The sequence below is a fragment of the Klebsiella sp. RC2 genome (assembly GCF_014192815.1).
GTDB lineage: Bacteria > Pseudomonadota > Gammaproteobacteria > Enterobacterales > Enterobacteriaceae > Klebsiella > Klebsiella variicola.
This window is the reverse complement of the sequence record NZ_JACHYL010000005.1, coordinates 170,385-341,323: the sequence shown is the minus strand read 5'-3', so window position 1 is coordinate 341,323 and position 170,939 is coordinate 170,385. Positions and strand designations below refer to the sequence as shown.

Sequence of the window (170,939 nt, the reverse complement as noted above, 5' to 3'; positions counted from 1 at the left end):
TACTAAGGAGAATATGGTGCATCCGGGAGGATTCGAACCTCCGACCGCTCGGTTCGTAGCCGAGTACTCTATCCAGCTGAGCTACGGATGCATCGGGAAAGCTATTTTACTGCGGGGTTACTCTCCTGGCACTTACGATGGTTTCGCAAACCAGATAACAACAATGTTGCTGTTACTAAGGAGAATATGGTGCATCCGGGAGGATTCGAACCTCCGACCGCTCGGTTCGTAGCCGAGTACTCTATCCAGCTGAGCTACGGATGCATCGGAATAACTAGTTTACTACAGAATTCATCTGAATAATCAGAATCGGGCAAGAATGGTGCATCCGGGAGGATTCGAACCTCCGACCGCTCGGTTCGTAGCCGAGTACTCTATCCAGCTGAGCTACGGATGCATCGGGAAACTTGCTTTACTACGCGTCAGTGTCACAACTAACACCTGCCACACTGAGTATGATGGCCTAATCGGTAGAGTGACTCGATTATACCTCGCACTGCGGGCCGCTGCTTTCACAGCGTTCTTCTCTCTTAATTCAGAAAGAAGATGGTGCATCCGGGAGGATTCGAACCTCCGACCGCTCGGTTCGTAGCCGAGTACTCTATCCAGCTGAGCTACGGATGCAAAATGGCGGTGAGGCGGGGATTCGAACCCCGGATGCAGCTTTTGACCGCATACTCCCTTAGCAGGGGAGCGCCTTCAGCCTCTCGGCCACCTCACCACACACGCCTCTTTCGAGTGCTTCGAAGAACTTGTTTCTGCTCTTCGTCGCTGCGATGGCGCACATATTACTTTCTGGTACTTATAAGTCAAACACTTTTTCGAGACCTTTTTTCGTTTGCACACTTCGCACGCAATTCGCGTGCAAAAACGGCAAAAAGGGCAATTTATCAACAGGAAATCAGACCTGACGCAGGCATAACGCCAAACAGCCAAAGCGGCAAAGGGTGATGAAAACCGGTATTGCGCAGGGGAAAAAGTGAAAAAGGCAAAAATAACGGCGGGAAGGGATGCGCCTCACTGAACAGCGAGGCGCGGAAACCTTAGTAACTGGACTGCTGGGATTTTTCAGCCTGAATACGCTGGTAGATCTCTTCACGGTGAACAGATACTTCTTTAGGGGCGTTTACGCCAATACGAACCTGGTTACCCTTCACCCCTAAAACTGTCACAGTGACCTCATCTCCAATCATGAGGGTCTCACCAACTCGACGAGTCAGAATCAGCATTCTTTGCTCCTTGAAAGATTAAAAGAGTCGGGTCTCTCGTATCCCGGCATTATCCATCATATAACGCCAAAAAGTAAGCGATGACAAATACCTTGCGGTATAAGGCAGTCATGGCATCACATTCTGTTAAACCTAAGTTTAGCCGATATACACAATTTCAACCCGACTTTATCGTTATCAGTACTTATGACGCAAGGTGCCGTTTCCCCGAGGTTACGGCACCTATACCCGCCATACTTCAAGTTGCCTGTGTGTTGGCTTTCCTCACTCACCCCAGTCACTTACTTGAGTAAGTTCCTGGGGATTCGCTGCGTCGCCGCCTTCCTGCCACTCGAATTATTTAGGGTATAGGCGTTTATAGTTATTACAGTTTTGCGCTGACCCAGCCTTTCACACTGGCTAACGCTGCAGGGAGAGCAGACGCATCGGTACCACCGGCCTGCGCCATATCCGGACGACCGCCCCCTTTACCGCCCACCTGCTGAGCGACCATACCAACCAGCTCCCCTGCCTTCACGCGATCTGTCACATCCTTAGACACACCGGCAATCAGGGAAACTTTACCGTCTGCGACCGTAGCCAACACCACAACCGTCGAACCCAGTTGGTTCTTCAGATCGTCAACCATGGTACGCAGCATCTTCGGCTCCACGCCGGCCAGCTCGCTGACCAGCAGCTTAACGCCGTTAATCTCTTCCGCTTTGCTGGAGAGGTTTGCGCTCTCCTGCGCCGCAGCCTGCTCTTTCAGCTGCTGCAGCTCTTTTTCCAGCTGACGGGTACGCTCCAGCGCGGCGCGAACTTTCTCGCCGAGATTGTGGCTGTCGCCCTTCAGCAGCTGTGCGATATCGCTGAGCTGATCGCTCTGCGCGTGCAGCATGGCTATCGCGCCTTCGCCGGTTACCGCTTCGATACGGCGCACGCCAGCGGCGGTACCGGACTCAGAGGTGATGCGGAACAGGCCGATATCACCGGTACGCGCCGCGTGAGTCCCGCCGCACAGTTCGGTGGAGAAGTCGCCCATCTGCAGCACGCGGACGCGGTCATCGTATTTCTCGCCGAACAGCGCCATGGCGCCGGATGCGCGCGCGGCATCGATATCCATAATGTTGGTTTCGATAGCCAGGTTACGACGGATCTGCGCATTGACCAGATCTTCGACTGCACGGATCTCTTCCGGCTTCATCGCTTCGAAATGCGAGAAGTCAAAGCGCAGCGCTTTATCGTTAACCAGCGAGCCTTTCTGCGCTACATGGGTGCCGAGCACCTGGCGCAGCGCCGCATGCATCAGATGCGTCGCGGAGTGGTTCAGACGGATACGCTGACGGCGAGCCTCGTCCACATCGGCCTGCACCGCGTCGCCCACTTTCAGGGAACCGCTGGCGACTTTACCGATATGACCAATGGCCTGACCGTACTTCTGCGTGTCGCTGACGGCGAAGGAGAAGCCTGCGCCTTTCAGTTCGCCTTTATCGCCCACCTGGCCGCCGGACTCCGCATAGAACGGGGTCTGGTCGAGGATCACCACCGCTTCCTGGCCCGCGCTGACACTATCCACCGCTTTACCGTCGATAAACAGCGCAGTCACTTTGCCGTTCAGCTCCAGATGATCGTAGCCTTTAAATTCAGAGGCGCCGTCAACGCGGATCATCGCGTTATAGTCAGCGCCGAAACCGCTGGACTCGCGCGCGCGGCGGCGCTGCTCTTCCATGGCGGCCTCAAAGCCAGCTTCGTCAACTTTAATGTTGCGTTCGCGGCACACGTCCGCCGTCAGGTCGACCGGGAAGCCGTAGGTGTCGTACAGACGGAAGGCCGTTTCGCCATCCAGCGTGTCGCCTTTCAGCTTCGACAGCTCTTCATCCAGCAGCGCCAGTCCGCGCTCCAGAGTACGGGCGAACTGCTCTTCTTCAGTTTTCAGTACCTGCTCAACCTGAGCCTGCTGCTGTTTCAGTTCTTCACCGGCGGAACCCATCACGGCGATCAGCGGGGCAACCAGTTTCCAGAAGAAGGTGTCCTTCGCGCCCAGCATGTTGCCGTGACGGATCGCACGGCGAATGATGCGACGCAGCACGTAGCCGCGGTTTTCATTCGACGGGATCACGCCGTCAGCAATCAGGAATGCACAGGAGCGAATGTGGTCGGCAATCACACGCAGCGACTTGTTCGTCAGGTCGGTCGCGCCGGTGACTTTCGCCACGCTGGCGATCAGATCGCGGAACAGGTCGATATCATAGTTGGAGTTAACGTGCTGCAGCACGGCGGCAATACGCTCCAGCCCCATACCGGTGTCGACGGACGGCTTCGGCAGCGGCTCCATGGTACCGTCAGCCTGACGGTTGAACTGCATGAAGACGATGTTCCAGATCTCGATGTAACGGTCGCCGTCTTCTTCCGGGCTTCCCGGAGGGCCGCCCCAGATGTGATCGCCGTGGTCAAAGAAGATTTCGGTGCACGGGCCGCACGGACCCGTGTCGCCCATCTGCCAGAAGTTATCAGAAGCAAACGGCGCGCCTTTGTTGTCGCCGATGCGGATGATACGCTCGCGCGGAACGCCTACTTCGTTAGCCCAGATGTCGAACGCTTCGTCATCGGTCTCGTAGACGGTGACCCACAGCTTCTCTTTCGGCAGGGCGAACCAGTTTTCACCGGTCAGCAGTTCCCATGCGTATTTGATGGCATCCTGCTTGAAATAATCGCCAAAGCTGAAGTTGCCCAGCATTTCAAAGAAGGTGTGGTGACGCGCGGTGTAACCGACGTTTTCCAGATCGTTGTGTTTACCACCCGCACGCACGCAACGCTGCGCGGTGGTCGCGCGCGAGTAATTACGTTTATCGAGGCCAAGGAAGACATCCTTGAACTGGTTCATCCCGGCGTTGGTAAACAGCAGGGTTGGATCGTTGTGCGGTACCAGGGAGCTGCTGGCAACTACCTGATGTCCCTTACTATGGAAAAAGTCGAGAAACGCCTGACGGATCTCAGCGGTGCTCTTGCTCATAATTATCCTGAAATCAAGCTACACGTCATCCTTCAAGTCGCCTCTGTCCTGGCTGCGCTTGCTCTCCCGGCACCGAACTGACGTGCGTTCCAGAAGATGTTCTCTCTTGCCGCCCTGATGCAGCTTGAATGATTTTGTGTATAAGGAATAATCGCCCTGGACGCTGTCTGTACTGTCACAACCAGCGGCCCGACGGAATAAAGTGGGAATAAGATAAGTTTTCTTTACGGCGAAGTAAAATCCCCGATGGGTCAATCTGCAAAATTTCGCCAGATTTCCTGGATATCTTCCATCAGGTAGCCGCGGTAAAGCAGGAATCGCTGAACTTTCACTTTTTCAGTAAAGGCGGAAGGTAACGGTTCGCCGTATTTACGCTGCGCCTGCTCCCTGGCAAGGCTCACCCAGTCGATATCACATTCGCGCATAGCCTGTTCAACGTCCTGGCGGGCAATCCCTTTCTGGCTGAGCTCCTGACGAATGCGCGCCGGACCATAGCCTTTGCGGCTCCGGCTGGCGATGAACTGGCCGACAAAACGGTGATCGTCGAGATAGCGGTTTTCGATACACCAGGCAACCACCTGCTCCAGCTCTTCGGGGGTGACGTCCAGCGCCTCGGGGCCATTTTTGCTCATTACTGGTGCAGCCAGTTTGCGCCGCAGCTCCTGTTCGCTGTGGTCGCGCATGGCCAGAATGCGGATAGCGCGGTCCAGCAGGCGGGCGTAGCCGGAGCGGCGTGATGAAGGTTCAGTCACAGGCACCTCAATAATCTAAGAAATGCAAAAGGGCCGCATAAGCAGCCCTTTATCACTCTGTTAGACGATATCAGAAATCTTGTTCCGTTTCTTCTGCGTCGTTGCCGTCAACGGCGAAGTCCGGCGTAGAGTCCTGGTTGTTGAGCAGCAGTTCGCGAACTTTCTTCTCAATTTCTTTCGCCGCCGCCGGGTTCTCTTTCAGCCAGGTGATCGCGTTCGCTTTACCCTGACCAATTTTGTCGCCGTTGTAGCTGTACCAGGCACCCGCTTTTTCAATCAGCTTCTCTTTCACGCCCAGGTCAACCAGCTCGCCGAAGAAGTTGATGCCTTCGCCGTAGAGGATCTGGAATTCAGCCTGTTTGAACGGCGCGGCGATCTTGTTCTTCACCACTTTGACGCGGGTTTCGCTGCCGACGACATTGTCGCCCTCTTTCACCGCGCCGATGCGGCGGATGTCCAGACGCACGGAGGCGTAGAACTTCAGCGCGTTGCCGCCGGTGGTGGTTTCCGGGTTACCGAACATTACGCCGATTTTCATACGGATCTGGTTGATGAAGATCAGCAGCGTGTTGGACTGCTTCAGGTTACCCGCCAGCTTACGCATCGCCTGGCTCATCATACGCGCCGCGAGACCCATGTGAGAATCGCCGATTTCGCCTTCGATTTCCGCTTTCGGCGTCAGCGCCGCGACGGAGTCGACGACGATAACGTCAACCGCGCCAGAGCGCGCCAGCGCGTCACAGATTTCCAGCGCCTGTTCACCGGTATCCGGCTGAGAACACAGCAGGTTGTCGATATCCACGCCCAGTTTGCGCGCATAGACCGGGTCCAGCGCGTGTTCGGCATCGATGAACGCACAGGTTTTACCTTCACGCTGCGCTGCGGCGATAACCTGCAGCGTCAGGGTGGTTTTACCGGAAGATTCCGGCCCGTAGATCTCGACGATACGGCCCATTGGCAGACCGCCGGCGCCGAGCGCAATATCCAGAGAAAGCGAGCCGGTGGAGATGGTTTCTACGTCCATAGAACGGTCTTCACCCAGGCGCATGATGGAGCCTTTACCGAATTGCTTTTCGATCTGGCCCAGTGCAGCCGCCAACGCTTTCTGTTTGTTTTCGTCGATCGCCATTGTTACTCCTAATCATGCAGGGTGAAGCGTGTTCGCTTCGCCGTTAATATTTGTTCAGTTGAGGCAATTATACTGTATGGTCATACAGTATCAAGTGTTTTGTAGAAATTGTTGCCAGAGCAGATTGAGCGCATAGGCCGTCGCCTGACGACGCACCGCTTCGCGGTCTCCGGCAAAGCATTCGCGCCGCGTCACGCCTTGCCCGCTCACGCTGGCGACACCAAACCACACCGTGCCGACCGGCTTTTCGTCGCTGCCGCCATCCGGCCCGGCGACGCCGCTAACGGAGATGGCATAGTCCGCGCGCGCCGCGCGCAGTGCGCCGATCGCCATCTCGACCACCACCGGTTCGCTCACTGCGCCGTTGTCCCGCAGCGTCGCTTCGCTGACGCCGATCATTTGCGATTTGGCTTCGTTGCTGTAGGTCACAAAGCCGCGTTCAAACCACGCTGAGCTGCCGGCAATATCGGTGATCGCTTTCGCTATCCAGCCGCCGGTGCAGGATTCCGCCGTGGTCACCGTCGCACCGCGCGCCTTCAGCGCCCGGCCCACCTTCTCGCTTAGCTGCATTAATTCTGAATCGGTCATTATCGCCCCGCTTTGGTCTGGATAAAGAGGCCATCAAAGATAGCACTTTCCACAGAGATATGGGGACGAGGTGTGGAATTTACGAGGGGACATCCAAAATGAATCATCCCGGCGATGCCGGGATGATAAATCGCACGATTACTTCATGCTGGCGGCGATCAGCGCCACGTTATGACGCATCATTTTCACATAGCTATCCGCGACGCCACCCGGTGCGGAGAGCGCCTCCGGGTAGAGTTCGCCCCCCGGCTGGGCGCCTGTCGCGCTGGCGATTTGCTTCACCAGCCGCGGGTCAAGCTGGTTCTCCATAAACCAGGTATGGACGCCATCGGCTTTGATTTGCTTAATCAGCGCCGCCACCTGCGCCGCGCTGGCCTCGCTCTCTGAAGAGAGCCCCTGTGGCGCGAGGAATGTCACATTGTAAGCGCGGCCAAAATAGCCGAAGGCGTCATGGCTGGTCAGGACCTTGCGCTTTGCCAGCGGAATGGCGCTGAACTGCGCTTTCGCCCAGCCGTCGATATTCGTCAACTGCTCGATATAGCGCTTGCCGCTGCTGGTCAACGCCGCTTTATCTTCCGGGTCGGCTTTCACCAGACCATCGAGGATATTCTGCGCATACAACGCACCGTTCGCCGCGCTGTTCCAGGCGTGGGGATCGGTCACCGTTTTGCCATCCTCATCAAGGGTATGGGTCTTGACGCCTTTCGAGGCCACCACCAGCTCGCCCTTAAAACCAGAGGCCTTAATCAGACGATCCAGCCACCCTTCCAGCCCCAGGCCGTTGACCACCACCACGTCGGCCTTGCTGAGCAGCGCACTATCTTTCGGCGAGGGCTCGAAGGTGTGTGGATCACCGTCCGGGCCGACCAGCGTATCGACATGGACATGCTCGCCGCCGACCTGCTGCACCATATCACCCAGCACCGAAAAACTGCTTACCACGTTCAGCGTTTTTGCCATCGCCCCCTGCGCCATCAGCCCCAAAGCCAGCGCCACAACCATTGCACTACGTTTCATCATTTCCTTACCCCATCAATTTGCGCCAGCCGATCAGCAGCCGGCTATGCGTGCCAAAAAACAGCGAAATAAAAAACAGCGCGCTGGCGGTCAGCACGATGGCGGGCCCGGCGGGAAGACTGGCCGCCCAGGAGAGACTTAATCCCAGCCAGGCGCAGAGTGCGCCGGAGAGCGCCGCCAGCAGCAGAATGCCCGGCAGCGTTCGCGCCCAGCAGCGCGCGGCAACCGCCGGAAGCATCATCACCCCTACCGCCATCAGCGTGCCGAGTACCTGAAACCCCGCCACCAGATTAAGCACCAGCAGCGCCAGAAACAGTCCATGCAGCAGCGCGGGAAGGCGGGGGTGGTTCACCTGCAGCCAGGCGCTGTCGAACGCCTCGCTGACCAGACCGCGGTAGCACAGCGCAATGCACAGCAGCGTCAGGCTGGCGACGCCGCTGACAAACAGCGCCGCGTCACGATCGACCGCCAGAATAGAGCCAAATAACAGATGCAGGAGGTCGACGCTGGAGCCGCGCAGCGACACCAGGGTGACGCCCAGGGCCAGCGATCCCAGATAAAATCCGGCAAAGCTGGCGTCCTCTTTTAACGGTGTCCGCCGGCTCACCCACCCGGCCACCAGCGCCACCACGATGCCGGCGATGAAGCCGCCGAGGGTCATGGCCAGCAGCGACATGCCGCTCAGCAGATACCCCACCGCCACCCCGGGGAGAATGGCGTGCGACAGCGCATCGCCCATCAGGCTCATACGCCGCAGCAGCAGGAAGACGCCCAGCATGGTGGTGCTCAGCGACAGCGCCAGACACACCACCAGCGCCCGGCGCATAAAACCAAATTCAATAAAAGGCTGAAAGAAGGTGTGCCAGATCATGCCGACCTCGCATGACTGAAAGCCGGAAGTACCGCCCGGGTGACGCCCCAGCAGGCGCGTTGGGAAGTCAGCAGCAGCGTCTCGGGGAAAAAGTCGGCCACCCGCTGGTTATCATGCAGCACCGCCAGGATGGTCTGCCCCTGCTGATGCATCTCGAGGATCAATTCCATCAGTTCCCGGCAGGTCGCTTCGTCGATGCCGGTGAAGGGCTCGTCGAGCATCACCAGCGGCGCCTGCTGCACCATCACCCGGGCAAACAACATGCGCTGAAACTGGCCGCCGGAGAGCGCCTCAATCGGCGATTTCGCCAGACCCGCCAGCCCGACCCGCTCCAGCACCGCGCTGATACGTCGCCGGGTATCGCCGCCCAGACCGCGTAGCAGCGACACGCCGGGCCATGCGCCCTGACTCACCACATCCTGCACGTTGAGAGGAAACTGCGACTCGAGGGCATGGCGCTGCGCCAGCCAGCCAATCACCGGCCGTTTCCCCTGCCAGCGCAGGCGGCCACTGACCGGTGGTAGAAACCCGGCGAGCGTTTTCAGCAGCGTTGATTTTCCGCAGCCATTGAGGCCAACGATTGCTGTCAGGCTGCCGGGGCATATCATCCCGCTCAACGGTGGGGTGATCGCCACCCCGTCATAGCCAGCGACCAGTTGCTCCAGCTCAATCATGGCAGCGCCACCGCCCACCAGGTCGCTAACCATAGCGCCACCAGCAGCACGCCTGCGATGGTCGCGCGCGTCGCGCCGGAGGCCATAAAAACTGATGTGAACATATTTTACCCCTTTTAATGTTATAACATAACAATACAGAAGCGAAAAAAGAATGTAAATCAGTGTCAGTGGGCAGAAATGTAACAAAGGTCAACAAGAGGCATGCGGGCGGGAAAAAACGAGAGGTTAAGCGCGGCCTCCCCGGCGTCATCCCCCGGTCGCGCTGCGCTTACCGGGGCTAGCAACCGGATACCGCATCGTAGCCCGGATAAAGCGCTGCGCGCCGCTATCCGGGGAGGCGCGGAATCTGTCAGTAACGTAGCCGCAGTGTTGCCGATGGGCGACAAGCTGTCATTGAACTATCCCCCGGTCGCGCTGCGCTTACCGGGGCTACCAACCGGATACCAGACCGTAGCCCGGATAAGGCGCTGCGCGCCGCTATCCGGGGAGGCGCGGAATCTGTCAGTAACGTAGCCGCTGTGTTGCCGATGGGCGACAAGCTGTCATTGAACTCTCCCCCGGTCGCGCTGCGCTTACCGGGGCTACCAACCGGATACCAGACCGTAGCCCGGCTAAGGCGCTACGCGCCGCTATCCGGGGAGGTTCGAAATCTGTCAGTAACGTAGCCGCTGTGTTGCCGATGGGTGACAAGCTGTCATTGAACTCTCCCCCGGTCGCGCTGCGCTTACCGGGGCTACCAACCGGATACCAGACCGTAGCCCGGATAAGGCGCTACGCGCCGCTATCCGGGGAGGCGCGGAATCTGTCAGCCGGATGAAAATCAGTACCCGCCGCGGGCCTGCGAAACCGCCAGCCCCAGCTGCCAGACGGCCATCGCGTAATGGGTGCTGTGGTTATAGCGGGTGATGGTGTAGAAGTTCGGCAGCCCGTACCAGTACTCATAGCCGGTGCCGACATCCAGCCGCAGCAGACTGGCCTGCTGATGGTTACCCAGCGGCTGGGTTGGGGTTAGCCCCGCCGCCGCCAGCTGCGACACGCTGTATTTGGTTTTGAAACCATTCTCCAGCCCCGGCGCCTGGCCCAGCGCCTGCACCGCCACCAGATCGCCGCTCACCCAGCCATGCTGTTTGAAGTAGTTGGCCACGCTGCCGATGGCATCCACCGGGTCCCACAGGTTGATATGGCCGTCACCGTTAAAATCGACCGCATACTGCTTATAGGAGGACGGCATAAACTGGCCGTAACCCATCGCCCCGGCGAAAGAGCCTTTCAGATCCAGCGGGTCGTCGCTTTCGCTGCGCGCCATTAACAGGAAGGTTTCCAGCTCCGAAGAGAAATATTCGGCGCGGCGTGGGTAGCTAAACGACAAGGTCGCCAGCGCATCAAGGATACGGGTTTTGCCCATCACCCGGCCCCAGCGAGTCTCCACGCCGATAATGCCGACGATGATTTCCGGCGGCACGCCATAAACCTGATAAGCGCGGTTCAGCGCATCCTGATACTGGTTCCAGAACACCACGCCGTTCTGCACATTATCCGGGGTAATAAACTGTTTCTTGTAGCGCAGCCAGGCGCCGGTCGGCCCGGTCGGCGGCAGGCCGGTCGGCGCCTGACGATCCATCAGCCGCAGGACGTAATCCAGGCGCTTAGCCTGCGACAGGATCTCCTGCAACTGCTGTCTGTCGAAGCCGTGCTTCGCCACCATCTTATCGATGAACTGCGCCGCCGCCGGATTGTTGGCGAAGTCGCCGCCCATCTGCATCACGTTATGCTGCGGTTCCAGCAAAAAGCCGCCGGTTCCACTCGCCATCTCCGTTTCCGCGGGGGTCTTGGGTTTGCTGCTGCAGGCAGCGAGGAGCACACAAAGGGGAAGTAAAGCCAGATAGCGACGCTTCAACATGGGAATTCCGTTTAACAAATTCAGCAAGGGATAATTATGGTAAAGCATGCGACGACCAACAAGAAAGCGACAATCCGTTTGTAGACAAAATAGTCCTTCATCGCCCCTTCCCTACATACTGCCATGCGCCTCATCGTTTCATCCTCTTGTCTTCAAACTTTCAAAATAAAATATTTATCTTTCATTTTGCGATCCATTTAACACTTTAAAACCTTTCAAAATGATTAAAATCAGCCTGCAATTAGCAAGAAAAATAACACGCTGAAGGAGAGAACAATGATTGACGTCGTTACCCACGGCGCGGAGTGGTTTATCGGCCTGTTTCAGAAAGGCGGCGAGGTATTTACCGGCATGGTGACCGGGATCCTCCCCTTACTGCTCAGCCTGCTGGTGATCATGAACGCGCTGATCAACTTTATCGGCCAGCAGCGGATCGAAAAACTGGCGCAGCGCTGCGCCGGAAATCCGATCTCCCGCTATCTGCTGTTGCCCTGCATCGGCACCTTCGTTTTTTGTAACCCAATGACCTTAAGTCTCGGCCGCTTTATGCCAGAGAAGTACAAGCCCAGCTATTACGCGGCGGCGTCCTATAGCTGCCACTCGATGAACGGTCTCTTTCCACATATCAACCCCGGCGAGCTGTTTGTTTATCTCGGCATCGCCAACGGCCTCACCACGCTTGGCCTGCCGCTTGGTCCCCTGGCGGTGAGCTATCTGCTGGTTGGGCTGGTGACCAACTTCTTCCGCGGCTGGGTCACCGACCTGACCACCTCTATTTTCGAGAAAAAAATGGCGATTCAGCTTGCCCGGAAAGTGCATCTGTCAGGAGCGACATCATGACCCGCATTCGTATTGAGAAAGGCACCGGCGGCTGGGGCGGCCCCCTTGAACTCGACGTCGTCGAGGGCAAAAAGATCGTCTATATCACCGCCGGCACCCGCCCGGCGATCGTTGACCGCATCGCCAGCCTGACCGGCTGGCAGGCGGTGGACGGTTTTAAAGAGGGCGAACCGGCGGAAAGCGACATCGGCGTGGCGATTATCGACTGTGGGGGTACCCTGCGCTGCGGGCTCTATCCCAAGCGCCGTATCCCTACGGTGAATATCCATGCCACCGGCAAATCGGGGCCGCTGGCGCAGTATATCGTCGAGGATATTTACGTCTCCGGGGTGAAAGAAGAGAACATCAAACTGCTGGAAGATAGCGGCGAGACGGCAGCGCAACCACTCCCTGCCGCGGGCCGCGATTATGACGCCAGCAAAAAGATCACCGAACAGAGCGACGGCCTGCTGGCGAAGGTCGGGATGGGGATGGGATCGGTGGTGGCGGTACTGTTCCAGGCCGGACGCGACACCATCGACACGGTGCTGAAAACCATTCTGCCGTTTATGGCCTTCGTCTCGGCGCTGATCGGCATCATCATGGCCTCCGGCATCGGCGACTGGATTGCCCACGGCCTGGCGCCGCTTGCCAGCCATCCGCTGGGGCTGGTGACCCTGGCGCTGATCTGCTCCTTCCCGCTGCTGTCGCCGTTTCTCGGCCCCGGCGCCGTTATCGCCCAGGTCATCGGCGTGCTGATCGGCGTCCAGATCGGCCTTGGCAACATTCCACCGCACCTCGCCCTGCCCGCGCTGTTTGCCATTAACGCCCAGGCCGCCTGCGATTTTATCCCGGTAGGCCTGTCGCTGGCCGAGGCCCGTCAGGATACCGTGCGCGTCGGCGTGCCGTCGGTGCTGGTCAGCCGCTTCCTCACCGGCGCGCCAACCGTGCTGATCGCGTGGTTCGTTTCCGGATTTATTTACCAGTAAGAGGTTCCTGAAGATGACCGTCATTTACCACACCACCATTACCCGCATCGGCGCCTGCGCGACGATGGCGCTGGAAGAGCAGATGCTGATCACCTTCCGCGAGGGCGCCCCGGCGGATATCGAAGAGTATTGCTTTATTCACAACCACGGCGAGCTTGCCGGCCCCCTGACGCCGGGCGCAGAGCTGCAGCTCGGCGACAGGCGTTATCCGGTGACCGCCGTCGGCGAGGTCGCCGAACAAAACCTGCGCGAGCTGGGCCACATCACCCTGCGCTTCGACGGCCATCGTGAAGCGGAGTTTCCCGGAACCGTTCACGTCGCCGGCCCGGTGCCGGATGCTATCGCGACCGGCTGCGTACTGAAATTTGTTGCTTAGAAGGAGAGAAAGATGAATCAGGTTGCTGTTGTCATTGGTGGCGGACAAACCTTAGGAGAGTTTCTGTGCCGCGGTCTGGCCGCCGAGGGGTACCGCGTGGCGGTGGTCGATATTCAAAGTGAAAAAGCCAGCCGCGTCGCCCAGGAGATCAACGCTGAATATGGCGAAGGCACGGCATACGGCTTCGGCGCCGACGCCACCAGCGAAGCCAGCGTCACTGCCCTGGCTCACGGGGTGGATGAGATTTTCACGCGCGTCGATCTGCTGGTGTACAGCGCCGGGATTGCCAAAGCGGCGTTTATTAGCGACTTCGCGCTGGGGGATTTCGACCGCTCGCTGCAGGTGAACCTGGTGGGCTATTTCCTCTGCGCCCGCGAGTTCTCGCGGCTCATGATCCGCGATGGCATTAAAGGTCGCATCATTCAGATCAACTCGAAGTCCGGCAAAGTGGGCAGTAAGCACAACTCCGGCTACAGCGCGGCGAAGTTCGGCGGCGTCGGGCTGACCCAGTCGCTGGCGCTGGATCTGGCGGAGTACGGTATTACCGTCCATTCGCTGATGCTCGGCAATCTGTTGAAATCGCCGATGTTCCAGTCGCTGCTGCCGCAGTACGCCGCCAAGCTCGGCATTGATGAGAGCGAAGTCGAGCAGTACTACATCGATAAGGTGCCGTTGAAACGCGGCTGCGATTACCAGGATGTGCTGAACGTGTTGATGTTTTACGCCAGCCCGCAGGCGTCGTACTGCACGGGTCAGTCAATTAACGTTACCGGCGGCCAGGTGATGTTTTAAAAGGTTCCCGGATGGCGCTGCGCTTATCCGGGCTACAAAAATGTCGGTCGGGTCAGGCGCTAGCCGCCACCCGACAAAAAACGGTACCCGGGTTTTACCCGGTACCCCACCTTCAGGAGACATTATGGTTACCGCATTAATCACCGTCGCCGCTATCGCCTGGCTGACTCAGCTGGCTTTCGGCGGCTGGCAAATTCGCCGCTTCAATCGCGCTTTTGATAGCCTTTGCCAGCAGGGCCGCGTTGGCGTCGGCCGTTCCTCCGGGCGCTTTAAACCACGCGCGATTGTCGCTATCGCCGTCGATGAAAACGATCGTATTTGCGATACGCTGTTGATGAAGGGCCTCACCGTCTTCGCCAGTCCGCAAAAAATCCCCACGCTTAGCGGTAAACATCTCGAGGAATTGCAGCCTGATGTGATCTTTCCCAATGATCCGCTCTGTCAGAATGCACTATCATTAGCGCTTAATCCGAAACATGCATAATTTCGTTGTGAAAGTTAATATCTTGCGAAATTATCACTTCGAAACTTAAACGCAGGATACAACGCCTATGAAACCACGTCAGCGCCAGGCAGCCATTCTCGAGCACCTGCAATCGCAGGGCAAATGCTCGGTCGAAGAGCTGGCGCAACACTTCGACACCACCGGCACCACTATCCGCAAGGATCTGGTGATTCTGGAGAATGCCGGGACCGTCATCCGCACCTACGGCGGCGTAGTGTTGAATAAAGACGAGGCCGACCCGCCTATCGACCACAAGACGCTGATCAACACCCACAAGAAAGCGCAGATTGCCGAGGCCGCCGTACGCTACATCCACGATGGCGATTCAATTATCCTCGACGCCGGCAGTACCGTGCTGCAAATGGTGCCGTTGCTGAGCCGCTTCAATAACATCACGGTGATGACCAACAGCCTGCATATCGTCAACGCCCTTTCCGAGTTCGATAACGAGCAGACCATCCTGATGCCGGGCGGCACCTTCCGTAAAAAATCGGCTTCATTCCACGGCCAGCTGGCGGAAAACGCCTTCGAACAATTCAGCTTCGACAAGCTGTTTATGGGCACCGACGGCATTGATCTGGTGGCGGGCGTCACCACCTTTAACGAGGTCTATACCGTCAGTAAGGCGATGTGTAACGCCGCCCGCGAAGTGATCCTGATGGCCGACTCATCCAAGTTTGGCCGTAAAAGTCCCAACATTGTCTGCGGCCTTGAACGCGTGGATAAATTGATTACCGATGCCGAGATTGACCCTGAATTCCAGCGGGCGCTGGAAGCCAAAGGTATTGAAGTCATTATTACTGGAGAACATCATGAGTAACTTTTTGTTAGAGGCCGGACGCCAGACCCTGATGCTTGAGCTGCAGGAGGCGAGCCGCCTGCCGGAACGCCTGGGCGACGACTTCATCCGCGCGGCGGAAACCATCATCCACTGCGAGGGCAAACTGATTGTCTCCGGTATCGGTAAATCCGGCCACATCGGTAAAAAGCTGGCGGCAACCTTCGCCAGCACCGGCACCCCGGCCTTTTTCGTCCATCCGGCAGAAGCCCTGCACGGCGATCTCGGTATGCTCGATAGCCGCGACGTGATGCTGTTTATCTCCTACTCCGGTAGCGCAAAAGAGCTGGATCTCATCGTGCCGCGGCTGGAAGAGAAATCCATTCCGCTGCTGGCGATGACCGGCAAATCCACCTCGCCGCTGGCACTGGCGGCGAAAGCGGTGCTGGATATCGCCGTGGAGCGCGAAGCCTGTCCGATGCATCTGGCGCCGACCTCCAGCACCGTTAACACCCTGATGCTGGGCGACGCGCTGGCGATGGCGGTGATGCAGGCGCGCGGTTTCAATGAAGAAGATTTCGCCCGTTCCCACCCGGCGGGCGCCCTCGGCGCGCGTCTGCTGAATAAGGTGCATCACCTGATGCGCCGCGACGAAGAAGTGCCGCGGGTCGATGCCGGGGCCAACGTCATGGACGCCATGCTTGAACTCAGCCGAACCGGGCTCGGCCTGGTGGCGGTCTGCGATGAAACCAACCGCGTGCAGGGCGTTTTCACCGACGGCGACCTGCGCCGCTGGCTGGTTGCTGGCGGTACGCTCAACGATAGCGTCACTCGGGCGATGACCCGCAACGGCGTAACGCTGCAGGCGGAAAGCCGCGCGGTGGAAGCCAAAGAGCGGCTGATGAAACACAAAATCAGCGCCGCGCCGGTCGTGGATGAAAACGGCCAACTGGTCGGCGCCATCAACCTGCAGAACTTTTACCAGGCAGGGATCCTTTAAGTCCCAGACGTTTCGCCAGCCGATGCAGGTTGGCGACGTCCAGTTCCAGCGCACGGGCGGTCGCCGCCCAGTTGCGCTGGTTCGCCTCCAGCGCGCGGCTAATCGCTTCCCGCTGAAAAGAGTCGGTCGCCTCGCGCAGATTGACCTTCTCCATCACAGGTACTGCTGCCGCCGTCTCAGTCGGTAACATCGGCGCCGTCACCGCAAACTGGAAATGCTGCGGCTCCAGCACCACTTCATCGCCGGCCTGGGTGGCCCGCGCCAGCACCACCGCCCGGTGAATAGCATGCTCCAGTTCGCGCACGTTGCCCGGCCAGGACCACTGCTGCAGCCTGTTTCGCGCCGCTTCGCTGAGTATCACCCGCGCCAGCCCCATCCGCAGGCGGCACTGCTCACAGAAATAGCCCGCCAGCAGCACAACATCGCTGTCCCGCTCGCGTAGCGCCGGAACCGACAGCGGGAAGACGCTCAGGCGATGGTACAGGTCGGCGCGAAAGCGCCCTTCCACCACCTCCTGGCGTAGATCGCGGTTCGTCGCCGCCAGCACCCGCACATCGACCCGCAGACTGCGGTCATCGCCGACGCGCTGAATATCGCCATACTGCAGCACGCGCAGCAGCTTCGCCTGCAACGCCAGCGACAGTTCGCCAATTTCATCAAGGAACAGGGTGCCGTTATCAGCCATCTCAAATTTACCGCTGCGGTTGCTGATAGCCCCGGTAAACGCCCCTTTCACATGGCCAAACAGCTCGCTCTCCGCCACGCTTTCCGGCAGCGCCGCGCAGTTAAGATAGACCAGCGGATTGGCGGCTCGCGGCGATCCCTGGTGCACCGCCTTCGCCACCAGCTCTTTCCCGGTGCCGGTTTCGCCGCTGATCAGTACGTTTAGGTCCGAGGCGGCGACGATATCGATCTCTTTTTTCAGCTGCAGCATGGGCGCTGACAGGCCGATAATCTCCTGACGCTCAGGCTGCGCGTCATTCACCGGTTGCACCGGCAACACGTTTTGCGCCTCAAGGCGGGCAATAAGCAGCGCGTTATTCAATGCCCCGGCCACCAGCGCGGCAATCAGCCGCAGCTCTTCATCGCTGAAGCTATCGAAACGGTCAGCATCCATGCCGTCAAGAGTCAGCGCGCCAATCAGCGTCTGCCCGGCAAACAGCGGCAGGCCAACGCAGGCGTGAACCTTCAGGCTCTCATGACCGGGGATCAGCCCGTCATAGGGGTCGGGCAAGTCGCTATCCGCCGGGAAGCGCACCACATCCCCGGCACGCGCAATCGCCTCAAGCCGCGGGTGTCCTTCCAGGGCAAAGCGCCGACCAAGCACATCCTGCGCCAGGCCATCGATCGCCAGCGGCACAAACTGATGCGCCTCATAGCGCAGCAGCGCCGAGGCATCGCAGCCGAGGATCTGCCGCAGGGTAGTAATCAGGCGCGAAAAGCGGTCGGTGTGACCAATATCGCTTTGTAAATCAATGGCGATTCTCGCCAGCTCGTCGACGGAAAAACTCATTGCCGCTCCATTGTCATTTTGACAACACGCATTGTCATATCGACTATTTTAGCTATTGTCATTTTGACAGCAACCAAAATCAGAAAAAATTAAAAATAGCTAATTATCAATGAATTAAAAAGTTGGCATGCAACTTGATATAAGCCAGTCAACTGAGTTTAAACACACTGTATTGATTGAGGTTGCTATGTCTATTGCGGTTAAAAATAACATTCTTTGGGTTGGCCAACGTGACTGGGAAGTGCGTGATTTCCACGGCACCGAATATAAAACGCTGCGCGGCAGCAGCTACAACAGCTATCTCATCCGCGAAGAGAAAAACGTGCTGATTGATACCGTCGATCATAAATTCAGCCGCGAGTTCGTGCAGAACCTGCGCAGCGAAATCGATCTGGCCGACCTCGACTATATCGTCATTAACCACGCCGAAGAGGACCATGCCGGCGCGCTGACTGAGCTGATGATGCAGATCCCGGATACGCCGATTTACTGCACCGCCAACGCCATCGACTCGATCAACGGCCACCATCATCATCCGGAGTGGAACTTCCACGTGGTGAAAACCGGCGATACTCTCGATATCGGTAATGGTAAACAGCTGATCTTCGTGGAAACGCCGATGCTGCACTGGCCTGACAGCATGATGACCTACCTGACCGGCGACGCGGTGCTGTTCAGCAACGACGCCTTCGGCCAGCACTACTGCGACGAACACCTGTTCAACGATGAAGTGGACCAGATTGAACTGTACGAACAGTGCCAACGCTACTACGCCAACATCCTGACGCCCTTCAGCCGCCTGGTGACGCCGAAAATTACTGAAATCCTCGGCTTCAACCTGCCGGTGGAGATGATTGCCACCTCCCACGGCGTGGTCTGGCGCGATAACCCGACGCAAATCGTCGAGAAATACCTCGAGTGGGCGGCGGATTATCAGGAAGATCGCATCACGATTTTCTACGACACCATGTCCAACAACACCCGTATGATGGCGGATGCTATCGCTCAGGGGATCACTGAAGTCGACCCGCGGGTAGCGGTAAAAATCTTCAACGTCGCCCGCAGCGACAAAAACGACATTCTCACCAATGTTTTCCGCTCGAAAGGCGTACTGGTGGGCACCTCCACCATGAACAACGTGATGATGCCGAAAATCGCCGGGTTGGTGGAAGAGATGACCGGGCTGCGTTTTCGCAATAAACGCGCCAGCGCCTTTGGCTCGCACGGCTGGAGCGGCGGCGCGGTAGACCGCCTCTCCACCCGCCTGCAGGATGCCGGCTTTGAGATGTCGCTGAGCCTGAAAGCCAAATGGCGCCCGGATATCGACGCGCTGGAATTGTGCCGCCAACACGGACGCGATATCGCTCGTCAGTGGGCCCTCTCGCCGCTGCCGGTTGCTGAAGCAGCGACAACGCCGGAACAACAGGACTGTGCCTGTGCCGCCGCCGCGGCCGCGGCCGCTGACCTCGGTCCCATGATGCAGTGCAGCGTGTGCCAGTGGGTCTATGACCCGGCGAAAGGCGAACCTAACCAGGATGTCCAGCCGGGTACGCCGTGGAGTGAAGTGCCGGATAATTTCCTCTGCCCTGAGTGTTCTCTTGGCAAAGATGTCTTTGACGTACTGGCGACGGAGGCAAAATGAGTGATGGCATCGTCATCATCGGCTCGGGCTTCGCGGCCCGCCAGCTGGTGAAAAATATCCGTAAGCAGGATACGCAAATCCCGCTGACCTTAATCGCCGCCGATAGCATGGATGAATACAACAAACCCGACCTCAGCCATGTCATCAGCCGCGGGCAGAAGGCCGACGATCTGACCCTGCAAAGCGCCGGCGAGTTCGCCGAGCAGTATAATCTGCGTCTATTTCCCCATACCTGGGTGAGCGATATCGACGCCGAAAAACGGTTAGTGAAGAGCCAGGATAACCAGTGGCGCTATGACAAACTGGTGCTGGCCACCGGGGCGACGCCGTTTATCCCCCCGGTACCGGGACGCGAGCTGATGCTGACGCTGAACAGCCAGCGCGAATACGGCGCGGCGCAGAGCCAGCTGCACGACGCGAAGCGCGTGCTGATCGTCGGCGGCGGCCTGATTGGTTGCGAACTGGCGATGGATTTCTGCCGCGCCGGTAAAGCGGTAACGGTGGTCGATAACTCAGCCAGCGTGCTGGCGGCGCTGATGCCGCCGGAGGCCAGTAGCCGCCTGCAGCATCGGCTTACCGAGATGGGCGTACATCTGATGCTCAAGGCGCAGCTTGAGGGGTTAGAGCAAACCGCCGACGGCATTCGCGTCAGTCTCGACCGCCAGCGCGCGATAACCGTCGATGCGGTGGTGGCCACCGCCGGCCTGCGCCCGGAAACGTCGCTGGCGCGCCATGCCGGATTGCAGATTAACCGCGGCGTGGTGGTCAATAACCAACTGCAAACCAGCGACCCGGCGATTTATGCGCTCGGCGACTGTGCGGAAATCAACGGTACGGTACTGCCGTTCCTGCAGCCGATTTTACTCAGCGCCATGTGCCTGAGTAAAAACCTGCTGGCGCAGGCGGGGGAACTCAAGCTGCCGCCAATGCTGGTGAAAGTGAAAACCCCGGATCTGCCGCTGCATCTGGCCGGCGACACCCGCCGCGACGATCTGACGTGGAATATCGTGGCCGCCAAAGAGGGGCTGGTGGCGAAAGGCCTGGATGCAGAGAATCAACTGCGTGCCTTTGTGGTCAGCGAAGACAAGATGAAAGAAGCCTTTGCGCTGCTCAAGCAACTGGTGAGTTGATTACCGTCCAGGCAGCCCTGTTTTGCCGGGTGGCGCTACGCTTACCCGGCCTACGGAGGCCGCCCGTAAGCTCATATACTGTAGGCCCGAGCAAGCGCAGCGCCGCCGGCGCAGGGGGCGGCGTCTGGCCGCTCCCTGCGCCACGGAAAACAGAGTGCCGAAAAATTAACCGGGAGCGCAGGTTCGGTTAACACTCAAAACGTTGTTTCTGTCTGAGCCGACTCCTGCAGCACCTGCAGAATGTTGGCTGCGGCGGCGGTCCCCATTTTCACGTAAGAGGCATCGCTAACGCCACCCACATGCGGAGACAGAATGACATTATCAATCGCCTGCCAGATATGCGGCGTGGTGAGTGGTTCACTGTGAAAGCTGTCGAGCGCCGCCCAGCGCAAGGTCCCCGCTTTTAATGCTGCGGCCAGCGCCACATCGTCAATCAACCCGCCGCGCGCAGTATTCACCAGGATAGCGCCCGGCTTACACTGCGCCAGCGTGGCGGCATTGATCATTCCTCTGTTATGTTGCGTCAAGGGACAATGAAGGGACAGAACATCGGCCTGCATCAGCAGGTCTTTGAGTTCGTCAACACGTTCACATTCCGGCGGGACCGTTTTCGCGTAGGGATCGTAAGCCAGAACCTTCATACCAAAGGCGACGGCAATTTTCGCCACACGGCTGCCAATAGCGCCGAGGCCGACCAGTCCCAGCGTTCTGCCCTCAAGTTCGAGTGATTTATGCGTTGATTTATCCCAGTGCCCTTCACGCAGGCGGCGGTCAAGCGGAATTACCGACTTGGCACAGGCCAGAATTAACGCCCAGGTGTGTTCGGAAACCGCGGCGGCATTGGCCCCCGTCGCCGCGCGAACCATTATGCCGCGCGCGGTGGCCGCCTCAACGTCAATGACATCAATGCCGCTGCCATGTTTGGCAATCACCTTCAATGCCGGGGCGGCATCCATGACGGCGGCCGTGATTTTGCCATAGCGCACCAGTATCGCGAGCGGATTGTGCTGCTGGCACAAGGCTATCAGCTGGGATTCTGTTGGCTGGCGGCCGGCAAAGACAAGCTCGTAATCTTCCAGCATCTCCAGCGCTGCTGCAGCCAAATCGCTGCCGGTAATCAGGATGACGTTTTTAGCGCTCATGGCAGTGTCTCCCCTTCGCTCAGCATCCCTGCCTGACGCAGAGCACTCTCCAGCCAGTGCGGACGAAGGTCGCCGTCGCGGATAGCAACCAGACGTTTTGATTCCATCGCCAGTTTGCCTTTCGCCAGTTCGATGATGGTGCGAACTTCATCGCGCGGGATAACGACCACGCCGTCAATATCCCCTACCACTAAGTCACCTGCCTGCACGGCGGCGCCACCGACTGAAATAGCGTGATTGACCCTGCCTGGAATGAACTTGGTGGGGCCGCACGGATTCAGGCCGGCGGCGAAAACCGGAAAGCGTTGGTTACTTAAGGTTTCCGCATCGCGAACGGCGCCGTCAATGATAATCCCTGCGATACCGCTGGCCTGGGCCTGCGTCGCCATGATCTCTCCCAGCAGCGCGCAGGAGAGATCGCCCTTCCCGTCGATGACCAGCACATCGCCAGGTTTGGCGACGGCCATTGCGGCGTGAATAGCGAGGTTATCCCCCGGGCGGACCTCTACGGTAATCGCTGGCCCGGCAACCGCCATATGCGGCGCCAGCGGCTTGATGCGGCCATGTAATGTGCCACGGCGTCCGGCCACGACAGCCAGAATGGCGGCCTGAAATTCGGCGGCCTGGCGGACCTCTTCCGCGTCAACACGCGCAATATCAAAGTTGATGAGTTTCTGTTGCGAAGCAGGCATGGTTACTCTCCATTTGTTTTACTAGATACAACTCACGTGTACTATATAAAACAACTATACGAGCATTGCTTCGCTTTTCGCCAGTGTTGCGAAGTTGTTTGTGATGTAAACACGAAGTTACTCACAAAATTCAGGTACAATTTTGTTCGGCAAAAAGGAGAACATGATGGGGAATGAAGGCGTAATTGCCGTTGAAAAGGCGCTGGCTTTACTTGATTGCTTCCGTCCCGGTAATGACAGTCTGACGTTAACGGAGCTGGCCCAGCTTTCGGGATATCACAAAACAACCGTTTATCGCCTGATGAATTCGCTTGAGCGAATGAACTACATCATCCGGCACGACGATGGCACCTATACGCTCGGCCACCGTCTGCTCTATCTCGGCAAGCTCTATGAGCAATCATTTGAACTTGCCAGAGTCGTACAGCCGGAATTGCAGGCGCTGTCACAGGCCTCCAGCGAAAGCGCGAGCTGGTATGTGATTGAGGGGGGACAGCGCCTGTGTCTGTTCCGCGCCGAAGCCTCCCAGGGATTACGCCACAGCAACCTGCCCGGCAGCCAGTTCCCGCTGGATGGTTCCGCTATCAGCAAGGTTTTACGCCACTGGGGATTGGGTGAATCGTTGCAGGAAGACGAACCGACGCTGCCGTTCTATACCTCCGGCGCGCGCGACCCGCACACCGCGGCCTTCGCAATGCCGGTGTTTGGCGTCCACGATAAACTGATCGCGGCGCTGGCCCTGACCGGGCCGGCATCGCGTCTGACGGAAGATCGTAAAGAAAACGGCATCAGCCAGCTCATGCAGGAGACGGCCAACCGCCTGTCGCTCAAGCTAGGCGCCAGCAAGCCATTCTGCGAAAGGTTTTACGGTCTGAAAGAGTAAGATTGGCTAAGAAGGCGGGAAAAATCCCGCCTTTGCTTATTAATGGGTCATCTGTTTTTCCTGCCTGGCAGTCTGCGAGTAACGCCGTCCCATGGCCAGCACCGCAATGCCGCCTGCCAGACACAAGGCGGCCAGCGGCAGCATCGCCAGCGTATGGCTTCCTGTCCGTTCGCTAATAATGCCATAGGCATTCACCATCACCGCGCCGCCAATCAGGTTGGCGATCGCGCCGATGGCCGCCAGCCCGGCGGCGGCTGACGTGCTGCTCATCCAGCCCGATGCCAGCGCCCAGAAGGGGCCCTTCGCCGCATAAGCGCCAATCAGTATGGTACTGAGGATCATAATGGTGGCCGGAAGCGACAGATTGATAAACGCCGCGAACACGCCAGCCGCAATCATAAAGAGGGTAAGCGCCGTGTGCCAGCGGCGTTCATTTTTCCGGTCCGAACTGCGTCCCCAGACAATCATCAGCACCGACGCCAGTCCATAGGGGATGGCATTCAGCAGCCCGGTGGTCAGGTTATCAAGATGGAACGACTTCAGCAGCTGTGGAGACCAGACGCTAAGCGTGGTGCCGGCAGACGACGCACCGGCGTAAATCAACGCCATCAGCCAGATTTGGCGATGCTTCAACAGTTGCCATGTGGTGGTATGGCCGATCTGTTTCTGCTGTTGGCGCTCCGCCTGAAGCGTGTTTTCCAGCCACGTCTTCTGCCGGTCGTTTAACCAGCCAGCCTGATGCGGGCGGTCGCGCAAAATAAAGAAAGCGGCAATCCCCAGCAGCACCGCCGGCAACCCTTCAATAATGAATAACAGATGCCAGCCGCGCAGCCCTAACCAGCCATCCAGCATCAGGATCAGCCCTGAAAGCGGTGAGCCGATAAAGTTAGCCAGCGGAATGGCCACCATAAAAGAGGCAATAATACGCGCACGGTAGCGTGACGGGATCCACCAGGTAAGATAGAGCACCACGCCCGGGAAAAAGCCCGCTTCGGCAGCGCCCAGTAAAAAACGGACGATGTAAAGGGAGGTGGTGTTTTGCACCAGCGCCATACACATCGATACCACTCCCCAACTGATCATAATGCGCGGGATCCACAAGCGGGCCCCCACCTTCTGCATCGCCAGGTTGCTGGGCACCTCAAAGATAAAATAGGCGACAAAATACAAACTGCTGGCGAAACCAAAAGCCGCCTTACTCAGGCCCAGATCCTCATTCATCTGCAGCGCAGCCATACCAATATTGCCCCGGTCAATAATCGACACCAGGTAGCTGACAACCAGGAAAGGCAGGATGCGCCAGATAACCCGCCGCATGGTCTCTTTTTCCAGCGCATCGTTATCGATAGCGCGGTTCGGTAATTGATCGGTCATGGTTTCCTCGCAGGGTTTCATTATGTTTATCAGGAAAACGATGTAGAGATGAAATACGTTACTTCAGCTTGATGCGTCCGTTTTGCCGCGTCCGGAGATGAGGATGGGCTGCCTGGGTTGTCATGTTGCTTCACCAGGTAACGCAAGCCACACGTTTCTGGCCGCAAGGTGCGGCGCGGTAACGATCTCCATGAACATCTCGCTATTGTTGCATTCTGTACAACTTAGTTTTATTTTACAAAACTACTATAACGAGGCTGTCGTGTTTTTATCCAGTTAACGAGTGGTTTAAATTATGTAAATAAGAGGTAAATCACAGATGCTTCGGGTCGTTAAAACGAGGGAAAATGAAGATTTGATAAAAAATAATAATTTTTCAATGAGTTAAGTAATTGAGATTATTGACGCAGAGCGATGCCTCACCAGGACCTGGGTCAGCCTGCGCAGAGCAGCGCCGCCGGGCAGGTAGGGTAGCCCGGCTTAGCGCAGCGCAAGCCGGGAAAATGCTGCAGCTAACGCGCCAGATTGTCGTAGCCGCGCCAGCGGTAGTTAAGCACCGACAGCGCCCAACAGGCGACAAACAACCCGACCACCACAAATCCGGCATCGCCAAGGTTATCGTTTAACATCCCCACCCAGCGCCATATCCCGCCACTGAGCGCAAACTTATCCATTAGCAGGCCCAGCGCTTCCAGGCCGCCGATAAACAGCGCCACCACCACCGAGGTGCCGGTGATGGTCATATTGTAATAAAGCTTGCGCTGCGGTTTGCTGAACGCCCAGCCGTAGGCGCCGACCATCAGCACGTTATCGAGGGTATCCACCAGCGCCATACCACTGGCGAACAGCGCCGGGAAGACCATAATCGACCAGACGGAAATCCCGCTCGACGCGCCGGCGGCGGAGATACCCAGCACGCCGATTTCGGTAGCGGTGTCAAAACCGAGGCCGAACAGGAAGCCGACCAGGTACATCTGCCAGCTGCGGCTGACCAGACGGAAGGTTTTGCCAAACAGCCAGCTCATCACCCCGCCGCCGCTGACGATTTCGTCGCTCACTTTCTCACCGCGCTTCCACGCCCGAAAGCTGCGCCACACGCTGCGTAAAATCACCAGGTTGATAAAAGCCATCGCCAGTAAAAACAGGGCCGACACGGCGGTGCCGATGACGCTACCGGTGTCATGCAGCCAGCTCATCTGCGCGCTGAAGGCCGTGGCGGTCGCGGCAATCGCCGCCGAGGCCAATACCACAATCGATGAGTGGCCCAGCGAGAACCAGGCCCCGACGGCGAAAGGCCGCCGCCCCTGCTGCATCATCTTCCGGGTCACGTTATCAATCGCCGCGATATGGTCGGCATCCACCGCGTGGCGCAGGCCGTAGCCCCAGGCCAGAAGGCTGGCGGCCATCAGCGCGCCGCTGTCGCCAAAGGCCTGCAGCGCCCAGCACCAGGCCAGTAAGTTCGCCGCGATCAACCCCAACACCAGTCCCGCAGCGCGCGGCTGCTGGCGTAAAACTGTCATTATCATTGTTATGTTCCTTGAGCCTGCCCGCGGGCGGCGGCGATCACCGCCTGACCATAGGCGATTGCGCCGTCGCCGGCCGGCAACTGCTGCGCCAACAGCAGAGTAAAATCCGCCAGATAAAAGGTCAATCGCGCCGCCAGCAGGCGGTTATGCAGCACCCCGCCGGTGCAAACTATCGTGTCGATGCCGCGAGCGGTGGCGCAGTCGCAGGCCATCGCCGCCAGCCCACAGGCCAGGGCGTCATGGAAGGCCCAGGCTTTCTGCGCCGGGGTGGCCTGCCAGCCCAGCCATTGTCGCCAGAAGGTGGCTAAGTCCAGCACGTCGTCGCGCCACGGCAGCGTAACCGGGTGGCTGACGCCGGGGCAGCTGGCGGCCAGCGCTTCCAGCCGACAGGCTGCTTCGCCTTCATAGCTCAGGCTCTCCGGCGCGCAATCCAGCGCGCAGGCGACGGCATCAAACAGCCGTCCGCAGGACGAGGCGCGCGGCGCGTTAATGCCGCGATCGATGGCCTGCGCCAGCAGCGGCCAGTTGCGCTGGCGGAAGGGGGCGGTCTGCGGATAATCCTGCCAGTCAGGGACAAAGGCCAGGCACTGAGCCAGCAGATTTCGCCACGGCTGGCGCGCCGCCAGGTCACCGCCCGGCAGCGCGACGGCCGGCAACCCGCCAAGATGTTCGCACTGGCGATAGTTAACCCGCAGGCACTCCCCGCCCCACAGCGCGCCGTTCTCCCCCATGCCGATGCCGTCGAGGGTCAGGGCGATAACGTCGCCGCCGTCAAGCGGCCAGCGGTGCTCGGCCAGGCACGCCGCAGCATGAGCATGGTGATGCAGCACCGTCTCCACCGGCAGCGACAGGGACGCCGCCCACTGCGTTGAACGATAGCCGGGATGGGCATCAACCACCACCCGCTGCGGCACAAACGCGTAAATGCTTTGCATCAGTTGCAGGGTGCTGCGCCACTGCTGTTCAACGCCTTCCTCGCCAAGATCGCCAAAGTGCTGGCTCAGCACCGCTTCGCTGCCGCGCGCCAGGCAGAAGGTATTTTTCATATCCGCGCCGAGAGCCAGTAGCGGCGGGATGTCTTGTAGCCCCGGCGGCAGCGGCAGCGCATCCGGGACGTAGCCCCGGGCGCGGCGCAGCATTTCACCGCTTGACCGCACCAGCGAATCATCCATTCGCTGCAGGATGTCGCGATTATGCAAGAGAAAGCCGTCGGCAATGTCGGCTAAGTCGTTGAGCGCCTGAGCATTACTTAACGCCGGCGGATGGCCGCTAAGGTTGCCGGAGGTCATGACGATGGGGCGCGCCAGGGCCTGCAGAAGCAAATGCTGCAGCGGATTAGACGGCAGCATCACCCCTACTTCCGCAAGTCCTGGCGCAATCTCGTCACACAGGCCGGAGACCTGCGCTTTAGCAATCAGTACGATGGGCGCCGCCGGGGAGCCCATCAGCGCCGCGGCGTCGGCGGGTAAGCCCGCCGCTGACGGCAACATCACCGCCAGCGGTTTCGCCGGACGGTGTTTCCTCGCCCGCAGCGTGGCAACGGCAGTAGGATTACCGGCATCGCAGGCCAGATGAAAGCCGCCGATGCCTTTTATCGCCACGATGTCGCCTGCCGCCAGCCGCGTGATGGCCGCCTGCAGCGCCGCCTCGCTGTTCAGCGTTTCCCCCTCTGCCCGCCATTCCAGCCGCGGTCCGCAGTCGGGGCAGGCCACCGGCTGGGCGTGAAAACGGCGATCCGCAGGATCGCGGAACTCCGCCTCACAAGGGGAACAGAGCGGGAACGGCGCCATTGCGGTGAAAGGCCGGTCGTAGGGCATGGCGCGGATAATGGTTAACCGCGGCCCGCAGTGGGTGCAGTTGATAAAGGGGTAGCGGTAGCGGCGCGCCCGGGGATCGTTCATCTCCGCGAGGCACGCCGGACAGGTCGCGGCATCGGGCACGATCTGAGTGCGCATGCATCCCGCCCCGCTCTCGCGGATGGTGAAATCCTTCGGCGTGGCCGTCCAGCAATAAGGGGTGCAGTCGGTGCTGTCGATACGCGCCAGCGGCGGGCAGTGGTCAGCCAGAGCGGCAGTAAAACCATCGTCGCCCCCGGCCAGCCGCACGAGGACGCCGTCACCGTCATTACAGACATCGCCGCAGCGGGCCTGCGTCCGGGCCAGCTGCCAGACAAAGGGGCGGAACCCCACCCCCTGCACTTTACCGCGAATGCGGATTTGCACCCCGTTCATGCCACGACTTACCAGGCCAGCGCCGTACGGCGACGTTTCTCGATATTCATCTGCTCGAGTTTATTGCGGTCAACGCACACCAGGGCGTGCGTCGGGCAGACTTCCATGCAGGCCGGGCCGCTCTCGCGGTGGAAGCAGAGGTCGCACTTGTTGGCTTCGGCTTTTTCCGCCACGACGTTCAGTCCGGCACCGCTATGGCGGATCACCGGGCGCACCACCACCTCCATCGCCCCGTACGGGCAGGCAACAACGCAGGTTTTGCAGCCGATGCAGCGCTCCTGCATCACATGGACAAAGCCTTTATCGCGGCTAATGGCGCCGTTCGGGCAGACGTTGGCGCAGGGGGCGTCTTCACACTGACGGCAGGCGGTCGCCGTGGAGACATTGACCCCTTTGATCACGTGAATACGCGGTTGAAAGGTGTGAGGCGTCAGGGCGGCGCAATCCTGATGTTCCTGATGGGACACCACGCAGGCCACTTCGCAAGTGCGACAGCCGATACATTTGCTCGCATCGGCGATAATGAAACGGTTCATCCATTTCTCCAGCAGTAAGAAGGTTAGGCGCCGGAGTATGCATAATACGTTCCAGTTTTTATATCATTGATAGTTAAGAGAATTAAATCGAATATTTGCTGTCATCGTCAGTAGTGACGATGACAGCTGACGACGTCAGGCACAGGGACCCGCCACCAGTGAATCACGCTCAATTAGCGCCCCGGGGAAGCTCTGCTGAAAGTTGAACTCCCCACCATCCAGCATAAATATCAGCCGATTGATGCTCTCTTTAATCATCTCCGTCACCGGTACCCGAACGCTGGCGAGCGACGGCACCATATACGGCGCCAGCACAATATCATCAAACCCCACCACCGAGACCTGATCCGGAACCTTAACGCCCAGCTGGTGAAGCTGCTTCATCGCTCCGATCGCCATATCGTCATTGCTCGCCACCAGCGCGCTGTAGGTCACCCCGCGCTGACGCAGGATCTCCACCGCCGCCGCGCCGGTTTCCGGCGTCCAGCGCCCCTCCGCGATGAGCGCCTCGTTCAGGGCGATGCCGTGGCCAGCCAACGCGTCTTTGTAGCCGGCGAGGCGTTCGACGCCGGTGGGTGAGTCAAGGGAACCGGTAATAAAGGCGATATCGCGATGGCCAAGCGCAATCAGCCGCTCCACCACCCGCATCGCCGAGGCTTTTTGATCGGACCAGACGCAGTGGCTGGCGTGGCGGCGCAGGCGGCGATTAAGCACCATGATCGGCTGCGAGTGGTTCTCAACGATCTCGTCCATCTCGTCAACGGTGAGAAAGCGCGGGTAGATGATGATCGCATCGCAGCGCAGGTCCAGCAGGTACTGGATCGCCTCCCGCTCCTCTTGCGCGCTGTGCTTGCCGTCGGCCAGGATCAGCTGTCGTCCCTTGTCTTCCGTCATCCGCGCCACGTGATACAGCAGCTCGCTGAAATAGACGCCGTGGTACAGGGTGTTGGTCACCACCAGGCCCAGGGTTTGCGTCGTTTTGGTCGCCAGGTTGCGCGCCAGCAGATTAGGCCGATAGCCGCTCTCCGCCACTGCCTTAAACACCCGGTCTTTGGTCTCCTGACTGACATAGCCGTTGCCCGACAGTACCCGCGAAACGGTTGCCTTCGATACCCCCGCGCGCTTTGCGACCTCCAGCATCGTTGCCATGTGATTCTTCCTGTTGCAAAAGTTGCAGGCAGTGTACTGCACGTTTCCCGCTTTTACAGCATTCCCCTGTTCACCACCGCGATCCGGCTCACGGCGACGCTTCGCGATCAAAATCACAAAATTGAGATCATCTTTTTTTATTTCTTGTGCAATCAAATGAAACTCACCATGATTTTGTGGAACCGGTTTCCTATATAAACATGGTATCGCCCGGCGATGCGGCGCGGTAGCAGATCAGTACCCTATTGATAAACAGGATAAAATCCGATGTCGAAAAATTATGCAGCCCTGGCGCAACAGATAGTCGCGGCAATCGGCGGAGTCGATAACGTCGCCGCCGTGACCCACTGCATGACCCGTCTGCGCTTCGTGGTCAAAGACGACGAAAAGGTCGATAGCCCCACCCTGAAAGGCCTGACCGGGGTACTCGGCGTTGTGCGCAGCGATAACCAATGCCAGGTGATCATCGGCAATACCGTTTCCCAGGCCTACCGCGAGGTGGTGAATCTGCTGCCTGGCGACCTGCGCCCGGCTGAGCCGCAGGGCAAAGCGCCGCTAACCCTGAAACGCATCGGCGCCGGGATCCTTGACGCGCTGATCGGCACCATGTCGCCGCTGATCCCGGCGATTATCGGCGGATCGATGGTCAAGCTGCTGGCGATGATCCTCGAGATGAGCGGCGCGTTGCCGAAAGGCTCACCGACGCTGACCCTCCTGACGCTTATCGGCGACGGCGCGTTTTTCTTCCTGCCGCTGATGGTGGCCGCCTCCGCGGCGGTGAAATTCAAAACCAATATGTCGCTGGCTATCGCCATCGCCGGGGTGCTGGTGCATCCCGGGTTTATCGAATTGATGGCCAAAGCCGCCCAGGGCGAACACGTTGAATTCGCCTTTATTCCGGTTACCGCGGTGAAATACACCTACACGGTGATCCCGGCGCTGGTGATGACCTGGTGCCTGTCGTATATCGAGCGCTGGGTGGATCGCATTACCCCGGCGGTGACGAAAAACTTCCTTAAGCCGATGCTGATCGTGCTGATCGCCGCCCCGCTGGCGATCCTGCTGATTGGCCCGCTGGGCATCTGGATCGGTAGCGCCATTTCCGCGCTGGTGTATACGATCCACAGCTATCTCGGCTGGCTGTCGGTGGCGATCATGGGCGGGCTGTGGCCACTGCTGGTGATGACCGGGATGCACCGCGTCTTTACGCCAACCATCATTCAGACCATCGCCGAAACCGGCAAAGAGGGCATGGTGATGCCATCGGAGATCGGCGCCAACCTGTCGCTGGGCGGATCGTCGCTGGCGGTGGCGTGGAAAACCAAAAACCCGGAGCTGCGCCAGACGGCGCTGGCCGCCGCGGCATCGGCGATTCTGGCCGGGATTTCCGAACCGGCGCTGTACGGCGTGGCGGTGCGCCTGAAGCGCCCGCTGATCGCCAGCTTAATCAGCGGCTTTATCTGCGGCGCGGTGGCGGGAATCGCCGGTCTGGCCAGCCATTCGATGGCGGCGCCAGGGCTGTTTACCAGCGTGCAGTTTTTCGATCCAGCCAATCCGATGACTATCGTCTGGGTATTTGGCGTGATGGCGCTGTCGGTGGTGCTGTCGTTTGCCCTGACGCTGATCCTCGGCTTTGAAGATATTCCCGTTGAACAGGCCGCTGCCGACGCCAGAGCGCGCCAGGCCCGGGCCCAGGCATCCCACGCCTGAACACACAATTGATAATGAGGTAATGCATGGCGAGTTTCCCACAGGGATTTTTATGGGGCGGCGCACTGGCCGCCAACCAGTCTGAAGGCGCTTATCTTGAAGGCGGTAAGGGGCTGACCACCGTGGATACCCTCCCCCACGGCGCTCACCGCCTGCCGGTAAAATTAGGCCTGGAGAAGCGCTTTACGCTGCGTGAAGACGAATTTTACCCCAGCCATGAGGCGATCGATTTTTACCATCGCTATAAAGAAGATGTTGCCCTGATGGCCGAGATGGGGTTCAGCGTCTTTCGCACCTCCATCGCCTGGAGCCGCCTGTTCCCGCGCGGCGACGAGCAGCAGCCGAATCCGCAGGGCATCGCCTTCTATCGCTCACTGTTTGAGGAGTGCAAAAAGCACGGTATCGAGCCGCTGGTCACGCTGTGTCATTTCGACGTGCCGATGCATCTGGTGATGGAGTACGGCTCCTGGCGCAACCGCAAAATGGTGGATTTTTTCAGCCACTACGCCCGCACCTGCTTTGAAGCTTTTGACGGTCTGGTGAAATACTGGCTCACCTTCAATGAAATCAACATCATGCTGCACAGCCCCTACTCCGGCGCCGGTCTGGTGTTTGAAGAGGGTGAAAACCAGGAGCAGGTGAAGTACCAGGCCGCGCATCACGAGCTGGTGGCCAGCGCGCTGGCGACAAAAATCGCTCATGAGATTAACCCGCAAAATCAGGTCGGCTGCATGCTGGCGGGCGGCAATTTCTATCCTTACTCCTGCAAGCCGGAAGATGTGTGGATGGCGCTGGAGAAGGACCGCGAAAATCTGTTCTTTATCGACGTCCAGGCGCGCGGCGCCTATCCGGTGTGGGCCGCGCGGGTGTTCCGGGAAAAAGGGGTCACGATTGCGAAACAGCCGGGCGATGACGAGATCCTCAAAAACACCGTCGATTTCGTCTCCTTTAGCTACTATGCGTCGCGCTGCGCCTCGGCGGAGATGAACGCCAGCAACACCAATGCCGCCAATATCGTCAAGTCGCTGAAGAACCCGCACATCCCGGCCAGCGAATGGGGCTGGGGCATCGACCCGCTGGGCCTGCGTATCACCATGAACATGATGTACGACCGCTATCAGAAACCGCTGTTCCTGGTGGAAAACGGGCTTGGCGCCCGCGATGAGATCGATGCCAATGGCGACATCAATGACGACTATCGCATCAGCTACCTGCGCGAGCACATCAGGGCAATGCGCGACGCTATCGGCGACGGTATTCCGGTGCTGGGCTACACCAGCTGGGGCTGCATCGATCTGGTCTCAGCGTCAACCGGCGAGATGAGCAAGCGCTACGGCTTTGTCTATGTCGATCGCGACGATGCCGGCAATGGCACCCTGGCGCGTAAGCGTAAAAAGTCATTCTTCTGGTACCAGAAGGTGATAGCCAGCAACGGCGCCGATCTCGACTAAGCGTCCTCGCCCACGCGCGCCCATTCCCCGCGATAAACGGGGGACGGGCGTCTGCTTTCTGTTGCATCTATTACATGCTTTTTTCTCGAGCCTGATTCCAGTTTCTGGTTTGCCTCCTGTTCACAATAACTGGTATTTTATCCAGTACTTTTACAGGGGTATCTTCAGCAAGGAGCACATCATGAGCGCACAGCACACTACCGCAGCCAGAGGGATAGCCAGGGCCATTCGCCAGTTAACCGTGGGATATGTCAGAAAACGCCATGAAGACCGCAAAACGCGGGAGACGCGGCGCTACACCCGCCACGCAGCCCTGAACCTGAACGGCGACTGGCTGGAGCAGGCGGGGTTTCCGGTCGGCACGCAGGTCAGAGTCTCGGTGTCACCCGGGAAATTAGTGATAGAGAATCTTGAGCTGGCGCCGCCGGGAACGGGGCTCCCGGCAGGTCAGTCGTGCGCCGGCGGAGAGCCCGGTTCGCCGCTGGGTTAATCGTCTTCAGCCTCCAGCCGGGCAAAGCCGCCCTGGCCCTGCCAGTCTGCCAGCTGCTGGTACACCCGGGCAACGGCCTCTTTTACCGGCTGGGTCATCGGATAATAAAAACCGACGATATCCGGCTGAATGCCGAGGAAAATCACCTCGCCGACGTCCTCTTTCAACTGATCGACCAGATAGTTGAGCGGCATGTTATGGGTGGTCATCATAAACATCTCGGCGATGTCGTCGGGGTCGATGACGCGAATGTCGCCGGGGTTAAGGCCCATGTCGGTGGCATCGACAATCAGCAGGCGTTCGGGGCGTAATTCGCGGATCGCCACGATGTCGTTTTCCGGCGCGCTGCCGCCGTCGATGACCACCCACTGGCCAGCCGGGTTCGCCGCGCACATCTCCGCCAGCAGCGGGCCGGCGCCGTCGTCGCCCATCATGCTGTTGCCAACACAGAGTAAAACGTCAGTCACGTAATCTCCTCACCATCAGGTAGATGGCGCTCTCCTGGTGAATATCATGCAGCATGCTGAGCAGGGTTTTGCTCCACGCCTGCTGCTGCGGGGTCTGCGCGGACTGCGCTTTATCAAAGGCGTTGGCCAGCATCGCCACATGGCTGCTGTCGATGACGATTTCGCCATACTTCGGCACGCCCTCCATTTTGCGCCGCGCGGCGCTCCCGGCCTCAAGGGTGGCGATCCATGCCAGATACGCCTCCCACGGGCAGCTCAGCGCCGCCTCGAGACAGTCGATGACGCCGAGGTGGTGGCCAATCGCCAGGCTGTAATAGACCACCTGCTGCGCCTGATCCGGCGTGGCGTCGTTCTCATCAATAAATTTACGGCTCAGCTGACTGAACACCACCGTCTCGCTCATCGGATACGCGCCCCCTCGACCACCTGGTTGAGATGGGTGACGATCTCGGTCAGACGCGGATCTTTCTCCGCCTCCAGCCAGCGCAGCACCTGGCTGTCGCCCTGGCCGAGCAGACGCATATAGTCGTCAGCAATCTGCCGGCCATAGCGATAGCCCGCCAGACGCCGCGCTTCGCGATCGATGCGCACCCGCAGGGGCTGCACCATATCGGCATGCAGCAGCTCGGTCGGCTGTTCGTCGAGTTCGCCTGGCAGACGAGCATGGATTTTCTGCTCCAGCAGGCCGAGCGCCATGGCAAAGCCGTACAGGGTGGCGGCGGGCGTCGGCGGGCAGCCCGGAATATAGACATCGACCGGTACGATTTTATCGGTACCGCCCCAGACACAGTACAGGTCGTGGAAGATGCCGCCGCTGTTGCCGCAGGCGCCGTAGGAGATACAGATCTTCGGATCCGGCGCCGACTGCCAGGCGCGCAGCGCCGGGGAGCGCATGGCGCGGGTCACCGCCCCGGTAAACAGCAGGATATCGGCATGGCGCGGCGAAGGCACCACTTTGATCCCGAAGCGTTCAGCGTCGAACAGCGGCGAAAGGGTAGCGAAAATTTCAATTTCGCAACCGTTGCAGCCGCCGCAGTCGACGCGGTAGACGTAGGCCGAACGTTTAATTTTCTTCAGCAGCGAGGCCTTCATGCTGGCGATGGATTCATCCACCGTCATCGGCACGGGAATGCCGTTTTCATCGCGCGGGCCAAGTAAAGTACTCATCAGCTGGCCTCCCTCATATGGCGGGTCAGTTCAATACGATCGGACGGCACCAGGCATTTCTGGCGCTTGCATTCCGGGCAGGTTTCGAAGCTTTCACGGTGCAGCTCGGCGCGGGTATCGCCGTTATGCTTGAGCAGCGCGATGGCGTAGTCGATCTCCTTCTGCACCGCGAACGGACGCTGGCACTCCCGGCAGTGGCAGATAGCGAAGCGCGACTGCTGGAGGAAATCCTCTTTCTTCCACACCGCCAGCTCATACTCCGGCGACAGCTTAATCGCCGCCGTCGGGCACACCTCTTCACAGCGGCCGCAGAAGATGCAGCGCCCGAGGTTGAACTGCCACGCCAGCTGATTAGTGGTCAGATCGGTCTCGACCGTCAGGGCGTTCGACGGGCAGGCGTTCACGCAGGCCGCGCAGCCGATACACTGCTGCGGCGTATGCTCCGGCTTGCCGCGAAAGTTTTTGTCTACCGGCATCGGCTCCAGCGGGTAGACGTGCGTCGCGGTGCCGGTCTTAATAACTTTTTTAATAAAGGTAAACATGGCGATTCCTTATTTCAGCGGCGAGTTTTTACGCTCGATGCTGTAGCGCTCCAGCTCTTTGTACGGCACCACTTTGCTCTTCTTCTTGCGTACGTCGACAACGGTCATGCGGTCGGTACAGGAGTAGCACGGGTCGAGGCTGCCGATGATCAGCGGCGCATCGGAAACGGTGTTGCCGCGCAGCATATAGCGCAGGGTCGGCCAGTTGGCATAGGTCGCCGCCCGGCAGCGCCAGCGGTACAGTTTCTGGTTGTCGCCGGTCATGCTCCAGTGGATATCGTCGCCGCGCGGCGCCTCGGAGAAGCCCAGTGCGAAGCGGTGCGGAATATAGGTGAACCCTTCCACCATCAGCGGGCCGCCCGGCAGGTTATCGAGACCGAAATCAATCATATTCAGCGCGGTATAAACCTCGTTGATCCGCACCTTGAGGCGAGATATTACGTCGCAACCCTGCTCGCTGTGGACTTCCATCGGCAGCAGGCCGTAGCCGACAAACGGGTGGTCGGCGCGGGTGTCGCGGGCGTGGCCGCTGGCGCGCACCATCGGGCCGACGTTACTAAAGTCGCGGGCGATTTCCGGATCCAGACGGCCAATACCGACGGTACGCTGTTCCATATTCGGCGTGCTGAGCAGCATATCCACCAGTTCCTGCACGTCGCGGCGCATCTGCTGCGCCAGCTGACGGGTCTGGATCATGTCCTCTTTCAGCAGGTCGCGGCGGATCCCGCCGATCAGGTTCAGGCCGTAGGTTTTACGCGCGCCGGTGAGAATTTCCGCCATCTTCATTGAGGTTTCGCGCACGCGGAAGAACTGCATAAAGCCGGAGTCAAAGCCGGTAAAGTGGCAGGCCAGACCGAGGTTCAGCAGGTGCGAGTGCAGGCGTTCCACCTCCAGCAGAATGGCGCGGATCATCTGCGCCCGCTCCGGCACCACGATGCCCATCGCGTTCTCCACCGAGGTGGTGTAAGCGGTACTGTGGGCGAAGCCGCAGATGCCGCACACCCGGTCCGACAGGAAGGTCACTTCGTTATAGCCCATGCGGGTTTCCGCCAGCTTTTCCATCCCGCGATGGACGTAGAACAGGCGGTAGTCGGCATCGATAATGTTCTCGCCGTCAACGAACAGGCGGAAGTGGCCAGGTTCATCAGAGGTGACGTGCAGCGGGCCGATCGGCACCACGTTGTTTTTCTTGCTGCCGAGCTCGTTAATGAACTCGTAGGTTTCCGCGTCGGTGGTCGGCGCCGGACGCTGGCGATAGTCCATGCTGTCTTTGCGCAGCGGATAGAGTTCGTCCGGCCAGTCGTCCGGTAGCACCAGACGACGTTCGTCCGGCAGGCCGACCGGCACCAGGCCGTACATATCGCGCACTTCGCGCTCGCCCCACACCGCCGCCGGGACGCGCGGCGTCACCGACGGGTATTCCGGTTTGTTGGCGTCCACTTCCACACGCACGGTGATCCAGCATTTGGTGCCCTGCTCCATCGACAGCACGTAATAGACCGCGTAGTGGCCGTTGAGCTTACGTTCATCGTTGCCGAACAGCACCGACAGCCAGCCACCCTGCTGGTAGTAGAGAAACTCCACCACTTCCGGCAGGTAGTTGACCTTCACGGTGATAGTTAACTGGTCTTTGGTCTGCCAGGCTTCGTCCAGCACCACGCCCGGAAAGGCCTGGTGCAGCGCCGCAAGATAGTGTTGACCGATTTTTTCTTCAGACATGCTCAAACTCTCTTAATCACGCCACCAGCAAGGAGACGAAAGCTAAAAAGGCAAAACCAAACCCGGCCCAGGTGACGCGGGAGGTGGCACAAAAACGCAGACGCGCCATGCTGTTTTCAAACAACGCGATAATCAGCACCCCGACCACCAGCTTGACGATGGCGACCACCAGCGCCAATAGCAGGCCGCCGACGCTGAAGCTGGTCATCTGACCCCACGGGAAAAAGACCCCGACAAACATCTGCAGCACCACCAGCTGTTTGAGGCTGATGCCCCACTTCAGGATGCCAAAGCCGCTGCCGCTGTATTCCGACAGGGGGCCCTCCTGCAGCTCCTGCTCTGCTTCCGCCAGATCGAACGGCAGTTTGCCCATCTCAATAAAGGTGGCGAAGGCGCAGGCGCACTGCGCCAGAATCAGTGGAATGCTGCGCGCCGCCGGCCAGTGGTAAAGGGTATCGGTGATGGTGCTGATATGGGTCGAGCCGGCGACCTGCGCCGCCACCCACAGGCCCAGCAGCAGGATCGGCTCCACCAGCACGCCGAGCATCGCTTCGCGACTGCTGCCCAGCGCGGTAAACGGGCTGCCGGTGTCCAGACCAGAAATGGCAAAGAAGAAACGGGCGATGGCGAACAGGTAGATCAGGGTGATGAGATCCCCGAGCACCGGCAGCGGAGAGTCCACCGTCACCACCGGCAGCGCGGTGGCGATGGTCAGCATCACGCCCACCATGACGTACGGCGTCAGGCGAAACACCCAGCCCGAGGCGTCAGGGCCGACGCTCTGGCGGCTCAGCAGTTTCAGGATATCGCGATACTCCTGCAGTACCCCCGGTCCACGGCGGTTATGCAGCCGCGCGCGGGCGACGCGAACGATCCCGGACAACAGCGGCGCGACGGCAAACAGCACCAGCGCCTGTAGCAATGCAATTAACAGACTCATTCTCAGGCTCCTCGCGAAATGACAATCACCACCAGCACCGCCAGCTCAACCAGCGCGATCCCGCGCAGCAGCGCCGGCGCCGAGGCCGATTGCCAGCCCGGCACCAGACGCACCGGGTTCAGCCAGTGACGCAGCTTCAGCAACGGCGCAAAGGCCTCTTTCACCGGCATGGCAAAGCCGTGGGCCGTTACCACCATCGACTGCTCGTGGTCGTAACCGCAGACCCACGCCGCGCCGCGCGAGCGCGCCGCCAGGCGATCGCCTTTAAAGAAGATCATCAGCAGGAACGGCAGCAGCGGGCAGGCGATAAGCAGCAGCGCGATCATCGGCTGCGATACCACGCTCGATACCTGAGCCTGCACCGGGAAGGCGCCGCTCACCAGCGGCAGCAGCCACGGCGCGGCGATGCCGCCAACGAGGCAGAAGACCGCCGCCAGTATTACGCTCAGGGTCATCAGCCAGGGGGCGCAGGTGGCGTTTTCCGCCTCTTTCGTCCGCGGCGCGCCGAGGAAGGTCACGCCATAGACTTTCGCCATACACATCACCGCCAGTGCGCCGGTGATCGCCAGGCCGACGGCCAGCAGCGGCCCCAGCAGACGGCCAATAAACAGGTCGCCGGTGCTCATTTTGAAGAAGGACTGGTAGATAACCCACTCGCCGGCGAAGCCGTTCAGCGGCGGCAGGGCCGCCATTGCCATCAGTCCTACCAGCATGGCGAGGGAGATCAACGGCATTTTTTTACCGATGCCGCCCAGCTTCTCGATATCGCGATGGCCGGTACGGAACCACACCGCCCCGGCGCCGAGGAACAGCGTGGTTTTGAACAGGCTGTGGTTAATCAGGTGATACATACCGCCGATAAAACCCAGCACCATCAGCGTGCTGTTGCGGGTTGCCACGCCGGTAACAAAGGCGCCCAGCCCCAGCAGGATGATGCCGATGTTCTCGAGGGTGTGATAGGCCAGCAGACGCTGAATGTTATGCTCCATCAGGGCATACAGCCCGCCGATAAAGGCGGTGATCATCCCCAGCGCCAGCAGCATGACGCCCCACCACAGCGGCGGCACGCCGCCGGCCAGCGAGACGGTCAGCATGCCGTAAAGACCGACCTTCATCACCACGGTGGAAAACAGCGCGGCGGCTGGCGCGCTGGCCCCGGCGTGAGCCTGCGGCGCCCAGCCGTGCAGCGGGATCGCCCCGGCCAGCAGGGCGAAACCCACCAGCCCCGGTAGCCACAGCAGCGGGTTCTGCATCATATCCACCGCCTGCAGGTTGATCTGCGCCAGCTCGAGGGTGCCGTAGGTCGACCACACCAGCCAGCAGGTCCAGGCCATCAGCAACGTGCCGAGACGCCCCAGGGCAAACCACAGCTTACCGGAGGCGGCGCAGCCGGTGAGAAACGCCGCGCAGAGCGCCATGATCTCCGCCATCACCACCAGCGAACCGATATTGGTCACCACCACCGCGCAGGTGGCGGCGGCCAACAGCAGGTTGACCAGCAGGCCGTTGGCCTTCACCTGCGGATGGCGATGCCAGCTAATATTGAACAATGACACCGGCAGCGCCGACAGGCCGATGGCCAGCAGCCACAGCGCGTTGACACCGCCCACCCGCATCGTCAGATGCAGAAACTGCAGCATGCCGCCGTGGATCCGTTCCGGCATCAAGAGCGCTGCGCCGCCGGCAACCACCAGCATGGCGCTGGCCACCGCGCCGCCGATCCCGGCAATAGCGCCGCTGAGCGGTTTACGCATGGCAAACACAAAGGCCAGCACGGCGCTGGCGGCGTACCACATCACCGCCTGATTGACTAATCCTATTACACTCATTCCCTCTCCCCCTGTTGCGCCTGGAACAGCGACAAGTCGCCAAGGTCGGTATTAAAGGTCAGCTGGCGTTTACGCTTGCTGGCCTGGGCGATATCCCGGCTATCCACCAACAGCAGCGCGTTGGTCGGGCAGGTCCGCACGCAGGCCGGGCCCTGGTCATCGAAGTGGCAGAGGTCGCATTTCACGGCAATGGCGCGCACGCCGGGCACCCAGTCGAGCAGCGAGCTGACACGGGCCGGCGTCGGCGGCGCGGGGGGCGCCAGTCGGGTATTGGCATTGGCCGGAATATCCAGCGGACGGCTGCCGGAAAATTCGATAGCGCCAAACGGGCAGGCGATGCCGCACAGTTTGCAGCTTACGCACAGGCTCTCGTTGAGCTGGACGGCGCCATCGACGCGCTGGATGGCGTTAACCGGGCAGACGGTGGCGCAGGGGGCATCTTCGCAGTGGTGGCACATCTGCGGTGCCGATTCTTTTTCATTACGCATCACCTGCAGCCGCGGCATAGCCTGCAGGCCGTGCTGGCGATGCGTCTCAGAGCAGGCGGCTTCGCAGGTGCGGCAGCCGATACAGACAGTGGAGTCAGCAATTACAAAACGGTTCACCGGGTCATCCTCGGGTGAAAGTCATTTTTGACGAAATCAGGTTGCGCAGGTGTCATTTTCGACACGTGTCGACACCTCGCGATCAGTGGGTCAGGGCCAGATGGCTTAAATCCACCGGTTGGTCTTGCTCCATGGCGTCATACAGACGGTCATAGACGGTGGCGATAATCGCCAGATAGTGCTCCAGCACCTGGTCGCGGGAGCGGTTGCTGATCCGCCCGTCCACCGTGCCATCTGCCGCCAGCGAGGCCTGAGCAATCAGGTACTTATCACCGCCGCCTTTGTTTTCGACGTAGTATTCGATGGTGTGGCTGTTAAAGCCTTCCGCCAGCGCGACAAACACCTGAAAATGGCCGAACAGCACGAAGCACAGCTCTTTATCCGGCGCGCAGCTCATCGCGTGATGCAGGCGGGCCTTCGACAGGGTGATCCCCTGAACCAGCGAGTTACAGTAGATGTGCCACTGCTCCTGCTGCTGCCGGTGACGGTCGGCGATGTAATCCGCCTTTTCACTTATTTCCCAAATAGTCATATCGGTTTCTCCGTTGCATGAGATGCACCCTCTAAGCATTTTTCATGCCAGGTTTTATTTAATTGATTTAACTATGTTTTTGTATTCATCCCTGCCGATGCGACATGTCGATGACAGCCCCGGGGCGTCGACATCGACATCGACGGCCACGACGATTTCATTCTGGCATCGTTATTGCATACAAGGCGTATTGCGATACGGAGGCGACTATGCACGAAATCACCCTCAGCCAGCGGGCGCTGGAAATTATTGAACAACAGGCGCAGCAGGCCGGCGCGCGACGGGTGACCGGCGTGTGGCTCAAGGTCGGCGCATTTTCCTGCGTGGAAGCCAGCGCCCTGACCTTCTGCTTTGAGCTGGTCTGCCGGGGCACGCTGGCGGAGGGGTGCGAACTGCATATCGCCGAACAACAGGCTGAATGCTGGTGCGAACGCTGCCAGCAGTACGTCCATCTTGTCTCGCAGCACGTCCGCCGCTGCCCGCTCTGCAATAACGACCAGCTACAGATCGTGGCGGATGACGGCTTACAGATTCAGCGTTTAGAACTGGAGTAAACTATGTGTACAACATGCGGCTGTGGCGAAGGCAACCTCTATATTGAAGGAGACGAACGAAACCCGCATTCCGCGTTCCGCAGCGCCCCCTTCGCGCCCGCCCCACGCCAGGCGATGACCATCACCGGTGTCAAAACCGATCACTTCGCCCCCACCCGCACGCCAGAGGGCGACCTGCATTACGGCCATGGCGAGGCTGGGACTCACGCCCCGGGGCAGAGCCAGCGGCGGATGCTGGAAGTGGAGATCGACGTGCTGGATAAAAACAACCGTCTGGCGGCGCGCAACCGCGCACGCTTTGCGGCGAAACAGCAGCTGGTGCTGAATCTGGTTTCCAGCCCCGGCTCCGGTAAAACCACCCTGCTGACCGAAACCCTCACCCGGCTGAAAGGACGCGCCGACTGCGCGGTGATTGAAGGCGATCAGCAAACGGTCAATGACGCCGCCCGCATTCGCGCCACCGGCACCCCGGCGATTCAGGTCAATACCGGGAAAGGCTGCCATCTCGATGCCCAGATGATCGCCGACGCCGCCCCGCGCCTGCCGCTGGCTGACCACGGCATTCTGTTTATCGAAAACGTCGGCAACCTGGTCTGCCCGGCCAGCTTTGATCTCGGCGAACGCCATAAGGTGGCGGTGCTGTCGGTCACCGAAGGCGAAGACAAACCGCTGAAATATCCACATATGTTTGCCGCCGCCAGCCTGATGCTGCTCAACAAAGTCGACCTGCTGCCGTATCTCAATTTCGACGTTGAGAAGTGCCTGGCCTGCGCCCGTGAGGTCAATCCGCATATTGAGATTATTCTCCTCTCGGCCACCAGCGGCGAAGGCATGGAGCAGTGGCTCACCTGGCTGGAGACGCAGCGATGTGCATAGGCATTCCGGGACAAATTTGCGCCATCGACGGCGTGCTGGCGAAGGTGGAAGTCTGTGGCATTCAGCGCGACGTCGACCTGACGCTGGTGGGCGCCGTTGACGAGCAGGGTCAGACGCGTCTCGGCCAGTGGGTGCTGGTGCACGTTGGGTTCGCCATGAGCGTGATCAATGAAGCCGAAGCGCGCGACACTCTCGAGGCGCTGCAAAATATGTTTGACGTGGAGCCGGACGTCGGCGCCCTGCTGTACGGCGAGGAGCGATAATGCGTTACGTTGACGAATACCGCGCCCCCGAACAGGTGATGCAGCTGGTGGCGCATCTTCAGCAGCGTGCGCGTCTGCTGCCGCACACCGCCGCGCGACCGCTACGCATCATGGAGGTCTGCGGCGGCCATACTCATGCCATTTTTAAATTCGGGCTCGACCAGCTGTTGCCGGAGAATATCGAATTTATTCATGGGCCAGGCTGCCCGGTGTGCGTCCTGCCGATGGGGCGCATCGATGCCTGCATTGAGATTGCCAGCCGTCCGGGGGTCATCTTCTGCACCTTCGGCGACGCCATGCGCGTGCCAGGTAAAAACGGCTCGCTGCTGCAGGCGAAATCCCGCGGCGCCGATGTCCGCATCGTTTACTCGCCGATGGACGCCCTGCGGCTGGCGCAGCAAAACCCGCAGCGTGAGGTGGTCTTTTTCGGCCTCGGTTTCGAAACCACCATGCCCGCCACCGCCCTCACCCTGCGTCAGGCGCGGGAGCGCAACGTCGATAACTTCTACTTTTTCTGCCAGCACATCACCCTGCTGCCGACCCTGCGCAGCCTGCTGGATCAGCCGGACAACAGTATCGACGCCTTTCTCGCCCCGGGCCACGTCAGTATGGTGATCGGCACCGAAGCCTACGGCTTTATCGCCAGCGACTATCATCGTCCTTTAGTGGTCGCTGGTTTCGAACCGCTTGATCTACTGCAAGGCGCGGTGATGCTGGTTGAGCAGACAATAGCGCAGCGCAGCGATGTGGAAAATCAGTACCGTCGCGTGGTGCCGGATGCCGGCAACCCGCTGGCGCAGGCGGCGATGGCCGACGTCTTTCGCCTGGATGGCGACAGCGAATGGCGCGGCCTGGGGGTCATTAGCGACTCCGGCGTGCAGCTTACGCCAGCCTATCAGCGCTTCGATGCCGAGGCGCATTTCCGCCCGGCGCCGCAGCGCGTGTGCGACGACCCGCGGGCCCGCTGCGGCGAGGTGCTGACCGGCCGCTGTAAACCGCACCAGTGCCCGCTCTTCGCCCGCACCTGCAATCCGCAAAGCGCCTTTGGCGCGCTGATGGTCTCCTCAGAAGGGGCCTGCGCCGCCTGGTATCAATATCGCAGTCAGGAAAATGAAGCATGAAAAGCGTCCAGTTAGCCCACGGTAGCGGCGGTCAGGCAATGCAGCAGCTGATCGGCGACCTGTTTATGCAGGCCTTCGCCAACCCCTGGCTGGCGGAGCAGGAGGATCAGGCGCGCCTCGATCTGGCGGCGCTCGCCGCCCAGGGGGACCGCCTCGCCTTCTCCACCGACAGCTACGTGATTGACCCGCTGTTCTTTCCCGGCGGCAATATCGGCAAGCTGGCCGTCTGCGGTACCGCCAACGATGTGGCGGTCAGCGGCGCCATCCCCCGCTATCTTTCCTGCGGCTTTATTCTCGAAGAGGGGCTGGAGATGGCCACCCTGGAAGCGGTGGTCGCCAGCATGGCCGACACCGCCCGGGCGGCAGGGATCGCCATCGTCACCGGCGACACTAAAGTGGTGCCGCGCGGCGCGGCGGATAAGCTGTTTATTAACACCGCCGGCATCGGCGCCATCCCGGCGGACGTTCGCTGGGGGACGCAGCAGATTAGCGCCGGTGATGTACTACTGGTCAGCGGCACGCTGGGGGATCATGGCGCCACCATCCTTAACCTGCGCGAGCAGATGGGGCTGGACGGCGCGCTGTCCAGCGATTGCGCGGTGCTGACGCCGCTTATCCAGACCCTGCGGCCACTGAGTGGAGTGAAAGCTCTGCGCGACGCCACCCGCGGCGGGGTCAATGCCGTCGCCCATGAGTTCGCCGCCGCCAGCGGCTGCGGCATCGAACTGCAGGAGGCAACGCTGCCGGTCAACGATACGGTGCGCGGCGTCTGCGAACTGCTTGGGCTGGACGCCCTGAACTTCGCCAATGAAGGCAAACTGGTGCTCGCCGTCGCCCGCGAGGCCGCGGAAAACGTGCTAGCGCATTTGCGGTCTCACCCACTGGGACGCGATGCGGCGATAATCGGCGAAGTGGTCGACCGCCCGGGCGTGCGTTCCGTTGGGCTGTACGGCGTGAAGCGTACGCTCGATCTTCCCCACGCCGAGCCGCTGCCGAGAATTTGTTAACGACGGCGTCGGGTCCCGGATAGCGGCTGGCGCCTTATCCGGGCTACAAAACTGCGCGCACGTAGCCCGGCTAAGCGCAGCGCGAGCCGGGGTTAAAGCGGCAATAACCGCTTTATTAACATACTATTATTTGTACCATCATTTTCTTATGCGCCACGTTGTCGGCGCGTTTTGGACGTAAGCAATGTCGTATACACCGATGAGCGATCTCGGCCAGCAAGGGCTGTTCGATATCACCCGGCTTTTATTACAGCAGCCCGATCTGGCCGCGCTGAGCGAAACTCTCACCCGCCTGGTGCAACAGTCTGCGCTCGCCGACGAGGCGGCCATCATCCTGTGGAACGCGGGTAACCACCGCGCGGCCAGGTACGCCTGCGATGAAGCCGGTCACCCGGTGAGCTACGAGGACGAAACCGTGCTCGCCCACGGTCCGGTGCGCCGCTTACTCTCCCGGCCGGATGCCCTGCATTGCGACCACGAGACCTTTGCCGACACCTGGCCGCAGCTTATCCGCAGCGGGCTCTATCGCCCGTTCGGGTACTACTCGCTGCTGCCGCTGGCGGCTGATGGGCGGATCTTCGGCGGCTGTGAATTTCTGCGCCGTGACAACCGGCCGTGGAGCGAGAAAGAGTTCCAGCGGCTGCATACCTTCACGCAGATCGTCGCCGTCGTCACCGAGCAAATTCAGAACCGGGTCAGCAATAACGTCGATTACGATCTGCTGTGCCACGAGCGCGACAACTTTCGCATCCTGGTGGCGATCACCAACGCGGTGCTCTCACGCCTGGATATCGACGAGCTGGTCAGCGAGGTGGCGAAAGAGATCCATCGCTACTTCCGGATCGACGCCATCAGCGTGGTGCTGCGCAGCGACCGCAAAGGGAAGCTCAACATCTATTCCACGCATTATCTTGACGCCAGCCATCCCGTCCACGACCAGAGCGAGGTGGATGAAGCTGGTACCCTCACCGAGCGCGTGTTCAAAAGCAAAGAGATGCTGCTGCTCAACCTGCACGAGCATGACACCCTCGCGCCGTATGAGAAAATGCTCTTCGAGATGTGGGGCAATAAGATCCAGACCCTGTGCCTGCTGCCGCTGATGTCCGGCAATACCCTGCTCGGGGTGCTGAAGCTGGCGCAGTGCGACGAACAGGTCTTCACCACCACCAATCTCAAGCTGCTGCGGCAGATCGCCGAGCGGGTATCGATCGCTATCGATAACGCCCTCGCCTACCGCGAAATTCAGCGCCTGAAAGAGCGGCTGGTGGATGAGAACCTCGCCCTCACCGAGCAGCTCAATAATGTCGAGAGCGAATTCGGCGAGATCATCGGCCGCAGCGAGGCGATGAACAATGTGCTCAAACAGGTCGAGATGGTGGCGCACAGCGACAGCACCGTGCTGATCCTCGGCGAAACCGGCACCGGTAAAGAGCTTATCGCCCGCGCTATCCACAACCTCAGCGGGCGTAACGGTCGACGGATGGTGAAGATGAACTGCGCCGCGATGCCCGCCGGGCTGCTGGAGAGCGATCTGTTCGGCCACGAACGCGGCGCGTTCACCGGGGCCAGCGCCCAGCGTATCGGCCGCTTCGAGCTGGCGGACAAAAGCTCCCTGTTCCTTGATGAAGTGGGCGATATGCCGCTGGAGTTGCAACCTAAACTGCTGCGCGTCCTCCAGGAGCAGGAGTTCGAACGTCTGGGGAGCAACAAGCTGATCCAGACCGACGTCCGGCTGATCGCCGCCACCAACCGCGATCTCAAGCAGATGGTTATCGACAGGGAATTCCGCAGCGATCTCTACTATCGGCTCAACGTGTTCCCCATCCACCTGCCGCCGCTGCGCGAACGTCCCGACGATATTCCGCTGCTGGTGAAGGCCTTTACCTTTAAAATCGCCCGCCGCATGGGGCGCAACATCGACAGCATTCCGGCGGAAACCCTGCGCACCCTGACGCGGATGGAGTGGCCGGGCAACGTGCGCGAGCTGGAAAACGTTATCGAACGGGCGGTGTTACTCACCCGCGGCAACGTACTGCAGCTCTCCCTGCCGGAGCGGGAGATCGTGGAAGTTCCTCGAACGCCGGCGGTCCTGCCTGAGGAAGGTGAGGATGAATATCAGCTGATCGTCCGGGTGCTGAAGGAGAGCAACGGCGTGGTGGCCGGGCCGAAAGGCGCCGCCCAGCGGCTGGGGCTCAAGCGCACCACGCTCCTGTCGCGCATGAAGCGGCTGGGTATTAATAAAGACGAACTGGTGTAACCTCGTGCGCTCCCCCTTTCCGCGCCGGTGAGAGGGAGCGCAGGCGCCGCGCGCTATTTATCGCTGGTAAAACCGTTGCTGGTCGCCAGTTCGGCAAACCACAGCGCATTGCGTTTTATCTGTCGCTCGCCGGTCTCCAGATCCAGTCGCCAGAAGCCGTAGCGTCGTTTGAAGGCATTGATCCACGACCAGTTGTCGATAAACGTCCACTGGTGTACGCCAAAGCAGTTCGCACCGTCGGCAATGGCGCGGTGCAGCTGCACCAGATGCTCCTCCATCAGCTGGATGCGGAAATTATCGTCTATCACCCCGTCCGCCCCGGGCTCTCCCTCTGATTGTCGATCCATCGCGATGCCGATTTCCGCGAGATACCACTTAATGTTGCCGTAGTTATCGCGAATATTGGCGGCAATGTCATAGATCGCCTGCGGCAGGATCTCGTTGTTATCACGATAGGGATTAAAGCGGCCCTGCGGGTTCACCGCGTTTTCGAAATAGTATTCCGGGGTGAAATAATCGAGATCATATTCGCCCTCACGCGCTTTTACCCGCCGCGGCACGTAATAGTTCACCCCAAGAAAATCGATATCCGCGCTGAGGATCAACGCCACGTCGTCTTTGCTGGTCGTCGGCAGGCAGTCGTGGGCGGCGAGGATCTCGCACAGCGCTTTGGGGAATTCATGTTTTACCAGCGGGTCAAGGAAGCTGCGGTTAAAAAACAGGTCGGCATACCCGGCGGCTTTTTTATCCGCGTCGCTGTCGGTGAGGGTATAGCTCGGGGTCAGGTTGAGCACCACGCCGATCTCGCCCACCAGCGCCAGTTCACGATAAGCCGTTACCGCTTTGGCGTGCGCCAGCATAATGTTAAACGCCACCTGCGCCGCCAGCCGGCCATCTTTCTTACACGGATAGTGGAAGTCGTACAGGTAGCCCCCCTCAACCGGCACAATCGGCTCGTTGAAGGTTATCCAGTATTTAACCTTATGGCCAAACAGGCTAAAGGCGGTGCGGGCAAAGCGGGCAAACAGCTCGGCCACGTGCGCCGATTCAAAGCCGCCGTACTGTTTCTGCAGCGCTTCCGGCATATCAAAGTGGTAGAGATTGATCATCGGCTCAATGCCGTTGGCGATCATCTCATCGAGATAGGCGTGATAAAAACGCACCGCGTCCGGGTCCGGCGCACCGGTTTCTAAATCAGCGATCAGTCGTGACCACTGAATTGAGGTGCGAAACGAGTTGAAGCCGGTCTGTTTCATTAGCGCCACGTCCTGCGGATACTGATGATAAGTATCACATACGGTTTGCGGCCCTACCTGCTGATAAAATCGCTCCGGTTGTTCGGCAAACCAGCTATCCCAGATGGAACGATGGCGCTTATTGGTGACCCCTTCCGTTTGCGGGCCGGACGCCGCCGCCCCCCATAGAAACCCTTGCGGAAACTGATATTGCTGCATAACCTCTCCTTCGAAAAAAGGCTGCGCCCGTCTGGCGCAGCCTGAACGTACTACTCTGCGACCACTTCGATCGATTTAATGAACATATAGCCCCAGTCGCCGGCGAAGCGGCCGAAGTCAATCTGATTAGTCCCCGCGTTAAGCGTCACCGGTATCCGCAACTGCTGGCCCTGCTCATCCGTCTGCGGGAAGGCCACGGCCTGCGGAGCGCCCCCGTTGACGACAAATGAGTTCTGCTTACCGCCCCATTTGCCGTTGAAGGTTACATTGAGCAGGAACTGACCGCTCCACGGCGCCTGCACCTGCCAGCTGATCTTATCCCCCTCGTTGGCAAATGGGCCGAGGAAGCCGTCCTCGCCAACTGTCAGCGCGTCTTTATCACTCTTCATCACCGTCAGCCGACCCTCAGCCACGCCATAAACTTCGCCGTAATAACGACAAAAATCCGCTGGCGCTTTCCCCGTCGCTTCGCCCACCGTCACGGTCACGGTTTTGCTGCTTTTCAGCAGCCCATCGTCCGCCGTGAACGTCAGCGCATAGGTACCTGGCGTCGTAAACCAGGCCCGGGTTTGAGCCCGATCGGCATGGCAGAAATGCACCTGTCCCTCACCGGCGTGCTGCCAGCCCACCTTAACCTCTCGCGACGGCAGGCCATCGTCCTGCCAGCTGGCTGTAAGCTCGACGCCCTGGTCCTGCGTGGTGGTTAGGGCCGGTTCCAGCATGACAACCGGCGGCTGATTCTCCTCGCTATGCTGCACGCTAATCACATTGGAAGGAGCCGAATGACCGCTCTCGTTTTTCGCCGTCACCCGGTAGTAATACGTATGCCCGAGCTGAAGCTGACGATAATCGTCGCGGAACAGAACCATGGTTTCCGGATTCCATTCGTTAACGCCATCGGAGATATCCCGGCCCACCACCGTCCACGGCCCGGTCGGCGAGGCGGCGCGTTCGACATCGTAGCTGCGTCCCACCGCGGCTCCCATCCAGTTGATCGCGAAGGGCGAGGTGGTCTCGCGCAGCAAAGGCGCGTCCGGCTTCGGCAGCGGCGCCATCGTCTGCTGCCCGGCCATCTGCGCCGCGGCCGTGCGCACCAGATCGACCACCGCCTGCTCCTGGTTCGCTTCGCCTTCTTTGGCAAACCCCGGCAGGTGGTAACTGTAGTGCCCGGTCGACTCCTTATGCCAGTAGAAGCCGCCGTCGTGACGATGGCCGCGGAAGCCCCAGATAAGCCCGCCGGCGGCTTGCGCCCCGTTGACGTCGCTGTGAACGATCGACTGCATAATGGCGTTCAGTTGATCCGCCGGCAGCAGGCCAAACTCGCCGACGAGATAGACTTTTTGCCCGCCGACGGCGCGCAGATCCTGCGTCACCTGCCCGGGATGGTTATTATCGGCATTGGTGTAATAGTGATTGCTGACGATATCCACATTGGGGTCGGTCAGCGCAAAGGAATTGATTTTCTTATAGGTACCATCTACCACCAGCTGATGAGGGGCCCATTTTTTAATCCACGCCGCGGTCTGATGCAGGAAATCGGCGTTGGTATCCTCCAGCTCGTTACCGGTTTCCCAGGCCATGATCGCCTTTTCATCATAATAGGCGCGGCCGGTGACAGTATTTGTCCGGGTGATAACCTGGCGGATCACATCCAGATAGGCTTTGAAGGTCTTGCTATCGGTCCGATAAAAGTCTTCCGCTTTTTCGTGGTAGAACGCCGCCAGCTGCTCACGCCCGCCCCACCACCACCAGTGGTCAATAAACGGCAGGATCAGTCGCAATCCCTGTTTATCCGCTTCGGCAATCATGTTGTCATACACCCGCATGGCTTTCTCATTCAGCCGCGGCATGCCGTCCGCCGTTTCCGGCGCCAGAATATGGGTCTCGCGCCCGCAGGCTTTATCAAATTCCTGCTGCACCGACAGCACGTAGACGCGCTGGGCTTTCGCCCCGGTTTGCACCATCGCCTGGATCCAGTTTTGCTGCTCCTGCGCCGTTGGCCATTTAAAGTATTGTCCCCAGCCGCGCGGGTCTGCTCTGCAGGGGCCGCGGGCGTCGTCTTCAATGCGGTGCAGCTCCGGCGCGTGGATCCCGGCGAAACGAAACACCTTGTCGCCGTCCTTGAGGGTGGCGCCGTCGCGAGTGATAAAGTGCGTAAAGTGCGAGCGCTCGGCGGCCAGCGCCCCGCCGGCCCCCAGCGCGGACAGCAGCCCCATCAGCAGCAGGTTTTTCATCGGCTTCATCGTTGTCTCTCCTTAGAACCAGACCTCGGCCTGTACGCCGAAGTTAACGGTGTCGGTAGAGCCACTGCGGGAATACCCGCCGGCGGTGATGGTATTGGTATCCCAGTTGTAGTTGCCGTCCAGCGCATCGGAGACACCTTTATCCCACTTCGCGTAGGTGACGAAGAAGCGCAGCTGCGGGCGTGCCCAGAAACCGGAGTCAAAGGTCAGGGTTGGCGCAACGGTGACTTTGGTCAGGCCGCCTTTGCCTTTGCCGTTTACCCCTTTGTAGTTTTTGTCATCCAGGTATTCGTAGCCCAGCTCGTACTGCATGGCAAAGTTGCGGGTGATCTGATGATAAGGGCGGATACCGGCGACCCACATCGAGCGTCCCCAGCCATGGTCATCTTCCGTCCACCAGCGGTAGTTTTTATCTTTCTGCCAGAAAGCGAAGGTCGAGATCTCCAGGTCGCCCATCGAGGCCACGCTATCCAGCACCACTCGCCAGGACTGAGTGTTTTCCAGATTGGCCCAGCCCCAGCCGTTTTTACCCAGCGAGTCACCCGCCGCCAGCCCTTTCCCGTACTGCAATGCAAGGCGGGAGTAGCCTCCGGTCAGACCATAGAAACCGTCAAAGTTATAAATACCGGTCACGCCATAGCCCTTCTCGGCGGAAGTCGGGTGGTTTTCGTTACGGTTCATATGGTGGCCGATCAGCTCCAGATCGAAGCCTGTCCCCGCGATCTTTTTCAGCCACAGGTTGAGGGAATAGTCATCCGGGTAGCCCTGATCTCCCTTATCCACCGGGTAGGCTTTGGTTTCATCGGTGGGTGAAAAGGCGTACACCCCGGCGTCGAAGCGGGCGAAGCCGAGATCCATGTTGTCGAAGCCGCCGCCGGTGCCGTTGTACTGAATGTACTCCCAGTCGAACTGATGGCTGGAGGTGTTGGAGCTGCTGTAGCGCTTACCGGCCCAGAAGGTCATCTCCGGCGCAAAATCCAGATTGCTCAGCTCGGCGAACCCTTCGCGAAACTGTACGTCATGGCCATCGTCATCCTGACAGTTCCAGTCGGAGGTGCATTTCGACTGATGAGTGAGGTTGGCCTGCACTTTCGCCACCACGCCGCTGTCCGCCGTCAGCGTCACGGTGGGGATCAGTTCGATCTTGGTGTCTTCTTCGTTGCCCAGTCGCCACTTACCGTCCGGCATCAGGCCGACGGAGTCCGCGCGGTTGCCATCGGAGTTCGCCAGGATCCCGGAGCGGATATAGCCATGCAGCGCAAAATCATACTTCGGATCGGCGCAGGCCAGGCTGCTGGCCCCTGCCAGCGAGAGGAGAGCCAGAGGTATTGAATGTTTCAGCTTTATCATTATTTTTTTCCCACGTTATGTTTGTTAACACGAACCGATAACGGAGGGGAAATTTACGGATCAAAAATGGAAATGTACATCCGTTAATGGAAAGCGCTTTCCATAATTGCCTATCTGGTTCACAAAATTCGCTCCGCGACGAATATATTCGTGAGACTGATCACATAAAATAACAAGAATGCCGCCGGGAGCCGGCAGCAGAGCGGAAGGAGGAGCAGGTGAATGAGTGCCGCCGGGGGATAAGCCGCCGACGGCGAGGGGGTCAGCGTTCGGTTTCCGCGAGCTGGCGTTCGTACACTTTGAAGAAGGGGCGATAGAGCATCCAGGCGTTAAACATCGCGAACAGGCTCATGCACAAATTTTTCCAGCTACCGTTCGCCGACCATGCTGCCCCCAGCGGGGAAGGCATAGACCATGGCAGCATCGCCACCGCGCGGTCGAGGATACCCAGCTGAGTTAAATACCATGCGATACAGGCATTTATCAGCGGAACAAAGAGAAACGGCAGTAAAAAAACCGGGTTCATGATTACCGGAAAACCAAACAGTATTGGCTCGTTGATATTAAACAGCGACGGCAGCAGGCCAATTTTTGCCACGCTTTTCAGCTGCCGCGAGCGGCTGCGCATCGCCATCAGCACCAGCGGCAAAGTGGAGCCAATACCGCCGATCAGCAGGTAAAAATCCCAGAACCCCTGCAGATAAATATGCGGCAGCGTTGGCGAACCCGCCGCCAGCGCCTGCTGATTTTCAAACAGATAGGTCATCCAGAAGGGGTTCATGATCCCGGTGATGATCAGCGCGCCGTGGATACCGATAAACCAGAGTAAGTTACAGATAAATAAAGAGATCAGTACCGCCATCAGCGTGTCGGACGCCAGCACCAGCGGCCGCACCGCTTCGCTGATCAACTCCGGTACGATGCGTCCGGTGGTCTGCAGCAGTATGGCATTCATCACGCTTATCGACAGCATCACCACCAGCAGCGGGATCAGCAGTTGAAAGCCATTGCGGGTCATCAGCGGCACTTCATCAGGCAAGCGAATACACCAGCCTTTTTTGTAGAAAAAGCGAATTATCTCAATGGAATAGGTGCTGGATATCAGGGCGGTAAATATCCCCATACCGCCGAGATAAACATTGCTCACCGCAGTCTCGCGAAAGCCGATAAACAGCAGAAAAGCCAGACACCCGGTTAAACCGCAGAGCCGTTCCGGCAGACGGTACTGCTTGGCGAGACTGGCGCTGGCGCCGAAGGCGACAATCAGCGCCACCAGGCCAATGGTTAACTGAAAGGTCGGCAGCAGGATAGGCCGCAGTAGCAAATAGACCTGGCCGAAACGCGAGGCGCCGTCGATGGAAACGGGCGGAAACAAAATGGGCACCAACAGGCTGCCAACAATCACAAAGGGCATCGCCAGCGCAAAGCTATCGCGCATCGCCGTAATGTGGTTGTTGCGCGTCAGAACATTCGCCAGCGGCGCCAGCCGCTGCTCGATGATGTCCACGGCCACATTCATTAACTGAATGTTCATACTCCTACCTTTGCGAATGGTTGTCTCGCCGGGATGATCGCCCACAACACCGGAAAGTGAAAGCCTGCCATAGGTGATCATGGTCACAATTAATAAATCCACAAACGGAAAGCGCTTTCCGTAATGCATCCATTTTGACTATAGTCCGCTCATCCAACCTCATCAGGAGCGGTACTTATGAAAAAAATTATGTTGTGTTGTTCGGCAGGCATGTCCACCAGCCTGCTGATGAAAAAAATGATTGCCGAAGCCGAACAGCGGGGCCTGCCGGTAGAGATCAATGCCTATGGCGTAGCGGAGTTCGCCGAACAGGTTGGCCATTATCAGGTGGTACTGCTGGGGCCGCAGGTGAAATACATGCAGCAGGATCTGCAAAAACAGGCGGATAAATACGGTATTCGCGTCGAACCCATCAATATGATGGACTACGGCATGCAAAAAGGCGCCGCGGTCCTCGATTTCGCCCTTTCCCTCATTGAAAACAAGAACTAAGGAAAGAACATGAGCTCTCTGTACGCTAAACTGATCGATGTGATCGAACGGCAGATCACGCCTATGGCGGGGGCGATCGGCCAGCAAAAATACGTCACCTCGATCCGCGACGGTTTTATTACCGCCCTGCCCTTTATGATCGTAGGCTCGTTTTTGCTGGTATTTATCTTTCCGCCGTTTTCTCCGGATACGACGTGGGGCTTTGCCCGCGCCTGGCTGCAATTTTCGCTCGATCATCGCGATGCGCTGATGCTGCCGTTCAACTTCAGCATGGGGGTGATGACCCTGTTCATTGCCGTCGGGATCGCCGCCAGCCTCGCCAAGCACCATCACCTGGACTCGCTGACCGCCGGGATGCTGTCGCTGATGTCGTTTCTGCTGGTGGCCGCGCCGCTGAAAGATGGCCAGATCTCTACGGCCTACTTCTCCGGCCAGGGGATCTTCACCGCCATTCTGGTGGCCATCTATTCCACCGAGCTGTACGCCTTCCTCAAGCGGCATAACATCACCATTCGCCTGCCGCCGGAAGTGCCTGCCGGGGTGGCGCGCTCGTTCGAGATCCTGATCCCGGTGCTGGCGATCATTCTGACGCTGCATCCGCTGAACCTGTTTATCGAGGCTCAGCTGGGGATGATCATTCCGGAAGCGATCATGTCGCTGGTCAAACCCCTGGTCGCGGCTTCCGATACGCTGCCGGCCATTCTGTTGTCAGTGCTGGTCTGTCAGGTACTGTGGTTCGCCGGGATCCACGGCGCGCTGATCGTCACCGGGATCATGAACCCGTTCTGGATGGCCAACCTGTCGGTCAATCAGGCGGCCATGGCGGCAGGTACCGCTATCCCGCACATCTATGTCCAGGGCTTCTGGGATCACTATCTGCTGATCGGCGGCGTCGGCTCCACCCTACCGCTGGCGCTGATGCTGCTGCGCAGCAAGGCCGTGCATCTGCGGACGATTGGCCGGATGGGGGTCGTGCCGGGGGTATTCAATATTAACGAACCGATCCTCTTCGGCGCGCCGATCATCATGAACCCACTGTTTTTCCTGCCGTTCGTGCTGGTGCCGATGGTCAACGCGACCCTGGCGTACTTTGCGCTGAAGCTGGATCTCGTCAGCCGCGTAGTATCGATGACGCCGTGGACAACGCCGGCGCCCATCGGCGCCTCGTGGGCGGCGAACTGGAGCTTTAGCCCGGTGATCCTGTGCCTCATTTGTATGGCCACCGCCATGGTGATGTACCTGCCATTTCTCAAAGCTTACGAAAAACAGCTGCTGGCCCAGGAGCGTGAAAACGCCGTCGGCCAGGCTGACAACGCGGCGCAAACCGCTTAACGCTAACGATTCAGAGGATAATCATGGAATTAGAAGAACAGGTGATGGGGATCATCATCAACGCCGGCCAGTCACGTAGTCTGTGCTACGAAGCGCTGCACGCCGCTAAAGCGGGTGATTTCGCCACCGCCGACGCCAAAATGCAGGAAGCGGCGCACTATTCCCGCGAAGCTCACCTTGTACAGACCCAGCTTATCGAAGCTGACGAAGGCGAGGGAAAAACCAAAATGACGCTGGTAATGGTCCATGCTCAGGATCACCTGATGACCTCCATTCTGGCGAAAGAGCTGATTGCCGAACTGATTGCGATTTACCGCGCGCAACCACTTCACGCCTAGCGCGTTCCCCGGCCAGGCGCGCTGGCCGGGTCTGATTCCCCGAGGTCACTATGTTACATCTTGGAATAGATATTGGCGGCACCAAAATGGAAGCCGTACTGCTGGACCCGGCGGGCGAATGCGTCCAGCGCCTGCGCCGGCCGACCCACAAAGAGAGCTATGACGCCTTTATGCGTCAGCTGCTGACCCTGATTGCCGATATTCGCGCGGTCAGCCCGCAGCCGTTCACCCTGGGGATCGGCCTGCCCGGGGCTATCGATCCGCAAAGCGGACGCATTAAAAACTGCAACTGCCTGGTGCTCAACGGTCACGATCTGCGCCGGGATATCATGCAGCAGCTTGGCCAGCCGGTGTGGATGGCAAACGATGCCGACTGCTTCACCCTTTCGGAGGCGGTAGATGGCGCCGGCGCCGGGGCCTCCACCGTCTTCGGGGTGATTATCGGTACCGGCTGCGGCGGGGGGATCGCCGTTCATCAACAACTGCTCAGCGGCCCCAACGCTATCGCCGGGGAGTGGGGGCATAATCCGCTGCCGGGCTATACTCCTGAGCGCGATGGTCCGCCGCAGCCCTGCTACTGCGGCAAAACGAACTGCATCGAAAGCTTTCTCTCCGGCACCGGCTTCGCCCGCCGCTATGGGGAACAAGCCCGTGCGGAAGCCATTGTCGCCGCGGCGCAAAACGGCGATCCGCGCGCGCTGGCCCACTGGCGACACTTTATCGATGCCTTTGCCCGTAGCCTGGCGTCGGTGATCAATATTCTCGACCCGCAGGTGATTGTGCTGGGCGGCGGTCTGTCCAACGTCAGCCAGATCTATCGCGATCTGCCTGCCGCCATCGTGCCGTGGATCTTCTCCGACACCTGCCGCACGCAGATCAAACCGGCCCGCTTCGGCGACGCCAGCGGCGTGCGCGGCGCGGCCTGGCTGCCCCGTCTGCTCGGCGCCGCGGACGGGCAGCGGTAGACACTTTTTTCAGCAGGTATGTTAAGCTAGGCGAAAATGTTCAGACAGAAAAAGCCATGCCAACGATTGATGATGTTTCAAGATTAGCGAATGTCTCAAGAGCGACGGTTTCCCGCGTGCTGACCGGCACCCGGGGCGTGCGCGAAGAGAGCCGGGAAGCTGTGCTGCGGGCCGTTGAAGAACTCAACTATCGCCCGAGCTTTGCCGCGCAAAACCTCGCCAGTCAGACATCCAGCCACGTTGGTCTGGTGATTTCCGCGCAGGACGAAAGCCACGGCGCGCGTCTGCTGCCGCTGCTCTCTCAGGCGCTGAAAGGGCTGAACAAAAGCCTGCTGGTCCAGTATGTCAGCGATCCGGTAGAGCAGGCGGCGGTGATCGACGATCTGCAGCGCCAGTGCGTGGCGGTGGTGGTGCTGGGCGCCGTTGCCGCCGACGCGCCGCGCAACGTTATCGCCTTTGACCGCTTCGGCGTCGCCGGGAGCAACAGCCAGGGCTACGATTTCGCCTTCGCCACCGAAAGCGCCTGCCGCTATGTGATTGGCAAGGGACACCGCAACATCGCCCTGCTGGTGGACAGCGATAGCGACGATGCCAGCCGCCAGATGCTGGAAGGCTACCGCAACGTCCTGCAAAACTACTCCATTCCTTTTAACCGCCAGCTGGTGCTGACGGCCAACGATGATGTCGAGCAGGCGCTGCTGACCTTAATTAACAGCTTCAGTAAATACTCAGTGATTATCGTTAAACGCGACCGCTACGCGGCTGAGGCGATGCGTCTGTTACGCGAATTCACCATCGCCGTCCCGCAGGAGGTCTCCCTGCTGAGCCTTGAGGATTCCCCGCTCGCCTCGCTGCTCTACCCGCCGCTGACCTGCATCTCCTGGCCACTGGAGGCGCTGCTGGATAACTGTATTCAGCGTATTCGCAGCCTGATTGACGACCGGCCAACCTTCACCGCCGAGGGCCGCTCGCTGGCTGGCCGCCTGATCCCGCGCCAGTCGGTCGCCGATATCTCTTGATCTTCGCCCGGTTCGCGCCGGGCCAGCCTTATCTCCCCCCTTTCTTGTCGCTTTCGTTTCCCGGCTCATTATTATCCACGCATGCAAATAAGAATTATTTTCATTTGTAAATAGCTTGTGCTATATAACATAGCAATGGCTATAAACGCTGGGAAATTAACCACACCATTGCGAGGGCTCCTATGCAACACCTGACACCGCTGAAATCATTGCTGCTGGCCAGCGCGCTGGCTCTGCTGGCCGCGACGCCGGCCACCGCGCAGGAGAAATTCAGGGTTATCACTACCTTCACGGTTATCGCCGATATGGCGCAGAACGTGGCCGGCGACGCCGCCGTCGTCAGCTCCATCACCAAACCGGGCGCGGAGATCCACGATTACCAGCCCACGCCAGGCGATATCAAACGCGCGCAGGGGGCACAGCTGATCCTCAGCAATGGGCTTAATCTCGAACGGTGGTTTGCCCGTTTTTATCAGCACTTACAGGGCGTTCCGGAGGTGGTAGTCAGCGAGGGGATCCAGCCGATGGGCATCAGCGCGGGCCCCTATAGTGGGAAGCCCAATCCCCATGCCTGGATGTCGGCAGATAACGCCTTGATCTATGTCGATAACATTCGCGATGCGCTGGTGAAGTACGATCCGTCTCACGCCGACACCTATCGCCGTAACGCCGAGGCCTATAAGGAGAAGATCCGCCAGACGATGGCGCCGCTGCAGGCCAGACTGGCGCAGCTGCCGGCGGATAAGCGCTGGCTGGTCACCAGCGAGGGGGCCTTCTCCTATCTGGCCCGCGACTATGGTATGCGCGAACTGTATCTGTGGCCGATCAATGCCGACCAGCAGGGCACCCCGCAACAGGTGCGCAAGGTTATCGACACCATGAAGAAAGAACGCATCCCGACCATCTTCAGCGAAAGCACCATCTCCGATAAACCCGCGCGTCAGGTGGCGCGCGAAGCCGGGGCCCACTACGGCGGCGTGTTGTATGTCGATTCGCTGAGCGTCGCCGACGGCCCGGTGCCGACCTGGCTCGACCTGCTGCGCGTCACCACCGAAACCATCGTCAACGGTATCCAGGACGGGATGAGGAAGCAGCCATGAATGCAGCGCAAACGGGACTGTATGTCGACCAGCTCACCGTCACCTGGCGCAACGGCCACACTGCCCTGCGCGACGCCTCGTTCAGCGTACCGCGCGGCTCCATTGCCGCACTGGTGGGCGTTAACGGCTCGGGTAAATCCACACTGTTTAAAGCGCTGATGGGCTTTGTGCGCGTCGGCCACGGCGAGATCGCCATACTCGGCCAGCCGGTCAACCGCGCGCTGCGCCAGAACCTGGTCGCCTATGTCCCGCAGTCGGAAGAGGTGGACTGGTCCTTCCCGGTGCTGGTAGAGGATGTGGTGATGATGGGCCGCTACGGCCATATGGGCTGGCTGCGGCGGGCAAAGCCGCGCGATCGCGACATTGTCGATGCCGCGCTGGCCCGCGTGGGCATGAGCGAGTACCGCCATCGGCAAATTGGCGAGCTCTCCGGCGGGCAGAAAAAGCGCGTTTTCCTTGCCCGCGCTATCGCTCAGCAGGGTCAGGTGATCCTGCTGGATGAGCCTTTTACCGGCGTCGATGTGCAGACCGAAGCGCGGATCATCAGCCTGCTGCGCGAGCTCCGCGATGAGGGCTGTACCATGCTGGTCTCCACCCACAACCTCGGGTCAGTGAGCGAATTTTGTGATTACACGGTGATGGTGAAAGGCACCGTGCTGGCCAGCGGCCCGACAGAAACCACCTTCACCGCCGAGAATCTGGAGCGGGCTTTCAGCGGCGTGCTACGCCACGTCGCGCTGACCGGCGGGGAAGCGCAGGTTATCACCGATGACGAGCGGCCGTTTATCAGCCGGCGCGCGGCAGGAGGCCCACGATGAGCTGGCTGCTGGAGCCGTTTGGCTATCACTATATGCTCAATGCGATGTGGGTGTCGGCGCTGGTAGGCGGCGTCTGCGCGTTTCTCTCCTGCTACCTGATGCTGAAGGGCTGGTCGTTGATTGGCGACGCCCTCTCCCACTCGATTGTGCCCGGCGTCGCCGGGGCCTATATGCTCGGCCTGCCTTTCGCGCTCGGCGCGTTTCTCTCCGGCGGCCTGGCGGCGGGCAGCATGATGTTTTTGCAGCAACGCTCGCGGCTGAAAGAGGATGCCATTATCGGCCTGATCTTCTCCTCCTTCTTCGGGATCGGGCTGTTTATGGTGTCGCTGAATCCGACGTCGGTGAATATCCAGACCATTATTCTCGGCAATATTCTGGCCATCGCACCGGAGGATATTATCCAGCTGGCGGCGATCGGCTTTATCTCGATGGCGATCCTGCTGCTGAAGTGGAAAGATCTGATGGTGACCTTCTTTGATGAAAACCATGCCCGCTCGATTGGCCTGAACACCCGCGGCCTGAAGCTGCTGTTCTTTACCCTGCTGGCCGCCTGCACCGTGGCGGCGCTGCAGACCGTCGGCGCCTTTCTGGTCATCTGCCTGGTGGTGACTCCCGGGGCCACCGCGTGGCTGTTAACCGACCGCTTTCCGCGCCTGCTGGCCATCGCCGTGGCTATCGGCAGTCTGACCAGTTTCTTCGGCGCCTGGCTCAGCTACTATCTCGACGGCGCCACCGGCGGCATTATCGTGGTCGCGCAAACGCTGTTGTTCCTCATCACCTTTATCTTCGCGCCGAAGCACGGCCTGCTGGCCAGCCGCCGCCGCGCCAGGGAGGCCGCATGCTGAACCTGTTCCTGGCCCCGTTCCAGTTTCCTTTTATGGTCAATGCGATAGCGGTATCGATCATCGTGGCCGTGCCCTGCGCGCTACTGTCGGTGTTTCTGGTGCTCAAAGGCTGGGCGCTGATGGGCGACGCCATGAGCCACGCGGTCTTTCCGGGCGTGGTGCTGGCCTACATTATCGGCATCCCCTTCGCCATCGGCGCGTTTATCGCCGGGCTGCTGTGCGCCGTGACGACCGGTTTTCTCGACGATAACAGCCGACTCAAGCGCGATACCATCATGGGGATTGTCTTCTCCGGCATGTTTGGCGCCGGGCTGGTGCTGTATGTAGCGATCCAGTCCGATGTTCATCTCGACCATATCCTGTTCGGCGACATGCTGGGGATATCCCTTCGCGATATTGGACAAACGGCGGCTATCGCGCTGGTGATTGCGCTGATTATCGGTCTCAAATGGCGGGATTTTTTGCTGCACGCCTTTGACCCGACGCAGGCCAAAGCCAGCGGCCTGCGCGGCGGGCTATTGCACTACGGCCTGCTGTGCATGATCGCCCTGACCATCGTCGCGACGCTGCAGTCGGTGGGGATTATTCTGTCGATTTCGCTGCTGATTGCTCCCGGGGCGATCGCGCTCCTGCTGGTGCGGCGCTTTATCCACGCCCTGCTGCTGGCGGTAGCGGTGGCCATCGGCTGCTCGGCGGGAGGGGTGTGGCTGGCGTTCTATCTCGACAGCGCGCCGGCGCCGACTATCGTGGTGCTGTTTTCCGCGCTGTTTGTGGTCGCCTTTGTGGCAAGCACAATTCGGGATAGTCAGAAACAGAGGGCTTCAGCAACCATCCCCGGTGGCGGCTAATGCCTTACCGGGGCCGACTTGTCGCCCGGCTACGCGCCGCGCTGACCAGGGAAAGGCCGCTATTTTTTCGGTCGGTATTTTTCCGGTAGCGCCGGCACCGGGCGCCTGTCGTCCAGCAGATGGCGAATAGTGAGGATCGGGTGGCGCCAGAGCATTCGCGGCCCGGCCCAGCGCATAATCTGCTTCATCTCTTCGCGCTTCGCCGGCTGGTAGCAATGCACCGGACACTGCTTGCAGGCTGGTTTATTCTCGCCAAACACGCACTTATCAAGGCGCTTGTCGGCGTAGGCGTTCAGCGCCTGATAGTGCGCATTATCGGCCAGCGCCCCGGGACAGCGCCGCTGGTAGAGGGCAATCATCCGCTGAATCGTCATCTTTTCCCGTTCGATACGCTTCCCCATCTCCCCGCCTTTCGCCTGTTATTAAGATGCATATATTATACACCTTATTGTTCGTGCCCGACCAGCCTCACTGCTTGAGATGCTGGATCAACTGCAGGGCTGCCCCGGACAGAACCCCGAAATGGCTATAGGCATAGAAATCGCGGATAAAAACGCTGCCCTCGAGTTCGAACGGACGCAGCAGGCCCAGCGCTTCCTCGTGCCGGTAAACCGGGGCCGGCATCGACGTTAACAGATCGCTCTCGCACAGAAAGGCCTTAATGGCCGAGGAGGACGCGCACTCAATCACCGGCTGCGGACAGGGTAGCTGATGGGCACGAAAGATATCCTCAAGGATGTTCATCGGGGTACTTAACGGCGGCGGCATGATCCACGGATAGTCCAGCATCTCCTCGAGGGATAAGTTCGCCGCCTGATGTAGCGGGTGGTACTGCCTGGCGACGATGCAGATCCGGTCCTGCCAGTTAATTTTACCGCGCACCACGATTTTCTCATCATGCGGTAAGGGGCCGCAGAGGGCGATATCGATGTCGTGCATCCGCAGGAGTTTAAAGAGCTCGGAGTCAATGCGGTCGACGATCCGCAGATGGATCCGGGGATGTCGCTGATGGAAAGCTGCCAGCTTATCGATGAAATGGCTGGTCAGCAGGCTGGAAACACAGCCAATCCGCAGGATACCTTTCCCGGCGCCGCGGATGAGCGCAATCTCCTCGCGGGCCTTTTGTTCGGTATTCAGCATCGTCAGCGCATAGGGTAAAAAGGCGCTGCCATATTCGCTCAACGCCATACCGTGTTTGTGTCTTTCGAATAAGGTCGCGCTCAGGTCCGCTTCCAGGCTCAATAACAGCCGGCTCAGTCCCGACTGAGTGATCCCCATCTTCTCCGCGGCCAGGGTCATATTGCCTTCGTGAGCGACAGTAATAAAAGCCTGAATCTGCTTAAATTTCATTGGCATGATATTTACTCATTGAACAAACGGTTTTTACATTTCCCTTGCGGCCTGTTTTAGCGAATAAATGTCGCTATCAATACGCTCAAAAATAGCTACCGCGCATCAGGAAAAACGGATTTATTAACCTCATCACGCACGGCAAAAACGAATTGCGGACCCGAAGATAATTTATAACGAGAATATATCACCATGACACAGAACAATATTCTATTAATTTCAGGCGCTATATTACCGGTCATCATTACCGTCATCATCGGCTATATTAGCGGTAAACGAAAAGACTTTAACTGGCAGCAGGCAGGAGACATCAATAAAATTGTGATGCTCTATGCATTACCACTAAGTATTTTCAGCAATATGGTGATGACGCCGCGACACATCGTCATGACCATGGGCCCGGTTGCGGTGGCCATTATCCTCGCGCTGATTCTGAGCTTCGTCATTCCCTTACTGGTCGCCCGCTATCTGTTCCGACGCGACCTCGCCCTCAGTACGCTGCAGGCGCTGGCCATCGGCTCGCCGGCGGTTCCTTTCATCGGCACCTCAGTGCTGGCCTTTTTATTTGGCACCGTCAGCGCGTCGCTGATCACGGTGTCCAGCATCACGCAAAATGTCTTCCAGCTGCCGCTGGTGATGATTCTGATGTCGGTCGCCACTGGCGATAAAAGCCAGCATATCTCCTTTGGCACACGGGTGATAAACGCCATTAAACAACCTGTGGTCTGGTCACCGGTGATCGCCCTGATCATCGTGCTGGCGGATATCCATATTCCGCAGACTATCTCGATGTCGCTGGGTCTGCTGGGTAAAGCCTCTGGCGGGCTGGCGCTGTTTGCCGCCGGGATCGTGCTCTATACACGCAGCATTGTTATCACCACCGCTACCATTATCACCGTTATCGCCCGCAATATTTTGGTGCCCGGCGCCTGCTATCTCCTGTTATTAAAAATGGGCTTCAGCATGGAGCAAATAAAGGAAGTCGTATTGACGATGGCTATCCCGGTAGGCTCCATCGCGATAATTATTGCCATGCAGTATAAAACCGGCGAGCAGGAAATGGCCTCGACGATGGCGCTGAGTATTATTGCCTCCATCATTACGATGGGCGGATTTATTTTCTTAACCTTTTAATTACCGCGATTACACCGCGTGAATACGGAGAGAATATGGCCTCTATCACATTATCGGCTGCTGAACTGTTACTGCATCGGCTACAGGCACTGGACGTGGCATATATTTTTATTAACTCGGGCACCGATTATCCGCCGGTTATTGAAGCCTGGGCAAAGGCCCGGGCGACCGGGCAAAAGGTACCCGAGCTGGTGATCTGCCCGCATGAAAACGCCGCCATCGGCATGGCGCACGGCTACTACCTCGGCACTGGCAAGGTGCAGGCGGTAATGGTTCATACCAACGTCGGGTTAGCCAACGCCGCCTGCGGCGTCATCAACCTCGCCAACAGCAATATTCCGGTGCTGATTTTTGGCGGCCGCACGCCGATTAGCGAACATTCCCACTTCGGCTGCCGCAATACGCCGATTGGCTACGGCCAGGAGATGCGCGACCAGGCGGCACTGATCCGTGAATCCGTGAAGTGGGATTTTGAACTGCGGCTGGCCGATCAGATCGGCGAGCATGTTGACCGGGCCTGGGCGATTGCCAGTTCCCTGCCGAAAGGGCCGGTCTACCTGAGCTTACCGCGCGAGCCATTGTGCGAGACCTTTGCCATTGATGAGGCCGCGCTGCAGGCCGGTCCTTCGCAGCAGCCGGTCCGCTATGCGCCAGTCCGGGAAGATATCGCCCGGGCCGCCGAGGCAATCGCCTGCGCCAGGCATCCCGTCATCTTCGCCCAGCGCGGCGCCCGAACGGCGGGTGGCTTTGCGCGACTTAATAGCCTGGTGCGCGAATGGGCAATCCCATTGGTGGAATACTGGGGTACCGAGGTGACCCTGAGCGCCGATAACCCACTGCTCGCCGGGGCTGATCCCAGCGCCTGGCTCGCCGACGCCGATGTGATTCTGGTGGTCGACTCGCAGGCGCCATGGATGATCGCCGAGGGCGACTGTCGCCAGGACTGCACCGTGATCCAGATGGGCCCCGATCCGCTCTTCTCCCGCTACCCGGTACGTGGCTATCGCGCGGACATCAACCTGGCGGGCGAGACCGATGAAGTCTTCAGCCTGCTGGAAGAGGCGCTGCGCCCGCTGCAGGCCGCCCGCCAGCAACATGTGGCGGAGCGGGCGGCATATACGCAGAACCGCATCCAGCAACAGAAAAACCAGCGCGACGCGCTTCTCCATGCCAGCCAGACCGGGGCCATTACCAAACCCTGGCTCAGCTACTGCCTCGGTCATCTGGCGAATCAACACCGTGGCCGGATCGTTTCTGAACTGACCACGCTGCCGCAGTTTGCCGGACTGATCCATGCCGAGAGCTATTACCAGGAAGCGCTGGCCGGCGGCCTGGGCGAAGCCCTGCCTATCGCGCTGGGGCTGCAGCTTGCGCGCCGGGAAGAGCTGATTATTGCCGCCGTCGGCGACGGGTCGTACCTGTTCGCCAACCCTGCGGTCTGCCACCATATTGCGGAGGTAATGAAGCTCCCTGTCCTCGTCGTGGTCGGAAATAACGGCGGATGGGGCGCCGTCGCGGGCGGCACCAAAGCGCTCTACCCGGACGGCTACGCAGCCCGCGCGGAGACCATTCCGGCCACCGCCTTTACCACCTCGCCGGATTTCGCCGCGATCGCCGCCTCCAGCCGCGCGGCGGCCCTGTCGGTTTCCCGGGCCGAGGATCTCCCCGGCGTGCTGGAAGAAGCGGTCACCCTCATACGCACCCGCCGACAAAGCGTGCTGGTTGACGTGCAGTTAGCCCGCTAACGGCTTCTCCTCCGGGCGCTTGTCGCCCGGAGGGGGTTGTCACCCTTTCTGCTCATCTTTATCCACATGGCCCAGCGGCTTCTCCGGGAAACAGACATCGCGCACCCGGCGTTTCAGCTCGGCCGCATCCGGAAAACCGCCATCCTGCTTGCGCTCCCAGATCTGCTGACCGCCGACATCGATCGTGAAGATCCCGCCGGTCCCCGGCACCAGCGTCACTGAGGCGATGTCGGTGCTGAAGGTATGTAACAGCTCCTGCGCCATCCAGCTGGCGCGCAGCATCCAGTTGCACTGGGAACAGTAGGTGATGGTGATGGCCGCTTTTGAGTTCATCGTCGTCTCGCTAAGTCTGAAAGGGCAAATTGTAAACAAAGTGCAGTTTAAATGAAGAACACATGATTATTTTGTTGCAAACGATAATACCTATCATTACCATTCGCAATCAACAAATGGAGTAAGATCCCATCCGCAACGGAAAAGACGGAGCAACCTGCAACTCTGGAAGTAACGCGTGAGCCGATACTAATAACGATCAAGGCGTGGCGACTATGTACAAATCGACTCCGTCAGCAGCATGGTGTAAAAAACGCCTGCTGGTGACCTCTTTGCTTGCAGCAATTTATCAGACTTCTGCCATCGCAGCAGACACTTCCGCCGTTAGCGGCGAGGCGGTGGATGACACCTCGGAACAAATGACCGTCACCGCCCCCGCACCGGTGCAGAAAGCCGGTAGTGAGCACAGCATCAGCGCCCAGGAGCTGGAGGATAAAGGCGCTAACGATTTTGGCTCTATCATGCGCTATGAGCCGCTCATCAGCGCCACCGGGGCCAGCGGCGGCTCCGGCAACGGCAAAAGCGGCTTCGACCGCGGAGGCTACACCGGCTACAACATCCGCGGCATGGAGAGCAACCGCGTCGGCATCGACGTGGACGGTATTGCCCAACCCAACGCCACCGGCCGCGGCTACGTCGGTCGCGCCGGGCTCAACACCTTCGGCATCGGCCGCGATTATATCGACCCGTATATGTATGGCAGTGTGGATATTCAGTCCGGCGCCACCTCGACGGAAACGGCCAACAGCGCTATCGGGGGAAATGTCTCCTTCCGCCCGAAATCGGCGGATGATTACCTGCGCCCGGGCAAGACCAGCGCCTTCGGCTACCGCAGCGGTTACGACTCTGCGGATCGCAGCTGGCACAACGGGGTGACCGTCGCCGGCGGCGATGAGTTCCTGCGCGGAATTTTGGTCTACAGCCGCCGTGACGGTCAGGAAACCGAAAACAACAGCGGCACCGTCGACGCCTACCCGGCGAACTGGCACTCCGATGCGTTTCTGGCCTCCGGGATCTGGCAACCTAACGATGAACACAAACTGACCAGCACCTTCGACTATTACCATAAAACCAACCACACCCACTACGATACCTGGGACTCCAGCGGCAACAGCACCATCGGCACCGCCAACCAGACCAGCCAGACCCGGCGCTGGGGCCTGAGCCTGAAGGATGACTGGACGCCGATGAACGACTACCTCGACAGCGTCTCCACGAAAATCTACTACCAGCATACCGAAGCCCATGACTGGACTTATATGCCGGACAGCGTCACCCGCAGAATGCAGACGGTGAACTCCAACTACGATACCGACACCTGGGGCCTGCAGACCGCGCTGGCGAAAACCCTGGGCCGCCACGATCTGAGCGCTGGCTTCAACGCCAGCACGACCAAAACTCAGCGGCCGTTCAGCCAGTCGCCGATCCCCAGCGTTTACAGCGAGATCATGCAGCCGGAGGCAGACAGCCGCAGCTACACCCTCGGCGGCTTTGTCCAGGATAAGATCAACTTCGACCTTGATAGCCACAACTTCGCCATTATTCCCGGCGTGCGCGTGGTGCATCAATCGACTAAGCCGGAAAATCTGTCCGACCTTGCCGCCAACAGCAGCGTACTGACCGAATCGTCGGTGGCGAATCTGTACGGCAAAAACAGCGATACCCAGGTTCTGCCGTCGTTGACCTTCCAGTACGACCTCACCCCGCGCCTGATGACCTACCTGCAGTACCAGCGCGGCGCGCAGTTCCCCAACGCCAGCCAGCTGTATGGCTCCTGGAACCTTGGCTCCAGCTACGCCGGCAGCCAGCAGTATGCCCTGATCGGCAATACCGATCTGAAGACGGAAACCAGCGATAATCTCGAGTGGGGGCTGAAGGGGGAAGTCACCGAAGGCATCACCGTGCGCACGGCGCTGTTCTACAACAGCTATAAGAACTTTATCGCCTATACGCGCTATACCCGCGCCAATAATCCGGGCCAGTTCACGAATGTGCCGTCGAACATCTACACCATTTATCAGGCGGAAAACCGCGATAAAGCCTATATCTACGGCGGTGAGATCAGCACCAAATTTAACTTTGGCACCTGGTTTGAGCAGGTGAACGGCCTGAGCACCACCCTCGCCCTCGGCTATAGCGAAGGGAAATCGAAATCCAGCTACAGCGGCGATAAATACGTCGACCTCGACAGCGTGGCGCCGATGAAAGCCATCGTCGGCGTGGCGTGGGACGATCCGGCGAAACGCTACGGCACCGCCCTGACGGCGACCTTTGTCAAAGGGAAACAGGCGACCACCACCAACCGAGAAAGCTACAGCAACAGCGGGTCCGCCATCACCGATGCCAGCAGCGACTATATGCGCGTGCCGGGCTACGGCATGCTGGACTGGACCGCGTACTGGCAGGTGGCGAAAAACGTGCGCCTCAATGGCGGGGTCTACAACCTCACCGATCGTAAATACTGGGATTACCTGAGCAGCCGCAATATCGAGACCGGCACCAACCAGGACGCCAACGATAAAGCGCTGGCGGTGATGCCGGGCCGCACCTGGCAACTGGGCGTCAACGTCGACTTCTGATTGCCCGAATAATAACGCACCTGCCCCCGGCCCGCCGGCCGGGGATATTCATCGTCGAGAAGGATATGATTATGCCAAATGCACACCCTGACCTGTGGCAGCGCTACCAGGCCACCAAAGCGGCCAGTACCGCGAAATATGCCCGCGATATCGCCGCGGAAATGGGGATCAGCGAAGCCGAGCTGACCGCCGCCCGCCTCGGCCATGATGCCGTGCGCCTGAGCGATGACGCCCGGACGCTGATTGCCGCCCTGGAGCGCGTCGGCGAAACCAAATGCATCTGCCGCAACGAGTATGCCGTGCATGAGCAGGTGGGCCAGTTCACGCACCAGCACCTCAGCGGCCACGCCGGGCTGGTGCTGAATCCGCGCGCGCTCGACCTGCGTCTGTTCCTCAGCCAGTGGGCCAGCGCCTTCCATCTGAACGATAATGGCCGTCAGAGCATCCAGTTTTTCGACCACCACGGCGACGCCCTGCTGAAAGTCTATGCGACCGCGCAGACCGACATGGCGGCCTGGGACACCCTGATCGCGGAACATCGGGTAGCGGCGCCCGCACCGCTGGCCCTGCGCCCGCTGGAGCCGGTGAAATATGCCGATACCGCCGACGGCGCCGCCCTGGAGAACGACTGGCGCGCGATGACCGACGTTCACCAGTTCTTCGGTCTGCTGCGTAAATATCAGCTTTCCCGCCAGCAGGCTTTCCGTCTGGTGAGCGACGACCTCGCCTGCCGCGTGGATCGCCATGCGCTGCCGCCGCTGCTGGAGACGGTGCGCCAGGAGGGCAATGAAATCATGATTTTCGTCGGCAATCGCGGCTGCGTGCAGATCTTCACCGGCGCCCTGGAAAAGCTGGCCCCCATGCGCGGCTGGCTGAATATCTTCAATACCACCTTTACCCTGCATCTGCGCGAAGAGAGCCTCGATGAAGTGTGGGTGACCCGTAAACCGACCTCAGATGGACACGTCACCAGCGTCGAACTGTTCGCCAAAGACGGCACCCAGATTGCCCAGCTCTATGGCCAGCGCAGCGAAGGCCACCCCGAGCAGGCACAATGGCGCCAGCAGGTAGATCGTCTGACCCGTGAAGGACTGCCCGCATGATGCGCTGGTTACTGCTCTTCATCGCTTTCCCGCTGCTGAGCCACGCTGCCGTTGAGCGGCTCGTCACCCTCGGCGGAGATGTCACTGAGATCGTCTATGCCATTGACGCGGAACAGAGCCTGGTGGCGCGGGACAGCACCAGCAGCTGGCCCCCGGCGGTGCAAAAGCTGCCGGACGTCGGCTACCTGCGACAGCTGAACGCCGAGGGGATCCTCGCGTTACGCCCGCAGCTGGTATTAGCGAGCGCCCAGGCGCAGCCCTCGCTGGTCTTACACAAAGTACAGGCGAGCGGGGTGAAGGTGGTTAACGTGCCGGGCGGCGAAAGTCTGTCCGCGATCGATAACAAAGTGGCTGTCATTGCCGAAGCGTTAGGCAAAACGGCGGCAGGCGACGCGCTGCGCCAGCAGCTTCAGCAACAGATCGCCGCCATTCCCACGCAGCCGGTTGCTAAGCGGGTGCTGTTTATTCTCAGCCACGGCGGAATGAATACCCTGGTGGCCGGACAGCACACCGCGGCCGATGGCGCCATTCGCGCCGCCGGGCTGCAGAACGCGATGCAGGGCTTCGACCACTATCGCGCCATGTCGCAGGAAGGGGTCGCCGCCAGCCAGGCGGATCTGGTGGTGATCTCCGCCGATGGTCTCAAAGGGATGGGCGGCGAAGCCGGGCTGTGGAAACTGCCCGGTCTGGCACAGACCCCGGCGGGGCGTCATAAACAGCTGCTGACGATCGACGATATGGCCCTGCTCGGCTTCGGGCCGCGCACACCGCAGGCGATAATCGCGCTGCGAAACAAAGCGGAGCAGTTGCCCTGATGCGCCCTGCCCTCGCCCGCCGTTTGCTGTTGATGACGCTGCTGCTGGTCTCCCTGACGCTGTTTGCCACCACCCTCGGCGCTATGCGCTTGCCGCTGGTCAACCTGCTGCCTTCCGGGGATGAGATGCTGCGCCACATCTGGCTGAGTATCCGTCTGCCGCGGGTGCTGCTGGCCCTGCTGGTGGGCGCGGCGCTGGCCCTCTCCGGTTGCGTGATGCAGGGGCTGTTTCGCAACCCGCTTGCCGACCCGGGCCTGCTGGGCATCAGCAGCGGCGCCGCGCTGGCGGTGGCCAGCTGGCTGGTGCTTCCGTTCTCCGCTACGGGGCTGATCGCCCTGTACATGCCGATGCTGGCGGCGTTTATTGGCAGCCTGGCGGTGATGGTGGTGATTTTCATCCTCAGCCGGGCGGAGGAGGGTTCGCTGTCGCGCCTGCTGCTGGTGGGGATCGCCATCAACGCGCTGTGCGGCGCGCTGGTCGGCGTCCTGTCCTGGCTGAGCAATGACGCCCAGCTGCGCCAGCTGTCGCTGTGGGGCATGGGCAGTCTGGGCCAGGCCGAATGGCCGACGCTGCTGGTGGCCGCGACCTTGATTATCCCGGCGGCGCTGGCGGTGTGGTGGATGGCGTCCCGCCTCAATCTGCTGCAGCTTGGCGATGAAGAGGCACACTATCTCGGGGTCAACGTGCAGGCGCTACAGCGCTGGCTGCTGCTGTGCAGCGCGGTGCTGGTGGCCGCCGCGGTGGCCATCAGCGGAGTCATCGGCTTTATCGGCCTGGTGGTGCCGCACCTGATGCGCCTGTGGCTGGGACCGGACCATCGCGGACTGATCCCCGGCTCGCTGCTGGCCGGCGCGATCCTGCTTCTGCTGGCCGACACCCTGGCCCGCACCGTGGCGGCGCCGGCGGAGATACCGGTCGGTCTGCTCACCAGCCTGCTGGGCGCCCCCTGGTTTCTGTGGCTGGTCTTTCGTCGGGAGAACTCCAGACATGGTTAATGAATACTGCGCCCAGGGGCTGGCGCTTCGCCTCGGCCAGCGGCAGATCATCGACAACGTCTCCGTCGCGCTGCGCGGCGGCGAGATGACGGCGCTTATCGGGCCGAACGGCGCCGGGAAATCCACTCTGCTGCGGCTGTTGACCGGCTATCTGACTCCGGACAGCGGCACCCGCCGTCTTGCAGGCAAGCCGCTGGAGGCCTGGTCCCCCGAGGCGCTGTCGCGCCGGCGGGCGGTCATGCTGCAGCGAACGGCCCTGCAGGCCGACTGGACGGTGGAAACGGTCATTGCCATGGGACGCGCACCGTGGGGCGCGACGGCAGATCCGGCGGTGCTGGCGGCGGTGATGGCCGTCACCGGCTGCGATGGCCTTGCCGGTCGCCGCTATCCCGGCCTCTCCGGCGGCGAGCAGCAGCGGGTGCAGCTGGCCCGCTGTCTGGCGCAGCTGTGGCGCGACGGCGCGCCGCAGGGCTGGCTGTTTCTTGATGAGCCCACCTCGGCGCTGGATCTTTACTATCAGCAGCACCTGCTGCGTTTGCTCAAACGGCTCACCGCCGGCGGGCAACTGCATGTCTGCGTGGTGCTGCATGACCTTAACCTCGCCGCCCTGTGGGCCGACCGCATTCTGCTGCTCCACCAGGGAAATCTGGTCGCCCAGGGCACGCCGCAGGAGGTGATCCAGCAGCCGGTTATCCATCGCTGGTACGGGGCGGATGTCCGCCTCGTCCAGCACCCGGACAACGCGGCCCCCCAGGTTTATCTGGCGCCATAATCCCCGCGCGGCGCAACTGGAATCCGGATCGCGCCGCGCTTACGCTTTCTGGCAATAATTGCCTGCATTATATTATTGAGGGTCATTTATATTTAAAATCTATACCAATGGCGTAATAACCCAATGAAATATTTACGACAGCTATTTTTAAATATAAACCATCATTACAGAGAAGATATTTCCCGTATTAATCCAAAAACGACACATTGATTATTTACTGCGCTTAATCAACTCGATACACTGTTTTCTTTCTAATGATAATAGAGGGAAGAAGAAGCATGGCTATTCCAGGTAATATGTGGATATACGACGACGGTGGGGCACTAATCAAAGGTGGTTGTGATGTTGCAGACAGGGAGTTCAGCATCGAATTTAAAGGGTTTCATCACAATCTCTCCATTCCCACTGATAATGCCACTGGCAAGCCTACCGGCACTCGTCAGCACTCACCAATGATCATCGTTAAAGAATTCGACTATTCCAGTCCATACCTCTACAAAGCAGTAGCTACTGGTCAGAACCTGAAATCTGCTGAAATCAAATGGTATAAAATCAGCGATGCTGGTCAAGAAGTGGAATACTTCAATATGCTACTTGAAGGCGTCCGAATCGTATCAATATCTCCTACAATGGCTTCCCCAGAAGACAAGAACAACAACCATCTTGAATCTGTCGAACTTAGATATGAGAAGATCACCTGGAAACATTGTGACGGAAATATAATTTTCACCGATGCCTGGAATGAAAGACAAACAGCATAATAGATGAGCAAATGGATACGACAGAAGAACTAAATGGAACCTATTTCTATCACGGACTATCCAATCTTTCGGCTGGTGAACTTTTTGATGTCATTTTTCTTGAACAATTTTGTGACGAACTTGGCATTGGTATTGAATCTGGTGCCGCTATCCTCGCCGGGCAACCTTGGCTAAAAACCAGAACAAAGCCAGGAGAGGCAATAAAAGGAACAAGTGTTGTTTCTAAATATGGAAGGATGCTTCTGAGAAATGCAAAAACTCCATTTGGTATTAGGGTTCCTACACCCGTTGGTGTAAGAATGAGAAAAACGAATAGTCTTGCTGCTGTTATCGCCCGTTATGTTCCGTGGTTAGGTTGGATAGGACTTGTAAACTCAATTTATCAAGTTTCAAGAAAAACTCAGGAAAAATACAACCTAATAGCTCGCCCCAAAGACCGTATACAATGGACATCCTTTTAATGAAAAGCATTCAAGATCAGGTTTTAGACTTGTTTAAAGATGAGATCTCAACCCGTTTAGATAAAAATTGGAAAGAAATCCCATTGGAACTTGATTATGACTTATTTGATGCTCCCGGCGACGATCTGCATGACGCTTTAAATAAATTTGAACAAAAATTTAATGTTGATCTTTCCAGTGTTAAATGGTCGTGTTATTTCCCTTGGGAGAATACTCCAATGCTAACTCGGTGGTTTAAAGTAAAACGAGAAGATGTAGAAAAAACGCGTAAACCTTTAACTATCAAAATGTTTGCCGAATCAGCAAAAGCAGGTAAATGGCTTTACGACTAGCAACCACAAGCCGTTGTCGTAACGAGGTCTACGGCCAGAAGGCAGAACAACATCGACGGCGAACGTAATGTATGAAGACGATCGCGTGGCGGCGGTTCAATTACTGTGACGGTACCCCGCCCCCTCTGCAACTGGAATCCGGATCGCGCCGCGCGCTTTCGTCGGTTTCCCTCACCTGCCCATCTCCGTTATTATGTCTCATCCATGTGATAACGACGACAACTACAAAATCGCAGCCATTTCAAATCAGGGATCTGGATAACACCCCATGAGCACAATTGACAATCTCGACGCCCACACGCCGATGATGCAGCAGTATCTCAAGCTGAAGGCGCAACATCCTGACATTCTACTGTTTTACCGGATGGGGGATTTTTACGAGCTATTTTATGACGATGCGAAACGCGCGTCGCAGCTGCTCGATATCTCGCTGACCAAGCGCGGCGCCTCCGCGGGCGAACCCATCCCGATGGCCGGCATCCCCCACCACGCGGTCGAGAACTACCTCGCCAAACTGGTCAACCAGGGCGAGTCGGTGGCCATTTGCGAGCAGATTGGCGACCCGGCCACCACCAAGGGACCGGTCGAGCGTAAAGTGGTGCGTATCGTTACGCCGGGCACCATCAGCGATGAAGCGCTGCTGCAGGAGCGCCAGGACAACCTGCTGGCCGCCATCTGGCAGGACAGCAAGGGCTTTGGTTACGCGACGCTGGATATCAGCTCCGGGCGCTTTCGCCTGAGTGAACCGGCCGACCGCGAAACCATGGCGGCAGAGCTGCAGCGTACTAATCCGGCGGAACTGCTGTATGCGGAAGATTTTGCCGAATCGTCGCTGATCGAGGGCCGCCGCGGTCTGCGCCGTCGCCCGCTGTGGGAATTTGAAATCGACACCGCGCGCCAGCAGCTTAACCTGCAGTTCGGCACCCGCGATCTGGTCGGCTTCGGCGTGGAAAACGCCCCACGCGGCCTGTGCGCCGCCGGCTGCCTGCTGCAGTATGTCAAAGACACTCAGCGCACCTCGCTGCCGCACATCCGTTCCATCACCATGGAACGCCAGCAGGACAGCATCATTATGGATGCCGCCACCCGCCGTAACCTCGAGATCACCCAGAATCTGGCCGGCGGCACCGACAACACCCTGGCCTCGGTACTCGACTGTACGGTGACGCCGATGGGCAGCCGGATGCTCAAGCGCTGGCTGCATATGCCGGTCCGCGATACCGCCGTGCTGGTGGAGCGCCAGCAGACCATCGGCGCGCTGCAGGAGCGCTATACCGAGCTGCAGCCGGTGCTGCGCCAGGTCGGCGATCTGGAACGTATTCTGGCGCGTCTGGCGCTGCGTACCGCCCGTCCACGCGATTTAGCCCGCATGCGTCATGCCCTGCAGCAGTTGCCGCTGCTGCGTGAGCTGCTGGCCGACGTTGACCGTCAGCCGGTGCAAAAATTGCGCGAGAAAATGGGCGAGTTCACCGAACTGCGCGAACTGCTGGAGCGCGCGGTGATTGACGCGCCGCCGGTGCTGGTCCGCGACGGCGGAGTCATCGCTCCGGGCTATAGCGAAGAGCTGGACGAGTGGCGGGCGCTGGCCGATGGCGCCACCGATTATCTCGATAAGCTGGAGATCCGCGAGCGCGAGCGGCTGGGCCTCGATACCCTGAAAGTCGGCTACAACGCCGTCCACGGCTACTACATCCAGATTAGCCGCGGCCAGAGCCACCTCGCGCCGATCCACTACGTGCGCCGCCAGACGCTGAAGAACGCCGAACGCTACATTATTCCTGAGCTGAAGGAATACGAAGATAAGGTGCTGACCTCCAAGGGCAAAGCGCTGGCACTGGAAAAACAGCTTTATGACGAACTGTTCGACCTGCTGCTGCCGCATCTCGCCGACCTGCAAACCAGCGCCAGCGCGCTGGCCGAGCTGGACGTGCTGGTCAACCTGGCGGAACGGGCGGAAACCCTGAACTACTGCTGTCCGACCTTTAGCGATAAGCCGGGCATTCGCATCAGCGAAGGCCGCCATCCGGTGGTCGAGCAGGTGCTGAAAGAGCCGTTTATCGCCAACCCGCTGCAGCTAGCGCCGCAGCGGCGGATGCTGATCATCACCGGGCCGAACATGGGCGGTAAAAGTACCTATATGCGCCAGACCGCGCTGATTGCGCTGCTGGCCTATATCGGCAGCTACGTCCCGGCGCAGAAGGTGGAGATCGGGCCCATCGATCGCATCTTTACCCGCGTCGGCGCGGCGGATGACCTGGCCAGCGGCCGCTCGACCTTTATGGTGGAGATGACTGAAACCGCCAATATTCTGCACAACGCCACCGAGCATAGCCTGGTGCTGATGGATGAGATTGGCCGCGGCACGTCCACCTACGACGGGCTATCGCTGGCGTGGGCCTGTGCGGAAAATCTGGCCAACAAAATCAAGGCGCTGACGCTGTTCGCCACCCACTACTTCGAGCTCACTCAGCTGCCGGAGAAAATGGAAGGCGTCGCCAACGTCCACCTCGACGCGCTGGAGCACGGCGATACCATCGCCTTTATGCACAGCGTGCAGGATGGCGCGGCCAGCAAGAGCTATGGCCTGGCGGTCGCCGCGCTGGCCGGGGTGCCGAAAGAGGTGATCAAGCGCGCGCGGCAGAAACTGCGCGAGCTGGAGAGCATCTCGCCCAACGCGGCGGCGACCCAGGTCGACGGCACGCAGATGTCGCTGCTCGCCGCCCCGGAAGAGACCTCGCCTGCGGTTGAAGCACTGGAGAATCTTGATCCCGACTCCCTGACCCCGCGTCAGGCGCTGGAGTGGATCTACCGTCTGAAAAGCCTGGTTTAGCCACCCATTAAGGTGAAAAACGGCAGCGCCGCTCAGCGCTGCCGTTTTAACAAACTAAAAATGGGTGCTAGAGGATGCGTCCTGACAACCCATACGCGGGGTTGCCCCCGCGCGGATGCTACTTCTTCGATTCGTAAGCGAGAACAGCTTTAAACTCAATATTACGCTCTTTAATACTCAGCTCGCATAGTGAGCTGTGCACCAACAGCGTAAATCCCAGTACCGTAATACAGAGTACGATGATTGCCACAAGGGCATATTTTGTCAGCATATCTTGCCTCCCTGCAAAGAAGAGACTAACATCTGAATTGTCGATGTTCATTCGCTAGCCTCAGTTGATAGAAATATCTCCTGGGGCTTTCGTCTGTCTGGGGTCCTGGTAATGCTCAAGGCCAGACAGCCTCAAGCACCCGCCGCTATTCTATACTCGTCAGGGCGTGAAATTTATCTGCAAGGAATTAATCAGACGGATTTTATAATAATCTGGAAGCAGGCTCGCAAAGTCATCCCAGTATATTAACCCTTCGCGTAATTTTTTAATTTAATGAAAAAATAGCTTCCATAATTGTACTAAATATAAAAAAGGCCCGACTTAGCGGGCCCCTTTCATTAACGCTTATCTTCCGGCAATAGCGGCGGTACGTGTGGCACCTGCGGTGCCTCATCAATATCTTTCTGCGTCATGCGGAACGCTTCCGGATAGTGTTCGCGACTGGTGCGGCGCAGCGGCTCGGTATCTCGCCAGGTGTAAAGACAGTGCTGGCACTGATACACGGTCCAGACCCCTTTCACCGGCGAGGTCGCCATGACTTCAATCTTTTCATCGGCGCAACGTGGACAAATCATCTTTTTCTCCTTATTTACGGTTGGCCAGCATAGCGGTCAGTTTTTCAGCCCAGGCTTTAGTTTCCGGCAGATCCTGCACCGGCTGGCTGTAGTGGCCGCGAAGGTCCGGCGCAACCGGGGTGGTGGCGTCGATAATCAGTTTGTCGGTGATGCCTGCCGGGCTGGAGCCAGGGTCAAGTTCAAGGACCGACATGTTCGGCAACTGCACCAGGTCACCCGCCGGGTTAACTTTCGAGGAGAGCGCCCACATCACCTGCGGCAGGTTGAACGGGTCGACGTCTTCATCAACCATGATCACCATCTTCACATAGCCGAGGCCGTGCGGAGTGGTCATCGCCCGCAGGCCCACCGCGCGGGCAAAACCGCCGTAGCGTTTTTTGGTGGAGATGATCGCCAGCAGACCATGGGTGTACATGGCGTTGACCGCCTGCACTTCCGGGAACTCTGCCTTCAACTGCTGATACAGCGGCACGCAGGTCGCCGGGCCCATCAGATAGTCAATCTCGGTCCACGGCATACCGAGATAGAGCGATTCAAAAATCGGTTTGCTGCGATACGAGACTTTGTCGATACGCACTACCGTCATGTTACGACCGCCGGAGTAGTGACCGGTAAACTCACCGAACGGCCCCTCGATCTCACGCTTACGCCCTTCAATGACCCCTTCGAGGATCACTTCCGAACCCCAGGGCACGTCAAAGCCGGTCAGCGGCGCGGTGGCGATGGGATACGGGCTCTCGCGCAGCGCGCCAGCCATTTCATATTCTGATTGATCGTATTTCAGCGGCGTGGCGCCCATCAGGGTAATAATCGGGTCGTTACCGAGGGTAATAGCGATCGGCAGATCTTCCCCACGCTCTTCCGCTTTGTGCAGATGCAGCGCGATATCGTGCATCGGCACCGGCTGCAGGCCGAGCTTGCGCTTGCCTTTCACTTCCATGCGGTAGATACCGACGTTTTGCTTACCGAAGTTGTCAGGATCAAGCGGATCGCGCGAAACGACACAGGCTTTATCGAGGTAGAAACCGCCGTCACCATCGTTGAGGCGGAACAGTGGCAGAATATCGAACAGGTTGATATCGTCGCCATCCACGGTGTTTTCCGCCCACGCCGGGTTGGCGCGGCGCTCTGGCGTCACCGGGAAGTTATCCCAGCGGCGAATGAATTCATCAATCTGCTTTTTCACCGGCGTGTTGGGCGGCAGGCCCAGCGAGATGGCATGGTTCTGCCACGAGCCGATGGTGTTCATCGTCACGCGGGCGTCGGTAAAGCCGCGAATATTATCGAACCACAGCGCCGGGGCGCCGTCGCCGATGCGTCCGGTCGCATTGGCGGCCGCCGCCAGATCGGGCTCAGCGTTCACCTCTTCACTGATTTTCAGCAGTTGTCCCTGGTCATTCAGCGCCTGCAAAAAGCTGCGCAAATCATCAAAAGCCATTATTCGATCTCCTGTGCAAATTGTTCTGCCGTGCGCAAGCCGTTCCAGCGGCGCGCTTTGTGATAGTCGAGGCCAAACTGATCCAGCACCCGGGTGACGATATGATTGGTGATATCGTCAACCGTCTCCGGGTGGTTGTAGTAAGCCGGCATCGGCGGCACCATCGCCACGCCCATGCGCGACAGCGCCAGCATGTTCTCCAGATGGATCGTGCTGAGCGGCATTTCCCGCGGGACCAGCACCAGCTTGCGCCCCTCTTTGAGCACCACGTCCGCCGCGCGGCCCACCAGCCCTTCGGCATAACCCGCGCGAATGCCTGCCAGCGTTTTCATACTGCAGGGAATAACGATCATGCCGTCGGTACGAAATGAACCGGAAGAGATGGTGGCGGCCTGGTCTGCCGGGCTGTGGGAAAAGTCCGCCAGCGCGGCCACTTCGCGCGCTGTCCAGGGCGTTTCCAGCTCGATGGTGGTTTTGGCCCATTTCGACATCACCAGGTGGGTTTCCACCTCCGGCATATCACGTAGCGCCTGCAGCAATGCCACCCCAAGCGGAGCCCCGGTGGCCCCCGTCATCCCAATAATCAGTTTCATTCCAGACCTCATTCATTTTGTTCGTACACGAACTTTATATTTAAATTACCCTCTCCGGACGGGGATGACAAGATCGTTCGTATACGTGCGCATTTTTAATCAAAAACGCAGAAAGGGTATAAAATGGCGTACGAACGGCTATCATAGAGGTGACAGTTTTGTTACGGAGTATTCATGGAGTTACGAAACGAAGCATTTCACCTGCTGCGCCAGCTTTTTCAACAACATACCGCCCGCTGGCAGCAGGCGTTACCCGATCTGACTAAACCTCAGTATGCGGTGATGCGCTCGGTAGCGGAGCAGCCGGGTATTGAGCAGGTCGTGCTGATTGAAGCGGCGGTCAGTACCAAAGCCACGCTGGCGGAGATGCTCAGCCGGATGGAGGCGCGCGGCCTGGTGCGCCGGGAACACGACCCCGCCGATAAACGCCGCCGTTTTGTCTATCTGACCGAACAAGGCGAGGCGTTGCTTAACCGTTCGATTCCGCAGGGCAATGAGATCGATGACGAGTTTCTCGGCCGCCTGAGCGATGGCGAACGTGAACAGTTCACCCGGCTGGTGCGCAAAATGATGGCGCCCTGAACGGGCGCTTAACCGACCTTCTCGCGCAGGAAGTCAATAAACGCCCGCACCCGGGTCGGCATATGCTGCGCATCGGGATAAAGGGCATACACGCCCTGCTGTGGGAAATGGTATTCCGACAGAAGCGGCACCAGCTCCCGCTGCGCCACTTTTTCGGCTACCAGCCATGCCGGCAGCAAGGCGATGCCGCACCCGGCCAGGGCAAAGCTCATCAGCGCCGTAGCGCTGTCGGCTGAAAAGCGCGGCGCGCTGGCGATGGCGAAATCCACCTCTGTCTGTTGATCCGTGCGCAGCTGCCAGCGCAGCGGCGCCGACAGACGCTCATGAATAATCCAGTCAGCTTGCGCCAGATCGGACAGCGTCTGCACCGGATGGCTTGCCAGCCAGGCCGGAGAGGCGACGGGCAGGATCGCGAAACTGGCTATCCGCGTCGCCCGATAGCGGGAATCGGCCAGCGTACCGAGGCGTATCGCCACATCAAATCGTTCTGAAATGAGGTCCGCATGATGGGAGGACGAAACGTGGCGCACCCGCAGCGCCGGGTGACGACGGGCAAACGCGGCCAGCGCCGGAATGATAACCTGCGCGCCATACTCAGGCGTGGTGGTGATCCGCAGCTCGCCACTTAAGCCGGTATGGCTGGCCCGCACCTCATCCTGCAGATTTTCCGCCGCTTTCAGCAGCGCCACCCCGCGCTGATAGAACAGCGTCCCGGCGTCGGTGAGGCGCAGACGACGCGTTGAGCGCAGCAGCAGGGTCACCCCCAGCTCATTTTCCAGTTGCCGCACGTTAAAGCTGACCACCGCCTTGGTCTGCCCCAGCGCCGCAGCGGCCAGGGTGAAGCTGCCGGCATCCACCACGGCGATAAACATGGTCACACGCTGAAGATTAAGCATCGTCGTCCGGATGATTGTCAAAAATATTCAGACAGTATATCCCGACTAGCCCCGTTTATCCCCCATGGCACCGGGTTTACAGTAACCGCCTGTCTGAGGGAGTGAACCATGACCTATCGCCACCGCGTTGCCACCGTTTTTCTGTTCGGCTTTTTTCTCGATTTGATCAATATGTTTATCGCCAGCATCGCCTTCCCGGCCATCAGCCGCGCGCTGGCGGTTTCCGTCTCTCAGCTGGCGTGGGTCAGCAATGCCTATATTCTCGGTCTGACGGTCGTCGTACCGTTCAGTGCCTGGCTTAGTCAGCGCTGGGGGGCGAAACGACTGTTTTTACTCTCGCTGGGGCTGTTCAGCCTCGGCGCGCTGGCGGCAGGGCTTGCCAGCAGTCTCGGCGAGCTGATTTTCTGGCGGACGCTGCAGGGGATGGGCGGCGGGCTGTTAATCCCCCTTGGCCAGGCATTGACGTGGCCGCTGTTTCAGTCGCATGAGCGGGCGAAACTCTCGGCGGCGGTGATGCTGGTCGGCCTGCTGGCGCCAGCCTGCTCGCCGGCGATCGGCGGCCTGTTAGTCGAGGCCTTCAGCTGGCGCTGGGTCTTTTTCGCCAGCCTGCCTGTGGCTCTGCTAACCTTTGTGCTGGCGGTGCGATGGCTGAACGACAGCCCCGGCCCGGTTCGCCCAACTCGCTTTCTTCCGCTGTCGCTGCTGGCCGATCCCCTGCTGCGCTTCGCGATGCTGATCTATCTCTGCGTACCGGGGATGTTTATCGGCGTCAACGTGGTCGGGATGTTCTACCTGCAACGCGTCACCGGGATGGCGCCGGGGGCCATCGGTGCCCTGATGGTGCCCTGGTCGCTGGCCTCGTTCGCCGCCATCACTTTTACCGGCAGGTATTTCAACCGCTTCGGACCCCGGCCGCTGGTCGTCATCGGCTGCCTGCTTCAGGCGGCGGGGATCCTGCTGCTGCTGAAGATCGATGCGCACAGCCCGCTGGTGCTGTTGATTCTGGCCTTTACGCTGATGGGCGGCGGAGGCAGCTTATGCAGCAGTACTGCGCAAAGCAGCGCCTTCCTGCATACGCCTGCCGAAGAGATGCCTGACGCCAGCGCGCTGTGGAATCTGAACCGCCAGCTCAGCTTCTTTGCCGGCAGCGCGCTGCTCGCCCTGCTGCTGAGGGTGTTCCCGCCGGTCTACGCCTGGCAGGGGGTGTTTATTAGCGCCGCTGCCATCACCCTGTTGCCGCTGCTGTTTTGCCTGCGGCTGAACAATCGGGCGATTATCCATCGCCTGCACACTACACTGGAGAAGTCATGAACCCTTATCTGCAGGAAGTCCTCGACGCCCATGTCCTTATCGAACGCTGGTTAAGCCAGGGGGAAGGAAGCGCTGAGGCGCTGATGACACGTTTTGCCGCCGAATTCATCATGATCCCTCCGGGCGGCGAGAAGATGGACTACCCGGCGGTGAGCCGTTTTTTCCACCATGCGGGGGCAACCCGTCCGGGATTACACATCGCGGTGGATCAGGCGAAAATCATTAGCGAGTGGCACGACGGCGCCGCAGTGCGATACCGTGAAAGCCAAACGCTGGCGGATGGCAGTGAGAACGTACGCTGGTCGACGGCGATTTTTCAGCAAGCGGAAGGAAAAATGATCTGGCGTCATCTGCAGGAAACCCGACTCGGCTAGCGCAAAGAAAAAGGCCCCGACTGTCGAGGGGGCCTTTTTGAGAGAAAAGATCTTATTCGCGGAAGAGCGCTTCGATATTCAGCCCCTGCCCCTGCAGAATTTCCCGCAGGCGACGCAGACCTTCCACCTGGATCTGCCGCACACGCTCGCGGGTGAGGCCAATTTCACGGCCCACATCTTCCAGCGTGGCTGCTTCATAACCCAGCAGACCGAAACGACGCGCCAGAACTTCACGCTGCTTGGCGTTCAGCTCGAACAGCCATTTGACGATGCTTTGCTTCATATCATCGTCCTGCGTGGTGTCTTCCGGGCCGTTCTCTTTCTCATCGGCCAGAATATCCAGCAGCGCTTTTTCTGAATCGCCACCCAGCGGAGTATCCACGGAGGTGATGCGCTCGTTCAGACGCAGCATACGGCTGACGTCATCGACCGGTTTGTCCAGCTGTTCGGCAATCTCTTCCGCACTCGGCTCGTGGTCCAGCTTATGGGACAACTCGCGCGCGGTACGCAGATAGACGTTCAGCTCTTTAACAATGTGGATCGGCAATCGGATCGTACGGGTTTGGTTCATGATCGCCCGTTCAATAGTCTGGCGGATCCACCAGGTCGCATAAGTCGAAAAACGGAACCCACGTTCCGGGTCAAACTTTTCAACGGCGCGGATCAGTCCGAGGTTACCTTCTTCAATCAGATCCAGCAGCGCCAGACCACGATTGCTGTAACGACGGGCAATCTTCACCACCAGACGCAGGTTGCTTTCAATCATGCGACGGCGTGAAGCGACATCACCACGCAGTGCGCGACGCGCGAAATAGACTTCCTCTTCCGCGGTCAGCAGTGGGGAATAACCAATCTCTCCAAGATAAAGCTGAGTGGCGTCAAGTACGCGTTGTGTTGCGCCTTGCGACAGCAGCTCTTCCTCAGCCAGATCGCTATCACTGGGTTCCTCTTCTACTAAGGCCTTCTCGTCGAAAACCTCAATTCCGTTCTCATCAAATTCCGCGTCTTCATTTAAATCATGAACTTTCAGCGTATTCTGACTCATAAAGGTGGCTCCTACCCGTGATCCCTGAGCAAAGCACCTTCCACGGCACATCAACAAACGACGCCTGGACGATTTCCCCTGCCCTCTCTGCGAGAGGGACATAGACACCGCCCTGGCGCCTGTTAGCTGATGCTTCGCTTATCCGTACTTTGCCAAATTATCGCTGCGGTAAGTACTGCAGCGGGTTGACGGATTTCCCCTTGTAACGAATTTCAAAATGTAATCTTGTTGAGCTGGTTCCGGTGCTACCCATGGTAGCGATTTTCTGCCCCGCTTTGACTTCCTGTTGCTCCCGAACCAGCATGGTATCGTTATGAGCGTAGGCACTCAGGTAATCATCGTTGTGTTTGATGATAATAAGATTACCGTAGCCGCGCAGTGCGTTACCGGCATAGACGACACGCCCATCGGCGGTCGCGACAATAGCCTGTCCCTTACTGCCTGCAATGTCGATACCTTTATTGCCGCCTTCCGCGCCGCTAAAGTTCTCGATAACCTTGCCATCAGTCGGCCAGCGCCATGATGAGATCGGCGAACTGGTTGACGTACTGCTTGCAGTCGGCTGGGTTGTGCTCACCGTTGTTGGTGCCGTCACCGGCGCGACAACCGTTGTGGTCGTGGTCGCTGGTTTATTATTAGGCAACATCTTGGTAGCACTCTGTTCACCTGAAGATTCAGAATACGTAATAGTCGGTTGTGAAGCAACCACCGCGGTCGATTTTTGTGCAGAAGTTGTGGTGGCTGTCGCACCGCCGCTCGCCCTTGCGCTGGCCTGAGAAACGGCGTTTTCACCAGTGATCGGCTGGCCTGAGGCGTTGCCGACCTGCAGCACCTGACCCACGTTCAGCGCGTACGGGGCCGGGACATTGTTGCGTTGCGCCAGGTCGCGGAAATCGTTGCCGGTGACCCACGCGATATAGAACAGCGTGTCGCCGCGTTTGACCGTATAGGTACTGCCGCCGGTGTAGCTACCTTTCGGAATATCGCCATATTTGCGGTTGTAAACGATCTTACCGTTCACCGTCTGCACCGGCTCCTGCGCCATCGGCGTCGGCTGCGGCTGAATGGTCTGGGTCTGTACCGGCTGGATCGGCTGCGCCTGAGGAGCAGACTTGACGCCGGAGGATGGCGGCGTAATCAGCATGCCGGAGTTGGTGCTGGAAGAGGCGGCACCGCCGGCAGAGCTAACCGGCGCTGGCGGATTATTGGTGTTGGTACACCCGGCCAGCCAGAGTGAAACCAGTGAAAGAGCCGCAATACGGCTGACGGTAAATTTGGTGCTTCCCGCGCTCATTTATCCCCCAGGAATATGTTAACTGCCAATATCTTGCTTACCGGGCGGCGCCCGGCCAGGACACTGAAAAATGCGTCCACCCTACGCCTAAAGTCAGGCAAAAAAAACCTGGAATAATCCGGGTCTCAGGCCAGCTCCCCCTTCACCAGGGGAACAAAGCGAACGGCCTCGACGGTATCAATGATAAATTCGTTGCCCCGGCGACGGATCCGTTTGAGAAACTGATGCTCTTCGCCAACCGGCAGCACCAGCACGCCTTCGTCATCCAGCTGCGCCAGCAGCGCGGTTGGAATCTCCGGCGGCGCCGCCGTCACAATAATGGCATCAAATGGCGCCCGTGCCTGCCAACCTTGCCACCCATCGCCATGACGGGTTGAAACATTATGTAAATCAAGTTGTTTCAGGCGACGACGCGCCTGCCACTGTAAACTCTTAATCCGCTCCACCGAGCAAACGTGATGCACCAGGTGCGCCAGGATGGCCGTCTGGTAGCCGGAACCAGTGCCGATCTCCAGCACGCGCGACTCCGGCGTCAGCGTCAGCAGCTCGGTCATCCGCGCCACCATGTAAGGCTGGGAGATGGTCTGCCCCTGGCCAATCGGCAGCGCGGTGTTTTCCCACGCTTTATGTTCAAAGGCTTCATCAACAAATTTTTCGCGCGGGACCCGCGCGATCGCCTCGAGGACACGCTCATCGACGATGCCCTGCGTGCGCAGTTGATTCAACAAACTTTCAACACGTTTACTTACCATTGCCCGTCAACCCCGACACGTTCCAGCCAATCGCTGACTACCTCATGCGCCTGATGGGCGGTTAAATCGACGTGCAATGGCGTCACGGAAACATAGCCTTCATCCACTGCCGCAAAATCGGTGCCCGGCCCGGCATCGCGCTTATCGCCCGGCGGGCCAATCCAGTACAGGGTGTTGCCGCGCGGATCTTTTTGCGGGATCACCTGGTCGGCCGGATGGCGGTTGCCGCAGCGGGTCACGCGAATGCCCTTGATTTGATCAAGCGGGAGATCCGGCACGTTGATGTTAAGGATCCGTCCGGTACGCAGCGGCTCGCGGCTTAAGGCGCGCAGAATGGTGCAGGTTACCGCCGCGGCGGTATCGTAATGCTGATAGCCGTTCAGCGACACGGCCAGCGCGGGGAACCCCAGATGGCGACCTTCCATCGCTGCGGCCACGGTGCCGGAATAGATGACGTCATCGCCCAGGTTGGGACCCGCGTTAATGCCGGAAACGACGATGTCCGGACACGGGCGCATCAGCGCGTTCACGCCGAGATAGACACAGTCGGTCGGGGTGCCCATCTGGACGGCGATGTCGCCATTTTCAAAGGTAAACGTACGCAGGGATGATTCCAGCGTCAGCGAATTCGAGGCTCCGCTGCGGTTACGATCGGGTGCAACAACCTGGACCTCGGCAAACTCCCTTAAGGCCTTTGCCAGGGTCTGTATCCCCGGCGCATGGATCCCGTCATCGTTACTCAGCAATATTCGCATAGTCACCCGTTGTATTGATAAGCTCCCTGACCACGCTGGTGGCGAAGCTGCCCGCTGGCAGCCAGAAACGCAGTTCAACGGTTACGTCATCCCACCAGTTCCAGCTAAGCTGCTGCGGATAGAGGAGCATCGCCCGGCGCGCCGCCTCAACTTTCTCCCGCACCAACAGCGCCTGCAGCGACGTTTCTTCGGCGATGGCGGCCTGCTCGGCGGCCAGAGCGTCGCGCTGGCTTCCCCAGTCGCCGCTGCCCGGCAGCGCAGCCGTGATCATCAGTTCGCGGTTGTGCACCCGCGCCTGCGAAACCTCGAGTTCTTCCGGTGTGACGACAAACCAGCTCCCACGCCCCGCTAATTGTAGCGCATCGCCATCAACAACCTGATTAAATTCCGTTTTTTTTAATCTAATACTGACTTGCTGATTAAACAACGCACTGCGGGCCGCCGACAACCAAAAACTGCGCTTATTGCGATCGCGCACCGGCGCGTCGCTTTCCGCCCAGCGCAACGCGCCCTGCAGATTACTGCCGCCAATGCCAAAGCGCTGCGCGCCGAAATAGTTCGGTACGCCCCGTTCAGCGATGGCCTGCAGACGCGTCTCCACGTCCTGGCGATCGCTAATCTCGCGCAGGATCACGGTAAACTGGTTGCCTTTCAGCGCGCCTAAACGCAGCTTACGCTTATGGCGGGCATATTCCAGTACCTGGCAGCCCTCGAGCTGAAATTTGCTCAGGTCCGGCATCTCTTTGCCCGGCACCCGCGCGCACAGCCACTGCTCGGTGACGGCGTGCTTATCCTTTTGCCCGGCGAAGCTCACTTCACGGGCATGGATCTTGAGGAATTTCGCCAGCGCGTCGGCGACAAAGCGCGTATTGCAGCCGTTTTTCAGGATCCGCACCAGCACATGTTCGCCTTCGCCGTCCGGCGCAAAGCCCAGATCCTCCACTACCAGAAAATCTTCCGGATTGGCTTTCAGCAGCCCGCTGCTCTGCGGCTTGCCGTGCAGCCAGGTCAGTTGGTCAAAGGCGATCATTTTTCGGCCTTACGCAGCAGCGCGACCGCTTCGCAGGCGATCCCTTCCCCGCGGCCGGTGAAGCCCAGCTTCTCGGTGGTGGTCGCTTTCACGTTGACGTCGTCCATATGGCAGCCGAGATCTTCCGCGATAAAGACGCGCATCTGCGGAATATGCGGCAGCATCTTCGGCGCCTGGGCGATAATGGTGACGTCGACGTTGCCGAGCGTATAGCCTTTGGCCTGAATACGACGCCACGCTTCGCGCAGCAGTTCGCGGCTATCGGCGCCTTTAAACGCCGGATCGGTATCGGGGAACAGCTTACCGATATCGCCGAGCGCCGCGGCGCCCAGCAGCGCGTCGGTCAGCGCATGCAGCGCGACGTCGCCGTCGGAGTGGGCCAGCAGCCCTTTTTCATAAGGAATGCGTACCCCGCCAATAATGATTGGGCCTTCACCGCCAAAAGCGTGTACGTCAAAACCATGTCCAATTCGCATTAAGCTTTCTCCTGGTGTCGGGAACGGGTGAGGTAAAATTCAGCCAGCGCCAGGTCTTCCGGGCGCGTCACTTTAATATTATCCGCGCGACCGGCGACCAGTTGCGGATGGAAGCCGCAGTACTCCAGCGCCGAGGCTTCATCAGTGATGGTCGCCCCCTCGTTCAGCGCCCGGGTGAGGCAATCCACCAGCAGCTCGCGAGGGAAAAATTGCGGGGTGAGCGCATGCCACAGGTCATTACGATCGACGGTATGGGCGATAGCGGTTTTGCCCGGCTCGGCGCGCTTCATGGTGTCGCGCACCGGCGCCGCGAGGATCCCGCCGACACGGCTGGTTTCGCTGAGCGCCAGCAGACGGCTGAGGTCGTCCTGATGCAGGCAGGGGCGCGCGGCGTCATGCACCAGCACCCACTGCGCCTCCGGCAACGCCTTCAGGCCCGCGAGCACGGAATCGGCGCGCTCGGCGCCGCCATCCACGACGGTAATTTGCGGGTGCTGCGCCAGCGGTAGCTGGCTGAAGCGCCGATCGCCGGGGCTGACGGCAATCACCACGCGCTGGACGCACGCATTCGCCAGCAGTGCGGCGACGGCATGTTCGAGAATCGTTTTGTTACCGATTGAGAGATATTGTTTCGGGCATTCCGTTTGCATGCGGCGGCCAAAACCGGCTGCCGGCACCACGGCGCAAACGCCCGGAAAAGTGGCTGCCATGTCGTAATCCTGGGCCTGGTTATCGATTGTTCTGCTGTTGTCCCGATGCCTGGTTGCGTTTAGACGCATCCGGTACCAGACGATAGAAGGTTTCGCCCGGGCGGGTCATACTGAGTTCATTGCGCGCACGCTCCTCGATCGCTTCCTGCCCGCCGTTGAGGTCGTCAATTTCGGCAAATAGCTGATCGTTGCGTGCTTTTAATTTGGCGTTAGTCGCCTGCTGGGCGGTGACGTCGTCGTTAACCCGCGTGTAGTCGTGCAGGCCGTTTTTACCGAACCACAGTGAATACTGTAGCCAGACCAGCAAAGCTAATAATAGCAGCGTTAGTTTACCCATCCTGCCCCCTGAAAAACGGCATCATCATCCCAAAACTCGCCCGGGTACGCTACCGGGGCGCGCGGACGATGCCGCGTAACGCGGGGACTGTACCATATTTTTGCTGCCGATACCCATGCTTGATTCATCCCGGAAACGGGTTATCCCAACAGCCAGAGGAAGAGTAGCGCAAACATCAGCCCGACGGTCAGGATGGTCGCGCTGGCGCTATAGAGCAGTTTGCCATTGAGCAGAGAGTGCAGCGCAATACCGACCACTACCGCCACCGGCATCAACGCAAGGAAGAACGGCCAGGTGTAAAGGAGGAAGAAGAGCGTATTACTGCCATAGAGAAGGAAGGGAATACCCAGCGCCAGCAGCCATGAAATAAAGCCCACGGCAGCGCCCGACAGAGACCAGGTGGTCTCGTCGCCGATCGCCGGAGGCGGTTCTGAACGAATAATACTGAGGTTCTGGGTATTGCGCATATCGAATCCTGTAGACCGGGCAACCGGCACCCCTCGATGCCGCTGCCGTTTCAGGATCTGATAATATCGCTCTGTTGCAGCAGGTCTAATAGTTGGTGCACCAAATTTGTTACCAATTGTTCACCATCCAGATGAATTTCCGCCTTTTCCGGTGCCTCATAGACCGAGTCTATGCCGGTGAAATTGCGTAATTCCCCTGCCCGCGCCTTCTTGTATAATCCTTTCGGATCCCGCGCCTCGCAGATGGCCAGCGGGGTATCGACGAACACTTCGATAAAGCGTCCCTCCCCCAGGCGCTCGCGCACCATCTGCCGTTCCGCGCGGTGTGGTGATATAAATGCCGTCAATACCACCAGCCCGGCATCGACCATCAGCCTGGCCACTTCGCCGACGCGGCGAATGTTCTCTTTGCGATCCTCATCACTGAATCCCAGATCGCTGCACAGACCATGGCGCACGTTGTCGCCGTCCAGCAGATAGGTGCTGACGCCACGCTCATGCAGCGCCTCTTCCAGCGCCCCGGCGACAGTGGATTTACCCGACCCCGAAAGGCCGGTAAACCACAGCACCACGCCGCGATGGCCGTGATGCTGTTCCCGCTGCTGCTGAGTCACAGGATGGGCATGCCAGACGACGTTTTCGTCATGCTGGGCCATTATTGGCCTCCCAGCAGGTCGCGGGCGTCCCAGTGTGGGAAGTGTTTACGGATCAGCTGGTTCAGCTCCAGCTCGAAGGCGCTGTACTGCGATGCCGAGGTCGACGCCTGCAGGTGCGGCTCGTTGACCATCCCGGCGCCCACGGTGACGTTGGTCAGGCGATCGATAAAGATAAGGCCGCCGGTCACCGGGTTTTGCTGATACGGATCCAGCACTAAAGGTTCGTCAAAGGTCAGCTCCACCAGCCCAATGCCGTTCAGCGGGAGAGACTCGACTTCACGCTGGGTCAGGTTGTTAATATCGACCTGGTAGCGGATAGCGTCGACGCGAGCGCGGGTCTTCTTGCCGGCGATTTTAATGTCGTAGCTCTGGCCCGGGGTCAGCGGCTGCTCGGCCATCCACACCACGTCGATGCTGGCGCTTTGCACCGCCGGCAGCGAGGCTTGCGCGTCAACCAGCAGGTCGCCGCGGCTGATGTCGATTTCATCTTTCAGCACAAGGGTAATGGCTTCGCCGGCGGCAGCTTCCTGCAGGTCGCCGTCGAAGGTGACGATACGCGCCACGCTCGATTCGACGCCCGACGGCAGCACCTTCAGACGCTGGCCAACGGTAACCGTGCCAGAGGCGACCGTGCCGGAGAAGCCGCGGAAATCGAGGTTCGGACGGTTAACATACTGCACCGGGAAGCGCAGCGGCTGGCTCTCGACCACCCGCTGGATCTCCACGGTTTCGAGGACTTCCAGCAGGGTCGGGCCGCTGTACCACGGTATATTCGCGCTCTGGCTGGCGACGTTATCGCCTTCCAGCGCCGACAGCGGTACAAAGCGGATATCGAGGTTGCCCGGCAGCTGCTCGGCGAAAGTCAGATAATCTTCCCGGATCTCGTTGAAGCGCGCTTCGCTAAACTCGACGAGATCCATTTTGTTGACCGCTACCACCAGGTGCTTAATGCCCAGCAGCGTAGAGATAAAGCTGTGACGGCGGGTCTGGTCGAGCACGCCTTTGCGCGCATCGATCAGCAGGATCGCCAGGTCGCAGGTTGACGCGCCGGTGGCCATATTGCGCGTGTACTGCTCGTGCCCCGGGGTGTCGGCGATGATAAATTTGCGTTTTTCGGTCGAGAAGTAACGGTAAGCGACATCGATGGTGATGCCCTGCTCACGCTCAGCCTGCAGGCCGTCCACCAGCAGCGCCAGGTCCAGTTTTTCGCCCTGGGTACCGTGACGCTTGCTGTCGTTGTGCAGAGACGACAGCTGGTCTTCATAGATCTGGCGCGTATCGTGCAGCAGACGGCCAATTAAGGTGCTTTTGCCGTCATCGACGCTGCCGCAGGTCAAAAAACGCAGCAGGCTCTTGTGCTGTTGCGCGTGCAGGTAAGCTTCTACGCCGCCTTCATTAGCAATTTGTTGGGCAATTGTGGTGTTCATGGCGGCTCCTTAGAAATACCCCTGACGTTTCTTCAGCTCCATCGAGCCGGCCTGGTCGCGGTCAATCACGCGGCCCTGACGTTCACTGGTGGTCGATACCAGCATCTCTTCAATAATTTCCGGCAGCGTCTGCGCTTCAGACTCCACTGCGCCGGTCAGCGGCCAGCAGCCAAGGGTACGGAAACGCACCATCCGTTTTTCAATCACTTCGCCCGGCTGCAGATCGATACGGTCGTCATCGATCATCATCAGCATACCGTCGCGCTCCAGCACCGGGCGCTCAGCGGCCAGATACAGCGGCACGATTTCAATATTTTCCAGATAGATGTACTGCCAGATATCCAGCTCAGTCCAGTTGGAGAGCGGGAAGACGCGGATGCTTTCGCCTTTGTTAATCTGGCCGTTGTAGTTGTGCCACAGCTCCGGACGCTGATTTTTCGGGTCCCAGCGGTGGAAGCGGTCGCGGAAGGAGTAGATGCGCTCTTTCGCGCGGGATTTCTCTTCGTCGCGACGCGCGCCGCCGAACGCGGCGTCAAAGCCGTATTTGTTCAGCGCCTGCTTCAGGCCTTCCGTTTTCATGATATCGGTATGCTTAGCGCTGCCGTGGACAAACGGGTTGATGCCCATCGCCACCCCTTCCGGGTTTTTATGCACCAGCAGCTCACAGCCGTAGGCTTTAGCAGTCCGGTCGCGGAACTCATACATCTCACGGAATTTCCAGCCGGTATCGACGTGCAGCAGCGGGAACGGCAGGGTTCCCGGATAAAACGCTTTGCGCGCCAGATGCAGCATTACGCTGGAATCTTTCCCGATGGAGTACATCATCACCGGGTTAGAAAATTCGGCGGCCACCTCACGAATAATATGGATGCTTTCCGCCTCCAGTTGCCGCAGGTGAGTGAGTCGTTTTTGGTCCATAACCGTTCCTTAAGCCAGATTGACCACCGAAGCGTTAAACCCCTCGGCGGATGATGTTTGTTGAAACCAGGCGAGCTGCTGATGCAGCTGCACCACTTCGCCCACCACCAGCAGGGCGGGCATCGGGGCGTCTTTCGCCAGGTGTTCGAGTTGTTGCAATGTGCCGGTTATCGTCTGCTGATCGTCGCGGGTACCGCGGGAAATCACCGCGACCGGCGTAGTGCTGTCGCGACCGTGGGCGATCAGCTGAGCGCTAATTTCCGCCGCCTTCATGGTGCCCATGTAGATCGCCAGCGTTTGTTGGCTCTTCGCCAGCAGCGACCAGTCGAAGGGGGCGCTATCCGGCTTGTAGTGGCCGGTAACAAAGACGGCGCTTTGCGCATAGTCGCGATGGGTCAGTGGAATACCGGCATAGGCCGTCGCCCCGGCGGCGGCAGTGACGCCTGGCACCACCTGAAACGGGATCCCCGCTTCGGCGGCAGCCTGCAACTCTTCTGCGCCGCGGCCAAAAATAAACGGATCCCCGCCCTTCAGACGCACGACGGTTTTCCCCGCCTTCGCCGCCGCCACCAGCAGCTGATTGGTTTCATGCTGCGGCACCGAGTGCTCGCCGGCGCGTTTGCCGACACAGATTAACTCGGCATCGCGGCGCACCAGCTCGAGAACCGGCGGGGTCACCAGATGGTCGTGGAAAACCACGTCCGCCTGCTGGATCGCCTGCAGACCACGAAGGGTCAGCAGCCCGGCATCGCCCGGCCCGGCGCCCACCAGAATAATTTCTCCCGTCTCGCGTTCGGGCTTATCCAGCTCATCCTGCAGCGCCTTTTCCGCCTCCGCATGATTACCCGCCACCATCAGGCTGGCAAAGCGGCCGGTGAAGACGCGTTCCCAGAAGCGGCGACGCGCTTCGGTGGTCGTCAGACGAGTTTTCAGATGGTTACGCCAGTAGCTCGCCGATTCCGCCAGCCGCCCGAGGTTCGTCGGCAGCAGCGCTTCAATTTTCTCGCGCAGAATGCGCGACAGCACTGGCGCTTTGCCGCTGGAGGAGATCGCCACGAGCAGCGGCGAACGGTCGACGATAGAAGGGAAGACAAACGAGCACAGCGCCTGGTTATCCACCACGTTGACCAACCGGTAGCGCGCGTTAGCCGCCGCAAACACCCGCTGGTTAAGCGCCTCATCCTCCGTGGCCGCAATCACCAGAAAGACATCATCCACCAGCGACTCGCTAAATTCCGTCGCCCGCCAGCTAAGCGCCTGGCGCGCCGCCAGATTGGCCAGCGCCGGAGAGAGCGTCCCGGCGACCACCTGCACCTGCGCCTGGGCGCGCAGCAGGAATTTAATCTTGCGTTCAGCAATCTCATCGCCGCCGATCACCAGCACGGGCCTTTGTTTCAGTTCGGCAAAAAGGGGCAAGTAATCCACGGCGCAACAACTCTCTTACAATCAGCGATACTGCGACTATAGGGTGCGCCTGAGAGCAAATGAAATTACGAAATGGAATGAGTTGTGACGCAAAGGAATAACGCTGTGGAAATACAAATATCAAAAAGTGCTTAACGCGCTATTTTTCCGCTATTTAAGAGCAATTGAAATTGTTTAACCGCGGTCACAGTTTCATACTGTACGCGTCAAATTGTCTTGTTCGTGTAAGGACCCCTTATGTTTTCCGCGTTGTGCCGCCGTCTGCTTCCTCTGGCGCTCGGCACCGGTTTTGTTTTCGCCGCCGCCCCCGCATTCAGCGCGCTGGGCGACACCGCCAGTAGCCAGGCTCGTCATATCGCCACCGTCTTCCCGGGACGAATGACCGGAACACCAGCCGAGATGTTGTCAGCCGAGTACCTCCGCCAGCAGTTCGCCCAGATGGGTTATCAGAGCGACGTGCGCAGCTTCAATACCCGCTACATCTATACCGATAACAATCAGCGTAAGAACTGGCATAACGCCACCGGCAGTACGGTGATCGCCGCCCATGAAGGCCAGTCCCGCCAGCAAATCATTATTATGGCGCACCTCGATACCTACGCGCCGCAGAGCGATAAAGACGTGGAGAACAACCTTGGCGGCCTGACGCTGCAGGGAATCGACGACAACGCGATGGGGCTCGGCGTGATGCTGGAGCTGGCGGATCATTTAAAGAATATCCCCACCCGCTATGGCATTCGCTTTATCGCCACCAGCGGTGAAGAGGAAGGTCGTCTCGGGGCGCAAAATCTGCTGCAGCGCATGAGTGAGGCGGAAAAGAAAAATACCCTGCTGGTGATCAACCTCGATAATCTGGTGGTGGGCGATAAGCTTTACTTCAACAGTGGCCGCCGCACGCCGGCCTCGGTGCGTAAGCTAACCCGCGACCGTGCGCTGGCTATCGCCCGCAGCAAGGGGATTGTCGCGGCGACCAATCCAGGACTGAACCCAGCATACCCAAAAGGCACCGCCTGCTGTAACGACGCCAGCGTCTTCGACAGCGCGGGGATCCCGGTGCTGTCGGTCGAGGCAACCAACTGGTCACTCGGCAAAAAGGATGGCTATCAGCAGCGCCAGAAATCCCGCGCCTTCCCGGACGGCACCAGCTGGCATAGCGTGCAGATTGATAATCAGCAGTATCTCGACCACGCGCTGCCGGGACGCATAGAACGCCGCAGCCGCGAGGTAGTGAAAGTGATGCTGCCGCTGGTGAAAGAGCTGGCGAAGGTGGAGAAGAAAAGCTGATACGCACAAAAGAACGCGCGGTATCACCCGCGTGTTCTTCTTGAATTATCACCCAAAGAAAGCGCTAACAGCTTAACCCTCGTGCAACCCGCACTCGCGTTTAAGCCCGAAGAACCGGGTCTCTTCTTCTGCCATGCCTGGTTCCCATTTGCGGGTGGTGTGGGTATCGCCTACCGACAGATAACCCTGATCCCACAGCGGGTGGTATTTCAGCCCGTGCTTTTGCAGGTACTGATACACCGTCCGGTTATCCCAGTCGATAATCGGCAGCACCTTGAACACCCCGCGCTGGATAGCCAGCACCGGTAAGGTCGCCCGGCTACCGGACTGCTCGCGGCGCAGACCAGCGAACCAGGTCTGGGTATTGAGCTCTTTCAGCGCCCGGTTCATCGGCTCGACTTTGTTGATCTCATTGTATTTCTCAATGCCCTCAACGCCCTGCTCCCACAGCTTACCGTAACGCGCCTCCTGCCAGGCGGCGCTCTCCTGCGCCCGATAGACCTTCAGGTTCAGCTTGAGCTTGTCGGTTAACTCATCGATAAACTGATAGGTTTCCGGAAACAGATAGCCGGTATCGGTGAGGATCACCGGAATATCCGGGCGCAGCTGGTTCACCAGGTGCAGACTCACCGCCGCCTGAATGCCAAAGCTGGAAGATAAAGCATACTCGCCAGGCAGATTTTCCAGCGCCCACGCTACGCGTTCTTCGGCGCTGAGCTTCTCCAGCTTCGCATTGGTCTCCGCCAGCGCCAGGATACGTTCCACTTTCGGCAATGCATTAAGCGCGTTTAGATCGAGTACGGACATATAAACCTCGTTTGCCTGTTTTACCGGGCGGCACTGCGTTTGCCCGGCCTACGGGTTTTACAGGCCCGGGTCGCTACGCGCCACCGGGCACCAGGATGTTATTCCCAGAAATCGCGGGCTGGGTCGAGCACCGGGCGAATGATGCCCGCACGCACCGTAAAGTCGCCGAAGCCTTCACCCGCTTCGCGCTCTTTCGCCCAGCGCCCTACCAGTTCGTCTAGCGAGTCGAGAATTTCCGACTCGGTAATATTCTCACGGTACATCCGCGGGATGCGGGTGCCGCTGCGGTTACCGCCAAGGTGCAGGTTGTAGCGCCCCGGTGCTTTGCCCACCAGTCCCACTTCCGCCAGCATCGCGCGGCCGCAGCCGTTCGGGCAGCCGGTGACGCGGGTGACGATATGCTCATCGCTCACGCCGTGCTTGTTCATCACCCCTTCCACCTTGTCGATAAACGACGGCAGGAAACGTTCGGCTTCCGCCATTGCCAACGGGCAGGTCGGGAAGGAGACGCAGGCCATCGAGTTTTCGCGCTGCGGAGTAACGGCATTCATCAGACCATGATCCCGCGCCAGCTTCTCGATCCGCGCCTTCTGATCTTCCGGTACGCTGGCAACGATCAGGTTCTGGTTGGCGGTGATGCGGAATTCGCCTTTATGGATCTTAGCAATCTCCAGCAGGCCAGTCTTCAGCGGACGACCCGGATAATCGAGAATGCGGCCGTTTTCAATAAACAGCGTCAGGTGCCATTTGTCATCAATCCCCTTCACCCAGCCGATGCGGTCGCCGCGGCCGGTGAATTCGTACGGGCGGATCGGCTCAAACTTAATGCCGGCCCGGCGCTCCACTTCCGCCTTGAAGGTTTCGACGCCAACGCGCTCAAGGGTGTACTTGGTTTTCGCATTCTTACGGTCGGTACGGTTGCCCCAGTCGCGCTGGGTAGTCACGACCGCTTCCGCCACCGCCAGAGTATGCTCCAGCGGCAGATAACCGAATTCGCTCGCCGTGCGGGCGTAGGTTTTCTTGTTGCCGTGTTCGATAGAGAGACCGCCGCCCACCAGCAGGTTAAAGCCTACCAGCTTGCCATTTTCGGCAATCGCCACGAAGTTCATGTCGTTAGCGTGCAGATCGATATCGTTCTGCGGCGGGATCACCACCGTGGTTTTAAACTTACGCGGCAGATAGGTCTGACCGAGGATCGGCTCTTCGTCAGTAGTGGCGACCTTTTTCTGATCCAGCCAGATCTCGGCATAAGCGCGGGTACGCGGCAGCAGATGCTCGGAGATCTTTTTCGCCCACTCGTAGGCCTCAGCGTGCAGCTGCGACTCGTACGGGTTGGAGGTGCACAGCACGTTACGGTTCATATCGTTGGCGGTGGCCAGCGCGTCCAGTCCCACCGAGTGCAGCATCTGATGCACCGGCTTGACGTTCTTTTTCAGAATGCCGTGGAACTGGAACGTCTGCCGGTTGGTCAGACGAATACTGCCGTAAATGGTGTTGTCCGCGGCAAACTTATCGATCGCCTTCCACTGGGTGGTGGTGATCACCCCGCCCGGCAGACGGCAGCGCAGCAGCATCGCATGGCGCGGCTCCAGCTTCTGGGCGGCGCGTTCCGCGCGGATATCGCGATCGTCCTGCTGGTACATGCCGTGGAAACGGATCAGCAGGAAGTTATCGCCTTTAAAACCGCCGGTCAGACCGTCGTTTAAATCTTCCGCAATGGTGCCGCGCAGGTAGTTGCTCTCAAGCTTCATGCGCTCGGCATCGGTCAGTTTACCTTCGACCACTAAAGGCCCCGGATGTTTTTCGCTCATTAGTAGACATCTCGCTGATAACGGCGCTCAACGCGCAGCTCACTTAAAAATTCGTCCGCCGCTTCGGCGTCCATCGCGCCGTATTCGGCAATCACTTCCAATAACGTATGCTCCACGTCTTTCGCCATACGATTGGCGTCGCCGCAGACATAAATGTGGGCGCCATCATTAATCCAGCGCCAGAGCTCGGCCCCCTGCTCGCGCAGTTTGTCCTGTACATAGACTTTTTGTTGTTGATCGCGGGACCAGGCCAGGTCAATACGGGTCAGCAGACCTTCCTTCACATAGCTCTGCCACTCTACCTGATAGAGGAAATCTTCAGTGAAGTGCGGGTTGCCGAAGAACAACCAGTTCTTGCCTTGCGCCCCGTCCGCTGCGCGCTGCTGCATAAAGGCGCGGAACGGCGCAATGCCGGTGCCCGGGCCAATCATGATCACCGGCGTCTCCGGGTTAGCCGGCAGACGGAAGTTGTCATTGTGTTCAATAAAGACGCGGACTTCGCCATCTTCTTCCACACGGTCGGCGAGGAAGCTGGAGGCACCGCCAGCCCGGGCGCGGCCTTCTATTTCATAGCGCACCACGCCCACGGTGACATGCACTTCGCTCTCCACTTCCGCCTGTGAGGAGGCAATGGAGTACAGGCGCGGCGTCAGCGGACGCAGCAGACCGATTAACGCCTCGGCGTCCAGCTGTGCCGGCGAGAAACGGACCATATCGACGATCGGCGTCGCAGCAGCATACTGCTGCAGCTGAGCTTTATCGCCCACCAGCGGCAGCAGCGATTCGCTGCGGGTCAGGGTGGCGTAGTTTTCGACGATAGTCGCGGTGTTAACCGTCAGCTCAAAATGCCACTCCAGCGCTTCCGCCAGCGGCAGAGTTTTGCCATCAACGGTTACCGGCTCGTCACCTTTCAGCCACAGCAGCTCCACCAGCTCTTTGACCAGTTGAGGATCGTTTTGATACCAGACGCCCAGCGCGTCGCCCGGCTGATAGCGCAGACCGGAATCACCGAGGTCAATTTCGATATGGCGCACATCTTTTTCGGAATCGCGGCCAGTGATTTTCTGGTTGACCGACAGGGTCGCCGACAGCGGAGCCTCTTTGGTGTACGGGCTGGTATGGATGTCGTTCACCGCGCCGCTGGTGGCCAGCTGGGCGGGCGCGGACACTGGCGCACGGGCTTTCAGCACCTCAACGACGCGCGCGCGCCATTCCGCAGCCGCGGTCTGATATTCGACGTCGGCATCGACGCGATCGAGCAGGCGTTCCGCGCCGAGCTCGGCCAGCTTGCTGTCGAAATCTTTGCCAGACTGGCAGAAGAATTCATAAGAAGTATCGCCGAGGCCAAAGACAGCGAACGCGGTCCCGTCCAGCTTCGGCGCTTTTTTCGAGAACAGGAACTTATGCAATGCGACCGCTTCTTCCGGCGGCTCACCTTCCCCCTGGGTGGACGTCACGACCACCAGCAGTTTTTCCGCAGCAATTTGTTTGAATTTATAATCGCCTGCATTCACCAGCTTCACGTTCAGCTTCGCTGCCAGCAGATCGTCGCGCAGCGCTTCGGCGACGCGGCGGGCATTGCCGGTTTGCGAGGCGGAAATCAGCGTGATCGAGGGCACCTCAGCGGCCTGGGCAGGAACGGCCACAGCCGCGCCGGACTGCTGATTCAGCACGCCCCAGAAATAGCCAGACACCCAGGCAAGCTGAGTGGGCGTGAAGTCAGTGGTGGCCGCCTGAAGGCGCGCCAGTTGCTCCGGGTTGAGCGGCAGCAAGTTGGAAGGTGTGGCCTGTGTCGTCATGCGTCGTTTGTTCCAGTAAGCAAAGCTGTTGTTCGCGCCCTGTCAGCGCGACAAAAACAGAAGAGAATAGAAGGGTAACGGTGCTGATAGTAACAATTAAAGAAGGGATGGAAATAATAAATAACCAAATGGACTAACCTGTTTTAGTTGTAGTTATTAACAACAAAATCGATTAAATAACCACATGAAATATAACCATTTAATTCAGATAACCCAGATAAATGTGTCCATTTTCTGTTCAGGGCCGTTTTAGTTAATGCGAAAAAATGTGCTTTCCGGTACCCTACGGCGGTTTTTTTTCGTCCTGTTGAGAGTCAATGATGTCCACCACGCTGTTTAAAGATTTCACCTTCGAAGCCGCCCACCACCTGCCGCACGTCCCGGAAGGGCACAAATGCGGTCGCCTGCATGGCCACTCCTTTATGGTGCGTCTGGAGATCACCGGTGAAGTCGATCCCCATACCGGGTGGATCATGGATTTTGCCGAGCTGAAGGCCGCCTTCAAGCCGACATACGATCGCCTGGACCACTATTATCTGAACGATATCCCCGGTCTGGAAAACCCCACCAGCGAAGTGCTGGCGAAATGGATCTGGGATGAGATGAAACCGAGGGTACCGCTGCTGAGCGCCGTGATGGTCAAAGAGACCTGCACCGCTGGCTGCATCTATCGCGGCGAGTAAGCGAAAAAAAAGCCCGGTCAGTACGCTGCCGGGCTTTTTTATCAGGCAATATTCAAATATTTGTGCGTCTGCATGGACAGGCGCCAGTTACGGGCGATGCAGGTGTCGATACACAGGCGCGTCGCGTCTTCTTTCTGACTGATCGGCTGCAGGGCGATGATCCGCGGTTTGTCATCGCTCAGCGTTTCCAGCAGTTCGTCCAGCGCTTCGATGTCGCGGACGCGCCCTACCGGATGCTTGATCTCATCCGCCCGCTGCAGAGCCTGCGACAGCACATCATACCCACCACGCATATTGACCTTCGGGGATACCGTCACCCAGGTGTTGTGGCTGCAGCGCACTTCATGGGTGCCGCTGGTTTCAATCTGACAGCTAAAGCCGTTTTGTTCCAGAAGCGAGGTTAACGGCGTTAAATCATGAATGCAGGGTTCACCGCCGGTAATGACCACGTGGCGGGCAGTCCACCCCTGGCGCCCAATAATCGCCAGCAGATCCTCGCTGCTTGCCGGCCCCCACTTATCGCTCTCTTTGGTTTTCGCCAGGATGCTGAACAACGACACTTCCCGATCGGCCAGCGTGTCCCAGGTATGCTTAGTGTCGCACCACGCGCATCCTACCGGGCATCCCTGCAGACGAATAAAAATGGCAGGCACGCCGGTGAAGTAACCCTCGCCTTGCAGGGTCTGGAACATCTCGTTAATCGGGTACTGCATAGTCATCTCTGTTTAGGGTCATAAACGTCCATTATCGCAGATTTCAGCGCACAGGTCTTGTCCTGCGCTGCGATCCCTTTTTTACCCCTTCGTCAATATCCGTGTCGGGAATAATATTATTGATTAAAGAAACAATCTTTTCTTTTGGCTTAATTTATTAGCATGATAAGAATTAAAATAATTAATATTCTGACACGAGGACTGAAAATGTGTAACAGAAAATGTTATTCCTGTCATTCAGGATAAAATAAAAGGTCCAGACAGCAAAATAAAAAACCTTAAAATACAGTGATGTACAAAATGATACATGAAAGAGTGAATTATCTGGCCGATCTGCGAGTCCAATTCAACCCGCCGGTGATAATAACCTTAAACTGGTCTTAATAAATCCCTGATCGGGCCCCTTTTTTATTTAATCGTCGTTTACTTTTGCCCGCCTAGAATCCCGCAGACCAACCATAATGAGATAGCGTTTATGACCACATTATTAATTACCGGCGTTACGGGGTTTCTGGGCGGTGCCGCGTTAGAGAAAATACTCCATCAGGAAACCCGGTTAGATCTGCTACTGCTCGTGCGTGCTGATAGCCCCGAGGCAGGCCTCGAACGGGTCAAAGAGAACATGCGTAAGTTCAACATCGCCGAGGAGAAGCTGGCGATGCTTCACCCGCAGCATATCCTGCTGGGCGATCTCGCTTCTCCGGAGCATTTTCTTAACGATCCGCGCCTCGATCAGGTGACGCATGTCCTCAACTGCGCCGCTGTCGCCTCGTTTGGCAGCAACCCGCTCATCTGGAAGGTTAACGTTGAGGGTACGCTGCGCCTGGCGCAACGGATGGCGCAGGTTGAGGGTCTGCAGCGTTTTCTGCACGTCGGCACAGCGATGTCATGTTCGCCTGAGCCGGATTCACTGGTCGCCGAAAGCGCGGAGTTTCGGGAACGCGCTGAGCACCTGGTGGAATACACCCACTCGAAATCAACCATCGAGCAGTTGATGCAGCAGCATTGCCCTACACTGCCGCTGGTCATTGCCCGCCCTTCTATCGTGGTGGGTCATACCCATCACGGCTGCCGGCCTTCCAGCAGTATTTTCTGGGTGTTCAGCATGGGGCTGATGCTGCAGAAATTTTTATGTTCCATGGAGGACCGAATCGATGTCATCCCGGTGGACTACTGCGCTGATGCCCTGCTGATGCTGCTTAACCAGCCGCTGGCTCACGGCGAAGTGGTGCACATCTCTGCCGGGGAGGAGAATAGCGTGAAGTTTGCCGAAATCGACCGGGCGATGGCTCAGGCCCTCGAACAGGCCCCGGTGGGGGATAAGTACGCCCAGGTCAGCTATGACACGCTGGTCAAAATGCGTCGTGAACTGAAAGGGATATTTGGGCCATGCAATGAACGTCTGATGCTGAAAGCCATGCGCTTATATGGCGCGTTCGCTACGTTGAATGTGCGCTTTAGTAACGACAAGCTGTTGAGCATGGGAATGCCAAAACCACCGCGTTTTACGGATTACATCGACCGCTGCGTGGAGACCACTCGCGGGCTGTCGATCCCCCAGCAAATGGCCGTCGATTTTAAATAATCGCCGACGAGGTAAAAAAAATGCCAGCCCTGAGGCTGGCATTATTATTTCACAAAGACAGGATTATGCCTGGCCTTTGATCTCTTTACGACCGTTGAACGGCGCTTGCTCACCCAGCGCTTCTTCGATACGAATCAGCTGGTTGTATTTAGCAACACGGTCAGAACGGCTCATAGAACCGGTTTTGATCTGGCCTGCAGCGGTACCGACAGCCAGGTCAGCGATGGTCGCGTCTTCAGTTTCGCCAGAACGGTGAGAGATGACAGCGGTGTAGCCAGCGTCTTTCGCCATCTTGATGGCAGCCAGAGTTTCGGTCAGAGAACCGATCTGGTTGAATTTGATCAGGATGGAGTTAGCGATGCCTTTTTCGATGCCTTCTTTCAGGATCTTGGTGTTGGTTACGAACAGGTCGTCACCAACCAGCTGGATTTTGTCGCCCAGTACTTTGGTCTGGTATGCGAAACCGTCCCAGTCAGATTCGTCCAGGCCATCTTCGATGGAGACGATCGGGTACTGTTTGGTCAGGTCTTCCAGGAAGTGAGTGAACTCTTCAGAGGTGAACGCTTTGTTGCCTTCGCCAGCCAGAACGTATTTACCGTCTTTGTAGAATTCAGATGCTGCGCAGTCCATCGCCAGGGTGATGTCTTTGCCCAGCTCGTAGCCAGCAGCTTTAACCGCTTCAGCGATAACAGCCAGTGCTTCGGCGTTAGAACCCAGGTTCGGCGCGTAGCCGCCTTCGTCACCAACGGCAGTGTTCATGCCTTTGGACTTCAGCACTTTCGCCAGGTGATGGAACACTTCAGAACCCATGCGTACGGCTTCTTTCAGGGTCGGCGCGCCAACCGGCTGAATCATGAATTCCTGGATGTCGACGTTGTTGTCAGCGTGCTCACCACCGTTGATGATGTTCATCATCGGAACCGGCATGGAGTATTTGCCCGGAGTGCCGTTCAGTTCCGCGATGTGCGCGTACAGCGGCAGGCCTTTGGACGCTGCAGCTGCTTTGGCGTTTGCCAGAGAAACAGCCAGGATAGCGTTCGCACCGAAGTTAGATTTGTTTTCAGTACCGTCCAGGTCGATCATGATCTTGTCGATGCCAGCCTGATCTTTAGCATCTTTGCCCAGGATTGCCTGAGCGATCGGGCCGTTTACCGCAGCAACAGCTTTGGTTACGCCTTTACCCAGAAAACGGGATTTGTCGCCATCGCGCAGTTCCAGCGCTTCGCGGGAACCAGTAGAAGCACCTGACGGAGCAGCTGCCATACCGACGAAACCACCTTCCAGGTGTACTTCGGCTTCAACAGTCGGGTTACCACGGGAGTCGATGATTTCACGACCGATGACTTTAACGATTTTGGACATTAGGTTTTCCTCAGTACAAGTTAAACTAAAACTCCAGACAAACAATGCACCCAGTTGGGTGCATTGCCGTTCTAACTCTTTTACTTCGCCTGACGCTTCTGGTACTCGCTCGCGGCTTTCACAAAGCCAGCAAACAGCGGGTGCCCATCACGCGGCGTCGAAGTAAACTCCGGGTGGAACTGGCAGGCAACAAACCACGGATGGTTCGGCACTTCGATGATCTCGACCAACTGATCATCCCCGGAACGGCCCGCAACGCGCAGACCAGCAGCTTCAATCGGTTTCAACAACATGTTGTTGACTTCGTAGCGGTGACGATGGCGCTCGGTGATGGTCGGCTCGCCGTACAGCTGGCGCACCAGAGATTCATCATCCAGCTGGCACTGCTGTGCGCCCAGGCGCATGGTGCCGCCCAGATCGCTCTTCTCGGAGCGGACTTCAACGTTGCCATCTTCGTCACGCCATTCGGTAATCAGGGCCACAACCGGGTATTTACAGTCTGGCACAAATTCCGTCGAGTTGGCGTTTTCCATACCCGCTACGTTGCGCGCGAACTCAATCAGCGCAACCTGCATACCCAGGCAGATGCCCAGATAAGGAATATTGTTCTCACGCGCATAGCGCGCGGTGGCGATCTTACCTTCCACACCGCGGTAGCCGAAGCCGCCCGGGATAAGGATAGCATCTAAATCCTTGAGGATTTCGACGCCGCGCGTTTCCACATCCTGCGAATCGATCAGCTTGATGTTGACGGTCACGCGGTTTTTCAGACCACCGTGTTTCAGCGCTTCAATCACCGACTTGTAGGCATCCGGCAGTTCAATGTACTTACCGACCATACCAATGGTGACTTCGCCTGCCGGATTGGCTTCTTCATAGATTACCTGTTCCCATTCGGCCAGGTTTGCTTCCGGACAAGTTAAGCTGAATCGTTTACAAATATAATCGTCCAGCCCCTGAGATTTCAACAGGCCCGGAATTTTATAAATGGAATCGACGTCTTTCAGAGAAATCACAGCCTTTTCCGGAACGTTACAGAACAAAGCAATTTTGGCTCGTTCGTTGGCCGGAACCGCGCGGTCTGAGCGGCAGATCAGGATATCTGGCTGGATACCGATGGAAAGCAGCTCTTTCACGGAGTGCTGGGTCGGCTTGGTTTTGACTTCGCCCGCAGCGGCCATGTACGGCACCAGGGTCAGGTGCATAAACAGGGTATGCTCGCGGCCGATCTCTACCGCCATCTGACGAATGGCTTCGAGGAACGGCAGGGATTCGATATCGCCTACGGTACCGCCGATTTCCACCAGTACGACGTCATGGCCTTCGCCGCCCGCCAGTACGCGCTCTTTGATAGCGTTGGTGATGTGTGGAATAACCTGAACGGTGGCACCCAGATAGTCGCCACGGCGCTCTTTGCGCAGTACGTCGGAGTAGATACGGCCGGTGGTGAAGTTGTTGCGACGCGTCATCTTGGTACGGATGAAACGCTCATAGTGGCCCAGGTCCAGATCGGTTTCTGCGCCGTCTTCAGTAACGAACACTTCCCCATGCTGGATTGGGCTCATGGTGCCCGGATCGACGTTGATATACGGATCCAGTTTCATGATGGTCACGTTGAGACCACGGGCTTCAAGAATGGCTGCCAGGGAGGCTGCGGCAATGCCTTTACCCAGAGAGGATACGACCCCGCCGGTCACAAAAATATAGTTCGTTGTCATGCTGAACCTGAGAAGTTAGGGTAAAACGATGGAATAACCAGGACGGGAAAGTAGTATACCCGAACATGCGTGACGCCACAAACTTTCATTCTTCCCCTCCCCTTCGTTCTTCAAGTTGCACCTGTGTTGCGACTCGAACAACTCGAAGAGGCAGGCTACATGGTGTTTCAACGACATAACGGAAAGAGAAAATAGACGCTTTTGGCGAAATGTTTTTGACGTAAATCAAGCGCTTGTTATTTATAAAATCACACAAATCGCGCTTGATCACGAAAACTCGTTAGAGATCAGTTTCCTGGCGTTTTACTTCCTGCCACACTTCTTCCATGGTATCGAGGTCGATGCCGGTCATTTCCAGGCCGCGGGCGGCGACAATGCGCTCGACCTCGCGGAAGCGACGCTCAAATTTGAGGTTTGCTTTCTGCAGCGCCACCTCGGCTTTGACCCCTAAATGACGGGATAAATTCACCGTGGCAAACAGCAGATCGCCCACTTCCTCTTCCAGTTTTGCTTCATCCACCACCGCCTGCTGCGCTTCATGCATCACTTCATCAATTTCTTCATGCACCTTGTCGAGCACCGGTCCCAGCGAGGTCCAGTCGAAACCGACCGCCGAGCAGCGGCGCTGGATTTTGTGCGCGCGCATTAGCGCCGGCAGGCTATGGGGAATATCGTCCAGCGCCGAGTGCTGGGCTTTTTCCGCCCGCTCCGCGCTTTTGATCTGCTCCCAGCGCGCCAGGACTTCGCTGCTGTTTCCTGCGGTAGCATCAGCGAAAATATGGGGATGGCGACGCTCCAGCTTATCGCTGATGGCAGCGCAGATATCGTCAAAGTTAAAGCGTCCTTCTTCCTGCGCCATTTGCGCATAGAACACCACCTGGAACAGCAGATCGCCCAGCTCACCGCGCAGGTCGTCAAAATCTTCCCGCTGGATAGCATCGAGGACCTCGTAGGTCTCCTCAAGGGTGTAAGGGGCGATAGTGGCAAAGGTCTGCTCTTTATCCCACGGGCAGCCGTTTTCCGGGTCGCGCAGGCGCTTCATAATGCCGAGCAGGCGGTCGATTTGGGTCATGTGAGGATCCTGGAAATGTAAAAAATGGTAGAAATTGATATCGGTTTGCAACTTTTGAGCCCGGGAAAAGCGTTTTTCACGTGTGACTCCAGCGTACTTTGCGCTCCCGGTAAATGTTCTGCCATATGTCTCCTGTGGTACAGGGAGCGCACAGGAGGCGGCCAGTCGCCGCCGCCCCCTGTACCCCCGGGCTCCGGCCAGCAAAATCGCCGCTGCGCGGTGCCTTCGACTTATCCCTGCAGGCTTCGGATCGGGCCGAGGCAGCGTCCCTGCAAAACACGGCCCTCAGCCCGCATCCATGCGGGCTGCCCCTGCCTTCCGGGAACGTCTCAGCGATTTTGAGGCCGCCAACGCCGGCAGTTTCAGCAGCCATTGCCCCAGCGGTCATTCATTGGCCTGGCCTGGAGAGGGCTTAACCGCCGTGCAGACGGCGCGCGTCAATGACATCGGGCACCTGGTTGAGCTTACCAAGCACCCGGCCCAGCACCTGCAGGTTGTAAATCTCAATGGTCATATCGATGGTTGCCAGCTGCTGACGGGTATCACTGCGGCTGGCGACACCCAGCACATTCACCTTCTCATTGGCGAGGATGGTGGTGATATCGCGCAGTAAACCGCTGCGATCGTTCGCCTCCACCCTGACCACCAGCGAGTAGCCCGCCGAGTAGCTTTCACCCCATACCGCATCGACGATGCGCTCCGGAGCATGCGACTGCAGTTCAGCCAGCTGATCGCAGTCGGCGCGATGCACGGAAATCCCGCGCCCCTGGGTGATAAAGCCGACGATCTCATCGCCCGGGATCGGCTGGCAGCAGCGGGCAATATGGTGCATCAGGTTGCCTACCCCTTCCACCACCACCCGGCCATTGTCCTTGGTGCGGTTCTGTGGGGCGTAGGTTTTCTGCTGCAGCTGCTTCAGCGCGGCCGCATCCTGCTCAGCGGCGCTCGGTTTATTGAACTGCGCCTGCAGGAAATTGACCATCTGGTTGAGACGGATATCGCCGCCGCCAATGGCAGCCAGCAGTTCATCGAGCTCGTTGAAGTTGTAGCGCGGCAGCAGGTGTTTTTCCGCATCCTTAAGACTGATGCCCAGATGCTCCAGCTCGTCGTCGAGGATCTGCCGACCAGCGAGAATATTCTTGTCGCGGTCCTGTTTACGGAACCAGGCGTGGATCTTCGAGCGTCCGCGACTGGTGGTCACGTAGCCGAGGTTAGGGTTCAGCCAGTCGCGGCTCGGGTTCGGCTGCTTCTGGGTAATAATTTCGATCTGATCGCCCATCTGCAGCTGATAGGTGAACGGCACGATACGGCCGCCAATTTTGGCGCCGATGCAGCGATGGCCGACGTCGCTGTGAATATGGTAGGCAAAGTCGAGCGGCGTCGACCCCGCTGGCAGGTCCACCACGTCGCCTTTCGGCGTAAAGACATACACCCGGTCGTCGAAAACCTGGCTGCGCACTTCGTCGAGCATTTCGCCAGAGTCGGCCATCTCTTCCTGCCAGGCAATCAGCTTACGCAGCCAGGCGATGCGGTCCTCATAGCCACGGCCACCGCCGGTGCCCGCTCCCGCCCCCTCTTTGTACTTCCAGTGCGCAGCCACGCCAAGCTCAGCATCTTCATGCATCTGCCGGGTGCGAATTTGAATCTCCACCGTCTTGCCGCTCGGGCCCAGCACCACGGTATGAATAGACTGATAGCCGTTGGGTTTCGGGTTGGCCACGTAGTCATCGAATTCATCCGGCAGGTGACGATAGTGGGTATGGACGATCCCCAGCGCGGCGTAACAATCCTGCAAACGCTCGGCCACGATGCGCACCGCGCGAACGTCAAACAGCTCGTCAAACGCGAGGTGTTTTTTCTGCATTTTGCGCCAGATGCTGTAGATGTGCTTCGGCCGGCCATAGACTTCCGCCTTGACGCCTTCGGCTTTCATCTCCGAGCGCAGGTGACCGACGAACTCGTCGATGTAATGCTCACGGTCGATACGGCGTTCGTGGAGCAGTTTAGCAATGCGCTTGTATTCTGCCGGATGCAGATAACGGAAGCAGTAATCTTCCAGCTCCCACTTCAGCTGGCCGATACCTAAGCGGTTCGCCAGCGGCGCATAGATATTGGTGCACTCTTTCGCCGCCAGCACGCGTTCATCTTCCGGCGCGTCTTTGACCTCGCGCAGATGCGCGATCCGCTCAGCAAGCTTGATGACCACGCAGCGGAAATCGTCAACCATCGCCAGCAGCATGCGGCGAATGTTATCCACCTGCTCGGAAGATACCGAGTCGTTATGGGTGGCTTTTAGCTGGCGGATAGCGGCCATGTCCCGCACCCCGTGAATCAGGGTCACGACCGATTTACCCACGCTCTCCTGCATGACCTCTTCACTAACGACTTCACCGTCCGCCAGTGGGAACAACAGCGCCGCGCGCAGCGTATCGAGATCCATACTCAGGGTGGACAGAATCTCCACCATTTCGACGCCACGCCACAGCAGCAGGTCTGCCTGCGGGTGTCCTTGCGTTTTTTCGCGACAATAATCCCAGGTTTCGGCTAAGCGCTCACACGACTGCTGGCTGGAAATCCCCAGACTCGCGATCCATTTCTTCGGGTCAAATTCACCAGCTTTATTAAGATGTGCACTTCTTACCGCAACCATTGTCCTCTCCTTAAGGGACCGGCCTGCCGAAGTCGGCAAGCCTCAACTTTCTACATGTCATCCTGCAGGTCGCGTCAGCATTGACGGCCAGGGTGGCTCTTCTGCGACGTTGTGAATGACCTTATGTAAGCCTGCGCTCAAACAACACCATTGATTCCAGATGACCGGTATGCGGGAACATATCCAGCATCGCCAGGCGTTGAATCTGATATCCAGCCTGCAACAGGGTTTCGCTGTCTCGCGCCAGCGTCGCCGGGTTGCAGGAAACATACACCACCCGCCGCGGTGCCAGTTTTATAATATGCGGCATCACGCCCGGCGCGCCGGCGCGGGCCGGGTCCAGCAGCACTTTATCAAAGCCATGCTTCGCCCAGGCCTGACGGGTGACATCCTCTTCCAGATTTTCATGGAAGAAAGTGACATTTGATAAACCATTGAGAGCGGCGTTTTCCCGCCCCTTTTCTACCAGCGCGGGCACCCCTTCCACCCCCACCACGTGGGCGGCTCGCGTCGCCAGCGGCAGGGTAAAGTTACCCATCCCGCAGAACAGATCCAGTACCCGATCCTCTGGCTGCAGATCCAGCCATTCCAGCGCAGTACGCACCATCTGCTGATTCACGCCGTCGTTGACCTGGATAAAATCCCGCGGACTGAACACTAAGCGTAGTCCGTCTGAGGTATACCATGGCGCTTCGCCATGAATATGTTCCAGTATCTCGCTTTGCGGCGCGAGGTACAGGGAAAGACCGTGAGTTTGCGAAAAGCGTTCCAGTTTTTCCCTGTCGCCCGCTGGCAGGGCAGCGGTATGGCGCAGCACCATCAGCGGGCCGTTGTCCGCCTGCACCAGCTCGACGTGACCGAGGTGGCGTAATGCGCTCAGCGCGCTTAAGCACTCGCGCACGGCAGGCAGCAATGCCTCAAGTTGGGGCACCAAAACAGGGCATTGCACCACATCGACGATCGCTTTGGCGTTGGCCTGGCGAAAACCCATCTGCAATTGTTGGGTCTTTGGTTGATAATTCAAGCTTAAGCGCGCGCGACGGCGGTAGCCCCACGGCACGCCGGCGATGACCTCATCCACCTCACGCTTCATCAGCCGCGCCAGCGCGGCACGTTTACTTTGCTGCTGAAGCGCGACGCTGGCATGCTGCTGTTGGCAGCCGCCGCAGACGCCAAAATGCGGGCAGCGCGGCGCCTGGCGCTGCGGGCTGTCGGTTAGACGGCGTTTCACCTGGGCGCGGGCGTACTGTTTTTTGTCTTCCACCAGCACCACCTCGGCCTGCTCCTGCGGCAGCACACCGCTCACGAACAGCGCCTTTCCCTGGTGGCGGGCAACGCCCTGACCAAAGGGATCGAGGTCATTGACTGTAACGGTTATGATCTGGCGCGTCGTCACACGCCGTTTTGCAGAGTAGAATTGCGCCATCGTAGAGAGTTGTCTCAATCAAATAAAACGAGCTCGTTCAGGGCGGCAGTGCCACGAAGCGCACCGACGCGCACAGAACGATGATGTCTATATTCTCCCATAATGGAACCGCATGACCAACTACAGCCTGCGTGCTCGCATGATGATTCTGATACTGGCGCCAACCGTCCTGATTGGGCTGTTGCTCAGTATTTTCTTTGTCGCTCATCGTTATAACGACCTGCAACGCCAGCTGGAGGACGCCGGCGCCAGCATTATTGAGCCGCTGGCGGTCTCCAGCGAATATGGGATGAATTTGCAAAACCGCGAATCCATCGGCCAGCTGATCAGCGTCCTGCATCGGCGTCATTCGGAGATCGTGCGGGCCATCTCGGTGTATGATTCGCATAACCGGCTGTTTGTCACCTCCAATTACCAGCTCAACCCCAGCGAACTGCAGATCCCGAAAGGCGAGGCATTTCCCCGCCATCTCAGCGTCATCCGCGACGGCGACATCATGATCCTGCGCACGCCGATCGTCTCGGAAAGCTATTCGCCCGATGAGTCCCCCGAATCTGACGCCAAAATGCCGGGCAATATGCTGGGCTACGTCGCGCTGGAGCTGGATCTGAAATCAGTCCGCCTCCAGCAGTACAAAGAGATTTTCATCTCCAGTGTGATGATGCTGTTCTGCATTGGCATCGCGCTGATCTTCGGCTGGCGCCTGATGCGCGACGTCACCGGGCCTATCCGCAATATGGTCAACACCGTCGACCGCATCCGCCGCGGACAGCTGGACAGCCGGGTCGAGGGTTTTATGCTCGGCGAACTGGATATGTTGAAAAACGGCATTAACTCGATGGCCATGTCGCTGGCGGCCTACCATGAGGAGATGCAGCACAACGTCGACCAGGCGACCTCCGATCTGCGGGAAACCCTTGAGCAGATGGAGATCCAGAACGTTGAGCTGGACCTGGCGAAAAAGCGCGCCCAGGAGGCGGCGCGCATTAAGTCTGAGTTCCTGGCCAATATGTCCCACGAGCTGCGCACCCCGCTCAATGGGGTGATCGGCTTTACCCGCCTGACGCTGAAAACCGATCTCAACGCCACGCAGCGCGACCACCTGACCACCATCGAACGTTCGGCCAATAATCTGCTGGCGATCATCAATGACGTGCTCGACTTTTCCAAGCTGGAAGCCGGGAAGCTGATTCTGGAGAGTATTCCGTTCCTGCTGCGCACCTCGCTTGATGAAGTGGTCACCCTGCTGGCGCATTCCGCGCACGATAAAGGGCTGGAGCTGACGCTGAACATTAAGAACAATGTGCCGGATAACGTCATTGGCGACCCGCTCCGTCTGCAGCAGATTGTGACCAACCTCGTGGGCAATGCGATTAAATTCACCGAGCACGGCAATATCGACGTGCTGGTGGAGCAGCGGGCCATCAGCAACTCGCGGGTACAGATCGAAATTCAGATCCACGATACCGGCATCGGCATCCCCGAGCGCGACCAGTCCCGACTGTTCCAGGCCTTCCGTCAGGCCGATGCCAGCATTTCACGCCGGCACGGCGGCACCGGGCTTGGGCTGGTGATCACCCAGCGTCTGGTCAAAGAGATGGGCGGCGATATTTCGTTCCACAGTCAGCCGAACCGCGGCTCCACCTTCTGGTTCCATATCAGCCTTGATCTCAACCCGAACGCCATTCCGGATATGCTGAACACCGACGGGCTGACGGGCAAACGTCTGGCCTATGTGGAAGCCAACGCGACGGCGGCGCAATGTACGCTGGAGATGCTGGCCGCCACGCCGCTGGAGGTGATCTACAGCCCTACCTTCTCCTCGCTGGCGGAAGCGCAGTACGACATTCTGCTGGTCGGCATCCCGGTCTCAATGCGCGATTTGTCGCCGCATCGGGAAAAATTAGTCAAAGCCTGCGCGATGTCTGACAACGTGCTGCTTGCTCTGCCATGTCATGCCCAGGTCAGCGCCGAAGCCCTGAAGCGCGACGGCGTCGCTGCCTGCCTGTTGAAACCGCTCACTACCACCCGCCTGCTGCCGGCGCTGGTGGCCACCAATCATGCGCCGGCTTCCGCGCCGTTGACGCAAACCGACAGCCATAAGCTGCCGATGACCGTGATGGCCGTCGACGACAATCCGGCTAACCTGAAGCTGATTGGCGCCCTGCTGGACGACCTTGTGCAGCAGGTGATCCTCTGCGACAGCGGCCAGCAGGCCGTGGACCAGGCCAAGCGGCTGCAGATGGATCTGATCCTGATGGATATTCAGATGCCGGATATGGACGGCATCCGCGCCTGCGAGCTGATTCATCATCTGTCGCATCATCAGCAAACCCCGGTGATTGCGGTCACCGCGCACGCCCTGGAGGGCCAGCGGGAGAAGCTGTTGAGCGCCGGCATGAACGATTATCTGGCGAAGCCAATCGAAGAAGAGAAACTGCACGCTCTGCTGCTGCGCTATCAGCCCGGCCTGCTCAGCGTCGCTCCGGCGGCGCTACCGCCCGCAGAGCCGGTCATCGACCATAACCTGACGCTTGACTGGCAGCTGGCGCTGCGTCAGGCCGCCATGAAGCCGGATCTGGCGCGGGAGATGCTGCAGATGCTGATCGCCTTTATGCCGGAGGTGCGTAATAAAGTGGAAGAGCAGCTGGTGGGCGAGCAGCCGGAAGGGCTGGTGGATCTGATCCACAAGCTGCACGGCAGCTGCAGCTACAGCGGCGTGCCGCGGTTGAAAAAGCTGTGCCACACCCTGGAGAGCCAGCTGCGGTCGGGTACCGCCGCCGAGGACCTGGAGCCGGAGCTGCTCGAGCTGTTAGACGAGATGGATAATGTGGCCCGCGAAGCGTGCCGGATGGGCGTGTAAACCCCGGATAGCGGCGCTACGCGCCTCATCCGGGCTACGCCCTACGGTCCGGTATTCGGTTGGTAGCCCCGGTAAGCGTAAGCGCCACCGGGGACGGTTCCCGGATCGCGGTGCTACGCACCTTATCCGGGTTACCGCTTACCGCCCATCTGCAAAACCGCGGCGACGTTACGCGCCGTCATCCGCAGGTTGGCGGCGGCATTGGCCAGCGCTTCATCCAGGGTACAGATGGTATATAACACGCTGAATACCGCATCCAGTCCGTGCTGATGCACCACCCCGACATCGGCGGTAAGGCTGCCGGCAATCCCAATCACCGGAACGTTAAAACGCTTCGCCACCTTAGCTACCCCCACCGGCACCTTGCCGTGGATCGTCTGGCTATCGATACGCCCTTCGCCGGTGATCACTAAATCGGCATCCGCCACCCGCGTCGCCAGCTGCAGCGCATCGGTGACGATCTCAATGCCCGGGCGCAGCGTTGCGCCACAAAACGCATACAGCGCCGCCCCCATGCCGCCCGCTGCGCCGCCGCCTTCCAGGCTCAGCACATCGATATCTAAATCACGGGCGATTATCCGGGCATAGTGCAGCAGGCCGCTGTCGAGGCGGTCGATCATCTGCGTCGTCGCCCCTTTTTGCGGGCCGAACACCGCGCTGGCCCCCTGCGGGCCGGTTAGCGGGTTGGTGACGTCGCAGGCAACCTCAATCCGGCAATCTGCCAGCCGCGGATCGAGTTCGCTAAGGTCGATACGCGCCAGCGTCTCCAGCGCGCCGCCCCCGGAGGCGATTTGCTGGCCGTCGGCGGTCAACAGTTTCGCCCCCAGCGCCTGCGCCATCCCGGCGCCGCCGTCATTGGTCGCACTGCCGCCAATGCCAATAATGATCTGTCGCACGCCGGCGTCCAGCGCGTGGCGGATCAGCTCCCCGGTCCCCCAGGAGGTGGTTAGCAGCGGATTACGCTGCGCCGGCGGGACGCTCTCCAGCCCGCTGGCTGCCGCCATTTCGATAAAGGCGCACTGGCGATCGCCGGACAGCCCATAAAATGCCTCAACCGGTTCACCCAGCGGCCCGGTGACCGTCAGCGGAACCTGATGCCCGCCGGTCGCCGCCACCATGGCTTCCACCGTCCCTTCACCACCGTCGGCAACCGGCAGCTTGACGTACTCCGCGTCAGGATAAATCTCGCGAAAGCCTTGCTCTATCGCCGTGGCCACTTCCAGCGCGCTCAGACTCTCCTTCCAGGAATCCGGTGCGATCACTATTTTCATGTGCTGTCCTTACTCTGAGCCAACCCCTGGCGCTGTCGCGCAATGCCGGCCCCCGCAGAGGCCGGCGGCCATTTAGCGCACCATGCATGGACGCTTGTTGTCAAAGGTCCAGCCCGGGATCAGATACTGCATCGCCATCGCATCGTCGCGGGCGCCAAGACCATGTTTCTTATATAGCTCATTTGCCTGCATCACGCGGTCCATATCCAGCTCAACCCCCAGGCCCGGGGTACTCGGTACCTGCACCATACCGCCTTTGATTTCAAAAGGTTGTTTGGTCAGACGCTGGTTGCCCTCCTGCCAAATCCAGTGGGTATCAATCGCGGTGATTTTGCCCGGCGCCGCTGCCGCGACATGGGTGAACATCGCCAGCGACACGTCGAAGTGGTTATTGGAGTGCGATCCCCAGGTCAGGCCGAACTCATGGCACATCTGCGCCACACGCACCGACCCCTGCATGGTCCAGAAGTGCGGGTCCGCCAGCGGGATATCCACCGACTGCAGGGACAAGGTATGGCCCATCTGTCGCCAGTCGGTGGCGATCATATTGGTCGCGGTCGGCAGGCCCGTCGCGCGGCGGAACTCGGCCATCACTTCGCGGCCAGAGAAACCTTGTTCGGCGCCGCATGGGTCTTCCGCATAGGCCAGCACGCCCTTCAGCTGTTTACCAATCTGGATGGCTTCCTCCAGCAGCCAGGCGCCGTTCGGGTCGAGAGTGACGCGGGCATTCGGGAAGCGTTTCGCCAGGGCGCTGATCGCCTCAGCTTCTTCAAAACCGGCCAGCACACCGCCCTTCAGCTTAAAGTCGTTGAAGCCATATTTTTCATACGCCGCTTCCGCCAGGCGGACCACCGCATCCGGCGTCATCGCCTCTTCATGGCGCAGGCGATACCATTCGCACTGCTCATCCGGCTGGCTCTGATAGGCCAGCGGCGTGGCGTGGCGGTTGCCGACAAAAAACAGATAGCCCAGCATTTCGACTTCGCTGCGCTGCTGGCCATCGCCAAGCAGAGAAGCGACATTGACGCCAAGGTGCTGGCCCAGCAGGTCCAGCAGCGCCGCTTCAATCCCGGTTACCACGTGAATGGTGGTACGCAGGTCGAAGGTCTGCAGGCCGCGGCCCCCGGCGTCGCGGTCGGCAAACTGATTGCGCACCGCGCCCAGCACATTCTTGTACTCGCCCAGCGTTTTGCCCACCACCAGCGGCGCGGCATCTTCCAGGGTCTGGCGGATTTTTTCGCCGCCGGGGATTTCGCCGACGCCGGTATGCCCGGCGTTATCTTTGATAATCACAATATTGCGGGTGAAGTACGGGGCGTGCGCGCCGCTCAGGTTCATCAGCATGCTGTCATGGCCGGCAACCGGGATCACCTGCATGGTCGTAACAACGGGCGTTGAAGTGAAAGTCGTCATAGCATCATCCTTTTTAATTAGTGGCGGCCGAAAACGGGACGTTTGCGGTCGAATGTCCAGCCGGGGATCAGGTACTGCATCGGGCCTGCGTCGTTGCGCGCGCCGCCCGGCAGCGCTTTATAGGCCTCATGGGCTTTGCGCACCTGCTCCCAGTCAAGTTCCACGCCGAGTCCCGGCGCGTCTGGCACGGCAATCTTGCCGTGAATAATCTGCAGCGGATTTTTGGTCAGGCGCGCGTCGCCCTCCTGCCAGATCCAGTGGGTGTCAATGGCGGTGGGGTTGCCCGGCGCGGCGGCGCCGACGTGGGTAAACATCGCCAGGGAAATATCAAAGTGGTTGTTGGAATGGCAGCCCCAGGTGAGCCCCCAGTCGTCACACAGTTGCGCCACCCGTACCGCGCCGGAGAGCGTCCAGAAATGCGGGTCCGCCAGCGGGATGTCGACGGCATTGAGCATCACCGCATGGCCCATTTCACGCCAGTTGGTGGCGATCATATTGGTGGCGACCGGCAGCCCGGTGGCACGACGGAACTCGGCCATCACCTCCCGGCCGGAGAAACCTTGCTCGGCACCGCACGGATCTTCGGCATAAGTCAGGACATCCTGCAGCCCTTTGCACAGCGCGATGGCCTCATCCAGCAGCCAGGCGCCGTTCGGGTCGACGGTGATGCGCGCCTCCGGAAAACGCTTTTTCAGCGCCCGCGCGGTGTCGATCTCCTGCTCGCCGGGCAGTACGCCGCCCTTCAGCTTAAAGTCTTTGAAACCGTAGCGATCCTGGGCGGCTTCCGCCAGACGCACTACCGCCTCGCTGCTCAACGCCTGCTGATGGCGCAGGCGGTACCATTCATGATCGCCCGGCGTATGGTCCAGATAGCCAAGGTCGGTTTTCTGCCGATCGCCAATATAGAACAGGTAGCCCAGCACGGTGACGGCATCACGCTGCTTACCCGGCCCCAGCAGCTCGCAGACCGGCACCTTCAGCACCTGGCCGAGCAGGTCGAGCAGCGCCGCTTCCAGCGCCGCCACCGCGTTAACCTTCAGTTCGAAGGTCCATGCCCCTTTGCCGAAGGTATCGAAATCCGCCGCCTGATTGCCTTTGTGCACCTGCTGCACTACGCGATTGAGTCGGGCGACCTCCTGGCCCACCACCTGCGGGATCGCCGCCAGCAGCGTCTGGTAGATAACCTCCCCGCCGGGCGCTTCGCCAACGCCGGTGTGGCCGGCGTTATCGGTCAATACCACGATATTGCGGGTAAACCAGGCGTTGTGCGCCCCGCCGATGTTCAGCAGCATGCTGTCGTGCCCGGCCACCGGAATGACCTTCATCTCTGTGATAATCGGGCTGGATTGGGTAGTCATGATGAGCGCCCCACCACAGGTTTCAGTTCGATGCGTTTGATATCGCCCACCAGCACCAGGTAGCTCAGCACCGCCACCAGGGCATGGATGCCGACGTAGATCAGCGCGCCGTTGAACGAGCCGGTGGTGCCAACGATATAGCCGATGGCGATGGGAGTGACGATACCGGAGATATTGCCGAACATGTTGAACAGGCCGCCGGAGAGACCGCTAATTTCTTTCGGCGCGGTATCCGCCATCACCGCCCAGCCGAGCGCCCCGATCCCTTTGCCGAAGAAGGCCATTGCCATAAAGCCGATCACCATCCACTCCACGTTGACATAGTTACACATCAGCATGGTCATGGAGAGCAGCATCCCCAGCACGATCGGCGTTTTGCGCGCGATGTTCAGCGAGCCGGTGCGGCGCATTAACCAGTCGGAAATCACCCCGCCCAGCACCCCGCCGACAAAGCCGCACACCGCCGGAACGGAGGCGACAAAGCCGGCTTTGAGGATCGACATGCCGCGCGCCTGCACCAGATAAACCGGGAACCAGGTGATAAAGAAGTAGGTTAAGGCGTTGATGCAATACTGACCGATATAGATGCCGATCATCATCCGCGATCCGATCAGCTGTCTGATCTGTCCCATTTTGACGCTAAACGGCACTTTCTGCGCGCTACTCTTCTGATCCATGTTGATCAGCGCCCCGCCTTCGGCGATATAGTCCAGCTCTTTCTGGTTCACGCCCGGATGGTTGTTCGGATCGTGGATCACTTTCAACCACACAAAGCTGATCACAATCCCCAGGCCGCCCATAAAGAAGAACACGTGCGACCAACCCACCTCATGCGTCAGCCAGCCCATGATCGGCGCGAAGATAACGGTGGCAAAGTACTGGGCGGAGTTAAAAATCGATACCGCCGTCCCCCTCTCCTGCGCCGGGAACCAGGCGGCGACGATACGGCTGTTGCCCGGGAATGACGGCGACTCGGCAAGGCCGACGAGGAAACGCAGAGTGAACAGCGCGATGATAATGCCAAAGCCGCTGAAGATATCGACGAAGCCCTGCAGCAGGGTAAACATCGACCAGATGAAGATCGACCAGAAATAGACGCGCTTCGAACCGAAGCGGTCAAGCAGCCAGCCGCCCGGGATCTGGCCGATGACATACGCCCATGAGAACGCGGAGAACACATACCCCATGCCAACAGGATCGAGGCCGATATCTTTGGCCATTTCCGAACCGGCGATCGACAGCGTCGCCCGGTCACCATAGTTAAAAGAAGTGACGATAAACAGCATCACCACTATCCAGTAGCGGGCGTTGGTGCGCTTTTCAGCCGCCGTCGCCGCCTGACTTAATGAACTCATTGTTGTACTCCTGAATCATAGCGTTTAGCTACGTTCATTCTGAACAGCACAACCTGTAGGGTAATCAGAATGACGTGGTCGTGTTTTGATAGTTGTCGTTATATCTGGCACTGCATTTATCACTGGCTGGAGCAGTATATGAAGAGGCACACCGCGGCTCACCGTGCATCTACACAGCTTTTACGCCGCTATTGCAGGTGGTTTGTGGCGAATGCCTGAAAGAATGGGGGGAAGTTCACGGAAATGAAAAACCAGCGCCGCTGGAGCCGCAAAGCACAGCAAAAAGGGCCGGAGTGTGAAATACCTCACTTGACCCGGTGAAACTGGCTGGCTTAAGCCATGATATTGCTAAGGATATTGTGGCGTTTGCCTAAAGGCGTGGCGCCAGGAACGCGCTACCATTTTGACGTCCGCGTATCTGGCCGCGACGTATTGAAAGAGCGCCCTCTGCGTAGGGAGAGGGCAGCGCTTTTATTCGAGCAGGGTGGCCCACTGCTCAACCCACGGATTGGAGACGCTCTCCGGCTCCGGGTCTTCGCTGGCGTCAATCTTCAGCATCTCGCCGATGCGCTTCGCGCCCTGCTCCTGCAGTAGCTGGTCGAATTTCAGCCCGCCGCCGCAAAAGTTAGCATAGGTGCTGTCGCCGAGCGCGATAATGCCGTAGCGCAGATGGGGCTGATACATATCTTTCATCCCCTCATACAGCGGAACAATGCTGTCCGGCAGATCGCCCTGCCCGGTGGTGGAGGTGACCACCAGCACATATTTACCCGTATAGGATTCCCAGTCGTTGACCTGCGGATCCTCGTACACGATTGCCTTGTGTCCCAGTCCGCTGAGGATCGCTTCCGCTTCTTCCGCGACCAGCAGCGAGTTGCCGTACATGGTGCCGACAAAAATTCCGACTTCCGCCATGCTATTATCTCCCTGGATTGACCTTATTCCCTTCATCCTGACCGCAGTCGTCGGCAAACTCAACCCTTTCATTTAGCGGGAGAAGCCCGCGCCAGCCAAACTGCGACAGGGCGCGCATCCAGACCTCGTCAAAACCAGCGCGCAGGGTCAGCGGCTCGCCGGTAAAAGGATGGGTCAACGACAGCTCGCTGGCGTGCAGCATCAGGCGGTGACAGCCGAAATGTTCTGCGGCGCTGCGGTTTTGCCGCAGATCGCCGTGCTTGCTGTCGCCAAGGATCGGATGACGCAGATGAGCAAGATGGCGGCGCAGCTGGTGCTTGCGGCCGGTTTTCGGCTCCAGTTCCACCAGCCCGTAGCGCGTGGTGGGATAACGCCCGGTTGCCACAGGCATCTCCACCGTCGCCAGGCCGCGGTAGTGGGTCACCGCCGGCTGCGGATCTTTGTCCTCACGAGCAAATTTATCGGCGATTTTATCCAGCTCTTCCACCAGCGGGTAATCCAGCAGCGCTTCGTCCATCAGCCAGCCGCGGACGATCGCATGGTAGCGCTTCTGGATCTGATGCTGTTCAAATTGCTGCGCCAGCAGGCGGCCCGCCTCGCTCGACAGCCCCATCAGCAGGACGCCGGAGGTGGGCCGGTCGAGACGATGAGCGGTAAAAACGTGCTGGCCAATCTGGTCGCGCACGGTCTGCATCACCACCACTTTCTCGTCGCGATCGAGCCAGCTGCGATGCACCAGCCAGCCCGAGGGTTTATTGACCGCCACCAGCCAGTCGTCCTGGTAGATAATCTCCAGCATCAGGCCTGCTCACCGGCAAACAGCGCGTCTAACAGCAGAAGTTCCGCCAGCATGGATTCGCGGACCGGGTGGGCCTGATCCAGAGCCATCTCGTAATAAGGCGCAACGGCAAAATTTTGCGGCAGCGGCTGACCGCTCTCCAGCAGCTGGTGCATACGCGGGATCAGGACCCACTGCAGCCACTCCAGCGGCTCCAGGGTATCCAGGCAAAACGGCTTATCGCTGGCGAAGGCGCTGCTGTCCGGCGCCGTCGCCTGCCAGTGCTCTGTTTCGCGCAGCAGGGCTTCAATGGCGCGCAGGCGATCGCGCACGCTATCGTGAAGAGTCATGGGGAAACCTCGATGAGTTAAAAACCGGGCGCAGGATAGCAAATCCGCAGAAGAAATAAAAAAAGGGAGCACTGTATAAACAGTGCTCCCGGTTCGTTTTGCAGCATTCCCGCTACATTGGTGCTCCCTGCTCGTCCTTGAAAACTTTTCCTGAGGTCTCCTGACCAATGTTCATCCATAAACTCGCGCATCCTGCTTTCACACCACCCCGATGCGAAATGACTTATCCTTAAGTTTGTCCCGATCTTCCTGATCCACCGTTCATCCTGAGCGGCTCTCGTTCTCCATCCTGGAGGTGTCCATTACGCGTTCCTGCGTTATCCTTGCTTCATCCTGAAGCCTGTCCTTGCAACGCCATCCTGGCGGGTCCTGCAGAAGCGCCATCATCCTGATGTTCGCTTCATTTCGCGACTTCCTGTCGACAGACATAGGATCACTGATTCTGCCTCGTCTTACAACCCTTCTTGAGACAATCTCTTAAGATTAGTCCCCACTCAAAAGGACGAAAAAATTAAGATCTGATTTGATACCAATGACTTATAAAAAAAAGAAGGGATTAAATTTGCCTTAAATGATGACGATCTCTTACAGGTTTTGTAAGAGATCTCTCACAAACGACCAGGTAGACTGGATTACAGAACCGGCTCAAGGTGGCTGAGGAAACTCGCAAGCGAGGGGGAAAGCGTGATGCGTTTGGCGGTGCCGAGGGTCTCTTTGATCACCTCGCCGCTGAGATTACAGACGGAAATCACATCCCGTTCACTCTCGAGGGTGGCGATAAACAGCGTCGGCGCCAGCTTCAAGCGCTTCTGTACCACCAGGTGCCCGATTAAGTTTTCCTGCACCCGCTGGAAATCCTCTTCACTCCAGGTCTGCAGCAGCGTCAGCGTTTCGTCGGCAAACCGGCCGGTCATGTCGCCGGCAAACTGAGTGGTATAATAAGAATGAAGCGGCTGTTGTACCACAATATCCAGGGCGCGTTCAACCGCGCTGATATTTTGCGCCAGCGAAAACGGCTGCGGCTGCCAGAATACGGCCTCGCCCTGGGTATCAACGACGCAAGGCGACGGAACGCCGTAAAGCTCTTCACTGCGCGGCAGGCTGTTGCGCTGTTGCTGCCAGGCGGCGCAGTAACGTTGGGTAAAAGCGCGCAGCGCTTCTGCGGTCTGATGGTCCACCGGTTTCTCTCTTCACGTTAGACAGGATACACTGGAGAGATAGTGTACCCGCTTTACTATGGTGAAACATGTCTTCTTACGATAATCATCAGGCGCTGGCCGGCCTGACGCTCGGTAAATCAACCGATTACCGCGATACTTATGACGCCTCGCTGCTGCAGGGCGTCCCGCGCAGCCTTAACCGCGATCCGCTGGGCCTGCATGCCGATAACCTGCCGTTCCACGGCGCCGATATCTGGACGCTGTACGAACTCTCCTGGCTGAACGGCAAAGGCCTGCCGCAGGTGGCCGTCGGCCACGTCGAACTCCCCGACACCAGCGTCAATCTGGTGGAGTCAAAAAGCTTTAAGCTCTATCTCAACAGCTTTAACCAGACGCGTTTCGCCAGCTGGCAGGACGTTGCAGAGACGCTGACCCGCGATCTGAGCGCCTGCGCGCAGGGCGAGGTCAAGGTGGCGCTGTATCGGCTGGATGAACTGGAAGGCCAGCCGATTGCCCACCTGCACGGCGCCTGCATCGACGATCAGGATATCGAGATCGATAACTATCAGTTCAGCACCGACTATCTGCAGGGCGCCGCCAGCGGCAAAATCGTGGAAGAGACGCTGGTCAGCCATCTGCTGAAATCCAACTGCCTGATCACCCACCAGCCGGACTGGGGCTCGGTACAGATCCAGTATCGGGGGGCGAAAATCGACCGCGAGCAGCTCCTGCGCTATCTGGTCTCATTCCGCCATCATAACGAATTCCATGAGCAGTGCGTCGAGCGCATCTTTAACGATATTCTCCGTTTCTGCCAGCCGGAATCGCTTTCCGTTTACGCCCGCTATACGCGACGCGGCGGTCTGGATATCAACCCCTGGCGCAGCAACGGCGACTTTTCCCCCGCCACTGGCCGCCTCGCCCGACAATAATAAATAATTTCACAATATGCGTGCGTTTAGGCGCGCGCAAGGTTGTGGAAACGCCGCTCGCAGGGCTATTGTAATCACAGGAAGACCATAAGCGTCCTGTAAGGAGTTCACTTGATTACACATGTTAGCCCGCTTGGTTCAATGGATATGCTGTCGCAGCTGGAAGTGGATATGCTTAAGCGCACCGCCAGCAGTGACCTGTATCAACTCTTTCGCAACTGCTCGCTTGCTGTGCTTAACTCGGGGAGCCTGACCGATAACAGCAAGGAGCTGCTCTCCCGTTTTGAAAACTTCGATATTAACGTGCTGCGTCGCGAACGTGGCGTGAAGCTGGAACTGATCAACCCGCCGGAAGAAGCTTTCGTTGACGGGCGTATTATCCGTTCCCTGCAGGCCAACCTGTTCGCCGTGCTGCGCGATATCCTGTTCGTTTACGGCCAGATCCACAATACCGTTCGCTTCCCGAACCTCGATCTGGAAAGTTCGGTCCATATCACCAACCTGGTGTTTTCGATCCTGCGCAACGCCCGCGCGCTGCACGTCGGCGAAGCACCGAACATGATCGTCTGCTGGGGCGGTCACTCCATTAATGAAAACGAATATCTCTACGCCCGCCGCGTCGGTACGCAGTTGGGACTGCGCGAACTGAACATCTGCACCGGCTGCGGGCCTGGCGCGATGGAGGCCCCGATGAAAGGCGCCGCAGTCGGCCACGCGCAGCAGCGCTACAAAGACAGCCGCTTTATCGGCATGACCGAACCGTCCATCATTGCCGCAGAACCGCCGAACCCGCTGGTCAACGAACTGATCATCATGCCGGATATCGAAAAGCGTCTGGAAGCCTTCGTGCGCATCGCCCACGGGATCATTATCTTCCCGGGCGGCGTCGGCACTGCCGAAGAGCTGCTCTATCTGCTGGGTATTCTGATGCATCCGGAGAACAAAGCGCAGGTGCTGCCGCTGATCCTCACCGGACCGAAAGAGAGCGCCGACTACTTCCGCGTGCTGGACGAGTTTATCACCCATACTCTGGGCGAGTCCGCCCGTCGTCACTATCGGATCATCATCGACGATCCGGCGGAAGTGGCGCGGCAGATGAAAAAAGCGATGCCGCTGGTGAAAGAGAGCCGTCGCGAGACCGATGACGCCTACAGCTTCAACTGGTCGATTCGCATCTCGCCGGACCTGCAGATGCCGTTTGATCCGACCCATGAAAACATGGCCAATCTCAAGCTCTCCCCGGACCAACCGGTGGAAGTGCTGGCCGCCGACCTGCGTCGCGCCTTCTCCGGGATTGTCGCGGGTAACGTCAAAGAGGTGGGCATCCAGGCCATTGAGCAGTACGGTCCTTACAAGCTGCATGGCGATCCGGAGATGATGCGCCGCATGGACGATCTGCTGCAGGGCTTCGTCGCCCAGCATCGTATGAAACTGCCGGGCGGCACCGCCTATATTCCTTGCTACGAAATCATCGCCTGATTTCTCACTCTCCCGCCGGGGTATCTTCTACAGCCTGCCCCCGGCGGGCTCTCTTCCTCTGACTTCCAGAACACGCTAAAAACCTTTCTGTTATTATTCAGTCACCTGAATCATTTCTACATAGCCAATCGTTTGCGTTGGTAAAAACTGCGACAATTATCACTGCAAAAAATGGTTTTAAGCGCAAAAACGTCGACTACATCTCTTTTTTACAGTAAATCCCTCGTTATTACGCCGCTCCGCTTTTATCTCATATGCTGCAAATGGTAGCCTGCGCGCCACAAATCGCTGGCTGATCACCAGAAACAGGCTGTTGGACTAAAAATACGCACATTGAAAGTGGATTATTGCATTTGAGATCGCGATCACTGATGCATAAACCATATAAATGTATCTTTCCGGCCCAATTATTACGGAGAAAATTTCTAAAAAAACCGTAATTAAACGAATTTCATGTTACGCAATTGTATTTGTTCATTAGATTTTGTTGATTCCTCCAGGAGATACAGATGGAAACCACTCAAACCAGCACCATCGTTTCGGGCGAAACCCGCAGCGGATGGCGTAAAACCGACACCATGTGGATGCTGGGCCTGTACGGTACAGCGATCGGCGCGGGCGTCTTGTTCCTGCCGATCAACGCCGGCGTCGGCGGCATGATCCCCCTGATTATCATGGCGATTCTGGCCTTCCCGATGACCTTCTTCGCTCACCGCGGTATGACTCGCTTCGTCCTCTCCGGGAAAAATCCGGGCGAAGACATCACCGAAGTGGTTGAAGAACACTTTGGCGTAGGCGCAGGGAAGCTGATTACCCTGCTCTACTTCTTCGCTATCTACCCGATCCTGCTGGTGTACAGCGTGGCGATCACTAACACCGTCGAAACCTTCATGTCGCACCAGCTGCACATGACGCCGCCGCCGCGCGCCATTCTGTCGCTGATCCTGATCGTCGGCATGATGACCATCGTGCGTTTCGGTGAGCAGATGATTGTGAAAGCGATGAGCATCCTGGTGTTCCCGTTCGTTATCGCCCTGATGATTCTGGCGCTGTACCTGATCCCGCAGTGGAACGGCGCGGCGCTGGAGACGCTCTCCCTGAGCAGCGCCTCCGCAACCGGCAATGGCCTGCTGATGACCCTGTGGCTGGCGATCCCGGTGATGGTCTTCTCCTTCAACCACTCGCCGATCATCTCCTCCTTCGCGGTGGCCAAGCGTGAAGAGTACGGCGCAGGCGCCGAGAAGAAATGCTCCAGCATCCTGGCCCGCGCTCACATTATGATGGTGCTGACCGTGATGTTCTTCGTATTCAGCTGCGTCCTGAGCCTCTCTCCGGCGGACCTGGCGGCGGCGAAAGAGCAGAACATCTCGATTCTGTCTTACCTGGCAAACCACTTTAACGCGCCGGTTATCGCCTGGATGGCACCGATCATCGCGATGATCGCCATCACCAAATCCTTCCTCGGCCACTATCTGGGCGCCCGCGAAGGCTTTAACGGCATGGTGATTAAATCCCTGCGCAGTAAAGGCAAATCTATCGAAGTCAACAAACTGAACAAGCTGACCGCGCTGTTCATGCTGGTGACCACCTGGATTGTGGCGACGCTGAACCCGAGCATCCTCGGGATGATCGAGACCCTTGGCGGCCCGATTATCGCGATGATCCTGTTCCTGATGCCGATGTACGCGATTCAGAAAGTGCCGGCGATGCGTAAATACAGCGGCCATATCAGCAACGTCTTCGTGGTGATTATGGGTCTGATTGCCATCTCCGCGATCTTCTACTCGCTGTTCAGCTAATTCAGTCAATACCTCCCCCCGCGCCGCTTAACGGCGGCGCGCTTTCCGACAGCACGGGAATACATATGATCAGCGTATTCGATATCTTTAAAATCGGCATTGGCCCTTCCAGCTCCCATACCGTTGGACCGATGAAAGCGGGCAAACAATTCACTGACGATCTGATCGCACGCGGCCTGCTGGCCGACGTCAGCAAAGTCGTCGTCGACGTCTATGGCTCCCTCTCCCTGACCGGTAAAGGCCACCATACCGACATCGCGATTATCATGGGACTCGCCGGCAACCTGCCGGACACCGTCGACATCGACGCCATTCCGGGCTTTATTCAGGACGTTAACACCCATGGCCGCCTGATGCTGGCCAACGGTCAGCACGAAGTGGACTTCCCGGTCGATCAGTGCATGAATTTCCATGCCGACAACCTGTCGCTGCATGAGAACGGCATGCGCATTACCGCCCTGGCCGGTGACAAGGTGATCTACAGCCAGACGTATTACTCTATCGGCGGCGGCTTTATCGTCGACGAAGCGCACTTCGGCCAGATCGCCGATGCGCCGGTTGCGGTTCCTTACCCTTATAAAAACGCCGCCGACCTGCAGCGTCACTGCCGTGAAACCGGGCTGTCGCTCTCTGGGCTGATGATGCAGAACGAACTGGCGCTGCACAGCAAAGAAGCGCTGGAGCAACACTTTGCCGCGGTATGGGAAGTGATGAGCGCCGGTATCGAACGCGGCATCACCACCGAAGGCGTTCTGCCGGGCAAACTGCGCGTGCCGCGCCGGGCCGCCGCGCTGCGCCGCATGCTGGTGAGTCAGGACACCACCAACAGCGATCCGATGGCGGTGGTCGACTGGATCAATATGTTCGCCCTGGCGGTGAACGAAGAGAACGCCGCCGGTGGCCGGGTCGTTACCGCGCCAACCAACGGCGCCTGCGGTATCGTGCCGGCGGTGCTGGCCTACTATGACAAGTTTATCCGCAAGGTGAACAGCAACTCTCTGGCCCGCTATATGCTGGTCGCCAGCGCGATTGGTTCGCTGTATAAGATGAACGCGTCAATCTCCGGCGCCGAAGTCGGCTGTCAGGGTGAAGTGGGCGTCGCCTGCTCGATGGCGGCGGCCGGTCTGGCGGAACTGCTGGGCGGTAGCCCGGGTCAGGTGTGCATCGCGGCAGAGATCGCCATGGAGCATAACCTCGGCCTGACCTGCGACCCGGTTGCCGGCCAGGTGCAGGTACCGTGCATCGAACGCAACGCTATCGCCGCCGTGAAAGCGGTCAACGCCGCGCGAATGGCGCTGCGCCGGACCAGCGAGCCGCGCGTCTGCCTCGATAAAGTGATCGAGACCATGTACGAAACCGGTAAAGACATGAACGCCAAGTACCGGGAAACCTCTCGCGGTGGCCTGGCGATGAAGATCGTCGCCTGCGATTAATCCTCAGCCCCGGCACGCGTCGGCGTGTCGGGTCATCGTCCTGAACAACTCTTTTTGTTATATCAATAAAATTTTAGTTATTTAATGGTTATAAGCGCTGTTTGTTACCTTACGCAAAACCGCTAAGGAGAACAGACAATGTCCAACCGATTCCGCCCCGCCTGGCTGCTGGTCCTCGCCGCCCTCTCTACCTCCGCGCTGGCCAAAGCGCCGGAAACCGTCAACATCGGCTATCAAAAGGCGAATATCTTCGCGCTGTTGAAGTATCGCGGCACGCTGGATGAGAGCCTGAAAAAACAGGGTATTGCCGTACGCTGGGTCGAATTCCCCGCCGGACCGCAAATGCTGGAGGGGCTGAACGTCGGTAGTATCGATCTGGCCGCGACCGGCGATGCGCCTCCGGCCTTTGCCCAGGCGGCGCAAGCCGATCTGGTCTACCTTGCCCATTCCCCCGCTAACCCGAAAACGGAAGCGATTGTGGTGCCTGAACAGTCGGCAATCCACAGCGTGGCCGACCTGAAGGGCAAGCGCGTGGGGTTGAACAAGGGGTCTGACGTCAACTACCTGCTGGTTGCCGCACTGGAAAAAGCGGGCCTCAGCTATAAAGACATCACCCCGGTCTATCTGCCGCCGGCGGATGCCCGCGCCGCTTTCCAGCGCGGGGCGATTGATGCGTGGGTGATCTGGGATCCGTTCCTCGCAGAAGTGGAAACCAACGCGAAAGCCCGACAGATCCGCAATGCCGAGGGGCTGGTGCCGCACTACACCTTCTATCTCGCCAGCCGCAAGTTTGCAGATACCTACCCGGAGACAGCAAAGCAGGTGGTGGATGAGCTGGGTAAACTCAGCGCGTGGGCGAACAGCCATCAGGACGAGGCCGCCGGGCTGCTGTCGACCTCAACCGGACTGGATAAAGCCATCTGGCTGAAGACCCTGGCCCGCCTGCCCTACGGTGCCGAACGCATGACCCCGGCGGTGTATAACGAACAGCAGGCGCTGGCGGATACCTTTACGCGCATCGGCCTGCTGCCGGTGAAAGTCGACGTGCGCAGCGCCACCTGGTCGCTGGATAAACCTTGATTTTCCTGACGACGGGAAGCACTGCGCCTCCCGTCGCCGACAGGCTTACCCCGCCGTTTTCTCACCATTGCCTATCTGCCAGATAAAGGTGGGCGCTTCACCGTTCACCAGCCAGTTACCGATATTACGTGCCTTATAAATCACCGGATTATGCGAGGCGACCGTCCGCGCATTGCGCCAGTGGCGATCCAGCGCAAGGCGAGTTCGCGTATCCGACGCCCCGAGGGCATTAAACAGCTCCGTCGCCGCCCGCGGGATCCAGTCGCTGGCGATCACCTGCGCCTGCGCCGCTTCCACTTCCGCCAGCTGGTTACGCCGGGCGATCAGCGCTTCGTCGTCGCTGACGTGCGCCACATAGGCCTGCTGCAGCGATTCCGCAGCCTGCAGGACCGCGGCCCGGGTCGCCCATGCCCAGCTGCTGATCTGCCCAACGACCTGCAGAACCTGAGCGTCATCGCGCGGCACGGCGGCGTTGCCGTGGCTGTACATCCGGGAGCGATGTTTGACGCCCTGCGCGGCATCCCGCTCAACCGCCAGGCCAATGCCCGCGAGGGTCGCCAGCAGCACATGCTGGTAGAAGGCGGTCTGATAGCGAAAGCGCTGGGCAAAATCATAGACATGTTCGGTTTCCACCCGAGCGCCGGTAAAGCGGGTGGTTCCGCTGCCGGTCAACCGCTGGCCAAAGCCATCCCAGTCATCTTCCCGCACCACGCCGGTCTGCTGGGTACTGACCAAGGCTATCACATCGCCGGCGGTATCACTGCGCCGGGCAAACACATCGATCCAGTCGGCGTACAGCGCGCCGGTGCTGTAAAACTTCTCGCCGTCGAGTCGCCAGCCGCCCTCTGTCGGCGTCACTCTGGTGTTCACCTCTCCCAGCTTAACCGCGCCGATCTCCGTCCAGCCGCTGCCCACCAGCTCACCGTCGAGGAAGCGACGAAACCAGCGGTCGCGCCCGGCGGAATCCGGCTGATTCAGCTGATCTTCCACAAAGGCAAAGTGCGCGCGCAGGGCCTGCGGCAGGTTAGAGTCCGCTTGCGCCAGCTCGATCAGCAGCGCGCTGAGCTGCGGCAGCGAAGCGCCCCAGCCGCCCTTCTCGCGCGGGATACGCAGCGTGCCGAAGCCCGCTTCTTTCAGCCAGCGGATCGGCTCATCGGGCAGAATGCGCTGCTGTTCGCGCTCCGCAGCGCCCTGGGCGATACGGGTGAATATCGGGCGGAAGGCGGCCGCCAGCGCGTCATAATCGGTGCCAGTGGAGAGCAGGGTCATTGTCAGTTCCTTATTCATGGAGTGCGTCGATATCTTCTCGCGTCGGTTCATGACGGACCGCCAGCAGGAAGAAAATGGGAATAATGGCGGCAAGCGAGACCACCCAGAACATCTGCGTGCCGAGGGAGGCCTGCAGCAGCGGCAGAATAAACAACGCCAGCGCGCTGCCGATCCCGGAGAGTGCCCGGCTGAAACCGACCCCGGTGGCGCGAATGGCAGTAGGATAGGAGAGCGCCGGGTAGATCATCAGCTGCGCCCCCGGGCCAAACCCTTCGGCGAACAGCCACAGCCCCAGCATCGCGATAGCCAGCACGATACCTGCCGTCGCGTGCGGTTGCCCCACCAGCGCCAGCACAATCAGCGCCACAAACTGCAGGGCGAAGCCGGCTATCGCCACATGACGCGAAGGATATTTCCACGCCAGATGCATACCGAGCAGCCCGCCGGTAAAAGCAAACAGGGCGTTCAGCCCCAGCGATGCCGAAATAGTTTCGAAGACGCCAGCCCCGAGGAACTGGGCAAGAATTGACGGCAGGAAAAAGGCAATCGCCGTGTACTCGAAGGAGATACAGATATTCATCACCCCGGCGACGATAGTCCGCTCACGGTAGGGTTTTTCGAACAGCACGCGGAAGCTCACTTTCGGCGCGGGCGCGGGCTTCGCCGCCGGGACCTCATGGGCATGGATCCCCCAGGAGTCGCGTAAAATACGCACTGCAGAGGTCAGATCGCCCTGGTTCGCCGCCCACAGCGGGGATTCATTCATAAATCGACTGCGGACGGCAATAATCAGCAGTGCCGGCACGGCGCCGAACAGCAGGGAGGCGCGCCACAGCCAGTCAAGATGCTCCTGCGGCAGCAGGAAATAGAGGCCGAAGATAATGAGAAAGCAGACGGTTGAGGCGGCGTACCACATCGGGCACCACGCCGCGAGGCGAGCCGCTTTGTTGCCTTTGCCGGCAAAGCGGGAAAACTCGGCCAGATAGGACATCGCTACCGGCAGGTCGATGCCAACGCCGATGCCCATCAGGAAGCGGGCGCCAATCAACACCCAGACGTTCGGCGCCAGCCCGGCGGCGATAGCCGAAATCACGAAAAAGAACATATCGGCCATAAAAACCGAATAGCGACCATATTTATCGGTCAGCCAGCCGCCGATAATATTGCCGACGATAGTCCCGACCATAATGGACGAAGTCACCAGGCCGGTCAGCAGCGGTGAGAGCTGAAATTCACGTACAACGTCATCAATACCGTAGGAGAGCGTGGTTAAGTCATATGCGTCGAGAAAAACGCCCCCCAGCGCGAGGAAGACAATCATCCGCGCATATTTCGCTTGTTCCTTGCCGGAATTAATTAGCCGCGCCACATCCCCGACGCTACTGACCGGTACCGAAGCGATACCGGGATTATCCACTGGTAATGTACTCATTTTTTCACCTTATTATTTTGTGCAGGTCATCAGCGGTTATAGACCGCGCGCGACGAGAATCAAAACAACAAATCATTCTATAAAAATCAATATAATCAATAAATTAATAAATATTACCAGCACAAAAAGGACGCGCTTTCGCGCATCCTCAAGGGAAATAAATAACAACGAAAATAGACGTCGTGCAGGACGCTTATTCCGCGGACACTGGAACTAATACGTCTTTTACCAGCGGATCATCGGTGGTTTTTAACCACGTCTGGATCCGCGGGTCAGAAAAAGCCTGTTTTAATTTGACGATATTTTCCTGCGATAAATACGGTGTACCAATCACTAATTGCGAAGCAAAGGTGCGCGGCGCCGGCGGGAATAATATGCCTTTCTCACGCGGCACTTTCCCGGCGTCAAATTGCGAGACATAGCCGATGGCGGCATCCACCGAATTTAACGCCCGCGGCATGGTCAGCAGATCCAGCTCTTTAAAGACAAACTGATGCGGGTTACCGACAATATTTTTCAGCTTCGCCGTACGCGGCTCCACCGCCGGGTCGAGCGAGATCAACCCAATGCGCTGGAGCAGCCACAGGGCCTGCCCCTGATTGGCGCCATCGTCAGGCACGACAATGGTCGCGCCGTTGGGCAACGCCTGTACCGACGAGTAGCGGTCGGAATAGATGCCAAACGCCCACTGGAACACCGGCACCGTGGTCGACAGCGCAAAGCCGTTAGCGTCCACCACCTGTTTAAGCCACCACTGATGCTGATAGATCGTCCCGGCATACAGTCCTTCCGCTACCGCGCGGTCAGCCTGGACCGGATCCTGCACCCCCACCGCCTCCAGTTTCAGACCGTAATCGGGCGCAATATGCTGATTAATATACTCAATGATCCGCTGCTCGCCGGCCATCGCCGGCTCGTAGTGAATTTTTAACGTGCTGCCGAAGACCACCTGCTGGCTTTGGGTATGTCCCCGCCACCACCAGAAGGCGATGGCGAGCAGGATAATCACCGCCAGCGCCGCCAGCCAGGGCCAGCGCCGCGCTTTACGTAACTCAAATTGCTCTGTTGTCATACAAGGTTCCCCTGCGTGTGGCGTAAACGGTTGACCAGACGGTCACCCAAAAATTGAATCAACTGGATCGTGGCGATCAGGGCAACGATCGTCGCGATCATGATGTGGTTGTCGAAGCGCTGATAGCCGTACACCACGGCCAGGTAGCCGATGCCGCCGGCGCCGATGGTCCCGGCGATAGCCGAATACTCAATCATCGAGACCAGGTTCAGCGTCACCGCCGCCACCAGCGCGGGCAAGGCTTCACTGAGCTGCGCGCTGGCAATGATTTGCCAGCGCGACCCGCCGCAGACGACCCCCACTGCGGTGACCTCCGCCGGCAACTCGCGCAGCGCGTTCTCCACCAGACGGCCAAAGAACGGGACGCCGGCGGCGATCATCGGCACTACCGCGGCGGGGATGCCAATCGTGGTGCCGGTCAGCCAGTAAGTGAACGGGATAATAGCGGCCATCAGCACCAGAAACGGCAGCGAACGTCCCATATTGACCACCCAGTTCAGCAGCCGGTACAGCAGCGCGTGCGGAAATAAGCCCCGCGGCGAGGCGTTAAACAACACCACCCCCACCAGCCCCCCCAGCGTGACGACAAACAGCATCACAATGGCCACCATAAGCCAGGTTTCGCCATAGGCGGGGAGCAGCAGCGAAGGGATTTCGCCCCAGGGGGTATCCTGGCTGATGACTGTCGGTTTCATACCACCTCCCTGAGCAACGGCGCGCTGTCGAGGATCTCCGCCGTTATGCCGAGCTGCGCCAGCAGGCCCTGCAGTCGCGCGGGCGACAGGCGTTCGCCCTGAAAGCGCACTCCGGCCTGCAGGCGACCGGCCAGCCGACCATTAATCACCTCGACGTGACCGCCAAGGAGATCGATCTGCAGCGCCCACTGCTGGCTCAGGCGGCTGATCCAGTCGGTGGCCACCGGCACATCCCAGCGGTAGCTCAGACGCAGCAGCAGATCGCTGTGGGCCGCTGCCGCCGGCGTCAGCGGCAACAGCTGCTGGCCGAGCAGAGAATCGGGACGCGCCAGCAGATCTTCGATCCGCCCGTACTGGACGATCGTCCCGTCGCGGATCTCCGCCACCGCATCCGCCGCCGTGCGCACCGCGTCCATTTCATGGGTGATCAGGACGATCGCCAGCTGGTACTCGTCACGCAGCCGCTTGAGCAGAGCCAGCACCGAGGCCGTGGCCTGAGGATCGAGGCCGGAGGTGGCTTCATCCGCCAGCAGAACGGACGGGCGCAGCGCCAGCGCGCGGGCAATGCCGATCCGCTGGCGCTGGCCGCCTGAGAGCTGGGCCGGCCAGGCATCCGCTTTGTGGCTCAGGCCGACGCTCTCCAGCAGCTCGCCAACCCGCGCCTTGATATCGCGCTCCACCACACCCAGCCACGCCAGCGGTAGGGCGACATTCTCCCAGGCGGTCCTGCGGCTCAACAGCGCCGAAGACTGGAAAACGGTGCCAATCGCCCGCCGTTCCCGGCGCAGCGCCTCGCCGGACAGCGCCGACAGATCCTGGCCATTGATACGAATGCTGCCGCTGTCCGGTTGCTCCAGCAGGCTGATGCAGCGCGCCAGGGTTGATTTACCGGCGCCGCTCGGCCCCACCACCGCGGTGATGGAGCGCTCAGGCACCTGCAGCGACAGCCCTTTCAGCACCGCGCTGAGCCGGCCATCCGCCGTGCGGTAACTTTTATGCAGGTCATCGATAGCGATCATGTCACCTTCTCCTCTACCGATGCCGCCGTGCGCGCATCGCGGCGGTAGCTGGCGCCCGGGTGAGGCGCGGCCAGACGCGGGCCGGCGCCGAACAGTTTTTCGCGCAGGGTCCCCTCGCGGTACTCCTGCTTAAAGACGCCGCGCTTTTGCAGCTCAGGCACCAGCAGCTCGACGACGTCGCGGAAGGTTTCGTGAGTGACGGCATAGGCGAGGTTAAAGCCATCGACGTCCGTCTCTTCGACCCAGGACTGCAGTTCGTCCGCCACGGTTTGCGCGCTGCCAACCACCAGCGGACCGAAGCCGCCGATCCCCGCCCAATCGGCCAGAGCCTGCACCGTCCACTGGCGGTTCGGATCAGCGGTCGAAAAGGCCTCCACCGCCGACTGAATGGCGTTGGTGTGCAGATACTTCAGCACTTGATCCGGCTGATACTGGCCGAAATCGATCCCCGTCCAGCCGGAGAGCAGCGCCAGCGCGCCTTCATAGCTGACGTACTGCTTATATTCCTGCCACTTCGCCTGCGCCTCGCGGTCGGTGTCGCCGACAATCACCGTCTGCAGGTTGAAGATCAGGATGCTGTGCGGATCTCGCCCCGCCTCAGCTGCCCGGCGGCGAATATCCGCCACCGTCTTCTTCAGCAGCACCTTCGACGGCGCAGCGACGAAGACACATTCGGCATGGCCGGCGGCGAACTGTTTGCCGCGGCTGGACGCCCCCGCCTGATACAGCACCGGCGTGCGCTGCGGGGATGGCTCGCAGAGGTGGATCCCCGGCACGGAAAAGAACTGTCCCTGATGGTTAATGGGATGGATTTTCCGCGGATCGCTGAAGATCTTCCGCTCTCTGTCGCGCAGCACCGCCCCGTCCTCCCAGCTTCCCTCCAGCAGTTTGTAGATCACCTGCAAATACTCATCGGCATAGTCATAGCGGGTGTCATGGTCGGTCTGAGTCTGCTGGCCGATATTGCGCGCCCCGCTCTCCAGATAGGAGGTGACGATATTCCAGCCCACCCGCCCTTTGGTCAGATGATCGAGCGTCGACAGACGACGAGCGAAGGGGTAAGGATGCTCAAACGACAGCGAGGCGGTCAGGCCGAAGCCCAGATGCTCCGTCACCAGCGCCATCGGGGTGATCAGTGCCAGCGGATCGTTGACCGGAACCTGCGTCGCCTGGCGGATCGCCGCGTCGCCGCTGCCGTTCAGTACGTCATAGATCCCCAGCACGTCGGCGATGAACAGCCCGTCGAACTTGCCGCGCTCCAGCAGCCGCGCCAGATCCACCCAGTACTCCAGATCTTTATACTGCCAGGAGCGATCCCGGGGATGCGCCCACAGGCCCGGCGACTGATGGCCGACGCAGTTCATATCGAAAGCGTTAAGACGAATTTCACGTTGTGATGACATAGCAATCTCCATAGCGCGGCCCGTCGCCGGGGCGCACGCGGCAAAATGAATCAGGGAAAAGAAAGAGAGGAATTCAGTACGCAGGACATCGGGAGTCCTGCGGGATCCCGAGCGTGAGTAACGCTTGCGCCGCCACGTCAGCGGCATGGTCGGCTACCTGCGGCAGGCCCATCAGTTCGCCAAAACGCCCGCGGGCGGCCGGACCGGCCACCAGCACCGGCAGCGCCTCAACGTGCGGCTCAGCCACTGCCCGGGAACGGCTGTCCACCTCCAGGCCCATGCCGAGGGCATCGGCGCGAATCAGGCCGCGGCGGGCGAGGTCCTGTAAAAATGGCTGGCTGTCGGTCAGGGCGCGGTGTGCGGGTCCGGTCGTCAGGATCAGATGATTGACGCTCAGGGTTTGCACACCGCCGCCGCGCCGCGCCAGCGTCAGACGCAGCGTTTCGCCTTCACCGCTTATCGACAGTAGCCTGGCCGCCTGCACCTGTAGACTGCCCGTGCGCTGGCGCGCCTCCAGCACCTCGGCGACCTGCGGCGCCACGCGGTAGCGGTGGACATCCCAGTAATGGCGCAGATGGCGCAGAAAACGCTGGCGATCGGCGACGCTGAGCGCCTGCCAGATCCGCTGCCCCTGCTGACGAACCGCATCCAGCACCACCTGCCAGCTCAGGCCCTGCTGCGCCGCATACGCGACGTCGAGGCGGATCTGACGCAGGCGCTGACGCAGGTTGCCCTGCTGATAGTCGCCGGGCCAGGTTGTCCCTGCGCCGCTAAGGTTGCCGCGCGACAGCAGGCCGTGGCGCGAAAAGGCGACGATACTGCCGCGGTGGCCCAGCCGGTCCAGCGTCGCGACCGTATCGGCCATGGTTAATCCGGTGCCCATCACCGCCACCCGGGCGTGCGGGGCGATGGCATCGAGCGCGCCGGGCTGCCACGGGTTGGCAATCAGCGCCGGATGATGACGCCAGGCTTCGGCCTGCGGCGGCAGCGAAGGCGGTGGATGACTGATCGCCAGCACCAGCAGATCGGCCTTAAGCTGCAGGCCGCCGTCGGTGGTCACCGTCCCCTGATGAAAAGCGAGCGCCCGATCGCGCAGGTGGCGAAGCCGTCCGCCGCTGGACGCCGCGGCGTCGGCAAAACGCTGCGCCACATAGCGACCAAACTGGCCGCGCTGAGGGTAGACGGAACCGTCCGGGCGCAGCGCCTGCACATCGACGGCAAAGGCAGGCTGATGGCGGTACCAATGATCGAAGGCGCCCTCTTCGTCGCCGGCCAGCTGCATGCGAGCGGCCGGAACGTTAATCCGGTGCGTCGGCTCCGCAGTGGAGTAGGCCACCCCGGCCCCGGGGGACTGGCGCGGCTCCAGCAGCGTCACGCGCACCCCGTTCGGCGCCAGGCGCAGCAGCTCAATCGCCACCGCCGCGCCGCTAAAGCCGCCGCCGATAATCACGATATGCGGTTCTGCACTCATCGCAGCCCTCCTCCGGTATGCTGTCTCATGGTCGCGCTCCGGGCCATCAGCTGGCGCTGACCTGGCGCACCGGGCGCTTATCGCCGCCGATGGTTTCGCCAAACGGACCGGTGTTCACGCTACGCGCCTTCGACGAGGCCGCGTTTTCCAGCGGCAACAGAGGCATCACCAGCTCAGCAAAGCGGTGCGCTTCTTCCAGATGTGGGTAGCCGGAGAAGATAAAGTTGCTGATGCCGAGCGCCTGATATTCGCGGATGCGTTCCGCTACCTGCTGCGGATTACCCACCAGCGCGGTACCCGCGCCGCCGCGCACCAGTCCGACGCCGGCCCACAGATTGGGCGCAATGCGCAGATTATCGCGCGACCCCTGATGCAGGGCGCTCATCCGCGCCTGGCCGGCCGAGTCCATGCGGGCGAAGATCTTTTGCGCCTGGGCAATGGTATCGTCGTCAAGATGGGCGATCAGCCGGTCGGCGGCGGCCCATGCCTCTTCTTCCGTTTCGCGCACAATGACGTGCAGACGAATGCCGTACTGCAGGGTGCGTCCGCGGGCCGCGGCGCGCTCGCGCACCACCGCCAGCTTCTCCGCCACCAGTTCCGGGGGTTCGCCCCACGTCAGATAGCTGTCGATCTGCTCGGCCGCCACATCAATGGCCGCATCAGAAGAGCCGCCGAAATAGAGCGGCGGGCCATTCTCCTGTACCGGCGGGAACAGCACTTCAGCGCCTTCCACGTGAATATGCTCGCCGTGATAGTCCACTTTTTCCCCGCGAAGCAGGCGGGTGTAAACATCAAGAAATTCGCGGGTCACCTGATAGCGCTCGCTGTGGCTGAGGAAGATACCGTCGCCTTTGTTTTCCACCGGGTCGCCGCCGGTAACGACGTTGATCAGCAGCCGACCTTCCGATAAACGGTCGAGGGTGGCCGCCATCCGTGCCGCCAGGGTTGGCGGCTGCAGGCCCGGCCTGACCGCCACCAGATAGCGCAGACGGCGGGTCAACGGCGCCAGCGCCGAGGCCACCAGCCACGAATCTTCACAGCTTTTACCGGTGGGGATCAGCACGCCGTAGTAGCCCAGACTGTCGGCCGCCAACGCCACCTGCTGCAGATAAGGTAAATCGACCGGGCGTCCACCCTCGGTGGTACCCAGATAACGGCCATCGCCATGGGTAGGTAAGAACCAGAAGACATTGATCTTGTCGGGAGCTTGCTGCGTCATTATCTATTTCCTATATAACCATATCCGATATTTATCGAAGAGATGTTTTAATTTGGTTATATGGGTGTTAGCGATAATCATGCCAATGGTGAATAAAAAATTAATCTTTTAAAATCAAGGCACTGAAAACAGCTTCGCCGCGCCGCGCTGTTGCAAATCGCGCAGCCGCCGCGCATCCGCTGGCGCATTTGCAACAGCCGCGGGCCTTCCCCCTCTGGTTTCTGCGGCCGCCGCAGGATAAGTTCAGAGCGTCAACGATCGGAGGCCCGCTATGCTGAACCCAGAATCCCCTTCCACCGCTCCCGCGCTGATCGACCCGGCGTCGAAGGCCTTCCAGAGCCTGCTGGACAAGCTCGCGCCAACGGAGGCGACCGTGCTGATCGTGGGCGAAACCGGCACCGGCAAGGAGGTGGTGGCCCGCTATCTCCATCATCACAGCGCCCGTCGCCAGCAGCCGTTTCTGGCGGTCAACTGCGGCGCGCTGACCGAGAGCCTCGCCGAAGCCGAACTGTTCGGCCATGAGAAAGGCGCCTTCACCGGCGCGCAGCAGGGACAGCCCGGCTGGTTTGAAGCCGCGGAAGGGGGGACGCTGCTGTTGGACGAGATCGGCGAATTAAGCCTGCCGCTGCAGGTCAAGCTGCTGCGAGTCCTGCAGGAGCGTGAAATTACCCGCGTCGGCTCACGCAAAGCGATTAAAGTGAATGTCCGGGTGATTGCCGCCACCCACGTCGACCTGGCCCAGGCGATCCGCGAGCGCCGCTTTCGCGAGGATCTCTACTATCGACTGAATATCGCGGTGGTGCCGCTGCCCCCGCTGCGCCAGCGTCGGCAGGATATCCCGCTGCTGGCGCACCACTTTTTATCACTCTACGCCCGGCGCCTCGGGCGGCCAACCCTGCGTCTGGCGCCGGAATCACTGGCCCGGCTGATGGACTATTCGTGGCCGGGCAATATTCGCGAGCTGGAAAACACCCTGCACAACGCGGTGCTGCTCAGTAAAGAAGAGGAGATCAGTCCTGCCCAGCTGCGCCTGGCGACGCTCAACGACGCCCCGGCGCCGGCGAGCGATCATGAACTGGACGACTTTATTCGCCACCAGCTAGCGCTTCCCGGCGAGCCGCTGTGGCAGCGAGTGACCAGCGCCCTGATTCGCCACGCCATGGCGCATTGCGACGATAACCAGAGCCAGGCGGCCGCGCTGTTGGGGATCAGCCGGCATACCTTGCGCACCCAGCTCGCTAACCTCGGGCTGATCAAAAGCCGCCGCCGCCCGCCTGCGCCGCCGCGGGCATTCGCCAACGCAGCCGGGGCCGATCGCGAACTGCGCATTGGCTACCAGCGCTTCGGCAGCCTCGGGATCCTGAAAGCCCGTCAGAGTCTGGAAACCGCCTTCGCCAGCCTCGGCGTCAACGTGCTGTGGAGTGAGTTTCCTGCCGGACCGCAGCTCCTCCACGCCCTCGCCTGCAACGAGATCGACTTCGGCACCACCGGGGAAGCGCCGCCGGTGTTTGCCCAGGCCAGCAATAGCGAACTGATGTACGTCGCATGGGAGCCGCCGGCGCCGCGCAGCGTGGCGATGGTCGTCCCGCAGGAGAGTGACATTCGCCAGCTCAGCGATCTGCGCGGCAAACGCATCGCCCTCAATAAGGGGTCGAATGTCCACTGGCTACTGCTGCAGATCCTCGAAGACGCCGGGCTGGGGCTGAACGACGTGCGGGTGGTCTATACCCCGCCGAAATATCCGCTGACCGCCAGCGACTACCTGGCGGTTGACGCCTGGATGATGTGGGACCCGCTGCTCAGCGACGCCGAGCACACCGGCGAGCTGCGGGTGGTCGCCAGCGGCGAAGGACGGGTCAACAACCATCAGTTTTATCTTTCGCGACGGGACTACCTCGCTCAGCATGGCGATATCATGCGCCGTCTGTTGACGGAGCTGACCCACACCGGGCAGTTTATCGACTCACATCGTGGCGAAGCGGCCCGCTTACTCTCGGCAGAGCTGGGGATTGACGCCCGGTCGCTGAGCATGGCCCTCGCCCGCCGCAGCCATCGCCCGCGGCCGATGGATCTGTCGGTGATCCGCGCCCAGCAGACCATCGCCGATCGCTTTTACGCCCTCGGGCTTATCGCCAAACCGGTCCCGGTGCGCGAAGCGGTGTGGTACGGCGAACCCGCGCCGGGCGTCATCAGCCCGCTGATGGCGGTCAGTTAGCGAAATTTGCGCGTTATCTTCCTGATTGTTCAGGCGCAGATAGCCTCGATCTGATGGCGATGTTACCCTAAAGACGCTGAGAATAAGGGGGTATCTGTGGCTGTTCATCTGTTAATCGTCGACGCGTTAAATCTGATCCGCCGCATCCATGCGGTGCAGGGTTCGCCCTGCGTCGATACCTGCCTGCATGCGCTGGAGCAGCTGATCGTCCACAGTCAGCCCACCCACGCGGTGGCGGTGTTCGATGATGAGGATCGCGCCCACGGCTGGCGCCACCAGCGCCTGCCAGAGTACAAAGCCGGCCGCGCGCCGATGCCGGAGACGCTGGTGGCCGAGATGCCAGCGCTGCGGGCGGCCTTCGAACAGCGGGGGATCCGCTGCTGGGCCTCGCCGGGCAGCGAAGCGGACGACCTCGCCGCCACCCTGGCGGTAAAGGTGGCCCAGGCGGGCCATCAAGCCACCATTGTCTCCACCGACAAAGGCTACTGTCAGCTGCTGTCGCCCACCATCCGCATCCGCGACTACTTTCAGAAGCGCTGGCTGGACGCGCCCTTTATCGCCAGCGAGTTCGGTGTCACTCCGGAGCAACTGGCGGATTACTGGGGGCTGGCGGGGATCAGCAGCTCGAAGGTGCCGGGCGTGGCGGGCATTGGACCCAAAAGCGCCGCCCAGCTGTTGAACGAGTTTCAGGACCTGGAGGAGCTGTACGCCCGTCTGGCCGAGGTGCCGGAGAAGTGGCGCAAAAAGCTGGCCGCGCATCAGGAGATGGCCTTCACCTGCCGGGAAGTGGCCCGCCTGCAGACCGACCTCCAGCTGGATGGCAATCTGCAGCAGCTGCGGCTGACGCGCTAACCATCGTTAAGAGGTGCGCCGGTGCAGGGTAACTGCCTCCGGCACTGCCTGCTTTACCCGGGCCAGGCAATCACCAGGCCGCCTGATATAACCCGACGATATCGGCCAGGCTCGCCTCACGCGGGTTACCGCCGGTACACACATCCTCCAGCGCCGCCTGCGCCAGCGCCGGAATATCCTCTTTCCTGACGCCCACCTCGCGCAGATGGCCGGGAATACCGACATCGCGGTTTAGCTCGTTGACCGCCTCCACTGCCGCCTCGCGTGCGGCGATCAGGCTTAACGCTTCCGCCCTGACGCCCATCGCCCGGGCGATGTCGCGATATTTTTCCCCGGTCGCCTCAGCATTAAAGCGCATCACGTGCGGTAGCAGGATGGCATTCGCCACGCCGTGCGGCGTGTTGTAAAAAGCGCCGAGCGGATGCGCCATGCCGTGCACCAGCCCGAGCCCGACGTTGGAAAATCCCATCCCCGCGACGTACTGGCCCAGCGCCATGGCTTCGCCCGCGCCGGCATCCCCGGCAACCGAGCCGCGCAGCGCCCCGGCAATGATCTCGATAGCCTTGAGGTGCAGCGCATCAGTCAAAGCCCAGGCGCCGCGAGTGAGATACCCTTCGATAGCGTGCGTCAGGGCGTCCACGCCGGTGGCCGCCTTCAGCGCCGGCGGCATGGCGTCCATCATATCGGCATCGATAAAGGCCACCTGCGGGATATCATGCGGATCGACGCAGACGAACTTGCGCCGCTGTTCTTCATCGGTGATGACATAGTTAATCGTCACCTCCGCCGCGGTACCCGCGGTGGTCGGCACCGCGAAGATCGGCACGCTGGGCTGACGGGTGGGCGAGAGCCCCTCGAGGCTACGGACATCGGCGAATTCCGGGTTACGCTGAATAATACCGATCGCCTTACAGGTATCCTGCGGCGAACCGCCGCCGATGGCGATCAGGTAATCCGCCCCGCTGCGCTGAAAGGCCTGCAGCCCCTGCTGGACCACGGCAATGGTCGGGTTAGGGATCACGTCGCTGAACATATCCCATGCCAGCCCGGCGGCATCCAGTTTATCAGTGACTTTCGCCGCCACGCCGCAGCGGGCGAGGGTGCTGTCGGTGACGATCAATGCTTTGCGATAGCCGCGCCGCGCCACTTCATCGGTTAATGCGTTTATCGCCCCCCGGCCAAACCACGCCGTTTCGTTGAGGATCATTCGGTTTGCCATCGCGTCTCTCCTGTTAGCGTTGCGGCATCACTCTTCAATACGTAATCCGTAGGTTTTGAACTTCTCCAGCACGATGGCGATCGCCTCGTCATTCAGCACCGGTACCGGGTCGATAATCGCCAGCGTGCTGAGATAGAGCTGGGCCAGGACTTCCACTTCATGCGCCAGCCAGAGCGCTTTCTCCAGGCTGGCCTCGCAGGCGATCAGGCCATGATGCTGCAGCAGCGTGGCTTTGCGGTGCTTCAGCGCTACCGCGACATGCTCAGACAGCTCGCGGGTGCCGAAGGTGGCATAGGGCGCGCAGGGGATCGAATTCCCGCCGGCCGCGGCGATCATATAGTGGATGGCCGGGATGGGCCGGTTGAGGATCGACACCGCCGTACAATGGACAGCGTGATTGTGGACCACCGCCTGGGCATCGGGCCGCGTCTGGTAGGCCGCCTGATGAAAACGCCATTCGCTGGAGGGCAATTTTCCCTGCTCATGCTGGCCATCGGCATCAATAAAGACGATCTTGTCTTCCGTCAGCTTTTCATACGGGATACCGGTGGGGGTGATCAGCATTCCTCCCTGATAGCGCACGCTGACATTGCCGGCGGTCCCCTGATTTAACCCCAGGCGGGTCATTTCCAGGCAGGTATCGATAATCTGCCGGGCCAGTCTGTTTCTTTCCATTGCGTTCCTCTTTTGGTGACTCATTATCCGTCAACGGCAGGGCAACAGAAATATCGTCGGCTACCGTGGGATAGGGTGAATAATGGTCTTCATCATCAACCTGAATAATCAAAGGGGAATTTTCATGACTATATTTTGTGAACCGCGTCAATAATTCCGCCATGAATAAAGCAACCATGCCCATTAAGAGAGTGTTTAAAATGCCCGTTCTTAATAATATTTCATCAAGCGGGCATTTTATTTTTTTGTAACATTTGCCCGTTTTCCACGATATACATTCATTCGGTCATTAGCGTTGTGGTTTTGTGAATTTATTTTCTCAAACGGTCAGCGTTTTTGAAAAATTAAAGTGACAATTATCACATAAAATGGCCCGCAGATCGTTAAGTGTGACCATCATCATATTAACAGGCGGTTTTTATTTGAAAATGAAGTCATGAGTTCCGCCGTGACTTTCATTTCACTCACCGGCGCGTCACCTGAGCTCACTTAATTTTGCGGTCTGCTGCAGCACCAGACTGCGCCCTGAATGCTGTTGTAAATGCTTCTGAACTGATGAGGACGCTATGGGAAACACAACGATACCAACGCAAAGTTACCGCGCCATGGAGAGCGGGCAGAGTAAGAGCTACATTATTCCTTTTGCTCTGCTGTGCTCCCTCTTTTTTCTGTGGGCGGTGGCTAATAATCTGAATGATATTTTATTACCGCAATTTCAACAGGCCTTTACCCTGACTAATTTCCAGGCCGGATTAATTCAGTCGGCCTTTTATTTTGGCTATTTTATTATTCCCATCCCCGCCGGGATGCTGATGAAAAAATTCAGCTATAAAGCAGGAATTCTTACGGGTCTGTTTTTATATGCCTGCGGCGCCGCGCTGTTCTGGCCTGCCGCCGAAGTGATGAACTACACTTTATTCCTGATTGGATTATTTATTATCGCCGCCGGGCTTGGCTGCCTGGAAACGGCGGCCAACCCGTTTGTGACCGTTCTCGGTCCGGAAAGCGGCGGTCACTTCCGCCTTAATCTGGCCCAGACCTTTAACTCATTTGGCGCCATTATTGCCGTGGTATTTGGCCAGAGTCTTATTTTGTCTAACGTCCCGCATCAGCCGCAGGAGGTGCTGGATAAAATGACGCCAGAACAGCTCAGCGCCTGGAAGCACAGCCTGGTCCTGTCGGTACAAACCCCCTATATGATTATCGTGGCCATCGTCCTGCTGGTTGCCCTGCTGATCGTCTGTACCCGCTTCCCCTCCCTGCAGAGCGATGACCACAGCGACAGCGCGCAGAGCACCTTCCTCGCCTCGCTGACGCGCCTGATGCGCATCCGTCACTGGCGCTGGGCGGTGCTGGCCCAGTTCTGCTACGTCGGCGCGCAAACCGCCTGCTGGAGCTACCTGATTCGCTACGCTATCGAAGAGATCCCGGGCATGACGGCCGGTTTCGCCGCCAACTACCTGACCGCCACCATGGTCTGCTTCTTTATTGGCCGTTTTACCGGCACCTGGCTTATCCGCCGCTTTGCGCCGCATAACGTGCTCGCTATCTATGCGTTTATCGCCATGCTGCTCTGTTTGCTCTCCGCCTTCAGCGGCGGCCACGTCGGTCTGCTGGCCCTGACCCTGTGCAGCGCCTTTATGTCCATTCAGTACCCGACCATCTTCTCGCTGGGGATTAAGCATCTGGGCCAGGACACCAAATATGGCTCGTCCTTTATCGTCATGACCATTATCGGCGGCGGGATCGTCACCCCGGTGATGGGCTTTGTCAGCGACGCCGCCGGCAATATCCCGACCGCCGAACTGGTCCCGGCGCTGTGCTTCGCCATCATCTTTATTTTTGCCCGTTTCCGTTCACAAGCGGCGACGAACTAAACCTGTTATCCGCATAACCTGAGGGATCTGTAATGAAAAAAATCAGCTTACCGAAGATCGGTATCCGCCCGGTAATCGATGGTCGTCGCATGGGGGTCCGCGAGTCGCTGGAAGCGCAAACCATGAACATGGCGAAAGCCACCGCCGCGCTTATCAGCGAGAAACTGCGCCACGCCTGCGGCGCCCGGGTGGAGTGCGTGATTGCCGATACCTGCATCGCCGGCATGGCCGAGTCGGCCGCCTGTGAAGAGAAATTCAGCAGCCAGAACGTCGGCGTCACCATCACCGTCACCCCCTGCTGGTGCTACGGCAGCGAAACCATCGACATGGATCCGCTGCGCCCGAAGGCCATCTGGGGCTTTAACGGCACCGAACGTCCGGGGGCGGTCTATCTGGCCGCCGCGCTGGCGGCCCATAGCCAGAAAGGGATCCCGGCGTTCTCCATCTACGGGCATGACGTACAGGATGCCGATGACACCTCGATCCCGGCGGATGTCGAAGAAAAACTGTTGCGCTTCGCGCGCGCCGGCCTGGCCGTCGCCAGTATGAAAGGGAAAAGCTATCTGTCGCTGGGCGGCGTCTCAATGGGCATCGCCGGCTCCATCGTCGACCACAATTTCTTTGAATCCTGGCTCGGCATGAAGGTCCAGGCTGTCGACATGACGGAGCTGCGCCGGCGAATCGATCAGAAAATCTATGATGAAACCGAGCTGGAGATGGCGCTGGCGTGGGCGGATAAACACTTCCGCTACGGCGAAGATCAGAACGCTGAGCAGTATAAGCGCAATGAGGCGCAGAGCCGCGCGGTGCTGAAAGAGAGCCTGCTGATGGCGATGTGCATCCGCGACATGATGCAGGGCAACCCGAAGCTGGCGGAAAAAGGACTGGTGGAGGAGTCACTGGGCTACAACGCCATCGCCGCCGGTTTCCAGGGTCAGCGCCACTGGACCGATCAATACCCCAATGGCGATACCGCTGAAGCGCTGCTCAACAGCTCTTTTGACTGGAACGGGGTGCGCGAGCCATTTGTCGTCGCTACCGAAAACGACAGCCTCAACGGCGTGGCCATGCTGATGGGTCATCAGCTCACCGGCACCGCCCAGGTGTTTGCCGACGTGCGCACCTACTGGTCGCCGGACGCCGTTGAGCGGGTCACCGGGCAGCCGCTCACCGGGCGGGCGGAGCACGGCATTATTCACCTGATTAACTCCGGCTCTGCGGCGCTGGACGGCTCCTGCCAGCAACGCGACGCGCAGGGCAACCCGACGATGAAACCTCACTGGGAGATTGAACAGAACGAGGCGGATGCCTGCCTCGCGGCGACCGAATGGTGCCCGGCGATCCACGAATACTTCCGCGGCGGCGGCTTCTCTTCCCGCTTCCTGACCGAAGGCGGCGTACCGTTCACCATGACCCGGGTAAACATCATCAAAGGCCTGGGGCCGGTGCTGCAAATTGCCGAAGGCTGGAGCGTGGCGCTGCCCAAAGCGATGCACGACCAGCTCGACGCCCGTACCAACTCCACCTGGCCCACCACCTGGTTTGCCCCACGCCTGACCGGCAAGGGTCCGTTCAGCGATGTGTACTCGGTGATGGCTAACTGGGGCGCCAACCACGGCGTGCTGACCATCGGCCACGTTGGCGCGGATTTCATTACCCTCGCCGCCATGCTGCGCATTCCGGTCTGCATGCACAACGTGGAAGCGGCGAAAATCTACCGCCCCTCCGCCTGGGCTGCGCATGGCATGGATATCGAGGGCCAGGACTACCGCGCCTGCCAGAACTACGGGCCGCTGTATAAGCGTTAACAGGTTGGTTTCGCCCGGTGGCGCAGGCTTACCGGGCCTACAGATGCGCGCGGTCTGTAGGCCGGATAAGCGCCGCGCCATCCGGCCATGTTGTTTCGGGAGTCACTATGAAGCAAGACGTTATCCTGGTCCTCGACTGCGGCGCCACCAACGTGCGGGCGATGGCCGTTGACCGACAGGGAAACATTATCGCCCGCGCCGCAACGGCGAACGCCAGCGACATCGCGGCGGAGAACAGCGACTGGCACCAGTGGTCGCTGGAGGCCATTATGCAGCGCTTTGCCGACTGCTGTCGGCAGATCCATGACCAGCTGGCCTCCTGCACGGTGCGCGGCATCACCGTCACGACCTTTGGCGTCGATGGCGCGCTGGTGGATGAGCAGGGTGCCCTGCTGTATCCGATCATCAGCTGGAAATGCCCGCGCACCGCGGCGGTGATGGAGAATATCAGCCAGTATATGCCAGCACACCAGCTGCAGCAGATTGCCGGCGTCGGCGCGTTTGCGTTCAACACCCTGTATAAGCTGATCTGGCTGAAAGAGTGCCACCCGCAGCTGCTGGCGCAGGCCCATGCCTGGCTGTTTATTTCGTCGCTGATCAACCATCGGCTGACCGGGGAGTTCACCACCGACCTCACCATGGCGGGCACCAGCCAGATGCTCGATCTCCGGCAGCGCGATTTCAGCGCGCCAATCCTGCAGGCGACCGGCCTGCCGCGCCGCCTGTTCCCGCGGCTGGTTGAAGCAGGCCAGCCGATCGGCGCCCTGCTGCCGGAGGCCGCTGCGCTGCTGGGCCTTCCCGTCGGGATCCCGGTTATCTCGGCCGGGCACGACACCCAGTTCGCTCTGTTTGGCGCCGGCGCCGGGCAGGATGAGCCGGTGCTCTCCTCCGGGACCTGGGAGATCCTGATGGTGCGCAGCGCCCAGGTCGACACTTCGCTGCTCTGCGACTACAGCGGCTCCACCTGCGAGCTGGACAGCCAGCCGGGCCGCTATAACCCGGGAATGCAGTGGCTGGCCTCCGGCGTGCTCGAATGGGTGCGCAAGCTGTTGTGGAGCGCTGACACGCCGTGGCAGACGCTGATTGCCGAAGCGCAGGCGATCCCGCCCGGCGCCCAGGGCGTCAGGATGCAGTGCGACCTGCTCGCCAGCCAGCACGCCGGCTGGCAGGGCGTCACGCTCAACACCACCCGCGGCCATTTTTACCGCGCCGCGCTGGAGGGGTTAAGCGACCAGCTGGCGCAGCATCTGCAAACCCTGGAAAACATCGGCCGCTTCAGGGCGAAAGAGCTGCTGCTGGTGGGCGGCGGCAGCCGCAACGCGCTGTGGAACCAGATCAAGGCCGACCGGCTTGGAATACCGATCAAAGTTCTCGATGATGCCGAAACCACGGTGGCCGGCGCGGCGATGTTTGGCTGGTATGGCGTGGGCGAGTTCTCTTCGCCGGAACAGGCCAGAGCGCAGGTCGCGTACCGCTACCGCTATTTTTGGCCGCAAACTGAACCTGAATTAACAGAGGAAGCCTGAGATGCTCAAAACCATTTCCCCGCTGATATCGCCGGAGCTGCTGAAAGTGCTGGCCGAAATGGGCCATGGGGATGAAATCATTTTTTCCGATGCCCATTTCCCGGCGCACAGCATGGGGCCACAGGTGATCCGCGCTGATGGCCTGCGGGTCAGCGATCTGCTGCAGGCGATTATCCCGCTGTTCGAGTTAGACAGCTACGCGCCGCCGCTGGTGATGATGGCCGCCGTCGAAGGCGATGCGCTGGACCCGACGGTGGAACAGCGCTATCGGCAGGCGCTCTCGGCGCAGGCCCCCTGCCCGGATATCGTGCGGATTGACCGCTTTGCCTTCTACGACCGGGCGCAAAAAGCCTTTGCGATCGTTATCACAGGAGAGCGAGCTAAGTACGGAAATATCCTTTTAAAAAAAGGAGTCACGCCGTAATCTCATGCCGGAGCGTCTGCCTGATGCAGACGCTCAATCAATGATGGGATGAGAATAAATGAAAGCAGCCCGCCAGCAGGCGATCGTCGATCTCCTGATCAACCACAGCAGCCTGACCACCGAAACCTTGTCAAAACAGCTCAACGTCAGCAGGGAAACCATTCGCCGCGATCTGAGCGAGCTGCAGGCGCAGGGCAAAGTGCTGCGCAACCACGGCCGGGCCAAAGTGATCCATCAGCGCAGCCAGGACAGCGGCGACCCTTTTCACATGCGGCTGAAAAGCCATTACGCGCATAAAGCCGATATCGCCCGCGAAGCGCTGGCCTGGATTGACGAAGGGATGGTGATCGCCCTCGATGCCAGCTCCACTTGCTGGTATCTCGCCCGCCAGCTGCCGGACCGCCCGCTGCACGTCTTTACCAACAGCCAGCCCATCTGCCAGGAGCTGGCCAAACGCGACCAAATCACGCTCACCTGCTCCGGCGGCACTCTGCAGCGGAAATATGGCTGCTACGTGAACCCGGCGCTGATTTCCCAGCTGAAATCGCTGGAGATCGATCTGTTTATTTTTTCCTGCGAAGGCATCGACCCGCAGGGCGCGCTATGGGACTCCAATGCGTTCAATGCCGACTTTAAATCGATCCTGCTTAAGCGCGCGGCGCAGTCGCTACTGCTGATCGACAAAAGCAAGTTCAACCGTTCCGGCGAGGCGAGAATTGGTCATCTGGATGACGTGACGCATATTGTGTCGGATGCGCCGCAGCCTTAAGGGGAAGGCCGGAGGACGCGCACGCGTCTCCGGCCTGAGGGGGAAGGATTAACGCTCGTCGCGACGTCCGCCGACGGCGGCCCACAGGCGACGCACGTGAACGGTCACCTCTTCACGATCGTGATACAGCTGACGCGCCTGGATCTGGGCGTTGATGCCGTGCTCGTCCAGCTGGGCCTGAATATAGGCCAGATTCTGCGACACCTCTTCATAGCGCTTTTTCATCGGCAGCTTGAGGTTGAAGATGGTCTCCCGGCACCAGCCGTTGACCAGCCACTGCGCCATCAGCGCCGCCACCTTCGCCGGTTTCTCCACCATATCGCAGACCATCCACGAGATGTTGTTGCGGTTCGGACGATAGCGGAAGCCATCTTCGCGCAGCCAGGTCACCTGGCCGGTATCCATCAGGCTCTGGGCCATCGGACCGTTATCGACCGAAGAGACCCACATGTTGCGCTTCACCAGCTGATAGGTCCAGCCGCCCGGGCAGGCGCCGAGATCGACGGCATACATGCCGTTCGCCAGGCGCTCGTCCCACTCGTCTGCCGGAATAAAGACGTGGAACGCCTCTTCCAGCTTGAGGGTGGAACGGCTCGGGGCATCGGACGGAAACTTCAGCCGCGGAATGCCCATATAGAACGGTGAGTTGTTGTTGCTGTACGAGTAGCCGGTATAGCAGCAGCCGGGGGCGATAAAGAACACATGCACCACCGGTCGCTTTGGCGTTTCATAGTTGGTCAGCACGCCCGCCTCGCGCAGCGCCGCGCGTAACGGCACCGTGAACTTGCGGCAGAACTTCATCAGCTCTTTGCTTTCGTTGGTATCCGCCACTTCCACACGCAGCTCGCCACCCTTCTCCACCACGCCCTGCAGCATGCCGACGATCGGGGTAATGCGATCCTCCGGCGGCAGGTCGCGCAGCAGTTCGCCGACCACGAACATCTGGCGGGCGAAGATCAGCGAGCTGAACGGCAGATCGCGTACCAGCTTCTCACCGTCGTCTTGCTGATAACCTTCAAAAATCACATAACCAGAGTCTTCTTTGACCCGGGCAAAACCAAACACCTCAAGGCGGGCGGCCTTATCGGTAATTTCTGCTGCGCACTCTTTCTCAAACCCAGGGCGACAATAGAGGACAACCTTATTCATGAACAACGCCCTTACGTTTCAGACGAATTGCACCAATTAACATTAAAACCCAACCGGCGAGGAAGCTTACGCCGCCCACCGGGGTCACGAACGCCCACAGACGTAAATGAGACAGCGCCAGACAGTAGAGGCTGCCGCTGAACAGCACGGTCCCTAACGCCAGAAACACGCTGCTCCAGTAGAACCAGATACTGATCCGACGCTGCATCGCCACCGCCAGACCAAAAATCGCCAGGGTATGGAAGGCCTGATACTCCAGGCCGGTATGGATCCAGGCCATCTCCGCCGCGCCGAGCGATTGACTTAATACATGCGCGCCAAAGGCACCCAGAGCCACAAAGATAAAGCCGCTAATCGCGGCGAATATCAGCATAAAACGGCTGGTCATGTTTTTACCCTACAAGTATTTATTGTTCATAACGAAAGCGGAATTTTTCTTGCTCACTTGCCGCTTTCGCCAGGATCCATTGCCGAAAAGCGGCTATTTTACCCAGTTCTGCCTGACTGTCATGGCAAACAAGGTAAAACGCATTCTTACTGACCAGAACATCATTAAACGGACACACCAGGCGACCGGCTTCAATTTCGGACTGCGCCATCACGTTGTTGGCCAGCGCCACACCCTGCCCGTGAATGGCCGCCTGCAGCACCATCGCGCTATGGCTGAAAATCGGCCCCTGTTGCACATTAATATGGCTTAGACCAAGCTGGCGGGTATAAGTTTGCCAGTCGCGGCGGGACGCATCGTGAAGCAGCGTATGTTGCGCCAGATCGGCAGGCGTTTTCAATGCCTTGTCGCCGGTGAGCAAGAGCGGGGAACAGACCGGCAGCAGATACTCGGCGTACAATTTTTCCACACGCAGGCCCGGCCAGTTGCCGCGGCCGTAAAAAATTGCCACATCGACATCGTCCGCCAGCTTATCCTCCTGGCGGTCCACCGCCTGGATCCTGACGTCGATTCCCGGATAAGCTGAGTTAAAGCTTGTCAGTCTCGGCACCAGCCACTGGATGGCAAAACTTGGCAATAAACTGACCGTTAATGCCCCTTTGGCACTGCGCGCCTGCAGTTTACGCGTCGCTTCCGTCAGTTGCGAAAAAATCTCTTTAATATCCTGAAAATAGCTCTGCCCTTCTTCCGTTAACAGCAGCGAACGATTGCGCCGCCGGAACAGCTTAAGGCCCAGAAAATCCTCGAGAGACTTGATTTGATGGCTGACTGCGGCCTGCGTCACAAAAAGCTCATCGGCTGCCCGAGTGAAGCTGAGATGACGTGCGGCTGCATCAAAAACACGTAATGCATTCAGAGGTGGTAATCGCTTCGACATGGTTATTCTGGCTTAGATGTTAACTCAATTTAACAAATAGGAAACAATGATTAACCTATTAGTTTTTTTTATCTGAGCCATTATAAATTGTCCGTTGAGGTTCTACCAGCAAATACCTATAGTGGCGGCACTTCCTGAGCCGGAACGAGAAGCTTTTTTTGGAATGCGTGTTCCATCAAGCTTTTGGCTTACGGTTGTGATGTTGTGTTGTTGTGTTTGCAATTGGTCTGTCTTTGCAGACCCTGGTAGCAAAGCTACCCCTTTTCACTTCCTGTACATTTACCCTGTCTGTCCATAGTGATTTAATGTAGCACCGCAACGCGCGGTGCTTTTTTTTGCCTTTTTACTGCCTTACTCGTCCAGCTCACCCAGCTGTTTCACGTCAGAGCGATTGATCTGCTGTTTGTTGCCCCACGCGTCCTTATACGAGATCATGCCAGTATCATTATCGGTTTGCGGTTTCCCGTCGGTAACGATGGTTCGCCCATCATTGGTATGCATCACATAGTTAGAGGAACAGGCGCTCAGGCCTAAAGTCAGCATACAGGCAGAGATAATCGCAGCGGCCTTAGTCATTTTCATTTTTCTCTCCTTACGGCTATTTATACTATTCGTGACTCGTTAAGTAATAGGTTAAAACACAAACCCAACACTTTTCAGCATAACCCTCTTTGACCCACCTGAAGTCACATTCGGACAATTCCACAGGGCGCAGAGGCCTTGTCACGCCCGGCAAATTGCGCGACGATCGCGGGATTGATACGAGGAATTCCATGAACGCATTCAACCCGGCGCACTTTCGCGCGCAGTTTCCGGCTCTGGCCGATGCCGGCGTCTATCTCGACAGCGCGGCGACCGCGCTCAAACCGCAGGCGGTGATCGACGCCAGCGACCAGTTTTATCGCCTGAGCGCCGGCAACGTCCATCGCAGCCAGTTCGCCGCCGCCCAGCGGCTGACCGAGCGCTACGAGGCGGCCCGCGAGCGCGTCGCGGCGTGGCTTAACGCCCCGTCCGGCAAAGATATCGTCTGGACGCGGGGAACCACCGAGGCCATCAATATGGTGGCGCAGAGCTACGTCCGGCCGCGCCTGCAGCCTGGCGATGAAATTATCGTTAGCGAAGCCGAGCATCATGCCAACCTCGTGCCCTGGCTGATGGTAGCCGGGCAGACCGGCGCCCGAGTCGTCAAACTGCCGCTTGGCGCCGACCGCCTGCCGGATATCGCCAGCCTCAGCGCGCTCATCACCCCGCGCAGCCGGGTGCTGGCCATCGGCCAGATGTCCAACGTCACCGGCGGCTGCCCGGACCTGGCGCAGGCTATCCGCCTTGCTCACGCCGCCGGGATGGTAGTGATGGTCGATGGCGCCCAGGGAGCGGTGCATTTCCCCGCTGACGTGCAGGCGCTGGATATCGATTTTTACGCCTTTTCCGGCCATAAGCTATATGGCCCGACCGGGATCGGCGCCCTGTACGGCAAAAGCGAGCTGCTGGCGGCGATGTCGCCCTGGCTCGGCGGCGGGAAAATGATCGCCGAGGTCAGCTTTGACGGCTTTACGCCGCAGCCGGCCCCTTATGGTCTCGAGGCCGGCACGCCGAATGTCGCCGGGGTAATCGGCCTTAGCGCCGCCCTGGAGTGGCTGGCGCAGAGCGATATCGGCCAGGCGGAAAACTGGAGCCGCAGTCTGGCGAGTCTGGCGGAAGAGGCGCTGGCGAAACGGCCGGGCTTCCGCTCTTTCCGCTGCCAGCAGTCAAGCCTGCTGGCCTTTGAGTTCGACGGTGTTCATCACAGCGATCTGGTGACGCTGCTGGCGGAGTCCGGCATTGCTCTGCGCGCCGGGCAACACTGCGCCCAACCGCTGCTGGCGGCCTTAGGGGTCAGCGGCACGCTGCGGGCCTCTTTCGCCCCCTACAATACCCAAGACGATGTTGCGGCGCTGGTCCACGCGGTGGATCGCGCCCTGGAAATTCTGGTGGATTAATGACAACTCTGCACCCCTTCGGCACAACCATTACCGACGCCACGCTGCGCCAGACCTTCGCCCCGCTGAACCAGTGGGAGGATAAATATCGTCAACTGATTTTATTGGGCAAAAAGCTGCCGACGCTGACCGATGAGCGCAAAGCGCAGGCCCGGGAGATTGCCGGGTGTGAAAACCGCGTCTGGCTGGGCTATGAGGAGGATGCCGAGGGCAGGCTGCACTTCTTTGGCGACAGCGAAGGACGGATTGTGCGCGGTCTGCTGGCGGTGCTGTTGACCGCCGTGGAAGGCAAAAGCGCCGCTGAGCTGCTGGCGCAGGATCCGCTGGCGCTGTTCGACGAGTTGGGGCTACGCGGCCAGCTCAGCGCCTCGCGCAGCCAGGGCCTCAGCGCCCTCAGCGAGGCAGTGCTCGCCGCCGCCCGCGAGGTTGAGGTTTAAGCTCATCCCGGGGGCGGCGCTTGACGCGCCTTGCCCGGGCTACGGGCTCATGCAGTTTTGTCGCCCGGACAGGTGCGCAGCGCCGCCTCCGGGGAATTGTCCTGTAGACCGGGTAAGGCGCCTGCGCCGCGGCCCGGGATTTACGTCGTCTGCCGCTCCGCCTTCGCCAGCATCTTCTTCAGAGCATGCGATACCGCGACGAAGCCAAAGGTCGCGGTCACCATGGTGGCCGCGCCAAAGCCGGAAGCGCAGTCCATCCGTTTCGGCCCTTCCGCCGTGCTCTTCATCGCGCAGACGCTGCCGTCCGCTTGCGGGTAGACCAGCGCTTCCGTAGAGAAGACGCAGTCCACGCCGAGCTTGCCTTTGCTGTTTTTCACCACCCCAAACTGGCTTTTCAGCCGCTCGCGCAGTTTAGCCGCCAGCGGATCCTGGATGGTCTTCGCCAGGTCAGCGACCTGGATCTGCGTTGGGTCAATCTGACCGCCCGCCCCGCCGGTGGTGACCAGCGGCACTTTGTAGCGGCGACACCAGGCGATAAGCGCCGCTTTCGGCCGGACGCTATCGATCGCGTCGATAACATAGCTAAAGCCGACGCCAAGATATTCCGCCACGTTTTCCGGGGTCACGAAATCATCCACCACCGTCACCCGACACTCCGGGTTGATAAGACGAATACGCTCTGCCATCACTTCCGCTTTCGCCAGCCCGACGTTGCCGCTCAGGGCATGGATCTGACGATTGGTGTTGGTGACGCAGACATCGTCCATATCGATAAGGGTGATCGCCCCGATGCCGGTTCGCGCCAGCGCTTCCGCCGCCCAGGAGCCGACCCCGCCGATCCCGACCACGCAGACGTGGGCATCGGCAAAACATTGCAGCGCTTTTTCACCATATAAACGTGCCGTACCGCCAAAACGCTGGCGCCACGCATCGCTGATAACAACAGACATAGAACCTCAGAACAAAATGACAGCGCCCGGAGGCCGCCGTAAACGGCGTCATCCGGGCGCCCTGGTCAACAGGCATGGCCAGGGGAGTTAGCCGCTAAAAACATTCCCCGCGCCCGGGGCGTTTTTCAGCACCCATACGCGGCCATAGTGGTTATACCAGCCGGCACGGTGGCCTGCGTCAGGCCCAATGCCCTGATAGATGTCGAAATGCTGGCCTTTGATGGCCCCGCCGACGTCGAGAGCGACCATCAGGCGCAGTTCGTACTGGCCGTTAAACTTGCCGTTATTATCCAGCAGAGGCACCTCGGCCAGCAAGGTGGTTCCCGGCGGAATAATCGACCGGTCAGAGGCCACCGAGGCGCGGCCGATCAGCGGCACAGCGCTGGCCCCTTTCACCGGCGCGAAAGACTGCGGTTTAAAGAACACGAACGACGGGTTCTGCTCCAGCAGCTCGCGCACTTCCGCTTCGCTGTGCTTTTCACCCCACTCGCGGATCGCCTGCATCGACATATCTTCTTTCTTCACTTCCCCGCGGTCGATCAGCACTTTGCCGATGCTGCGATAGGGCCAGCCGTTTTTCCCGGCATAGCTAAAGAAGTTGAGCGGCGAACCATCGCCAAAGTCGATATAGCCGCTGCCCTGCACGTCCATGATGAAGTTATCCATCAGCGAATTGCTGTACGCCAGCACATAGTTATCGCTCAGCGCGCCGGCATAGATGCTGGCGCGGGACGGCAGCTTACCGCGTTTCGGCGGCATCCGGTAAATGGGGTACTGGAATTCGCCCTGACGGGTGTGGCGCGCCTGCACCACCGGCGTGTAGTAGCCGGTAAACTGAACGTTGCCATAGTTGTCGACGCCCTGCATCTGCCAGGCGTCGATGCCAAACTGGCGCAGCGTACGGGTGTCGCCGCCGGCGCGCAGCCACTCCTGCAGGGCGTTATAGACGTTGCTCTGGCTATTATAGAGGCGTGGCGAGGCGTTACGAATTTGATTAACCTGCTCGGAGAAGTCGCCAGCGTTGATCGGCGCCCCGACGGCATCCGGCTGGTTTACCAGTGAAAACGGCTGGGTGAACTTGCCATCGCTATATTGCTGACCGCGGTCGGTCGGTTTTGAGGAACAGGCGGCGAGCATGGCCAGCATTGCCCCCGTCGCTACATATTTTACCCAACGTCCTTTCATGGTGTCTCATCTTTTGCTGCGAAGCCTTAGTGCGTGTTGAAGATAACAAAGCGCCGGGGCTATTGAAATGCGCGATCTCATCGATGGCACAGATTTGTGTAAAAAAACACCACAACGTGGCGTTTTATAAGCCAATTCTTACAAAAATGTCGATTTGGTCGAAAAAAGGTTGCATCATCTCGCTAGCGGAGTATAGTGCGCTTCCACGGACGCGGGGTGGAGCAGCCTGGTAGCTCGTCGGGCTCATAACCCGAAGGTCGTCGGTTCAAATCCGGCCCCCGCAACCAATTAAAATTTGATGAAGTACAAAGCAGTACGGTGACGCGGGGTGGAGCAGCCTGGTAGCTCGTCGGGCTCATAACCCGAAGGTCGTCGGTTCAAATCCGGCCCCCGCAACCAATCAAATTTGACAAAGTAAAGCAGTACGGTGACGCGGGGTGGAGCAGCCTGGTAGCTCGTCGGGCTCATAACCCGAAGGTCGTCGGTTCAAATCCGGCCCCCGCAACCAACATCATAAACACCCTCAAGGGTGTTTTTTTGTTTCTGCCGCCGGCAAACCTCTGCCGAAAACGGGAACAGCCGTTGCCGCCCCCTCGCCGGCTTACCCCTTAGGTAACACAATATTGCTTGCCGCCAGCATGCCCATGCGATGGTACATCGCGCAGGCTGCCTCGACGATCGGCATCGCCAGCGCCGCGCCGCTGCCTTCTCCCAGACGCATGCCCATATTGAGATACGGTTCGAGGCCCAGGTGCGCCAGCGCGATACGCGCCCCCTTCTCCGCCGAATAGTGGGACGGGATCAGATACGGTTTTACCTCCGGCGCTATCTGGCACGCCGCCAGCGCTGCGGCGTAGGAGAGAAAGCCATCCAGCACCACCGGCAGCCCACAGGCCGCCGCCCCCAGCATCACCCCCGCCATCCCCAGCAGATCGAAACCACCGACTTTGCTCAGCACATCGAGACCATCATTCGGGTCGGGCTGATTGACGGCGATAGCCCGCCGCACCACCTCCACCTTGTTGCCAACCTTCGCCAACGGCAGATTGGCGCCAATCCCGACCACCTCCTGCGCATCGCTGCCGGTCAGAACGCTGACCATCGCCGCCGCCGGCGTGGTATTGGCCATCCCCAGCTCGCCGACACCAAACAGAGTAACGCCCTCCTGGGCCAGCGCGCGGGTGTAGCGCATCACCTCCAGCAACAGCTCCTGCCCCTGCTCACGGCTCATCGCCGGACCGCGGGCAATATTGCCGCAGCCCCGCGCCACCCGCATATTCACCACGCCGGGGAGCGGTTCGCTATCGATACCGACATCAATTACATGCACTTTCGCCCCGGCCTGGGCGGCGAGCACGCAGACGCCGGTGGTGCCGCGGGTCATATTTGCCGCCTGGATGGCGGTGACCGCCTTCGGCGAAATCGCCACCCCTTCGTCCCACACCCCATGGTCGGCGCACATCACCAGCAGCGCCTTTTTCGCCACCTGCGGCTGGCCGCCCAGGCCGGGCATTCCCGCCAGCTGAACCGCCAGCGCCTCCAGACGGCCGAGGCTGCCGGGGGGCTTAAGCAAGCCGTCGATATGGTGTTGTGCCCGCACCATGGCGTCAGCGTCCGGCGCGGGGATCGCCCGCAGAACCGTGTTTAAATTTTCCATACAGAATCCCTGCCAGGGCTGGCCCGGTCAGCCAGCGATTGAGTTATTTGATTTTGACGCCGATGCCGGAGACCACCAGCCAGACCGCATCCGCCGCGGCCGCCAGGCGCTGATTGACCCGCCCGGCGATATCGCGAAAATGCCGCGCCAGGCGGTTCTCCGGCACAATGCCCATCCCCACCTCGTTGGTCACCAGCACGACGTGCGCCGGGCAGCGCTGACAGGCGGCAATCAGCACATCAATTTCGTCATCAATAGCCCGCTCCATGGCGGCGTAATCCCAGCCGTCGGGGTCGCTGTCGCCGCCGAGCGCGAACAGCAGGTTGGTGACCATGGTGGTGATACACTCCAGCAGAATCGCCTCCGCTGGGGCGATATCCGGGGTGATCAGTTCATCAAGCTGCTGCCAGCGCTCGGCGGTGCGCCAGTGGGCGGGCCTGCCGTCGCGATGGTGCTGGATCCTTGCGGCCATCTCGTCGTCAAAGATTTGCGAGGTGGCGATATATAACACCTGCGGCGCATCGGCAATCAGCGCCTCGGCATGGCGGCTTTTGCCGCTGCGCGCGCCGCCGGTAACCAGAGTCAGCATAGGGGCTCCTGATGTTGGCGCATGATGGCGTAAATTTTATCGATGGCGATATGTTCGCGCATGGCGTCCGCCAGCCGATCAAACTGCCGGGTTTTATAGCGGGCATACTCCAGGGCGCTATCCAGCGGCGCCAGCCCTTTGCGCTGGCGCAGGCCGTTGAGCAGCGCCCGGGTAAAGGCATCGCTGTCGAACAGGCCATGGAGATAGGTGCCGAATGCCAGGCCGTCGTCGCTTATCGCCCCGTCCTCTACTGACTGTCCCGCTTTATGCAGCTGCAGCAGCGGCGGGCTGCCGGCCTCACGGCGCGTCTCGCCCATATGAATTTCGTAGCCACTGACAGGCAGACCTGCCGCGTCGGCTAACCATTCCGGGAGTTTAGTTCCCAGGGTCGCCTGCACCTGGGTGGTGGTTTTATGCTGGGCGAAGTGGGTCACGGTCTTCAGCACCCCCAGTCCGGGCTGGGTGCCAAGGCCAGACTCCACCTCATCGATAATGGTTTCGCCGAGCATCTGATAGCCGCCGCAGATCCCCAGCAGCGGCACCTTGCGCTGCCGGGCCTGCTCGACTGCATGCGCCATGCCGCTCTCGCGCAGCCAGCACAGATCGCCGAGGGTATTTTTACTGCCCGGGAGAATGACCAGGTCGGCGTCGGCCAGCGCCTGCGGGTCGCGGACATAGCGCACCCGGACGTCTGGCTGCGCCGCCAGGGCGTTAAAGTCGGTAAAATTGGCGATATGCGGCAGGTGAACCACGGCGATGTCGATGTCGCGCCGGTCGGTGCGATGGTATTTCCCGGCCTGCAGCGCGACGCCGTCCTCATCCTCGAGATCCACGTCAAGCCACGGCATAACGCCCAGCACCGGCACCCCGGTCAACGCCTCGATTTGCTCTATCCCCGAGCGCAGGAGCGCCACATCGCCGCGGAATTTATTGATGATCACCCCTTTCACCCGCGCCCGCTCCTGAGGCTGCAGCAGCGCCAGCGTGCCGTAAATCGCGGCAAACACCCCGCCGCGGTCGATATCGGCCACCAGGATCACCGGGCATTGCGCCATCTCGGCCATGCCCATATTGACGATATCGCGGTCGCGCAGGTTAATCTCCGCCGGACTGCCGGCCCCTTCCAGCACCAGCGCCTCATACTCTCCGGCCAGGCTCTGGTAGACCGCGAGGATCTGTTCGCGCAGGCGCGGCTTGTACTGGTGATAGCTCACCGCGTCCATGCTGGTCGCCACCTGCCCCATCAGGACCACCTGCGCCTGACGGTCGCTGGTGGGCTTGAGCAAAATCGGGTTCATGCGGACATCCGGCGCGATCCCTGCCGCTTCGGCCTGGAAAATCTGCGCCCGGCCCATCTCTTTGCCATCCGGCGTAATGCCGGAGTTCAGCGCCATATTCTGTGATTTAAACGGCGCGGTACGCAGCCCATCCTGATGAAAAATACGGCACAGTCCCGCCACCAGTACGCTTTTCCCCACGTCGGAAGCCGTGCCCTGTAACATCACTGCCAGCGTCATGACGCCTCCTTTATCGCGCCTATCGCGTTGTTGTGCATCCGCTGAAAAAACTCCGCTTCGGTTTTACACAGCGGCAATCCCAGTTCGCTATGAAGTTTCACCAGCCACGGCTGCGTCAATCCCGCCTGGGCCATGATCGCCGCGCAGGCAAATACCTCGCCGGGATCCCCCGCGGCCAGCACTTCGCCGTGACGCAGAACGTAAACGGCGTCGCTCACCTCATAGATCAGATCGATATCGTGGCTGGAGATCACCACGCGCCGCCCCTGCCCGACAATGCGCCGGATGATGGCGATCATCTGCGCCCGCCCCCGGGGATCGAGGCCCGCGGTGGGCTCGTCAAGCAGCAGGTAGCGCGCCTGCAGCACCAGCGCCCCGGCGATCGCCACCCGTTTTTTCTGCCCATGGCTGAGACACTGGATCGGCTGCTGGCGAAACCCCTGAGCATCAACGAGGGTCAACGCTTCATCCACCCGGCGGGCGATCTCCTCTTCCGCCACCCCGAGATTACGCAGGCTAAAAGCGATATCGCTGTCGATATCGGTATAGAAGATCTGCTGATCCGGATCCTGAAACACCGTCGCCACCTGCTGGCGCAGCGCCAGCAGACCGCGCTTGCTGTAATTCAGCGCCTCTCCCTGCCACAGCACCGCCCCCTGCTGCGGGCGCAGCAGGCCGCTCAGGTTCATAAACAGCGTCGACTTTCCGCAGCCGTTGGCCCCCACCAGGCCGGTCACCGCATGGCGGGAAAAATCCAGCGTCAGCCCTTTAAGTACCGGCTCATCCTGATAGCGAAACCAGAGATCGGTTGTGGCAAGCATACTTATCCTTAGAGGTGAAAATCACCCTGGTACAATTTGATATCCAGCGCGGTGCTCATCTGCTGATAGCGCAGGAGGACGCGAGTGAACAGCAGTCCCACCAGCATCGCCAGCGAGCGATAGCCCTGCGGCACGCTACCATAGCCAAAACGTAGGGTTTGCGCGCGGTGAATCGCCATCGCCTCGTCCAACAGAATAAAAATGAAGCGCCAGGTCAGCAGGATCTGCTCCGTCAACAGTCGCGGTACGCGACCGCGCTTGAGCAAGATAATCAGCTGTGGGAAAGGCAGATTAAGCACCAGCCAGAGCGTGGCCGCCATCGCTGCCAGGCTGCGCCAGAAGGTCTCCCCGGCCACGACCAGCCCCGGAGTGGACACTCCTATAGAGAAAGCGCCCAGCCGGATGCTGGCTAACAGCATCTGCGGGTCGCGGCTGACGCTGAACACAATGGTCAGCACGCCGACCAGCAAAAAGCCAAAGGGTAGCGCCATCCAGCGGCACCAGCGCCAGAATGAGACCCGCAGCAGCCAGCAGGTCAGCGCGGCGGTCAGCGCCAGCGTCAGCGCCTGGCCCCACGCCGGCAGCGTAAAGGCCAGCACCATCAGCAGCAGCCAGAGCAGAAACTTACGCTCTGGCGCCACGTGCAACCAGCGGCTCTGGTAGCTGAGTCGGTCAAACCCGGTCATCACGGCGCTGTCTGCCCCTCGCATACCCGAGAATGTAAAAAATCACCGCCGCGCCCAGCGAGCCCTGCAGGGTAAACAGCAGGCTCTCAATCTCGCCGCTCGCCGGTTCGTACAGCGGCTGGAACCAGGGTTGATAATCCGGCGCCACCACCTGGATCTGGCTCTCCGCTTCGCCGTCCGAACCGCCAAACTCACCGCCGTGGTTAATAAAAAAGGGCAGGATCATCAGGGCAACCACCATCACCAACAAGATCAGGGGCTTTTTCATATTAATGTCCCTCCGCGGCGATCAGCCGCCGTTTGGTCAGTTGATCGTAGATCATCACGGTAAGCAATCCTTCCGCGATGGCGATCGGGATCTGCGTCAGGCAGAAGATCCCCATAAACTTCAGGATCGATCCACCTGCCCCGGTGGCCGGATCGGGAAAGGCCACCCCGAGCTGGACGGAGGTGACAAAATAGGTCATCAGATCCGCCAGCATGGCGCAGAGAAAGACCCCGACATCGCGACGGATCCCCGCCCGGCAGGCCAGCTTCCACACCAGATAGCCGACCATCGGGCCGATCACCGCCATCGACATCCCGTTAGCGCCAAGGGTGGTCAGGCCGCCATGTGCCAGCAGCAGCGCCTGGAACAGCAGAACGATCGCCCCCAGCACCGCCACCACGCCCGGCCCGAAGAGGATCACCGCCAGACCAACGCCGGTCGGGTGCGAGCAACTGCCGGTCACCGACGGGATCTTCAGCGCCGAAAGAACAAAAATAAACGCCCCGCAGAGGGCCAGGAGCACCTTCTGATTGCTCTCCTCCTGGACGATACGCCGCAGGCGCACCAGGCCGTACCACAGGCAGGGTAAAAACAGCAGCCACCACGCCAGCGCCCACATCGGCGGTAAAAAACCCTCCATGATATGCATGGCGAACGCCTCCTGCGGGACGATGATCAGCAGAACAGCCGCTGCCAGCCCCCCGTACGAAAGCTGCTTCAGCGATTTCACCTGATTCATTACGCCTCCTCCCACTGTTTGTTAACCAGGATGGTCGAGAAATAGGGCAGCGGCTGGTCATCGCTGACCTCGCGCAGACGGCGCCAGCACTGCTCGCCCGGCAGGGTGGCCTCTGACATCATCAGCGCCGCATCCAGCAGCCCCGCCTGCGCCAGCAGCGCCTTAATGCGGGCGAAGCGGCCGTAGACTTTCATCAGCACCAGACTGTCATGCTGGCGCAGCGCCGCGGCAATGTCCGTTTCCGGCGCGGTACAGGAGATCACCGCCAGCGACTGCTGCTCCATAGCCAGCGGGGTTTTCGCCCGCGCGGCAATGGCGGCGAAGGAGGTAACGCCAGGGACAATCTCCAGCCAGTCCGGGCAGCCAATCCGCTGCAGCAGAAAGACCCAGGTGCTGAACAACATGGCGTCTCCGAGGGTGATAAATCCGACCTGCCTGCCCGCCGCCACCTCCTGGGCCAGCGCCGCGGCGACGTCGTTCCACACCGCCTCTTTTTCCGCGCTGTCGGCGCTCATCGGAAAATGGCAGCAGCGGACCTCCGTGTGTGCGCCAAGGTACTCGCGCACGATGGAGAGCGCGAGGCTGTCGCCGCCTTTGCGGCCGGCTGGCGCATACAGCACATCCAGCTGGCCGAGGATCCGCGCCGCACGCACGGTGATCAGATCGGCCGCCCCCGGCCCGGTGCTCAGGGCGTAGAGTTTGCCGCTCATGCTGCTTTCTCCATCGCGTTATTCAGCGCCTGCTGCAGATGGGCGACAAACATTGCCCGCACCGCCGGATTTTCCCCTAACCCGTTCAGCCACGGCGTGGCAGGAATACCGGCGGCATTAAAGCGGGTTTTCCACGAATCGTCTTCGTCGGAGGCCATATCATTAATGGCATGATCGCCGGCCACCAGCATCAGGGGCATCAGATGCACGCCGGTCACGCCCTGGCGGGAGAGTTCGTTAATGACGATGTCCACTTCGGGATAGCTTTCCACCGCCCCCACCCGCGCCGGAAAACCCTGCACCGCCATCATATGATCCAGACAAGCGTAGGCCGCGAAGGCGTGGTGGCTGGCGCCGTGCCCCATAAACACCACTCGCTCCGTCGCCGCCAGCGGCGGCATCTGCTGGCGCAGGGCCTGCATCAGCTGAACATAATCGCCATGACCGCTCAGCAGCGGCACGCCCAGCGTCAGGCGCTGAAAGCGCGGGCGCAGGCTCTGCACTTCGCGAACGATCTTCTCGTACTCGTCGCCGTTGATAATGTGCAGGGACTGGATCGCCACATCCTGGTACCCCTGCTCAGCCAGCTTTTGCAGGGCCTGCAGCGGGGTATCGATATGGATACCGTCGCGCTGCCGCAGTTTGCGAATAATCATCCCCGAGGTGAAGGCGCGGAACAGCGTGCGATCCGGACAGCTGGCGGCCAGATCGCGCTCGCAGGCGGTAATGTTCTTCTCGCGGGTGTCGTGATAGCTGGTGCCGAAGCTCACCACCAGAAGTGCTTTTTTCATATCCTGTTCCTCAAGTCGCCGACAGCCAGCGCGTCAGCCGCGTAGCGAAATCGGCCTGGCTTTCCAGTAATTCATCGCCCTTCACCAGCGGCGCCGGGCGGGTAATGACGATGCAGGGGATCCCCGCATCAAGACAGGGTTGTACTTTTTCCTGATAGCCCCCTTCCGCGCCCGAGGCTTTCGTGACCACAACATCAGCCCGGCACTGGCGATAAAAGGCGGCGTTAAATTCGGCGCTGAACGGCCCGCAGAGGGCAAAGATTTCCCCGACGCCAAACCCCAGATCGCTACAGTGCTGAACCACCTCCGGCACCGGCAGCACCCGGGCGAGCAGCGTTTTCTCCGCCAGTCCCGCCCGCCAGGCCGCCAGATCTTTGCTGCCGGTGGTCAGCAGGATCCGCTCCCCGAGGCGACGGGCCAGCGCGCAGGCCTCGTTCAGATCGCCGACCACGTGAAGTAGCGGATGGCGCAGATCGCTCAGCTGCTCCGGCCTTTGATAGCGGCTGAGCAGGACCCCGACGCTGGCGCAGGCGCGCACAATATTCTGGCTGACCACTTCGGCGTAGGGGTGAGAGGCGTCAATCACCCAGCGGGTGCGCTGCGCCCTGAGCCACTCCGCCATCTGCTGCCACTCCATGCGCCCGCAGCGTATCCGCCCGCGGATATCGCCGGCCAGCCGCTCGCCGGTGGGGGTCGCCACCGACAGGGTGTAGCGCACGCCGGCGGCGTCCAGCTGCTGGCAGATCGCCCGCGCATCGCTGGTGCCCCCGATAACCAGCACGTCGCCGTGGTTCACAGCGCGTAGCCTCGCGGGGTGATCATCAGACCGTTGTCGATGTAAGTCGCTTTGTTGCCGACGATGACCAGACTGGTCATATCCACCGGGGCAAAATCCATCTCTCCGAGGGTGGTCAGCCATTTCTCCTGCTTTTTGCGCCCGGCGGATTTGACTACGCCGACCGGCGTGTCCGGGCTTTTGCTGGCCGCCAGCAGCGCAAAGGCGCGCGCCAGATGCCCTTCGCGGCCGCGGCTGCGGGGGTTGTAAAAACAGATAACGAAGTCTGCTTCCCCTGCGGCGACAATGCGTTTTTCAATCACTGGCCACGGCGTCAGCAGATCGCTGAGGCTGATATGGCAGAAATCATGCATCAGCGGCGCGCCGAGCAGCGAGGCGGCGGCGATACTCGCCGTCATCCCTGGGATCAGACGGACCTCAATGTCCAGCTGCTGCTTATTGACCAGCTCCAGCACCAGCCCCGCCATGCCGTAGATGCCGGCGTCGCCGCTGCTGATCAGCGCAACGTTGTTCCCGGCCTGCGCCAGCTCAATGGCGGCCTGGCAGCGTTCAATCTCTTTGCACATGCCGGTTTTGATCACCTGCTTGTCACCGGTAAAGGCTTTTACCAGGTGGGTGTAGGTCTTGTAGCCCACCACAATCTCTGCCGCCTGCAGGGCCTCCACGGCTTCCATGGTCATCATCGCCTGCGAGCCAGGGCCAATTCCGATTACGCTTAACATCAGTGTGTTACTCCCAAAGTAATGGTCACGCCCTGCTCGCGCAGGGTTTCGCCGGACAGGTTTCCCTGACTCAGCAGCCAGGCCACCGGACCGGAGACGCTGCCGACGCCGACCGTCTCCCGGACAAAAGACGAGGCCGGAAAGCGGTGCTCGTGCTCGCGCAGCGCCTCGGCGCTGAAGGTTTCGAACGGCACCCGGCAGCGGTGAGCCAACTGGCGCAACCCCGGCTCGTTTGCCTTCAGGCTCACGCTGCCGATCGCTTTCAGCGCCAGCGGGTCAAGACGCTGAGCGGCAAGCTGGCGATCCAGCAACGTACAGAGCAAGGAACAGGGGGTGTCGCGCCGACAGCCGATGCCCGCCACCACCCGCTGGGGCACCAGCTTCCAGTGAGGTACCGGCAGCGACGGCAGCGACCGGCGCAGGGTGACGCAGATCAGCGCGTCGAGCGCCGGCAAGCGCGCCAGGTCGCTTACCGGGATAAAGCCGCGTTGGTCGCACCGGCTTAGCGCCTCGGTGAATTCGCCGTCGCACCACAGCCCCACCCGCTTGCCGCTCACCAGCATCTGGTTGACGGTTTTCACCGCCGCGCGAAAATCGGTCATCCGGGCGTTCAGCTGGAAGGCCAACGTGTCGAGGGCGGCCAGCTCGTTGACATCGGTGGCGGTGGTGATCACCGGGTCGGCGTCGAGCATCCCGGCCAGATAGCGGGTCAGCGCATTCGCCCCCCCGGCATGGCCGGAGAGCAGGCTGATGACGTGCCGGGCGCGCTCATCAATCACCACCACCGCCGGGTCGCTGAACTTGTCATTCACCAGCGGGGCCAGCACCCGCACGGCAATCCCGGTGGCGCCGATAAAAATCAGCGCCGAGAAGCTGCTGAATGCCTCGCGGGCTGCGCTGGCAAAGCCGCCGTTGAAGGGGATAAACCCCTCTTCCTGCAGCGCTTCGCTGGTGTAGCAGGTGAGCGGCAGCATGGCCGCCAGCCGTTTTGCCAGCCGCACGCCGCCGGGCGTCAGGCAAAACAGGGCAATGGATTCAGGCTTTACGGTATTCATGGCTAAAATCCGCTGCGTACAGTTTTGAGTAGTGATACTCATCGCCGAGGAAGGGGCCGACCAGGATCAGCGCCGTTTTGCGGATCCCGGCGTCGCGTACTTTGTCGCCGATGTCCGCGAGGGTACCGCGGACGGTCTGGCTTTCCGGCCAGGTGGCCTTGTAAATCACCGCGACCGGGGTGGTCGCGGGGTAGCCGCCCTCCACCAGCCGCTCCGCCACCCGGTGAATACGTTGCACCGACAGGTAAATCGCCATCGAGGTTTGATGGCTGGCAAAGGCCTCCAGCTGTTCGCGCGCGGGAACCGGCGTGCGCCCTTCCAGACGGGTAATAATCAGACTCTGCGAGACTTCGGGCACCGTATACTCCACCCCCAGCTCCGCCGCCGCGCCGAGGAAAGCGCTGACGCCCGGCACCACCTGCCAGCGGATCCCGCGGCGGGTCAACTCTTCGCCCTGCTCGCGCACCGAGCCATACAGCGAGACGTCGCCCGTCTGCAGACGCACCACCGTTTTTCCCGCCTTCACCCCCGCCTCCATCAGGTCGAGGATCTGCTCCAGATGCAGCGCGGCGCTGTCGTGGCACTCCGCCTGTGGCGGACAGTAGGCCAGCAGCTCGGTGTTGATCAGCGACCCGGCGTAGATCACCACCTGCGCCTGCTGCAGCAGACGGTAGCCTTTGAGAGTAATCAGTTCACGATCGCCCGGACCGGCGCCGACGAACCACACGCAATGGGGATCAAAAGTCTCAGCCATGGTTTTCTTCCTTCTGACAGGCGATGACAAAAACGGGATTATGGGGTTTGAAATAGTGGCCGCTGCCCAGGGTAGCCAGGGTGGAGACCGCCAGCTGCTGGCAGTCCACCTCGTGGATGCCGCACTGCTGCAGGTGCCCCAGGGCGCTATGAAGGTTTTCCTGCAAAATAAAAGTCATCACCAGCCGGCCGCCGGGATGCAGCTGCGCCAGCGACCAGTCGATCAGCGCCGTCAGGTGGCCGCCGCTGCCCCCCATAAAGATCGCGTCGGCTTTGTCGGCGACCGCCAGCGGCGCAACGCCCGCCACGATAGCGATGTTGTCGCAGCCAAAGCGCTGCCGGTTGTCCGCCAGCAGGCGCAGCGCGTCGGCCTGACGCTCAATCGCCGTCACCCGCAGCGCCGGGTTCTGCAGGGCGGCCTCAATGCTGACGCTGCCGGTGCCCGCGCCGATATCAATCAGGTGGCGCGCCCGGTGCAGCTCCAGCTTCGCCAGCGCCAGCGCGCGCACGGCCTCTTTGGTCATCGGCACCTGGGCGCCGCGCAAAAACAGCTCATCTTTCATCGAGGATCACCACCGCATTCATCTCATATTCGTCCTCCACGGCGCTGACCGGCAGCCAGTGGATCCGCTCGTTTTCCATCGCCAGATTTTCGCCGATCACCATCCAGCGGTGGCCTTTGCCGCGGGCCGTCAGTTGGGCGGCAATCTCCCGCGGCCCGCAGCGGCCGTCGGTCACCATGGCGACTTTCCGGTGGGCGGCCAGCGCATCGACGCTCAACTCCCGGCCATGGCTGCTGGTCAGCCACATGTCGTTCATGTCGATGCCCGCCCGGGCGCAGAGGTACTGCACCGCGCTGATGCCAGGGATCACCTGCACCCGTTCCCGGCCAAAATGGGCAATCAGCCGGGTGCCAATGCCATAGAACAGCGGATCGCCGGAGGCCAGCACCACGACGCGGCGCCCGGCGCGGGCCTCGATCCACGCCAGCAGCGCCGGAATATCAGCCCCCAGCGCAAAGCGCTCGCCGGCGAAGGCGGGAAACTGCCGGAGGTGGCGGCTGCCGCCCACCAGCGCCTCGGCGGCGGCGATTGCCTCGCGCGCGGCCGGGGCCAGCCACTGCAGCCCCGCCGGGCCCATTCCCACGACCGTCAACATGTCAGCTCCCGGGCAATCGCCGCCAGCGGACGGCTGCTGCCCAGCACCTGGTTATCAAAAGAAAACAGAACCGCGTCGCAGGTGGGCGGGTGCTGAGTGAAGCGCAGCATCTCAAGAACGCGCTGGCAGATACGCTCAGCCAGATGGTTATAGAGGCGCTGGTATCCCCAGGCGTCGATATGCTCCATTGCCGCTTCGGTGGTGTCGCACTCGCTGACCAGCGTCAGCAGCGGCAACGGCGCGCCAAGCAGCGCCAGATGGGCGACGAGGGTTTCCATCCGCGCATCGGCGATATGGCTGTGGGTATGAAAGATCCCGGCGGCGATTTTGATCAGTTTGCCGGGGTGGCCGATGAGCACAATCTGGCGGAAACCGAGCCGGACCGCCTCTTCAATCATGTAGCCGACGAAGTTGCTCATGGTGACCACCACCTGCGGGTCGATGCCCATCTGCTCGCGGACAAAGCGCTCGCCGTGGTTGCCCGGCACCAGCACCACGCGCTCCAGCCCGGCGGCGCGTTTTATCTCCAGCTCGAGGGAGAGCGAGCGCTTCCAGCTCTCTTCCGACATCGGGGTGACGATCCCGGTGGTGCCGATAATCGAGATGCCGCCGAGGATCCCCAGCCGCGCGTTATAGGTTTTTTGCGCGCGAAGTACACCTTCCGGGGCAAAGATCTCCACCTGCGCGCCACGGGAAGGGCCAATCGCTTCGCGAACGGCGGTCTCGATGGTGTGCCGCGGAGTACGGTTTATCGCCGGGCTGCCTGTCGGCAGACCGATCCCTTTGCGGGTCACCGTGCCGATGCCCTCGCCGCCCTGCAGGCTAATCTCTCCGCTGTCATTGAGGGTCACCCGGGCAAAAATCAGCATGCCGTGGGTGGCGTCGACATCATCGCCGCCGTCTTTACGGATCGCGGCGACCGCCTGCTGCCCTTCGACGTGCGGAGACTCGACGTTCAGGCACAGGGTG

The 170,939-nt window shown here is 59.6% G+C and carries 161 protein-coding genes and 8 tRNA genes (1 of these 169 only partly in view); 63 read left to right on the top strand and 106 right to left on the bottom strand.

Annotated features, from left to right (window positions below):
* Window positions 1–14: 14 nt before the first annotated feature.
* The 14 genes from FHW76_RS17695 to mltB form a co-directional block, all read right to left on the bottom strand.
* A tRNA-Arg gene (locus FHW76_RS17695) sits at window positions 15–91 on the bottom strand.
* A 96-nt stretch (window positions 92–187) separates the two neighbouring features.
* Window positions 188–264 (bottom strand) — tRNA-Arg (locus FHW76_RS17690).
* Window positions 265–320: 56 nt separating this feature from the next.
* Window positions 321–397, bottom strand: a tRNA-Arg gene (locus tag FHW76_RS17685).
* 150 nt (window positions 398–547) lie between these two features.
* Window positions 548–624: transfer RNA gene (locus tag FHW76_RS17680), tRNA-Arg, on the bottom strand.
* A gap of 4 nt (window positions 625–628) precedes the next feature.
* Window positions 629–721, bottom strand: a tRNA-Ser gene (locus tag FHW76_RS17675).
* Window positions 722–1,043: 322 nt separating this feature from the next.
* Window positions 1,044–1,229 (bottom strand): carbon storage regulator CsrA, encoded by a 186-nt coding sequence (gene csrA / locus FHW76_RS17670; protein WP_000906486.1) that lies wholly within the window; start codon window positions 1,227–1,229, stop codon window positions 1,044–1,046.
* 364 nt (window positions 1,230–1,593) lie between these two features.
* Window positions 1,594–4,221 carry an alanine--tRNA ligase gene (alaS, locus tag FHW76_RS17665; RefSeq protein ID WP_012540791.1) on the bottom strand — a complete coding sequence of 876 codons (2,628 nt, stop codon included), beginning with the start codon at window positions 4,219–4,221 and terminating at the stop codon, window positions 1,594–1,596.
* A 251-nt stretch (window positions 4,222–4,472) separates the two neighbouring features.
* Window positions 4,473–4,973 (bottom strand): recombination regulator RecX, encoded by a 501-nt coding sequence (recX, locus tag FHW76_RS17660; RefSeq protein WP_008806152.1) that lies wholly within the window; start codon window positions 4,971–4,973, stop codon window positions 4,473–4,475.
* A gap of 70 nt (window positions 4,974–5,043) precedes the next feature.
* Window positions 5,044–6,102 carry a recombinase RecA gene (gene recA, locus FHW76_RS17655; protein ID WP_004205686.1) on the bottom strand — a complete coding sequence of 353 codons (1,059 nt, stop codon included), beginning with the start codon at window positions 6,100–6,102 and terminating at the stop codon, window positions 5,044–5,046.
* Between the two features lie 90 nt (window positions 6,103–6,192).
* Window positions 6,193–6,690 (bottom strand): nicotinamide-nucleotide amidase, encoded by a 498-nt coding sequence (gene pncC / locus FHW76_RS17650; RefSeq protein WP_012540790.1) that lies wholly within the window; start codon window positions 6,688–6,690, stop codon window positions 6,193–6,195.
* A 138-nt stretch (window positions 6,691–6,828) separates the two neighbouring features.
* On the bottom strand, window positions 6,829–7,707 hold the full coding sequence (locus FHW76_RS17645) for a metal ABC transporter substrate-binding protein (protein WP_016161684.1): 879 nt from the start codon (window positions 7,705–7,707) through the stop codon (window positions 6,829–6,831).
* Between the two features lie 7 nt (window positions 7,708–7,714).
* Window positions 7,715–8,578 carry a metal ABC transporter permease gene (locus tag FHW76_RS17640; protein ID WP_008806155.1) on the bottom strand — a complete coding sequence of 288 codons (864 nt, stop codon included), beginning with the start codon at window positions 8,576–8,578 and terminating at the stop codon, window positions 7,715–7,717.
* Window positions 8,575–9,285, bottom strand: coding sequence for a metal ABC transporter ATP-binding protein (locus tag FHW76_RS17635; RefSeq protein WP_012540787.1), 711 nt, complete (start codon window positions 9,283–9,285; stop codon window positions 8,575–8,577). Before FHW76_RS17635 ends, FHW76_RS17640 begins: the two co-directional genes overlap by 4 nt.
* Window positions 9,286–10,075: 790 nt before the next feature.
* Entirely contained in the window at window positions 10,076–11,155 is a 1,080-nt protein-coding gene (gene mltB, locus FHW76_RS17630; protein ID WP_012540785.1) for a lytic murein transglycosylase B, read from the bottom strand.
* A gap of 276 nt (window positions 11,156–11,431) precedes the next feature.
* Between mltB and FHW76_RS17625 the strand changes: the two genes are divergently transcribed.
* The 7 genes from FHW76_RS17625 (at window position 11,432) to gutQ (ending at window position 16,414) form a co-directional block, all read left to right on the top strand.
* Window positions 11,432–11,995: a PTS glucitol/sorbitol transporter subunit IIC gene (locus FHW76_RS17625; protein WP_183476865.1), complete on the top strand. Its 564-nt coding sequence runs from the start codon at window positions 11,432–11,434 to the stop codon at window positions 11,993–11,995.
* Window positions 11,992–12,963, top strand: a complete 972-nt coding sequence (locus FHW76_RS17620; protein WP_012540783.1) for a PTS glucitol/sorbitol transporter subunit IIB — start codon at window positions 11,992–11,994, stop codon at window positions 12,961–12,963. The genes FHW76_RS17625 and FHW76_RS17620 overlap by 4 nt, the downstream gene beginning before the upstream one ends.
* A gap of 13 nt (window positions 12,964–12,976) precedes the next feature.
* Entirely contained in the window at window positions 12,977–13,339 is a 363-nt protein-coding gene (srlB, locus tag FHW76_RS17615) for a PTS glucitol/sorbitol transporter subunit IIA (RefSeq protein WP_008806160.1), read from the top strand.
* 12 nt (window positions 13,340–13,351) lie between these two features.
* Entirely contained in the window at window positions 13,352–14,131 is a 780-nt protein-coding gene (srlD, locus tag FHW76_RS17610) for a sorbitol-6-phosphate dehydrogenase (protein WP_012540782.1), read from the top strand.
* A gap of 124 nt (window positions 14,132–14,255) precedes the next feature.
* The gene (gene gutM / locus FHW76_RS17605) at window positions 14,256–14,615 is read left to right on the top strand and encodes a transcriptional regulator GutM (RefSeq protein ID WP_023323169.1); all 360 of its coding nucleotides are present in this window, start codon (window positions 14,256–14,258) and stop codon (window positions 14,613–14,615) included.
* Between the two features lie 67 nt (window positions 14,616–14,682).
* Window positions 14,683–15,456 (top strand): DNA-binding transcriptional repressor, encoded by a 774-nt coding sequence (locus FHW76_RS17600; RefSeq protein ID WP_012540780.1) that lies wholly within the window; start codon window positions 14,683–14,685, stop codon window positions 15,454–15,456.
* Window positions 15,449–16,414: an arabinose-5-phosphate isomerase GutQ gene (gene gutQ / locus FHW76_RS17595; protein ID WP_008806164.1), complete on the top strand. Its 966-nt coding sequence runs from the start codon at window positions 15,449–15,451 to the stop codon at window positions 16,412–16,414. The genes FHW76_RS17600 and gutQ overlap by 8 nt, the downstream gene beginning before the upstream one ends.
* On the opposite strand, the gene norR is transcribed toward gutQ, so the two are convergent.
* A complete protein-coding gene (norR, locus tag FHW76_RS17590; RefSeq protein WP_022065931.1) occupies window positions 16,377–17,927 on the bottom strand; it encodes a nitric oxide reductase transcriptional regulator NorR in 1,551 nt (516 codons plus the stop codon). The two genes, gutQ and norR, sit on opposite strands and share 38 nt — an antisense overlap.
* A gap of 187 nt (window positions 17,928–18,114) precedes the next feature.
* Between norR and norV the strand changes: the two genes are divergently transcribed.
* Window positions 18,115–19,569 carry an anaerobic nitric oxide reductase flavorubredoxin gene (gene norV / locus FHW76_RS17585; protein ID WP_008806166.1) on the top strand — a complete coding sequence of 485 codons (1,455 nt, stop codon included), beginning with the start codon at window positions 18,115–18,117 and terminating at the stop codon, window positions 19,567–19,569.
* Window positions 19,566–20,699 (top strand): NADH:flavorubredoxin reductase NorW, encoded by a 1,134-nt coding sequence (gene norW, locus FHW76_RS17580; RefSeq protein WP_183476864.1) that lies wholly within the window; start codon window positions 19,566–19,568, stop codon window positions 20,697–20,699. The genes norV and norW overlap by 4 nt, the downstream gene beginning before the upstream one ends.
* A 194-nt stretch (window positions 20,700–20,893) precedes the next feature.
* Here the strand turns inward: norW and FHW76_RS17575 are convergent, their stop codons facing one another.
* Together FHW76_RS17575 and FHW76_RS17570 are read right to left on the bottom strand one after the other, a co-directional pair.
* On the bottom strand, window positions 20,894–21,841 hold the full coding sequence (locus FHW76_RS17575) for a hydroxyacid dehydrogenase (RefSeq protein ID WP_008806168.1): 948 nt from the start codon (window positions 21,839–21,841) through the stop codon (window positions 20,894–20,896).
* Window positions 21,838–22,533 (bottom strand): RraA family protein, encoded by a 696-nt coding sequence (locus tag FHW76_RS17570; protein ID WP_183476863.1) that lies wholly within the window; start codon window positions 22,531–22,533, stop codon window positions 21,838–21,840. Before FHW76_RS17570 ends, FHW76_RS17575 begins: the two co-directional genes overlap by 4 nt.
* Window positions 22,534–22,699: 166 nt before the next feature.
* On the opposite strand from FHW76_RS17570, the gene FHW76_RS17565 reads away from it, so the two are divergent.
* Complete coding sequence (locus FHW76_RS17565) at window positions 22,700–23,416, top strand: IclR family transcriptional regulator (protein ID WP_008806170.1); 717 nt, start codon at window positions 22,700–22,702, stop codon at window positions 23,414–23,416.
* A gap of 39 nt (window positions 23,417–23,455) precedes the next feature.
* Here the strand turns inward: FHW76_RS17565 and FHW76_RS17560 are convergent, their stop codons facing one another.
* The 5 genes from FHW76_RS17560 to FHW76_RS17540 form a co-directional block, all read right to left on the bottom strand.
* On the bottom strand, window positions 23,456–24,790 hold the full coding sequence (locus tag FHW76_RS17560; protein WP_022065928.1) for an MFS transporter: 1,335 nt from the start codon (window positions 24,788–24,790) through the stop codon (window positions 23,456–23,458).
* A gap of 512 nt (window positions 24,791–25,302) precedes the next feature.
* The gene (locus FHW76_RS17555; protein WP_008806172.1) at window positions 25,303–26,316 is read right to left on the bottom strand and encodes a HoxN/HupN/NixA family nickel/cobalt transporter; all 1,014 of its coding nucleotides are present in this window, start codon (window positions 26,314–26,316) and stop codon (window positions 25,303–25,305) included.
* Window positions 26,317–26,318: 2 nt separating this feature from the next.
* On the bottom strand, window positions 26,319–28,547 hold the full coding sequence (gene hypF / locus FHW76_RS17550; RefSeq protein WP_183476862.1) for a carbamoyltransferase HypF: 2,229 nt from the start codon (window positions 28,545–28,547) through the stop codon (window positions 26,319–26,321).
* An 8-nt stretch (window positions 28,548–28,555) separates the two neighbouring features.
* A complete protein-coding gene (hydN, locus tag FHW76_RS17545) occupies window positions 28,556–29,083 on the bottom strand; it encodes an electron transport protein HydN (RefSeq protein ID WP_008806174.1) in 528 nt (175 codons plus the stop codon).
* Window positions 29,084–29,218: 135 nt separating this feature from the next.
* A complete protein-coding gene (locus FHW76_RS17540; RefSeq protein WP_022065321.1) occupies window positions 29,219–30,232 on the bottom strand; it encodes a LacI family DNA-binding transcriptional regulator in 1,014 nt (337 codons plus the stop codon).
* Between the two features lie 267 nt (window positions 30,233–30,499).
* Here FHW76_RS17540 and ascF point away from each other — a divergent pair, with 267 nt between their 5' ends.
* From ascF to FHW76_RS17525, 3 genes are all read left to right on the top strand, one after another.
* The gene (ascF, locus tag FHW76_RS17535; protein ID WP_016161696.1) at window positions 30,500–31,942 is read left to right on the top strand and encodes a PTS cellobiose/arbutin/salicin transporter subunit IIBC; all 1,443 of its coding nucleotides are present in this window, start codon (window positions 30,500–30,502) and stop codon (window positions 31,940–31,942) included.
* Between the two features lie 26 nt (window positions 31,943–31,968).
* Complete coding sequence (locus FHW76_RS17530; RefSeq protein WP_008806177.1) at window positions 31,969–33,393, top strand: 6-phospho-beta-glucosidase; 1,425 nt, start codon at window positions 31,969–31,971, stop codon at window positions 33,391–33,393.
* Window positions 33,394–33,574: 181 nt separating this feature from the next.
* Window positions 33,575–33,883, top strand: coding sequence for a SymE family type I addiction module toxin (locus FHW76_RS17525; RefSeq protein WP_012967361.1), 309 nt, complete (start codon window positions 33,575–33,577; stop codon window positions 33,881–33,883).
* Here the strand turns inward: FHW76_RS17525 and hycI are convergent.
* From hycI to hycA, 9 genes are all read right to left on the bottom strand, one after another.
* Window positions 33,880–34,350, bottom strand: a complete 471-nt coding sequence (gene hycI / locus FHW76_RS17520) for a hydrogenase maturation peptidase HycI (RefSeq protein WP_008806179.1) — start codon at window positions 34,348–34,350, stop codon at window positions 33,880–33,882. The genes FHW76_RS17525 and hycI overlap by 4 nt on opposite strands.
* A complete protein-coding gene (locus tag FHW76_RS17515; protein ID WP_032731137.1) occupies window positions 34,343–34,753 on the bottom strand; it encodes a formate hydrogenlyase maturation HycH family protein in 411 nt (136 codons plus the stop codon). Before FHW76_RS17515 ends, hycI begins: the two co-directional genes overlap by 8 nt.
* Window positions 34,750–35,517 (bottom strand): NADH-quinone oxidoreductase subunit B family protein, encoded by a 768-nt coding sequence (locus FHW76_RS17510; RefSeq protein ID WP_002914891.1) that lies wholly within the window; start codon window positions 35,515–35,517, stop codon window positions 34,750–34,752. Before FHW76_RS17510 ends, FHW76_RS17515 begins: the two co-directional genes overlap by 4 nt.
* The gene (locus FHW76_RS17505) at window positions 35,517–36,059 is read right to left on the bottom strand and encodes a formate hydrogenlyase complex iron-sulfur subunit (protein WP_183476861.1); all 543 of its coding nucleotides are present in this window, start codon (window positions 36,057–36,059) and stop codon (window positions 35,517–35,519) included. The genes FHW76_RS17510 and FHW76_RS17505 overlap by 1 nt, the downstream gene beginning before the upstream one ends.
* Before the next feature lie 9 nt (window positions 36,060–36,068).
* Complete coding sequence (gene hycE / locus FHW76_RS17500; RefSeq protein WP_004151044.1) at window positions 36,069–37,778, bottom strand: formate hydrogenlyase subunit HycE; 1,710 nt, start codon at window positions 37,776–37,778, stop codon at window positions 36,069–36,071.
* A 16-nt stretch (window positions 37,779–37,794) separates the two neighbouring features.
* Window positions 37,795–38,718, bottom strand: coding sequence for a respiratory chain complex I subunit 1 family protein (locus FHW76_RS17495; RefSeq protein ID WP_183476860.1), 924 nt, complete (start codon window positions 38,716–38,718; stop codon window positions 37,795–37,797).
* A gap of 2 nt (window positions 38,719–38,720) precedes the next feature.
* A complete protein-coding gene (hycC, locus tag FHW76_RS17490) occupies window positions 38,721–40,547 on the bottom strand; it encodes a formate hydrogenlyase subunit 3 (protein WP_032731140.1) in 1,827 nt (608 codons plus the stop codon).
* Entirely contained in the window at window positions 40,544–41,152 is a 609-nt protein-coding gene (locus FHW76_RS17485; protein WP_043876160.1) for a 4Fe-4S dicluster domain-containing protein, read from the bottom strand. Before FHW76_RS17485 ends, hycC begins: the two co-directional genes overlap by 4 nt.
* An 82-nt stretch (window positions 41,153–41,234) precedes the next feature.
* A complete protein-coding gene (gene hycA, locus FHW76_RS17480) occupies window positions 41,235–41,684 on the bottom strand; it encodes a formate hydrogenlyase regulator HycA (RefSeq protein ID WP_042946759.1) in 450 nt (149 codons plus the stop codon).
* A gap of 209 nt (window positions 41,685–41,893) precedes the next feature.
* On the opposite strand from hycA, the gene hypA reads away from it, so the two are divergent.
* The 6 genes from hypA to flhA all read left to right on the top strand — a co-directional run bounded on the left by hypA (window position 41,894) and on the right by flhA (window position 47,762).
* Window positions 41,894–42,238 carry a hydrogenase maturation nickel metallochaperone HypA gene (gene hypA, locus FHW76_RS17475; RefSeq protein ID WP_012540763.1) on the top strand — a complete coding sequence of 115 codons (345 nt, stop codon included), beginning with the start codon at window positions 41,894–41,896 and terminating at the stop codon, window positions 42,236–42,238.
* 3 nt (window positions 42,239–42,241) lie between these two features.
* Entirely contained in the window at window positions 42,242–43,114 is an 873-nt protein-coding gene (hypB, locus tag FHW76_RS17470) for a hydrogenase nickel incorporation protein HypB (protein ID WP_110190492.1), read from the top strand.
* Complete coding sequence (locus tag FHW76_RS17465; RefSeq protein ID WP_022064696.1) at window positions 43,105–43,377, top strand: HypC/HybG/HupF family hydrogenase formation chaperone; 273 nt, start codon at window positions 43,105–43,107, stop codon at window positions 43,375–43,377. The genes hypB and FHW76_RS17465 overlap by 10 nt, the downstream gene beginning before the upstream one ends.
* A complete protein-coding gene (gene hypD / locus FHW76_RS17460) occupies window positions 43,377–44,498 on the top strand; it encodes a hydrogenase formation protein HypD (RefSeq protein ID WP_012967355.1) in 1,122 nt (373 codons plus the stop codon). Before FHW76_RS17465 ends, hypD begins: the two co-directional genes overlap by 1 nt.
* On the top strand, window positions 44,495–45,505 hold the full coding sequence (hypE, locus tag FHW76_RS17455) for a hydrogenase expression/formation protein HypE (RefSeq protein WP_008806188.1): 1,011 nt from the start codon (window positions 44,495–44,497) through the stop codon (window positions 45,503–45,505). Before hypD ends, hypE begins: the two co-directional genes overlap by 4 nt.
* Before the next feature lie 184 nt (window positions 45,506–45,689).
* The gene (gene flhA / locus FHW76_RS17450) at window positions 45,690–47,762 is read left to right on the top strand and encodes a formate hydrogenlyase transcriptional activator FlhA (protein ID WP_008806189.1); all 2,073 of its coding nucleotides are present in this window, start codon (window positions 45,690–45,692) and stop codon (window positions 47,760–47,762) included.
* A 53-nt stretch (window positions 47,763–47,815) separates the two neighbouring features.
* Here the strand turns inward: flhA and FHW76_RS17445 are convergent, their stop codons facing one another.
* The 4 genes from FHW76_RS17445 to FHW76_RS17430 all read right to left on the bottom strand — a co-directional run bounded on the left by FHW76_RS17445 (window position 47,816) and on the right by FHW76_RS17430 (window position 54,343).
* Window positions 47,816–49,216, bottom strand: coding sequence for a glycoside hydrolase family 1 protein (locus tag FHW76_RS17445; RefSeq protein ID WP_032731143.1), 1,401 nt, complete (start codon window positions 49,214–49,216; stop codon window positions 47,816–47,818).
* A gap of 50 nt (window positions 49,217–49,266) precedes the next feature.
* A complete protein-coding gene (locus FHW76_RS17440; RefSeq protein ID WP_032731144.1) occupies window positions 49,267–51,459 on the bottom strand; it encodes a CBM35 domain-containing protein in 2,193 nt (730 codons plus the stop codon).
* 12 nt (window positions 51,460–51,471) lie between these two features.
* A complete protein-coding gene (locus FHW76_RS17435) occupies window positions 51,472–52,809 on the bottom strand; it encodes a carbohydrate porin (protein WP_008806192.1) in 1,338 nt (445 codons plus the stop codon).
* Between the two features lie 262 nt (window positions 52,810–53,071).
* Entirely contained in the window at window positions 53,072–54,343 is a 1,272-nt protein-coding gene (locus FHW76_RS17430; protein ID WP_004151052.1) for a PTS sugar transporter subunit IIC, read from the bottom strand.
* A 177-nt stretch (window positions 54,344–54,520) separates the two neighbouring features.
* Between FHW76_RS17430 and FHW76_RS17425 the strand changes: the two genes are divergently transcribed.
* The 9 genes from FHW76_RS17425 (at window position 54,521) to FHW76_RS17385 (ending at window position 62,100) form a co-directional block, all read left to right on the top strand.
* Complete coding sequence (locus tag FHW76_RS17425; protein ID WP_002914979.1) at window positions 54,521–54,835, top strand: PTS sugar transporter subunit IIB; 315 nt, start codon at window positions 54,521–54,523, stop codon at window positions 54,833–54,835.
* A gap of 9 nt (window positions 54,836–54,844) precedes the next feature.
* On the top strand, window positions 54,845–56,167 hold the full coding sequence (locus tag FHW76_RS17420; RefSeq protein ID WP_002914981.1) for a PTS cellobiose transporter subunit IIC: 1,323 nt from the start codon (window positions 54,845–54,847) through the stop codon (window positions 56,165–56,167).
* A 23-nt stretch (window positions 56,168–56,190) separates the two neighbouring features.
* Entirely contained in the window at window positions 56,191–56,505 is a 315-nt protein-coding gene (locus tag FHW76_RS17415) for a PTS lactose/cellobiose transporter subunit IIA (RefSeq protein ID WP_002914983.1), read from the top strand.
* A gap of 50 nt (window positions 56,506–56,555) precedes the next feature.
* Window positions 56,556–57,470, top strand: coding sequence for an ROK family protein (locus tag FHW76_RS17410; RefSeq protein ID WP_101139354.1), 915 nt, complete (start codon window positions 56,556–56,558; stop codon window positions 57,468–57,470).
* 56 nt (window positions 57,471–57,526) lie between these two features.
* Window positions 57,527–58,489, top strand: a complete 963-nt coding sequence (locus FHW76_RS17405) for a LacI family DNA-binding transcriptional regulator (RefSeq protein WP_002915031.1) — start codon at window positions 57,527–57,529, stop codon at window positions 58,487–58,489.
* A gap of 182 nt (window positions 58,490–58,671) precedes the next feature.
* Complete coding sequence (locus FHW76_RS17400; RefSeq protein ID WP_109848762.1) at window positions 58,672–59,589, top strand: metal ABC transporter substrate-binding protein; 918 nt, start codon at window positions 58,672–58,674, stop codon at window positions 59,587–59,589.
* Complete coding sequence (locus FHW76_RS17395; protein WP_131032912.1) at window positions 59,586–60,407, top strand: manganese/iron ABC transporter ATP-binding protein; 822 nt, start codon at window positions 59,586–59,588, stop codon at window positions 60,405–60,407. Before FHW76_RS17400 ends, FHW76_RS17395 begins: the two co-directional genes overlap by 4 nt.
* Window positions 60,404–61,252, top strand: a complete 849-nt coding sequence (gene sitC, locus FHW76_RS17390) for an iron/manganese ABC transporter permease subunit SitC (protein ID WP_032731146.1) — start codon at window positions 60,404–60,406, stop codon at window positions 61,250–61,252. Before FHW76_RS17395 ends, sitC begins: the two co-directional genes overlap by 4 nt.
* Window positions 61,246–62,100, top strand: coding sequence for a metal ABC transporter permease (locus FHW76_RS17385; RefSeq protein ID WP_012540752.1), 855 nt, complete (start codon window positions 61,246–61,248; stop codon window positions 62,098–62,100). Before sitC ends, FHW76_RS17385 begins: the two co-directional genes overlap by 7 nt.
* Before the next feature lie 59 nt (window positions 62,101–62,159).
* Here the strand turns inward: FHW76_RS17385 and FHW76_RS17380 are convergent, their stop codons facing one another.
* Window positions 62,160–62,501, bottom strand: coding sequence for a nitrous oxide-stimulated promoter family protein (locus FHW76_RS17380; protein ID WP_008806199.1), 342 nt, complete (start codon window positions 62,499–62,501; stop codon window positions 62,160–62,162).
* A gap of 67 nt (window positions 62,502–62,568) precedes the next feature.
* Complete coding sequence (locus FHW76_RS17375; protein WP_022065494.1) at window positions 62,569–63,456, bottom strand: LysR family transcriptional regulator; 888 nt, start codon at window positions 63,454–63,456, stop codon at window positions 62,569–62,571.
* 186 nt (window positions 63,457–63,642) lie between these two features.
* On the opposite strand from FHW76_RS17375, the gene FHW76_RS17370 reads away from it, so the two are divergent.
* The gene (locus tag FHW76_RS17370; protein ID WP_008806201.1) at window positions 63,643–64,584 is read left to right on the top strand and encodes an AEC family transporter; all 942 of its coding nucleotides are present in this window, start codon (window positions 63,643–63,645) and stop codon (window positions 64,582–64,584) included.
* Between the two features lie 35 nt (window positions 64,585–64,619).
* The gene (locus FHW76_RS17365) at window positions 64,620–66,329 is read left to right on the top strand and encodes a thiamine pyrophosphate-requiring protein (protein WP_023298135.1); all 1,710 of its coding nucleotides are present in this window, start codon (window positions 64,620–64,622) and stop codon (window positions 66,327–66,329) included.
* 39 nt (window positions 66,330–66,368) lie between these two features.
* Here the strand turns inward: FHW76_RS17365 and FHW76_RS17360 are convergent, their stop codons facing one another.
* Window positions 66,369–66,662 (bottom strand): SelT/SelW/SelH family protein, encoded by a 294-nt coding sequence (locus FHW76_RS17360; protein ID WP_012967347.1) that lies wholly within the window; start codon window positions 66,660–66,662, stop codon window positions 66,369–66,371.
* 215 nt (window positions 66,663–66,877) lie between these two features.
* Here FHW76_RS17360 and FHW76_RS17355 point away from each other — a divergent pair, with 215 nt between their 5' ends.
* The 9 genes from FHW76_RS17355 to mutS all read left to right on the top strand — a co-directional run bounded on the left by FHW76_RS17355 (window position 66,878) and on the right by mutS (window position 77,310).
* Window positions 66,878–69,241 carry a TonB-dependent receptor domain-containing protein gene (locus FHW76_RS17355; RefSeq protein ID WP_012540748.1) on the top strand — a complete coding sequence of 788 codons (2,364 nt, stop codon included), beginning with the start codon at window positions 66,878–66,880 and terminating at the stop codon, window positions 69,239–69,241.
* A 71-nt stretch (window positions 69,242–69,312) separates the two neighbouring features.
* Window positions 69,313–70,344 (top strand): hemin-degrading factor, encoded by a 1,032-nt coding sequence (locus tag FHW76_RS17350; protein WP_064144145.1) that lies wholly within the window; start codon window positions 69,313–69,315, stop codon window positions 70,342–70,344.
* On the top strand, window positions 70,341–71,159 hold the full coding sequence (locus FHW76_RS17345; RefSeq protein ID WP_064144146.1) for a hemin ABC transporter substrate-binding protein: 819 nt from the start codon (window positions 70,341–70,343) through the stop codon (window positions 71,157–71,159). Before FHW76_RS17350 ends, FHW76_RS17345 begins: the two co-directional genes overlap by 4 nt.
* Window positions 71,159–72,154: an iron ABC transporter permease gene (locus tag FHW76_RS17340; RefSeq protein ID WP_032740911.1), complete on the top strand. Its 996-nt coding sequence runs from the start codon at window positions 71,159–71,161 to the stop codon at window positions 72,152–72,154. The genes FHW76_RS17345 and FHW76_RS17340 overlap by 1 nt, the downstream gene beginning before the upstream one ends.
* Window positions 72,147–72,926, top strand: a complete 780-nt coding sequence (locus FHW76_RS17335; RefSeq protein ID WP_046622640.1) for a heme ABC transporter ATP-binding protein — start codon at window positions 72,147–72,149, stop codon at window positions 72,924–72,926. The genes FHW76_RS17340 and FHW76_RS17335 overlap by 8 nt, the downstream gene beginning before the upstream one ends.
* Window positions 72,927–73,204: 278 nt before the next feature.
* Window positions 73,205–73,687 carry an Hcp family type VI secretion system effector gene (locus FHW76_RS17330; RefSeq protein ID WP_002915094.1) on the top strand — a complete coding sequence of 161 codons (483 nt, stop codon included), beginning with the start codon at window positions 73,205–73,207 and terminating at the stop codon, window positions 73,685–73,687.
* 11 nt (window positions 73,688–73,698) lie between these two features.
* Window positions 73,699–74,148 (top strand): STM2901 family protein, encoded by a 450-nt coding sequence (locus tag FHW76_RS17325; protein WP_072122884.1) that lies wholly within the window; start codon window positions 73,699–73,701, stop codon window positions 74,146–74,148.
* Complete coding sequence (locus tag FHW76_RS17320; RefSeq protein ID WP_008806210.1) at window positions 74,133–74,480, top strand: DUF1493 family protein; 348 nt, start codon at window positions 74,133–74,135, stop codon at window positions 74,478–74,480. Before FHW76_RS17325 ends, FHW76_RS17320 begins: the two co-directional genes overlap by 16 nt.
* Window positions 74,481–74,748: 268 nt before the next feature.
* Window positions 74,749–77,310 (top strand): DNA mismatch repair protein MutS, encoded by a 2,562-nt coding sequence (gene mutS, locus FHW76_RS17315; protein WP_012967342.1) that lies wholly within the window; start codon window positions 74,749–74,751, stop codon window positions 77,308–77,310.
* 118 nt (window positions 77,311–77,428) lie between these two features.
* Here mutS and FHW76_RS17310 read toward each other — a convergent pair whose 3' ends face one another.
* From FHW76_RS17310 to FHW76_RS17295, 4 genes are all read right to left on the bottom strand, one after another.
* Complete coding sequence (locus FHW76_RS17310) at window positions 77,429–77,581, bottom strand: Hok/Gef family protein (protein ID WP_002915097.1); 153 nt, start codon at window positions 77,579–77,581, stop codon at window positions 77,429–77,431.
* A gap of 338 nt (window positions 77,582–77,919) precedes the next feature.
* The gene (locus FHW76_RS17305; RefSeq protein ID WP_002915098.1) at window positions 77,920–78,156 is read right to left on the bottom strand and encodes a non-oxidative hydroxyarylic acid decarboxylases subunit D; all 237 of its coding nucleotides are present in this window, start codon (window positions 78,154–78,156) and stop codon (window positions 77,920–77,922) included.
* 10 nt (window positions 78,157–78,166) lie between these two features.
* The gene (locus tag FHW76_RS17300; RefSeq protein ID WP_023340664.1) at window positions 78,167–79,594 is read right to left on the bottom strand and encodes a non-oxidative hydroxyarylic acid decarboxylases subunit C; all 1,428 of its coding nucleotides are present in this window, start codon (window positions 79,592–79,594) and stop codon (window positions 78,167–78,169) included.
* A complete protein-coding gene (locus tag FHW76_RS17295; RefSeq protein WP_002915099.1) occupies window positions 79,594–80,187 on the bottom strand; it encodes a non-oxidative hydroxyarylic acid decarboxylases subunit B in 594 nt (197 codons plus the stop codon). The genes FHW76_RS17300 and FHW76_RS17295 overlap by 1 nt, the downstream gene beginning before the upstream one ends.
* Window positions 80,188–80,361: 174 nt before the next feature.
* Here FHW76_RS17295 and FHW76_RS17290 point away from each other — a divergent pair, with 174 nt between their 5' ends.
* Window positions 80,362–80,769 (top strand): MarR family winged helix-turn-helix transcriptional regulator, encoded by a 408-nt coding sequence (locus FHW76_RS17290; protein ID WP_008806213.1) that lies wholly within the window; start codon window positions 80,362–80,364, stop codon window positions 80,767–80,769.
* Window positions 80,770–80,777: 8 nt separating this feature from the next.
* Here the strand turns inward: FHW76_RS17290 and FHW76_RS17285 are convergent, their stop codons facing one another.
* The gene (locus FHW76_RS17285; protein ID WP_012540741.1) at window positions 80,778–81,665 is read right to left on the bottom strand and encodes a LysR family transcriptional regulator; all 888 of its coding nucleotides are present in this window, start codon (window positions 81,663–81,665) and stop codon (window positions 80,778–80,780) included.
* 108 nt (window positions 81,666–81,773) lie between these two features.
* Here FHW76_RS17285 and FHW76_RS17280 point away from each other — a divergent pair, with 108 nt between their 5' ends.
* Both FHW76_RS17280 and FHW76_RS17275 read left to right on the top strand, forming a co-directional pair.
* Window positions 81,774–82,976: an MFS transporter gene (locus FHW76_RS17280; RefSeq protein ID WP_110209682.1), complete on the top strand. Its 1,203-nt coding sequence runs from the start codon at window positions 81,774–81,776 to the stop codon at window positions 82,974–82,976.
* A complete protein-coding gene (locus tag FHW76_RS17275; RefSeq protein WP_023298140.1) occupies window positions 82,973–83,350 on the top strand; it encodes a DUF4440 domain-containing protein in 378 nt (125 codons plus the stop codon). The genes FHW76_RS17280 and FHW76_RS17275 overlap by 4 nt, the downstream gene beginning before the upstream one ends.
* Window positions 83,351–83,402: 52 nt before the next feature.
* Here FHW76_RS17275 and rpoS read toward each other — a convergent pair whose 3' ends face one another.
* From rpoS to cysG, 13 genes are all read right to left on the bottom strand, one after another.
* Window positions 83,403–84,395 carry an RNA polymerase sigma factor RpoS gene (rpoS, locus tag FHW76_RS17270; protein ID WP_002915106.1) on the bottom strand — a complete coding sequence of 331 codons (993 nt, stop codon included), beginning with the start codon at window positions 84,393–84,395 and terminating at the stop codon, window positions 83,403–83,405.
* A gap of 157 nt (window positions 84,396–84,552) precedes the next feature.
* Window positions 84,553–85,689 (bottom strand): murein hydrolase activator NlpD, encoded by a 1,137-nt coding sequence (gene nlpD, locus FHW76_RS17265; RefSeq protein WP_008806218.1) that lies wholly within the window; start codon window positions 85,687–85,689, stop codon window positions 84,553–84,555.
* Between the two features lie 125 nt (window positions 85,690–85,814).
* Window positions 85,815–86,441, bottom strand: coding sequence for a protein-L-isoaspartate(D-aspartate) O-methyltransferase (locus tag FHW76_RS17260; RefSeq protein WP_008806219.1), 627 nt, complete (start codon window positions 86,439–86,441; stop codon window positions 85,815–85,817).
* Complete coding sequence (gene surE, locus FHW76_RS17255; protein WP_183476858.1) at window positions 86,435–87,196, bottom strand: 5'/3'-nucleotidase SurE; 762 nt, start codon at window positions 87,194–87,196, stop codon at window positions 86,435–86,437. The genes FHW76_RS17260 and surE overlap by 7 nt, the downstream gene beginning before the upstream one ends.
* The gene (gene truD, locus FHW76_RS17250) at window positions 87,177–88,226 is read right to left on the bottom strand and encodes a tRNA pseudouridine(13) synthase TruD (RefSeq protein ID WP_008806221.1); all 1,050 of its coding nucleotides are present in this window, start codon (window positions 88,224–88,226) and stop codon (window positions 87,177–87,179) included. Before truD ends, surE begins: the two co-directional genes overlap by 20 nt.
* On the bottom strand, window positions 88,223–88,702 hold the full coding sequence (gene ispF / locus FHW76_RS17245) for a 2-C-methyl-D-erythritol 2,4-cyclodiphosphate synthase (protein ID WP_008806222.1): 480 nt from the start codon (window positions 88,700–88,702) through the stop codon (window positions 88,223–88,225). The genes truD and ispF overlap by 4 nt, the downstream gene beginning before the upstream one ends.
* The gene (ispD, locus tag FHW76_RS17240; RefSeq protein ID WP_008806223.1) at window positions 88,702–89,412 is read right to left on the bottom strand and encodes a 2-C-methyl-D-erythritol 4-phosphate cytidylyltransferase; all 711 of its coding nucleotides are present in this window, start codon (window positions 89,410–89,412) and stop codon (window positions 88,702–88,704) included. The genes ispF and ispD overlap by 1 nt, the downstream gene beginning before the upstream one ends.
* A 19-nt stretch (window positions 89,413–89,431) precedes the next feature.
* A complete protein-coding gene (gene ftsB, locus FHW76_RS17235; RefSeq protein ID WP_002915156.1) occupies window positions 89,432–89,749 on the bottom strand; it encodes a cell division protein FtsB in 318 nt (105 codons plus the stop codon).
* Window positions 89,750–89,889: 140 nt separating this feature from the next.
* A complete protein-coding gene (locus FHW76_RS17230) occupies window positions 89,890–90,216 on the bottom strand; it encodes a DUF3561 family protein (protein ID WP_008806224.1) in 327 nt (108 codons plus the stop codon).
* A gap of 50 nt (window positions 90,217–90,266) precedes the next feature.
* A complete protein-coding gene (gene cysC / locus FHW76_RS17225) occupies window positions 90,267–90,872 on the bottom strand; it encodes an adenylyl-sulfate kinase (protein WP_002915158.1) in 606 nt (201 codons plus the stop codon).
* Window positions 90,872–92,299 carry a sulfate adenylyltransferase subunit CysN gene (cysN, locus tag FHW76_RS17220; protein WP_012967340.1) on the bottom strand — a complete coding sequence of 476 codons (1,428 nt, stop codon included), beginning with the start codon at window positions 92,297–92,299 and terminating at the stop codon, window positions 90,872–90,874. Before cysN ends, cysC begins: the two co-directional genes overlap by 1 nt.
* A 9-nt stretch (window positions 92,300–92,308) precedes the next feature.
* Window positions 92,309–93,217 (bottom strand): sulfate adenylyltransferase subunit CysD, encoded by a 909-nt coding sequence (cysD, locus tag FHW76_RS17215; protein WP_002915160.1) that lies wholly within the window; start codon window positions 93,215–93,217, stop codon window positions 92,309–92,311.
* A gap of 9 nt (window positions 93,218–93,226) precedes the next feature.
* On the bottom strand, window positions 93,227–94,633 hold the full coding sequence (cysG, locus tag FHW76_RS17210) for a siroheme synthase CysG (RefSeq protein ID WP_183476887.1): 1,407 nt from the start codon (window positions 94,631–94,633) through the stop codon (window positions 93,227–93,229).
* A gap of 246 nt (window positions 94,634–94,879) precedes the next feature.
* Here cysG and FHW76_RS17205 point away from each other — a divergent pair, with 246 nt between their 5' ends.
* Window positions 94,880–95,926, top strand: coding sequence for an aminopeptidase (locus FHW76_RS17205; RefSeq protein WP_012540734.1), 1,047 nt, complete (start codon window positions 94,880–94,882; stop codon window positions 95,924–95,926).
* 72 nt (window positions 95,927–95,998) lie between these two features.
* Here the strand turns inward: FHW76_RS17205 and cysH are convergent, their stop codons facing one another.
* The 3 genes from cysH to cysJ all read right to left on the bottom strand — a co-directional run bounded on the left by cysH (window position 95,999) and on the right by cysJ (window position 100,343).
* Complete coding sequence (cysH, locus tag FHW76_RS17200; RefSeq protein WP_008806238.1) at window positions 95,999–96,733, bottom strand: phosphoadenosine phosphosulfate reductase; 735 nt, start codon at window positions 96,731–96,733, stop codon at window positions 95,999–96,001.
* Between the two features lie 98 nt (window positions 96,734–96,831).
* Entirely contained in the window at window positions 96,832–98,544 is a 1,713-nt protein-coding gene (cysI, locus tag FHW76_RS17195) for an assimilatory sulfite reductase (NADPH) hemoprotein subunit (protein ID WP_008806239.1), read from the bottom strand.
* Complete coding sequence (gene cysJ, locus FHW76_RS17190) at window positions 98,544–100,343, bottom strand: NADPH-dependent assimilatory sulfite reductase flavoprotein subunit (protein ID WP_016161724.1); 1,800 nt, start codon at window positions 100,341–100,343, stop codon at window positions 98,544–98,546. The genes cysI and cysJ overlap by 1 nt, the downstream gene beginning before the upstream one ends.
* 317 nt (window positions 100,344–100,660) lie before the next feature.
* Here cysJ and queD point away from each other — a divergent pair, with 317 nt between their 5' ends.
* Window positions 100,661–101,026 (top strand): 6-carboxytetrahydropterin synthase QueD, encoded by a 366-nt coding sequence (gene queD, locus FHW76_RS17185; protein WP_012967329.1) that lies wholly within the window; start codon window positions 100,661–100,663, stop codon window positions 101,024–101,026.
* Window positions 101,027–101,067: 41 nt separating this feature from the next.
* On the opposite strand, the gene queE is transcribed toward queD, so the two are convergent.
* Window positions 101,068–101,739, bottom strand: coding sequence for a 7-carboxy-7-deazaguanine synthase QueE (gene queE, locus FHW76_RS17180; protein WP_110209680.1), 672 nt, complete (start codon window positions 101,737–101,739; stop codon window positions 101,068–101,070).
* A gap of 475 nt (window positions 101,740–102,214) precedes the next feature.
* On the opposite strand from queE, the gene FHW76_RS17175 reads away from it, so the two are divergent.
* Window positions 102,215–103,324: an SDR family oxidoreductase gene (locus FHW76_RS17175; protein WP_008806242.1), complete on the top strand. Its 1,110-nt coding sequence runs from the start codon at window positions 102,215–102,217 to the stop codon at window positions 103,322–103,324.
* Between the two features lie 63 nt (window positions 103,325–103,387).
* Here the strand turns inward: FHW76_RS17175 and eno are convergent, their stop codons facing one another.
* The 5 genes from eno to rlmD form a co-directional block, all read right to left on the bottom strand.
* Window positions 103,388–104,686, bottom strand: a complete 1,299-nt coding sequence (gene eno / locus FHW76_RS17170) for a phosphopyruvate hydratase (protein ID WP_008806243.1) — start codon at window positions 104,684–104,686, stop codon at window positions 103,388–103,390.
* An 80-nt stretch (window positions 104,687–104,766) separates the two neighbouring features.
* Complete coding sequence (gene pyrG / locus FHW76_RS17165) at window positions 104,767–106,404, bottom strand: glutamine hydrolyzing CTP synthase (RefSeq protein WP_008806244.1); 1,638 nt, start codon at window positions 106,402–106,404, stop codon at window positions 104,767–104,769.
* Window positions 106,405–106,684: 280 nt separating this feature from the next.
* Window positions 106,685–107,476 carry a nucleoside triphosphate pyrophosphohydrolase gene (gene mazG / locus FHW76_RS17160; protein WP_047666880.1) on the bottom strand — a complete coding sequence of 264 codons (792 nt, stop codon included), beginning with the start codon at window positions 107,474–107,476 and terminating at the stop codon, window positions 106,685–106,687.
* 412 nt (window positions 107,477–107,888) lie between these two features.
* On the bottom strand, window positions 107,889–110,126 hold the full coding sequence (gene relA, locus FHW76_RS17155; protein ID WP_008806246.1) for a GTP diphosphokinase: 2,238 nt from the start codon (window positions 110,124–110,126) through the stop codon (window positions 107,889–107,891).
* 121 nt (window positions 110,127–110,247) lie between these two features.
* Window positions 110,248–111,552: a 23S rRNA (uracil(1939)-C(5))-methyltransferase RlmD gene (rlmD, locus tag FHW76_RS17150; protein WP_008806247.1), complete on the bottom strand. Its 1,305-nt coding sequence runs from the start codon at window positions 111,550–111,552 to the stop codon at window positions 110,248–110,250.
* A gap of 112 nt (window positions 111,553–111,664) precedes the next feature.
* On the opposite strand from rlmD, the gene barA reads away from it, so the two are divergent.
* A complete protein-coding gene (gene barA, locus FHW76_RS17145; protein WP_012540726.1) occupies window positions 111,665–114,415 on the top strand; it encodes a two-component sensor histidine kinase BarA in 2,751 nt (916 codons plus the stop codon).
* 131 nt (window positions 114,416–114,546) lie between these two features.
* Here barA and FHW76_RS17140 read toward each other — a convergent pair whose 3' ends face one another.
* From FHW76_RS17140 to syd, 8 genes are all read right to left on the bottom strand, one after another.
* Window positions 114,547–115,686, bottom strand: coding sequence for a glycerate kinase (locus FHW76_RS17140; protein WP_032731169.1), 1,140 nt, complete (start codon window positions 115,684–115,686; stop codon window positions 114,547–114,549).
* Window positions 115,687–115,758: 72 nt separating this feature from the next.
* Window positions 115,759–117,099, bottom strand: a complete 1,341-nt coding sequence (gene gudD, locus FHW76_RS17135; protein ID WP_008806250.1) for a glucarate dehydratase — start codon at window positions 117,097–117,099, stop codon at window positions 115,759–115,761.
* 17 nt (window positions 117,100–117,116) lie between these two features.
* On the bottom strand, window positions 117,117–118,457 hold the full coding sequence (locus FHW76_RS17130; RefSeq protein ID WP_012967325.1) for an enolase C-terminal domain-like protein: 1,341 nt from the start codon (window positions 118,455–118,457) through the stop codon (window positions 117,117–117,119).
* The gene (locus tag FHW76_RS17125) at window positions 118,454–119,812 is read right to left on the bottom strand and encodes an MFS transporter (protein WP_008806252.1); all 1,359 of its coding nucleotides are present in this window, start codon (window positions 119,810–119,812) and stop codon (window positions 118,454–118,456) included. The genes FHW76_RS17130 and FHW76_RS17125 overlap by 4 nt, the downstream gene beginning before the upstream one ends.
* 471 nt (window positions 119,813–120,283) lie before the next feature.
* Window positions 120,284–120,727 carry a flavodoxin gene (locus FHW76_RS17120; protein WP_012540723.1) on the bottom strand — a complete coding sequence of 148 codons (444 nt, stop codon included), beginning with the start codon at window positions 120,725–120,727 and terminating at the stop codon, window positions 120,284–120,286.
* 4 nt (window positions 120,728–120,731) lie between these two features.
* A complete protein-coding gene (truC, locus tag FHW76_RS17115; RefSeq protein WP_008806254.1) occupies window positions 120,732–121,526 on the bottom strand; it encodes a tRNA pseudouridine(65) synthase TruC in 795 nt (264 codons plus the stop codon).
* Window positions 121,526–121,855, bottom strand: a complete 330-nt coding sequence (locus FHW76_RS17110; RefSeq protein ID WP_008806255.1) for a YqcC family protein — start codon at window positions 121,853–121,855, stop codon at window positions 121,526–121,528. Before FHW76_RS17110 ends, truC begins: the two co-directional genes overlap by 1 nt.
* Before the next feature lie 632 nt (window positions 121,856–122,487).
* Complete coding sequence (syd, locus tag FHW76_RS17105) at window positions 122,488–123,033, bottom strand: SecY-interacting protein (RefSeq protein ID WP_008806256.1); 546 nt, start codon at window positions 123,031–123,033, stop codon at window positions 122,488–122,490.
* Window positions 123,034–123,101: 68 nt separating this feature from the next.
* On the opposite strand from syd, the gene queF reads away from it, so the two are divergent.
* The 5 genes from queF to FHW76_RS17080 all read left to right on the top strand — a co-directional run bounded on the left by queF (window position 123,102) and on the right by FHW76_RS17080 (window position 129,738).
* Entirely contained in the window at window positions 123,102–123,947 is an 846-nt protein-coding gene (gene queF / locus FHW76_RS17100) for an NADPH-dependent 7-cyano-7-deazaguanine reductase QueF (RefSeq protein WP_008806257.1), read from the top strand.
* Between the two features lie 111 nt (window positions 123,948–124,058).
* Window positions 124,059–125,426, top strand: coding sequence for a nucleotide 5'-monophosphate nucleosidase PpnN (gene ppnN / locus FHW76_RS17095; RefSeq protein ID WP_008806258.1), 1,368 nt, complete (start codon window positions 124,059–124,061; stop codon window positions 125,424–125,426).
* A gap of 509 nt (window positions 125,427–125,935) precedes the next feature.
* Complete coding sequence (locus FHW76_RS17090; RefSeq protein WP_032731171.1) at window positions 125,936–127,225, top strand: HAAAP family serine/threonine permease; 1,290 nt, start codon at window positions 125,936–125,938, stop codon at window positions 127,223–127,225.
* A gap of 65 nt (window positions 127,226–127,290) precedes the next feature.
* Entirely contained in the window at window positions 127,291–128,658 is a 1,368-nt protein-coding gene (locus tag FHW76_RS17085; protein ID WP_012540721.1) for an L-serine ammonia-lyase, read from the top strand.
* A gap of 138 nt (window positions 128,659–128,796) precedes the next feature.
* Window positions 128,797–129,738, top strand: a complete 942-nt coding sequence (locus tag FHW76_RS17080; protein WP_002915261.1) for an aliphatic sulfonate ABC transporter substrate-binding protein — start codon at window positions 128,797–128,799, stop codon at window positions 129,736–129,738.
* Window positions 129,739–129,783: 45 nt separating this feature from the next.
* On the opposite strand, the gene FHW76_RS17075 is transcribed toward FHW76_RS17080, so the two are convergent.
* From FHW76_RS17075 to FHW76_RS17035, 9 genes are all read right to left on the bottom strand, one after another.
* Window positions 129,784–131,007 carry an acyl-CoA dehydrogenase family protein gene (locus FHW76_RS17075; RefSeq protein ID WP_012967322.1) on the bottom strand — a complete coding sequence of 408 codons (1,224 nt, stop codon included), beginning with the start codon at window positions 131,005–131,007 and terminating at the stop codon, window positions 129,784–129,786.
* A 10-nt stretch (window positions 131,008–131,017) separates the two neighbouring features.
* On the bottom strand, window positions 131,018–132,439 hold the full coding sequence (locus FHW76_RS17070; RefSeq protein ID WP_004151071.1) for an MFS transporter: 1,422 nt from the start codon (window positions 132,437–132,439) through the stop codon (window positions 131,018–131,020).
* A 193-nt stretch (window positions 132,440–132,632) separates the two neighbouring features.
* On the bottom strand, window positions 132,633–133,511 hold the full coding sequence (locus FHW76_RS17065) for a MetQ/NlpA family ABC transporter substrate-binding protein (protein ID WP_183476856.1): 879 nt from the start codon (window positions 133,509–133,511) through the stop codon (window positions 132,633–132,635).
* Window positions 133,508–134,206, bottom strand: coding sequence for a methionine ABC transporter permease (locus FHW76_RS17060; protein WP_008806263.1), 699 nt, complete (start codon window positions 134,204–134,206; stop codon window positions 133,508–133,510). Before FHW76_RS17060 ends, FHW76_RS17065 begins: the two co-directional genes overlap by 4 nt.
* On the bottom strand, window positions 134,203–135,225 hold the full coding sequence (locus FHW76_RS17055) for a methionine ABC transporter ATP-binding protein (RefSeq protein ID WP_008806264.1): 1,023 nt from the start codon (window positions 135,223–135,225) through the stop codon (window positions 134,203–134,205). The genes FHW76_RS17060 and FHW76_RS17055 overlap by 4 nt, the downstream gene beginning before the upstream one ends.
* Window positions 135,222–136,628: an LLM class flavin-dependent oxidoreductase gene (locus tag FHW76_RS17050; RefSeq protein ID WP_004890067.1), complete on the bottom strand. Its 1,407-nt coding sequence runs from the start codon at window positions 136,626–136,628 to the stop codon at window positions 135,222–135,224. The genes FHW76_RS17055 and FHW76_RS17050 overlap by 4 nt, the downstream gene beginning before the upstream one ends.
* A 73-nt stretch (window positions 136,629–136,701) precedes the next feature.
* A complete protein-coding gene (locus FHW76_RS17045) occupies window positions 136,702–138,099 on the bottom strand; it encodes an FAD/NAD(P)-binding protein (protein WP_122533549.1) in 1,398 nt (465 codons plus the stop codon).
* A 46-nt stretch (window positions 138,100–138,145) separates the two neighbouring features.
* Window positions 138,146–139,318, bottom strand: a complete 1,173-nt coding sequence (gene ssuD, locus FHW76_RS17040) for an FMNH2-dependent alkanesulfonate monooxygenase (RefSeq protein WP_022065017.1) — start codon at window positions 139,316–139,318, stop codon at window positions 138,146–138,148.
* Between the two features lie 77 nt (window positions 139,319–139,395).
* Window positions 139,396–139,512, bottom strand: a complete 117-nt coding sequence (locus tag FHW76_RS17035) for a hypothetical protein (protein WP_040153195.1) — start codon at window positions 139,510–139,512, stop codon at window positions 139,396–139,398.
* Window positions 139,513–139,589: 77 nt separating this feature from the next.
* On the opposite strand from FHW76_RS17035, the gene FHW76_RS17030 reads away from it, so the two are divergent.
* On the top strand, window positions 139,590–141,533 hold the full coding sequence (locus tag FHW76_RS17030) for a sigma-54-dependent Fis family transcriptional regulator (RefSeq protein WP_008806268.1): 1,944 nt from the start codon (window positions 139,590–139,592) through the stop codon (window positions 141,531–141,533).
* A gap of 96 nt (window positions 141,534–141,629) precedes the next feature.
* A complete protein-coding gene (xni, locus tag FHW76_RS17025) occupies window positions 141,630–142,385 on the top strand; it encodes a flap endonuclease Xni (protein WP_087653378.1) in 756 nt (251 codons plus the stop codon).
* 70 nt (window positions 142,386–142,455) lie between these two features.
* Here the strand turns inward: xni and fucO are convergent, their stop codons facing one another.
* Window positions 142,456–143,604: a lactaldehyde reductase gene (fucO, locus tag FHW76_RS17020; RefSeq protein ID WP_022065016.1), complete on the bottom strand. Its 1,149-nt coding sequence runs from the start codon at window positions 143,602–143,604 to the stop codon at window positions 142,456–142,458.
* 27 nt (window positions 143,605–143,631) lie between these two features.
* Window positions 143,632–144,279 carry an L-fuculose-phosphate aldolase gene (gene fucA, locus FHW76_RS17015; protein WP_012540715.1) on the bottom strand — a complete coding sequence of 216 codons (648 nt, stop codon included), beginning with the start codon at window positions 144,277–144,279 and terminating at the stop codon, window positions 143,632–143,634.
* Window positions 144,280–144,845: 566 nt separating this feature from the next.
* Between fucA and fucP the strand changes: the two genes are divergently transcribed.
* The 5 genes from fucP to fucR all read left to right on the top strand — a co-directional run bounded on the left by fucP (window position 144,846) and on the right by fucR (window position 150,683).
* Window positions 144,846–146,156 (top strand): L-fucose:H+ symporter permease, encoded by a 1,311-nt coding sequence (gene fucP / locus FHW76_RS17010; protein ID WP_020317279.1) that lies wholly within the window; start codon window positions 144,846–144,848, stop codon window positions 146,154–146,156.
* Between the two features lie 32 nt (window positions 146,157–146,188).
* Window positions 146,189–147,964 (top strand): L-fucose isomerase, encoded by a 1,776-nt coding sequence (gene fucI, locus FHW76_RS17005; RefSeq protein ID WP_048330623.1) that lies wholly within the window; start codon window positions 146,189–146,191, stop codon window positions 147,962–147,964.
* Window positions 147,965–148,071: 107 nt separating this feature from the next.
* On the top strand, window positions 148,072–149,490 hold the full coding sequence (gene fucK / locus FHW76_RS17000) for an L-fuculokinase (protein WP_016161733.1): 1,419 nt from the start codon (window positions 148,072–148,074) through the stop codon (window positions 149,488–149,490).
* Between the two features lies 1 nt (window position 149,491).
* Entirely contained in the window at window positions 149,492–149,914 is a 423-nt protein-coding gene (gene fucU / locus FHW76_RS16995) for an L-fucose mutarotase (protein ID WP_008806274.1), read from the top strand.
* Between the two features lie 58 nt (window positions 149,915–149,972).
* Window positions 149,973–150,683 (top strand): L-fucose operon activator, encoded by a 711-nt coding sequence (gene fucR / locus FHW76_RS16990; protein WP_012540709.1) that lies wholly within the window; start codon window positions 149,973–149,975, stop codon window positions 150,681–150,683.
* 48 nt (window positions 150,684–150,731) lie between these two features.
* Here the strand turns inward: fucR and rlmM are convergent, their stop codons facing one another.
* From rlmM to FHW76_RS16970, 4 genes are all read right to left on the bottom strand, one after another.
* Window positions 150,732–151,832, bottom strand: coding sequence for a 23S rRNA (cytidine(2498)-2'-O)-methyltransferase RlmM (gene rlmM, locus FHW76_RS16985; RefSeq protein ID WP_008806275.1), 1,101 nt, complete (start codon window positions 151,830–151,832; stop codon window positions 150,732–150,734).
* A complete protein-coding gene (locus FHW76_RS16980) occupies window positions 151,825–152,220 on the bottom strand; it encodes a DUF423 domain-containing protein (protein WP_002915543.1) in 396 nt (131 codons plus the stop codon). Before FHW76_RS16980 ends, rlmM begins: the two co-directional genes overlap by 8 nt.
* 19 nt (window positions 152,221–152,239) lie before the next feature.
* Window positions 152,240–153,157: a glycine cleavage system transcriptional regulator GcvA gene (gcvA, locus tag FHW76_RS16975; RefSeq protein ID WP_002915545.1), complete on the bottom strand. Its 918-nt coding sequence runs from the start codon at window positions 153,155–153,157 to the stop codon at window positions 152,240–152,242.
* A gap of 351 nt (window positions 153,158–153,508) precedes the next feature.
* Window positions 153,509–153,733 (bottom strand): YgdI/YgdR family lipoprotein, encoded by a 225-nt coding sequence (locus tag FHW76_RS16970; protein WP_002915549.1) that lies wholly within the window; start codon window positions 153,731–153,733, stop codon window positions 153,509–153,511.
* A gap of 197 nt (window positions 153,734–153,930) precedes the next feature.
* On the opposite strand from FHW76_RS16970, the gene csdA reads away from it, so the two are divergent.
* A complete protein-coding gene (gene csdA / locus FHW76_RS16965) occupies window positions 153,931–155,136 on the top strand; it encodes a cysteine desulfurase CsdA (protein WP_008806276.1) in 1,206 nt (401 codons plus the stop codon).
* Window positions 155,136–155,573: a cysteine desulfurase sulfur acceptor subunit CsdE gene (gene csdE, locus FHW76_RS16960; protein WP_008806277.1), complete on the top strand. Its 438-nt coding sequence runs from the start codon at window positions 155,136–155,138 to the stop codon at window positions 155,571–155,573. Before csdA ends, csdE begins: the two co-directional genes overlap by 1 nt.
* Before the next feature lie 140 nt (window positions 155,574–155,713).
* Here the strand turns inward: csdE and tcdA are convergent, their stop codons facing one another.
* Window positions 155,714–156,523: a tRNA cyclic N6-threonylcarbamoyladenosine(37) synthase TcdA gene (gene tcdA / locus FHW76_RS16955; RefSeq protein ID WP_008806278.1), complete on the bottom strand. Its 810-nt coding sequence runs from the start codon at window positions 156,521–156,523 to the stop codon at window positions 155,714–155,716.
* A gap of 87 nt (window positions 156,524–156,610) precedes the next feature.
* Window positions 156,611–157,708 carry a murein transglycosylase A gene (gene mltA, locus FHW76_RS16950; protein ID WP_023287947.1) on the bottom strand — a complete coding sequence of 366 codons (1,098 nt, stop codon included), beginning with the start codon at window positions 157,706–157,708 and terminating at the stop codon, window positions 156,611–156,613.
* Between the two features lie 210 nt (window positions 157,709–157,918).
* Here mltA and FHW76_RS16945 point away from each other — a divergent pair.
* The 3 genes from FHW76_RS16945 to FHW76_RS16935 all read left to right on the top strand — a co-directional run bounded on the left by FHW76_RS16945 (window position 157,919) and on the right by FHW76_RS16935 (window position 158,216).
* Window positions 157,919–157,995: transfer RNA gene (locus tag FHW76_RS16945), tRNA-Met, on the top strand.
* A gap of 35 nt (window positions 157,996–158,030) precedes the next feature.
* Window positions 158,031–158,107: transfer RNA gene (locus FHW76_RS16940), tRNA-Met, on the top strand.
* 32 nt (window positions 158,108–158,139) lie between these two features.
* Window positions 158,140–158,216, top strand: a tRNA-Met gene (locus FHW76_RS16935).
* A gap of 93 nt (window positions 158,217–158,309) precedes the next feature.
* On the opposite strand, the gene cobT is transcribed toward FHW76_RS16935, so the two are convergent.
* The 16 genes in view from cobT to cbiD are tightly spaced (at most 43 nt apart) and all read right to left on the bottom strand, a layout consistent with a single transcriptional unit that may run on beyond the window.
* Window positions 158,310–159,365 (bottom strand): nicotinate-nucleotide--dimethylbenzimidazole phosphoribosyltransferase, encoded by a 1,056-nt coding sequence (cobT, locus tag FHW76_RS16930; RefSeq protein ID WP_044613025.1) that lies wholly within the window; start codon window positions 159,363–159,365, stop codon window positions 158,310–158,312.
* Between the two features lie 43 nt (window positions 159,366–159,408).
* Window positions 159,409–159,954 (bottom strand): bifunctional adenosylcobinamide kinase/adenosylcobinamide-phosphate guanylyltransferase, encoded by a 546-nt coding sequence (gene cobU, locus FHW76_RS16925; protein ID WP_032733735.1) that lies wholly within the window; start codon window positions 159,952–159,954, stop codon window positions 159,409–159,411.
* Window positions 159,948–161,471 carry a cobyric acid synthase gene (locus tag FHW76_RS16920; RefSeq protein WP_038421736.1) on the bottom strand — a complete coding sequence of 508 codons (1,524 nt, stop codon included), beginning with the start codon at window positions 161,469–161,471 and terminating at the stop codon, window positions 159,948–159,950. The genes cobU and FHW76_RS16920 overlap by 7 nt, the downstream gene beginning before the upstream one ends.
* Window positions 161,468–162,292: an energy-coupling factor ABC transporter ATP-binding protein gene (locus FHW76_RS16915; RefSeq protein ID WP_012540691.1), complete on the bottom strand. Its 825-nt coding sequence runs from the start codon at window positions 162,290–162,292 to the stop codon at window positions 161,468–161,470. The genes FHW76_RS16920 and FHW76_RS16915 overlap by 4 nt, the downstream gene beginning before the upstream one ends.
* Before the next feature lie 8 nt (window positions 162,293–162,300).
* Window positions 162,301–162,978, bottom strand: coding sequence for an energy-coupling factor ABC transporter transmembrane protein (locus FHW76_RS16910; RefSeq protein ID WP_023287951.1), 678 nt, complete (start codon window positions 162,976–162,978; stop codon window positions 162,301–162,303).
* Window positions 162,965–163,246 carry an energy-coupling factor ABC transporter substrate-binding protein gene (locus tag FHW76_RS16905; protein ID WP_183476854.1) on the bottom strand — a complete coding sequence of 94 codons (282 nt, stop codon included), beginning with the start codon at window positions 163,244–163,246 and terminating at the stop codon, window positions 162,965–162,967. The genes FHW76_RS16910 and FHW76_RS16905 overlap by 14 nt, the downstream gene beginning before the upstream one ends.
* Before the next feature lies 1 nt (window position 163,247).
* Window positions 163,248–163,985, bottom strand: coding sequence for a cobalt ECF transporter S component CbiM (cbiM, locus tag FHW76_RS16900; protein WP_008806286.1), 738 nt, complete (start codon window positions 163,983–163,985; stop codon window positions 163,248–163,250).
* Window positions 163,985–164,695 carry a cobalt-factor II C(20)-methyltransferase gene (locus tag FHW76_RS16895; RefSeq protein WP_008806287.1) on the bottom strand — a complete coding sequence of 237 codons (711 nt, stop codon included), beginning with the start codon at window positions 164,693–164,695 and terminating at the stop codon, window positions 163,985–163,987. Before FHW76_RS16895 ends, cbiM begins: the two co-directional genes overlap by 1 nt.
* Window positions 164,692–165,486: a sirohydrochlorin cobaltochelatase gene (gene cbiK / locus FHW76_RS16890; protein ID WP_008806288.1), complete on the bottom strand. Its 795-nt coding sequence runs from the start codon at window positions 165,484–165,486 to the stop codon at window positions 164,692–164,694. Before cbiK ends, FHW76_RS16895 begins: the two co-directional genes overlap by 4 nt.
* Window positions 165,487–165,496: 10 nt before the next feature.
* Window positions 165,497–166,282, bottom strand: coding sequence for a cobalt-precorrin-6A reductase (locus tag FHW76_RS16885; protein WP_008806289.1), 786 nt, complete (start codon window positions 166,280–166,282; stop codon window positions 165,497–165,499).
* On the bottom strand, window positions 166,279–167,004 hold the full coding sequence (locus FHW76_RS16880) for a precorrin-3B C(17)-methyltransferase (RefSeq protein WP_008806290.1): 726 nt from the start codon (window positions 167,002–167,004) through the stop codon (window positions 166,279–166,281). The genes FHW76_RS16885 and FHW76_RS16880 overlap by 4 nt, the downstream gene beginning before the upstream one ends.
* Window positions 167,004–168,059 (bottom strand): cobalt-precorrin 5A hydrolase, encoded by a 1,056-nt coding sequence (cbiG, locus tag FHW76_RS16875; RefSeq protein ID WP_039102505.1) that lies wholly within the window; start codon window positions 168,057–168,059, stop codon window positions 167,004–167,006. The genes FHW76_RS16880 and cbiG overlap by 1 nt, the downstream gene beginning before the upstream one ends.
* Window positions 168,040–168,813: a cobalt-precorrin-4 methyltransferase gene (locus FHW76_RS16870; RefSeq protein WP_004149602.1), complete on the bottom strand. Its 774-nt coding sequence runs from the start codon at window positions 168,811–168,813 to the stop codon at window positions 168,040–168,042. The genes cbiG and FHW76_RS16870 overlap by 20 nt, the downstream gene beginning before the upstream one ends.
* On the bottom strand, window positions 168,806–169,375 hold the full coding sequence (locus tag FHW76_RS16865; RefSeq protein WP_023323214.1) for a decarboxylating cobalt-precorrin-6B (C(15))-methyltransferase: 570 nt from the start codon (window positions 169,373–169,375) through the stop codon (window positions 168,806–168,808). The genes FHW76_RS16870 and FHW76_RS16865 overlap by 8 nt, the downstream gene beginning before the upstream one ends.
* On the bottom strand, window positions 169,365–169,970 hold the full coding sequence (locus FHW76_RS16860; protein WP_016161751.1) for a cobalt-precorrin-7 (C(5))-methyltransferase: 606 nt from the start codon (window positions 169,968–169,970) through the stop codon (window positions 169,365–169,367). Before FHW76_RS16860 ends, FHW76_RS16865 begins: the two co-directional genes overlap by 11 nt.
* Window positions 169,964–170,939 carry the 3' portion of a cobalt-precorrin-5B (C(1))-methyltransferase CbiD gene (cbiD, locus tag FHW76_RS16855; protein ID WP_032740947.1) on the bottom strand. 164 nt of this gene lie beyond the right edge of the window, so the window shows 976 of its 1,140 coding nt (coding positions 165–1,140); its start codon lies beyond the right edge, outside the window; it ends in the stop codon at window positions 169,964–169,966. Before cbiD ends, FHW76_RS16860 begins: the two co-directional genes overlap by 7 nt.

Coding starts and splice junctions, on each gene's coding strand:
- csrA (WP_000906486.1), bottom strand. CDS start 1,229: ATGCTGATTCTGACTCGTCGAGTTGGTGAGACCCTCATGATTGGAGAT.
- alaS (WP_012540791.1), bottom strand. CDS start 4,221: ATGAGCAAGAGCACCGCTGAGATCCGTCAGGCGTTTCTCGACTTTTTC.
- recA (WP_004205686.1), bottom strand. CDS start 6,102: ATGGCGATCGACGAAAACAAACAGAAAGCGTTGGCGGCTGCACTGGGC.
- pncC (WP_012540790.1), bottom strand. CDS start 6,690: ATGACCGATTCAGAATTAATGCAGCTAAGCGAGAAGGTGGGCCGGGCG.
- FHW76_RS17645 (WP_016161684.1), bottom strand. CDS start 7,707: ATGAAACGTAGTGCAATGGTTGTGGCGCTGGCTTTGGGGCTGATGGCG.
- FHW76_RS17640 (WP_008806155.1), bottom strand. CDS start 8,578: ATGATCTGGCACACCTTCTTTCAGCCTTTTATTGAATTTGGTTTTATG.
- FHW76_RS17635 (WP_012540787.1), bottom strand. CDS start 9,285: ATGGTTAGCGACCTGGTGGGCGGTGGCGCTGCCATGATTGAGCTGGAG.
- mltB (WP_012540785.1), bottom strand. CDS start 11,155: ATGTTGAAGCGTCGCTATCTGGCTTTACTTCCCCTTTGTGTGCTCCTC.
- FHW76_RS17625 (WP_183476865.1), top strand. CDS start 11,432: ATGATTGACGTCGTTACCCACGGCGCGGAGTGGTTTATCGGCCTGTTT.
- FHW76_RS17620 (WP_012540783.1), top strand. CDS start 11,992: ATGACCCGCATTCGTATTGAGAAAGGCACCGGCGGCTGGGGCGGCCCC.
- srlB (WP_008806160.1), top strand. CDS start 12,977: ATGACCGTCATTTACCACACCACCATTACCCGCATCGGCGCCTGCGCG.
- srlD (WP_012540782.1), top strand. CDS start 13,352: ATGAATCAGGTTGCTGTTGTCATTGGTGGCGGACAAACCTTAGGAGAG.
- gutM (WP_023323169.1), top strand. CDS start 14,256: ATGGTTACCGCATTAATCACCGTCGCCGCTATCGCCTGGCTGACTCAG.
- FHW76_RS17600 (WP_012540780.1), top strand. CDS start 14,683: ATGAAACCACGTCAGCGCCAGGCAGCCATTCTCGAGCACCTGCAATCG.
- gutQ (WP_008806164.1), top strand. CDS start 15,449: ATGAGTAACTTTTTGTTAGAGGCCGGACGCCAGACCCTGATGCTTGAG.
- norR (WP_022065931.1), bottom strand. CDS start 17,927: ATGAGTTTTTCCGTCGACGAGCTGGCGAGAATCGCCATTGATTTACAA.
- norV (WP_008806166.1), top strand. CDS start 18,115: ATGTCTATTGCGGTTAAAAATAACATTCTTTGGGTTGGCCAACGTGAC.
- norW (WP_183476864.1), top strand. CDS start 19,566: ATGAGTGATGGCATCGTCATCATCGGCTCGGGCTTCGCGGCCCGCCAG.
- FHW76_RS17575 (WP_008806168.1), bottom strand. CDS start 21,841: ATGAGCGCTAAAAACGTCATCCTGATTACCGGCAGCGATTTGGCTGCA.
- FHW76_RS17570 (WP_183476863.1), bottom strand. CDS start 22,533: ATGCCTGCTTCGCAACAGAAACTCATCAACTTTGATATTGCGCGTGTT.
- FHW76_RS17565 (WP_008806170.1), top strand. CDS start 22,700: ATGGGGAATGAAGGCGTAATTGCCGTTGAAAAGGCGCTGGCTTTACTT.
- FHW76_RS17560 (WP_022065928.1), bottom strand. CDS start 24,790: ATGACCGATCAATTACCGAACCGCGCTATCGATAACGATGCGCTGGAA.
- FHW76_RS17555 (WP_008806172.1), bottom strand. CDS start 26,316: ATGATAATGACAGTTTTACGCCAGCAGCCGCGCGCTGCGGGACTGGTG.
- hypF (WP_183476862.1), bottom strand. CDS start 28,547: ATGAACGGGGTGCAAATCCGCATTCGCGGTAAAGTGCAGGGGGTGGGG.
- hydN (WP_008806174.1), bottom strand. CDS start 29,083: ATGAACCGTTTCATTATCGCCGATGCGAGCAAATGTATCGGCTGTCGC.
- FHW76_RS17540 (WP_022065321.1), bottom strand. CDS start 30,232: ATGGCAACGATGCTGGAGGTCGCAAAGCGCGCGGGGGTATCGAAGGCA.
- ascF (WP_016161696.1), top strand. CDS start 30,500: ATGTCGAAAAATTATGCAGCCCTGGCGCAACAGATAGTCGCGGCAATC.
- FHW76_RS17530 (WP_008806177.1), top strand. CDS start 31,969: ATGGCGAGTTTCCCACAGGGATTTTTATGGGGCGGCGCACTGGCCGCC.
- FHW76_RS17525 (WP_012967361.1), top strand. CDS start 33,575: ATGAGCGCACAGCACACTACCGCAGCCAGAGGGATAGCCAGGGCCATT.
- FHW76_RS17515 (WP_032731137.1), bottom strand. CDS start 34,753: ATGAGCGAGACGGTGGTGTTCAGTCAGCTGAGCCGTAAATTTATTGAT.
- FHW76_RS17510 (WP_002914891.1), bottom strand. CDS start 35,517: ATGAGTACTTTACTTGGCCCGCGCGATGAAAACGGCATTCCCGTGCCG.
- FHW76_RS17505 (WP_183476861.1), bottom strand. CDS start 36,059: ATGTTTACCTTTATTAAAAAAGTTATTAAGACCGGCACCGCGACGCAC.
- hycE (WP_004151044.1), bottom strand. CDS start 37,778: ATGTCTGAAGAAAAAATCGGTCAACACTATCTTGCGGCGCTGCACCAG.
- FHW76_RS17495 (WP_183476860.1), bottom strand. CDS start 38,718: ATGAGTCTGTTAATTGCATTGCTACAGGCGCTGGTGCTGTTTGCCGTC.
- hycC (WP_032731140.1), bottom strand. CDS start 40,547: ATGAGTGTAATAGGATTAGTCAATCAGGCGGTGATGTGGTACGCCGCC.
- hycA (WP_042946759.1), bottom strand. CDS start 41,684: ATGACTATTTGGGAAATAAGTGAAAAGGCGGATTACATCGCCGACCGT.
- hypA (WP_012540763.1), top strand. CDS start 41,894: ATGCACGAAATCACCCTCAGCCAGCGGGCGCTGGAAATTATTGAACAA.
- hypB (WP_110190492.1), top strand. CDS start 42,242: ATGTGTACAACATGCGGCTGTGGCGAAGGCAACCTCTATATTGAAGGA.
- FHW76_RS17465 (WP_022064696.1), top strand. CDS start 43,105: ATGTGCATAGGCATTCCGGGACAAATTTGCGCCATCGACGGCGTGCTG.
- hypD (WP_012967355.1), top strand. CDS start 43,377: ATGCGTTACGTTGACGAATACCGCGCCCCCGAACAGGTGATGCAGCTG.
- hypE (WP_008806188.1), top strand. CDS start 44,495: ATGAAAAGCGTCCAGTTAGCCCACGGTAGCGGCGGTCAGGCAATGCAG.
- flhA (WP_008806189.1), top strand. CDS start 45,690: ATGTCGTATACACCGATGAGCGATCTCGGCCAGCAAGGGCTGTTCGAT.
- FHW76_RS17445 (WP_032731143.1), bottom strand. CDS start 49,216: ATGCAGCAATATCAGTTTCCGCAAGGGTTTCTATGGGGGGCGGCGGCG.
- FHW76_RS17440 (WP_032731144.1), bottom strand. CDS start 51,459: ATGAAGCCGATGAAAAACCTGCTGCTGATGGGGCTGCTGTCCGCGCTG.
- FHW76_RS17435 (WP_008806192.1), bottom strand. CDS start 52,809: ATGATAAAGCTGAAACATTCAATACCTCTGGCTCTCCTCTCGCTGGCA.
- FHW76_RS17430 (WP_004151052.1), bottom strand. CDS start 54,343: ATGAACATTCAGTTAATGAATGTGGCCGTGGACATCATCGAGCAGCGG.
- FHW76_RS17425 (WP_002914979.1), top strand. CDS start 54,521: ATGAAAAAAATTATGTTGTGTTGTTCGGCAGGCATGTCCACCAGCCTG.
- FHW76_RS17420 (WP_002914981.1), top strand. CDS start 54,845: ATGAGCTCTCTGTACGCTAAACTGATCGATGTGATCGAACGGCAGATC.
- FHW76_RS17415 (WP_002914983.1), top strand. CDS start 56,191: ATGGAATTAGAAGAACAGGTGATGGGGATCATCATCAACGCCGGCCAG.
- FHW76_RS17410 (WP_101139354.1), top strand. CDS start 56,556: ATGTTACATCTTGGAATAGATATTGGCGGCACCAAAATGGAAGCCGTA.
- FHW76_RS17405 (WP_002915031.1), top strand. CDS start 57,527: ATGCCAACGATTGATGATGTTTCAAGATTAGCGAATGTCTCAAGAGCG.
- FHW76_RS17400 (WP_109848762.1), top strand. CDS start 58,672: ATGCAACACCTGACACCGCTGAAATCATTGCTGCTGGCCAGCGCGCTG.
- FHW76_RS17395 (WP_131032912.1), top strand. CDS start 59,586: ATGAATGCAGCGCAAACGGGACTGTATGTCGACCAGCTCACCGTCACC.
- sitC (WP_032731146.1), top strand. CDS start 60,404: ATGAGCTGGCTGCTGGAGCCGTTTGGCTATCACTATATGCTCAATGCG.
- FHW76_RS17385 (WP_012540752.1), top strand. CDS start 61,246: ATGCTGAACCTGTTCCTGGCCCCGTTCCAGTTTCCTTTTATGGTCAAT.
- FHW76_RS17380 (WP_008806199.1), bottom strand. CDS start 62,501: ATGGGGAAGCGTATCGAACGGGAAAAGATGACGATTCAGCGGATGATT.
- FHW76_RS17375 (WP_022065494.1), bottom strand. CDS start 63,456: ATGCCAATGAAATTTAAGCAGATTCAGGCTTTTATTACTGTCGCTCAC.
- FHW76_RS17370 (WP_008806201.1), top strand. CDS start 63,643: ATGACACAGAACAATATTCTATTAATTTCAGGCGCTATATTACCGGTC.
- FHW76_RS17365 (WP_023298135.1), top strand. CDS start 64,620: ATGGCCTCTATCACATTATCGGCTGCTGAACTGTTACTGCATCGGCTA.
- FHW76_RS17360 (WP_012967347.1), bottom strand. CDS start 66,662: ATGAACTCAAAAGCGGCCATCACCATCACCTACTGTTCCCAGTGCAAC.
- FHW76_RS17355 (WP_012540748.1), top strand. CDS start 66,878: ATGTACAAATCGACTCCGTCAGCAGCATGGTGTAAAAAACGCCTGCTG.
- FHW76_RS17350 (WP_064144145.1), top strand. CDS start 69,313: ATGCCAAATGCACACCCTGACCTGTGGCAGCGCTACCAGGCCACCAAA.
- FHW76_RS17345 (WP_064144146.1), top strand. CDS start 70,341: ATGATGCGCTGGTTACTGCTCTTCATCGCTTTCCCGCTGCTGAGCCAC.
- FHW76_RS17340 (WP_032740911.1), top strand. CDS start 71,159: ATGCGCCCTGCCCTCGCCCGCCGTTTGCTGTTGATGACGCTGCTGCTG.
- FHW76_RS17335 (WP_046622640.1), top strand. CDS start 72,147: ATGGTTAATGAATACTGCGCCCAGGGGCTGGCGCTTCGCCTCGGCCAG.
- FHW76_RS17330 (WP_002915094.1), top strand. CDS start 73,205: ATGGCTATTCCAGGTAATATGTGGATATACGACGACGGTGGGGCACTA.
- FHW76_RS17325 (WP_072122884.1), top strand. CDS start 73,699: ATGGATACGACAGAAGAACTAAATGGAACCTATTTCTATCACGGACTA.
- FHW76_RS17320 (WP_008806210.1), top strand. CDS start 74,133: ATGGACATCCTTTTAATGAAAAGCATTCAAGATCAGGTTTTAGACTTG.
- mutS (WP_012967342.1), top strand. CDS start 74,749: ATGAGCACAATTGACAATCTCGACGCCCACACGCCGATGATGCAGCAG.
- FHW76_RS17310 (WP_002915097.1), bottom strand. CDS start 77,581: ATGCTGACAAAATATGCCCTTGTGGCAATCATCGTACTCTGTATTACG.
- FHW76_RS17305 (WP_002915098.1), bottom strand. CDS start 78,156: ATGATTTGTCCACGTTGCGCCGATGAAAAGATTGAAGTCATGGCGACC.
- FHW76_RS17300 (WP_023340664.1), bottom strand. CDS start 79,594: ATGGCTTTTGATGATTTGCGCAGCTTTTTGCAGGCGCTGAATGACCAG.
- FHW76_RS17295 (WP_002915099.1), bottom strand. CDS start 80,187: ATGAAACTGATTATTGGGATGACGGGGGCCACCGGGGCTCCGCTTGGG.
- FHW76_RS17290 (WP_008806213.1), top strand. CDS start 80,362: ATGGAGTTACGAAACGAAGCATTTCACCTGCTGCGCCAGCTTTTTCAA.
- FHW76_RS17285 (WP_012540741.1), bottom strand. CDS start 81,665: ATGCTTAATCTTCAGCGTGTGACCATGTTTATCGCCGTGGTGGATGCC.
- FHW76_RS17280 (WP_110209682.1), top strand. CDS start 81,774: ATGACCTATCGCCACCGCGTTGCCACCGTTTTTCTGTTCGGCTTTTTT.
- FHW76_RS17275 (WP_023298140.1), top strand. CDS start 82,973: ATGAACCCTTATCTGCAGGAAGTCCTCGACGCCCATGTCCTTATCGAA.
- rpoS (WP_002915106.1), bottom strand. CDS start 84,395: ATGAGTCAGAATACGCTGAAAGTTCATGATTTAAATGAAGACGCGGAA.
- nlpD (WP_008806218.1), bottom strand. CDS start 85,689: ATGAGCGCGGGAAGCACCAAATTTACCGTCAGCCGTATTGCGGCTCTT.
- FHW76_RS17260 (WP_008806219.1), bottom strand. CDS start 86,441: ATGGTAAGTAAACGTGTTGAAAGTTTGTTGAATCAACTGCGCACGCAG.
- surE (WP_183476858.1), bottom strand. CDS start 87,196: ATGCGAATATTGCTGAGTAACGATGACGGGATCCATGCGCCGGGGATA.
- truD (WP_008806221.1), bottom strand. CDS start 88,226: ATGATCGCCTTTGACCAACTGACCTGGCTGCACGGCAAGCCGCAGAGC.
- ispF (WP_008806222.1), bottom strand. CDS start 88,702: ATGCGAATTGGACATGGTTTTGACGTACACGCTTTTGGCGGTGAAGGC.
- ispD (WP_008806223.1), bottom strand. CDS start 89,412: ATGGCAGCCACTTTTCCGGGCGTTTGCGCCGTGGTGCCGGCAGCCGGT.
- ftsB (WP_002915156.1), bottom strand. CDS start 89,749: ATGGGTAAACTAACGCTGCTATTATTAGCTTTGCTGGTCTGGCTACAG.
- FHW76_RS17230 (WP_008806224.1), bottom strand. CDS start 90,216: ATGCGCAATACCCAGAACCTCAGTATTATTCGTTCAGAACCGCCTCCG.
- cysC (WP_002915158.1), bottom strand. CDS start 90,872: ATGGCCCAGCATGACGAAAACGTCGTCTGGCATGCCCATCCTGTGACT.
- cysN (WP_012967340.1), bottom strand. CDS start 92,299: ATGAACACCACAATTGCCCAACAAATTGCTAATGAAGGCGGCGTAGAA.
- cysD (WP_002915160.1), bottom strand. CDS start 93,217: ATGGACCAAAAACGACTCACTCACCTGCGGCAACTGGAGGCGGAAAGC.
- FHW76_RS17205 (WP_012540734.1), top strand. CDS start 94,880: ATGTTTTCCGCGTTGTGCCGCCGTCTGCTTCCTCTGGCGCTCGGCACC.
- cysH (WP_008806238.1), bottom strand. CDS start 96,733: ATGTCCGTACTCGATCTAAACGCGCTTAATGCATTGCCGAAAGTGGAA.
- cysI (WP_008806239.1), bottom strand. CDS start 98,544: ATGAGCGAAAAACATCCGGGGCCTTTAGTGGTCGAAGGTAAACTGACC.
- cysJ (WP_016161724.1), bottom strand. CDS start 100,343: ATGACGACACAGGCCACACCTTCCAACTTGCTGCCGCTCAACCCGGAG.
- queD (WP_012967329.1), top strand. CDS start 100,661: ATGATGTCCACCACGCTGTTTAAAGATTTCACCTTCGAAGCCGCCCAC.
- queE (WP_110209680.1), bottom strand. CDS start 101,739: ATGCAGTACCCGATTAACGAGATGTTCCAGACCCTGCAAGGCGAGGGT.
- FHW76_RS17175 (WP_008806242.1), top strand. CDS start 102,215: ATGACCACATTATTAATTACCGGCGTTACGGGGTTTCTGGGCGGTGCC.
- eno (WP_008806243.1), bottom strand. CDS start 104,686: ATGTCCAAAATCGTTAAAGTCATCGGTCGTGAAATCATCGACTCCCGT.
- pyrG (WP_008806244.1), bottom strand. CDS start 106,404: ATGACAACGAACTATATTTTTGTGACCGGCGGGGTCGTATCCTCTCTG.
- mazG (WP_047666880.1), bottom strand. CDS start 107,476: ATGACCCAAATCGACCGCCTGCTCGGCATTATGAAGCGCCTGCGCGAC.
- relA (WP_008806246.1), bottom strand. CDS start 110,126: ATGGTTGCGGTAAGAAGTGCACATCTTAATAAAGCTGGTGAATTTGAC.
- rlmD (WP_008806247.1), bottom strand. CDS start 111,552: ATGGCGCAATTCTACTCTGCAAAACGGCGTGTGACGACGCGCCAGATC.
- barA (WP_012540726.1), top strand. CDS start 111,665: ATGACCAACTACAGCCTGCGTGCTCGCATGATGATTCTGATACTGGCG.
- FHW76_RS17140 (WP_032731169.1), bottom strand. CDS start 115,686: ATGAAAATAGTGATCGCACCGGATTCCTGGAAGGAGAGTCTGAGCGCG.
- gudD (WP_008806250.1), bottom strand. CDS start 117,099: ATGACGACTTTCACTTCAACGCCCGTTGTTACGACCATGCAGGTGATC.
- FHW76_RS17130 (WP_012967325.1), bottom strand. CDS start 118,457: ATGACTACCCAATCCAGCCCGATTATCACAGAGATGAAGGTCATTCCG.
- FHW76_RS17125 (WP_008806252.1), bottom strand. CDS start 119,812: ATGAGTTCATTAAGTCAGGCGGCGACGGCGGCTGAAAAGCGCACCAAC.
- FHW76_RS17120 (WP_012540723.1), bottom strand. CDS start 120,727: ATGGCGGAAGTCGGAATTTTTGTCGGCACCATGTACGGCAACTCGCTG.
- truC (WP_008806254.1), bottom strand. CDS start 121,526: ATGCTGGAGATTATCTACCAGGACGACTGGCTGGTGGCGGTCAATAAA.
- FHW76_RS17110 (WP_008806255.1), bottom strand. CDS start 121,855: ATGACTCTTCACGATAGCGTGCGCGATCGCCTGCGCGCCATTGAAGCC.
- queF (WP_008806257.1), top strand. CDS start 123,102: ATGTCTTCTTACGATAATCATCAGGCGCTGGCCGGCCTGACGCTCGGT.
- FHW76_RS17090 (WP_032731171.1), top strand. CDS start 125,936: ATGGAAACCACTCAAACCAGCACCATCGTTTCGGGCGAAACCCGCAGC.
- FHW76_RS17085 (WP_012540721.1), top strand. CDS start 127,291: ATGATCAGCGTATTCGATATCTTTAAAATCGGCATTGGCCCTTCCAGC.
- FHW76_RS17080 (WP_002915261.1), top strand. CDS start 128,797: ATGTCCAACCGATTCCGCCCCGCCTGGCTGCTGGTCCTCGCCGCCCTC.
- FHW76_RS17075 (WP_012967322.1), bottom strand. CDS start 131,007: ATGACCCTGCTCTCCACTGGCACCGATTATGACGCGCTGGCGGCCGCC.
- FHW76_RS17070 (WP_004151071.1), bottom strand. CDS start 132,439: ATGAGTACATTACCAGTGGATAATCCCGGTATCGCTTCGGTACCGGTC.
- FHW76_RS17065 (WP_183476856.1), bottom strand. CDS start 133,511: ATGACAACAGAGCAATTTGAGTTACGTAAAGCGCGGCGCTGGCCCTGG.
- FHW76_RS17060 (WP_008806263.1), bottom strand. CDS start 134,206: ATGAAACCGACAGTCATCAGCCAGGATACCCCCTGGGGCGAAATCCCT.
- FHW76_RS17055 (WP_008806264.1), bottom strand. CDS start 135,225: ATGATCGCTATCGATGACCTGCATAAAAGTTACCGCACGGCGGATGGC.
- FHW76_RS17050 (WP_004890067.1), bottom strand. CDS start 136,628: ATGTCATCACAACGTGAAATTCGTCTTAACGCTTTCGATATGAACTGC.
- FHW76_RS17045 (WP_122533549.1), bottom strand. CDS start 138,099: ATGAGTGCAGAACCGCATATCGTGATTATCGGCGGCGGCTTTAGCGGC.
- ssuD (WP_022065017.1), bottom strand. CDS start 139,318: ATGACGCAGCAAGCTCCCGACAAGATCAATGTCTTCTGGTTCTTACCT.
- FHW76_RS17030 (WP_008806268.1), top strand. CDS start 139,590: ATGCTGAACCCAGAATCCCCTTCCACCGCTCCCGCGCTGATCGACCCG.
- fucO (WP_022065016.1), bottom strand. CDS start 143,604: ATGGCAAACCGAATGATCCTCAACGAAACGGCGTGGTTTGGCCGGGGG.
- fucA (WP_012540715.1), bottom strand. CDS start 144,279: ATGGAAAGAAACAGACTGGCCCGGCAGATTATCGATACCTGCCTGGAA.
- fucP (WP_020317279.1), top strand. CDS start 144,846: ATGGGAAACACAACGATACCAACGCAAAGTTACCGCGCCATGGAGAGC.
- fucI (WP_048330623.1), top strand. CDS start 146,189: ATGAAAAAAATCAGCTTACCGAAGATCGGTATCCGCCCGGTAATCGAT.
- fucK (WP_016161733.1), top strand. CDS start 148,072: ATGAAGCAAGACGTTATCCTGGTCCTCGACTGCGGCGCCACCAACGTG.
- fucU (WP_008806274.1), top strand. CDS start 149,492: ATGCTCAAAACCATTTCCCCGCTGATATCGCCGGAGCTGCTGAAAGTG.
- fucR (WP_012540709.1), top strand. CDS start 149,973: ATGAAAGCAGCCCGCCAGCAGGCGATCGTCGATCTCCTGATCAACCAC.
- rlmM (WP_008806275.1), bottom strand. CDS start 151,832: ATGAATAAGGTTGTCCTCTATTGTCGCCCTGGGTTTGAGAAAGAGTGC.
- FHW76_RS16980 (WP_002915543.1), bottom strand. CDS start 152,220: ATGACCAGCCGTTTTATGCTGATATTCGCCGCGATTAGCGGCTTTATC.
- gcvA (WP_002915545.1), bottom strand. CDS start 153,157: ATGTCGAAGCGATTACCACCTCTGAATGCATTACGTGTTTTTGATGCA.
- FHW76_RS16970 (WP_002915549.1), bottom strand. CDS start 153,733: ATGACTAAGGCCGCTGCGATTATCTCTGCCTGTATGCTGACTTTAGGC.
- csdA (WP_008806276.1), top strand. CDS start 153,931: ATGAACGCATTCAACCCGGCGCACTTTCGCGCGCAGTTTCCGGCTCTG.
- csdE (WP_008806277.1), top strand. CDS start 155,136: ATGACAACTCTGCACCCCTTCGGCACAACCATTACCGACGCCACGCTG.
- tcdA (WP_008806278.1), bottom strand. CDS start 156,523: ATGTCTGTTGTTATCAGCGATGCGTGGCGCCAGCGTTTTGGCGGTACG.
- mltA (WP_023287947.1), bottom strand. CDS start 157,708: ATGAAAGGACGTTGGGTAAAATATGTAGCGACGGGGGCAATGCTGGCC.
- cobT (WP_044613025.1), bottom strand. CDS start 159,365: ATGGAAAATTTAAACACGGTTCTGCGGGCGATCCCCGCGCCGGACGCT.
- cobU (WP_032733735.1), bottom strand. CDS start 159,954: ATGCTGACTCTGGTTACCGGCGGCGCGCGCAGCGGCAAAAGCCGCCAT.
- FHW76_RS16920 (WP_038421736.1), bottom strand. CDS start 161,471: ATGACGCTGGCAGTGATGTTACAGGGCACGGCTTCCGACGTGGGGAAA.
- FHW76_RS16915 (WP_012540691.1), bottom strand. CDS start 162,292: ATGCTTGCCACAACCGATCTCTGGTTTCGCTATCAGGATGAGCCGGTA.
- FHW76_RS16910 (WP_023287951.1), bottom strand. CDS start 162,978: ATGACCGGGTTTGACCGACTCAGCTACCAGAGCCGCTGGTTGCACGTG.
- FHW76_RS16905 (WP_183476854.1), bottom strand. CDS start 163,246: ATGAAAAAGCCCCTGATCTTGTTGGTGATGGTGGTTGCCCTGATGATC.
- cbiM (WP_008806286.1), bottom strand. CDS start 163,985: ATGAATCAGGTGAAATCGCTGAAGCAGCTTTCGTACGGGGGGCTGGCA.
- FHW76_RS16895 (WP_008806287.1), bottom strand. CDS start 164,695: ATGAGCGGCAAACTCTACGCCCTGAGCACCGGGCCGGGGGCGGCCGAT.
- cbiK (WP_008806288.1), bottom strand. CDS start 165,486: ATGAAAAAAGCACTTCTGGTGGTGAGCTTCGGCACCAGCTATCACGAC.
- FHW76_RS16880 (WP_008806290.1), bottom strand. CDS start 167,004: ATGTTAAGCGTAATCGGAATTGGCCCTGGCTCGCAGGCGATGATGACC.
- cbiG (WP_039102505.1), bottom strand. CDS start 168,059: ATGAATACCGTAAAGCCTGAATCCATTGCCCTGTTTTGCCTGACGCCC.
- FHW76_RS16870 (WP_004149602.1), bottom strand. CDS start 168,813: ATGGCTGAGACTTTTGATCCCCATTGCGTGTGGTTCGTCGGCGCCGGT.
- FHW76_RS16865 (WP_023323214.1), bottom strand. CDS start 169,375: ATGAAAGATGAGCTGTTTTTGCGCGGCGCCCAGGTGCCGATGACCAAA.
- FHW76_RS16860 (WP_016161751.1), bottom strand. CDS start 169,970: ATGTTGACGGTCGTGGGAATGGGCCCGGCGGGGCTGCAGTGGCTGGCC.